At 42.6% G+C, this 173,149-nt stretch carries 141 protein-coding genes and 6 tRNA genes; 68 read left to right on the forward strand and 79 right to left on the reverse strand.

The genetic code is table 11. From position 1 onward, the window contains the following. Window positions 1–438 precede the first annotated feature (438 nt). The 3 genes from D1136_RS06120 to D1136_RS06130 all read left to right on the forward strand — a co-directional run bounded on the left by D1136_RS06120 (window position 439) and on the right by D1136_RS06130 (window position 1,820). Window positions 439–783, forward strand: coding sequence for a type II toxin-antitoxin system RelE/ParE family toxin (locus D1136_RS06120; protein ID WP_161876750.1), 345 nt, complete (start codon window positions 439–441; stop codon window positions 781–783). 7 nt (window positions 784–790) lie between these two features. Continuing rightward, entirely contained in the window at window positions 791–1,108 is a 318-nt protein-coding gene (locus tag D1136_RS06125) for a helix-turn-helix domain-containing protein (RefSeq protein ID WP_161876751.1), read from the forward strand. A gap of 502 nt (window positions 1,109–1,610) precedes the next feature. After that, on the forward strand, window positions 1,611–1,820 hold the full coding sequence (locus D1136_RS06130) for a hypothetical protein (protein WP_161876752.1): 210 nt from the start codon (window positions 1,611–1,613) through the stop codon (window positions 1,818–1,820). 84 nt (window positions 1,821–1,904) lie between these two features. Here the strand turns inward: D1136_RS06130 and D1136_RS06135 are convergent, their stop codons facing one another. The 6 genes from D1136_RS06135 to D1136_RS06160 form a co-directional block, all read right to left on the reverse strand. Further along, a complete protein-coding gene (locus D1136_RS06135; RefSeq protein WP_161876753.1) occupies window positions 1,905–3,827 on the reverse strand; it encodes a hypothetical protein in 1,923 nt (640 codons plus the stop codon). Window positions 3,828–4,119: 292 nt separating this feature from the next. After that, window positions 4,120–5,040, reverse strand: a complete 921-nt coding sequence (locus D1136_RS06140) for a hypothetical protein (protein ID WP_161876754.1) — start codon at window positions 5,038–5,040, stop codon at window positions 4,120–4,122. Between the two features lie 86 nt (window positions 5,041–5,126). Beyond that, entirely contained in the window at window positions 5,127–6,332 is a 1,206-nt protein-coding gene (locus tag D1136_RS06145) for a site-specific integrase (RefSeq protein ID WP_161876755.1), read from the reverse strand. A 105-nt stretch (window positions 6,333–6,437) separates the two neighbouring features. Beyond that, a tRNA-Lys gene (locus tag D1136_RS06150) sits at window positions 6,438–6,510 on the reverse strand. An 80-nt stretch (window positions 6,511–6,590) separates the two neighbouring features. After that, window positions 6,591–7,310 carry a YebC/PmpR family DNA-binding transcriptional regulator gene (locus D1136_RS06155; RefSeq protein WP_161876756.1) on the reverse strand — a complete coding sequence of 240 codons (720 nt, stop codon included), beginning with the start codon at window positions 7,308–7,310 and terminating at the stop codon, window positions 6,591–6,593. 103 nt (window positions 7,311–7,413) lie between these two features. Continuing rightward, complete coding sequence (locus D1136_RS06160; RefSeq protein ID WP_161876757.1) at window positions 7,414–8,094, reverse strand: leucine-rich repeat domain-containing protein; 681 nt, start codon at window positions 8,092–8,094, stop codon at window positions 7,414–7,416. A gap of 681 nt (window positions 8,095–8,775) precedes the next feature. On the opposite strand from D1136_RS06160, the gene D1136_RS06165 reads away from it, so the two are divergent. Next, window positions 8,776–9,183: a thioesterase family protein gene (locus D1136_RS06165; RefSeq protein ID WP_161876758.1), complete on the forward strand. Its 408-nt coding sequence runs from the start codon at window positions 8,776–8,778 to the stop codon at window positions 9,181–9,183. A 78-nt stretch (window positions 9,184–9,261) separates the two neighbouring features. Beyond that, window positions 9,262–9,336 (forward strand) — tRNA-Val (locus tag D1136_RS06170). A 202-nt stretch (window positions 9,337–9,538) separates the two neighbouring features. On the opposite strand, the gene D1136_RS06175 is transcribed toward D1136_RS06170, so the two are convergent. Further along, window positions 9,539–10,837, reverse strand: a complete 1,299-nt coding sequence (locus tag D1136_RS06175) for a M18 family aminopeptidase (RefSeq protein ID WP_161876759.1) — start codon at window positions 10,835–10,837, stop codon at window positions 9,539–9,541. 217 nt (window positions 10,838–11,054) lie between these two features. Here D1136_RS06175 and D1136_RS06180 point away from each other — a divergent pair, with 217 nt between their 5' ends. The 7 genes from D1136_RS06180 (at window position 11,055) to D1136_RS06210 (ending at window position 18,369) form a co-directional block, all read left to right on the forward strand. After that, window positions 11,055–12,224 carry a dicarboxylate/amino acid:cation symporter gene (locus tag D1136_RS06180; RefSeq protein WP_161876760.1) on the forward strand — a complete coding sequence of 390 codons (1,170 nt, stop codon included), beginning with the start codon at window positions 11,055–11,057 and terminating at the stop codon, window positions 12,222–12,224. Between the two features lie 114 nt (window positions 12,225–12,338). Continuing rightward, on the forward strand, window positions 12,339–12,890 hold the full coding sequence (locus D1136_RS06185; protein ID WP_237567006.1) for a TetR/AcrR family transcriptional regulator: 552 nt from the start codon (window positions 12,339–12,341) through the stop codon (window positions 12,888–12,890). Next, entirely contained in the window at window positions 12,887–13,489 is a 603-nt protein-coding gene (locus tag D1136_RS06190) for a TetR/AcrR family transcriptional regulator (protein ID WP_161876761.1), read from the forward strand. Before D1136_RS06185 ends, D1136_RS06190 begins: the two co-directional genes overlap by 4 nt. 86 nt (window positions 13,490–13,575) lie before the next feature. Then, window positions 13,576–15,018 carry a TolC family protein gene (locus tag D1136_RS06195; protein WP_161876762.1) on the forward strand — a complete coding sequence of 481 codons (1,443 nt, stop codon included), beginning with the start codon at window positions 13,576–13,578 and terminating at the stop codon, window positions 15,016–15,018. A gap of 20 nt (window positions 15,019–15,038) precedes the next feature. Then, window positions 15,039–16,025, forward strand: a complete 987-nt coding sequence (locus D1136_RS06200) for an HlyD family secretion protein (RefSeq protein ID WP_161876763.1) — start codon at window positions 15,039–15,041, stop codon at window positions 16,023–16,025. Window positions 16,026–16,034: 9 nt separating this feature from the next. Further along, window positions 16,035–17,204, forward strand: coding sequence for an ABC transporter permease (locus D1136_RS06205; protein ID WP_161876764.1), 1,170 nt, complete (start codon window positions 16,035–16,037; stop codon window positions 17,202–17,204). Window positions 17,205–17,220: 16 nt separating this feature from the next. After that, complete coding sequence (locus D1136_RS06210; RefSeq protein ID WP_161876765.1) at window positions 17,221–18,369, forward strand: ABC transporter permease; 1,149 nt, start codon at window positions 17,221–17,223, stop codon at window positions 18,367–18,369. On the opposite strand, the gene D1136_RS06215 is transcribed toward D1136_RS06210, so the two are convergent. Beyond that, window positions 18,366–18,992: a recombinase family protein gene (locus tag D1136_RS06215; protein ID WP_370461320.1), complete on the reverse strand. Its 627-nt coding sequence runs from the start codon at window positions 18,990–18,992 to the stop codon at window positions 18,366–18,368. The two genes, D1136_RS06210 and D1136_RS06215, sit on opposite strands and share 4 nt — an antisense overlap. Window positions 18,993–19,254: 262 nt before the next feature. Between D1136_RS06215 and D1136_RS06220 the strand changes: the two genes are divergently transcribed. Genes D1136_RS06220 through D1136_RS06230 form a run of 3 tightly spaced genes read left to right on the forward strand, consistent with a single transcriptional unit; the run spans window position 19,255 to window position 24,916 of the window. Beyond that, on the forward strand, window positions 19,255–20,319 hold the full coding sequence (locus D1136_RS06220; protein WP_161876767.1) for an efflux RND transporter periplasmic adaptor subunit: 1,065 nt from the start codon (window positions 19,255–19,257) through the stop codon (window positions 20,317–20,319). A 15-nt stretch (window positions 20,320–20,334) separates the two neighbouring features. Next, on the forward strand, window positions 20,335–23,496 hold the full coding sequence (locus D1136_RS06225; protein ID WP_161876768.1) for an efflux RND transporter permease subunit: 3,162 nt from the start codon (window positions 20,335–20,337) through the stop codon (window positions 23,494–23,496). A gap of 10 nt (window positions 23,497–23,506) precedes the next feature. Continuing rightward, window positions 23,507–24,916, forward strand: coding sequence for a TolC family protein (locus D1136_RS06230; protein ID WP_161876769.1), 1,410 nt, complete (start codon window positions 23,507–23,509; stop codon window positions 24,914–24,916). 47 nt (window positions 24,917–24,963) lie between these two features. On the opposite strand, the gene D1136_RS06235 is transcribed toward D1136_RS06230, so the two are convergent. From D1136_RS06235 to D1136_RS06250, 4 genes are all read right to left on the reverse strand, one after another. After that, on the reverse strand, window positions 24,964–28,158 hold the full coding sequence (locus D1136_RS06235) for a S41 family peptidase (RefSeq protein ID WP_161876770.1): 3,195 nt from the start codon (window positions 28,156–28,158) through the stop codon (window positions 24,964–24,966). 476 nt (window positions 28,159–28,634) lie between these two features. After that, on the reverse strand, window positions 28,635–29,399 hold the full coding sequence (locus tag D1136_RS06240; RefSeq protein WP_161876771.1) for a hypothetical protein: 765 nt from the start codon (window positions 29,397–29,399) through the stop codon (window positions 28,635–28,637). A gap of 54 nt (window positions 29,400–29,453) precedes the next feature. Continuing rightward, window positions 29,454–30,176, reverse strand: a complete 723-nt coding sequence (locus D1136_RS06245) for a head GIN domain-containing protein (protein ID WP_161876772.1) — start codon at window positions 30,174–30,176, stop codon at window positions 29,454–29,456. Between the two features lie 125 nt (window positions 30,177–30,301). Beyond that, window positions 30,302–31,807: a glutamine synthetase family protein gene (locus D1136_RS06250; RefSeq protein ID WP_161876773.1), complete on the reverse strand. Its 1,506-nt coding sequence runs from the start codon at window positions 31,805–31,807 to the stop codon at window positions 30,302–30,304. Between the two features lie 218 nt (window positions 31,808–32,025). Between D1136_RS06250 and D1136_RS06255 the strand changes: the two genes are divergently transcribed. The 3 genes from D1136_RS06255 to D1136_RS06265 are packed head-to-tail and all read left to right on the forward strand — an operon-like array spanning window position 32,026 to window position 37,809. Further along, a complete protein-coding gene (locus tag D1136_RS06255) occupies window positions 32,026–33,012 on the forward strand; it encodes a PorP/SprF family type IX secretion system membrane protein (RefSeq protein ID WP_370461318.1) in 987 nt (328 codons plus the stop codon). Between the two features lie 19 nt (window positions 33,013–33,031). Beyond that, window positions 33,032–35,347, forward strand: coding sequence for a hypothetical protein (locus D1136_RS06260; RefSeq protein ID WP_161876775.1), 2,316 nt, complete (start codon window positions 33,032–33,034; stop codon window positions 35,345–35,347). Window positions 35,348–35,358: 11 nt separating this feature from the next. Further along, on the forward strand, window positions 35,359–37,809 hold the full coding sequence (locus D1136_RS06265; RefSeq protein ID WP_161876776.1) for a PKD domain-containing protein: 2,451 nt from the start codon (window positions 35,359–35,361) through the stop codon (window positions 37,807–37,809). Between the two features lie 124 nt (window positions 37,810–37,933). Here the strand turns inward: D1136_RS06265 and D1136_RS06270 are convergent, their stop codons facing one another. The 10 genes from D1136_RS06270 to dprA form a co-directional block, all read right to left on the reverse strand. Beyond that, window positions 37,934–41,953: a glycoside hydrolase family 2 TIM barrel-domain containing protein gene (locus tag D1136_RS06270; protein WP_161876777.1), complete on the reverse strand. Its 4,020-nt coding sequence runs from the start codon at window positions 41,951–41,953 to the stop codon at window positions 37,934–37,936. A 160-nt stretch (window positions 41,954–42,113) separates the two neighbouring features. Then, window positions 42,114–42,188 (reverse strand) — tRNA-Arg (locus tag D1136_RS06275). Window positions 42,189–42,250: 62 nt separating this feature from the next. Continuing rightward, a complete protein-coding gene (locus D1136_RS06280; RefSeq protein ID WP_161876778.1) occupies window positions 42,251–42,718 on the reverse strand; it encodes a biopolymer transporter ExbD in 468 nt (155 codons plus the stop codon). Beyond that, on the reverse strand, window positions 42,718–43,290 hold the full coding sequence (locus tag D1136_RS06285) for a biopolymer transporter ExbD (protein WP_161876779.1): 573 nt from the start codon (window positions 43,288–43,290) through the stop codon (window positions 42,718–42,720). Before D1136_RS06285 ends, D1136_RS06280 begins: the two co-directional genes overlap by 1 nt. Before the next feature lie 38 nt (window positions 43,291–43,328). Beyond that, complete coding sequence (locus D1136_RS06290) at window positions 43,329–43,733, reverse strand: hypothetical protein (RefSeq protein WP_237567007.1); 405 nt, start codon at window positions 43,731–43,733, stop codon at window positions 43,329–43,331. 42 nt (window positions 43,734–43,775) lie between these two features. Further along, complete coding sequence (locus D1136_RS06295; protein WP_161876781.1) at window positions 43,776–44,570, reverse strand: MotA/TolQ/ExbB proton channel family protein; 795 nt, start codon at window positions 44,568–44,570, stop codon at window positions 43,776–43,778. A 127-nt stretch (window positions 44,571–44,697) separates the two neighbouring features. Further along, window positions 44,698–45,741, reverse strand: coding sequence for an asparaginase (locus D1136_RS06300; RefSeq protein ID WP_161876782.1), 1,044 nt, complete (start codon window positions 45,739–45,741; stop codon window positions 44,698–44,700). A 49-nt stretch (window positions 45,742–45,790) separates the two neighbouring features. Then, window positions 45,791–46,558: a TatD family hydrolase gene (locus D1136_RS06305; RefSeq protein WP_161876783.1), complete on the reverse strand. Its 768-nt coding sequence runs from the start codon at window positions 46,556–46,558 to the stop codon at window positions 45,791–45,793. Window positions 46,559–46,665: 107 nt separating this feature from the next. Next, window positions 46,666–48,000, reverse strand: a complete 1,335-nt coding sequence (gene gdhA, locus D1136_RS06310; RefSeq protein ID WP_161876784.1) for an NADP-specific glutamate dehydrogenase — start codon at window positions 47,998–48,000, stop codon at window positions 46,666–46,668. Between the two features lie 162 nt (window positions 48,001–48,162). After that, window positions 48,163–49,281 (reverse strand): DNA-processing protein DprA, encoded by a 1,119-nt coding sequence (dprA, locus tag D1136_RS06315; RefSeq protein WP_161876785.1) that lies wholly within the window; start codon window positions 49,279–49,281, stop codon window positions 48,163–48,165. A gap of 340 nt (window positions 49,282–49,621) precedes the next feature. Here dprA and aroB point away from each other — a divergent pair, with 340 nt between their 5' ends. From aroB to D1136_RS06330, 3 genes are read left to right on the forward strand one after another with little or no spacing between them, the layout of a single operon-like run. After that, entirely contained in the window at window positions 49,622–50,656 is a 1,035-nt protein-coding gene (gene aroB / locus D1136_RS06320) for a 3-dehydroquinate synthase (protein ID WP_161876786.1), read from the forward strand. Window positions 50,657–50,663: 7 nt separating this feature from the next. Beyond that, entirely contained in the window at window positions 50,664–51,890 is a 1,227-nt protein-coding gene (locus D1136_RS06325; RefSeq protein ID WP_161876787.1) for a 3-phosphoshikimate 1-carboxyvinyltransferase, read from the forward strand. 23 nt (window positions 51,891–51,913) lie between these two features. Continuing rightward, window positions 51,914–53,509: an aspartate:alanine exchanger family transporter gene (locus D1136_RS06330; protein WP_161876880.1), complete on the forward strand. Its 1,596-nt coding sequence runs from the start codon at window positions 51,914–51,916 to the stop codon at window positions 53,507–53,509. Window position 53,510: 1 nt separating this feature from the next. On the opposite strand, the gene D1136_RS06335 is transcribed toward D1136_RS06330, so the two are convergent. Further along, window positions 53,511–53,957, reverse strand: a complete 447-nt coding sequence (locus D1136_RS06335) for a nucleoside deaminase (protein ID WP_255491929.1) — start codon at window positions 53,955–53,957, stop codon at window positions 53,511–53,513. Between the two features lie 232 nt (window positions 53,958–54,189). Here D1136_RS06335 and pgk point away from each other — a divergent pair, with 232 nt between their 5' ends. Beyond that, window positions 54,190–55,449 carry a phosphoglycerate kinase gene (gene pgk, locus D1136_RS06340; protein ID WP_161876789.1) on the forward strand — a complete coding sequence of 420 codons (1,260 nt, stop codon included), beginning with the start codon at window positions 54,190–54,192 and terminating at the stop codon, window positions 55,447–55,449. A gap of 55 nt (window positions 55,450–55,504) precedes the next feature. Here pgk and D1136_RS06345 read toward each other — a convergent pair whose 3' ends face one another. The 3 genes from D1136_RS06345 to D1136_RS06355 all read right to left on the reverse strand — a co-directional run bounded on the left by D1136_RS06345 (window position 55,505) and on the right by D1136_RS06355 (window position 58,543). Next, window positions 55,505–56,176, reverse strand: coding sequence for a TrkA family potassium uptake protein (locus tag D1136_RS06345; protein ID WP_161876790.1), 672 nt, complete (start codon window positions 56,174–56,176; stop codon window positions 55,505–55,507). A gap of 72 nt (window positions 56,177–56,248) precedes the next feature. Then, a complete protein-coding gene (locus tag D1136_RS06350; protein ID WP_161876791.1) occupies window positions 56,249–58,057 on the reverse strand; it encodes a TrkH family potassium uptake protein in 1,809 nt (602 codons plus the stop codon). Between the two features lie 117 nt (window positions 58,058–58,174). Continuing rightward, window positions 58,175–58,543: a DMT family protein gene (locus D1136_RS06355; RefSeq protein WP_161876792.1), complete on the reverse strand. Its 369-nt coding sequence runs from the start codon at window positions 58,541–58,543 to the stop codon at window positions 58,175–58,177. 136 nt (window positions 58,544–58,679) lie between these two features. On the opposite strand from D1136_RS06355, the gene D1136_RS06360 reads away from it, so the two are divergent. The 7 genes from D1136_RS06360 (at window position 58,680) to D1136_RS06390 (ending at window position 66,214) form a co-directional block, all read left to right on the forward strand. Continuing rightward, on the forward strand, window positions 58,680–59,522 hold the full coding sequence (locus D1136_RS06360; protein WP_237567008.1) for an AAA family ATPase: 843 nt from the start codon (window positions 58,680–58,682) through the stop codon (window positions 59,520–59,522). A 43-nt stretch (window positions 59,523–59,565) separates the two neighbouring features. After that, window positions 59,566–60,543 (forward strand): DUF4435 domain-containing protein, encoded by a 978-nt coding sequence (locus D1136_RS06365; RefSeq protein WP_202623079.1) that lies wholly within the window; start codon window positions 59,566–59,568, stop codon window positions 60,541–60,543. A gap of 109 nt (window positions 60,544–60,652) precedes the next feature. Continuing rightward, window positions 60,653–61,681 carry a Holliday junction branch migration DNA helicase RuvB gene (gene ruvB, locus D1136_RS06370; protein WP_161876793.1) on the forward strand — a complete coding sequence of 343 codons (1,029 nt, stop codon included), beginning with the start codon at window positions 60,653–60,655 and terminating at the stop codon, window positions 61,679–61,681. Window positions 61,682–61,876: 195 nt separating this feature from the next. After that, complete coding sequence (locus tag D1136_RS06375; RefSeq protein WP_161876794.1) at window positions 61,877–63,430, forward strand: sensor histidine kinase KdpD; 1,554 nt, start codon at window positions 61,877–61,879, stop codon at window positions 63,428–63,430. Between the two features lie 40 nt (window positions 63,431–63,470). Beyond that, window positions 63,471–64,160, forward strand: coding sequence for a response regulator transcription factor (locus D1136_RS06380; protein WP_161876795.1), 690 nt, complete (start codon window positions 63,471–63,473; stop codon window positions 64,158–64,160). A 158-nt stretch (window positions 64,161–64,318) separates the two neighbouring features. Then, the gene (gene rpiB / locus D1136_RS06385) at window positions 64,319–64,750 is read left to right on the forward strand and encodes a ribose 5-phosphate isomerase B (RefSeq protein WP_161876796.1); all 432 of its coding nucleotides are present in this window, start codon (window positions 64,319–64,321) and stop codon (window positions 64,748–64,750) included. A gap of 105 nt (window positions 64,751–64,855) precedes the next feature. Next, window positions 64,856–66,214 (forward strand): TlpA disulfide reductase family protein, encoded by a 1,359-nt coding sequence (locus D1136_RS06390; RefSeq protein ID WP_161876797.1) that lies wholly within the window; start codon window positions 64,856–64,858, stop codon window positions 66,212–66,214. A gap of 1 nt (window position 66,215) precedes the next feature. On the opposite strand, the gene D1136_RS06395 is transcribed toward D1136_RS06390, so the two are convergent. The 11 genes from D1136_RS06395 to aspS all read right to left on the reverse strand — a co-directional run bounded on the left by D1136_RS06395 (window position 66,216) and on the right by aspS (window position 78,084). Next, the gene (locus D1136_RS06395) at window positions 66,216–67,145 is read right to left on the reverse strand and encodes an ATP-binding cassette domain-containing protein (RefSeq protein WP_161876798.1); all 930 of its coding nucleotides are present in this window, start codon (window positions 67,143–67,145) and stop codon (window positions 66,216–66,218) included. Window positions 67,146–67,157: 12 nt separating this feature from the next. Next, entirely contained in the window at window positions 67,158–69,005 is a 1,848-nt protein-coding gene (gene mutL / locus D1136_RS06400; protein ID WP_161876799.1) for a DNA mismatch repair endonuclease MutL, read from the reverse strand. Between the two features lie 17 nt (window positions 69,006–69,022). Continuing rightward, window positions 69,023–69,340: a hypothetical protein gene (locus D1136_RS06405; RefSeq protein WP_161876800.1), complete on the reverse strand. Its 318-nt coding sequence runs from the start codon at window positions 69,338–69,340 to the stop codon at window positions 69,023–69,025. Between the two features lie 10 nt (window positions 69,341–69,350). Continuing rightward, the gene (locus D1136_RS06410) at window positions 69,351–70,448 is read right to left on the reverse strand and encodes a lysylphosphatidylglycerol synthase transmembrane domain-containing protein (protein WP_161876801.1); all 1,098 of its coding nucleotides are present in this window, start codon (window positions 70,446–70,448) and stop codon (window positions 69,351–69,353) included. A gap of 192 nt (window positions 70,449–70,640) precedes the next feature. Further along, window positions 70,641–70,717, reverse strand: a tRNA-Ala gene (locus D1136_RS06415). A gap of 56 nt (window positions 70,718–70,773) precedes the next feature. Next, window positions 70,774–71,838, reverse strand: a complete 1,065-nt coding sequence (locus tag D1136_RS06420; protein ID WP_161876802.1) for an endonuclease/exonuclease/phosphatase family protein — start codon at window positions 71,836–71,838, stop codon at window positions 70,774–70,776. 8 nt (window positions 71,839–71,846) lie between these two features. Beyond that, a complete protein-coding gene (locus D1136_RS06425; RefSeq protein ID WP_161876803.1) occupies window positions 71,847–72,779 on the reverse strand; it encodes a rhomboid family intramembrane serine protease in 933 nt (310 codons plus the stop codon). 4 nt (window positions 72,780–72,783) lie between these two features. Beyond that, window positions 72,784–73,602, reverse strand: a complete 819-nt coding sequence (locus D1136_RS06430) for a rhomboid family intramembrane serine protease (RefSeq protein ID WP_202623080.1) — start codon at window positions 73,600–73,602, stop codon at window positions 72,784–72,786. Continuing rightward, on the reverse strand, window positions 73,602–75,143 hold the full coding sequence (locus tag D1136_RS06435; protein ID WP_161876804.1) for a regulatory iron-sulfur-containing complex subunit RicT: 1,542 nt from the start codon (window positions 75,141–75,143) through the stop codon (window positions 73,602–73,604). The genes D1136_RS06430 and D1136_RS06435 overlap by 1 nt, the downstream gene beginning before the upstream one ends. Window positions 75,144–75,185: 42 nt before the next feature. Next, entirely contained in the window at window positions 75,186–76,307 is a 1,122-nt protein-coding gene (locus D1136_RS06440) for a DNA polymerase III subunit delta (protein WP_161876805.1), read from the reverse strand. A gap of 31 nt (window positions 76,308–76,338) precedes the next feature. Continuing rightward, the gene (aspS, locus tag D1136_RS06445) at window positions 76,339–78,084 is read right to left on the reverse strand and encodes an aspartate--tRNA ligase (protein ID WP_161876806.1); all 1,746 of its coding nucleotides are present in this window, start codon (window positions 78,082–78,084) and stop codon (window positions 76,339–76,341) included. 169 nt (window positions 78,085–78,253) lie between these two features. Here aspS and D1136_RS06450 point away from each other — a divergent pair, with 169 nt between their 5' ends. Both D1136_RS06450 and tyrS read left to right on the forward strand, forming a co-directional pair. Then, the gene (locus tag D1136_RS06450; protein WP_161876807.1) at window positions 78,254–78,733 is read left to right on the forward strand and encodes a CvpA family protein; all 480 of its coding nucleotides are present in this window, start codon (window positions 78,254–78,256) and stop codon (window positions 78,731–78,733) included. Between the two features lie 60 nt (window positions 78,734–78,793). Then, entirely contained in the window at window positions 78,794–80,086 is a 1,293-nt protein-coding gene (gene tyrS / locus D1136_RS06455; RefSeq protein ID WP_161876808.1) for a tyrosine--tRNA ligase, read from the forward strand. A 45-nt stretch (window positions 80,087–80,131) separates the two neighbouring features. On the opposite strand, the gene hflX is transcribed toward tyrS, so the two are convergent. Together hflX and D1136_RS06465 are read right to left on the reverse strand one after the other, a co-directional pair. Further along, a complete protein-coding gene (hflX, locus tag D1136_RS06460; RefSeq protein ID WP_161876809.1) occupies window positions 80,132–81,355 on the reverse strand; it encodes a GTPase HflX in 1,224 nt (407 codons plus the stop codon). A 71-nt stretch (window positions 81,356–81,426) separates the two neighbouring features. Then, entirely contained in the window at window positions 81,427–82,116 is a 690-nt protein-coding gene (locus D1136_RS06465; protein WP_161876810.1) for an energy transducer TonB, read from the reverse strand. 183 nt (window positions 82,117–82,299) lie between these two features. On the opposite strand from D1136_RS06465, the gene D1136_RS06470 reads away from it, so the two are divergent. Beyond that, a complete protein-coding gene (locus tag D1136_RS06470; protein WP_161876811.1) occupies window positions 82,300–82,959 on the forward strand; it encodes a 4'-phosphopantetheinyl transferase superfamily protein in 660 nt (219 codons plus the stop codon). Between the two features lie 56 nt (window positions 82,960–83,015). Here the strand turns inward: D1136_RS06470 and D1136_RS06475 are convergent, their stop codons facing one another. Continuing rightward, window positions 83,016–84,023, reverse strand: coding sequence for an aspartate-semialdehyde dehydrogenase (locus tag D1136_RS06475; protein WP_161876812.1), 1,008 nt, complete (start codon window positions 84,021–84,023; stop codon window positions 83,016–83,018). Between the two features lie 351 nt (window positions 84,024–84,374). Here D1136_RS06475 and D1136_RS06480 point away from each other — a divergent pair, with 351 nt between their 5' ends. Beyond that, window positions 84,375–84,890, forward strand: a complete 516-nt coding sequence (locus D1136_RS06480; protein ID WP_161876813.1) for a YtfJ family protein — start codon at window positions 84,375–84,377, stop codon at window positions 84,888–84,890. 94 nt (window positions 84,891–84,984) lie between these two features. Here D1136_RS06480 and typA read toward each other — a convergent pair whose 3' ends face one another. Beyond that, window positions 84,985–86,808, reverse strand: coding sequence for a translational GTPase TypA (gene typA / locus D1136_RS06485; protein WP_161876814.1), 1,824 nt, complete (start codon window positions 86,806–86,808; stop codon window positions 84,985–84,987). Window positions 86,809–87,281: 473 nt separating this feature from the next. Between typA and D1136_RS06490 the strand changes: the two genes are divergently transcribed. From D1136_RS06490 to D1136_RS06515, 6 genes are all read left to right on the forward strand, one after another. Continuing rightward, complete coding sequence (locus D1136_RS06490; RefSeq protein WP_161876815.1) at window positions 87,282–88,160, forward strand: hypothetical protein; 879 nt, start codon at window positions 87,282–87,284, stop codon at window positions 88,158–88,160. 231 nt (window positions 88,161–88,391) lie between these two features. Next, a complete protein-coding gene (locus tag D1136_RS06495) occupies window positions 88,392–89,837 on the forward strand; it encodes a glycoside hydrolase (RefSeq protein WP_161876816.1) in 1,446 nt (481 codons plus the stop codon). Between the two features lie 43 nt (window positions 89,838–89,880). Continuing rightward, entirely contained in the window at window positions 89,881–92,970 is a 3,090-nt protein-coding gene (locus tag D1136_RS06500; RefSeq protein WP_161876817.1) for a TonB-dependent receptor, read from the forward strand. Between the two features lie 12 nt (window positions 92,971–92,982). After that, entirely contained in the window at window positions 92,983–94,479 is a 1,497-nt protein-coding gene (locus tag D1136_RS06505) for a RagB/SusD family nutrient uptake outer membrane protein (protein ID WP_161876818.1), read from the forward strand. 37 nt (window positions 94,480–94,516) lie between these two features. Continuing rightward, window positions 94,517–95,698, forward strand: coding sequence for a thioredoxin family protein (locus D1136_RS06510; RefSeq protein WP_161876819.1), 1,182 nt, complete (start codon window positions 94,517–94,519; stop codon window positions 95,696–95,698). Window positions 95,699–95,723: 25 nt separating this feature from the next. After that, entirely contained in the window at window positions 95,724–96,950 is a 1,227-nt protein-coding gene (locus D1136_RS06515) for a thioredoxin family protein (RefSeq protein ID WP_161876820.1), read from the forward strand. Between the two features lie 130 nt (window positions 96,951–97,080). On the opposite strand, the gene D1136_RS06520 is transcribed toward D1136_RS06515, so the two are convergent. The 6 genes from D1136_RS06520 to D1136_RS06545 form a co-directional block, all read right to left on the reverse strand. Beyond that, window positions 97,081–98,076 carry a class II fructose-bisphosphate aldolase gene (locus D1136_RS06520; RefSeq protein WP_161876821.1) on the reverse strand — a complete coding sequence of 332 codons (996 nt, stop codon included), beginning with the start codon at window positions 98,074–98,076 and terminating at the stop codon, window positions 97,081–97,083. A 100-nt stretch (window positions 98,077–98,176) separates the two neighbouring features. Beyond that, entirely contained in the window at window positions 98,177–98,881 is a 705-nt protein-coding gene (locus D1136_RS06525; protein ID WP_161876822.1) for a Bax inhibitor-1/YccA family protein, read from the reverse strand. Window positions 98,882–98,940: 59 nt separating this feature from the next. Next, window positions 98,941–99,606: a uracil-DNA glycosylase gene (gene ung / locus D1136_RS06530; RefSeq protein WP_161876823.1), complete on the reverse strand. Its 666-nt coding sequence runs from the start codon at window positions 99,604–99,606 to the stop codon at window positions 98,941–98,943. A 25-nt stretch (window positions 99,607–99,631) separates the two neighbouring features. Further along, window positions 99,632–100,738 (reverse strand): glutaminyl-peptide cyclotransferase, encoded by a 1,107-nt coding sequence (locus D1136_RS06535; protein ID WP_161876824.1) that lies wholly within the window; start codon window positions 100,736–100,738, stop codon window positions 99,632–99,634. A gap of 25 nt (window positions 100,739–100,763) precedes the next feature. After that, window positions 100,764–102,239, reverse strand: a complete 1,476-nt coding sequence (gene cysS, locus D1136_RS06540; protein WP_161876825.1) for a cysteine--tRNA ligase — start codon at window positions 102,237–102,239, stop codon at window positions 100,764–100,766. Between the two features lie 93 nt (window positions 102,240–102,332). Continuing rightward, on the reverse strand, window positions 102,333–104,171 hold the full coding sequence (locus tag D1136_RS06545) for an SUMF1/EgtB/PvdO family nonheme iron enzyme (protein WP_161876826.1): 1,839 nt from the start codon (window positions 104,169–104,171) through the stop codon (window positions 102,333–102,335). A gap of 321 nt (window positions 104,172–104,492) precedes the next feature. On the opposite strand from D1136_RS06545, the gene D1136_RS06550 reads away from it, so the two are divergent. Genes D1136_RS06550 through D1136_RS06565 form a run of 4 tightly spaced genes read left to right on the forward strand, consistent with a single transcriptional unit; the run spans window position 104,493 to window position 110,313 of the window. Then, window positions 104,493–106,445: a long-chain fatty acid--CoA ligase gene (locus tag D1136_RS06550; protein ID WP_161876827.1), complete on the forward strand. Its 1,953-nt coding sequence runs from the start codon at window positions 104,493–104,495 to the stop codon at window positions 106,443–106,445. Next, the gene (gene ispG, locus D1136_RS06555; RefSeq protein ID WP_161876828.1) at window positions 106,421–108,235 is read left to right on the forward strand and encodes a (E)-4-hydroxy-3-methylbut-2-enyl-diphosphate synthase; all 1,815 of its coding nucleotides are present in this window, start codon (window positions 106,421–106,423) and stop codon (window positions 108,233–108,235) included. Before D1136_RS06550 ends, ispG begins: the two co-directional genes overlap by 25 nt. A 46-nt stretch (window positions 108,236–108,281) precedes the next feature. Beyond that, the gene (locus D1136_RS06560) at window positions 108,282–109,646 is read left to right on the forward strand and encodes an MATE family efflux transporter (protein ID WP_161876829.1); all 1,365 of its coding nucleotides are present in this window, start codon (window positions 108,282–108,284) and stop codon (window positions 109,644–109,646) included. Window positions 109,647–109,695: 49 nt separating this feature from the next. Further along, window positions 109,696–110,313 (forward strand): AAA family ATPase, encoded by a 618-nt coding sequence (locus tag D1136_RS06565; protein ID WP_161876830.1) that lies wholly within the window; start codon window positions 109,696–109,698, stop codon window positions 110,311–110,313. A 66-nt stretch (window positions 110,314–110,379) separates the two neighbouring features. Here D1136_RS06565 and D1136_RS06570 read toward each other — a convergent pair whose 3' ends face one another. Beyond that, a complete protein-coding gene (locus tag D1136_RS06570; RefSeq protein WP_161876831.1) occupies window positions 110,380–111,261 on the reverse strand; it encodes a DUF3078 domain-containing protein in 882 nt (293 codons plus the stop codon). Between the two features lie 149 nt (window positions 111,262–111,410). On the opposite strand from D1136_RS06570, the gene D1136_RS06575 reads away from it, so the two are divergent. Then, a complete protein-coding gene (locus D1136_RS06575) occupies window positions 111,411–111,668 on the forward strand; it encodes a GlsB/YeaQ/YmgE family stress response membrane protein (protein WP_161876832.1) in 258 nt (85 codons plus the stop codon). Between the two features lie 205 nt (window positions 111,669–111,873). Here the strand turns inward: D1136_RS06575 and D1136_RS06580 are convergent, their stop codons facing one another. From D1136_RS06580 to folB, 8 genes are all read right to left on the reverse strand, one after another. Further along, window positions 111,874–112,092 (reverse strand): hypothetical protein, encoded by a 219-nt coding sequence (locus tag D1136_RS06580; protein WP_161876833.1) that lies wholly within the window; start codon window positions 112,090–112,092, stop codon window positions 111,874–111,876. A 39-nt stretch (window positions 112,093–112,131) separates the two neighbouring features. Then, on the reverse strand, window positions 112,132–112,743 hold the full coding sequence (locus D1136_RS06585) for a DJ-1/PfpI family protein (RefSeq protein WP_161876834.1): 612 nt from the start codon (window positions 112,741–112,743) through the stop codon (window positions 112,132–112,134). Window positions 112,744–113,078: 335 nt separating this feature from the next. After that, entirely contained in the window at window positions 113,079–114,092 is a 1,014-nt protein-coding gene (locus tag D1136_RS06590) for a GGGtGRT protein (RefSeq protein ID WP_161876835.1), read from the reverse strand. A 17-nt stretch (window positions 114,093–114,109) separates the two neighbouring features. Beyond that, on the reverse strand, window positions 114,110–114,802 hold the full coding sequence (locus D1136_RS06595; RefSeq protein ID WP_161876836.1) for an iron-sulfur cluster assembly scaffold protein: 693 nt from the start codon (window positions 114,800–114,802) through the stop codon (window positions 114,110–114,112). 171 nt (window positions 114,803–114,973) lie between these two features. Then, complete coding sequence (locus D1136_RS06600) at window positions 114,974–115,942, reverse strand: NAD-dependent epimerase/dehydratase family protein (RefSeq protein ID WP_161876837.1); 969 nt, start codon at window positions 115,940–115,942, stop codon at window positions 114,974–114,976. A gap of 117 nt (window positions 115,943–116,059) precedes the next feature. Next, window positions 116,060–116,545, reverse strand: a complete 486-nt coding sequence (rnhA, locus tag D1136_RS06605) for a ribonuclease HI (RefSeq protein ID WP_161876838.1) — start codon at window positions 116,543–116,545, stop codon at window positions 116,060–116,062. A gap of 133 nt (window positions 116,546–116,678) precedes the next feature. Then, window positions 116,679–116,749 (reverse strand) — tRNA-Cys (locus tag D1136_RS06610). Between the two features lie 61 nt (window positions 116,750–116,810). Continuing rightward, window positions 116,811–117,164, reverse strand: coding sequence for a dihydroneopterin aldolase (gene folB / locus D1136_RS06615; RefSeq protein WP_161876839.1), 354 nt, complete (start codon window positions 117,162–117,164; stop codon window positions 116,811–116,813). A 392-nt stretch (window positions 117,165–117,556) separates the two neighbouring features. On the opposite strand from folB, the gene D1136_RS06620 reads away from it, so the two are divergent. From D1136_RS06620 to D1136_RS10850, 11 genes are all read left to right on the forward strand, one after another. Further along, window positions 117,557–117,631 (forward strand) — tRNA-Val (locus D1136_RS06620). Between the two features lie 270 nt (window positions 117,632–117,901). After that, window positions 117,902–118,456 (forward strand): RNA polymerase sigma-70 factor, encoded by a 555-nt coding sequence (locus D1136_RS06625; RefSeq protein ID WP_161876884.1) that lies wholly within the window; start codon window positions 117,902–117,904, stop codon window positions 118,454–118,456. Window positions 118,457–118,502: 46 nt separating this feature from the next. Continuing rightward, window positions 118,503–119,582, forward strand: a complete 1,080-nt coding sequence (locus D1136_RS06630; RefSeq protein ID WP_161876840.1) for a FecR family protein — start codon at window positions 118,503–118,505, stop codon at window positions 119,580–119,582. Window positions 119,583–119,899: 317 nt separating this feature from the next. Beyond that, complete coding sequence (locus D1136_RS06635) at window positions 119,900–123,265, forward strand: SusC/RagA family TonB-linked outer membrane protein (RefSeq protein WP_202623081.1); 3,366 nt, start codon at window positions 119,900–119,902, stop codon at window positions 123,263–123,265. A 24-nt stretch (window positions 123,266–123,289) separates the two neighbouring features. Next, window positions 123,290–124,726, forward strand: a complete 1,437-nt coding sequence (locus tag D1136_RS06640) for a RagB/SusD family nutrient uptake outer membrane protein (protein ID WP_161876841.1) — start codon at window positions 123,290–123,292, stop codon at window positions 124,724–124,726. A gap of 19 nt (window positions 124,727–124,745) precedes the next feature. Then, window positions 124,746–125,516, forward strand: coding sequence for a DUF4843 domain-containing protein (locus tag D1136_RS06645; RefSeq protein WP_161876842.1), 771 nt, complete (start codon window positions 124,746–124,748; stop codon window positions 125,514–125,516). Between the two features lie 12 nt (window positions 125,517–125,528). Continuing rightward, complete coding sequence (locus D1136_RS06650) at window positions 125,529–127,100, forward strand: PKD-like family lipoprotein (RefSeq protein ID WP_161876843.1); 1,572 nt, start codon at window positions 125,529–125,531, stop codon at window positions 127,098–127,100. A 63-nt stretch (window positions 127,101–127,163) separates the two neighbouring features. After that, complete coding sequence (locus tag D1136_RS06655) at window positions 127,164–128,603, forward strand: hypothetical protein (protein ID WP_161876844.1); 1,440 nt, start codon at window positions 127,164–127,166, stop codon at window positions 128,601–128,603. A gap of 69 nt (window positions 128,604–128,672) precedes the next feature. Next, window positions 128,673–129,827 (forward strand): TlpA disulfide reductase family protein, encoded by a 1,155-nt coding sequence (locus D1136_RS06660; RefSeq protein ID WP_161876845.1) that lies wholly within the window; start codon window positions 128,673–128,675, stop codon window positions 129,825–129,827. Window positions 129,828–129,843: 16 nt separating this feature from the next. After that, window positions 129,844–130,797: a hypothetical protein gene (locus D1136_RS06665; protein ID WP_161876846.1), complete on the forward strand. Its 954-nt coding sequence runs from the start codon at window positions 129,844–129,846 to the stop codon at window positions 130,795–130,797. Between the two features lie 93 nt (window positions 130,798–130,890). Beyond that, window positions 130,891–131,049: a hypothetical protein gene (locus tag D1136_RS10850; RefSeq protein ID WP_202623082.1), complete on the forward strand. Its 159-nt coding sequence runs from the start codon at window positions 130,891–130,893 to the stop codon at window positions 131,047–131,049. 1 nt (window position 131,050) lies between these two features. On the opposite strand, the gene D1136_RS06670 is transcribed toward D1136_RS10850, so the two are convergent. After that, entirely contained in the window at window positions 131,051–131,707 is a 657-nt protein-coding gene (locus D1136_RS06670) for an outer membrane beta-barrel protein (RefSeq protein WP_161876847.1), read from the reverse strand. Between the two features lie 32 nt (window positions 131,708–131,739). Continuing rightward, window positions 131,740–133,170, reverse strand: a complete 1,431-nt coding sequence (locus tag D1136_RS06675) for an alkaline phosphatase (RefSeq protein ID WP_161876848.1) — start codon at window positions 133,168–133,170, stop codon at window positions 131,740–131,742. Between the two features lie 262 nt (window positions 133,171–133,432). On the opposite strand from D1136_RS06675, the gene rnr reads away from it, so the two are divergent. The 3 genes from rnr to D1136_RS06690 are packed head-to-tail and all read left to right on the forward strand — an operon-like array spanning window position 133,433 to window position 138,449. Then, on the forward strand, window positions 133,433–135,712 hold the full coding sequence (gene rnr / locus D1136_RS06680; protein ID WP_161876849.1) for a ribonuclease R: 2,280 nt from the start codon (window positions 133,433–133,435) through the stop codon (window positions 135,710–135,712). Between the two features lie 3 nt (window positions 135,713–135,715). Beyond that, window positions 135,716–137,140: a carbon starvation protein A gene (locus D1136_RS06685; RefSeq protein ID WP_161876850.1), complete on the forward strand. Its 1,425-nt coding sequence runs from the start codon at window positions 135,716–135,718 to the stop codon at window positions 137,138–137,140. A 22-nt stretch (window positions 137,141–137,162) separates the two neighbouring features. Beyond that, window positions 137,163–138,449: a peptidoglycan DD-metalloendopeptidase family protein gene (locus D1136_RS06690; protein WP_370461319.1), complete on the forward strand. Its 1,287-nt coding sequence runs from the start codon at window positions 137,163–137,165 to the stop codon at window positions 138,447–138,449. Between the two features lie 39 nt (window positions 138,450–138,488). Here the strand turns inward: D1136_RS06690 and D1136_RS06695 are convergent, their stop codons facing one another. The 4 genes from D1136_RS06695 to purN form a co-directional block, all read right to left on the reverse strand. Next, entirely contained in the window at window positions 138,489–139,409 is a 921-nt protein-coding gene (locus D1136_RS06695) for a DUF58 domain-containing protein (protein ID WP_161876851.1), read from the reverse strand. A gap of 101 nt (window positions 139,410–139,510) precedes the next feature. Next, window positions 139,511–139,828, reverse strand: a complete 318-nt coding sequence (gene trxA, locus D1136_RS06700) for a thioredoxin (RefSeq protein WP_161876852.1) — start codon at window positions 139,826–139,828, stop codon at window positions 139,511–139,513. 105 nt (window positions 139,829–139,933) lie between these two features. After that, window positions 139,934–143,698: a DNA polymerase III subunit alpha gene (gene dnaE, locus D1136_RS06705; protein ID WP_161876853.1), complete on the reverse strand. Its 3,765-nt coding sequence runs from the start codon at window positions 143,696–143,698 to the stop codon at window positions 139,934–139,936. A 5-nt stretch (window positions 143,699–143,703) separates the two neighbouring features. Then, window positions 143,704–144,273, reverse strand: a complete 570-nt coding sequence (gene purN, locus D1136_RS06710; RefSeq protein ID WP_161876854.1) for a phosphoribosylglycinamide formyltransferase — start codon at window positions 144,271–144,273, stop codon at window positions 143,704–143,706. A 172-nt stretch (window positions 144,274–144,445) separates the two neighbouring features. Between purN and D1136_RS06715 the strand changes: the two genes are divergently transcribed. From D1136_RS06715 to rnc, 3 genes are read left to right on the forward strand one after another with little or no spacing between them, the layout of a single operon-like run. After that, window positions 144,446–144,682 carry an acyl carrier protein gene (locus D1136_RS06715; RefSeq protein ID WP_161876855.1) on the forward strand — a complete coding sequence of 79 codons (237 nt, stop codon included), beginning with the start codon at window positions 144,446–144,448 and terminating at the stop codon, window positions 144,680–144,682. 15 nt (window positions 144,683–144,697) lie between these two features. Continuing rightward, complete coding sequence (fabF, locus tag D1136_RS06720; RefSeq protein WP_161876856.1) at window positions 144,698–145,936, forward strand: beta-ketoacyl-ACP synthase II; 1,239 nt, start codon at window positions 144,698–144,700, stop codon at window positions 145,934–145,936. Window positions 145,937–145,957: 21 nt separating this feature from the next. After that, complete coding sequence (rnc, locus tag D1136_RS06725) at window positions 145,958–146,701, forward strand: ribonuclease III (protein WP_161876857.1); 744 nt, start codon at window positions 145,958–145,960, stop codon at window positions 146,699–146,701. Between the two features lie 63 nt (window positions 146,702–146,764). On the opposite strand, the gene efp is transcribed toward rnc, so the two are convergent. From efp to D1136_RS06740, 3 genes are all read right to left on the reverse strand, one after another. Next, window positions 146,765–147,334, reverse strand: a complete 570-nt coding sequence (gene efp / locus D1136_RS06730) for an elongation factor P (protein WP_161876858.1) — start codon at window positions 147,332–147,334, stop codon at window positions 146,765–146,767. Between the two features lie 141 nt (window positions 147,335–147,475). Then, the gene (locus D1136_RS06735) at window positions 147,476–147,814 is read right to left on the reverse strand and encodes a DUF5684 domain-containing protein (RefSeq protein ID WP_161876859.1); all 339 of its coding nucleotides are present in this window, start codon (window positions 147,812–147,814) and stop codon (window positions 147,476–147,478) included. 112 nt (window positions 147,815–147,926) lie between these two features. After that, window positions 147,927–148,628, reverse strand: coding sequence for an RDD family protein (locus tag D1136_RS06740; protein ID WP_161876860.1), 702 nt, complete (start codon window positions 148,626–148,628; stop codon window positions 147,927–147,929). Between the two features lie 86 nt (window positions 148,629–148,714). Here D1136_RS06740 and D1136_RS06745 point away from each other — a divergent pair, with 86 nt between their 5' ends. From D1136_RS06745 to D1136_RS06770, 6 genes are read left to right on the forward strand one after another with little or no spacing between them, the layout of a single operon-like run. Further along, complete coding sequence (locus tag D1136_RS06745) at window positions 148,715–149,683, forward strand: stage II sporulation protein M (protein ID WP_161876861.1); 969 nt, start codon at window positions 148,715–148,717, stop codon at window positions 149,681–149,683. Then, entirely contained in the window at window positions 149,670–150,524 is an 855-nt protein-coding gene (locus tag D1136_RS06750) for a hypothetical protein (RefSeq protein WP_161876862.1), read from the forward strand. The genes D1136_RS06745 and D1136_RS06750 overlap by 14 nt, the downstream gene beginning before the upstream one ends. A gap of 1 nt (window position 150,525) precedes the next feature. Beyond that, a complete protein-coding gene (locus tag D1136_RS06755; protein WP_161876863.1) occupies window positions 150,526–151,239 on the forward strand; it encodes a hypothetical protein in 714 nt (237 codons plus the stop codon). Then, window positions 151,236–152,414, forward strand: a complete 1,179-nt coding sequence (locus D1136_RS06760) for a DUF4350 domain-containing protein (protein ID WP_161876864.1) — start codon at window positions 151,236–151,238, stop codon at window positions 152,412–152,414. Before D1136_RS06755 ends, D1136_RS06760 begins: the two co-directional genes overlap by 4 nt. A gap of 11 nt (window positions 152,415–152,425) precedes the next feature. Beyond that, a complete protein-coding gene (locus tag D1136_RS06765; protein WP_202623083.1) occupies window positions 152,426–153,397 on the forward strand; it encodes a MoxR family ATPase in 972 nt (323 codons plus the stop codon). Next, window positions 153,397–154,719: a DUF58 domain-containing protein gene (locus D1136_RS06770; RefSeq protein ID WP_161876865.1), complete on the forward strand. Its 1,323-nt coding sequence runs from the start codon at window positions 153,397–153,399 to the stop codon at window positions 154,717–154,719. The genes D1136_RS06765 and D1136_RS06770 overlap by 1 nt, the downstream gene beginning before the upstream one ends. 27 nt (window positions 154,720–154,746) lie before the next feature. On the opposite strand, the gene D1136_RS06775 is transcribed toward D1136_RS06770, so the two are convergent. The 3 genes from D1136_RS06775 to D1136_RS06785 are packed head-to-tail and all read right to left on the reverse strand — an operon-like array spanning window position 154,747 to window position 159,614. Continuing rightward, complete coding sequence (locus D1136_RS06775) at window positions 154,747–156,354, reverse strand: beta-N-acetylhexosaminidase (protein WP_161876866.1); 1,608 nt, start codon at window positions 156,352–156,354, stop codon at window positions 154,747–154,749. 7 nt (window positions 156,355–156,361) lie between these two features. Beyond that, on the reverse strand, window positions 156,362–158,458 hold the full coding sequence (locus tag D1136_RS06780) for a glycoside hydrolase family 2 protein (RefSeq protein ID WP_161876867.1): 2,097 nt from the start codon (window positions 158,456–158,458) through the stop codon (window positions 156,362–156,364). 25 nt (window positions 158,459–158,483) lie between these two features. Then, window positions 158,484–159,614 (reverse strand): glycoside hydrolase family 105 protein, encoded by a 1,131-nt coding sequence (locus D1136_RS06785; protein ID WP_161876868.1) that lies wholly within the window; start codon window positions 159,612–159,614, stop codon window positions 158,484–158,486. Window positions 159,615–159,868: 254 nt separating this feature from the next. Here D1136_RS06785 and D1136_RS06790 point away from each other — a divergent pair, with 254 nt between their 5' ends. Further along, complete coding sequence (locus tag D1136_RS06790; protein ID WP_370461321.1) at window positions 159,869–161,275, forward strand: alpha-L-fucosidase; 1,407 nt, start codon at window positions 159,869–159,871, stop codon at window positions 161,273–161,275. 5 nt (window positions 161,276–161,280) lie between these two features. Here D1136_RS06790 and D1136_RS06795 read toward each other — a convergent pair whose 3' ends face one another. The 11 genes from D1136_RS06795 to D1136_RS06845 all read right to left on the reverse strand — a co-directional run bounded on the left by D1136_RS06795 (window position 161,281) and on the right by D1136_RS06845 (window position 173,076). Beyond that, on the reverse strand, window positions 161,281–162,489 hold the full coding sequence (locus D1136_RS06795; RefSeq protein WP_161876870.1) for a UDP-N-acetylglucosamine 4,6-dehydratase: 1,209 nt from the start codon (window positions 162,487–162,489) through the stop codon (window positions 161,281–161,283). Window positions 162,490–162,517: 28 nt separating this feature from the next. Then, window positions 162,518–163,189 (reverse strand): sugar transferase, encoded by a 672-nt coding sequence (locus tag D1136_RS06800; protein WP_161876871.1) that lies wholly within the window; start codon window positions 163,187–163,189, stop codon window positions 162,518–162,520. Between the two features lie 8 nt (window positions 163,190–163,197). Continuing rightward, a complete protein-coding gene (locus D1136_RS06805) occupies window positions 163,198–164,412 on the reverse strand; it encodes a DegT/DnrJ/EryC1/StrS aminotransferase family protein (protein WP_161876872.1) in 1,215 nt (404 codons plus the stop codon). Window positions 164,413–164,478: 66 nt separating this feature from the next. Next, on the reverse strand, window positions 164,479–165,285 hold the full coding sequence (locus D1136_RS06810; protein ID WP_202623084.1) for a glycosyltransferase: 807 nt from the start codon (window positions 165,283–165,285) through the stop codon (window positions 164,479–164,481). 1 nt (window position 165,286) lies between these two features. Further along, a complete protein-coding gene (locus tag D1136_RS06815; RefSeq protein ID WP_161876873.1) occupies window positions 165,287–166,279 on the reverse strand; it encodes a glycosyltransferase in 993 nt (330 codons plus the stop codon). Further along, window positions 166,279–167,253: a glycosyl transferase gene (locus D1136_RS06820; protein ID WP_161876874.1), complete on the reverse strand. Its 975-nt coding sequence runs from the start codon at window positions 167,251–167,253 to the stop codon at window positions 166,279–166,281. The genes D1136_RS06815 and D1136_RS06820 overlap by 1 nt, the downstream gene beginning before the upstream one ends. 4 nt (window positions 167,254–167,257) lie before the next feature. Then, complete coding sequence (locus tag D1136_RS06825; protein ID WP_161876875.1) at window positions 167,258–168,424, reverse strand: hypothetical protein; 1,167 nt, start codon at window positions 168,422–168,424, stop codon at window positions 167,258–167,260. Continuing rightward, window positions 168,400–169,329, reverse strand: coding sequence for a glycosyltransferase family 2 protein (locus D1136_RS06830; protein WP_202623085.1), 930 nt, complete (start codon window positions 169,327–169,329; stop codon window positions 168,400–168,402). Before D1136_RS06830 ends, D1136_RS06825 begins: the two co-directional genes overlap by 25 nt. 3 nt (window positions 169,330–169,332) lie before the next feature. Next, window positions 169,333–170,298 carry a polysaccharide pyruvyl transferase family protein gene (locus tag D1136_RS06835; RefSeq protein WP_161876876.1) on the reverse strand — a complete coding sequence of 322 codons (966 nt, stop codon included), beginning with the start codon at window positions 170,296–170,298 and terminating at the stop codon, window positions 169,333–169,335. Between the two features lie 7 nt (window positions 170,299–170,305). Continuing rightward, complete coding sequence (locus tag D1136_RS06840) at window positions 170,306–171,400, reverse strand: radical SAM protein (RefSeq protein WP_161876877.1); 1,095 nt, start codon at window positions 171,398–171,400, stop codon at window positions 170,306–170,308. 137 nt (window positions 171,401–171,537) lie between these two features. Further along, window positions 171,538–173,076, reverse strand: a complete 1,539-nt coding sequence (locus D1136_RS06845; RefSeq protein ID WP_161876878.1) for a lipopolysaccharide biosynthesis protein — start codon at window positions 173,074–173,076, stop codon at window positions 171,538–171,540. Window positions 173,077–173,149: the final 73 nt, after the last annotated feature.

The raw sequence follows: 173,149 nt of genomic DNA on the forward strand, positions 1-173,149 counted from the left end.
TATGCGTACTTTTCTGCAATCGTATCGACATTAATGGAACGTACATTTTTTGGTTTGGGCAGTTCTTTGGTGTTTTCCGCTAAAATGTTCAATTTTAATGACATGGTTTTAAATTTTGGGTTTTGTGTTTTATTGATGGAAGAAAACCGTTTGTATTTCGCTTTCTTCTCAACTACTGCAGGGGGACATAAAAGTTAGTCTAAGCATTTGCACGCCATATACACCTGAAATCAAACAGATGTATTCAGATTAAAGGGGAGGGGGTATTTTTTCAGCTAAGGTATATATGTAGTAGTTATATACTGGTTGGTGAGAAATTTCTAAAAAGTATATACAAGTCAGATTTTGTGATTTTTCCACCAACTCAAATTTATGTCAATGAAGTTTCTATATATGGAAACTTTTATTACTTTTGTATCGTTACTTACATGACAGAGTATGACAGCTATTGAAAAATTTAAGGTACTATTTTATACAGATGCTTTGGAGTTTCTACAACGTATAGAGCCTAAAACGAAAGAGAAGATACTCTATAACATAGATAAAGCACGCTATACATTAGACCCTAAGTTATTCAAAAAATTAACTGGTACTGATATATGGGAGTTCAGGACTTTATATAATGGCAAACAGTACCGTTTATTGGCTTTCTGGGACAAAAGTCAGGATATAGATGTTTTAGTCGTTGCCACACATGGATTTATTAAGAAAACAGATAAAACTCCATCGAAAGAGATTGTAAGGGCACAGGAAATAATGAAAGAATATTTTAACCAAAACTAATCAGGTCATGGATAAGAAGAAATTTTATACACAGGATGAAGCGAAGGATATTTTACTTGGTAAAGTTGGTACTCCTGAAAGAGATAACTACGAAAGTGAATTAAACCTGTTTTTAATAGGTGAAGCCATTAAGCGTACCAGAATCGAAAAGAATCTGACACAGGAAGCACTTGGTAAATTAATAGGAGTTCAGAAAGCACAGATTTCACGTATTGAAAATGGTAAGAATCTGACTTTGGCTACTGTTGTCAAAATTTTTAAGGCAATGGGTGTTAGTGCCAAATTAGAGATTGCAGACTATGGTTATCAGGTTGCTTTAAGCTAAAGTGTATCTATACCCTAAAATAAAGTGCACTCTTTTTTATTTCTATAATACATAACCTGTGAAAAAAAGATGTAGCTAAAGGGAGCAAGTATATACTGCTTATTTTCTGCTTGCCTTGTCGTTACTTCTTCCCTCCTGAAAAATAATCATTCTATTGCTTCTGTATTTCAGTTGGAGTGAGTAATAGCATGAATATTTGAAGCTAAGCAATATTTTAACTCTCTAATCTTAGTCTGGTGATAAATTTTGAAAAAGGTATATAAGACATAAATTACAGTTTTTCCCACCACCAGACCTTTTATAAGTTAAGGCTGTTTTGTAGTCTGTATATTTTTGTTCTGCTAAGGATGCCAATAAATAAGTGCATGCAATTTTGAGTTGGTAATCCTGTTTCAACTGTGTGCTATGTTCTTTAGTTTGTGGGGTTTGCCTTTAGTATCTTTGCATCATAATTATACAAGATAAATAGTTTTTCAAATCCCACTTTCACAATCATTGCGCAATGAACAATAATGATAAAGAAGTTATTGCTTCTGGTTGGTTTGGACTGGAACATCACAGGGAAATCCATACGGTAGACTTTTACCGTCATATCGGTATGGACACCTTGTGTGCCCTGTATCCTGACTTATTTAAGCCAGAAGTTTGGTTGTGTGAAAATCCGCCTAAAATCAGGCAGCCTAAAAAGAAGTTAGTAAAGCGAAGCAAGTAAGATTGTTGTAAATGAAGAAAGCCGTATTCCTGTTATTTTGGGGTACGGCTTTTTTGTCTGGTGGACATTTTTAAAAATTCAGTCCTATATAAGTTTTGAAATTTTTTCCACCAACTCCGGTTTCATGGCTATAAGTCTGTATGCTCCACCTTTAGCGTTAGAAAGACAAGACTCATCGTAATAATCTTTAATCGTATGGTCTGTTAGAGTGAAATATACCTTTTCTGTTCCGGCTTTTATTCCGTATTCTTTGAAAAATATTCCATGAGCTTTGAAGATAACCTTTAGCCTTTCCCGTATTGATTTTATGGGTATATATTCTTTTCTTTCTATTTCCGGCTGAAATTCTCTCCATATATCTATCAATACAGACGCCTCAAACCTTTTTTCCTTTGCTTGCTGTTCTCCATAGGACTTAATCATTTTATCCATTTTTCCTTTTTGATAATCAGCCTGTTCAATTCCAGCTTTCCCGATAGTATTGTAGGCGTTGATAATGTATTCCGCATCCTCAAACTCTTTAAGTATTTCCGTCTGGGCGTCCATGTCATAATCCGGTTCGGTTGCCTGTAACTGGCGCAATCTTTCCAAATGGCTGACAATCTTTTTCCATAAATCCTTCTTGCTTGCCTTCCGCATGTACATCTTATCGTCCTCTCCGACCCCTTTGGTGTCATCGGTAAAATTGATATTGAAATGTCCTGTGGCAAGGTAGGCATTCCGTAAATTTATAGCCGAAGTATAGTATCTTTTCACCCTTTCCTCATTATAGAGGTTATCCACTGAAAAATAATTCAGATGCTTTTCTTCATCCAGTAATAAGGCATAATTCACTCTCTCCATATCCTTTAATATAGCTTTCTTGTCGGTGTCGGTTGTGGCTTCGCTGTATCTTTCCATGAGCGAACAATGGGTAACTTCATACTGTCGGATAGTGGAATCAATTTCTTCATCGGTCTTAATCTCCATTTCCTCATTCGTATTAGAAATAACGGTCAGCAAATTGTAAGTATTTCCGTCCTCATATTTATTTCTAAAACGTCCCTGTGCCTGTATTGCTTCTGTAAAAGGGTCTACGATTGAGTGGGGAATATTGCAGTTTGACAATAGCAATACGTCCGGCTTTGTAGTCGTAAATATGTCTACTGCCGAAAAGAAACGGCAGGTAAAGAAATTAAACTTAGCCAAAGGCAAATCAAGATTTTCGTAGCTTCTTTTAAAATCACAACCTTTCAGTTTCTTCACACTTTCCTTTGAACAGAATACTTTATATTCATCTTCCTTTATCACATTATGGCTCAAAAGAAAATTAATCATTTCATTTATTCCCTGTGTCGTATTGTAAAACAAACACACGCATTTGCTGTTCCGGCTTAGTTCCCTTAACTGTTGCATGACTGTCCGGTTAAAACTACGGGTAACAATTAGGCTCATATCTTTCCTGTAATCGAAAGTCGGGGTTATCTTCCACAGTTCAAAACCTTGCTCCCGAAGTGCAGGGTGGCGCATTTGTAGAGGAGTTGCAGATACTAAAGCCTTTCTATCAAATTTAAAGAAATCATTTATAGGCTGTGATATTCGGGGTCTGTAATCCACATCCTGCGTAATCTTCTCACATTCATCGAACAAACAGAAATACTCTTTAAAAATATTGATGTTTAATTCCTGTGCGGCTTCTTTTATATTTTTAAAACTTTCGGGAGTAGTGATTAGCTTTTTGTATGTAATTGACTTATTATTCAAATACTTTTTTATTTCTGATTTTGTACAGAGAGCATATACAGGTAATAAACCATCCTCTCTCTCCGTTTTTCCAATAATAACGGGAACATTCGGCTCTATAATAATAGAGTGGCGTTTAGCTTGAAATAACTCGCAATGAGTTGCTCCGATGCCTGTTAATGTCTTGGCAAGTATCACGTTTGACTGTATTTCATTATAACCTTCCCTTTTTAAAGCATCAATTAAAAATTCTCCTTTGTTAATCAATACATTTATGGTTCTCATAACATTATCTGTTTTTTTGTTTGGGAATCCGTCTGGTGGAAATTTTGAAAATTTGTCCTTCTATATGGTTTTCAAAAAATGTTCACCAACCTTGAAAAACAGACCGGATATATAATCCTGCTTGTTTTCCGGATTCTTATTTGCGCTTCCAACCCTGCTGGAAGCATACAGACAATCGTAATGAGGTGCGCACCGTCAATCATTGATTGCGATACAAAAATATGGGCGTAAAAGGGGGTATTTTATGGTAAATTTCGAGGCTCGAAAATTACGTATCTTGGAAATCAAATAGTTATAGGGAAGAATAAAGTGAAAAAAGGGCTGATTTGGTTAGTTGTTCATCTGTTTTTTGGAAATCTTTCATCAACTTGGTAAGGGTAATGATGTTGTTCCTGTCGCATACATTGCTTGTGTCACCTAAGAGGTAACCGCAGAAATGGAGGACACACAGGCAAAGGATGGATTCTGTCTGGGGGTAATACTTTTTAGATGTATCGCATTGTAGTATTTCGCTAAGGATGGTTTTAATGATGATATAGCTTTTATGCCGCTCTGTTATGGCAGCAGGTACATTAATTACAGGTACGCTGAGTTGTCTGAAAGTGGGGGTACAAACGTAATCAGTACCATTGAAATTAATTATTTTTTCATAGGGCATATCCATATAATAGTCCTTTTCACAGTGGAATGCAGCAAACAAGGCTTTCAGGATAAGGGGATGGGTAATTTCTTTGCTTTTTCTTCCTGCTGTCATTTTGATTTTTAGCTGGTCGATATTAGCCGTTATGAATTGGTTGGTTTCTTCAATCAGGTCAGTTATTGGCATTTGCCTGTCTGCATAAATACCGTTGACTGAAAAATACAGGAATACCAGAAATCCCCAGAAGGCCTCTTTACGCAGGGACATTCTTTCTTCTGGTGTTAGTGTTATTTGTTTTTCATGCTCCTGTTGGTTGGCGTAAGTATGAACAGCATCCTCTCCCCAGTTTATATTTTCAAGGCATTGCTGTAAGTCTGTAAAGTTGTAGAATGCCCTTTTGTTGAAGTTTTTAGGGAGGGAGGCGACAATGGTATCGTATTTTGCCAGAAATATATCCAGTTCACCGGATGGCAGTAAATAAGGCTCTCCGTCTTCAAAATCAACGTCAGGAAAATATTTATTACAGTATTGCTGTACGTAGATAGCTTCTGGTGAATTATATGTCAGTGGCATGGTGTAAATTTTTCAGATTGTATATAACACCCAAAAATAAAAAAAATACCCCCTCACTCCAATAAAGAAGTGAGAGGGTTACTAAGTTAAAGTAAATTGCTCATGGCTGCGTCTACCTGTTCGTTTTCAAAACTGTCAAGGTAAATCTGCGTTACTTTTTCGCTGCTGTGTCCCATAGCTTCACAAATAATTGAAGTATTGACACCTGAGCGTTTTAGGACGGTCGCGAACGAGTGACGGGCAACGTAGGTAGTCAGGTCGATAGGTAGGTTTAGTTCTTCGCCAATGTCTTTTAGATGCTTGTTTACCTTAGTAATGACCTTATGTATTCTGTTCCTTTGTTGCTGTTCCGTTTTATGGAATGCAGAAAGAATAGGAAATATATACGGTCTGTCCTTTGTCTGGTATTTTTGGATTAACTCTACCGCTTTAGGCTGTAAAGGCAGTTTTATCAGCTTATGGGTTTTTGTACGAGTATATACCAAACGGTTATCAATAATGTGCGAATGGGTTATGTATGCCATATCGACAAAATTAATACCGCCCATGAAATAGGAAAAGGTAAACAAATCAACTGCAAGCTCTGTGTAAAAGCCTTTGTTTGTGTAGTCGTAATTTATGACTGCTGTAACATTGTCTTTTGTTATGGCTCGCTTTGCTGTTACTGAATGTAGCTTTGATACTTTATAAGACTTAAAAGGGTAGTAGTCTGGCTTGACATAGCCTTGCTCAATGGCAGTGTTGTAAATGGCTCGTAATGTACGAAAGCGGATGCCAATAGTATTTAGCGATGCTCCTTCATTTCGTTGCCATTCCTCAAAACGTTTTAGCCACGGTATGTCAATATCAGAAAAGTAAATGTCTAAATGCCCATTGAACTTTAACAGTGCTTTATAAACGTATTTGTACGATAATGCATAACCTATTCTTTTTGCTGAATTTAAACGTTCAATTTGCTTTAAAAACAGCTCTCCAACGGTCAGGTGTTTAGTTGGCTTATCGACTTTCTGAATAAGCGTCGTTGCTGTAAAGTCTTTGTTCTCAACCTTAAACTCAATCAATTGTTCTTGATATTGTTTAGTCTTCTCTGTAATTAGTCGTAAAATAGCGTTTCGATTAGGACAACTGCGTTTAGGTTGGTTTTTGGTAAAATCCCAAAACTGCGGATGAATAGAAACACCTATACTACTATATTTTTTCTTGCCATCTTTAGATATGCGAAGCATTAAGGGGTGTTCTCCGTTTGAAAGTGTCTTCGATGTGTAGTAAACGATTGAAATACAAGCGTTCATTGTTAAAATCCGGTTTAACTCCCGGTTTAACTTGACCATTAAAAACGCATGAAAAATACAGGCAAAAAGAAAAACCACCTACTTCCGTAAGTGGCTTATTCTCTGTGACCTCGGAGGGGCTCGAACCCTCGGCCCATTGATTAAGAGTCAATTGCTCTACCAGCTGAGCTACGAAGTCATCTTTTGCCGACAAGCAACAATTCTTGTTTGCGGGTGCAAATATGCAATTTATATTTGAATTTTGCAAGAAATGCCTGACTAATCTTCTTTAATGTTATGATAGACGTTGGTAACGTCTTCGTCTTCGTCCAGTTTGTCCAGAATTTTATCTACCTCAGCCCGTTGTTCCGGAGTTAATTCTTTCGTATCTGTCGGGATGCGGGTAAATTCACCGCTGACGATGTCGTATTTGTTTTCTTCCAGGTATTTCTGGATATTCCCATAGGCGTCGAAAGAACCATAGAGATTGATAATGCCATCTTCATCCTCAAAAATTTCATCTACTCCGTAATCAATCATCTCCAGTTCAAATTCTTCCGGCTCGAAATTTTCCGGCTTATTGATTTTAAAAACACATTTGCGGTCAAACATGAAGTCCAGAGAACCGGTTGTCCCCAAGGAGCCTCCGAATTTAGAGAAAGCATGCCGCACATTTGCCACTGTACGGGTATTGTTGTCGGTAGCAGCTTCTACGACAATGGCGATACCATGAGGTGCATATCCTTCATAAGTGATTTCCTTATAATCAGAAGTATCTTTGGAGATAGCACGTTTGATGGCACGTTCCACGTTTTCTTTAGGCATATTTTCTGCCTTGGCATTCTGAATCAGGATGCGTAAACGGGTGTTGTTTGCAGGATCCGGTCCCCCTGCTTTTACAGCAATATCAATTTCTTTACCGATTCTGGTAAACGTACGGGCCATGTTGCCCCATCTTTTTAATTTACGTGCTTTGCGGTATTCAAACGCTCTTCCCATAAGATATGATATTTAATTCCTTATAATGAATTTACGACTTGCAAAGTTATATTTTTTCAGATAAAAGTAAAAGGTTGACATTAAAAAGTATAGGCGTGGCTTTTCAGGTAGTCCAGTTTTTTTCTTTCAATAAGGAAGGAGAAACAGAAGAAAAGCCCGGATTGTGAGTATAATTTAGTATTCCTTTGTTTTTGGAGACAGGAAGTTGCCCGAAAATTTGCAGGAGAGAGGCTTTATCCAGGGAGTTATTCTGTATAGCTAAAAAACGGAGTTGGGCAGGTGCGTGAAATAACAAAGAGGAGAGCCGGTTATTAGAGCAATCCAACACTTGAAGTTGGTCGCAATCTGTTGCATCTAATTCTTCGATTTCATTATAAGCGGTAATGAGCTGGGTTAGGTGGGCTGCTCCGGCCACCTTAAGCCGTTTTAGGCAATTGGAATTGCAGTAAAGCTCTTCCAATTGGGGGCATTGTTCCAGGTTTAAGTCTGTAATCTCATTTATGGCACAATCTAAATGCTGGAGATGAGGACAATTTTGGAGTTCCAGGTGACGGATTCCAAGTTGAGAAACCGATAAACCTTGGATGTCTGTTCCTGTGATTTCCAGTTGTACCGGGAGAGATTTTGTGTAAGAATGCTCAATGGTTAGACTGGGAGAAGGATTTTTTAGTTGGGTGGAAGAGCCGTCTCCCCAGTTGATCTCCGCTTGTTGGGTTTCTATTTGAAAGGAAATATCTGATATACCGAATAGTTGAATATTAATTTTTTCCGGAGTAATATTCATTTTATTATAAGTTAGTTTAAAACAAAGCGTGTACCGTTTATTTTGTCAGATGGTACCGCCAAGTACCTTAAAGCAAAAAACAACAGTCCACGCTTATTTCAAACGTCACTTATTATTCCTGCTTTTGTTCGAAAAAATTGGCGGTTTCTCTGACAAGAATAAAAATAACGATAATAATTCTATCTTTATATCGATTGTCCTGTTACGCAAAGGACAGTTACAAACTTAATAAAAAATAAGAATTAAAAAATCGTTAGTGAAATATTTATGCGTTTGTTGGTGAACTGTTGTAATTGTTTGCCGATAAACTACTAATAACTAATGTATTACTTCAATGTTTAAAAGTGATTTAATTTAATATATAGATTATTATATCATCTTGATATTTCAAAATTTTGTATAAATGTAAATATTATTTGTGTACTTTTATGATATTTTGTTCTGAAACTGTATTAAAAATTCAAATAATCTTGTTGATAAATCTTTTATATTTAAAAGAATATGAATAGTTGTATTTTTCATTTCTTTCAATTTTCTTCAATTTACGTTGTTATTGAAAAATTGTTGGTGCAAAGTAATGAATTCATGATAAATGAAATGGATTTACGAAGTATAATTTTAAAATATTTCTGAATTACCCTAAAAGAGATTTATCTTTGTGATGGTTTAAAAATAGAAAAGATGAAGAGTTATATTTTTGAAATTGAAATGAAGGTCCGGGATTATGAGTGTGATTTGCAATGTGTTGTGAATAATGCTAATTATCAGCATTATCTGGAGCATGCCCGTCATGAATTTTTAGAAAGTGCGGGTGCAAATTTCGGGGAATTACACAAACAGGGTATTGACGCTATGGTGGCCCGGGTGGAAATAGATTATAGAGTTTCTTTGACCAGCGGGGACCGTTTTGTGGTTCGTTTGAATATTGCCCGTGAGGGGGCAAAATTGGTTTTTTTTGAGGACATTTACCGCCTCCCGGATAATCAGTTATGTGTGCGTGGAAGGGTGGAATCTATTTGTGTAAAAGAAGGTAAATTGACCCGGGGAGAGTTGTTTGATGAGATTTTTGCCGGCCAATTGAAGAAATAAAAACTAAAAAATTGTCTCAAATATTTGGAAGGGAGGAAAAAATAACTACTTTTGTACCCGCAATCGATAAGAGAGCATGGGTTCTTAGCTCAGTTGGTTCAGAGCATCTGGTTTACACCCAGAGGGTCGGGGGTTCGAATCCCTCAGGACCCACAAAATCAAGAAGAAAATCAAAGCAAACTCCTGAAAACAAAGACTTTCAGGAGTTTTTCTTTTTCCCGACTTACCGAAAATACAGCAAAATGAAGCAGCAAAAACAGGTGAAATCGGTGGACTTTATTTGTTGAAAGTGCTTTATAAAATAAATGGGGAAAAATTTCTATTGAATTTTGCCCCATAATGTAATGGTTCCTAATCAGATATTGTAGAAAGTAGTAAATGCTTTGATTACATATTCCTGGTCAAGGACACCTGCTGTTTCGCGTACGGAGTGCATTCCCCACATTGGGTTTCCGATGTCTACTCCCCTCATTTCCATTTGGGTTAATAAAATATTTCCTAAAGTAGAACCTCCGGCCATGTCCGAATGATTGACAAAAGTCTGGTAAGGAACTTCAGCCATTTGGCATATAGTAGCAAATACTGCTGCTGAATCTCCGTCGGTAATGTATTTTTGGTTGGCATTGATTTTAATTACCGGTCCTTCGTTAATGAAGGGATGATTGGTGGGATCATGTTTTTCCGGATAGTTGGGATGCAGGGCATGGGCCATGTCGGCGGAAATCATGAAAGAATTATGAATTGCCCGGTAAAGGTCTTCTGGTTTGCCTCCCTGGTTGAAGACAATCCGTTCTAAAATGGTCCGTAAGATGGGCGAAGCTGCTCCTTGTTTCGTGCCGCTGCCGACTTCTTCGTTGTCAAAAATGGCTAAAACCTTGGTTTTGTTACAAGGTTTGGAATCCAATAATGCCGTCATTCCGGCGTGTGCCATAGCCAGGTCGTCCAATCGTCCGGAAGAAATAAATTCGTTGTTCAATCCGAACAAAGTTCCTTTTCCATATTCGTATAAGGTCAAATCAAAGTCCAGAATATCTTCTTCGGCAATATTTATTTCCTGGGCGATTAATTTTAAGAGGAAATTGTCTTTTTCGAACGTGTCATTTATGATAGCTAAAACAGGAAGCATATCTTTTTGTCTGCTTAAAGGATTTCCTTGCTCATTTACTGCCCGGTTGAAATGAATAGCTAAATGAGGGATTTCCAACAGAGGCCGGTCGAAGTTAATAAACCGAATGGCCGGTTTCAACGGTTTTTCGCTTTTGATCATCACCCTTCCTGCGATGGATAAAGGCCGGTCGAACCACGTATATAGAATCGGACCTCCGTATACTTCTGTATTTAATTTCAGATATTTTCCTTCGGTAAGCATTTCTGCGTGGGGCTTAATCCGGAAAGTGGGCGAATCACTGTGGGCACATATCAGTTTGAAGCCTTCTTCGGCGATATTGCCGTTTCCCGGAATAAAAGCGTACAGGGAAGAATGGTTTTTGGTGACAAAATATTTCCCTCCGTGTTCTATGTGCCAGGCTTCACCTGAGAAGAGTTGTTTAAAACCATTGGCCTGTAAACGTTGTTTTATGCTTAAAATTGCATGATAACTGGTCGGACTTTGATGAATAAAGTCGAGGAGATCTAAGGCTGCTTGTTTTTCCATATGATATGATTTTATTTAATAGTTGTATGCAATAATTATACCATTGTCAAGGTAGAAATAATTTTTCTCATTTCTCAGAGTAAAAATACAAATTAATAATTTTACTGACTTTATAAGTTAGTAAAAGTTTATGAACTCGTTTTTTTGTCGTAAAATTGCAAGAGTGAGAATGATAGAAATTAAAAAAGAATCACCACTAATGTAAAATTATAATGATATGAAAACATGGAAATTAGGGTTATTGCCTAAAATTGTAATAGCAATTGGATTGGGAATTGTTTGCGGGTTGTTTTTTCCGGATTGGCTGGTGCGGATTTTTATCACGATAAACGGTTTGTTCGGAAATTTTCTGGGTTTTATTATTCCTTTGCTGATATTGGGATTAGTGGCACCCGGTATTGCCGATTTGGGTAAAGGTGCCGGGCGTTTGTTGCTCATTACGGCTGCCTTGGCATATGGTTTTACTCTTTTTTCGGGCTTTTTTACTTATTTGACTTGTGATTTGGTATATCCTTGGTTACTGACTGCGGAAGACAATCTGTCTGCAGCGGGAAATCATACTTTGACTCTGGAGCCTTATTTTGGAGTAGAAATGCCTCCTCTGATGGGAGTTATGACAGCTTTAATTTTGGCTTTTACACTGGGCTTGGGAATGTCGGTAATCGACGGGAATCGGTTGAAGTTGGTCATGGAAGATTTTAAAGAGATTATCACGAAAGTCATTAATTCGGTGATTATTCCCCTGTTACCTTTATATATTTTCGGTATCTTCCTGAATATGACCAATTCCGGACAGGTTGCGGGAATAATGGGGGTTTTCCTGAAAATTATTGTGGTTATTTTTGTCATGACTGTTGTTTTATTGTTCATTCAGTTTTTTATAGCAGGAACTATTGGGAAGAAGAATCCTTTACGGTTGTTCCGGAACATGATGCCGGCTTATATGACTGCTCTGGGAACCCAGTCTTCTGCTGCTACGATTCCCGTGACGCTTGAACAGACGATAAAAAACGGAGTCCGTCCTGATTTGGCTGGTTTTGTTATTCCTTTGTGTGCTACGATTCATTTATCGGGTAGTACAATGAAGATTGTTGCCTGCGCTTTGGCAATTATGTTGATGTCGGGAATGGAGATTCATTTCGGACAATTTGCCGGCTTTATCATGATGCTGGGCATTGCAATGGTAGCGGCTCCCGGTGTCCCGGGAGGAGCCATTATGGCGGCTTTGGGACTTTTACAGTCGATGTTGGGGTTTGACGAGACGGCACAGGGGTTGATGATAGCTCTTTATATTGCTATGGATAGTTTCGGAACTGCGACTAATGTAACCGGGGATGGGGCTATTGCTGTGATTGTAGATCGGATAAATGCCCGTGAGCCTGCATAAAAGCAAGGAGAATCCATTTCATTATTGAATCTTTTACTATTTTTGCATACCGGAAAGTATAAAACCATGACGGCTTTGAAGGAAGAAATAATAAATAAATCTTTCTTTCAGTTTTTGAATAAAGGATATCAAGCCTGTACGCTGAAAGATTTAGAAAGGGCTACCGATTTGACCAAGGGGGCATTTTATTATTATTTCCGGAATAAAGAAGAGATATTGAGGGCCGGTATAGAAAAATATTTGTCAGTAGATAATGAAGTGAGGGAGAAGGAATTGAAAGGAATGACTTCTTTAAAGGAATACATGGATTTGGTGGTAGAGCGCAAGGAACAGAGTGCTACGAAGTTGCAGGAGTTGTTTGATTTTTTTATTATTGAGGTGGCATTTTTCCAGTTGGTCCTGGAGGTGGCCGATTTATTTCCGGAATACCGGCAATGTATTGATGACCTATCTAAAAAACGGCTTTCACATTGGGAATTTATGATTTTAAAAGCCAAAGAGAGAGGGGAAATTCGGGCAGACTTGGATACTACCGTGCTGGCCAGAAACTTGATGTCGGTTTCTACCAGTATGTTGAATATAGAATTGGGGACAGAAAATTTGCGTTTTACTTTTTCAGATATGCGGATGCAGTTCGAACAATATTATTTATTGATTAAGCGATGAGTAGTACCAGACAGCAAATCATAGAAACGGCATTTCTGCTTTTTTTGAAAAAAGGTTTTAAAGCAGTGAGGCTGAGCGATATCGAACGTGCGGTTAAAATTACGAGAGGAACTTTTTATTACCATTTTACCAACAAGGAAGAAGTCGTGAGGGAAGGATTGCAGGCTTATTACACTTTGCAGAACAATCAGCGTATGGAGGAGTTTGACCGGATTGTTACTTTACGCGAATATGTGGATTTGACTATCCGGAAATTGACGGAAATTGATAATTATTCTGCTCGTACTTTTAGTAGCGAGATACCTGAAATTCTTTGTCTGTCATTGATTGTAGAAGTGATTGCCCTTTTCCCGGAATTGAAAAAAATAGTTTTGACTTCTAAAATGCTGAGGTTGGCGAAGTTAGAGCAGTTAATCCTGAATGCAAAGAAGGACGGTGAATTGCGGGATGATGTGGATACTTCTATTCTGGCAAGAAATTTGCTGAATATTAGTGTTGGGGTGATTAATTATTTAATAATGCACCAAGATGTTTCGTACGCTTTGTCGGCGGTTCGTTCTCAGTATGAACAATTGTATTCTTTAGTGGCAGAAAAGTGATTTTTTTAAAGGTATACATACCGAAAAGTATAAATTGAAATACGTTAGAGTGAAACAGGTATTGTTGAATTTTTAGGAAGTGAAATATGAAGGAATTATTCATGACCGTGATGTTGATGGGGGTACTTGCCGGTCTGCAAGGACAAAATCCGGTAAGTTTGGAAGAATGCCGGCAATTGGCTTTAGAAAATAACAAGAAATTAAAGATTGCAGGAGAGCAGGTGAAAACCGCCCGGTTTAAAAAACAGGAAGCATTTACTAAGTATCTTCCGGGAATTGATGCAATGGGAGCTTATATGCGGAATCAGAAGGAGATTAATTTGCTTTCCGAAGATGCCCACTTGCCGGTTGGAAGTTTGGGACCGGATGGCGGCTGGACGTTGCGTCCCGACCAGATGATGACAGGACCGGATGGGAAACCGGTGTTGGTCAACGGAACACCTGTGCCTAAAGATTATGCGTTATTGCCTAAGGAGGCGATGACTGTGGATGACCGGAATACGGCTGTCTTGCAGGTGGGGGTGACCCAGCCTTTGTATATGGGAGGAAAAATCAGGGCTTATAATCAACTGGCTGAATTATCGGAAAAGTTGGCTCAAAGCGGATGGGAGCAAGGTGTGCAGGAGGTTATCTTAAAAACGGATGAGGCTTATTGGCAGATAGTGTCTTTGGTGAACCGGAAGAAATTGGCGGAAAAATATGTGGAAACCCTTCGGAAGTTTGAGCATGATATTGGATTGATGTATGAGACCGGGATTTCTACCAAGGCAGATGTATTGTCTGTGAAGGTAAAATTGAATCAGGCAGAGATGACGTTAGTGCGGGTGGAGGATGGATTATCACTTTCCCGTATGGCTTTGAATCAGATATGCGGTTTGCCGGTAGACACTGTTTTTTCTTTAAAGGAAGAGTTAGTGGAGAATGAATCTGTTGCTGTCTCTCCTTTGCATTTGGAGGAGATTTATCAAAATCGCCCGGAGATCAACAGTTTGTCTTTGGCTGTTGATATTTATCGGAAAAAAGAAAAAATTGCCCGTTCGGAATATTTGCCTTCTATTGCTTTTATGGCGAATTATGTGGCTATGACTCCTTCTTTTTTCGATGGGATCAGCACAAAACTGGATGGTATGTGGAGTGTGGGAATTGGAATAAAAGCTCCTGTTTTTCATTGGGGGGCATCCCGGAAGAGTGTTCGTAGTGCCAGGGCAGAAACCGGTATCATGGATTATAAGTTACAGGAGGCTAAGGAAAAAATAGAATTGCAGGTGAGTCAGGCTCAATTTAAAGTAAAAGAAGCTTTTCGGAAACTGGAATTGGCAAGGAATAACCAGGAAAAGGCCAATGAGAATCTGAGGTATGCCAAGCTCGGCTTTCAGGAAGGAACCATTCCTGTATCGAACGTGTTGGAAGCTCAGACCGCCTGGTTATCTGCTTATTCCGACCTGATAGATGCTTCTATTGAGGTGAAATTGTGTGAGGTGTATTTACAACAAGCGTATGGAACTTTAGGAAAGGAAATTTATAGATAATGACGGATTAATTTTAATGTATGGAAAAGACAAATAGAAAGCTGGGTATATTTACGGCAATCGTTTTTTTAGTTTTGGTTGTGGCTGTCTTTGGATTTGTATTTTGGGAACCTGCTCCGGAATATATCCAGGGGGAAGCAGAAGCTACGGAAGTCCGCATTTCCGGGAAAGTTCCGGGGCGGATCGCGGTTTTTCGTTTTGACGAAGGGGATTGGGTACGGAAAGGAGATACTGTGGCGGTTTTAGACAGTCCGGAAGTGTTGGCTAAATACACTCAGGCCGAGGCTGCCGAAGCTGCAGCACAGGCTTTGAACGAAAAAGCGGACGCGGGGACCCGTTCTGAGCAGATTGTGATGGCTTATCAGACTTGGCAGAAAGCAAAAGCTGCAATGGAAGTGGCTCAAAAAACTTATGAACGATTGCAAAAATTGTATGAAAATGAAGTGATTCCGGCTCAGAAAAGGGACGAAGCGGAAGCAAACTACAAGGCGATGGAGGCTACAGAGAAAGCTGCTAAGGCACAGTATGAGATGGCCCGTAACGGAGCTCAGAGAGAAGATAAATTAGCGGCCGAGGCACAATTGAACCGTGCCAGGGGAGCAGTGTCGGAAGTACAGGCTTATGTTCGGGAGATTTATTTGGTTTCGCCGATTGATGGGGAAATTTCCGAGTGTTATCCGAGAGTAGGCGAGCTGGTCGGAACCGGTGCTCCTGTCATGGAGGTGTTGGATTTGTCGGATATGTGGGTCTCTTTTAATGTGCGGGAAGAACAATTGCCGGACTTCCGGATGGGAGAGACTTTCGAAGCTGTCGTTCCGGCTTTAGGCCATCAGAAAGTGGAATTGAAAGTTACTTATTTGAGGGATATGGGGAGTTATGCAGCCTGGAGGGCGACTAAGACTACCGGACAGTATGATGTGAAGACTTTCCGGGTAAAGGCAAAACCGACGCATGAGATAGAAGGTTTGCGGCCTGGAATGAGTGTTTTAAAACAGGTGAAGCGATAGCATTTCGGTATGGAAATTTTCAAGCGGGTAATAGATGTCATGAAACGGGAATTCTGCCGTTTGGCGACCAAACGTATTTATTGGTTTATTCTCGTTTTTGCCCCGGTATTTTGTTTTGTTTTTTTTGCTGATTTACTGAAAGAGGGATTGCCAATGCATTTACCGGTAGCGGTCGTAGATGAGGATAATACTGCTTTATCCCGGCAATTGTATCGTTCTTTGGATGCTATTCCGCAGACGGAAGTTGTGTTGCGTACTGCAGATTTTACAGAAGCGAGGAAAGCAATGCAGCAGGGGAAGATTTACGGCATTTTTCATATACCTGTGGATTTTCGTCGTGAGGTGTCTGCCGGGAAAGAGCCGATGATTTCTTTTTATACGAACGATACTTATCTTTTACCTGCTTCCCTGGCTTACAAAGATATGCGTTTGCAGGCGGTGTTGGCAAACGGTGCTGTACAGCAAGCCCTGATGTTAGCGAAAGGAAAGGGGGGACCTCAATTGCAGGCGCGGTTGATGCCTGTTACTGTGGATATCAATCCGTTGAATAATCCGTGGATTAGTTATGCCATTTATCTGGCCAGTGTCTTGATGCCGGCTTTTGTCTTTATGTTTGCTATGTTTACGGCTGTTTACAGTATTGTTCAGGAAATAAAAGACAATACAACGGAAGAATGGTTGAAGGAATCAAACAACTCTGTTGCAGTAGCATTAGCAGGAAAGTTATTGCCTCAGACGTTGATTTTTCTGGTGGTGGGCTTGCTTTATCTGTCGGTGTTATATGGGTATATGCATTTCCCCCTGAATAGCGGGTTTTTTCCCATGTTTTTGAGTATGTTTTTGCTTGTTCTTGCAGCGCAGGGATTTGCGCTTTTTGTTTTCGGTATAATCCCTTGTGGAAGGATAGCTCTGAGCGTTTGTGCTTTATGGGGGGTATTGTCGTTTTCTGTCAGTGGATTTACCTATCCTGCGACTTCTATGCCCTGGCTTGTTCAGTGGGTTTGTCATTTGTTTCCATTGAGACATTATTATCTGCTGTATGTAGACCAGGCTTTGAATGGTGTTGCTATGATATATTCCTGGCAATCTTATCTGGCTTTGGGAATGTTTGCGGTGTTGCCTTTGCTGATTTTGCCGAAATTGAATCGGGATTTGAAAAAGAATCGTTATTTGCCTTAAAAGACAGATGTAAATCATGAGAGATATTTTTTACATATTTCGTAAAGAATTTTATGATGTGTTCCGGGAGCCGGGAGTCAGGGCCTTTTTTATATTGCTGACTTTAGGCTATCCGATTATTTACACTTATATTTATAGCAATGAGGTTGTCCGGGATGTTCCTGTAGCAGTGGTCGACCATTCAGGGACTCCTTTGAGCCGGGAATTTTTGCAAATGTGGGATGCTACTGCCGGAGCTGAGGTTGCGGTTTACTGTGCCAGTCTTGAAGAGGCTAAGGTATGCATGGACCGGAAAGAAGTGTACGGAATCCTGGAAGTTCCTGCTGATTTTAGTAAAAATATAAACCGGGGGGTGCAGGCGCATGTAGCTTTGTATTGTAATATGGGGGCTCTATTGAATTACAAAGCTTTAGCCCAGGCCGCCAGTGATGTTTCTTTGGCCATGGGAAAGGAGATTCAAATGAAAAGATTGGATTATGCTTCCAGGATAGAGCAGGAAATAGCGGTTTCGCCGGTGAAAATAGCTGAAGTGAAGCTGTTTAACCCGCAGGGAGGTTTTACTTCTTTTATCATGCCGGCTGTTCTGATTTTGGTTATTCAGCAATCATTGCTTTTAGGAGTAGCTACTTTGGCAGGAATCCGGCGAGACCGTTACGGTAAAATGATTCCCCGGAACCGGCATTACCGTCAGGCTTGGAAAATTGTTCTCGGGAAAGCGGTTCTTTATCTTCCGGTTTATCTGGTCATGGGATATTGGGTACTTTTTATTGTTCCCCGTTTCTTCAGCCTTACTCAAATTGCCGGAAAAGCGGAATTAATGCTGTTTTTATTTCCTTTTTTGCTGGCTTGTGCTTTTATGGCTCTGGCAGCTTCTTTCCTGAGCAAAGGGAGAGAATATCCTTTTTTACTTTTTGTGTTTACCTCAGTGCCTTTAATGTTCATTTCCGGTATTTCCTGGCCCAAAGAGGGGATTGCGTGGTATTGGGTTGCTTTCTCAAAAGTTTTTCCCTCTACTCACGGGATTGATGGTTTTGTTAAAATGAATAATATGGGGGCTACTTTGAAAGATGTGTTGCCGGAATATGCAAGTCTTTGGATTTTGGCAGTCATATATTTTGTTTTGGCGTGTTTCTTGTATCGGAGAGAAATGAAGTTTTCGGTTTAGGCATTTCTTTTCGGAAAGGTTTGTGGTGTTTTTATGAGATAGCGCAGACAGAATAACCGTACGGTTTCGGCAGAGACTTTATAACGCATGGCGATTTTTTGGAAAGAAACCCCTTCTCTCCGCAATTCTTTAATCTCGGCTTCGTATGCCAATAGCTTCCCGGTTCTTAGGCTACCTTTGGGGCGTCCCAGTTTAATGCCCAGGGCTCTTCGGCGTGCCAAGGCCTCCCGTGTACGCTGGGAGATTAGGGTACGTTCTATTTCCGCACATAATCCGAAAGCGAAAGCAAGCACCTGGCTATTGATGGAGGAGTCAAATTTGTAGCCTTCTTTGATACTATGAATCGTAATTCCTTTTTCAATGGATTGGTGGATGATATTCATAATATTTATCATTTTCCGGCTGAGCCTGGAAACCTCCGTAATAATCAGCGTATCTCCCTTTTGAAGTTTTTTTAGCAATGGGCCTAATTCCCTTTCATTTTCTTTTTTGGCTCCGCTGACTGTTTCTGTACACCACATTGTAATTTTCAATTCTTGGTGTTTACAAAAATTAATTATTTCACTTTTTTGGTTCAGAATTGTTTGCTTATCTGTGCTTACCCGCAGATAAGCAGCCACGATAGGCAGTCTCTCTTTAGTTCCTGTGTCTTTTTTCCCGGGCATGACCATCCGCTATCAGTATAATATACTGTATAAATGCTTTTTTCTCTTTCAATTAACAAATATACAAAAAGTCACCTATCCCCTGTTTATTTTATCGGGAAATGGATATGGGTTTGTGTTTTGGACCGGAGGGAGTTTATCTTTTGATTTTTTTGTAACAATTTGAGAAGAATTGAGGTATATGTTAGAAGTTTTGAAATAATAAGTTAAAAATGAGAAAATGAAAATAGATAATTTTATTGTTTTATCTGTATTATTGGTAAGTTGTATGGCTTGCCGGAAAAATTCCGCACCTTTAGATATTCCTCAATTGGTGAAAACCACCCGGGTCGGAGCGTATGGAGACCAAAACAAAATTACTTACCCTGGAAGAATCAAAGCTGCCGAGGATGCGAATCTGGCTTTTCGGGTAGCTGGCCCTATCCGTAAAATATATGTACACGAAGGGGAATATGTGAAAAAGGGACAGCTCCTGGCAGAGCTGGACCCCAGGGACTATCAAATTCAGTTTAACGCTACCCAGGCGGAATATAGTCAGGTTACCGGAGAAGCGGACCGGTTGATAGAATTGTATCGTCTGGGAAGCATTTCAATTAACGAGTATGATAAGGCTGTGGCTGCAAAAAAAAGAATAACTGCTGCGTATGATGCAAACCGGAATGCGTTGGAAGATACCCGGTTAAAGGCTCCTTTTCATGGGTATATCCAAAATAAATATTATGGAGCTCCGGAAATTGTTAGTGCGGGAACTCCGGTTTTGTCTATGATAAATGAGGATTATTTTGAGGTGGAAGTTGATATTCCGGCTGCTGATTTTGTCCGCCGGAGTGACTTTGCCGGTTATTCGGCCATCGCAGATGCTTATCCGGATAGGATTTTACCTCTGGAATTGATAGATATAAACCGGGGGGCCAATTATAATCAGTTGTTTCATGCCCGTTTCCGTTTAAACCGGGATAGCCTTCCGGGATTGGCTAATGGAATGAGTGTTGCGGTTACTATTGATTTTAAACCGGCAGCCAATGATTTTTGTGTAGTTCCCATAGATGCTTTATTTCAGGAAGGAGGAAGTTCTTTTGTGTGGTTGGTCCTTGAACCGGAACAGACGATTCAGAAAATAGCTGTCCAGGTAGTCCAGTTGCATAAAGACGGGAGAGCGTGGATAAAATCGCCTCTGCAGAAAGGGCAGGTTATAGTTTCTGCCGGTGTAAACGACCTGAAGGAAGGGCAGAAAGTGCGCTCTTTGCCTCCGGCTTCACCTACTAATATCGGTAAACTTTTATAATGTAAATAGTCAGGTATGAATTTTACAGAGTATGCTTTAAAAAACCGGGCCCTGGTTTATTTTTTTGTGCTTGTACTTACGATAGGGGGAGTATATTCTTTTTTTACGATGAGCAAGTTGGAGGACCCTGCCATTACAGTGAAACAGGCAATGGTGGTAACGGCTTTTCCTGGTGCTTCGGCCTGGCAGGTAGAAATGGAAGTTTCCGATGTGTTGGAAAAATCCATTCGTTCGATGGGGGACCTGGATCATGTGGAATCTCGTTCTATGGATGATGTGTCAGAGATTCTGGTGGAGTTAAGCAGCACTGTTCCTTTGGATGAATTGCAACAAAATTGGGATATTCTGAGAAGGAAAGTGGCGAATGTACAGTCGCAACTTCCGGAGGGAGCACAGCCTTCTATGGTATTGGATGATTTCGGGGATGTTTATGGAATGTTTTATGCTATGACTTCCGATGGCTTTGATTACCAGAAGATGATGGATTATGCTCAGTTGGTACGCCGTACTGTGCTGGATATAGACGGCGTCAGCGGTGTGGATATTTACGGAGAACGCCAGGCTTGTGTTAATATAGATATTCAGGAATCTAAAATGGCTAATTTAGGCGTACATCCTGCAGAAATTGTCCTGACTTTGAGAGGACAGAATGCCACAGTTTATTCCGGATATTATAACAGTGGGGTAAAAAGGGTACGCGTCGGTGTAGATGGCAGTTTTAACAGTATAGAGGATATCAGTAGTTTGCTGATCAGGGGACATGAACAGGACCATATTCGTTTGGGAGATATTGCTGATATCAGTAAAGGGTATGTGGAACCGCAAAGGGAAGGGTTGATTTATGACAGTATTCCTGCGATTGCTATTTCCATTGCCATGCAAAAAGGGGGGAATATTATCCAATTGGGAAAGACCATAGATCAGAAACTGGCAGAATTAAAGGAGACAATCATTCCGGCAGGAATCAATTTTGAAAAGGTGTTTTTTCAGCCGGCACGGGTGAAAAGTGCAATTAATGTATTTATGATTAATCTTATAGAATCCGTTCTGATTGTGATCATTATTGTGATGCTGGCCATGGGTTTCCGGAGCGGCTATATCATCGGTATAGGTTTGGTTGTGGTTGTGTTGGGGTCATTTGTTATATTGCATATGATGCATGGGACATTGCAGCGGGTCTCGCTTGCCTCTTTTATTGTGGCTATGGGAATGCTGGTGGATAATGCTATTGTGATTACAGATGGAATTATGGTTGACCTGAAACGGGGTATTCCGAAGCCGGCGGCACTTGTCAATATTACCAAAAAAACTGCCTGGGCTTTGCTTGGAGCAACTACGATAGGTATTCTCACTTTTTTGCCGATTTTCATGTCTCCGGATACAACCGGGGAGTATGTGAGGGATTTGTTTATTGTATTGGCTGTTTCTTTGTGGTTGAGCTGGATATTGGCGTTGGCTTATGTACCTATTCAGGCAGACCGTATTTTTAAAGTAAAACCCGTTCCTCAGAATGCGGATAATAATCCTTTTAATGGACGTGTATACAGGCAATTTCAGCGTTTGCTGAGTTCTGCCATCCGCTATCGCTGGAGCTGGATTATCGTTATTTTGGTTTTATTGGTAGTCAGTGTTTTTGGAGCTCGTTTTATTAAACAGGGCTTTTTCCCGGATTTGAGTTATAACCAGCTTTATATTGAATATAAGATGCCTTACGGGACGAATCCGCAAGCCGTTAAGGCTGACCTGACAGCTATGGAAAGGTATCTTATCAGTCAGCCGGAAATAACGGCGGTAACCATTAGCCTCGGCGGTACTCCTTCCCGGTATAATCTGGTGAGAACAGTGGCGGAGCCTGCTCTGAGTTATGGTGAACTGATCGTGGATTTTACTTCTCCGGAGACTTTAAAGGAAAAATTGCCTGAATTACAGATTTACCTGTCTTCTCATTATCCTCAGGCTTACGTCCGGATGAAACGCTACAATCTGATGTACATGGATTTTCCTATACAGTTTATGATTACAGGGCCTGATCCGGCAGTGTTGAAGCGTTTGTGTTCAGAGGTGGAGGATATCATGAGGGCCGATTCTACGGCTATATTGGTGACGAACAATTGGGGACCTGAGACGCCGGCTATGAATGTGCTTTATCAGCAAGCGATAGCCCGGGATGTAAATCTTTCCAGGGAAGATGTCGGTTTGGCTTTGCTGGCTGCTACGGACGGATTGCCTGTTGGTTCGTATTATGAAGGAGAACATGACCTGCCGATTTACCTGAAAAGTGTTGATGGACGGGGCGAACGTCCGGAGCGTCTGAGTAATGTGCCGGTGTGGAGCATGGTTCCTTCTACGAATGGTATCGGAATGGAAACCGTAAAAGAATTAATGGCCGGAATGGTTAGTAGTGACGAGATATTAAGAAGATTGACCGGGTCGGTGCCTCTGAATCAGGCAAGCAGTGGTATTGATGTGAAGTGGGAGGTTCCCGTAGTCAGACGGTATAACGGACAGCGTTCTATTGCAGCTCAATGTAACAATGCTCCCGGTTATACCACTACGGCTGTCCGGAATAGTTTGCTGCCTAAAATCAATGCCATCCCGATTCCTGCCGGATATAAAACCGAATGGCAGGGAGAATATTTGGCCAGTACGCAATCGGAATCTTATCTTTTTAAGAATGTTCCTATTGCTGTTGTTTTGGTGCTGGCTATTTTGATTGCCTTGTTTAAGGATTTTCGCCGGCCTTTGATGATTTTGCTTTGTCTCCCTTTGGCTATTACCGGAGTGGTGGCAGGCATGTTGTTGGCCGGCAAGGAGTTTGGTTTTGTGGCTATTGTAGGGGCTCTGGGGTTAGTCGGTATGATGATTAAAAACGGGGTTGTCCTGGTGGATGAGGTGGATATGCAGATCCGTTCCGGTAAGGAGGCTTTTCAAGCTTTGATTGATGCGTCCACTTCCCGTTTACGGCCTGTGTTTTTGGCGGCAATGACAACTATTTTGGGAATGATTCCTTTGGTAAATGATGATATGTTTGGTGCTTTAGCGGTTACTATTATGGGAGGATTGTTTATTGGAACAGTGGTTACCCTGGTTTTTTTACCCATTCTTTATTCGCTTTTTTTTCATATCCGTTTCCCCCATCAGGACAAGACAAAAGCTTCACAAATTCATTTAAGTTAATCACGAGGGCATGAGAATAATTTTATTGATCGTTTGTTTTTTTCCGGGAGTGTTGTTTTCCCAGGTGGAATTGAATTTACAACTGTGCAGGGATATGGCTGTACAGAATAGCGAGGAGATGGTCATTGCCAGCCGGAGACAACAAAAAGCAACTTTGGAAGTAAATCTGGTACGGGCTGATTTTGCTCCCAAATTGTCGGTTGTTGGTTTAGGATTTTATAATCATAAGAAATATAGCTATAAAGTGAAAGGGGGCTATTTGCCGACTTACAAGCCGGGTGAAGGAGGACATCTGGAACCGAATGTGATGCTGGACCCTGAAACACACCGGCCGGTAACGGATGCCCAGGGAAATCCGGTTTTTAATGAATATGCTTTTTTACCGGATATTCGTTTAAAATTAAGTTTGCGGGGAGTCTATTCTGCGGGAGTACAGCTGGAGCAGCCTATATATATGGGAGGAAAGGTAAAAACTGCTTTTCGTATGGCTAAAGTCGGAGAACGGATAGCGACTGATAATATCCGTTATAACCGTTCAGAAGTCTTGTTGGAGACCGACCAGGCTTATTGGAAATTGCTGGAAGTGGGAGAACAGGTGATCGCTGCAGAGAAATATCGGGATGTCGTGGCAGAATTGGTGAAAAATCTGCAAAATGCCCGGCAGGTAGGCATGGCTGCGGAAAATGAAGTATTGAAAGCTCAGGTGCGGTTGAACGAAGCCGAACTGATGCTGCAAAAAGCAAGAAATGGAAAAACCTTGGCAGGCATGAATCTTTGTCGTCTGACAGGCCTGGATTTGCAGACCGAAGTAAATGTAAGGGACACACTTACTGATTATGTAGACCCCCGGATTTGGAATTTAGATACTGCTTTGAGTCAACGTCCCGATTATAGTATGTTGATGCAGGAAGTTGATTTGAAAGGTCAGCAGGTGGCTTTTACCCGTTCGGATTATTTGCCTCAATTAGGGGTGTCTGCCGGTTATGGTTATAGTGGCGGACTTAAGTTAAACGGACAGGATGAGGCCGATGCTACTTTTTCTGCTATGGCGGCATTGAAGATACCTGTATTTCATTGGGGAGAAGGACGTAATAAGGTTCGTTCGGCAACCTTGGAAAAGGAGATTAGCCATTTGGAATTGGAACGTTCTGCCAAATGGATGAGGTTAGAGATTGCTTCGGGACGTTTTCAGCTTAAAGATGCCCAAAGCCGGGTGAATCTGGCGAATAGTACCTTAAAGCAGGCAGAACAAAATTTGAAAGTCAGCCAGGACCAGTATCAGGTCGGAATGGAAAATCTGACTTCTTTACTGGAAGCTCAGGCCCAATGGCAGGAAGCCTGGAGTCAGTGGATTGCGGCTAAAGGAGAGCTGCATTTAGCCGAATCGACTTATTTGAAAGCTATCGGAAAATTGGAATAAAGGGTAGAACGTCCGGACTGAAATTCCGGTCCGGACGTTCTGAATTTTTACTTTACAGGAAAAGCCGGAATGGCCGGAATCTCTTTCTTTTCTGTTTTCATTCTTTCCATAATAACCTCTATCGCTTTGTTTAATTGTTGGTCTTCACCATTAAATTCCAGATAGGGATCGTTGTCTATGGGAATATCCGGCTCTACCCCGTGTCCTTCAATGATGAATCTGCTTCCGTCAGCAGCATAAGGCGCATAGGACGGAGTGACGATAGAGCCTCCGTCTACAACCGGAATTGTTCCGCTATATCCGACAACCCCGCCCCAAGTGCGATGTCCGATGACGGTACCCAATTTGTTGAATTTAAAACGGTAAGGAAATAAATCTCCGTCAGAAGCGGAATATTCATTGACTAAAAGTACTTTGGGACCGAGAAATGTACCTACCGGACTTACTGAACCTTCCGTTTGGTTGGTATGCATAGTGAAGAAATGAGGTGTACGCATCAGACGTTCAATAAGCATGGGGGATACATTGCCTCCACCATTGCCGCGGTCGTCAATGATTAGCGCTTTTTTTGTCAATTGCGGGTAATAGTGTTTTGCAAATTCATTCAGTCCGGCAACTCCCATATCCGGAATGTGGATATATCCGACTTCTCCGTTTGTTGCTTCGCTGACTTTGCGGATGTTATTCTGTACCCAATCATAATAATGAAGTTGTGATTCGTCGGCCAAAGGAACTACCAGGACTTTCCGGGAACCCTTGGGGGTAGGGGAAGAGTTTACTTCCAGTTCTATTGTTTTGTTGGCCATTCCGATTAATTCGGAAAAAAAGTTGGTGGTTGCCTGTAAAGATTTTCCGTTTATGGCCAGAATGTAATCTCCTTCTTTTACTTCTACTCCGGGCATGGTTAAGGGAGAACGGGTCGAATGGTCCCAGTTGGCGCCTTCCAGAATTTTGGTGACCCGGAAATAGCCGGAAGCGTCTTTCTTAAACCGGGCGCCTAATAGTCCCAGAGGAATCCGCTCCGGTTGAGGATGTTCTCCGTTTGCCGAATAGGCATGTCCTACGTTGAGTTCTCCGATCATTTCTCCAATCACATAGGTGAGGTCTGTACGATGATTGACATGGGGAATCAATACCTTATATTTCTCGTATACTGCATTCCAATCTACCCCATGCATATTTTTCGCATAGAAAAAATCACGCATTTGACGCCAGCTTTCGTTGTAGATTTGCATCCATTCCTGATGGTAGTCGATTTGTTTTCTTAAGCCGGAGGTTGAGATGGGAGAATGGATGCTGACTGCTGACAGAGGAAGGTCTATCACCTGGAACTGACGGCCGTTTCTGGCTAAGGCTTTTTTATATCCCGGACCAAAAGTGATGTTGGTATTTAAACAGGTTTCCTTTTTTTCCTTTAGATTGTATGAATACGTGTAACCCCGGTTATAGTACACCCTGTCTCCTATCATGTGAACATTCGAGTAATTGGAGGGAATAACCGGTAATTCTACAATGCGGTTTTGAATGTCCTCAAAATAATAGGGCGATGGTTTCTTCTCTTTCTCTTTTTTAGTTTCTTCTTTTGAAGACAGGAAGATATTATCATTTTTCGGTGCAAATGGAATGGAAGCGTCCCGGGTCAACGGCAGGATGTATATTTTACTCATATTATTGTATACATGGTTCCATTCCGTGTTGCTGTATATGGGGTGAAAAGTCCGTGCGGATACAAAGACAAGGTATTTTCCGTCTTTGCTGAAATTGGGAGAACCTGCATTATACCAACCGTCGGTAATTTGATGTTTTTGTTTTGTTTTCAGGTCATAGAGGATAATGTTGTTCATTCCTTTTTCCGGTTGGAGATAGGTGATGTAGCGGCTGTCGGGTGACCAGTTGTAAGAAAGAATAGGGCCGGCTCCGGAGTGGGCTATGGTTTCTGTTTCTCCGGTGGAAATGTCTGTCCGGTTTAAAGTATGGCGTTTCTCGCTCCAGAGAATGGAATGGGAATCCGGTGACCATTTGAAATGGAAGATATAGGTCTGAATATCGTGGGTTAAAAGTTTTTCCGTTTCAGTGACGACATCCCTCAACCAGATGTTAAATTCTCCGTTTTGGTCTGAAAGGTAGGCAATCCATTTTCCGTCTGGTGACCATTGCGGGTGACGGTCATGAGCATCGGAAGAATGGGTCAGATTGTAAGTGATACCCTGTTTGGCGGGGAGGGTGAAAATATCCCCCCGGGCGGCCAGAACAACTCTTTCTCCTTCCGGAGCAAGGTCTATGCTACTGATTTGATTTTCTACATTTTTCCATTCGGGTCTGGCCCAGTTCTGGTCGTTATCAATTTGAATATCTATTTTATGGGCCTTCTCCGTCCGGGTGTCAAAATGGTAAATATAACCTCCGTATTCGTATACGATTTGGTCTCCTCCCATGGACGGGAATTTAATGTCGTAATCTTTGTAAAACGTCAGTTGTCGTGTTGTTTTGTGAGGGAGTGTGTAGACGTATAGGTTCATGACATTATCCCGGTCTGAAATATAGTAGATTCTCTTTCCGTCAGAGGACCACATGGGGATAATATCCTGACGGTCGTGCTCTGTAATTTTTTCAGATTTTTTAGTATCAAAATCAAAGATACGGATATCATCTGCCATCCCTCCCTGATATCTTTTCCAGGTCCTGAACTCCCGGAATATGTAGTTGTAAGCTAATTTTTTACCATCGGGCGAAAACGATGCGAAGCCTCCGTTTTTAAGGGGTATTTCAACAGATTCGCCGCCGTCGGCCGGCACACACATTAATTGGCCGGTGAAATCATTGAAAGTATATTGGCGGGTTCGGAATAAGATATTTTTACTATCCGGAGTCCAGCCTATGACAATGTTGTTGGGGCCCATCCGATCACCTAAGTCATCTCGTTTGAGAGTGGCCGTATAAGTCAGCCGTTGGGGTTGTCCTCCCTGGGACGGTATAATGAATACTTCTGTATTCCCGTCGTATTGTCCTGTGAAAGCAATGTATTGCCCATCCGGAGATAAACGGGGAAACATTTCATAGCCGGTGTGTGAGGTTAATTTTCTGGCTCTTCCGCCATTCAAGCCAGTTGTATATATGTCTCCTGCGTAAGAAAAGACCAATTGTTTTCCATCGGTATGGGGAAAACGTAACAATCTTGCTTCTTCTGCCTGTGTTTCGAACCAGACGATAAAACAAAAAAAGATTAGGAAAATACTTCTCATGCCATATAATTTTAAGTGTATGAAATACAAAGTTAATATTTCTCTGATTTTTACACTTATGGTTTAGAAGAAATACAAGGCTTTCACTTTTTTCTCAGAATGGGCAACTTATTCTGGTTTGAGACAGTATAAAAACTGTAGAGATATAATTCGTTACAAAGAGAAAAAAGCTTGGTGAGAAACTTCGTAAATCGAACTATACTCTACAGAAAACGGAGAACCGTTTTTTAGGGGGCGGCATTTAGATTGGGAGTGAGTGCCTGTCCTCCCTTTTTTAAGTGTGCTGAATAGATTAACGGATGCAAATTTATTAAAAATAATACGAATCTAAGTTTAAAGTTTTGGACAAAATAGGGGACAAATGTAAAAATATAAAGATATAAATCCACTGATTAATAGTTGTTTAAATTCTTTATGCCAGGGGGACGTTTGGTGATAAGGATTTTTTCTTCTGCTCAAAATATGAAAAAATGTTTTCAGAGCTGAATTAAATATTCTTCCGGGTCAATATCTTGTTCTATTTTGTCTGAGATTCTGTTTAACAATCTGGTTTTTCTTTTTCGGATAGCTTCTAAAGTAGTTTGAAAGATGGTGGCCATATGGCTCAGTTTCCATTTGTGGTGAATCATGGTAGCCATCAGGATTTCGTCGGTGTTAAAATTGGGGAAACGTTCCTGGAATTTCTGAGCAAAAGCACCGTCAAGGTTGGTTAGCCGGTTCATTAAATTTCCGGAATAGTCTGCATTTTGTTTGATTAAAGTTTGATAAAGCTGGTTATATACTTTTGTTGAGATGTTTCCGGTCAATTTTTCCTGATTTAGTATTTTAATCAATTGATGGAAAGCGATGTGGTTTTGCCGGATAAATTCCTGGGTAACGGAGAATCCCCAAGTGGTGTGCTTTACTCTTTCTGCCAGTTTATTGTTTTCAAGCTGCAGTTTGCGGTGGTGATGATAAACAATCAGGGTAAGTAGGCAAAGGATAAAAGAGATAATTAAAAAAAGACATATGTTTTTTAACTGGTCGTTTTCATTTTTCAGGATCTGGTTTTGGTGCAAGAAAATGGTATCTGTTTGTTGGGGCAGGATTAGAGTTTCTTCCGGGATTCCGTTTATTTGTCTTTCCAGTATGTCTGAGTGGCATGTATTGTTGTTAAAGAGATGGTATGATACTATTGCAGGGATGAAAGCAATCACAAAAAATAGTTTTCCCATGTTTACGACCAATTTTGTTGCAAACATATACCAACTTTAACAAAATATCAATGATTTTGTACGCTACTTTGTTAAATACTTTTATTTTTTCCAAATCAATTTACTGCCTGAAGTCAGTTGGGATTTTGTGATGGCGGGTGTACCGTAGAGGATGAGTCGGACGTTTCCGGCCAATTCATAGGAGAGTTGGCTGGCGACTTTGATTTCTGCTTTTGCGGCAGTAGCCAGTGCTATTTCTGCCCGGATGGTTTCCAGGTCTTTGGCTTTTAAGGAGGCAGAGGTTTTGAGCGTTGTTTTGAGATTCTGGGTTTTGCCTTTTAGTTCTATGATTGCCGAGGTTCTTCCGTCCACTTCTATGTTTTCGGTTTCAAGATGAAGTTTTATCTGCGAGTTTTCACTGGCTTTGATTTGGATAGACGGGATTTTCCAGATTTGGGGGGAACCGTCAATTTGAGAATGCTGGTAAGCGGTCAGGCTGCGAAGGGTGGGCATGCTGATGAGAACGTTCAGGTCGGCATATTTGGTAATATTTATCGAATCCGAAATATAAATTTTTAAAATACCATTCCGGACAACGGTTTTGATGTAAGGAAAAAGATTATTGTCGGCCTCTACGGTAAGGGGTTGGAGTTCTCCCTGGACGATAGCGACGGAAATATTGCGGGAGACGATTATGCTGTGGAAATAATCTGTTTCCCTTTGTTGGGTGAGCACATATCCCGAACCTTTTACATTTCTGGAAGTTTGGCCGGAGACGGAGTGCAGAAACAGGATGAGGATGGATAAAAGAATAAGTTTTGCCATATCATGCTCTTTTGGTCTTTATCAAGATTTTGTACGGCAAATCGGGAAAGAAGTTTGTCATGTCAGAAAGCCGCCTTCATCAGGCGGCCTTCTGGTACGCAAATGAATGGTAGATGTTGTGGTTGTTATCCGGCGTTTATATAGGTTTCTACCAGTTTCTGGATTTTTTCTGTATCATTTCCCAACTCTTGTCTTAGTGTCCTGTCCTGATAAGCGGAAAGTTTCTGGATTAGTCCGTCAATCAAGCGGGGGCTGAATACCTGGGCAGCTTCATAGATTTTGCGTTGTTGAGCCAGAAAATCGGCAGATTCTGCACAGGAAGCCGGCAGATGGCTGAGCCGGTTGGCTATCTCTTTGTGGGCGTCATCGAAGATGTTCACATTGACATAGCGTTCTTCCGCATAAGGAATGGCCTCCGGCATTTCAAAACCATGGCGTGCTGCTACTGCCAGACCTGCCAGTAAAAGGTAAATATCAGCAGAGCCGTCCGGACAACGGAATTCTATGGTTTGTTTGGTGCCCGGATCGGTATTGCCTGGCTTTTCCAGCGGATTGGCGTCTACAATCATTCCGGTTGCTCCTTGTGTCCAGCCCAAAGGTACACGAACCAGTACGGAACGGTTCCGGTCACCCCAGCAGATATTGGTCGGGGCTTCCTGGTGAGGAACCAGGCGGAAATAAGAGGTTGGATTAGTGTTGCCGAATGCGGTAAGAGAAGGTGCGGCTTGTAATATTCCGGCGATGGCTTTTTTGGCGACATCTGTTAATTTACCTTCGGAAATATACATGTTTTTTCCGTCTTTGACTAAACGGGTATGTATGTGCAAACCGCTACCGGCTTTGCCGGTTGTGATTTTGGGTGCGAAAGTTAAGTCAACGCCGTATTGATAGGCGAGTGTACGTAAAATCCATTTTGCAATCATTAATTGATCCGCCGCTTCTTCGATGTCCACCGGAAGAAATTCAATTTCATTCTGTTCATATTGTAAGTGGCCGATTGTGAAATTTCCCACTTCCGAGTGTCCGTATTTGATTTGTCCGCCGGCTTGGGCAATGGCACGCATGGCCTCCGTCCGGAAGTTGCCCCATTTACAGAAAGGGACAGATTCATGGTAGCCTTTTTGGTCCGGTGTTTCGAAAAGTTCTTCTTTTTCGCTGATGACGTAGTATTCAAGTTCACCCATGGCCTGAAATTCCATGCCGGTTGTTTTCTTGAATTCTTCATGAGCTTTGCGGAGCGTGTATTCCGGAGCGCTTTCCAATGGCTTCCCGTCTTTGGTATAATAGCTGCAAAGAATATCTATTGCCGGAATGTCGCTGAAAGGGTTTAAGAAAGCAGTTCGATACCGTGGGATAACGTAGAGGTCGCTTGAACCGGCTTCAATATAAGGAAACAGGCTTGAGCCGTCCACTCTTTCCCCGTAAGTGAGGATATTGTCCAAGTGTTCCGGACTGCCGATAATGAAATTCAGCGTTTTTAATCTGCCGTCGCTGCCTGCATACCGGAAATTGACCATTTCAATTTCATTGGCCTCCACATAGCGGATAATATCCGCTTTGGTAAATTCTCTTTGTGGTTTCTGGAGAAATTTTACTAATGGATTGGGATGTAGTGAATAGTTTTCTTTCATATTCCGATTTTTGAGTTTAGTTGTAACAATTTTTAATCAAATCAAAACAAATCTATAAAAATTATTTTAAATGAGAATGTTTTTGTAATAATTTGTAATAAAATTATTGGATATATGAGTTATTTATAACTTTTAATTCATTTTTGGAAATCGGAGAAATATATCTATTTTTGTATTAAATGTATATATTTTCAGAGTATTGGTAAGTGTTCGGAAGAGTGTTTCGTTTTAGCAACAAACAAAAAAAATTATTTTTTTTGTTTGTTTTGCTGTGGCAAATGGATTCATTGATGGTTCAGGGACAGATTCATCCTGAAACGGCTTTTTATTGGGAGAATCCCTATTATCTGAGTCCTGCCTATGTGAATCTGGATTATAAGGGTTATTTTTCTTTGGCTGCCCGGAAGCAGTGGGCCGGATTAGACGGTTCGCCTGCTACTTTTTTTGCTACCGGTGCATTGTTTTGGGAAGATTATCGTACGCAGGCGGGAATGAAAATCCTAAAAGATAAGATAGGCTATATCCATACGCTTGATTTCTCACTTTCTTATACTTATAGTTTACGTTTGGCCTGGAACAATTTTTTAAATCTGGGTATTGCCGCTTCCTGGCAAACGCAAAATATAGACCGGAGCAAGGTGGTTGTGGATAATTTCGATGATCCTGTTTTTTTCAATGAGAAATTGAAAGGACTGAAAGACTGGAATGCACATTTGGGAATAGAGTATGTATATGACCGGAGTCTGATTGTGGGTATTGCTTCTCAAAATATGATGTCGTTTTTGAGGGATAAGCCTCATATTTGGGCGGGTGTGAATTATGCTTATGCCCGTTATCGGACTCGCTCGCTGGCCAGAGGATTTGATGCCGGACGTTATCGGACCCGCTCTTTTAGCCGGAGTTATGATATGGAATATGGAGTGTGCCTGAAACAATATGAAGATGATTTTCAGGTGGATGGCATGATTTCCCTGTATGTCAACCGGGAGAATCAGGAAGAAAAGTTCCAGTTTTCACTTTTTGGACGTTCGGTGGGGGAGATCGGAGTGTTGGCTGGTTTTAAATTGGTTTCGAATCTCAAGTTCCTTTGTACGTATGATTATAATTTTAAGGCTGTTTCGGATAATACATACGGGTCTTTTGAGATTATGATGACTTATCCCGTTCAGCGTTCCCGCTCTTGTCGGGGGGTATGGGATAGGTGAAAAATAGTGGTAAATGAGGATGATGAGATTCTATGCAGTGATATTCTGGGGAATAATGGTATGGACGGGAATGGAAGTAAGAGCCCAGGGATATACGGTGTCCCCGGATGTACCGGATTTTACCGAGCTTCGTGCAGGTTGTGTGGTCGCAACCTATGGAAATACCAGAGATCCGTTTCTTTATGAAGGGATAGTGGAGGACCGCCATAAGATAATTACTGCTCAAGGGAAGGATTTTTATACAGGCGGAGAATTACAATTGTTGCCTCCCGGAGAATCCAGGGTGATAAAACTTGGAAATGAACAGGTGGGGTCTGAGGCGGAAAGCATTACATATCATTTTATAGTTGATCCGGAAAAGGCTGTTTTGTTGCTGAAATTTGCCGTAGTCTTTGTTGACCCCAGCCATAGTCTAAATAACCAGCCCCGGTTTGTGGTTCGCATTATGGATAAGGACGGTAATCTGATAGATGTCTGTGCGGAGTATGATGTGTCTGCCCGGGACGGTATTGATGGATTCAGGACTTACGATAAGATTGGGCTGCCTATTCGTTGGCGCGACTGGACGAGTGTGGGTTTGGATATGTCTGCTTATGCGGGGCAGGAGGTGCAGGTCCAGTTTGTAACTTATGACTGTGCTTTGAGCGGGCATTTCGGATATGCTTATTTTACAGCCTCCTGTATTTCCCATAAATTGTCTCTGGATGCTTGTGATGGAACACAATTTACCATTGCTGCGCCTACCGGTTTTTCTTCTTATATGTGGCAAGACGGACAGACTGCTTCTGCCGTAACTTATACTCAGGAGGACGGAGAGAAGGAAATAGCTTGTGAAATTACTTCCGCTACAGGATGTCGGTTTACATTGAGTGCACATGTCACGGCCGACCCTGTATTGCCTGATGAAAAGTTTTTTTTCGATACAATTTGTCAGGGGGAATCCTACAAAAAAAATAATTATAATCTTCCTGCGCAGTGGAAGATAGGTACTTTTAATTATCTCAACACTTATTTTAGTACGGCAACATGTGGGGAAGTGGGAGAGCTGATGCTTCATCTTACTGTCTTACAGCGCTATTATCCTGTGGAAGCAGAGCTGTGTCCCGGAGAGAGTTTTGTGGATTATGGGTTCTCGTATGTGAATCCGGCTCCCGGAGAATATAGAGATACGCTGACTTATACTTCGTCTTCCGGAATTTGTGATAGCGTCGTTACCCTCTACCTGTTGGTATATCCTGAGGTGAAATTGACTTCTGACATAGCAGGAGAGAAATATCCTTGTGCAGGGACCACACAGACTTATAAAATATCGGAATCCTGGACTATGGGACAATATGTTTGGGAGTTCCCTCCGGGTTTTGATATTTTAAGCGGACAGGGAACCACTCAGGTAACTGTTCAGGTCATGGATTTTGCTGAAACCGGTCCCGTCCGGTTGCTGTATGGGAAAGGTGCCTGTGCTACGAGTCCTGACCCCTACATTGTAAATCCGCATGGAGCTTATTGGCAGACTGTGATAGATACTTTATGTACCGGAACGGAGTATCATGAGAACGGTTTTGATGTTCCTATCCAGGATTGTCCGGGGTTCCTTACTTTCGCAAAACGGGGCCGGACTGTGTATGGATGCGATAGTGTGGTGACTTTGCATTTATATGTGTATGAGACGCCTGAAGTTACCCTCAAGACTTCGGATAGTGTGATATGTCAGGGAGGGGAAGTGGAATTACAGGCTTGGGGAAGCCGTACAAAGTACATACCTCCGGAACCTCCGGCTGTCAGTATAGGGGATATTTTCTGTGAGGATGGGACCATTGTTAAATTAAAGGAGTATGCTGCCGGGAATAAAAAGGCCCAGGGCATTGTTTTTTATGTGGATTCTTCCGGAGAGCATGGTTGGGTGGTGCATATTAAACATCAAAGTAAATCCTGCAAGTGGGGAATCAATACTTATAACATTCCTGATTTGCCTGATTATTATTATTACTCCAATTCCCGTTTGGATACTGCCGGTTATTTTAATACTTCCCAAATCAGACAAGCCGGTAATGAAGTTGTATATCCGGCAGCTTATTCCGTTGATTTTGCCGACGGCTGGTATTTGCCGGCCATCGGACAACTTTTGAGAATGTATGGGTATCTGGATGAAATAAATAAGGTTTTGGAGGAAGTCGGAGGAGAGATTTTTGAGTTTGTTGATACACAATGGTTTTATTGGTCCAGTAGTGAAGGGGGTACAGGACAAGCCTGGGGGCTGGAAGTGAGAGGGCGTCAGATGTTAGGAGATAAAGCAGCATTAAGTGGCGTGAGGGTGAGGGCTGTGCGTTCATTTTAGAAATCATGAAGATGAGATTTTTTATCTTGATATGGTGTCTGTGTTCTTTGGTGTGTCAGGGACAGCAAAAGAAAATCGGCGATGTAATCCGAAATCCTGACGGTTCCCGGGGAGTTGTTTTCTGGGTGGCTCCTGATGGTTCTATGGGATGGATGGTTGCCTTGTACGATTTGCCGGCAAAAAAAGCCTGGGGAGATGATAAAGTGAATGTGCCGGTTTTACCTGACGTGGGGTCCAGTGGCTATCGTGCTGTGATGCGCGCGCTGTCAGATACTGCGGGATATGGAAATACCGCAAAACTAAGGGAGTTTCAGGGGCCAGGTACTCAATATGCCGCACAATGCGTTGATCTTGAACAGGGATGGTATTTGCCGGCAGTCGGACAGGTAAGAAAGTTATACACCGTTATGAATGACATTAATCCGGTGTTGATAGGTATTGGGGGCAGTGCTTTGAAATCTTCTGGTTCTGGCTTTGGGGATTATGTTTATTCTTCCAGTTCGGAAGCAAACACATCTGACCTTTGGGCCTGTTCTTTTGCCGACGGACAGGTGGGAATCTTGGGGAAGAATGAGTTGTTATTAACCAGGCAGATCCGGACATTTTTTGTCCGGGACGTAGAGTATGATACTACCTTGAATTATCGTTGGAATACGGGCGCTTCTATTCCTTTTATTCTGGATAATCCGAGACAGACCGTACAATATCAGGTAAGTGTTTCTTCTTCTGTTGGGTGTACGAATACTGCTACCCGTGAAGTATTTGTTTCCTCCCCTGACCCGGTTGTGATTTATGATACGATTTGTGCGGGAGAGGTATACCGGAATAATGGTTTTGAAGCTTCTGTGGCGGGAACTTATGAACAGGTATTGGAGAATGCGGATGGCTGCGATTTGTATTTGACCCTGAAATTAACGGTTCTGGAACCCGTGGAAACGGTTATATATGATACGATTTGTGAAGGAGACCTTTATACGAAAAATAATTTTACAGAATGGGAGGCCGGAGAATATCGGCAGTTATGGCATGGCGTTTTGGGTTGTGATTCACTGGTTCGTTTGCATTTAACAGTTCTCCCGGCTTTTGAGACCGTGTTGTATGATACCGTTTGTGAAGGAGAGGATTATGACAGGAATGGTTTTTATCTTACCGGTTTGCAGGTGGGTGGACATTATTTTGAATGGAAAGGGACCTCCCGTTATGACTGTGATTCTGTGGTATATTTGCACTTGACTGTCGCTCCGGTTGGGGACACTCTGCTTTTTGATACGGTATGCGCCGGACAATACTATAAAAAACATGGATTTGAGTATGAGACGGTTATGGACGGACAAATATGCGAACCTTTACACTTGCGAAGTGACAGAGGCTGTGATTCGCTGGTACGTTTACAGTTGGAGGTATATCCTGCTTATTTCTTTTCTGATGTTCAGGCCATTTGTGAAGGTGAACAATTGGAGTTTCGTGGCAGGCTTTTGCAGGAGGCCGGTATTTATGTTGATTCATTAAAGACCGTATTGGGATGCGATAGCATTTATGAATTGCAATTGTCTGTAAATCCTTTGTTCCGGGATACCTTAAAAGCAGTTATTTGCGAAGGTCAACGTTATCAGAATGCTGGATTCAATGAGAGCGAAGCAGGTTTTTATGAGAAACATTATAAAACTGTAAACGGCTGTGATAGTATAGTTTGTTTAAATCTTAAGGTAAACTCTTTTTTCACTGGGGGAATATGGTCGGTTTTGGAGGATTGTGCAACACATTCCTACCGGTTTGAACCGGAGTGGAAAGGGATTCAAACCGATAAAGAAGGATATCGTTTTTTGTGGGATTTCGGTGACGGACAAACAGGTGAGGGGGAATACCAGCTTCATCAATATGCCGATTCCGGTATCTATCCGGTACGTTTGCAGGTTGTAATTCCCGGAAATTGTTCCGGAGAAGTTCAAATGGCTCAACAAGTGGCTTATCATTCTTCTGATATTGAGATATATGCTCGTCCTGAAAATGTAGATTCCCATCATCCTCAAATTCATTTGTGGACTGATTCTATTCCGGGGATGTCCTATGAATGGGAATTCGGAGATGGACACCGGGCTACGGGGGCAACCGTATTCCATATTTATACTTTTGATGAAGATGTTACTTATGAAGTGAAGTTAAAGCGGACGAATACCGAGAATTGTTCTGTAGAAGCGGTATTGCCTGTCCATGCTTTTGAATTGATTTCTCCTCCCAATACTTTTTCTCCTAACGGGGATGGAGTAAATGATTTTTTTATGAAAGGCTACCGGATAAGGATTATGAATCGGAACGGAGTGGAAATATTTAGAGGGGAAGATGGCTGGGACGGAACCCGGGAAGGACAGTTTGTGCCTCAGGATACCTACTTTTACGAATTATATTATCGGACATACCAGGGGGAGAGTGTGAAAAGAGGTTATGTCACTGTTGTAAAATAAGGAATGGTTTCGGAAAGATTGATTTAAGGGGGAATAAAAAAACAATCCGAAAAGTTTCAGGTTTCCTGCTTATGCAAGGAGTGCCGGACTTTTCGGATTGTTTTTCTTTTCAAACGGGCGGTTTTTATTCTGCCAAGACGGTAATTTCTGCTCCTGATGCAAAATCCTGACCGTTCTGTTCACTCAAAGCAGTGAAGCGGATATAACGGGCTTTCACCGCTTTGTTGAATTCTACTCGTTTTTCTTTCAGGTTGTTTTCAAAAGTTCCTTTGTGTATGGGGGTACCCCAGTTTTTTCCGTCCATGCTCACCTGAATACTATAGTCTTTGATGTTTCCGTTAGCGCCATTTTGACGGGGCAGATAGGTGAAGCCTTTGATATGTTTTACTTCTCCGGCGTCTAAATCTATCCAATGGGGGTGCTTGGCAACAGTAACTGAGTACATGGTGTGCCAAATGGTGTTGGGGTCGCCGTCTGTCAGATGGGAAGCATCGCCCTCGCCGGATTCCTGGCTGCTGGCATAAATGACTACGGTTTGGATGCTTTCGATTTTATCGAAAGTCATTTCCACTTTGAGGTCCGGGGTTTCTTTAAACCAGGCTGTAATTTTGCCTCCGTTGCGGAGGGAAATCGGTTGGGTGTATAATTGGGCTTTCCCCTTGCCTAAGGTGTAATAGATTGCTGCATTTGCTTTGGAAGAAGAAATCTCAACTACACCGGCCCGGTTACGGGAAACAGACAGTGGAATATCACCGGAAGGGGCGACATTGGCAACTTCAGTTAAATTTTTGCGGGCAGGCCGGATGATAAAACCGGTATTTCTCTGCTTAGCAAATACACGGTCGGGTTCAAGCGGACCACCCTGTCCGCAGCTGTTACCGCCCAAGCCAGTTACGGCAGCATCCAAATGTAAATAGGTATCTCCTGCTTCCGGTAGTTGGTAAGGGTGTGACGCTTTTATCAGATCCAGGGCCGAATAAGGAAGAGCCGATACGGATAAACGTTCTGTGGCAATAAATACGGCTCCTTCGCCGGCGGGATTAGTCAATGCACACCAGCGTACATCTTCATGATTGGCCATGTCCTGCGGTTTCGGGAAATTGACAAACTCATCCGTTACGGTGCTTTGATGGTATTCAATGAACTGTCCGGTTTTCCGGTCCGGATAATTGCCAACAGGTCCCCGGCCGTAATAGGTGAAATGTGTAAATTCTTTCGGAATGCTCATTACGTAACCCAGACGGGGCAATACCAGATTGGGCTGATTGGAAGTAATGCCGGATTGTAATTCTATGGAACCGTCCGGATAGACTGTCCAGATCTGATTCGTGATAAATTTGAAGTCATCTGGTCCGAAGGCTTTGTCTTCTAATTCCTCGATTTTGTTTTTGCCTGTACTGGTGCCGCCATGAATTTTAGCTGCATGGGGCGCTTGGGATTCAACGGTAAATGCTAATACGATGGTCCCGTCGGCTTTGGAAATGACTTTACTGTTGGTTGCTTTGTGCTGCAGGTTGTGCAGACCGCGTTCAAACCACTGTGAGTAAAACCAGTTGTCGTTGTTGGTGAAAGCCCTGAAAGCGTCCAGTTTCGGGCCGTTACCCGGCGTGATGACAATATTCCCGTTGTAAGTGAGGGTGTGGATGGTTCCGTTATCCAGATTGAATTTTACTTCAAAATTTTCTCCTTTAATGGTCTGAATATTGTCTTTTAAAGCGGATTGAAGTTTTTCGCTACTATGGGCAATACTCCGGATATGTGGACGATGGGTGGCTTCTTTCACCCGGTATTGTTCTTCAGCCGTAACAAAGCCCTTATTTCCCCATGGCATCTTTTCTTTTAATGTGAATTGGAGTTTGACGAAATATTCGGAACTCTCTTTCAATTGGTTAAAATCATAGGGGACAGTTACTTGTTTTTTGGTACGGGCCGGAACTGGACCTGTCACCAGATTTCCGGATTCAATCTCTTCCCCGTTTTCATATAAATACCATTTTACATCATAGTCGGAAAGGTCTTTAAAATAGTATTTATTGAAGATTTCAAAGGTGCCTTTCAGACTGTCGATGGCATTGATACCGATGTGCTGGTATACTTTTTTTACCTCATAATATTGGGGTTTGGCTTCCAAATCACCGAATACAATTCCGTTCATAACAAACTGACCGTCATTCGGAGTATCACCGAAATCTCCTCCGTAAGCCAGATAGCGTTCTCCTGTTTCGGGGTCATAATTGTACATGGATTGATCTACCCAGTCCCAAATAGCACCTCCGCAGAAGAAATTAGTCGATTCAATGGCTTCCCAGTAATCAATGAGGTTGCCGACTGCATTTCCCATAGAATGGGCATATTCCGAAATATGGAAAGGGTATTTAATGTTGTAATTGCCTTTTACAGCTCCACGTATCCAGCCGATAGACGGATATTGGTTGGAACCCATATCTACAATGTCATTATTGCGTTCGTATTGTACCGGACGGGATAAATCTGATTTTTTCAGCTCATTGTATGCTGCTACAAAGTTTTTACCTGGTCCGGCCTCATTTCCTAAAGACCAGATTACAATGGAAGGATGATTGATGTGACACCGTACCATTTCCATGACACGGGCTATGTGGGCGTTTTTCCATTCCACCGGATGAGAAAGAGAGGCTGTGCCGTAATAATATTCATGGGATTCAATATTGGCTTCATCTTCTAAGTAGATACCATATTTATTGCACAGATAGTACCAGTAAGGATCATCCGGATAGTGGGAATTACGCACGTGATTGATATTAGCCCGTTTCATTAACATGATTTCATCTTCCATGATTTTCCGGGTAATGGCGTGTCCTACAGCAGGATTGGATTCGTGACGATTGACACCTTTTAATTTTACCGTTTTACCATTTACGTAATAATAGCGTCCCGCCAAGCCGAATTCATCCTCAGAAGCCGGTGTGTCTTTGATTTCTACTTTCCGGAAACCGACAATGGTTGAAACGGTTTCTACTGTCCGGCCTCTGGCATCTTTTAGTTGTGCCACCAATGTATAGCGATGGGGCGTTTCGGAAGTCCATTGGGCAGGTGCTTTTACATGTAGTACAGCTTTGTCCGCCTCTTCAGTCTCACGGGTAGCAATCGGTTTTACGGTTGCTGTTGCAGTCGCATTCGCTACCGGTACGTTTTCATCCGAATATAATTTGTTGGCATAAAGGCTGTATATTATTTTATATCCTTTAGCGGTTTTTTTCCCGAAATTCCGGACGTCGGCACTAATGTTTAAAGAACCGTCGGTGTAGTTGGCATCCAGGTCGGGAATGGCTGTCAGGTCACGGATCTGGACCTTGGGAGTCGAGTAGAGTGCCACTGTCCGGAAAATTCCGGGCAACCGGAACATATCCTGAGCTTCCAGAAAGGAACCGTCAGAGCTGCGGTATACTTCGACTGCTACTGTATTTTTGCCTTTTTGCAGGTAGGGAGTAATGTCAAAGTTTGCCAGATTTCTCGAATTTTTGGAGAATCCCACATATTTGCCGTTGATCCACAGGTAGAAGAAAGAGTCTACCCCTTCAAAACTGATAAAGATTTCGCGCCCTTCCCAGTTGGACGGAATGTCAAATTCACGACGGTAAGAACCTACTTCATTCCGGTGTTTATAGGTGGTCCACTGGGTTGGAGGAGTCCGCATGACTCCACCCCGCCAGTCGTCTACTTTTACACGATGCATGAAGATGACAGGCTGATTCACATAGATGGGTACTCCATACTTCAGGCTACCGTCTTTTTGAATGCCGTAGATGTTCCAGTTGGAAGGTACAGGTATACATTCCCAGGTAGAAACATTATATTCCGGTTTATAGAAATCTTTAGGACGGGATTCCGGGTCGGGAGCCCAATTGAATTTCCAGTCTCCATTTAAGGATTGCCAGTATTTACTGTTTTCAGGCAGTACTTTCCGGGCGCTTTCAACATCCTGGAAGGAAAAGAAATAAGCTCGCGGTTGTTCTTTATTCAGAGCTAAATTTTCGGGCGATTCCCATTCCTTACCGGAAGGAGCATGTACAGAGGCATAGCTATAGCCTTCGAGTGGAGGGTGGTCTGCAAAACTTTGTAAAGCTAAATGACACAGAATCAATCCTAATGTGATTTTACGCATGATTTTCTTTTTTATGATGATAAATATTCTTTTTATTTCCGGCACACGTTAGAAATACAATATTCGCTAAAATCTCCCGTTTTGCCAAATCATTTCTTAAAAATGACAGCAAAAAACAAACGCTAAATAAATGATTTGTCATTTATTTAGCGTTTTGTCTTGGTGATCCCGTGGGGACTCGAACCCCAATCAAAGGAACCGGAATCCTTCATTCTATCCATTGAACTACGGAACCAAATGCAGTGCAAAGATAATAAAAAAAGAAAAAGGGGACAAAAGTCCCCTTTATTTTTTAAATTACTTTGCTTTTTTAACGCTACCGTAATTTACTCTCAAAGAGTTTGCTTTACGTAACTCCTGTTTGATATCGGTAACAATACCCATTGTTACATTTCTGTCTACCTTCAGGTTGTTTGTAATGCTGTTTCTATCCTCTTCTTTTCTGGCTTCACGTTCAGCAGCAATGAAAGCTCCTAATTCCTGCAAAGTGGCAAAGCGATCATTTAACTGAATACGGGGTTCTGTTCCGTAAGCTCCTTGATAGGCATCTGTCGGTTTTCCGATGTAGATGTTGCTGACCAAAGATTTCTTTTCCAGTTTTACCGTTTGCGTAGCCTGAGGCATTGCATTGCTTACCATAAGTGAAACTTCCCGCATGGTCGTTGCTACCATGAAGAAGAACAGCAACATAAACACAATATCGGGTAGAGAAGCCGTAGAAATAGCAGGTGTCTCTTTTTTACCGTCTTTTTTAAATTTTGCCATTATTTCTTTCCTCCAATGTTTGTAGGTTCAGCTTCAGAAATCTGCATGGGGATAACTAATTTCACTGCATCTTGTTGTTCCAGAGTCAGTTGATCGAAGTTCTTTCCCCATTTTTCGTTGGATTTCATGTTTCTCAGTTCATTATAGGCGGCTGTCAATTGGTCTTGAACAGCGATATACATCTCGTAAGATGTGCCTTTGTCACTTTTTAATGAAACAATCCCTTTTGATACCTCTACCGGACCGAAAAGTTCAATCGTTTTGATTTCTTTCTGAGGCAATTCTTCACTGTTATTTGGATTCAGAATGAATTCAATGGTTCTGTCCTTCAGAGTAGAAACATCTGCTATATCTCCGTTAATGGATATCTGGTTATCCCGGTTTACTAATATCTGCAGGATATTCCGCTTTGCATATTTGGGTGCTTCGGTATTATCCGGCTGATAAGGCGGAAGCCGCCGGTACAAACCGGAATCAACGTTCATGGTTGTTGTTGCAAGAAAGAATGCAAGCAACAGGAACGCAATATCGGCGGTAGAACTCGCATTAATTTCCGGTGTTTTCTTTGGCATATTTCTCTTTTTTTACTATTCCTCCTGGAATAGGATTATTACATAACTCGTCTGTAAATTTCCGATCCCACGATGGCAAGGATTGCCCCACCAAATAGGATATACATGGTATATAAGATCGTATCTGAAAAGATCAGCATGGAAGGTACGTTATCAGTACCCGTATAACCGATCAGTTTCATCGGAGTGCCGTCTGCCAACGCGTATGCAACCAGAACAACCACTAAGATTACCAGCAAGCCGACAAAGCTTTTCAAGGCTTCTTTCGGACGAGTAAATAAGCGGATAATCGGGAAAATAGCAGCTGCTAAAGTTGCGATGCCCAGCAGTATGTAAGCCCAGTTAAGGAATAATGCGGTATAGACCGGTGTCGGATATACTTGATTGGGGATGTTGCCGCCAAACATGAATAATCCCAACAATACGACCGTGATTACCAACATTACAACGGTTACAATATTGAGAATCTTCTTGCTATTCATTTTTTATTTGTTTTTTTGTTCGTATTTAATCAGGATATCCAACATGCTTACAGATGCATCTTCCATGTTATTTACGATACCTTCAATTTTTGCAGTACAGTAGTTATAGAAAATCTGAAGAATCATAGCAACGATCAAACCACCTACGGTTGTAATCAAAGCTACTTTAATACCTCCTGCTACCAATGCCGGACTCATATCTCCTGCTGCCTGGATGTTATCGAATGCACCGATCATACCGATTACAGTACCCATAAACCCTAACATCGGAGCCAAAGCGATGAACAAACCGATCCAGGTCAACCCTTTTTCCATCAAACCCATTTGTACGGAACCGTAAGATACAACTGATTTTTCAACCATGTCCATACCTTGGTCATATCGTTCCAAACCTTGATAGAAAATGCTGGCTATCGGTCCGCGGGTATTACGGCAATATTCTTTTGCTGCTTCCAGGCCGCTGTTGTTCAATGCATCTTCAAAGCCTGCGATGAATTTTTTTGTATTGGTGTCTGAAAGGTTCAGATAGATAACCCTTTCAATAGCAATAGCCAAACCGAAAATCAAACACAATACAACGGCTGCCATAAATCCGGCACCACCCTCGATGAATTTTTGTTTGATGGCTGCATGTAACGAAGTACTCTCGATGTCCTCTTCTTCCATGGAAGCAGTAAGTTGTTCGGTTTGCTCCGTTTGTTCTGCAGGTGCTGCAGCTTCTTCTTCCTGAGCCATTAGTTTTGATGCTCCAATAGTAAGCATTCCAAAAACTGCTATTAGTGCAAATAATTTTCTCATGATCGCTTTAACTGATTTTTAGTTTATAAATAATTAAAATTTAACTCTCAACTCTGAATCGTTCTGTTTGCAAACCTTTGCTATAAGCAGAACACTCCAAAAGACGCGGCAAGTTACAAAAAAAATGTTAAAAGCCAATACGATTTACAGTTATTTCTCCTTTTATGGATGAATTTAAGTATTTTTTTATTTCGTTAGGGTCTGAATAATTTCCCAATAAGTGCATCATTTTACAAAGTGCTGCTTCGATAGTAATATCGAAGCCGCTTGATACTCCGTAATTTAATAATTCCCTGCTGGTTTCGTACCTGCCCATTTCTACCGTACCTCCCTGACATTGGGTGACATTATAAATGAGAATACCTTGGTCTGTGGCATGCTTGATTTTTGATAAAAAGGTCCGGTCTGTCGGGGCGTTTCCTGAACCGTAAGTTTCCAGGATGAGTCCTTTGAGGCCCGGAGTACCAATGACCGAATCAATTAATTCCGGACGAATGCCTGGAAAGAGTTGCAGGATGGCAATGTGCGTATCCATCTGGGTATATGCGGTAACCGGTCCTGCTTTCGGGGAGTAGTCAATAGCACCGTAATTATAGTGGATGTGAATCCCGATTTCTGCTAAGGGCGGATAATTGAATGCTTGAAAAGCATCAAAACTTTCGGCGTTGATTTTGGTGGTGCGATTGCCACGGAATAATTTTGCTCCAAATAGAATGCATACTTCCGGAACAATGGCTTTGCCTTCTAAAGTTGCTGCGGCAATTTCCAGGGCGGCAATCAAGTTCTCCCGTCCGTCTGTACGAATGGTTCCGATGGGTAATTGGGAACCGGTGAATACCACAGGTTTGGTCAGGTTGCTCAGCATGAAACTGAGGGCTGAAGCTGAATAAGCCATCGTGTCGGTTCCGTGAAGAATCACAAAACCGTCATATTGGTCATATCGTTCAAGAATGATGCGGCACAAATCTGCCCAGATGGAGGGTTGTAAATCCGAGGAGTCAATGATTTCCGGCAAAGTGTAACTGTCTATATTGAAACCGAATTCTTTGATTTCCGGTACTGCTTTTGCAATTTGCTCAAAGTTGAAAGGACATAAAGCTCCGGTTGCCGGATCGTTCACCATACCAATGGTTCCGCCTGTATATATGATGAGTACAGATTTCGTTGACATCTGTTTTTATTTATAAGGTTTGAATATACTCGTGTGTTGTATTTAAGATTTACTCAGTATGCAAATTAAATAAATTCATTGCATTTTGAAATGTGATTTCCTCTATTTTTTTTGTTTCTGTTTGGGTGATTTCTGCGATTTTCCGGGCTATGTATGGAATGTAGCTGCTTTCATTGCGCTTCCCCCGAAAAGGTTCCGGCGCCAGATAGGGAGAATCCGTTTCCAGGACAATGGAATCCGGGCCTATTTCCCGGAGGGTATCTGCCATTTGGCTTTTTTTGAAAGTGACGACTCCTCCTATGCCCAGTAAATATCCCATATCAATGGCTTTGCGTGCTTGTTCTGCATTTCCCGGAAAACAGTGGAGGATGCCTCGGCTGTAGGGATGTTTCTTTAAAATATCAAGAACCAGGTCCAGGGAATCGCGGGAATGGATGATTACCGGGCAATTCAAATCTTGTGCTATACCTAACTGGTGTTCAAAAACTTTGATTTGTTCGTGGTACCAGGTTTTATCCCAATACAGGTCGATGCCGCATTCTCCTATCCCGTAGTAACGGTGAGTGCCTACCTGTTTTTCTACCAGGGCAAGTTCCTGTTTGAAATTTTCATTGACGGATGTCGGATGCAAACCGGCAAGCGGGAGCATCATTTCGGGATACTCGGCTTCCAGGTTCAACATCCTTTCGCGGGATGCGCTGTCAATATCCGGCAGGATAATGTATTTCAGATTGGCGGCTTTTGCTCGCTCTACAACTTCCTTTCGGTCTTCCCGAAATTCTTCTTCATAAATATGGGAGTGTGTATCAATAAACATGAATGGAAATTTGGTTGTGTTCAACTACGCGAAAATAATAAATAATGGGAATAAAAAAACAGGCGTGTGGATTACACGCCTGTTTTGATTTTATTGCAGTGTTTGAGTTATACGTGTCCTTGGGCACACATAGCTTCTGCAACCTTGATGAAGCCGCCGATGTTGGCTCCTTTTACGTAGTCAATCTTGTCGCCATCCTTACCGAATTTAACGCAGGTATCATGGATGTCTTTCATGATTTGGGACAGTTTTTGGTCAACTTCTTCTGCAGTCCAGCTGTAACGCATGGAGTTCTGGCTCATTTCCAGACCCGATACGGCAACACCGCCGGCATTGGCAGCCTTACCCGGAGCGAAAGTGATGTGAGAGTTCAGGTAGCGAACAGCTTCTGCTGTACATCCCATATTGGATGTTTCTACTACCATCTGGCAACCGTTGGCAACCAATTGTTTTGCATCGTCTTCGTTCAATTCGTTCTGGATAGCACACGGGAATGCGATGTCGCATTTTACTTCCCACGGTTTTTTCTTAGCGAAGAATTTGGCACCGAATTTCTTGGCATACGGTTCAACTACATCATTGTTGCTGGCACGCAATTCCAACATGTAGTTCACACCTTCCTGGGTGATGCCTTTTTCGTCATAGATATATCCGTCCGGACCTGAAATAGTTACCAATTTAGCTCCCAGCTGAACGAGTTTCTGTGCAGCACCCCAGGCAACATTACCGAATCCGGAGATGGCAACGGTTTTACCTTTGATGTCCTGACCTTTTTCTTTCAGCATGTGTTGTGCAAAATAGACCGTTCCGTAACCGGTAGCTTCCGGACGTACGCGTGAACCACCGAATTCTCTGTTCTTTCCGGTCAGTACTCCTACGAACTCATTGCGGATTCTTTTGTATTGTCCGAACAGATAACCGATTTCACGACCGCCGACACCGATGTCACCGGCAGGTACGTCTGTGTCCGGACCGATGTGTTTGCACAGTTCAGTCATGAAACTCTGGCAGAACCGCATAACTTCGTTGTCAGATTTTCCTTTCGGATTGAAATCAGAACCTCCTTTACCTCCACCCATAGGTAAGGTTGTCAGGGAGTTTTTAAAAGTTTGTTCAAATCCTAAGAATTTTAAACCGCCTAAAGTAACGGACGGATGGAAGCGCAGACCTCCTTTGTACGGTCCGATAGCACTGTTGAACTGTACCCGGTAACCCCTGTTGATTTGAACTTCTCCTTTATCATCAATCCAAGGAACCCTGAACATGATAACTCTTTCCGGCTCTACCATTTTTTCCAATATTTTATTGGCTTTATATTTCGGATTAGCCTGATAGGTATCCCATACAGTTTCAATAACTTCTTCTACAGCCTGGTGGAATTCTGCTTCACCAACTGTTTTTGCCTTTAAGGCATCCATGAATTCTTTAATTTCTGGTCTCATTGATATCGTTTTTTAGTATGAGTTTCTTCAAACGTTTTCGAATCCCAAAATTATTTAATTATTTATTATCCCAAAATTTTTTAGCCTTATTTTTTCATTAAATAAGTTTGTGTTTTGCTTTCAGATTGTTAGTGAAAAAACTGGCTTGCTAAAAATCTGTTATCAATTTGCCAGGGCGTATTTTTTTCCCGGCAGGGCTAAAATTTTTCCTTCCAGTTCCAGTTGTAATAAAAGAGCAGAGAGTTCTCCCGGGGGAATGGACATGCATTGATGCAGTTCGTCAATGTGGGTGTCTCCGTGTTCTTTTAATACGGCCAGCAGAATGGTTTCTTTTTCTGAGGTATCAAAGAATTCTAAATGAATTTGTTGGGGATGTTCCCGGGAGATAGGGAAATTCAGGATGCGGGCAATGTCGGTGGCATTATCTATTAGAGCGGCAGTGTTTTCTTTTATCAAAAGATTGCAGCCGGAAGAATAGGGATCTTCTGGGCGGCCCGGCAAGGCCATGACTTCCCGGTTATAGGACAGGGCGAGACGGGCGGTCGACATGGCCCCTCCTTTTTGGGCTGATTCCGCAATCAGGGTGGCATGGCAAAGACCGGCAATAATCCGGTTACGGCGCAGGAAATTCACCGGGTGTATGGGAGCTGTACAGGGAAATTCACTGAGTAAAGCCCCTCCGGAGTTCAGGATGTTTTCAGCGAGATTTTTGTGGGAAGCCGGATAAATCATATGTAATCCGTGTCCCAGTACCGCAAAAGTGGGTAGTCCGTGTTTCAGGCTTGCTCTGTGGGCTGATGCGTCAATGCCATAAGCTAACCCACTGACGATAACCGGCCGGAAGTTCAGGGCACATAATTCAGCTATGAGATTTTCTACGCGTGTCTGGCAACGGGAAGAAGCGTGGCGTGTTCCTACGATAGCCAGATATTTATTGGAGTCCGGGGAGGTGAACTTTCCTTTGTAATAAAATACCAAGGGAGCATCTTCACATTGTTTCAGTAATTCAGGATAATGATGGTGTTCTATGGAGCAAATCCGGATGTCGTGCTTTTCTATTTCTGCCATTTCTTTTTTTGCTTTGGTCAAAGCAGTTTTGCGGTCGAATAGGTTGGCAGAAATATGGAGTGTTTTATATAAAGAAGATAAAGCTTTGTCGCTTTCTTCAAAAAAGCCTTCAATGCCTCCGCATTTTTCCACCAACGGGAGGCACAAGTTGCTGTTCAGCCGGGGGATGAAGCTTGTTGCGATGAATGCCTGTGCAGAACTCTCGGTTTTCATAAAATCAGTGTTGAAGGTGGATATAAACAAATTTACAATATTTAATCCGGACAGGCAATTTTTATTTTGGTATTTATATACATCTTTACAATTAACCCATGATTATTTTTTTCCTTTCTTCGGTGAAAACCATTCCGGGCTTGCTTCCGGCAGTATAACGTTTGAACGTTTGATGCAAGGGGAATGGATTGGAGCTGAAGGACCGGATAACATGACAAAAGAATGCCGGCATGCAGGGTGAGCATATATAAAATACTTTTATTATAATTTGGTTAAAGGGGATTTTCCGAAGAATTGGAGTTTTAGCGATTACTTCGTATTTTTGTAAAAATTTCCGATTATGAATCATATTGTTTTTACCCGGGAAAGTGCTGTTGCCATAAGGAATGAGCTGAAAGAAGTGCAATGTTCCGATGTGTTTGTTTTAGTGGATAATAATAGCCGTAATTATTGTCTGAACAGTCTGAATTTAGGAGCCGTTCCTGTGGAACATATTATAACCATAGCCGAAGGGGAACATAACAAATCATTGGAAAGTGTTTCTTATATTTGGCAAGTGCTATCGGAGCAGGGGGCCAGACGTAATTCCGTTTTGGTAAATGTTGGAGGAGGAGTAATTACAGATATCGGAGGTTTTGCTGCTTCTTGTTTTAAAAGAGGAATCCGGTGTGTAAATGTCCCGACTACTTTGTTGGCTCAGGTAGATGCTTCGGTGGGGGGAAAAACCGGCATTAATTTTAATGGGTTGAAAAATGAAATCGGCACTTTTTCCATACCGGAATGTGTCATTATAGATAATTCGTTTTTGTCTTCCTTGCCTCAAAGACAGATATTGTCCGGTTTTGCGGAAATGTTGAAACATGCCTTGTTGGCTGACGAAGAACACCTGGCGGAAGTAATGCAAGCCGATTTGAAAAAAACAGAAGAGAGCAGTTTTTTGGATTTGATCCGGAAATCGGTTGCTGTAAAAGCTGCGGTTGTTGAAAGTGACCCCCGGGAAAAGGGATTGAGAAAAGCTTTAAATTTCGGACATACAATCGGGCATGCCATTGAGAGCATGGCTATCCGGAAAGGTCTGCAGATTTATCATGGGGATGCTGTTGCTTACGGTATGATTGCGGAGCTTTTCCTTTCTGTGCGCAAATTGGGATTTTCCGGGAACCATTTTGAGTGTGTGAAGCATTTTATCCGGGAAAATTATCCGGTTTATCATTCCGTAGGAGCGGGAGAAGAACTATATGAACTGATGTTGCATGATAAGAAGAACGAAAGGAATGGTGTTAATTTTACTTTATTGCGCCATTTCGGAGAGATAGAAATTGACCAATATTGCACGAAAGAGGAAATCTTTGAAGCATTGGAACAATTAACCTGAGGCTGGAATGAACATCTCCCTGAATCTGAGAAAAGAGAACATATATGGGCGGGTAAATTTGCCGGCTTCAAAGAGTATTTCTAACCGGGTGTTGATTATCAATGCGTTGGCTGATAGTAGTTTGCCGGTGGGAAATTTGTCTGATTGCGATGATACGAAGAGTATGCTCCGTGTGTTGCAGTCGGAAGAAAACAGTTTCGATATAGGGCATGCAGGTACTGCTATGCGTTTTCTGACGGCCTATCTGTCGAAAATTATGGGTCGGTGGGAATTGACAGGCTCGGAGAGGATGAAGCAACGGCCTATCGGTGTATTGGTAGAGGCTTTAAATCAATTGGGGGCCCGCATAGAATATGCGGAGCAGCCTGGTTTCCCTCCGTTGCGGATTTATGGTTCCCGTCTTGTGGGAGGGGCCCTGGAGATACCCGCTTCTGTAAGCAGCCAATATATTTCGGCCTTGATGATGATTGCTCCCTATATGGAGAAAGGATTGACGCTTTACCTTACGGGGAAAGTGGTCTCCGGTACGTATATTGATATGACTGCCGGGATTATGCAGGAGTTTGGAGTTGACGTGATACGTCGGGGAGCTGAAATCCGAATCGCTCCGGGAGCGTATACTCCTGTTCCCTACCGGGTGGAGGCCGATTGGAGCGCTGCTTCTTATTTCTATGAATTGCTGGCTATTGCAGACAACGGCAGAATTCGGATGGAAGGATTGAGCCGGCAAAGCAGACAGGGGGATTCCCGCCAGGTGGAGGTGTGGGAAAAGTTGGGGGTAAATACTTCTTTTGAGGAAGGAGGAGTTGTCCTGACTAAAGGGGGAGCGCCGGCTTCTTGTCTGGAATATAATTTTGTGGAAATGCCTGATTTGGTACAGTCTTTTGCCGTTGCTTGTTGTATGATGGATATACCGTTCGCTTTTCGTGGAATAGAAACTTTACGGATTAAAGAAACCGACCGAATCCGGGCCTTGACGGATGAGTTGCGCCGGTTGGGTTTTGTATTGAAAGCGGAAGGAAATAACTGTTTGTTGTGGGAAGGAGCAAAGTGTGAGGCGGATTTGCGGGTGGAGATTCAGACTTATCACGACCACCGTATGGCGATGGCTTTTGCTCCGGCTGCTTTGAAATATCCGGATATGGTCATTGCAGATAAAGAGGTGGTGACAAAATCTTTTCCCGGCTATTGGGAAGAATTACATAAATGTGCCGGCGTGAATTTGAAATGCTGATTCGGTCTGAAATGATTATTGCTATGTTTGAAAGTCTTTTACAATCCTCTTATTTTGCTCTTTTTCTGATTGTCGCTTTGGGGTTTATCCTGGGGAAGATAAATTTTAAAGGAATATCTCTGGATGTTTCTGCGGTAATTTTTATTGCTTTGTTATTCGGGCATTTTGGTGTTATCATTCCGAAAGAATTGGGTAATTTCGGTTTGGTGTTGTTTATTTTTACTATCGGCATCCAATCTGGTCCCGGTTTTTTCGGTTCTTTTAAATCGAAAGGAAAAGTTTTGATTCTCATTACTTTGTTGATTGTTGGCTCCGCTTCCTTAACGGGGGTGTTTCTGAAATATATGCTGAACATACGGACCGATGAGATTGTGGGCTTAATAGCCGGTGCTTTAACCAGTACGCCGGGATTGGCTGCTGCCATAGATGCTACACAGTCGTCTTCCGCTTCTATTTCTTATGGTATTGCCTATCCTTTTGGAGTAATAGGGGTCATTTTATTTGTGAAATTGTTGCCGAAGATGTTGGGGATTGATTTGAAGGTGGAAGAAAAACGCCTGGAGCGTATGCAGAAAGAAAAATACCCTTCCTTGCAAACGGCTACTTTCCGTATAACCAATCTGGGAGTAGTAGGAAAATCGTTGATTCAATTGCAGATCCGGACAATGACGGGAGCGGTCGTGTCCCGTATTCGGCACGGAGAAAATACGGAACTTCCCTCTCCGCAGAGTATTTTGCATAAAGACGATTTGGTGAAAGCTGTGGGAAATGAGTTGGCTTTGGAGCAGCTGGGGCTTTTGTTGGGGGAGAGGATAACGGAAGATTTGCCTTTGGCTCAGTCGTATGAGTTACGTCTTCTTTTGATCACCAATAAGGAGTTAATCGGAAAAAGTTTGGGAAATCTCAATCTGCAGGGAAATTTTCATTCGACGGTAACGCGTGTCAGACGGAGTGGTATTGATCTTTCCCCGACTCCTGATTTGGTTTTGAAGTTCGGGGATAAACTGACAGTAGTCGGGCACAAGGATAGTTTGACGGAATTGTCCAAATTGGTGGGAAATGATGAAAAACGGCTTTCTGATACTGATTTTTTTCCGATCGCCATGGGGATTGTTCTGGGAGTGATTTTTGGGAAAATCAATATTTCTTTTTCCGATAGTTTTCATTTTTCTCCGGGGTTGACCGGGGGAGTGTTGATTGTGGCTTTGATATTGAGTGCTTTAGGAAAAACCGGCCCGATTATCTGGTCGATGTCCGGTTCGGCCAACCAATTGTTGCGCCAGTTGGGATTGTTATTGTTTCTGGCTGAAGTCGGAACTTCTGCCGGGACAAATCTGGTAGCCACTTTTCAGGAGAGTGGCTGGATGCTTTTCGGTGTCGGTTTTGCTATTACGTTGGTACCTATGATTATGGCCGTGCTGATAGGTTATTTTATTTGTAAAATCAGTATTTTTGATTTGATGGGAACCATTACCGGCGGAATGACCAGTACGCCTGGACTGGCTGCTGCTGATTCGATGACCGGCTTAGATATTCCCAGCGTTGCTTATGCTACGGTCTATCCGATAGCTATGGTCTTTTTGATTATTTTTATTCAATTGATAGCGGCGTTCCTGTAAATTAAACCTTTCTTCGGACTTTAAAGAAATCTTTTACTATTTTGCTGCATTCTTCTGCGAGGACTTCGGTTGTCAATTTTGTGCGGGGGTGAAGCACGGAAGGGGTTAAACGGGAATAGCCCCGGTGAGGGTCGGGTGCCCCGATGATTAATTCTCCGAGTTGTGCCCAGGCCAATGCCCCTGCACACATGGTACAGGGCTCCATTGTGACATATAGACTGCATTCGTTCAGGTATTTTCCCCCTAAATAGGCTGATGCCATGGTGGTGGCGAGCATTTCTGCATGGGCCGTGACATCATTTAGTTTTTCAGTTTCGTTGTGGGCGCGGGCAATGATTTTACCCTGGCATACCACTATTGCCCCTACCGGAATTTCTCCTTCTTCGGCTGCTTTGCGGGCTTCTGCCAGTGCTTGCCGCATATATTTTTCGTGGGTTGCGCTATCCAATGAGTCTGATAATTAAATGTGGCTGTAATTTTTTGCAAAACTAAAAACTTTTTGCACAATTTTCTGCGGTCGGTTTCTTTTCCTTCGTTTGTCATGCTGTTTTATGATAACGTTTGAGGACAATTCGGAGTGAATGATGATTGAAATATTTTGGTAACAGGGATTTTATTCTTAATTTTAACATCTCCAAAAAGGATGATTTGGTCGTTTATTAATCATTAATCATATTTTTATGCAGACTATTGATACTTATAATTTTCAAGGCAAAAAAGCGTTAATCCGTGTAGATTTTAATGTGCCTTTGAATGATAAATTTGAAATAACCGATGATACCCGGATGCGGGCTGCTATTCCTACCATTAAAAAAGTATTGGCTGGCGGCGGTGCTGTTATTCTGATGTCGCACTTGGGACGTCCGAAAGGTCCTGATGCAAAGTTTTCTTTGAAACATATTCTGAAACATTTGGAAGAATTGTTGGGACAACCGGTGAAATTTGCTGATGATTGTGTGGGTGAAAGTGCTAAAAAACAGGCTTCCGAATTGAAACCGGGGGAGGTTCTGGTATTGGAAAACCTGCGCTTCTATGCAGAAGAGGAAGGGAAGCCCCGTGGATTGGCCGAGGATGCTTCGGAGGAAGAGAAAAAAGCTGCTAAAGCTGCTGTAAAAGAATCTCAGAAAAAGTTTGTTGCCGACCTGGCTTCTTTGGGAGATTGCTGGATCAATGATGCTTTTGGTACTGCTCACCGGGCACATGCTTCCACAGCTTTGATTGCTAAATATTTTCCGAATGATAAAATGTTCGGCTATGTGATGGAAGGTGAACTTAAGGCAGTCGATAGTGTAATGAAAAATCCGAAACGTCCGTTTACTGCTATCATGGGAGGTTCGAAAGTGTCTTCCAAAATTGATATTATCATGAACCTGATGGATAAGGTGGATAACCTCATTCTGGGAGGTGGTATGACTTATACTTTCAAAGCGGCGTTGGGAGGTCATGTGGGTAGCTCTATCTGCGAAACAGACAAATTGGATCTGGCTTTAGACATTATGCGGATTGCCAAAGAAAAAGGGGTGAATCTGGTGCTTTCCAATCAGGCTGTCGTGGCGGATGCTTTCAGTAATGATGCCAACGTACAGATTTGCGATCCGATGGAAATTCCTGATGGTTGGGAAGGATTGGATATCGGCCCGGAAACGCGGGAGCGTTTTGCTCAAGTGATTGAAGAATCAAAAACCATTCTTTGGAATGGCCCGGTCGGCGTATTTGAGATGCCGAAATTTGCGGAGGGAACGAAGGCTGTTGCAGATGCTATTGTAAAAGCAACAGAAAAAGGAGCCTTCTCATTGATTGGCGGAGGTGATTCTGTGGCTGCTATCAATCAGTTTGGCCTGGCCGACAAAGTAAGCTATGTTTCCACTGGTGGCGGTGCTCTTCTGGAGTATATCGAAGGAAAGGACCTGCCTGGTATTTCTGCTATTCGCGGAGAATAAGCCTGTCTTTTGCGGAATTGAAAGCGTCTGTCTCCTGGGAGGCAGACGCTTTGCATTAACGCTGGAGGAGTCTGAACCGGTTTCGTTTTCCGAAAAGAATGAATATATCATTCGGTTGTACAATGAAATCATCGGGTGGCGTTTCCAGTAACTCCATTTGTAAATATCCCTTTTCTTCGTCGTGAATATAGTGTTTGATTGCTATTAACTTCAGGGAAAAATCTTTTTCTAATTGAATGTCGGTAAGTTTACGTCCCGAGAAAAATGCAGGCAATTTCATTTCATAAATGAAATAATCCGGAGTAATTTCATAGGAATAGATTAAAGTAGTGATGTCTGTTTTAGTGGCAAAATAGTCGGCATATTCTTTTTCCAGTTGGATGATTTCCATAATGCCCATGGCTTCCAGTACGGTTTTATGAAGAGCGGAAATGGCCCGGGCAATGATTCTTTTGGCTCCGTTTTGTTTCAGGATGGCTATCGTCAGTATGGATGCCCCGGCATCTTTGCCGAGGGTTACAATATTGAGGTCTGCTTCTTTTAATGGAAGATTGCGGACTGCCTGCTCGTTGTTTAAATCTAAGCAGATTGTGTTTTTAATGCTGTCTTTGTAAGCATTTACTTTATCCATATTTTTATCTACTCCGATAACCTCATAGCCCATTGCCGTCAGGCGTTGTGCCAACGCCATGCCGAAATTTCCGAGACCGATGATGATGCATTTCATAGCTACCTGGTTTCAAGGTTTTTATTCCGGTCATACGAAAATCATTGCGGTAAGTTTTTTTCCGGCTTTATTTCATAGGATGACATTATCTTCGGCATAGGTATAATGTTGTGATTTCTGCTGACGGAAAATTCCTGTCAGTAAAGTAAACAGACCGACCCGGCCGACAAACATGGTCAGAATGATAATGATTTTTCCTGGCAAAGTCAATTGGGGTGTGAAATTCAGGCTGAGTCCGACTGTACTGAGGGCGGAAATCATTTCAAACAGGGCTTGGGTAGGCTGGCTGCCGGGTACTACAATGGTGATGAGGAGGGTGTTGATACTGATCCAAAGAATGGATAAAAAAACTATTGCATGGGCTCGTTTTACATTTTCTTTGGGTAGTTGTCTTTTAAAGATTTCTATGTTCTCTTTTCCCCGGAGTGTACTGAAAATGTTTTTCACGACAATCGTAAAAGTGGTGGTCTTTATGCCTCCTCCGGTGGATAAAGGAGAAGCGCCAATCCACATAAGCAGCATGGTTAGGACGATTGTTGGAGTGGAGAGCAGATTCATGCTCACGTTGTTAAAACCGGCCGTCCGGGGAGTAACGGCTCCCAGAAATGAAACAGCCAGTTTGCCCTTCCAGGGCAACTCTTTGAGCAGGTGGTTGTGCTCAAAAATAAAGAATAAAACAGTACCTCCGATTACTAAAAAGAGGGTAGCTGTTATAACGATGCGGGTGGTTGTATTTACAATGCGTACGTGGGAAGGCATTCTTTGCGAGGAACCTTGTAAACGGTAGATAAGATTTCTTATTTTATGGTTGAACAGTTTGCCATAGTTAAACACTATGGGAAATCCTATTCCGCCCAGGATAATCAAAACGGCAATCCAACATTGGAATCCGTAAAGCGAGCGTGTAACGGGGTTGTTCAGATTCTCCGGGAGGGTAGAAAAACCCGCATTGCAAAAAGCCGATACGGAATGAAATATGGCGAAAAACGTGGGGTTCTCAATTTTTTCCCGAGGAAAGTCGTGAACTTCCCACCATAGTATCCAGGAGCCTACTGCTTCAATAAAAATGGTTGTAAAGAAAGTATACATGAGTGTCTTGAAGATGTTGTTCATGGACTCCTCGCTTAAAATATTTTTCAATGCCATCTGGTCCGTAAAAGAGGTTTGGGTAAAAAAGGACATGGCTATAAAACTGGTAAAAGTCATTACCCCGACTCCTCCGATTTGGATTAATAAAAGAATGATGATCTGTCCGGTCAACGTATAGGTGGTTGCCGTGTCGACTGTTGTTAATCCCGTGATACATACGGCACTGGTGGCAGTGAACAGGGCATCTGTAAAACTGAGAGGGTGGGAGTGGGCTTTGGGCAGCATTAATAAAGCGGCCCCGGTGAATATGATGAAGAGGAAACTGTAGGTAAACATGAGTTCCGGGCGGATATGCCTCTGTAAAGTGCTTACAATGGCTTTGGACAATTGAATGATACTGATGAAAAGCAATAAGATACGCATTAAAATAGGGTCTATGCGTTGTAACCATTCTTCTGAAGGGAAATGGAGAGGGGACTGGGTGATGATGACAAATAATAATAGAAATAAGACAATCATTTCTATCCAAAACCCTTTTTCGTGCCAGATGTCTTTCAGGTTTAAAAGGATATTAACCAGGCTGCCTGAGAGAAATATGTACATCATCAGATTGTAGCCGTATGTGATGTGGGTTTTACTGGTGTCCGGGACGGCATAGCCGTATTCATAAGCCAGTAATCCCAGTGTCGTCAGGGATGCCAATACAAACAACAAAACGACCACCTTACGCAGGAGGTTTCGGGTGATGCGGCCAATCAGATGGAGTTTATATCTGTATTCAGTTGAAAGCATATAGGTGAAACAGCTTATCTGAAAGATGAACGGAAGTGGCCCAAAAAAGTTAATGCCTGTTTTATGAAAAATAAAACAGGCCGATATGGTTTGAATGGAAATCCCGGAGACGGGATGTTATTTCAGGAATACAAAATATACGGCCATAACGAGGCAGGCGCAGGCGGCAAAATGATTCCACTGGAAGGTTACTCCTTTAAAAAAGGTGAGAGAAAAAGCCATAAAAATGATTAAAGTAATCACTTCCTGAATGATTTTTAACTGCATCAGACTGAACGGTCCGCCGTTGCCTTCGAAGCCCAGACGGTTTGCCGGGACCTGGGCGCAATATTCGAAGAAAGCAATACACCATGAAAACAGGATGATACCGATAAGGGGCCAGTGGGTACTGACTTTGGCTTCTTGCAATTTTAAGTGGCCGTACCAAGCGAAAGTCATAAAAATGTTGGAGCAAATCAGCAAAAGTATGGTATAAAATCCTTTCATAGAATTAAAAGTTGGTCTGAGAGTGAATAATAGCGCGGCAAAATTATATTTTTTCTGATTTTGTTATTCTGATTTTCCGTTTGTTTTTCATTTTTACTTTTCTATCTTTGTTCAAAGGTGACTAAAAGTGTTTTGAATGATGTCTAATACGATACATAGCATTGAAATCCGGAATTTGTGGCGGAAGTATGATTTTTTCTGGGAAAATCTCAAACCGGATGTGAATATCCTGATAGGTATTAACGGGAGTGGGAAAACTACTTTGTTTAATATCATTGATGCCGTTTTTATGGCTGATTTGAAGCGGTTGAAAGGGTATGGTGTAGAAGTGGAAATCCATATGGACGATGGTATTGTGGATTATCATCCGAAAATGAATATAGCTGATTTAAAAAGGAATTTGCAACAAGTGAAATACCAGAAAATCAGCACCTTTGATGTTCCCTTCCGGGACCGTTCAAAAGCGGGGAAAGAATACAGTCAGTTATACAATGAGTTACATACCATTGTGTACGATATTGGTGGTCCTAATCCTTCGTTTTCGGATTACCGGCTGAAAGCCACTAATTTCCCGGAGAAGGCGGAGAATATTAATTTACGTATCAGGACTTTGTTTGAGACCGTAGACCGGCTTTTTGCCAAAACCGGAAAAAATATACGGATAGACCCCCATACCAATCATCTGATTTTTATAGATGAGGGCGAGGAGATTCCTTTGTATAAGCTTTCTTCCGGTGAAAAACAATTGTTGCTTATCCTGATGAAGGTATTTTTGATGGAAGAACAACCCTACATCCTTTTGATGGATGAGCCGGAGATTTCTTTGCATATTGAGTGGCAATATAAGTTATTCGAAGAAATTCGTCGTTTGAATCCCAATTGCCAGATTATTACCTCCACCCATTCTCCCAGTCTGTTTGGTGATGGTTGGGGTGACAAATTGGTGTTTGTGGAAGATTTGGTAAAGGGTAGGAGTTAAAGCGGTTCAGGTGTTAGAGTGGTATTGTATTTAGTGGTTTTCTATGTTTGTGTGCGGAGACAGAGAAAATAATGGACGCGGGGCACATTTTGCAAATGCTGCCAAAAGATTTGCTTTGGATGCGAAAATGTTTCGTTGCAGGGCTGCTGTACATGTTGAGAATAAAGATGATATAGCCTTCTGGAGTGCTGTGCTCAAACATTTTCGTCCGGGAGATAAGTTTCATTTTATCGCCGGTTCCCGGAATGAATATGGAAATGAAACCTATGGGGTCACTCAGTGTTTGAAGTATTTCCCTTATCTCAGTCCGGATTTTTTTATTTGTATTGACAGTGACTACCGGTATTTGTTAAGAGAAAGACATATAGATGTAAAGCATTTTGTGATTCAGACTTATACTTATTCTTTTGAAAATCATCATTGTTTTGCTGATGGGTTGGATGATGTCTGTTGCCGGGTGACCCGTTTGAAAAATACGGTTTTTGATTTCAATCGTTTTTTGACGGAATTTTCGAATATCCTTTATGAGCTTTTTATCTGGCATTTGTATTTTCAGAATGCAGATCCCATTCGTTTCAGTCAGTTCGAGTTTGACCATTATCTTAATCTGACAACTTCCCGTTCTTATCCCCTGGTGTATGATAATGGTGGCCGTGCTTTGGACGAACTGAGGGTTCGTGTGGAACGGAAATTGAAATTCTTCGGGAGAAAATACCCTCATGCTAACCTGGAGGTTGTGAGGCAGAAATACCTGCAATTGGGACTGACTTCCGATAATGTTTATCTTTTTGTACGGGGGCATAACCTTTACAATTTGATTTTGTTGATTTGTAAAGAGGTATGTAAAGCTGTGTTGAGGCGGGAAAAAAGAAACCGGGTGGCTACCCGTGAGATGTTGAATGAATTGTACCGCTATCGTTATAGCCTGGAAGAGCAGTTGAAACAGAATATAAAATACGGGGCTTATCTTCCGATTCGAAAAATAGAGGAAGATATAAGGCAGCTTTTAGGAGAGAATTAATTTACTGTAAAATTTGTGCCTTTCTACTTTAGCACTTTGAGTTAAAGTTTTGTTTTTCTACTTTTGGACGGGAATAGCATGGGTACAGCTATGTTGCAACTTATCGGTTATGAGCGAATTTGATATCAGGGATAACACTTTAAAAGAAACGGAAAAAGAGTTTGAGCGGGCATTGAGGCCTTTGAATTTCGGAGATTTTCAGGGACAGAAGAAAATTGTAGAAAACCTGGAGATTTTTGTGCGGGCGGCCAAAATGCGCGGGGAGTCTTTAGACCATGTGATTTTACACGGTCCGCCGGGACTGGGAAAAACGACCTTGTCGGCTATCATAGCAAATGAATTGGGCGTAGGTATAAAAATCACCTCCGGACCGGTTCTGGATAAACCGGGTGATTTGGCGGGTTTATTGACCAATCTGGAAGAGAATGACGTTTTGTTTATTGATGAGATCCATCGTTTAAGTCCTGTGGTGGAGGAATATCTCTATTCGGCAATGGAAGATTACCGGATAGATATTATGATTGATAAGGGGCCTGCCGCTCGTTCGGTGCAGATACAAATCAATCCTTTTACTTTGATCGGAGCGACAACCCGAAGCGGCCTTTTGACTGCTCCTTTACGGGCCCGGTTCGGGATTAACTGCCATTTGGAATATTATGATATGGATATTCTGGCCGGCATTATTCATCGTTCGGCCTGCATATTGAACATTGGAATTACCAGCCAGGCGGCCAAAGAAATTGCTTCCCGCAGCCGCGGAACGCCTCGTATTGCCAATGCATTGTTGCGACGGGTACGGGATTTTGCCATGGTGAAAGGGAATGGAAACATAGACCATGAAATTACCCGTTATGCATTGGAGGCATTGAATATTGACAAATATGGCCTGGATGAAATGGATAATAAGATTCTCCTGACCATTATCGAGAAATTTAAGGGAGGTCCGGTCGGACTGACAACTATAGCTACTGCGGTGGGGGAAGATGCCGGAACTTTAGAAGAAGTTTATGAACCTTTCCTGATTAAAGAGGGATTTATTAAACGTACTCCCAGAGGCCGTGAGGTGACCGACCTCGCTTATAAACACCTTGGAAAGAACCGGCGGGAAACAAACGGGGAACAGATGACGCTTTTTTAGAAGGGACCTTTTCTCAGAACTGCAAAAGAATCTCAGTTTTTAACGTTTGTTTTAGAAGTGGCATTTTTTCGTTTCTTCTAAAAGTCGGCATTCTCTGTGCAATTGTTAAAATGAAGTACTGTTATGAAGTAACTCCATAGGTTAAAGTGTGTTAAGTATGTGAAGTGTTAAAATGTAAGTGTTAAATTTGTGGGTATGAGAAGGAAGCAGATCATTATTTTAGGTGTGGTGTTAGGAACGTCTTTGCTGGGATTGATATTCACACAGGCCAGGTATTTTCAGACGGCATTCAAGTTAAAAAAGGCCCAATTTGATTATCAGGTGAATAAATCTATTGATCAGGTGATTGATTATGTGGAAGAGTATGAGCGGCGGTTAACCGAAAAAGAAAAGCCCATAGAAAAAGGCCAGCATGTAGAAAAGGGAAAATTGATTCATGAGGTTCCGTTGTGTTGGGGAATGTGTTCCGGCAAGTCAGTAATGAACGATATGAATATCGTTATTGATTATTCCCTTTGGCCCATGGAATACGATGCAGACCTGGAAACCGTTTCCGAATTGTTCGGTCAGAACGGAAACCGTAATTTACAGAATTCTATACAGAAATCACGGCAAGAGCTGAAAAAGAGCCTGGGAAAGGAATATGATCTGGTTGTAAAAAGAATACCGGCAGACTTTCGTAAAACCCTGGAGGAGCGATTGCAGGAAATTGATTTGAAAAAGGTGATTGGAGAGAGGCTGGAAAATAATGGAGTAAACGGTTATTTTGAGTTTGCAGTGAAAGAAAAGGGGAAATTTGTTCTGATGTCTCAGAATTTTTTTAACCGTCATTCGGACTATGTTTATAGCCGGCAGATATTTTCGGATTTCCCTCAGGAGAATGCGGTGCTCTTCCTGATTTTTCCTGATAAAGCCCATGATATTTTATCTTCTGTGTTTTTGCTATTGCCCAGTTTGATTATTACTGTATTATTGGTATTGTGTTTTGTCTTTTGTATTGTAGTGATTATCAGACAAAAAAAACTTTCTGCAATTAAGAATGACTTTATCAACAATATGACACATGAGTTTAAAACACCGATAGCTACCATTTCATTGGCTGCACAGATGTTGAAAGACGGTGCTGTCAATAATTCGTCTTCTACGATAGATCATATTGCGGGAATCATCCGGGATGAAAGCAAGCGTCTGACTTACCAGGTGGAAAAAGTATTGCAAACGGCTTTGTTCACGGAAACCCGGATGAAGTTAAAGCGGAAGAATGTAAATCTGAATGAAATTGTGGAAAATCTGATTACCAAATTCCGGCTTCGGGTGGAAGATAAAGGAGGACAGTTATTCGGTTATCTGGAAGCCCAACAGGATGAAATTTATGCTGATGAAGTCCACATTATGAATGTTATTTCCAATTTATTGGATAATGCTATAAAATATTGTATTAAAGTTCCTGAAATCAGTGTATACACCCGGAACAAGGGGATGGAGATTATTATAAGTGTGATAGATAATGGTATAGGAATTGCAGCAAAAGAACAAAAGTTGATTTTTGAACGTTTTTACCGGATTTCTACAGGTAATTTACATGATGTGAAAGGGTTCGGTTTAGGGCTGTCGTATGTCAAAACGATTGTGGAAGCTCACGGGGGACGGATAGAGGTGGAAAGCGCTGAAGGAAAAGGCAGCCGGTTTGATATTATTTTACCCTTGACTGTGAAAAAACAAAAAGTAAGGAGAACTTTATTTTTTTAAAAGCGTATATTTTTCAGAATTTATTTAAAACTAAATAGTTATGGATGAAAAAATAAAAATTTTATTGGCAGAAGATGATACAAATTTAGGAATGCTCCTGAAAGAGTATCTGAGAGCTAAAGGGTTTGAGACAGTTTTGTGTGAAGATGGAGAAATAGCCTATGAAGCATTTTTGAATCAGCCATTTGATATATGTATATTGGATGTTATGATGCCTAAAAAAGACGGTTTTACTTTAGCTAAAGAGATCCGTCAAATCAATAGTGAAATGCCTATTATTTTCCTGACCGCTAAGAATATGAAGGAAGATGTACTGGAAGGTTTTAAATTGGGTGCTGACGATTATATGAGCAAACCTTTTAGTATGGAAGAACTGTTGTTGCGAATCGAAGCTGTACTCCGCCGGTCTACGGGTCTCAAACCTGAAGATGAACAGGAAATCTTCAAGATTGGTAAATTGACTTTTAATTCAAAAAAACAAACTTTGTTTGATGGCGAAGAGGAACAAAAACTGACAACGAAGGAGTCTGAGCTGTTAAAACTGTTGTGTTTGAATGTAAATAAAGTGCTGGAGAGAAACTATGCATTGAAAAACATTTGGGCTGATGATAACTATTTTAATGCCAGAAGTATGGATGTTTACATTACCAAACTGCGTAAACATTTAAGGAAAGACCCGGCCGTTGAAATTATCAATGTACACGGAAAAGGCTACAAACTGATTCTTTAGTTTGAAAATGAAACCGGTATTCGGGAGGATTTACCTTTTGTGAAACTGTAACGGGGAATAAGAATCCCCGTTTTTCATTGTTTTCTTTTCGGATAAAACTTTAACTTTGTCCTGTAAAATTAAACTGACTGTATTACAGTGCTAATAAATAGATTGATATGAAGATAGCTATTGCTTGTGACCATGCCGGTTACGAATATAAGGAAAAATTGGTAGAATATCTCCGTAAAGAAGGACATGAAGTAAAAGATTTTGGAACGGATTCTCCGGAAAGCATGGATTATCCGGATACGGTTCATCCTATGGCCGCTGCTGTTGAATCGGGAGAATATGAATGCGGAATTGCTTTATGCGGAAGCGGTAATGGCGTTTGCATGACGGTGAATAAACACCGGGGAATCCGGGGGGCGTTGTGCTGGACGGTGGAATTGGCGTGGTTGGCCCGTTTGCATAATAATGCCAATGTATGTTGTATACCCGCCCGTTTTATTCCTTACGAAGAAGCCCGGGAGATTGTAGAACGTTTTTTGAATACCGAATTTGAAGGAGGGAGACATCAAAGACGTATTGAGAAAATACCTGTAAAATAAGTGTGTCGTTTATTTTCAGGCTGTCTGTAAAGTCTTTGGATTGGTAATTGGTGTTCATTACAATGCAAAGGTTTTACGGACATTTTGTTTTGAGAATCGGGCTCTATGAGAAAAATTGGTTTTTGGTTGGTTTTCCTGTTGTTGTGCGGGGGATGTAACAAAGCTCCCCGGACTGTTGTTTCTTTTCATGTGGATGGGGCTTGGAGAGAAGCAAAAGTTACGTTGACAACCCCCGATTCTGTTTATTGCCTGACCTTGGATTCAACCCGTTCTGCCATGCTGGTTTTACCTTCGGAAGTTAAAGGCGGTTACGGTAGTCTGAATTACGGCAGACTTTGTGTGCCTGTATATATTGAGGCCGGCAAAGATTTTGATTTGGCTTTGCAATTTGAGGGGAGGTATGCTGTTCCGTATTTTACCGGGGAGGGAGCCCGAAAAAATGAATACCTTAATCAGGATTGGGTTAGAAAGTTCAAACCCGATTTCAGAGTGGATGAAGCATCTTTCCTGCAGATTCTGCAAGAACAGGAACAACGGCAAAGCCGCTTCCTGGATAGTATGCTTTTTGAAGAATCGTTCCGGACATTGGAATCCCGAAGGCTGCATTATGCGGTGTATGCTTTTTTACCATTATATCCTTCTTATCATACTTATTATGTTCAGGATAACGGTTATAAACCTTCTTCTGCTTTTTATGAGAAGGTAAAAACTGAAATCCGGGAAGAGAGTGAATTGATGTCTTTGCCGGAGTATCAGGCTGCCTGGATTGGAAAAATCACTGCGCTGGCTGGGCAGGATAAGCCAGGATATGAGGTTGGGCAATGCCTGGAGACTCAATTGAAGTGTATAGAAGAAACAGTTACTGAGCCTTTGCTGAAAGAATTCCTCACCGACCATTTTATGACCGGATATGTCAAAAATTACGGTATGGCCGGATTCAAAGACATCGAAACCGTTTATCGGAACAAGGTAAATCATCCTGAGAAAAGGAAGGCGTTTAGTGAACTTTGCGGGGAATGGTCTAAGTTGGAAACCGGTTGCATTTCTCCTGAATTTCGATATGCGGATTTGAATGGAAAAATGGTTGCCCTTTCGGATTTTGCGGGTAAGTATGTATTTATTCAAATCTGGGCCAGTTGGTGTGAACCGTGCCGGGAAGAATTGCCTCACTGGAAGGAGTTGGCCTGGCAGTTTGAGGGTACTGACATTTGTTTTGTGAGTATTTCCTGCGATTGGGATAAGGCAGCCTGGAGAAGAACGGTGAAGGAAGAACAATTGCCGGGTATCCAGTTGTATGCAGACAGGGATTCCGGGTTTCTGAAAGCTTATATGGTAAGGAATATTCCTCGTTTTATTTTGATAGACCGGGAGGGCAGGATCATTGATTCCGGAATGTCCCGTCCTTCTGCTTCCCGTACGTTGAAGATTCTCTATACTTTGGCCGGAATAGAAGATTTGCCGTGATTTACCGTGAGGAAGAAGGGATAGGGGTATGCGTGATTTCTCTGAAAATGGATTCCAGGTTTTGTTCTTCGGTTTTTAATTCAATGATAGGACAGTTGTGGTGTACGGCCTGCTGAAAAAGTTCAATCCGGGGGTCAGTGTCCGCTTTGGCATGGAGCAACCAGTTGTCCGGGGTGAGTTGGGTTGTTTTTTCAAATAAAGGATGTGCGGCAAGCCATTGGGTGTTCGTGTCGGGAGCAAACCGAACCTGGATATAAATCCCCCGGCCGCTCAGGGACCGTATTTCGTCTAAGGATTTATCTGCTACAATTTGTCCCTGGTTGATAATCATTACCCGTTCACAGATGGCTTCTACTTCCTGCATGATATGAGTGGAAAGCAATATTGTTTTGTTTTTTCCCGTTTCGGAGATAAGGTTACGGATTTCTTCTAATTGGTTGGGATCCAGTCCGGTCATTGGTTCATCCAGAATCAGTACCTGGGGGTTGTGGACCAAAGCCTGGGCAAGTCCAACCCGTTGCCGGTAGCCTTTGGACAGTTGGCCGATTTTTTTGTGTATCTCCGGAGCGAGGCCTGTTAATCCGATGATTTGTTCTACCTGTTGATGAGGGTTGTGAATGTGATATAAACGGGCTATGTGCAACAGATATTCCCGGATATACAAATCAGGGTATAGAGGATTGTGTTCGGGTAAATAACCGACCAATTTTTTCGCTTCAAGGGGATGACGGTGAATATCTATGCCGCAAATGTTGACTTCTCCTTCAAAGTCGGTCAGGCAACCCGTAATGATTTTCATGGTAGTGGATTTTCCGGCGCCGTTGGGACCGAGAAAACCGCAGATTTCTCCTTCTTTCAAATCGAAACTGATTTGATTGAGGGCTTTTTGTTTGCCATATTGTTTACTGACATTGGAGAGGGTGATAGCCATAGCGACGAATAATTATTTGAACCAACTGTTGACGTCTTCGTACTTCAGGATGTGGATGATGGTTTTTCCATCGGCTGTGAAATGATAATGTTTACAGTTGAAAAGTTTCTCAATCATTTCTTTCATTTCTTCGTATTCCAAAGGAGTGTTGTAATTGATAGCTGCGGCCTTGGCAAAGGCAAGCACCACTCTTTCATGCATTTTTTCCCGTATATTGCCTTCCGTATTTTTATAATGTTCTAGCAGTTCGATTAAAATTTCTTTTGCGTGAGAGTAAGATAAATCCGGAGGGGTTGCCTGGATAGCATAACAATTCTTGCCGGAAACATTTAGTTCGAAACCCAGGTATTCCAAATCTTTCAACAACTCTCCGATTAATAAAAAATCATTGACAGAAAGTTCCAGTATATCCGGGAACATATTTTTTTGTCCGGCTGTTTTCCGGGCAGACAACTGGTCCAGGTATTTGTCAAAGAGAATGCGTTCGTGGGCTCTTTTCTGGTCGACTAACAGCAGACCGCTTTGTACGGCAGCTACTATATAGCGGCCTTTGATTTGAAAATAGCAACTGGCTGCTGCTAAAATCGGATGAGCCGGAGCAGACATTCCGGGAATCAGGGTTTGCTGGGCTTCTTCTTTTTCCTGTATGCCGTCAAATAAAATATCCCAGTTGGCAGGTACTTTCCGGGTTGCCGGAAAAGTAGCTTTGGGCTTTTCGAAGTCCGAATCTGCCGGTGTGATTTTATCGGTTGTATAATGGAAAGGATTATATCCCGGATTATAATGAATCTGGGGTACATAAGGGGTTTCCGAAGAAACGGGCGGTGTGTAATCTGGCTTCCCCTCCGTATCAAAGTCAAGGGGAGGGGTGATGTTGAATTTGCCTAAAGCTTCTTTTATGCTGGCAGTCAGAATCTGGAAAAAATCCGTTTCATTCTGAAATTTGATTTCTGTTTTGGTCGGGTGGATGTTTACATCGATTAAAGCAGGGTCTACTGTAAAATAAATAAAATAGGAAGGAATACAGTCGTTGGGAAGTAGGCCCGAATAGGCTTCCATAACAGCTTTGTGAAAAAACGGATGCTTCATAAAACGGTTGTTCACAAAAAAGAATTGTTCGCCGTAGGTCTTCCGGGCTTGTTCCGGACTGCCGATGTAGCCCTTGATGTCTGCCAGGCCTGTTGAACATTCTATGTTCAGTAACCTGGCATTGATGGTTTTGCCGAAAATATTGACGATTCTTTGGCGAAGTCCTGATACTGGCAGGTCATAGAGTGGGGTGCCGTTATTACTCAAGGAGAAAGCTGTCTCAGGATGAGTTAAAGCCACTCGTTGAAATTCTGTCGTGATATTCCGCAGTTCTGTGGTATCTGATTTTAAAAATTTTCTTCTGGCCGGTATATTATAAAAAAGATTTTTTACTGAAATGTTAGTCCCTTTGGAGGTATTTACTGACTCCTGGCTTTTCAGTTCCGAGGCTGCGATGAAAATGCAACTGCCCAGTTCGTCTTCTTCCTGTTTTGTTTTCAATTCTACTTCTGCAACAGAGGCGATGGATGGCAGAGCTTCTCCCCGGAAGCCCAGGGTCTGTATGCTGAATAAGTCCTGGGCGGAAGATATTTTGGAGGTAGCATGTCTTTCAAAGGCCATCCGGGCGTCCATGGGCGACATGCCTTTCCCGTCGTCTATGACTTGAATGACTGTTTTTCCTACATTTTTAAGAATAACCTGTATATGCCGGGCACCGGCGTCGATTGCGTTCTCCATGAGTTCTTTTACGACAGAGGCCGGACGTTGTACCACTTCTCCTGCTGCAATCTGGTTGGCAACCGAATCCGGCAATAAATGAACGATATCCATAAAGAGATTGAGTCTTGTTAAAGGCCGAAAAAGCGTAATATACCTTCCGGATTTTTGATGAAAATGTAGAATGCTGCAATGAAAAGTAAAATCAGGATCATGAAAAAACGAACGGTTTGTGCTGAGCCGTTATTGCTGCGGATGGATTTTCGTTTCTCATACTCTTGCCTGAACTGGCCCCGGACGTTCGGGATATATTGTTCATCGCCGTCTTTTATACCCAGTTCGGCTTTTATTCTTTTTTCCCGTTCTATGCGGGCCTCTTTTGCCGGATCCCAATAACGGGGCTGAAGATTGAATCTTCTGTATTCCGGTTTTTTAAATAGACTGAACATATTTTCTGTTTTAAGAGTTGGATGAAGTGGGGGATGCCGCTTTGTTTCTGGTATGATTGCCAAAGTGCCGGCTTACCCATTTGGGGACAATAAAAACTCCCGCAAACAAATACGGATAGTAAGTAATTAACCGCCATAAGATAGCCATGGCAATGGCTACGCTTGCACCCGGCAGGAACTCTCCCAGATATTCTTTAAATACGAACTCTGCAAAACCGCTGCCACCGGGGGTGGGGCTGACCAGCATCATAATCCACATCACCAATTGTCTTGCAAAGATAAGAAATTGTGTGGCCCAATTGTAATGTCCCGCCCAAAATGCCATTAATAGCGCATTCACAACCCAGTAGCGTGCTGTCCAGGAAAAAAAAGTTGCTCCGAAGGTTTTTAACCAAAAGGAAAAAGACATATGACGTAACTCGTAAGAATTCCGGATGATGTCGGAACCGGCTTCGTTAGCATTGTGGCGCCATTGGCGCAGCAACTTGAATTTGAAGCATTTCATCAGGAGGTATTTTAATCCTCGCGGATTTTTAAATAAACCGTAACTGAGGATGGCCAGATAAATGAATTTGATAGAATATCCGCCTACGGCAAACCAAATCAGGCTTTTGCTGATCCCTTCGTTTACTCCTGCCATGTTCCATAAGTCACTTTGGCTGACACAAAGCAGAATGAGCGGAAACATAAGGATAAAATAGAGTTCGTCAAGGAAAGAGGTGGCCATAACAATGGCAGAACTTCGTCCGACTTTAATGCCTTCTTTGTTGACAAAAAGAATGGCCAGACTTGTTCCGCCAATGGCAGAAGGAGTAACTGCCGAAGTAAATTCCCACAAAAAAATAATCCGGATGGATTTTATCCAGCTCAATCGGTTGCCGGAAAGTACCCGGATCCGTATGACGTACCCCAAATCACGGATAAACATGCAGAAAACAGCAACCAAAAGCCACAGTACCGAGTTCCAGGTGAAAGTAATTTGCTGGAAGGCGGTTATATCGAACTCTTTGTATAGCATATAAGACACCACAGCCAGTCCGATGAGGACCGGATATATAATCTTATAGGGACTGATTTTTTGGGTTAATTGCTGTTCTGAATCCTGCATTACAATAAAAAAATAGGGTTTATTCAACAATCCATAAAATTAATAGAAAGTTTCTTTATCCCCTGCATGTTCTGCCGTAAAGTTTTCTTCTCTTTACAAACTTTAATATCGTCCGGATATTCAGAATAAATACACAATTTCAGAAACTGATATTTCAGTTTCTGATCAGGAAAGGAAGTGATGTTTTTTGATTGGTGGAGAGTATCGGGGTCGAACCGACGACCTCTTGCATGCCATGCAAGCGCTCTAGCCAACTGAGCTAACCCCCCCATGTTCCTTGCAAAAATACAATAAGATGAGTAAATTTCCAAGATTAAACGTGATTTTATGGAGTTTTTTTCATTTTAAATGAGCCCTGAATGGGGTAATGGTCGGAGAGTTGTATGGTGTCCCGCTGATAATAAAGGGTTTCAATATCCGGAGTGTGCAGGATGTAATCGATGCGGAAAGAGGGAAATTCTCCGATGTAGGTATTTCCGATTCCACGACCTTTCCGGATGAAACTGTCAACTAATCCTTTTTTGATTTCCCGGTAAGTAAAGGATAAGGGGGTGTCGTTGAAATCTCCGCAAAGAATAACCGGATAGGGGGATTGCCGGAGGTGATATTTTAGCAGTTGGGCTTGGTGGGCCCGGTTTTTGTTTGCAGTAGTCAACCTGGTGGTGAGGTTCTTTACTTCGTTTTGTAAATCTTCACTTTTGACTCCTTGACTGATTTGTTGCATGAACTGGCGTTCTTTCTTCCCTAATTTGTAGGATTCCAGATGTACGCTGTATAAGCGGATTGTATCGCTTCCCAAAACCAGGTCGCAGTATATGCAGGAACCTGACGGGGAGGGAAATGACACATGACCGCAGTTTAGCAACGGTATGCGGGAAAAGATGGCCATATCTTTCCGGATATGGTGGTAAGGATAAGATTTTAATTGGGAAGTGAGAAACTTTCCGTCTTCATTTTGGGTGTGGGTGGCAAATTCCTGTAGGCAGATAACGTCTCCTTTGAATTGGTTCAGATAGCGGAGCAGTTTTTCTTTTGTGTTTTTTTCATGACTCCATCCGTATAGGTCGAAATAACGCGTGTTGTAAGATAAAAGGGAAAAATCGCTCTGAAGTTGAGATTCTGTGAGACGGGCGGTACCGTAGTAAGTCATAAACGCAGGGATTCCCAGCAAAAGGGTGACGAGCATGACCCAGCTCATTTTTTTCCAGCGGATAATCCAGTAAAAAAGCAGGAGTATGCTTGTTATCAGTAAATAAGGATAAGCCAACCCCAACAGAGAGGCCCAAACAAAGGTATTGGGGTTGATGTAGGAAGAGGTGTAGGCTCCTAACAGACCCGCGATAGCCGACAGGCTCACGAGAAAAACGATTTTATCCAATATCTTCAGCATATTGTCTTTTATTTTCTGCCTGATTTGAATAGAACTTCTTTTTCTTCCCGGGTAAGACTTTCATATCCGGCCCGGGAAATTTTGTCCAGGATATCATTGATGCGGGTATCCTGCCTTTTCTTGTAAGCATTGTATTCCCGGTCATTCATTTCGGAAACTTTCTTTTTATATTTCACCCGTATGGTTTTGCGGCGGGGGAACAGCCGTTTTAACCGCTCTCCGGAATAAAAGATGCCCGAAGTTATGTCTTTGTTGTGTTTTATGCAAATGATAAACAGACATCCAAACAAAGCTCCTCCCAAGTGTGCAATGTGGCCTCCTGCATTGCCGGACTGGATGCTGAGCAAGTCAATTAAAGCTGTGAAAAGAGCCAGATAGATCAGTTTGACGTGACCTTTAGGGAAAATACTGACCTGATGATGGGGTAAATAGGTGCAAACTGCAAATACAATAGCCATAACCGAAGCAGAAGAGCCTATGGCCCACGAGGATAAACGCGTAATCCGGTCGAAGTAGGGGAAGATATTGTAAGAGAGTACATAGAGAAAGGCTCCTGCTATTCCGCCCAAGAGATATACTCCGGTGAGTTGCCGTTCGGTGAAATGATTCAGAAAAATGCTTCCGAACCAATACAGCCATAACATGTTGAATAATAAATGGAGAAATTCAAACTGGGTGAACATATAAGTTAGTACGGTCCAAGGGCGGTAAAGGAGATATTCAGGGTCGGCAGGTATACCTATCCATTCTAATATTGTGGGGTAAAAAATATCTCCCTGTCCGGCTAATGACAGGATAACATATCCTGCTTTGAGGAGCAGGAAAAGACCGGCATTGATATAAATCAGACGGATAAGAGAAGAACCGTGCCGGAATGAAGACATTATTCCGGCACGGATGCTCCTGGAGAAATGTCCATTATCGTATCGTTGGTAATACATTGGCTTAATAAAATTTCTTTCTGTTTCTGTTCCAGTATTTTATCAAAAAGAAGCCGAATAACATACCTCCTAAATGAGCAAAATGAGCGACGTTGTCGCCGGCATTGTTCTGGAATCCCAGATATAATTCCAGAAAACCATATCCTAATACGAAATATTTGGCTTTGATAGGGATGGGAATGAACATCAGGTAAAGTTCGGTATTGGGGAATAGCATCCCGAAGGCCAGAAGTATTCCGAAGATAGCACCAGAAGCCCCGATCATCGGTACATTGACCTTGAGGTCTATGATGGTCTGGAATATTTGTTTTCCGATAGTTCCGTATTCGGGAGATTGAGGATTGTTAATCCAATTGTCAATGGTCTCCCAGATCCATCCTGCCGGATGGGATAGCTGGTGCTTGACGACTTCAGCCAGTATATTGGGATTGGGAGATAACTGAAATTGTTCGTATTGTTTTATCAGGTGCTGAATTTCAAACCAGCCGATGGCACTGTTCAGGGCTCCTGCTCCGATGCCGCAGACGAAATAGAATATCAGGAAACGCTTGGAACCCCAGATAGATTCCAATATGCAGCCGAACATAAAGAGTGCGAACATATTGAAAAAAAGGTGGCTGATACTGCCGTGCATAAACATGTGGGTGACATATTGCCAGGGGCCCCAATAATGGGATTGAGGCAAATGCAGTCCCAGGAGATGAGATACATTTATTTTATAATGTTGCTCTATGAATGTAGCCAGAAAGTACATGGCTACATTCAATATGATTAATGTTTTAACAGCAGGAGTAATGCCGGAAAATGGACGATAATTTTGCATTATTGGTCATTTTGAGGTTGTGTGTTCTGGTCCGGTTTAGGCCTTGGTCTGGAAAATGGCCTTTGGTCCTTTCGTTGTTCAGAACGGGAATTGTTTCGTGGATGATGCTGGTTTTGGGGACGGTTATGGTCTCCACCTTTGTTCTCATTACGATTGTTATTCCCTTCGTTTCTTTCTGTTTTTTCGTTGCGGCCTCCATTATTGTTTCCATTTTCCCGGTTATTGTTATTCCGGTGTCTGGAATGCCGTTTTTTTTGTTTTTTTTCATCAAAACGACTGAGGCTTTCTTCGCCTACACCGTCGGTGTATTTAATATCTGCTGTCACCTCTCCGGAGTCTTCCACTGCTTTTGGAGGAATAATGCCTTTCCGGTTGAGGGCAATAATTTCTTTTACCCGGTCTACCGGAATCTGGATGAATATGCCTTTGCCTTCTTTATCCGGAGTAAAAGACATGATCCGTCCGAAAATATCGGTTTTTTGATGATATAAAAGTCCGTCTCCGGTATTGAGGGCGATGTTGGTTGGAGGAAAATCTTTCTGTGCATCAATGTATGCATCTACTTCGTAGTTGAGGCAACATTTTAATTTCCCGCATTGCCCGGCCAGTTTCTGGGGATTCAAAGAAATGTCCTGGTAACGGGCTGCAGAGGTAGATACCGAAACGAAATTAGTGATGAAGGTAGAACAGCACAGCTTTCGTCCACAAGGGCCAATGCCTCCTATCCGTCCTGCTTCCTGGCGGGTTCCGATTTGCTTCATTTCAATGCGGATCCGGAAAGTTTCTGCCAGTACCTTAATCAAAGTACGGAAATCCACCCGGTCATCGGCAATATAGTAGAAGATGGCTTTGGTTTTGTCTCCCTGATATTCGACATCCCCGATTTTCATATTCAGTTTTAAATCCGCAGCAATCTTGCGTGAACGGATCATGGTGTCATGTTCTAAGGCTATGGCTTGTTGCCATTTCTCTATGTCGTGCGGCTTGGCTTTCCGGTAAACCTTTTTCAGGGGATTACGCTCCAAATCAATGCGTTTTGCCCGGATTTGCTCTTTTACCAACTCGCCGGACAGGGAGATTACCCCTATATCATGTCCCAGGGCAGCTTCTACTGCCACAATATCTCCTTCTTTCAAAGGAAGATGGGAAGGATTGCTGTAAAACCCTTTCCGGGTATTCTTAAAACGAACCTCGACGATTTCCGGTGCACAGTCCGTGGAGGGAAGGTCGTTCAGCCAATCATATACGCTCAGTTTTCCAGCTAACAGACGATGGTCGATCACCGGAACCTCCGGTTGGGGATGTTTGGTATGAAGCTGTTGCACTTCTTCTTTCTCTTCTTCCTTGGAAACAGAAAATTCTCCTGCTTCTATGTTTTCTATAGAAGCAGTGGTTTCTTCTGTCGTGGTTTCTTCTTCTGCAAAGGCGTTTCCTTCTTTCGGAATAAAAGCATCCTGGGATGAAGCCGTCTTTTCCTGGCCCTTGGATTCCTCCGGAATCAGTTGGTCGTCAAATTCTATATCGGTATTTATGTGATCCATTATTTTAGGTTTTTTCTTTTTAATTTATTCTCCGGGATGCTGTCACTGAGGCCTGATGTTTTGCATGACCTTAATACACAGGTTTGTAAAAATAATTTTAGCATTCCCGTTTCGGGTAATGTCGTTATGTGCTTGTTCAAATTCATTGGTTAAAGGTAGCACATTTCCTTCATTTACATAAGGGGAAAAGCGGATGGAAAAGTTGTTTTCTCTTTCCGTCATATAATTTAGTTGCGGTAACCCGAAATTCCGGACAAAATTTTCCCGGATCATCCGGATTGCGTGTTGGAGGAAGTTTTTCTGTCTTTCTCTGCCTAATCCGCATATTTCGTTTACCCATTCATTGACAGGAAGCATTTTGCGTTCCCAGCAAAGTCGCATCAGACTGACAAATTTTTCCTGATTGTAAATTTGCTCTTCGCTTTCATTCAATAGGCGCAGGGCCCGGTGCCAGTTGCCTGATGCGATGTGGGCATATTCCTGGGCTTTGGCGTCGGTGAGCCCTTTTTCCCGGATGAGTTGTTCTGCAATTTCCTTTTCTTGCAGAGGGGGGATGTTGATTCTTTGGGTACGGGATTGAATGGTATTGATGATTTGTTCCGGATGTTCCGAGACCATCAGAAACAAAGTTTTATCGAATGGTTCTTCAACAATCTTCAGTAATTTATTGGAACATTCAGGATTCATTTTTTCCGGCAACCAGATGACCATGATTTTGTAATCCGACTCAAAGGATTTAAGATTCAGTTTTCGCAGGATGTTTACACTTTCTTCAGTGTAAATGGCTGCTTGCGCATTATCTTCTATCCCCATTTCCGAGTACCAGTCTTCCAGATTAAAATAGCTACCCTGAGTTAAAAGTTGACGCCATTCGGTAAGGTATTCGTCACTGACGGGACTTTTTGTTTTTCTTACAACCGGAAAAACAAAATGCAAATCAGGATGGATGTATTTTTTCATTTTCCGGCAAGACGGGCATTCTCCACAGGCATCTTCTTTTTTATGGCCTGTACAGAATACATATTGTGCAAAAGCTAAAGCTAATGCCATAGAACCGTAACCCGTATTGCCGGCAAAGAGTTGGGCATGACTGATTCTCCCGTTTTGCAGGGAGGTGATCAGCCTTTGCTTTATCTCTTCGTGTCCGATTACATCCTTAAACACCTTTTTTTATTTTTAACCGTTAATCAGTAGATTATGGATTTAGTTTGATTCCCAGTTCTTTAAATTGTTCGGCGGAAATCTCAGACGGAGAGTCAATCATGACATCACGGCCGGAATTATTTTTCGGGAAAGCAATGGTGTCTCGGATGCTGTCCAAGCCTGCAAACATTGATACCAGACGGTCAAAACCGAAAGCGATCCCGCCGTGGGGAGGAGCTCCGTATTTAAATGCGTTCAGCAGGAAGCCGAATTGCTTTTCTGCTTGTTCAGGGGTGAAGCCCAGGCACTTGAACATACGCTGTTGCAGTTGGTTGTCGTGAATACGGATAGAGCCTCCTCCTACTTCAACGCCATTGATTACCATATCGTATGCATTGGCACGTACAGCTCCCGGATTACTTTCCATCATATCAATATCTTCCGGTTTTGGAGAAGTGAACGGATGGTGCATGGCATAAAAACGCTGAGTTTCTTCATCCCATTCCAGTAATGGAAAATCTACCACCCAGAGGGGTTTAAACACGTCTTTGTCCCTTAATCCCAGACGGTTTCCCATTTCCAGACGGAGTTCACACAATTGGGACAGAGTTTTATTTTTAGGGCCGCAAAGAATCAGGAGCAAGTCTCCCGGTTTGGCCTGACAGGTTTCAGCCCAGTTCTTCAAATCTTCCTCGTTGTAAAATTTGTCTACAGACGATTTCAGAGTGCCGTCTTCATTGTATTTTACGTATACCAAGCCTTTGGCACCGATTTGGGGGCGTTTTACAAACTCTGTCAGTTCGTCCAGTTGTTTGCGGGTGTAGCTTGCACATCCTGGGGCACAAATAGCTCCTACATATTCCGCAGAATTGAAAACTGTGAAATCCTTAGTCTGGGCCGGAACGGTCAGATTGACAAATTTCATGTCAAAACGAAGGTCCGGTTTGTCACAACCATAATACTCCATTGCATCGTGCCAGGTCATACGTTGCAATTCCGGAATATCAATGCCCTTTATTTCTTTAAACAGATGGCGGACCATACCTTCAAAAATCCGGAGCACATCTTGTTGTTCCACGAATGACATTTCGCAGTCAATCTGTGTAAACTCGGGTTGGCGGTCTGCCCGTAAGTCTTCATCCCGGAAACATTTCACTATCTGGTAGTAGCGGTCAAATCCTGCTACCATCAGAAGTTGTTTGAAAGTTTGGGGGCTTTGCGGCAATGCGTAAAATTGTCCTTGATTCATTCGGGAGGGAACAACAAAATCCCGGGCTCCTTCGGGTGTGCTTTTAATGAGAACGGGAGTTTCTACCTCCATGAAATGTTGCGTGTCCAGATAGTTGCGTACAAGATGAGCCATACGATGCCTTAGTTCCAGGTTTTTCCGAACCATTTGACGGCGCAAATCCAGATAGCGGTATTTCATTCGGATTTCATCTCCTCCGTCTGTATTGTCTTCGATTGTGAAAGGAGGAATTTCCGAATGGCTGAGGACATTGATTTCGTTTAAAAGAATTTCTATGTCTCCGGTTGGGATTTTGTGGTTTTTGTTGGCGCGTTCCACGACTTTCCCTTTCACCTGAATAACAAATTCGCGGCCTAATCCGTTGATTTGTCTTTTCAGTTCTTCTGAGGCGGTTTCTTCGACAACTAATTGCGTGATTCCGTATCTGTCCCGGAGGTCAATAAAAGTCATTGCTCCCAGGTTTCTGATTTTTTGCACCCATCCACTCAGGCAAACATCGGCATTGACATTTTCCAGCCGCAATTCTCCACATGTGTGTGTTCTGTACATTCTAATCCGGTTTATAAAGTTTTTTATAAAATTCTGTATTCAGTATCGGGTTAAAACAAAATCGTTTTTACCAATTGGCGAAAATACTAAGAATTTATCAAATAATCTTTCTGCTTATCTATTTATTTTCCTTAATTCCCTTTATCTTTGACGTCTAAAAACAGAACCGGTGAGTTATATTGATATTATCATATTATTATTTTTGCTTTATGGAGCTTATCGGGGATTTTCCCGGGGACTCATTGTTGAAGTGGCTACTCTGGCGGGGCTGGTCCTGGGAGTATATATGGCTGTCCGTTATTCTTCTTATACAGAAAATTTTCTGAGGGATTTCCTGAATTTCTCTTCCCGGTATATCTCTTATGTGGCTTTGGCTGTCACCTTTATTTTAGTGGTTATCCTTGTCTATATTGTTGGTAAGTTGCTTACCAAATTGGTAGATATTATATCATTAGGATTGGTGAATAAATTGTTAGGTACGGCATTAGGTGTTGCAAAATATTTTCTGATAGTGTGTGTATTGCTGTTAGTGACAGATGCGTTAAATGAAAAATTTCAATTTATCAGCGAAGAAACCAGGCAGAAAAGTTTGTTATTCTATCCTTTTCTTAATTTTGCACAGGAAATGTATAATGCTATCCGGTTTTGACAGGAGATTTTCAGGGGAGAAAAAGCAAAAATGAAAGTAAAATAAAAAGTATTGTAATCAATGAATTTTGTTGACGAATTGAAATGGAGAGGCATGATTCACGATGTTATGCCAGGGACTGAGGAGTTATTGGCAAAGGGCCAGACAACTGCTTATGTAGGTATTGACCCGACGGCCGATTCTTTGCATGTGGGTCATTTGGTGTCGGTGATGATGATGAAGCATTTTCAGATGGCCGGCCATAAACCTATTTTTATTATTGGCGGAGCGACCGGAATGATCGGAGATCCCAGTGGAAAATCCCAGGAGAGAAATTTATTAAACGAAGAGACTATTCAAAAGAATATGGCCGGTATCAAGGCTCAGTTGTCCCGTTTCATAGATTTCAATTCAACGGCTTCGAATGCTGCCATTATGCTGAATAATTACGATTGGATGAAAGAGTTTTCATTTCTGGATTTTATTCGGGAAATCGGGAAACATATTACTGTAAATTATATGATGGCCAAGGATTCTGTGAAACGACGTTTGAGTGGAGAGTGTTCTGACGGGATGTCTTTTACGGAGTTTACTTATCAGTTGGTGCAGGGATATGATTTTCTGTATCTCCGGAAGCATTACAATTGTATGTTGCAGATGGGCGGTTCGGATCAATGGGGAAATATTACTACCGGAAGCGAGCTGATACGCCGTAAGGAGGGGTTGGATGCCTATGGTCTGACGTGGCCGTTGATGACCAAAAGCGATGGGAAAAAATTCGGCAAAACGGAATCCGGGAATATCTGGCTGGATCCCGAACGTACTTCTCCTTATAGATTTTATCAGTTCTGGTTGAATACGACGGATGAGGATGCGGTTCGCTATATAAAAATTTTTACCATATTGCCGCCGGCAGAGATAGATGCTTTGATTTTGGAGCATCAGGAAGCTCCTCATTTGCGTAAATTGCAGAAAACTTTAGCAAAGGAGATTACTTGCCTGATACATGGTGAGGAAGCTTATCAGGCTGCTTTGGAAGCTTCTCAGATTTTATTTGGCAATGCGACTTCGGATACTTTGCGTCGGATTGACGAGAAGACTTTCCTGTCTGTTTTTGAAGGTGTCCCTCAGTTTGAGATTGCTGCTGCTGATTTGAAGGCTGGTATTTCGGTTGTGGATTTCCTGGCGGATAAAACAGCGATCATGTCTTCCAAAGGAGAGGCTCGGAGGGCCCTGAAATCAAATGCAATCAGCTTGAATAAGGAAAAAGTAAGCGGGGAAGAGTTTATAGTCAACAAGGCACATTTGATTGACGGGAAATATATCCTTGCCCAAAGCGGAAAAAAGAATTATTTCCTCATTATTGTAAAATAAAAAACGGGTGTTATAAATAAGGCTGCTTGTTAAAGCAGCCTTATTTTATTCTTCGGTTTCATTCTCCCCATAGTCCTGATAAAGAAAATCATTGTAAGGAAAACGGGCAGAATGAATTTCTTTAACAAGGTTGTACAACTTTTCTTTCAATTCTTCTATATTTTTTTTCTCGGCGGCAGAGATGTATACAGTTTCATTTCCCTGTTTTGACATCCACATTTGTTTGAGATCTTCCAGGCTGTAATTCTCTCGTTTGACGGGAGTTAAATCATCATCTTCTTTTTTGATGTATTGGAATGCATCTATCTTGTTGAAGACAAGAATAGTCGGTTTGGGTTCTTTAAGCAGTTCGGATAAAGTTTCATTGACTACTTTCATCTGATCTTCGAATTGAGGATGGGAGATGTCGATTACATGGAGAATGACATCTGCTTCTCTTACTTCATCTAAGGTAGATTTAAAAGATTCAATCAGGTGATGGGGTAACTTCCGGATAAAGCCGACAGTGTCGGCTAAAAGAAAAGGTACGTTCCGGATAGCTATTTTCCTGACGGTGGTGTCCAAAGTAGCAAAAAGTTTGTTTTCTGCAAAGACATCGGATTTGCTCAGTAGGTTCATCAAAGTGGATTTCCCCACATTTGTGTAACCTACCAGGGCAACCCGCACTAATTTCCCCCGGTTTTTGCGTTGAATGACTTTTTGCTTGTCTATTTTACTTAACTCTTCCTTTAACCGGGTGATTTTATCGCGGATAATTCTTCGGTCGGTCTCGATCTCTGTCTCTCCCGGACCTCTTAGTCCGATACCTCCTTTTTGCCGTTCTAAGTGGGTCCACATGCCGGCCAGCCGGGGTAAAAGATATTGGTATTGGGCTAACTCCACCTGGGTTTTGGCATGAGCAGTACGGGCTCTGCTGGCAAAAATATCCAGTATGAGATTGGTTCGGTCTAATATTTTAATTCCGGGAAACATCGCTTCGATGTTTCTTAACTGGGTGGGACTAAGCTCATCGTCGAAAATGAGCATATCCACTTCATTGTCCTGGGTGTAAGCTTTAATTTCTTCTAATTTCCCTTTTCCTATAAAAGTAGCATGGACGGGCTTGTCCAAATTCTGTGTGAAAATCCTGACAGTTTGAGCTCCTGCCGTTTCCGCCAGAAAAGACAATTCTTCCAAATATTCACTCATCCGGTCATAGCCTACTCCTTTCGATTGTAGGGCTACTCCCACTAATATTGCTTTCTCTGCTTCTTTGCCGGTTGAATACATATATATTAAATTAAAGTAAAAAAAGGGCTGACATATTGAATGGCAGCCCTTACTATTTTGGTAAATTCCTTTTAGTTGGATAACCGGAAATTGATAGGTACGTTGTAAGAAACTCTTACAGGTTTTCCTCTTTGTTTTCCAGGTTTCCATTTGGGCATGGATTGTACCACCCGCACGGCTTCCTTATCCAATGAGGCATCCACTCCCCTCAATACTTTTACGTTAGTAATGGAACCGTCTTTTTCAATGACAAACTGAACAAAAACTTTTCCCTGAATTCCGTTTTCCTGAGCAATGACCGGATATTTTACATTTTTGTTAATCCATCTTACAGGATCTCCACCCGGAAATGAAGGCATATCTTCTACAACAACGAAAAGACTTTCTTCTCCCGTTTCTTCTCCGTCATATTCTCCGAAGTCACTGGGATTTTCGACAGGTTTATTTTCCGATTCATCTTCTGCATCCAGAATCTCGAGGTCTTCATCAATATTGGTATCATCTTCTACAATATCAATAAGGTCTGTCAATTTCGGCGCTGGAGGAGGGGGTGGAGGAGGTTTCAACATATGTTGGGTAATAGGAATAATTTCCTCCTCTATCTGTTCTTCAGCGACAGTCTGGAATTGGCTTACTTCTTCACTGGAAGTTTTCCATTCAAAAGCAAATAACAGAACCGCTAAAGCCAGAGCAAGTCCGATCTCAAAGAAAAGGCCTTTCTTCCCTTCCAGATCCGCTTTCGGTGACTTCTTTATTTCCATGATATGAATTTAATGTATTTAATATTCTCTTCTATTTCGGGGTAAAAATAAAGAAAATCAGATTAAGTACCAATATTTCAAACGTTTTTTTTGAATGAAAAGTTAAATTTTGCTATCCGGTGTTTCGGGTCTCTTAAAATATTTAACAAATTCTCCGTATATTTGTTTCTTCACTCAGAGATTATGCTGAAAATATATTATACGCGGATTTCGGATACGGCCGATTGGAATGATGATGATTTTTTCAGATACATCAGTCCCCGGAATCGTGAGTTGATTGCTGCCTGTCAAAATGCCTCCGTTAAACGGGAGAAAATGGTTGGCGAAGGTATGTTAAGGTTGTTGCTGCAAAGATGGGGAGGCCGGCCGGCCGAGAGCTGGTCTGTCGTTCGGGGAGAACATGGAAAGCCTTATCTGGTTGATGCTCCGGAACCGCTTTTTTTTAATTTGTCTCATTCTGGGGATTATGTTGTGTGTGCCCTTTCAGACCGGGAAGTTGGTGTGGATATTCAAAAAATCGGTGGCATGAAACTTGAAATAGCCAGGCGTTTTTTTCATCCGTCGGAGACGGAAGCATTGGAAACGGTCAAAGGAACAGAGCAAATAGATTTATTTTATCGTTACTGGGCTGTAAAAGAAAGTTTCCTGAAATACAAGGGAAAAGGATTGTCGGGTTCTTTGGCTGGTTTTTGTATGGAGACAGTGGATGGGGAAACGATGATCAGACAGGAAGGAAAGAAAATACCCGTATACCTGAAAGAATGCCGGATAGCTTCCGGGTATTGTTGTTTTATATGTGCAGAAACAGCCGACTTGCCTGAAATTCTGCCTTTTTCTTTTTAAAATTTTCGGGATTTCTTTATCGGACAACAGTCACTAAAGAAATCCCGGAAAGGAGGTTATAAACCTTTATTTTGGTATAAATATTCCGCTATCTGGATGGCATTCAGAGCTGCTCCTTTTTTGATTTGGTCTCCTACGATCCAGAAAGTTAAGCCATTTTCGTCTGCCAGGTCTTTGCGGATGCGACCGACATATACCGGGTCTTTACCGGATAAGAAAAGGGGCATGGGGTAGTCTTTTTCAGCCGGATTGTCCTGTAATACCACTCCTTCTGCTTTAGAAAATGCCTCCCGGACCTCCTCTATGGATAAGGGACGTTCGGTTTCGAGCCATACGCTTTCAGAATGAGCCCTTAAAGCGGGAACTCTGACACAGGTGGAACTTACCCGGATGTCGGAATGCATGATTTTCCGGGTTTCGTTGTACATCTTCATTTCTTCTTTAGTGTAGCCGTTCTCTGTGAATACGTCTATCTGAGGAATCAAATTGAAAGCTAATTGATAAGCAAATTTTTCTACAGTAGGTTTTTCACCGGCAAGGACCTGTTGGTATTGGTGATATAATTCATCCATAGCGGCAGCTCCGGCACCGCTGGCTGCCTGATAGGTCGACACACGGGCTCTTTTGATGTGGCTCAATTGTTCAATGGCTTTCAAGGCCACTACCAGGAGAATGGTGGTACAATTGGGATTGGCAATGATTCCCCGGGGACGTTTCAGGGCATCTTGGGGATTTACCTCAGGTACAACCAAAGGAACTTCATCATCCATCCGAAAAGCACTGGAATTGTCGATCATTACAGTCCCGTATTTGGTGATGGTTTCGGCAAATTCTTTCGATGTTCCTGCTCCGGCAGACGTGAAAGCAATGTCTACGTCTTTAAAGTCGTCATTGTGTTGAAGAAGTTTTACAGTGATTTCTTTTCCCCGGAAAGTATATTTTCGGCCGGCACTACGACTGGAACCGAATAGTAATAGTTCATCAATAGGAAAATTTCTTTCTTCCAATACCTGTAAGAGTTCCTGGCCTACAGCTCCGCTTGCTCCGACAATAGCTACTTTCATTTTTCAATTGTATTTAACGATTTAATTGAATGCAAAATTAAAAAAAATCTTAGACCGGAAAATGTCACTTTATAAAGTTTGAGCAGGCTTACAAGGAAATAATTATGGGAAAAAATTGTAAATCAGATTTTTAAAATTATATACATTGTTTAAATTTTAACAATTAATGTCGGGGATGTTTTTTTTGCAATGGATTCAAGGGTATACTGATGCAAGGGGAATGTATATAATTGCCTTGCCTATTATTTTCAAATGTTTAGCATAAATTTTCCATCCTGACTTCTCTCATTTCGTATAATCTGACAATTGGATAATATTGATACTTGTTTAAATAACTTTAAATGATTGATTATGAAACAATTGTTGTTTTCTTTGATTTTTGTTTCTGTACTGATTACAGTTGAAGGTTTTGGACAGGTCGGTGAAAGAGTTGTTCCTGTAGAGGTTGTGAATACTAAAAAACAGGTGGTGAGTTTACCGATGCTGGGCGAGAAGAATCTCTTGATTTTTTATGCCGATCCTTCCCATCCTCGTCAGAATAAAAGTTTCCGGACCTATTTGAAAAAACATCCCATCAATAGTCCGGGTATAGATTCTTATGGCGTTGTCAATATGGCTGCCGCACCTATGCTTTCTGATGATTTGATACGGAAAATGGCCCTAAAAGAAATCCGGGGGACCAATGCCCAAGTTTATTTCGACCCGAAGGGTGTGTTGGCAGAGACGTGGCACTTGCCTGGAGCTAATCGTAATTTTGCCATTATTTTTGTCAACCGGGACCAAGTGATTGAGTTTTATAAGGCCGGCCAACTGACACAACAGGAACAAAACCAGGTGTTGGACCTCATTCAAAAGTATAAGGAGTAGGTATCTTTCAAGAATGAATTTACAAAAAAAATGTGGAAAATATGGGAAAGACCTTCCCTCATTTTCCACATTCTATGTTTGAAGATTCACCCGCTTATTCTTCGCTGGCAGCTATTCTTTTGCTTTGGCGTTTTCGTTCAGTTTCGTCCAGGATAATTTTGCGAAGTCTCATGGAATGGGGGGTTACTTCCACATATTCGTCCTCTTGGATGTATTCCAATGCTTCTTCTAAACTGAATTTTACCGGTGGGGCAATGTTCACCTTATCATCTGAGCCACTGGCCCGCATGTTGGTCAGTTTTTTGGATTTACAGACATTAATGACAATGTCATCGGGACGCGTACTTTCTCCGATTACCTGGCCGGCATAGACGGTTTCACCCGGTTCGATAAAGAATTTTCCTCTATCCTGAAGTTTATTGATAGCATAAGCAAACGTATCTCCCGTTTCCATGGCTATCAGGGAACCGTTGATACGCATTTCTATTTCTCCTTTATATGGTTCGAAACCTTTCAGACGGTGAGCGATGATGGCTTCTCCCGCAGAGGCTGTCAGAAGATTACTGCGTAAACCGATAATACCGCGGGAGGGTATATCAAAATCAAGGTGTACCCGTTCTCCCCGGGTTTCCATGTTATTCAGCACTCCTTTTCGTTTGGTTACCATTTCTATGGCTTTTCCTGAAAATTCTTCGGGAATGTCAATGGTCAGTTCTTCTATCGGTTCACATTTTTGTCCGTTGATTTCTTTGATGATTACTTTAGGTTGTCCCACCTGAAGTTCATAGCCTTCGCGTCTCATGGTTTCGATGAGTACGCTCAGATGGAGTACACCCCGGCCGAATACAATAAAGGAATCCGCACTTAAACCTGGTTCAACACGCAAAGCCAGATTTTTCTCCAGTTCTTTATCAAGACGCTCTTTGATGTGACGGGAAGTCACGTATTTACCGTCTTTGCCGAAGAATGGGGAATTATTGATGGTGAACAGCATACTCATGGTCGGTTCGTCAATGGCTATGGGAGTTAGAGCCTCCGGATTTTCGTAGTCGGCAACGGTATCACCGATTTCAAATCCTTCGATGCCTACAAGGGCACAAATTTCTCCGGCTTCTACTTCGTCGACTTTTTGTTTTTCCAGACCTTCAAATAACATCAGTTCTTTGATTTTGCTTTTTATCCGTGTTATCCCGTCGCGCTTGCACAACGTGACATTCATGCCTGCTTTTAATTTGCCCCGTGTAAGTTTCCCGATAGCAATACGTCCGATGTAGGAAGAATATTCCAGGGAGGTAACCATCATTTGGGGAGTGCCTTCGGCAACTTCCGGCTCCGGTATATTTTCAATAATGGCATCCAATAATGGGGTAATGTCTTCCGTGCGGTTGCGCCAGTCGGTGGACATCCAGTTTTGTTTTGCACTGCCATAAAGAGTGACAAAGTCCAATTGTTCTTCGCTGGCTCCCAGGGCAAACATTAAATCGAATACCTCTTCCTGGACTTCGTCCGGACGGCAGTTGGGTTTGTCTACTTTATTAACAACAACAATGGCTTTTTTGCCTAAGTTCAGCGCTTTTTGTAACACAAATCGGGTTTGTGGCATTGTTCCTTCAAAAGCATCTACCAGTAAGATAACGCCGTCAGCCATATTCAGGACCCGTTCTACTTCTCCTCCGAAATCGGAGTGTCCCGGGGTATCAATGATATTTATTTTGTAATCTTTATAGTGAACGGATACATTCTTCGCCAAGATAGTAATTCCGCGCTCACGTTCCTGGTCGTTGTTATCCAATATTAAATCTCCACTGGTTTTTTCATTCTCCCTGAATAGTTTGCCCTGCAATATCATTTTGTCCACGAGGGTTGTTTTGCCGTGGTCAACATGAGCAATAATGGCAATGTTTCTTAATTTCCGCATTTGTGTATTTATAAAAATAAGTGCTAATCCGTCTGTTCCCCGGATGTTCCATTCAGATTATACCTTGGCATGCAGGTTTTCAGACGACTTTTTAGGGGGACAAAATTACAATAAAATATGGAGAATGAATCGGTATGGCCTAAAAAAGGGAAAAATTTCTGAGAAAAAGAAGGGATTACGGCGTATCGTTTGTTGCCGGATTGTTTTTTTAAGATTAAGTGTAGGGCGCGGTCGTATTTATATTAAAGGAAACAGTTCCGATGGTCTGTCAGTTCACATCCATTCCCCTTGAGTCAGTATAACTTTTCAATGTTGTGTAGCGGAAGGACGAATCATGGATTCATATATATAAAAAAGTTGTTTTAAATGTGACCGTTTTTTATGGAATTGGATATTTATATATATTTGCATATATTAAAATAAATATGGTTCCGGAAAACAATTTTGTTGTGTAATTTAAAATACAAAGAAAGATGAGAAAGTTTTATTTATTTATGGCGGCAGTTTTCTGTGCTGCAACTACTTTTACTGGTTGTTCTGATGATGATGGTGGGAATGATGGTTCCGGCGGAAATGGACAGGGGGCTGGTAACGGTGGTTCCGGTGTTGTTGTTCTGGCTAAGAAAGTTGCTAAGGTTTCAGTACTGAACGATGAAGGTGAGGTCTCTGAAACTTATCTGTTTAATTACGACCAGGAAGGAAGAGTTTCAAAGATAATCAATCAGTATGGTCCTGGAGGAGGTTACCAGGAAGAAAAAACTTTTTCTTATGGTGATAATAAAATTACCATTACTGAGGATGATGAAGAGTCTGTCATTACTCTGAAAGATGGTAAAGCCGTTAGCTATACTGAAAAAGATGGTAATTATGAAGATACTTATAGTTTCACTTATTCCGGTAATTATTTATATCAGGTGGAGAATGTGGAGAAACACCTGTCGAACGGAAATTGGTCAGTGGATTATGAAAGTAAAACGACCTATAATGTGAAAAACGGTAATTTGTCTTCTGTTAAGAATGTTTGGAAAGAAGAAGAGGAAGAGGCGGAAACAGCAACAGGTTTTTTCCAATATGGAAATGTGGCTAATAATGCAAATATTGACCTGGGATTTATTTGTTATGATATGGATGCCTCGGAATTGCATGTTTTGTGTGTATTGGGAGCCCGTTATCAGAATCTGCCGGCTTCTATGTCCTCTCGTGATGGTGGATGGACTTATGATGTGAATTATTCTTATGTGGTTGACAAAGATAATTATGTGACTAAGATTACAATGGTTTCAGTGGAAGCTGGAGAAGGGAAAAGTTATCGTGAAACAGCAGTATATGAGATTGTCTATGCTGAGAATTAATCCGGGGATTCCGGGTTTTATATTCCTGTTTTAAGTGGAATTAAAAGAGGCGGCTGTCATTCCGGACAGCCGCCTCTTATTGTATTGTTTCTTCCTTTTCGTATTTGTGGTATACTGTTTTGTGAAAAATTAATGTTAAAAAGACGATTTTTTTTGTTATATCACAAAATTTACCTATATATTTTTCTACTTTTATGCCGATCAATATTTATTCATTAAAAGTGGAAGATTATGAAAAGAATAACTTTAACGCTGAGAGCGTTGGCGGTGGTGCTGTTGTTTTCAACAATAGCTTTGTATTCGTGTAAAGATGATGATGCCCCGAAAGTGTTTGGAGTGGTGACAGCCAAGATGATTGCTGGTGACGGACGTTCATATAATTGTGTTGTAGAAGGAGACCGGTTGATTAATTCGGCAGACAGTATGAAGATGGGTACGGATTTGTCTGCGATTTCGTTGGAAATCGAGGCATCGATGGGTACGGAGATGTATTATAATAATGCTCCGTTGACGAAAGAGACGGTATTGGATTTGACATCTCCGGTGACTATTCAGGCACGGAATGGGGGTGACATAAAATCTTATCGGGTAGAAGCTGTGATACAGACTATGTTGGGTGCAAAGGTAACCAGCGATATGACAGCTACGGGACTGCCGAAGTTCCATTCGTATGATATGGCTTATTTTAAAGGTAAGTTTTATTGTATAGGTGCTGACATTGCGGACAAAGCTCCGGAATCCAAGACTTTTTATCAATTGTATTCTTCAGAAGACGGTGAGAACTGGATGAAAGTAAGTACGAACCCGAAGGTAATCGGAGGATATGGTACTAAATTGGTAGTGTTGAATGGTAAGTTGTTGGCTTTGGGTGGCTACCGTTGGGGAACGGATGAAAACGGGGATGTTCACTCTCAGGAGAGTTGGGCCGGAGTAGAACCGATTTCTACGGCTTGGGCGGCTTTGTCTTCTACGGACGGAACGAACTGGACGAATCTGGTGACTGGAGAAGAAGAGGCAGGAACGCTTCCGAGTGGAAGAATGTTTGCGAATGTTTGCGTGCATGGCGGGAAGGTTTATATGAACGGAGGGAATATGTTTGGTTATGGTATGTTCCAATCCATGGGTGAAGGGAATTTGTGGACGTCAGCAGATGGAAAGACCTGGGAAAAGGTATTGCCGGAGGGTGAGGCACGTCCTTTCCGGTATGCAGGAGCGTTGTTTTCTTTCGACGGGAAATTATGGACGTTGGGAGGAGTACAGAGTTTTATCAGTGCTTCCCAGGTGAAAAAGGATATCTTATCGTCAGCTGACGGCGGAGTGACTTGGGTAACGGAAGTGGAGGATGTGACTGCAGATGCTGCCAATGCGTTTAATCCGCGTTGGGGTGTTAAAGTTGCAGAGCATGACGGTGTGTTGTATATGATTGGTGGTTGCGGATTTGACGGTGAAGAAGCACAAACCCTGGCTACGGACATCCTGCGTTCTACGGATGGAAAGACGTGGACCGTTTTGGAAGCTGATGAACAATTACCCAATTTCGAGGGACGTGTGAATCCGATTGTGGTGAATGGAGACGGCAGTTTGCTTTGGATTTTCGGAGGTACGAAAGCATTTACCGGAAATTATGCAGAGCCTACAGAGTTGTTTTACGATGTTTGGCAGAAAGTAGTAAAGTGACCCCTTGTGATTATAGCAAGATAAACCTTAGGCGATAGGATTCATGAAGGGATTAATAATTAGTTGTATATTGGTGGTGCTATCTGTTGTGTTGCAGGCACAGGAAAGGGTGCAGGTAACAGGTGTGGTCACCAATGAAGATAAAGAGCCTATACCGGGCGTTTCTGTAGTCATTAAAGGCACTGTGACAGGAACGGCTACGGATGTTGACGGAAAGTTTACATTGTTGGTAAAGGAAAGTGATGTGTTGATGTTTACCATGATAGGGTGTGAAGCCCAAAGTATACCAGTGGGGAAACAACGCATTATTAATGTAATGATGAAAGAGGGTAAGGTAGATCTTGCAGAGATAGTAGTGACCGGTTATGGACGCCAGGAACGGCGGGACATAACCGGTTCCGTATCTTCCGTAAAATTACCGGAACGTAAGTCTTTCATGTCTGTGGACCAGATGCTGGCGGGACAAGCACCGGGGGTGTTCGTTTCGGCTTCGTCGGGTGCTTTGGGGGCAGCGAATTTATTAACAATTCGTGGTGCCAGTTCTATTTTAGGGGATAACAATCCCTTGTATGTGATTGACGGGGTACCTATTTACGGTACGGATCGTGATGCTAACGGAGTGAGTACTTCCGGTGGTGCCATTGCGGCAACAAGCATGGGTGGCATGCAGATAGGGGGTGGTTCGCTCATGTATAACCACGAAGTGACGAATACGTTTGAGAAGAATCCTTTGACAGCTTTGAATCCGGATGATATCGAATCTATTGAAATTTTGAAGGATGCATTTGCTACAGCGATTTACGGATCACGCGGTTCTGCCGGAGTAATTCTGATTACTACCAAAAAAGGAACGCGCGACCGTACAAAGGTGGACGTGACTTATTCCTTGTCGTTTGATAAGCCTATTGGTAAGTTGGATTTGTTAAACGGAGAAGAGTATAATCGGATTTATTCCAGGTTGTATCCGAATACGCCGTTTACTTCACCTTATAATACAGACTGGCTCGACGCGGTGACGCGCACGGCAGTCGGTCATAGTGTTTCCGCTTCGCTTTCGGGAGGAACGGAAAAGACGAATTATTTCGTGAGCGCTTCGATGAATGATAATGAATCGTATATTATCGCTAATCGTCTGAAGCGTTATTCTGCGCGTTTAAATTTGGATACCCGATTGGGTAAATATGCTAATCTGGGTGCAAATGTTTCTATTGCTCAGGTAAATAACGGAGCGTTGAGCGCTTCCAATATATATTCTTTGGCGGTGCGTAAAGCACCGAACCTGCCTGTCTATGATGAAGAAACAGGGGGATATTTTTATGGACAGGGTACTAATCCTCTGGGATATGCTGCAGCCTATAATCCGGTGGCCACAGCTCGTGAGAACAATGAAAAGGCTATCGACAGCCGGGTAATCGGCAATGTCTATCTGGAGGTAAAACCGACAGACTGGTTGACGTTGAAGACGGAAGTGGGGACGGATATGAGTGAGTCTCGCAGCAGTATCAAGAAAGCGGCAGTGCCACTGCCGGGGGTGATTCAGAATCAGGCACAGGAGTCGGTGAAACAAAACCGGCGTTTTGTGGTGAACAATACGATTAATTTCCACTGGTTTAATGATTCTCATTTTGTACAGGGAGTGTTAGGCCAGAGTTATGAGACCTCCACGGAATACGGTAACTCCATTGTGGGTAACGGTTTTTTCAGTCCTGATTTAGTGGGGGTAGGTGCTGCCCCGGAACGGCGCGTGGTAAGTGGGGGACAGCAGAAATGGGCCTTGTTTTCGGCTTTTGCCCGCGTGAATTATCAATTTAAGCGGCGTTATATGGCGGGAATAACTTATCGTGTGGACGGTTCTTCCCGTTTCAATAAAGATAACCGTTATTTGGGAACACCTTCGGTGTCTTTGGGATGGCAGTTGTCCGAAGAGAATTTCATCAAAGAAGGGGCACCGTGGATTTCCAATTTGAAATTGCGGGGCTCTGTGGGCTGGTCAAGCAAAGACAGCAACAGTGGTTATTACGGTGCACAGGCGGTGTATACAGTCAATTCGGTAAATTATGGCGGAAACAGTTATCTGATGATGTCGCAACCGGGTAATACGAACCTCAAGTGGGAAAAAACAGTGACGTATGATGCCGGATTGGATATGGCGGTACTGGATAAACGGATTGAATTTGTATTGGACTACTATTATAAGCGTACGACGGATATGCTGTTCAGTTCGGATTTGCCGGGATATACCGGTTATTCCAAGCAGGACCAGAATATTGCGGATATGCAGAATCAGGGAATAGAGTTGCGTGTGACTTCGATGAATTTTGACCGTCCCGTTTTTAAATGGATGACGACGTTGAATATGTCACGGAATACGAATAAAATATTGAAGCTGAATTTTTCCGGTAATCAGTTGGATTATGCCAATACGACTTTTAAGTATTATGCTGTCGGAGAACCTATTGCTCAGTTTTACCTGCATGAGTGGGGAGGTGTGAATCCGCTGAACGGAAATCCGCAGTGGGTATTGGCAGACGGAACGCTGACGGAAGTGCCGCCGGCTTCCAAATACAGTACTTCACGGGATAATATGAAGGTGTGCGGTTCGGGGTTACCGACATTCTACGGAGGATTGACGAACAATTTTATATGGAAAGGATTTGAGTTGAATTTTATGTTTACGTTTGCTTTGGGCAGCAAGATGATGAATGCTACGCGTGCTACTTTGTTGACGTATACGACTTCGGATGCTTATAATCTGAGCCGGGAGATGTTGAATGCCTGGGAGATGAGCGGCCAGGTGACGGATATTCCTAAGTTGAAGAATGCATCGGTTATCGGGAATTATGATTATACGACGTCTGTGACAACCACTCGTTTCTTGGAGAAGAATTCCTATTTGCGCTTGAAGTCCCTGGAGTTGGCTTATTCGTTGCCTGCGGATTTGCTGAAACGGACAAAGGTGTTCAATATGATTCGTGTGTTTGTGGCCGGTACCAATTTGTGGACAGTGTCGCCTTATTCTGGTATTGACCCGGAAGTGAGTGCTTTTGGTTCGTCGGTGATGGCTGCCGGATATGATAATATGACTATGCCGCAAAGCCGCAGTTTTCAATTGGGTATAAGATTGGGATTTTAAATGGAGGTGACTATGCAGAAGAAATTATATCAGATAGCCGTATGGGGCTTAGGGATATTTTCCGGAGGGTGTAATCTGGATTTGGCGCCGGAGAATGTAATGGTGAACGAAAATGTATATAAGAACGAAACCACGGCGGAAGCTGCTTTGTTCGGGGCTTATGTCCGCCTGAATTCTTTTTTTGCCGGTGCACCTAATGACCAGAATAATTATGCCAATTCGGGATATGTTTGTTTAATGGGAGATGTGGGAACGGGCAATTTGAAAGCCCAGTCTACGGCGAACAGTTTTTTAGATGTGGAGACGGCGGAGTATACGCAGGATGACCATGAAGGCTTTATCCGTTCGATGTGGACCGGCGGGTATAATGCCATTGATTATGCCAATAACGTCATTGCGGGAGTAACAAAGTACGGGAAATATAATCCGGATAAGATGGCACAGCATATTGCAGAGGCCAAGTTTCTGCGGGGTTACGAAAATCTCTTGCTTTTACAGTTGTTCGGAGACCAGGCGTTGATGGGGAATATGGACGGTTTGGGATTGGTTATCCGCACGACGCCTTATGATGGTTATAATCCGGATAATATAGAGTCGCGGACGACTGTGGGGGAGACTTACGAGTGGATTATCCGCGATTTGACGGAAGCAATTCAGGATTTGCCGGATGGGATTGTTGCAGTGACGGAACGTTACCGGGCAACGAAAAGCGTAGCGAGGGCCTTGTTGTCGAGGGTATATTTGTACAGGGGTACATACAATAATGTGACGGCTGACTTGCAGATGGCTGCGAATCTGGCAGATATGGTATTGAAAAATCCGAATTATGTATTCGATGACAGCCCTGAGGCTTATTTGAATGGTCTGTTTCCCTTGAATGTGGCAGATGCTGCGGGTGCTTATCCGAATCCGGTATTGAATAATAGTGAGGTTTTGTTTTATCAACCGAGTGGAAATAGTGTGGAAAATTACCCTCATGGGTTGACAGCGTATTTCAATAAGCGGTCTTTTCATATCGACGATACGAGTTTCTATGAGGAGAATGATTTACGGGGAGCAGGTTCATTGATTGGTGCAGGTGCTTCTTCGGAATACCTTACATTGAAGACGTCATTGAAATATAGCAGTTCCGGCGGATATAACGATGTGATGTATCTGCGTTTGTCGGAAGTGAAACTGACCTATGCTGAGGCTATTACACGGATCTCCAACAATGTGGACGCAGAAGCGGTTCAACACCTGAATGATATTCGCCTTCGGCCGTTTACTGCAGAAAATAAGCCGGAGGCTTATACGGTTGCTTCTTTTGGTAATGCGGAAGAGTTGCTTGAGGCGATTTTGTTGGAACGCAGGCGGGAGTTGGCTTATGAGGGACATTATCGTTGGGATTTGATACGTACGGGAAAAAAGCTTCGGAATGAGTTGCCGGACAATAAGAAGAATTTTCCGGTGCCTCAGTATGAGATTACGATTTCCGGAGGGGCTATCCGGCAGAATACCGGCTTTTAACGAAGTATGGGTTTAATAATATTAAATAATGACAATGATGAGAAAATTATTAGTTTTTGTATTGTATGCCTGTTTGGTGTTGGGGGCATGTGAAACTCCTACCGGAAAGACTATCACTATCAAAGGGAAAGTACAGTTTCCCGACAATCATTTCAAAATGCAGATTGTTGAACGGAATGGTTTCAATAAAATACTTATTGATTCTTGTGAAGTAAAGGAAGATGGTACATATGAGTTGAAGATGAATGTTGAGCGGCCCGGTGTTTATACTTTGGATTGCCAAAGGTGGCAGAGTGTGCAGTTTTGGGCAGAGGATGAAGATTTGGAGATTGATTTCCGGGGAATGGATACAGCACGTATTAAAATAAAAAATCCCCCGTATGTTTATATCCACGGAGGTCCGAATAATGAGTTGATGAACCTGATGAACTGGAATAACTACCGAGGTTATCAATTGATGATTGGTATATCCCAGGGTGTGTATCGTACGCCGGATTTGGATATGGCCTCAAAGCAGGAGTTATCCGGTAGTTTTTATAAAATGTTAGGAGAAGAGTCGTTGGCCCGTACGAAATATCTGGCTGAGCGTTATGCCGACCGCAACAGTGTATTGGCTCTTTTGCCGGGATTGCGGGGGGCAGAAAACGAGGCTTTTGTGGAAAGTGTTTTGGCAAAACTGGAAGCCCGGAATCCGAACTATGCACCTTTGTTGAAATACAAGCAGGATATGGCTGAGGCGAAGGCACAGAGAGAGCGTTTGGCAGAAGGGAAACCGGCTCCTGAATTTTCTTTCCCTACCCCGGAGGGCGATAAGCAATTGGGACCTCAGGATTTCAAAGGAAAGATTTTAGTACTGGATTTTTGGGCTTCCTGGTGTGGTCCTTGCCGGGCTGAGATACCTCATTTGAAAGAGGCTTATAAAAAGTATCATGATAAAGATGTGGAATTTTTCAGCGTTTCCATTGATAAAGACGATGCTGCATGGCGAAAGGCGATGAAAGATGAAAACATGCCTTGGTATCAGGCGCAGGCTCCCAAAGCCGGAAAAGATGTGATGAAACAGTATCAGTTTTCCGGAATTCCTTATATCTTAGTGCTTGACAAAGAAGGTCGGATTGTCGGCAAGAATTTGCGCGGTAAGGCTTTAACGGATAAATTGGAGGAGATGGTGAGCGGTAAGAAAAAAGAAAGTGTTGCCATGCCTGCAATGGGGATGTAAAGTAATTTTTAAATAAAAAAGAGATATGAAAAGAATGATTATAGGGGCTTTGTTGATGCTCGGTATGATGGTCAGTGTGGATGCTCAGAACAGGAGTATCAGTTTTGAGCAAACTAAAGAATGGAAAAAAGTTCTGAAAAAAGCGAAAAAAGAAAAAAAACTGATATTCGTTGATTGCTATACCTCTTGGTGTGGTCCCTGTAAAATGCTGGCAAATAAGGTGTTTACGCAGGATGCGGTAGCCGATTTTTTTAATGCGACTTTTGTGAATGCGAAATATGACATGGAAAAAGATGCGGATGGGGTATTGTTGAAAGAGAAATTCGGGGTGAAAGCTTTCCCCACTTTGGTTTTTGTAGATCCTTCAACTCAGGCAGTTGTTCACAAGATGGTCGGTGCAGGTACTGCAGATTGGCTGATTGCCGGAGGTAAGGCTGCCAATGACCCGCAAAACAATCTGAGTGCTATGATCAAACGGTATGCAGATGGCGAAAGGGGAGCGGAGTTTTTAGGTAATTATCTGGCAGTGCTTTCTGCTGCTTACATGACTGACGAACAGGGAAAAGTTGCTACTGAATATTTGGGAACGCTTTCTGATGAACAGTTAGCAACAAAAGATAATTGGGAATTGATAAAAAAATACCTCAATGACCCGCTTTCCGCTCCTTTGAAGCAGGTAATGGCAAATCGGGAGAAGTTTTATGCACTGGCCGGCAAAGAGGTAGTAGATTATAAGCTGGATAATTGCATTAAGGGGGCAGCTATGGCTTTGGCTGCATGGAGTCCGGAACGGGAAGAAGCTTTTGATGAACAACGGAATGCGGATATGATTGATTATCTGCTTTCCATTGATTATGCGGCAGCTCCAGAGGCATTGGCCAATCTGTATACGGCGGCTTATATCCGGAAGGGAGATTTCCGCGGCATGCTGGACAAGATGAAGGAAGTTTTCGCTTACAATCTTTTCCGCAACGGAACCGGCAAATATTATTTCCAGCGTAACATTGAAGCGTTGACCCTTTGTGATGACAAGGCATTGGTGGAAGAAGGAATTCAATGGATAGACCAGGTATGTGCCGGTACTCCTGATTATTTTGCTAAAGCTGAACTGATGAATTCCAAGGCTCGATTGCAGACTAAGATCGGGGATACGTTGGGTGCTGATAAATCGAAAATGGAAGAAGAAAAGTATTCAAAAGAGGGAGAGAGAAGAAGTGGCGGACGTGCAATTCGTGCCATGAGGATGAATTGATGAGGTTTCCATTTTTTGCAAATTTGAAAAGGCTTTACCACGGAGTTGGTAAAGCCTTTTTTGGGGAAGGAAAGGAAAAAAGAACGGGATTCAGAAATGAATCCCGTTCTTTTTATTTAGAAACTGTCTTTTATTGAACAGTATTGGCACTTCCCAAGACGTCGGTCAGTTTGTGTTTATAAAGTTCTTTCAGAGATTCGCGGGCCGGTCCCAGGTATTTACGGGGATCAAATTCTGCCGGTTTGGTTGCGAAGATTTCGCGAACGGCTGCCGTCATGGCCAGACGACCGTCTGAATCGATGTTGATTTTACAAACGGCAGATTTGGCAGCTTCACGTAATTGTTCTTCCGGAATGCCGATTGCATCTTTCAATGCTCCGCCGTATTTGTTGATAATGGCTACTTTGTCCTGTGGTACGGAAGAAGAACCGTGCAGGACAATTGGGAACCCCGGAATACGTTTCTCAACTTCTTTCAGAATATCAAAACGCAAGGGGGGAGGAACCAGAATGCCGTCTGCATTGCGGGTGCACTGCTCCGGCTTGAATTTATTGGCACCATGGGAGGTACCGATAGAGATTGCTAATGAATCCACTCCGGTTTTCTTTACAAAATCTTCTACCTGTTCCGGTTCAGTATAAGTGTGATGTTCTGCCGAAACTTCGTCTTCCACTCCGGCTAAAACTCCCAGCTCTCCTTCTACCGTCACATCGTATTGATGAGCATATTCCACTACTTTTTTAGTCAGGGCCACATTTTCTTCGTAAGGAAGATGAGACCCGTCAATCATGACTGAAGAGAAGCCCATGTCGATACAGCTTTTACATAGTTCGAAGCTGTCGCCGTGGTCCAGATGAAGAGTGATGGGTATGTTTAAGCCCAGTTCTTTTGCGTATTCTACAGCTCCCTGAGCCATATAGCGAAGAAGGGTCTGATTAGCATATTTGCGGGCACCACTGGATACCTGGAGGATTACCGGTGATTTACATTCAACAGCAGCCTGGATGATGGCTTGCATCTGCTCCATGTTGTTGAAGTTGAAAGCGGCGATAGCATATTTGCCGGCCATTGCCTTTTTAAACATTTCTCTGGTGTTAACCAGTCCTAAATCTTTGTAGTTAACCATATCGTATGTATTTGATTTTTTTTATCTGTTCAAAAGTAACTATTTCTCTATAAAAAATGGTATGATTGAAAATAAAATTCCCGTTTGCGGGTTCGGGCTTTTATTTTCTTTGACCTAAAATTCGGAGCAGCCTGATGAAAAGGTTGATGAAATCAAGGTACAGGGACAAAGCTCCGCAGATGGCTAATTTCTGGGTATGTTCGTTTTCTTCCAAAGTGGCCAGGGCTTTGATTTTTTGAGTGTCGTAAGCGATTAAGCCGATGAATATCAACACCCCGACATAAGACACAATCCAGTACATGGTTTCGCTTTTTAGGAACATGTTTACTACGGATGCGATAATAAGTCCGATTAAAGCCATCAGACACAGATTGCCTAATTTAGTCAGGTCGGTTTTGGTGATAAAACCGTAAAGGCTCATCACGGCAAAAGTTCCGGCTGTAATAAAGAATGTGGAAGCGATGGAGGCTGCAGTAAAGGCCAGAAAGAAAACGGAAAAGGTAATTCCGGTCAGAACAGAGTAAAGCATAAACAAACCCGAGAGGGTGGGAAAGCTGAAAGAGGTTACCTTTGCTGAGATGGCCCATACTAACCCGAATTGTGCGATGATGATACCCCAAAATAGGATGCGATTGGAAAATACGGCTTCCAGTAAACTGGGACTCCCGGCTACAAGGGACGCAGTGGCTCCGGTCAGCAAAAGGGCTGTACACATCCAGATATAAACACTCCGAACAAGGGTTTTGGTTGTCGTTTTTACTGTTGTCTGATATTGTCCTTTAGATAATTGTGTTTCGTAACTCATGATTTTTAAGTATAAGTTGGTTTTCGTTTAAATTTCTCTTTTGTGGGCGGTTGTTCTGTTTACCACAGAATGGGGGTCAGACCGTTTTCGCTTAAGTATTGGTTTGTCCGGCTGAATTGATGATTACCGAACCATCCTCCCCGGTTTGCCGAAAGGGGAGAGGGATGTACAGATTTCAAAACCAGGTGTTTGTCGGTGCGAATGAATGCTCCTTTCTTTTGGGCATAAGACCCCCATAACAGGAAGACCAAGTGTTCTTTCTTTTCGGCAAGAAGCCGGATAACGGCATCGGTGAAAGTTTCCCATCCCCTGTTTTGGTGGGAACCGGCTTGATGTGCCCTTACCGTTAAGGTGGCATTTAAAAGTAATACTCCCTGGTCAGACCAGCGTTCCAGATTTCCTGATTCGGGAATGGGAGTACCTAAGTCGTCATGTATCTCCTTGAAGATATTCTGTAAAGAAGGAGGTTGCTCTATTCCTTCCGGAACGGAAAAACAAAGCCCGTGAGCCTGCCCGGGACCGTGATAAGGGTCCTGGCCCAGAATCACCACTTTGGTGTTGTCTACCGGACAATGGTTGAATGCATTGAAAATCAGTTTCCCCGGAGGAAAAATCCGATTATGGGCATATTCATCTTTCACAAACCGGATCAACTCTGAAAAATAAGGTTTTTCGAATTCATCTTTCAGTAATTCTTTCCAGGATTCTTCGATTTTTACATCCATACTTTATTGATTAGCACATGAATAACTATTTCATTTTTATTTCGAACAGTTTGGGCCACCGTTTGCCGGTCACATAAAATGTCTTTTTTTGAGGATTCCAGGCAATGCCGTTCAGTACGTCGTCATGGTCTGTGAGCTTGCTTTTTTCAGCGGGGGTTAACAAACTGTCCAGATGAATGTCTTCTTTAACGGCTCCCGTCTCCGGGTCGATGGCGACAATGCGGTCGGTCTGCCAGACATTGGCCCACACCAGACCTTCCACATATTCCAGTTCATTGAGTTGTTCTACGGGACCTGTATGGTCGAAAACTTCTACTTCTTTCAGTATGTGAAAGCCGGAAGGGGCGATGTGATAAAGTTTATGGCTTCCGTCGCTCATAATCAGCTTGTCGCCTGCTGTAGTGATTCCCCAACCTTCCGAATTATATTGGAAAGTAGATTCCAGACTGAAAGTTTTTAAATTATAAATGAAACCTTTGCGTGACCGCCATGTGATTTGATAGATTTTATCTCCGTAGATGGTAATCCCTTCTCCGAAAAGCTGGCTGTCTATGTTCAGCACCGATATGATTTTTCCGTTGCTCATATCTGTTTTCCGAAGGGAAGATTCGCCGTATTGTCCGGTACCTTCATACATATAGCCGTCCTGATATTGCAATCCCTGGGTATAGGCTTCCGGATCGTGGGGATAAACGTGTACGATTTCATATTGGCGGGAAACAGGAGCCTGGTCCGGCTTTACCTGAATCTGAGTGGAGGCTATTCCCTGTTTGCCGTCCGGATGCCACGCAATTACTTTAATCGTAGTGGTTCCCACCTTATCTGCCGGTATTTTATAAGTATATTCACAGACTTCCTTGCCTGTATGGGCAACCGGTTTGCCATTGACGTAAATGACGGCTGAGTCGATGGAATAATGGTCTTTACTGCTGAAACGGACAGGCACTTTTTCGTGATAAGTGTAGAGTTTATTTTTTTCCGGAGAAATGATTTTTATACTGTTCACCTGCTTTGTCTTTTCCGGAGGAGTTCGGTGAAGGGTAACGACAGATTTTTCCTGTTGTTTGCTTTTCCCGTCTCCACATGAAAAAAGGAAGATAATGCAGATCAGATAGTATAAGTAAGACGCCATGAACTAAAATTAATACAAGGAAAAATTAGTTTTCTAAACTCCATTCGTAACCGTCTTTGGTGTCTTTGATGATTACTCCGGCTGCCTTCAGTTCGTCCCGGATTTTGTCGGAGGTGGCCCAGTCCTTTTTTTGTTTGGCTTCTGTCCGGATAGACATGACCATATCCAGTATTTTTCCCATGACTTCGCGGTCTTGGCTGGCTGATTCGCTTTCTGCCTTTAAGCCCAGAATATCAAAGACAAAATCGTGGTACAGTTTTTTTAATTTAGTCAGGTTGTCTGGATTGATTTTTTCATTTCCTGCTATCAGCGAATTGATGAGCCGCACCCCGTCGAATAAATGGGAAATCAGGATAGGGGTATTCAGGTCATCGTTCATGGCTTCATGGCATTTGGCGGATAAGTCGTCTATGGCTACCGTGTTTTCGGCCGAGGGTTTGATTTTATCGAGGGCATTTACTGCCGCCATCATTCTTTCATACCCTTTTTGTGCAGCTTTCAGGGCTTCGTTGGAGAAGTCCAGCGGACTCCTGTAATGTGCCTGAAGGATAAAAAAGCGTATGGTCATCGGAGAATAAGCCTGTTCGAGTACATCATTGTCGCCTGAGAAAAGTTGGTACAGCGTGATGAAATTACCCAGAGATTTGCCCATTTTCTGACCATTGATGGTGACCATATTGTTGTGCATCCAGTATTTAACCGCTTCGTGGCCATAAGCGGCAGTGCTTTGTGCGATTTCGCATTCATGGTGGGGAAACTGCAAGTCCAGTCCTCCTCCGTGGATGTCAAACCGGTCGCCCAGATATTTTTGGCTCATACAGGAACATTCCAGGTGCCATCCGGGGAAACCATCACCCCAGGGAGAGGGCCAGCGCATGATGTGTTCCGGAGTGGCTTTTTTCCATAAGGCGAAATCGGCGGGATTCCGTTTTTCGCTCTGTCCGTCCAACTGGCGCGTATTGGCAATTAATTCATCCACCCGACGTCCGGAGAGTTTGCCGTAGTTGTATTTTTTACTGTAAGCATCCACATCGAAATAGATACTGCCGTCGCTTTCGTAGGCATATCCGTTATCCAGAATCTTTTTTACCAATTCCTCCTGCTCGATGATATGTCCTGAGGCGTGGGGTTCTATGCTGGGAGGCAACGTATTGAGTTGTTCCATGTTTTTGTGGTACCGGTTGGTATAGAACTGCACAATTTCCATCGGTTCCAGACGGTCGAGCTTGGCTTTTTTTTCTATTTTATCCTCTCCGTCGTCGCTGTCATTCGTCAGGTGTCCGACATCGGTGATGTTTCTTACATAACGCACCTTGTAACCTAAATGCTGTAAATAACGAAAAACAAGGTCGAAAGTAATGGCCGGACGGGCATGGCCCAGATGGGCATCTCCATAGACGGTGGGACCACAGACGTACAATCCCACAAAGGGGGGATTTATCGGTTCGAATACTTCTTTTTTGCGTGTCAGGGTGTTATATATGATTAAGTGCTCTTTCATGGTTTTAACAAATAAATATTCGGACTGTAAAGGTAAAGAAAAATAATGAATAAAATAACATGATTGTTGGGGAGCGAAAGGGACCGAATTTAATTATCGTACATTTAGTTTAGAGTTATACACTAAACGAAATCCCTCGCTCATTAATAGATTGCTTCCATTGTACCGGGAATCATCGTAGTATCTGGAATGCCTTGTACGAACAGAGGGACTATAGGGCGTAATAGAGTTTCCTCCACGAATTAGATATTCTTTCATTTCTTGAGGCAGATTTGAAAAATAACCCTGAGGATTTGTTTTCCCTGTTGTACCGCTTCCGTTCAAGGGTTTCCAGATGCGCATAGTTGGGTCATATTCATCTTTACACCACTCTGCAGCATTACCGACCATATCGTAAATTCCTAAAAAGTTAGGCTGGAGACTTGCTACACGATGCAGCCCCCAAACGAGATCAGGCGTTCCGTCTTCTTTGCTATTTTCATCGATCCATGCTGTATTAAAAGGGTCGCTGTCGCCAGCATAAATATCTGTTGGAGCTTGAGGATTAAGGATACTACCTCTTGCCGCGTATTCCCATTGAGCTTCTGTGGGCAAGTCGCCTCCGGCCCATTGGCAGTATGCAAGTGCTCCGCCCCAGCAGATAGCAGTGATAGGAAAATCCGCTACACTTTCGTAGCGGTTTCCGGTTTTATAATGAATTTCTTTTATTTTCGGAATCCATCTTCCGGTCGGATGAGAATATTCTATCATATCATGCTTGAGGAGCTTAACATCTCCGGGCCTATGATACCAATTTGCCATTGCAAACCAATGAACACCATTTGTTTGCAGTCGATTGTCAAGCATGGTGTCAGGGATAGGAGTCATAGCATTCAGAAAATCACAGAATTGCTGGCATGTGACTTCTGTTTTCCCAATCCAGAAATCGTCAATGTCCCATCCATAGAACTTTTCTCCTAATATATCAAGATTTCCTCCCGGTACGAATATCATTTCTCCGGGGGGCATTTTTAAAGTAAGAGGATAGGTTTTGACCGTACCGTTTTTATTATTCTGAAATATCAGAATTGTGGTTTCGCATTGCAATGTTGTTGGAGGAGTTAATATAATTTGTCCTTCGGTTGTTCCGGTTATTTTTATGGAGGCTGTCCAGCCTCCGTTACCTGTTGCATAAACTGTTGCGCCAGTACTGTCAGTGTTTGTAAAAACGAAAGGAATTTCCATGTTTTTACCGGGAAGTCCAATAAAGGAAGTACCTTCCGGAAAATATAAACTACTTTCGCTGATTCGGGGTAGCCGGAATAAAGTGGTTCCATCAGCTAATTTGAACTCTACATATTGTTCATGAAGCTTTATGCCGTCTTTGGCAAAAAGAGTCTCTCCTTGTTCTCCCTGGGGACCATTTGCTTTTATTCCCAAGGATTCCCATTGTTTGCCTTCATCAAGAGAAACTTCCCATATTAGGGTTTGTTTATTTATTCGGAGTTGGGGTGTGGTTCCATCTTTCCCGGATTCTCCTTGCTGTCCGTTTGCTTGTACCGGTTCTCCCTCCATGTTTTTTAACAAATATCCGTCAACAGTCCAGTAAAAATTTCCGTTCGATGAGTCTCGCAGGGAAATTGTTGGAATTTTGTTTTCTCCTTTTTTTCCGTGACGTATGACTATAAAAGTGGTATCGGAAAATTCAATACGATACCCTTCTCCGATGTCTGTAACATTCGTAATGCTTTTGCCTTCAACAGAAACATTGACCAATTTTTGTAAGACATCTAAGTTTTGATTTACCTTTTCTTGCCAGGCTTCGAACCTGGCAAGTCGGTCGGCCATATTATTCACGTATTCCCATAACTCTTCAAATTGGGCATCGTCATTGCGGCAACTTATTCCGAGAAGCAAACAAATAACTATCCATATAAAATTTATGGGTCTCATAATGATTATCTATAGGGTTCACTATCCAATTTTTGGGAGTACATATTAATCTGATTTTTTCTTCAAATTCTGGATCTATATAAAATTTTCCAGGATTTATTTCTTCGGCATAAGGGAGAGAATTTGCAATATCCCCGGGTTTGTTTAAATCTATGTTTGAGTAATTTATGCAAATAAATATTAAATTCTTGAATTTCGGTTATGTTTTATTAAATATTTTTTGATTTTGTAAAATCAAGCAAGGTAAATAAATTGATTGGCGGAAGGGGGAAGATAGAAAGGCGGATTGTAAAGTGGGGCAGATTTTATATCTTTGCAGGAATGATGGGCAGGAAAATAAATACGGTGATTGATTTGCTGGAGCGGAGTTGTGAGCAATTCCCCGGGAATGTTTATTTGTGGGAAAAGAAGGAGGGAAAATATCAGCCTGCGACTTACTTAGAGGTTCGGGAGCAGGTGGGATATGTTGCTTCGGGGTTAATGGGGAGAGGGTTGCTAGCGGGAGAGCGTGTGGCTTTGTTGAGCGAGGGGTGTAATGATTGGATATATGCGGAATTGGGAATTTTATATGCCGGAGGTATTCATGTTCCGTTGAGTATAAAACTCAGCCCGGGGGAATTGGTTTTCCGGTTAAACCATTCCGGAGCGCGTTTCCTGATTGTTTCCGACCATTATGCAGAGACTATCCGGGGGATAGAGCAGGAAATTTCCGGAATAGAACAAATATTTGTATTGCGGCAAACGAACCCGGAAGAAGGAAAATATACTTCTTTTGAGCGGTTGAAAGATGAAGGGAATCTCCGGCAGGAAGAATATCCTTCGGAAGTGGAGCAGAGGGCGATGGCGGTGGGGCCGGAGGATGTGGCTACTTTATCTTATACTTCAGGGACCACGGCGGAGCCGAAAGGAGTGATGCTCACTCATGGAAACTATGTGTGTAATGTATTGCAGTCCGATTCTTTGATCCGTATACCGGAATATTACAGAATTTTGCTGTTTTTGCCGTGGGATCACAGTTTCGCCCACACTGTCGGTATTTACTCATTTATGTATAACGGAGCTTCTTTGGCTTCGGTGGATTTTGGCAGGTCGCCGGTGGAATATCTCCGGAATATCCCGGTGAACATGAAGGAGATTAAGCCCCATGTGCTGTTGAGTGTGCCGGCTATTGCCAAGAATTTCCGGAAGAATATAGAAAGTGAGATTTCCCGGAAGGGGAAATTGACCCGGTGGCTGTACAGATGGGGGTTGAAATTGAAATATGTTTATCAGGGACCAGGACCTGACAAGCGGCTTGGTTTGAAAGTTTTTTTGTGGCCTTTACAGAAATTGTGGGATAGGGTGGTGTTTGCTAAGATTCGCAGGGTGTTCGGTGGAAATTTGCAGTTTTTTATCGGAGGCGGGGCTTTGTTGGATACGGAATTACAGCGTTATTATTATGCATTGGGGATTCCGATGTATCAGGGATACGGGCTGTCGGAGGCGTCTCCCGTGATTAGTTCCAATCATGCTGCCCGATGTCGTTTCGGTTCTTCCGGACAGGTGGTACAGCCGTTGGAGCTCAGGATTTGTGATGAGGAGGGAAGAGAAGTACCACAGGGTGAAAAAGGGGAAATTGTAGTCCGGGGCGGGAATGTGATGAAAGGATATTGGAAGAATGAGGTTGCAACGGCGGAGGTGATTCGGGAGGGTTGGCTTTATACGGGTGACCGGGGATATTTGGGTGACCGGGGGATGCTTTATGTGACCGGACGTTTTAAATCCTTATTGATAGCCGGTGACGGCGAAAAGTTCAGTCCGGAGGGCATAGAAGAGGCTATTGTGGAATTGTCTCCGTATGTGGATTATTGTCTCCTGTACAACAATCAGTCTCCCTATACTTCGGCTTTGCTGGTGCCTCGGAAGACAGCGCTTCTGGAATATACAGCCCGGAAGGGAGAGAAGGCGGGTACTGTGGAAGCTTATAAACTGATGCTGGATAAACTGTATGAAGAGTTGATGAAATTCCGGAAAGGCGGAGAATATGAAGGGATGTTTCCTGAACGGTGGTTGCCGGCGGTAGTTGCCGTTTTGCCTGCCGGATTGTCGGAAGCCAATGGGACCGTCAATTCGACGGGAAAGGTGGTGCGTCGGAAGGTATACGAGCTTTTCCGCGAAGAACTGGAGTTTATGTACACCCCTGAGGGTAAAAATATCCGGAATGTCCGGAATACGAAAAATATCCGAATGTATTTTGAAAATGAAAGTATATGCGCAGGAAAACAGGAACAGTAAAGGTAGGGAATCTGGTATTGTCTTCAGAATCTCCCGTTAGGGTGCAATCCATGCTGAATACTTCCACCATGGATGTGGAAGCGTGTGTGGAGCAGGCCATCCGGATTATTGAAGCCGGCGGTGAGTTAGTGCGGATTACAGCCCCGGGAGTGAAAGAGGCGGAAAAGTTGAAAGAAATCCATGCTGCTTTACGGGCCCGGGGGTATGAGACTCCTTTGTCGGCGGATATTCACTTTGTGGCTGAGGCGGCTTTGGTGGCTGCCCGTTATGTGGAGAAGGTCCGGATTAATCCCGGGAATTTTGTGGATAAAAGGGCTACTTTTAAGACGCTGGCTTATACAGACGAGGAATATGCGGCTGAGTTGGACAGATTGCGGATGGAATTTACCCGTTTTTTGGATATTTGCCGGCAATATGGGACAACTGTGCGCATAGGTACCAATCACGGTTCTCTTTCAGACCGGGTGATGAGCCGGTATGGAGATACTCCTGCCGGTATGATGGAAGCGACGATGGAGTATTTGCGGGTGTGCCAGGCAGTGGATTTTAGGCAGGTGGTGATTTCTTTGAAATCCAGTGATTGCGGAGTGATGGTGGATGCGGTCCGGCTGCTGGTCCGGGAAATGGAAAAGGAGGGAATGAATTTTCCTTTGCACCTGGGAGTTACGGAAGCCGGAGAAGGAGAAGATGGGCGCATTCGCTCGGCAATTGGTATAGGAACGTTGTTGAATGAAGGGATCGGAGATACGATACGGGTGTCCTTAACGGAAGAGCCGGAAGCTGAAATCCCGGTGGCCCGGATGCTGGTACAGTTATGCGACCGTCCCGTTTATGAAGAGGCCGGGTTTCCGTTGAAAGGAGAGTGTAATCATCCGGTGGTGGTGGCTGATTTGTCCGGATTGAAAGTGTGGGATGAAGAGATAAGCAGGCAATTGGGATTTGAAAAAGGAGAAACAGATGCTGTTCGGGGGTCGCGTTTAAAAGGAGGAGTAAAGGTTCCTGAGATGATATATACGGAAACTCTTGGACCCGAATTGACTAAGTTGCCGTCGGAGACGATGGTGGTGGTCCCTCCGGAGTTGCTGGATATGGCTCATGTATACAATCGCCGGGCAGTGCCTCTGTTGTCTGTGAAAGAATATTTGGAAGGGTGGGGAGCAGATACCTCTGCACTGGTGGAGATAAATGTTTTGGAAGAATTGGATGAGGTTTTTCTGGAGCGTTTGCGAAAGGATGAGCGGGTAATATTGGTGGTGGCGGGTGAACCCGATTATGGTTATTTTCGGAAAGTTTTCCGTGAATTATGGGAGGGAAATGTACAGAACCGGGTGGTTTTGCGGATATGTTTGCCGGGGAATGATAATCGGAAGAATACTTTGTTGGCGGCTTCCCGGTTAGGGGGCTTTTTCCTGGACCGGTTGGCGTGGGGATTATGGATTTGTACGTCGGATGTGAAATTTTCTGTTCAGCTTTCGCAAAACATTTTGCAGTCAGCCGGAGTGCGTCGTTATAAAGCTGAGTTTATCAGTTGTCCCGGATGCGGGCGCACTCTCTTCGATTTGCAGGGGGCAGTGGCTAAGGTAAAAGCTGCTTTCGGGCATCTGAGTACGCTGAAGATTGCCGTTATGGGGTGTGTTGTCAATGGCCCCGGTGAAATGGGAGATGCAGACTACGGGTATGTGGGTGCCGGGAACGGTAAGGTTAACCTTTATAAAGGACGGGAGATGGTGCGTACGGCTGTTCCGGAAGAGGAGGCTATTGAAGCTTTGAAAGCAATCATTAATTCATAGGCGGTGATTTGAAGGGGAATGATTCAATAACTTTAAATGATGAAGTATGACTGAAAAGACTCCTCTGGCTTTGGGTACGGAGGATATTCGAAAATTGTTGATGCGCTATGCTATACCGGCTATTATAGCCATGACAGCGGCTTCGTTGTACAACATGATGGATAGCATTTTTATCGGGCATGGTGTGGGGCCCCTGGCTATTGCCGGATTGGCAATTACCTTCCCTTTTATTAATCTGGCTGCGGCTTTTGGTTCTCTTGTGGGAGTGGGTGCTTCTACCCTGGTATCTGTGAAAATGGGACAGAAAGACCTCAAAAGTGCGGAGGCGGTATTGGGAAATGTGCTCTTACTGAATATAACCATCGGGTTGCTGTTCATGGCGGTATGTCTGATTTTTCTGGAACCTATTCTTTATTTTTTTGGAGCCAGTGAAGATACGTTGCCCTATGCCCGCGATTATATGAAAGTGATTCTTTACGGAAATCTGATTACTCATATATATATGGGACTGAATGAGGTGATGCGTGCTTCCGGTTATCCGCAAAGGGCGATGGCGGCTACTTTATTTGCCGTGGCCATAAACGGGGTATTGAATGCCTTGTTTATTTTCGTGTTCGATATGGGAATCCGGGGTGCTGCATTGGGAACCATCTGTGCTCAGTTCCTGGCTTTGCTTGGTGTATTGGTACATTTTATCAGCCGGAAGAGCTATATTCGTTTCCAGCGTGGTATATTTCATGTGAAATGGCATATTGTATGGAGTATGTTGGCTATTGGCCTTTCTCCCTTTTTGATGAATATATGCAGCTGTCTGGTGGTGATGTTGGTGAATAACGGATTAAAAACACATGGCGGGGACATGTATATTGGCGCTTATGGCATTATTAACCGGGTGGTTTTTCTTTTTATTATGATTGTAATGGGATTTAATCAGGGCATGCAGCCGATTGCGGGGTATAATTTCGGTGCGCGGCAATCCGGACGGGTCATTCAGATTCTTAAATACACCATTTTATGCGGTACTACGGTAACTACACTGGGATTTCTGATTTGTCAGATTTTCCCGCGTACGATTATTCGTTTTTTTACTACGGACGAGGGATTGATCGGCTTGGCGGAACATGGCATGAGATTGATTTTGCTGATGCTGCCGGTAATCGGATTTCAGATGGTGTCTACCAGTTTTTTTCAGTCTATCGGGATGGCCGGGAAGGCTATTTTTCTTTCTTTGACCCGGCAATTGATTTTTTTAGTACCCTGCCTGTTTATCCTGCCACACTATTGGGGACCCGACGGAGTGTGGGGAAGTTTTCCGGTGGCTGATGCTTTATCTACAATCACTACCGGTCTGATGTTAGGCTGGCAAATGAAGAAGTTCAAGAGGGGAGCAATCGGGGAAGAGTTGTTATGAAAGAGGAAAATATGGTCATGTGATTTATTTATAGTTCAATATCAATATTATGGGAAAAAGTATTATTGTAACCATCGGTCGTCAATTCGGAAGTGGAGGCCGTACCATAGGTAAAAAGTTGGCTGAGCAATTGGGTATAGCTTATTATGATAAGGAACTGATTAGTCTGGCTTCTAAAGAAAGCGGTATTTGCGGGGAGTTTTTTGAGAAAGCAGATGAGAAGACTTCCGGGAGTTTATTGAAGGCATTGGCTATGGGATTTACGATAAATAATGCCATTTTCCAAAGCAGTGATTATCTCTCCAACGAATCTTTATTCGGGATTCAGTCCGATGTGATTCGGAAGGTTGCTGCTGAGGGCCCCTGTGTGTTGGTCGGCCGTTGTGCGGATTATATCCTGAGGGAGAATCCGGATTGTATTTCGGTCTTTATCAGCGCTTCCCGGCAAGACCGGATCCATCGTGCGATGGAATATAACCACATTGGTGAAAAAGAGGCTGAGGAATATATCCGTAAAGCGGATAAATCCAGGGCTTCGTATTATAATTATTATACGGATAAAGTATGGGGTGCTGCAGAATCTTACGACCTCTGCATCAATACTTCTCTTTACGGAATAGAGAAAACCATTGATTTTATCAGGGCTTTTGTTGAAGCTCGTCTCTGAGCGGGGAGGAAAGAAGTTTTGTGTGTAATTTTCCCGGATGAATACATTTTCATCCGGGAAAGTTTTTTAAAAAGTAAATTGAAATCCTAAAGCTAAAACTTCTTTGAATTGTAAACGGGGTCCTTTGCTGCCGTCTTTTTGCAGAATTTTCGTGTCGTCATCATAGAGCATGTTGGTGGTCAGTGTAGTAGAGAACCATTGATTGATTGCCATGATCAATTGCACGTCCCAGGTGATATCTATATTCTGGGGATTTTTCAGATAGTTTGAGTAAAAAGCCAGCCTGGAAAATATGCTCATATTTTTCAGGAATTCATAACGGGCTTCCATTCGGAGATTTGCCCCGAATTCGGAAAAAAGATGTTTGCCAGGTGTAACGCCGAATTGTCCCTCGTCCGAAAGGATGTTACTGTTGACAAAAGTACCGCGCCAGGTGGCTGGTGTAAAAGTGGCCGTAAACCAGGTCCTGGGAGTCCAGGTAAGACCAGCTCCGATAAGCAAATATCCCGGAGACATAAAACGGGAAATGTAAGTACGCGGGTCGGTATTATAATCATAACCTTTTGCAAATTGAGTCTGGAAGGTGAGAAGACCGCTCAGGTACAAATTTTTCCGCAACTCGTATCCGTATATGGAAGACAGATAGAGTTTATCGTTTGTTTTTTTCGTACCCTCGGATTTGGTTTTATTCAGTCCGTAGTCCATTTCCAGCGTGTTGTTGAGGAGATGCCGGCCTTTTTTATAATTGGCGAAATAGTTGAATTGCATATTAAAACCGACGGCGTTTTCTCCTCCGGCAGCCCAATTGCTGAGGCTTACCTGATTGAGGTTGATTCCGATGTTTCCTCCCCGTCGCCAGGTTGTATCCAGTCCGGGTTGAGCTTTGGCCGGTAATATTATTCCGGTCACTATGACCAGTAATAATGTGTAAAATTCTTTACGTATCATTTGTTTTTTTTGTGTGGTTTACGGAAAAGCGGCCAGGAATGTTCTTTCTGTATCCGGTTTGTGTGAGGCTATACCTCCGGGTTATTGATATTGTAACCTTTTCCGGTGTTATCCGGTAAAACCTATACAAATATTAAAACAGATTGCTTATGTCATTTTTATGGTTTATTATTGTAGGAATTGTTGCCGGCTGGGCAGCCGGTACGGTTATGAAGGGAGGAGGATTTGGCTTGATTGTCAATTTCCTTATCGGAATTGTAGGTAGTCTTCTGGGCGGTTGGCTTTTTAGTCTGATCGGGTTACATTCTACAGGCGGGATTATTGCAAATCTGATTGTGGCTTTTATCGGAGCTATTGTCTTGCTTTGGATTATTTCTTTGTTTCAGAAAAGACCCAGAGCGAAGTAAATGTGTTATTCGTTTGACTGTTTAATAATTTGAGACGGATTCGTTTTCTGCTCAATCAAACAGTTAAACGAATAAATAATAGTTTGGTGTGTCGGTAAATTAACAGGTTATTCATGTTTTCCTCATATATTTGCCTGTGAACATCGCAATCCAGCCCAGAGCAAGATAGATTGCGGCATATATAATGAACCCGGTTTCCTTTATATCAAAGAATATCCGGGTCCCGGACAGGAACATCGCTGCTGAAATCAGCGGAATACTCCACATTTGCCTGATATTCCTTCCGCAATTGGCTCCCAATATTATTGAATATACCGGATTGAGGACAAGGAACAATATCATACACAATACCATGCCGCTGCACTCCGAAGTAAGACGGGCCACCGCGAAAGGCAGGACGAACATTATGACCACCGTGGCACATAGCCAATAAATGTATTTCTTATTCTGGTGATCCATACGGCTATTGATTGGCGAAAAGCAAGCAAAAACCCTGTTTGTTGAACTGATAGTACATTTCGATACGTTCCGGTGTGTCGTTTTCAAGCAATAAAAGCAGTTCTTTTGCAAATTCAAGTGTTGCGGAGCCGTTGGCGGTTGTTATTTTGTTGTCGGCGACCGCCTGGGTATGGACATAGCCGTCCGGATTAGTGTAGTTTCCGCCACCCCATAGTTTCAGTTGTTCCAGGCCGTTACCGGTATGTTTAACAGAATTGAGGAATCCGTGCTTTGCCATAAACGAAGCTCCATTGCAGATTGCTCCGACAATTTTCCCTTTTTCAATGGCTTGCCGGACAATCGGCACGACCTGTTCTGCAACAGGCGTACTCCATCCGAAGCCTCCAATCAGCACCAATGCTGCATAATCATCGGGCATCGTTTCAAAGGAATAATCGGGCAGGGTACGGAAGCCGCCTATGGATTTAACCGGCTCCAATGTGGGAGCCACAACCTTGTTGATATACTTCGGATTTTCTTTCAGCGCAAATTCATCAGAGGCAATAGCCTGTGAAAGATACACCGCTTCATGCGCGGCATAGTCCGGCAAAAGGATATATAAAATTTCGTTGCTCATAGTTTATTTTCTTTATTTGTTTCTACGCTTATGTGCGTTATGATAATCTATTGGGGGAGATTTTCATGCACAAACTTTCCGTTTATCCAGACAGTTGCTTCGGTTCCGGTAAGACTAAAACGTTAATGTTTGTTGTTGTGGATGATACCCCAATGTTACAAATATAAGTCAAATTTCCGCGTCCTACAAGTGTTCTGTGGGATGGCTGTGTTGCTTTTCTTTTTTCTGTTTTTAATGCCGTACTGCCTTGTATTGTAGCTGTTTAAGTTTAAATACAAAAAATCCTGCCGGAACAACCCGGCAGGATTCTGGATATAAAGCTGCTAACTTTCTGATTACTTGGCTAATGCCTGAGCTACGGAAACAGCTACGGCTACGGTTGCGCCTACCATCGGGTTGTTACCCATACCGAGGAAGCCCATCATTTCCACGTGGGCAGGTACGGAGGATGAACCGGCAAACTGGGCGTCGCTGTGCATACGTCCGAGGGTGTCGGTCATACCGTATGATGCGGGACCGGCAGCCATGTTGTCCGGGTGAAGGGTACGTCCCGTACCACCGCCGGAAGCTACAGAGAAATAGGGTTTACCGGCAAGTACGCGTTCTTTTTTATAGGTACCTGCTACGGGATGCTGAAAACGGGTCGGATTGGTAGAGTTTCCGGTAATAGATACATCTACATCTTCTTTCCACATGATAGCAACACCTTCACGTACGTCGTCAGCTCCGTAACAATTTACTTTTGCGCGGGGACCGTCAGAGTAAGCTTTGGTTTTTACTACTTTCAGTTCGCTGGTATAATAATCAAATTCAGTTTGTACATAAGTAAATCCGTTGATGCGCGAGATTATCATGGCAGCATCTTTTCCCAGGCCATTCAGGATTACCCGTAAAGGATTTTTACGCACTTTGTTAGCCATTTCGGCGATTTTGATAGCCCCTTCCGCAGCGGCGAAGGATTCGTGTCCTGCCAGGAAAGCAAAGCATTGGGTTTCTTCACGAAGCAGACGGGCGGCTAAGTTACCGTGGCCCAGGCCTACCTTGCGGTCATCGGCAACAGAACCCGGGATGCAGAAAGCCTGTAAACCTTCGCCGATTGCTTCGGCTGCGTCAGCAGCGTTCGTACAACCTTTTTTAATGGCGATTGCTGCACCTACAACGTAGGCCCATTTTGCATTTTCAAAACAAATATTTTGGGTTTGTTCACATTCTAAATAAGGATCGATTCCTTTTGCGTCGCAAATCGTTTCAGCTTCTTCGATAGATGCGATGCCGTAGGAGTTTAATACTTTGTTGATCTGATTGATCCGACGATCCTGACTCTCAAATTTTACTTCTCTTTTTGCCATAGTATGTTCCTCCTATTTTATTCGTGACGTGGGTCAATATATTTAGCTGCATTGGCGAAACGTCCGTAGTTCGCAGTGGCTTTTTTCAACGCTTCATTAGCATCGGTACCTTTTTTGATCAGGTCCATCATTACACCTAAACGAACAAATTCATATCCGCAAACTTCATCGTCTTCGTCAAGGGCCAGACGGGTAACATAACCTTCTGCCAGTTCCAGGTAGCGTACTCCTTTGGCTTTGGTAGAGAACATGGTTCCAACTTGGCTGCGAAGGCCTTTACCCAGGTCTTCCAGTCCGGCACCGATGACCAACCCTCCTTCAGAGAAAGCACTCTGGGTACGTCCGTATACGATTTGCAGGAATAGTTCACGCATTGCGGTGTTAATAGCATCGCAAACCAGGTCCGTATTCAAAGCCTCCAATAAGGTTTTGCCCGGTAGAATTTCTGCTGCCATTGCTGCTGAGTGAGTCATACCGGAACATCCGATAGTTTCCACCAAAGCTTCTTCAATGATTCCTTCTTTAATGTTCAGAGTCAGTTTGCAGGCGCCCTGTTGTGGTGCACACCAACCGATACCGTGAGTTAAACCTGAAATGTCTTTGATTTCTTTCGCTTTTACCCATTTGCCTTCTTCAGGAATTGGGGCGGGTCCGTGGTTCGGACCTTTTTTGACAACGCACATGTGTTGTACTTCCTGTGAATAAATCATTTTTATTGTTTTTATGAATTAATATATAATTGCCACTTGCTGAACGCACAAACCGAACAAAGATACTTTTTTCGGCGAAATAAAAAAATAGTTAAAGAAGCTTTTCTATTCTGCAAAAAAAATGAGGTTGAATTTCAAATTCAACCTCATTAGCCGAAGGGTTTGGTGATTTTATTTAATCAAACCTTTTTCAAATTTCTCTTTTACTTTAGCCAACATGTCAATGGTCATGCTTTGCAGATCGTATTTGGGTTTCCAGCCCCATTCTTCCCGTGCGCAGGTATCATCCATGCTGTTTGGCCAGCTATCGGCGATAGCCTGTTTTACCGGGTCAATTTGGTAGTCCATCTTGAAATCCGGGATGTGTTTGCGGATTTCAGCAGCAATTTGCTCAGGCTCAAAACTCATTGCAGCAATGTTAAAGCTATTGCGGTGTTTTAGTTTCGTGGGGTCTGCCTCCATTAACTGTACCACTGCATTCAGGGCGTCCGGCATATACATCATATCCATGTACGTACCTTCTTTTACATTACAAGTGAAAGAACCTTTGCGGATGGCATCGTAATAAATTTCTACTGCGTAATCGGTCGTACCGCCGCCGGGCAGGGTAACGTAAGAAATCAGTCCCGGGAAACGTACGCTACGGGTATCTACACCGAAACGATGGAAATAGTAGTCGCTTAATAGCTCTCCGGTTACTTTGCAAACACCGTACATTGTGGTGTTGGAACGTTGTAAGGTGTCCTGCGGAGTTTTATCTTTAGGGGTGTCTTTACCGAATGCACCGATAGAGCTCGGAGTGAAGACAGCACAATTGTTATCTTTTGCGATGTATAAAGAATTGGTCAGGGCACCGATATTAATGTCCCATGCCAGTTTCGGGTTTTTCTCGCCGGTAGCTGATAAAAGAGCAACCAAGTTAAAAATGGTGTCAATACCATATTTTTTTACAATAGAAGAATATTGTTCGCCATCCAGTGCATTGACTTCTTCAAATGGACCGGCTTCTGCTAAAGCTTTACACTTTTCTGCGCTGATGTCAGCTGCTACCACATTGTTTTCACCGTAGATAGATCTCAAATGAGGAACCAGTTCAGAGCCGATCTGTCCTCCTGCGCCGAGAATTAATATTTTTTTCATTGCAAAGTTTAATTTAAATAATTGCTTTTTTCTGACGGTACACCATCACCGCCAAAATTGGTGCAAATGTAATATTAAAAAATAGATGAAGATAGAATCTAAAGTATTTTTTCAGTCTTAAATGAAAAAATTTAAGGAATCATCATGTTCTGCTTCATAGTAGTAGTCTATTTGCAAATCCGGCATTTTGTAGGCTTGTACTGCCAGTTGGTCGCAACGTTCGTTTTCGGGATGGTTGGCGTGACCTTTGATCCAAATCAGTTTTACCTGATGCTGGCGGAAAACCGCTAAAAAACGTTTCCATAAGTCAGGATTTTTTTTATCCTTAAATCCTTTTTTTTCCCATCCGAAGACCCATCCTTTTTCTATGGCATCTACGACATAACGGGAGTCGGAGTAGACGGTCACCTGGCGATTGGGTTGTTTCAAGGCTTCCAGACCAATAATGACGGCTAATAATTCCATTCTGTTGTTGGTGGTTTTCCGGAAACCTGCCATGAGTTCTTTCCGGTGAATACCTGCCTTTAATATCACTCCAAAGCCTCCCGGTCCGGGATTACCGCTGGCTGCACCATCGGTATATATCAGAATTTCATTGGCCATAGTTGAAAGATGATTGAATCGGTTTGCAAAAGTAATATTTTCTGCTGTAGATTCGGAGAATGCTTTGATTTCTCTTTATTTTCTAAAGAAAAAACCTCTGAACGAAAACTTCAGAGGTCTCTGCATTAAATAGAGGTCGGTAGCGGAATCGAACCGCTCTGCACGGTTTTGCAGACCGTTGCCTAACCTATCGGCCAACCGACCCTTTTGTAATTGCGATGCAAAGATAGAGGGATTTTCTTTTAGTTCCAAATAATCTGCTAAATTATTTCTCTAAAGTGACACTTGTGCACCGGATTTGTCCTCCCAAAGGAGGGTTCATTTTTGAAATTTTTATTTTAGCATATTGGAGTTGAGGGAAAGTTTCATATAAAGCATTCAGAATGCGTTGGCCTACATTTTCCAATAAATGGGAGCGTTTCATCATTTCACGGGCGATGATTTCATAAGCCGTTTGGTAGCTGAGGGCGTCCGTGATTTGGTCGGAAGATGCCGGTTTGCTGCATTCGTAATGTAAACAAGCATATACTAAAAATTTATTCCCTACTGTTTGTTCTGCTTCGAAACAACCGTGATAGGCAAAAAACTCCATTCCTTCGATTTCGAGAATACCAGTCATTGTTCAGTGATTGATTTTTATTTTTTCAGATTATAAAAAATAAAAGGGTCGTTACCGACCCTTAAACTTACTAACCTAAACCATACAAACTTATGAAAAACAATCTTTTTTAAAGACGGCACAAATGTAGAGTGAATTTTGATATGTTGACCAAATGGTTTTCTAATAAATGTTAATCCGTCTATTAATTATTTGTTAAACGATTGTGCGTTTTTTCAAGGTATAGCCAACGGTTTCTCAATCCTGGAACTTCCGGTGCAGATTATCATTGCATGTCAAAGTTGTGATGTCTTGTAACGTGATAAATATCTGAAATCTTATATTTTTTTCGAAATAATTTGGCGGAATAAAAAAAATAGCTACTTTTGTACCCGCAATCGATAAGAGAGCACGGGTTCTTAGCTCAGTTGGTTCAGAGCATCTGGTTTACACCCAGAGGGTCGGGGGTTCGAATCCCTCAGGACCCACGAATTCAAGAAGTAAACTCCTGAAAATAAATGTTTTCAGGAGTTTTTTTATTTCCTTCAACTTATTGGAATATTGTAAATTAAAGCAGTAAAACGGGTCGGATCGGTGGACTTTGTTTGGCTCGTTTTCAATGTAAGATATTCATTCGGGAGAAATTTATTAAAACAAGTTAAATTAAAAAGAAAAACGAGTGTTTTCTGAGTTGATTCCAAAAGTTTGCTACGCAGTTTTTGTAAATTTGCATTTACTTGTAAAGTATTCCGAAAGTGATGGGAAAGGTGCTATCAGATAACTGTCGTTTGGTAAAAGCCTTGAAAGCCGGTGATGAAACGGCTTTCAAGGCACTTTATCTGGCTTATAGCATCCCTTTGAGGAGATATGCGAGTACCATCTTACGGGATGAGGAGGCTGCGTACGAGGTGGTGCAGGATATGTTTGTTGCCGTATGGATGAACCGGAAGAAGTTGGATGAGAGTAAGTCGATCCGGAATTATTTGCTGAGGGCGGTTCATAATAATGCTTTGCGTTTGTTAAAATACAATATAGCCAGAAAAGTCCGGGAAGAGAAAATGATGGCAGTATTTTCAGATATTTGTGAGGAAGATGAAGAGGTAACGGATAGGATCAAGGCATTGCCCGGAGTGCTTGCCCAGTTGCCGGAAAAAAGTCGTAAGGTGTTGATGATGAGTTTTTGGGAGGGGAAAAAGAATGCGGATATTGCGAAAGAATTATCCATATCGGTACGGACAGTCGAGACCATATTGTACAAAGTGATAAAGAGACTGCGGGGAGAAATGAAAAAAAGACAGGAATCGGGTACGTAGTTTTCCGGGTTGGTGTATTTATTATAATGAATAAAGTTTATTCCCTATGAATACGCGTGAGCCTGAATGGCCTGAATATGAAATCGGCGAAGATGAAGAGCCTTTATTGAATGAAATTTGGGATAAATTGTCTGAAACTTCTACTCATGAAGCTGTTGACGTGGCGGATTATGAGGATGTGAAAGGGCGTGTCCTCCGGAAGATGAAAAGACGCCGGATATTGTATTTCTCTGTGGGAAGTGGTGTTGCAGCAGCTATGGCTGGAATTTTCCTTCTTTTTTCCGGGGAGAATACAAAACTACAGCCGGAAATTTATGGCCGGTCGCATGCGGAGAAGAAGGGTGTCCGGAATGAAGTGGTGTTAACTTCGGATAATGGAATGCAGACTTGTCTGGATAGTATGGTGAAAATAGAAAATCATACGGGAAAGGAGGTCGCTTTGTTTATGGCTTCAGGGAAAAAGATTTCTGTTGAAAAGGGAAGGAGGCTGAGGGTAGAAGTCCCTGCGGGTCGTCAGTTTCAGTTGACTTTGGCGGATGGTAGTGAGGTGTGGTTGAATGCAGGTTCTTCATTGGAATATCCTGCTTCTTTTGAAGGTGCGGAGGAAAGGCGGGTTCAGTTGGAGGGTGAAGCCTTTTTTGAAGTGAGGCGGGACACCGTTCACCCTTTTTATGTAGAATTCGGAAAAAGAGAAAGCATCCGGGTATTGGGGACAAGTTTTAATGTAAATGCTTATGCGGATTCGCCTGTTCATACAACAACTTTAGTCAGCGGGAAAATCAAGTATATGGCGCAGGAAATCCAACGGGAGGTGGTTTTGTGCCCGGACCAGCAGGTATGCCTGGATTGTGAGGCTGGAGGAGTAAACGTCTCGGAGGTAAATGCTGCTCTTTATTCTGTCTGGAAAGAGGGATGGATTTGGTTTGAGAATGAGAGGTTGGAAAATCTGGTTCAGAGGCTGGCCCGAAGGTATGGAATAGAAATGTATGTAGCTGACAGATGTAAAGATTATACTTTTTCCGGTAAAATTCGTTATGAGCGGGGAATGGATTATATTATAAAGTTGGTTACGGAAACAACGGATATTGTTTGTGAAGTGGAGAATGGGGTGGTCCGTCTAAAATAAATGGACGTTTTTTTTGGATGGAGGGTTGGTGGGAGTGCAGAACTAAATCTGAGGGGTGGAAAATAAAACAGTTTATGTAGGATTTGAGTACGGACGGAGTTGTCCGTTTTAGGAGAATATAAAGTGAAGAGCGTTATTTTTCAGGGGAATACGAGTGTTGTGTTTTGTAGTTTGTGTTATAAGGACCCCCCTGGAATCCGAGAGCAGGAACATAGAAAATAGTGGAAAAAGACCGTTTGGTGAAAACGAATAATAACAGAGAAAAATAACCGAAAAAAAACGTCCCTTTTTGGGAGTTAAATATGAATGGAGACAATATGAGAGAAACAGGATTTATAAAAAAATGGCATTTCCCCCGAAAAAGAGGAGGTCAGGCGAAAACTTGTTTGCTGATGTTATTTCTGGTGTTGTGCCATACGCTTAGGGCATCTTATGCTCAGGCTGTGCTGACCATAAGATTGGAAAACCTTACCGTGACAGAGGCTTTGAAAGAGGTGAGTGCAACGACAGGATTTGAATTTTTTTATAATGCAAATCAATTGGCCAAGTGTGGGAAGCGGGTAAATGCCGATTTTAAAGAAGCGAAGCTTCAGGATGTGCTGGCCGGTATTTTGCTTGAAACCGATTTTACTTTCCGCATAGAGGAGCATACCATTATTATTTTGCCTCGTCCGGAATCCCGGTCGCAGGTCGGAGAAGTGAAAATGGTGACCCTGAAAGGGGTGGTGCTGGACGAAGAAAAGATGCCTATGACAGGTGTGACGGTTTATCTGGAAACGGAAACATTGCTTGGCACTACTACCAATGAGAAAGGGGAATATGCCCTTTCGGTACCGGTGGGAGAGTATAATGTTGTCTTTTCTTTTGTCGGTTATGAGAAATTAGTGAAAAGATTTACCGGAAAAAATGCGGATGATTTTTTCAGGGTATTTATGACACCGGCCCTGGTTCAGATGGAGGATGTTGTTGTTACCGGTATTTATCAGCGTAAGAAAGAGAGTTTCACAGGTTCGTCCACCACTTTTAAATCGGAGGAATTGAAGGCTGTGGGAACACAGAATGTTTTGCAGAGTTTAAAAACGTTGGACCCTTCTTTCAGGATTATGGAAAGCAATCAGTTCGGTTCTGACCCTAACCGGTTGCCGGATATTGAAATCCGGGGAAAAAGCAGTGTGATGGGATTGAAAGAAGAGTATGGGACGGATCCCAATCAGCCTTTATTTATTTTGGATGGGTTTGAGACAACGTTGCAAACGATTATGGACCTGAATATGAACCGGGTGGCTTCGGTGACTTTGCTGAAAGATGCGGCTTCAACAGCTATTTACGGTTCGAAAGCTGCCAACGGTGTGGTTGTTATTGAAACAAAGGCTCCGGAAAGGGGCAAATTGCAGCTTTCCTATAAAGGAGATTTTAGTGTGACTGTTGCTGATTTGACGGATTATAATTTGATGAATTCCAGGGAAAAACTGGAATTTGAAACGCTGGCCGGGGTTTATAAAGACAGGAATTCGGATATTTTTAATCAATATCGTCTGGATAGTTTGCGTAATGCTCGTTTGAAAGGGATAGAAAAGGGAATAAATACGTATTGGTTGAGTGAGCCTTTGCAAACCGGTTTCACCCACAAGCATAATATTTATGCCGAGGGGGGGGAGGAAAATGTGCGTTATGGCATCGGATTGAGTTATGGCCGCGTTCAGGGAGTTATGAAGGGGTCGGACCGGCAGACGATTGACGGAAATATTGATCTAATTTACCGGACAGGAAAATTTCAGTTCAGCAATAAACTTACTTTGAATTATGTGGAGACGAATGATCCGTCGGTTCCTTTTTATGAATATGCCAATGCGAATCCTTATTATAAGAAATATAATGAAGAAGGTGGAGTAAGTAAATATCTGTATTATTTTCCGGGAGATGGTTACAATATGTCGGAAATGGTATCTAATCCCTTGTGGAATGCTCACCTGAATAATTACGACAAGGGTGACCAGTTTGGGTTTACCAATAATTTTATTGTGGAATGGTTTGCTACTCAGGATTTGCGTGTACGCGGAAAATTCGGAATTACCAAATCAAATGCTACTACGAGTAGCCGGCTTTCCCCGCAACATACGGATTTTGATGATATGGAGGTGACGGAGCGGGGACTTTTTTCCCATTCGTTGAAGAAAAATATGAATTATGAGGGGGATGTGGCTGTTACTTTCGGGCGTTTATTTGCTGAGAAACACATGGTGAATGCGGTGGGTGGCTTTAACTTCAGTACGACTAAAGGTGTCACCAACGGATATAAAGCGAATGGATTTACGGAAGACCAGTTCGGAGCTCCTTCTTTTGCCAATGGATATCCGGAAGGAGGTAAGTCGGTTTATGCCGAGAGTCAGAAACGGGCAGCCAGTTTTTACCTGAACGGGGGATATTCTTATGACAATCGTTTTTTACTGGATTTTAATTACCGGAGTGACGGGGCCTCCATGTTCGGGACGAATAACCGTTTCCGGAATACCTGGTCTGTAGGGATTGGCTGGAATATTCATAATGAGCAGTTTATGCGGCAGTCGGAATGGTTTCAGATGCTGAAACTCCGGGCTTCTGCCGGTAATCCCGGAAATCAGAATTTTTCAGCTTATCAGGCTTTTTCTACTTATGCATTTAATAACTGGATGACGAATATTTTCGGCTCCGGATTGATATTGGATAAGTTGGGGAATCAGGATCTGGCCTGGCAGGAAACGATAAATTATAATGTGGGAACGGATATTACGATGTGGGGCAACCGGTTGAATATTACTTTCGATTATTACAAAAAGATTACCGATCCGTTGCTTGCTTTTATTACTACTCCAGGGTCTATGGGTGTGAAGACAGTGGCTATGAATGCCGGACAACAGGAAACAAACGGGTTGGAAGTGACTGTTAAAATTTCTCCGGTGTATCGTCCTGCTGAGCGGATTAATTGGAATATCAGCCTGAATGGTACCCATGCCAAGGCAAAGTATGCTAAAATCGGGAATGCTTTCAGTTCGCTGAATGATGAGGGCAAAGCCTCTCTGGCGGGTACTACGCGTTACTATGACGGGGGTAGTCCTACGGCCATCTGGGCGGTACGGTCGGCAGGAATTGACCCTGCCACCGGGAAAGAGTTGTTTATTAAAAGGGATGGTTCTTATTCGTTTACTTATGATACGGGTGATGAAGTGGTGGTCGGAGATACGGAACCCAAACTGGAAGGTGTTTTGGGTACAACATTTTATTATAAAGGTTTGTCTGTGGGATGTTATTTCCGTTATTCCCTCGGCGGACAATTATTCAATGAGGCTCTTTTCCAGAAGGTAGAAAATATTTCGACGGAGGATATCTATAATAATCAGGATAAACGGGCTTTGTACAATCGTTGGTCTCCGGAAAACCGGGAAGCTCAGTTTAAAGGAATTTCTATGACACAGACGACGGATAAGTCATCACGGTTTGTGATGGACGAAAATGTGATTAGCGGAGAGTCGTTCAATGTGGGTTATGAGTTTACCCAGCCTTTTGTCCGGAAAATGGGGCTGTCGGCTTTGAATGTACAGGCAAATATGAATGATATTTTCCGTTGTTCGTCGGTGAAAAGCGAACGGGGAATTGATTATCCTTTTGCCCGTACAGTGTCGTTTTCTTTATCGGCAACTTTTTAATGTAATGCTTATATGAACATGAAGATGAAAATACTGAGTTGGATTTGCTGTTGTTCGCTGTTGTTTGGCGGGTGCAACCATTGGTTGGACGTGGAACCTTACGACCAGATTTCAGAAAATGAATTGACAAAGTCGCAGGAAGGATTTCAGAAACTGCTCAACGGCATTTATATTGAATTGAATAAAGAGGAGTTGTATGGCAGCACCTTGACGGTGGAGATGATAGAGATTATGGGGGGGGCGTACGAGATCGGGAGTGATGCTAAGGTGTGGAAGAATTATTCTGATCTTAAAGACTATACGTATGGCACGGATTATTGGAGGGACAGATTGGATAAGACGTGGGATAAGGCCTATGCCTTGATTCTGAACTGCAATAAGTTGCTGGCGAATATGGAGAAGAAGAAAAATCTTTTTACCGGAATAAATTATGATATCATCCGGGGTGAGGCTCTGGCTTTACGGGCGATGTTGCATTTTGATATGTTCCGTTTGTTTGGTCCTGTTTATTCCCGGGATAAAGAGATGGTTTGTATTCCGTATTATACAGCCGAGACTTTGAATCCGGAGGAGTTATTGCCTGCTTCGGAGGTTGTGGCAAAGGTTTTGGCTGATTTGAAGGAAGCCCGGCTGTTATTGAAAGAAGATCCGGTAATCACCGGGGGTACGATGATGGACGAGGCTTCGGACGGAGGGACGAATTTCCTGCGTTACCGGGCTTTGCGGTTGAACTATTATGCTGTCACCGGTCTGCTGGCCAGGGTGGCTTTGTATGCAGGTGAAAGAGAAAGAGCCTATAGTTATTCGACAGAGGTTATTAAGGCTGCTAATGATGGGATCTTCCCTTTTGTAGACAGAAAATTGGTTATCGGTTCGCCGGATGATCCCGACCGCATTTTTTCGTCAGAAATATTGTTTGCTCTTTCGCATACCAGCCGGGGACAATTGTTTCTGAATTATTTTGATCCCAGTCGTACCACTTTTGTGTTTAAGATGGAGAAAGACTTGATTGATAAACGGATATTCGGAGGAACGGAGTATGGGGGAAATCAGGATGATTACCGTCATATCAATTGGGTAGTGAGTAATTCCGCCAGTTTTTTTTACAAATATGCAAATATGCAGGAGTCCGGAAAGATTCAGAATACTATGATTCCGATGTTACGCCTGGGCGAGATGTACCTGATCGCGGCGGAAAGTCAGTCTGCCGACCTGAATGCCGGCATCGGTTGGGTCAATACTCTGCGGAAGAACCGGGGAGTCCGGAATTTGTCCGTGTTGACGCCGGAACTTTTGCAGTATGAGTATATCCGGGAATTGTACGGGGAAGGGCAATTGTTTTTTATGTATAAGCGGATGTATGCACCGGTCATTTGGTCGGATGATGAGAAGAAGAACGTGCAGCCCGGTAATGCTGTTTTTGTCCTGCCGTTACCGGATACGGAGAAGGATAACCGATAAGAAACCTGGTAATTTTAAGATGATGAAACTGAATAAATGGATATGTTTTGGAATGGGGCTGTTAGGAGTGGGATTCATGGGATGTGAAGAGCAGCAACCCGGCAGATTTAATGAAATCAACGGGATTTATTTTAATAACCGGTTGAGGAATAATACGCTGGTGGATAGTACCAGTCTGACTTTTGTGTATGAGCGTGCCGATACGCTGGATGTACCGGTGGTGATTCAATTGTTGGGACGTCCTTCTGAAACGGCCCGTCCGTTGGGAATCCGGGTGAGTTCGGAGGATGCAGTGGAAGGCGTGGATTATGTTTTGAAGACGGTTGCGGAAATGCCGGCAAATACGACCTCGGTGAATTATATTGTTATGCTGAAGAAAACGCCGGTATTGAAGCAGGAGAGTCGTTCCATCATATTGGAATTATATGCCAACGATTATTTTGATTTGCCTTTGCCTTATCTGGTGCAGGCCGGAGCTGATACGACTTCAATATTGCAGTACCGGATTATATTCTCCGATCGCTTTACTGTGGCTCCGGAAGGGTGGAGGGAGGATTATGGCGGGGCTTTTTCCCAGCAGAAATTTGAATTGATATGCCGGTATTTTGATATGGACCCGGGACTTTTTGTGAAGCGGAACGATATTCCGTTTTCCCAATGGGTGTATATGAATTATGAGATAACCTTGTATGTGAAGGAGCAGGTGAAGAAGAAAGAGGCAGGCGAGTCTTATGATGAAGAGGCTTTTGATAAAGAGACCGGAGAGCCGCTAAAGTTTACTACCGATTAAACGAATCAGGTTATGAAAGATTGGAAATGGATAGGTATATGTCTTCTTTGCGGAGTGTTGTTTTCCTGCTCGGAAGATTTAGGTAATTACGATTATCATGAGTTGACAGAACCCGAAATTACGGGAGTGGAGGCCAGAATGTCTGTATTGACTTTTGAACGGTTGCAATTGACACCGGATTTAGGAAGTCATGATTTTTCGGCAGAACGTTACGGATTTGAATGGAAAGCAGTTGCAACGGACGGAAGTGATGAGGTAACGGTATTGGGGACTGCCCGGGAGCTGGATTATGAAGTCAGGTTGCCGGAAGGGATGTATAAGTTGTATTTTACGGTGACTGAAAAGTCGAGTGGGGTATATTGGCAGCAGAATTATGATTTGCAAGTCAGTCAGGCAACTTCTGAAGGTTGGATGGTGTTGTGTTCGGATGGGGGCCGGGCCCGTCTGGATATGGTCTCGGTTGTCACAGGCCGGACGTATTTCGATGTGCTGAAAGACAACGGGATGCCTGTTCTGAACGGACCACGGCGCATTCAACATTTGTCTGCAGAACTTGCTCCGTCGGGTTCTCCTTTCTATTTGCTGACGGATGACGGGGCTACGCGTTTGGGAAAAAATGGTTTTGAATGGAAGGAAGAATACCGGGTGTTTTATGAGATGGGGAATGGTGCGGAACCTTTTCCGTATGAAATTGTTTATATGCCCAATGGTTTTAAGGTTATGGTGAGCGGGACGGATTTGTATTTTGCCGCTTTGGACATCGGTTTGTATGGTTTCCCGGTCAATAAAGATTTTAGGGTGGCTCCGAAAGTAGGATGCAATGTTTCGACCAAAGGGATCATGTATGGGGTGGCTCTGTTGTATGATATGGATCATAAACAGTTGGTAGGATATTGTCCGGGGTTGGGTAGTGATTTTTTCGGGAATCTGGAGTCTTTGTACGAATTGAATGAGTTCGGGGAGATTGCGGATGACTTTGCCAAAGCCGGGCGGATAAAGACCGGGGTAATAGGAGAGGCTTTTGACCGTTTTCCTGAGGGATTGGATTATGTGTATATGGAGAGTACGAAGTATGACCCGGGAAACGGAAAGATGGGAATTACTTACACGGTATTGGCGGATGGCGACCGGCGGTATGTGTATGGCATTCAATTGGGGGATATGCTCACTTATATGGATTGTTCCGCCGTATTGGGAAAGGCCTATTACGGGGATATCTCAGGTTGTACCGGAATTACCGGTGTGACTGATTTGTTTGCTTTCAGTTCCCTGAAGAATTATATGTACTATGCCGTAGGAGGAACGGTCTACCGGGTGGATTTATCCGGACAGCCCCTGAGAGCAGAAAAACAGTTTACGCTTCCCGGGGAGACAATTACTTGTCTCAAGTTTAATCTTTATCGCGGAAATAAATATGCAGAACGGATATACGATTTGGTGGTGGGAAGTGTAAAGGGAAACGAGGGACTTCTGCGGGTATATGACGGTTCGGACCTGGACGGTGATTTCAAAGGTAAAACACCTGAACTTTATCAAGGTTTCGCCCCGATCGTAGATGTCGAATTCCGGGAATTGACGAATTAATCCGGCAGTTTTAAGAAACTGAATCTATATAATTTTTTTATTAATCTCTAAATTTTGAATCTTATGAAAAAAATCTGGTTAATGTGGCTGATGGTATGTGCTGTATGTACATTTTCAGCTTGTTCTGATGATGATGATCCGATTCCGCAAAATCCGGTCACGGAAGTAAAAATGCCGGCTACTGCTGAAATCGGGACAGAAATCAATGTTTCCGGTAAGGGTTTTACAAATGGTGCGCAATTGTATTTAAAAGATACGGAAGGTGAGGAAACAAAAGTAGACGGAGTTGAATTTTCAGCTTCCGGAGCTATTTTTAAAGTACCGATGAGTTTGCAGGCTGGTGAATATACTTTGGTATTGTTGCAGAGTGGTAGATGGGAATTGGGAAAAATCACTCTGACGCCCGCTTCTCTGCCGGTAGTTGGTTTGGATGTGCCTGCCGAAGGGTTAATTGGTAAAAAATTAACTATTGCCGGTTCCGGTTTTAATGCTACGGCAAAAGTGTTTCTTGAAGATGCGGCCGGCACGCGGACCGAATTATCTGAACCGGATGTTACAAACGGTTTTGTGGCTAAAATTCCTGCAACAGTGTCTGCCGGTACTTACAAACTGGTATTGGCTCTGAATGGTGGGGAATGGACATTGGAGGATGAATTCAGCGTTGTTGTCGCTCCGGTGATTAAAAGAATAGCAGGGATAAGATATATCAGTTCTGTGGAGGTTACAGATTGGTCTCCTTTGGAAACGTTGCCCGAGGAGTATTTTGACATGTTTGGAGTTTCTTCGGCTGCAGAATTACGTGAGATGTTGGAGCCTCTTTTTGCTTCGATGTCGGGAGAGACCGGATTGGAATTGGTGTATGAAAATGGCCTTTTGAAAGAATCCAGGAGGGACGGGGAAGTGGCTTTTACTTTTTCCGGTACCGAGTATGAGATTTCAGGTGAAAATCAAGCTTATGATGGCTATAACACTTTGCGGTTTACTTTAAATCTGGAAGATGGGAAGGTAGGAAGCAGTTCCATGCAATACAAACCGGATGATGAAGCAAAGTCTTTTGATTGGCAATACGATGACAATAACCATTATCAGGGAACAATTGGTGGGGCAGGCAGATATTATACGCAATATGGTTTTGTAGACGGCAATTTGGTGTCTGATGAGAAAAATGGAATTGATTTATTTGAATACGGACAGCCTGAATGGAAAAATAATTCTTATGGCGTAGATGTGGCCATGTGTTTGTATCTTTTGGGTGATCCGGAAGCCGAGGAAGCTGAATTGTATGCTGCACTTTTGAGATTGAACGGAACTCCTTCCGTGAATCTGCCTTCTTCTGCTCTTTTGACAGGAAGTCCGATGCCTTTGGTTTATGAGTATGATGAAGATGGATATGTTGTATCTACGGAAATGTCAGGTGAAAGTATGGATGAAATGCTTGGCCTGTTACCTACGAAACTTTCAGATAGGTACGAGTTTGTTTACGAAGTGGTGGATTACGAATAAGCAAGGGAGAAATTACGATGTGTAGAATATGAGGGTGTCAAAAAACACCCTCATTTTAACAATAGAAGAATGAAATATTTGTTGTATTCCGTTTGGTTTTTGTTATGGACGGCCGGCTGTGTTTCGCATGACGGGTATGTTCTGACGGGGAATGTTCCGGAGGGATGGGAAGGAAGAAGGGTGGAATTGCTTGTTTCGGATGTGAATACTCCTTATGTTGCTGATAGTGCAGTTATTTCCGGAGGGAAATTTCAGTTGAAGGGAAAGTTTGCGATATCCCGTTATTGTAAAGTGATGATTTATTTAGACCCTTCGCGTCAAAATCCTTCATTGGTTTACCAGTGTCCGGTATATTTGGACAGTGTGGATGTGCGGATAGACTGTGGTTATTCCGGGGACCTGCCGGAATTTCAAGTGACCGGTTCTTCGGTTGCCCAACAGGAATATGAGGCGTACCGGAATGCCTGCCGGAATCTGGAGCGACAGTTGGAGTTGGGACTTTTGGGAAGTCAATACCGGGAGGCCCAGTATGTGAAGGAGGACGAAACACGTGCTATGGAGCTGGCCCGGGAAATGACGGAGCGTAAGAGACAATTGCGTTCTTTCCGGATGCAGTATATTAAAGACCATCCCGATTCGCCTGTGAGTTTTTATGTGGCCCGGGAATTGTGTGAAAGACAATCTGCTCTGGGCTTGGAGGAAATGGAACAGCTTTGGTCCGTTTTTCCTGCCGGGTTGCAAAGTTCTGAACCCGGAAAGGATTTCAGGGATTTGTTCAGGCAGAAAAAAGTGTTTTTGGGACAACCTTTTTTGGATATGGAGTTGGCTACTCCGGAAGGGGAAATAAAAAAAATTTCGGATTATGTAATTCCCGGACATTATACTTTACTGGAATTTTGGGCATCCTGGTGTACTCCTTGCCGGGAAGAGATTCCATACATGAAGGAAGCCTATGCGAAATACCATTCCAGAGGGTTTGACATTGTGAGCGTTTCTATTGACGTGGATCCGGAAGCCTGGAAGAAAGCGCTGGCACAGGAGCAGATGCCCTGGATTCAGTTGCAGGATTGGAATGCGCGTAAATATCCGGAAAAATCTGTTTTCAGGGCTTATGAGGGGAGTGGTGTGCCTTATTCCATTATGTTGGACGATGAGGGGAAGGTAATTGATTTTAATGCCCGGGGAGGATGGTTGAATATACTTTTATGTGAAAAGTTCGATTAATCATAATAATAAGAACATGAGAAATTTACTGTTTGTTATTTTGCTTTGCACGGTGGTGTCTTGCCAGAAGAAAAATTCCCGTGAGGCTGTTGTTTGTGTGAAAGTCGGGCATATGACTTATCCTAAAATCGGATTGTTTTTGAATGGAGCATCCGTACAATCGGAGTTAGATGCTCGGGGATGTGCCGAAATCAGGGTGGAAATACCCGGTTATGCTTATGCTCATTTACAATATGGTCAGGATTCCAAACTCCTTTTTCTGGAAGAAGGAGAGGAGGTGAAGGTCTCTTTTGACGGAGGAAAGTTTCGGGAAGGTATTCTGTTTGAGGGAAAGAATGCTTCGGCAGTGGACTTTTTGAATGCGGAGGCGGTAAGGTATCCGTCCGGAATTGACTATTCGGAAGAAGGCTTGAAGGCATTGGCTGTTCCGGTGGCAGAATATAAGAAGACGTTGGGGGTCAAAAGAAATGAAGCGCTGGAGATGTTGGATGCACATGATTTAGAGGCTGTCAATCCCTTGTTTGACCGGTTGGAACGGGAACGGATTAAATATCTGTATGCCCATGCATGGTTTATGTATCCAATGGGATATGCGTCGGTTTCCGGGGATACAGCTTTTCAACCGGGAGAAGATTATTATCAGGTGTTGCAGGAATATATGGTGGAAAATGAGAAATTGGTTTCTGTTCCGGAGTACAGGTCTTTTATTCGGGAAGCGGCTATTTTGTTTGCCAGACGGGAAGGACAAAAAGTGAACGGTTATTATGAAAGATTGCTTTGTAATGTAAAATACATAGGAGAACATTTTATTAATGAGAAAGTAAAACAGCCGTTGATTTTAATCTATGCAACAGAATATATAGACTCTTTCGGAAATGCGAATACGGAAGAGCTGAGCGGATTATGCAACCGGTATCTCACTGATCCGGAATGGAAAGCCCGGTATTTGGCTTGTTGTGCTAAAGAGTAACATTACTTGGATGTTTTTTCAGGAATAATTGTGATTTCCGGAAACCAACTGGTGTGAATTTCGTTTTAACTGGAAAACACCAAAAGGACAGACATGGAAAAAAAGAAAAATAATGTTTGGGTGACGATAGGGGTTATCGTCGTATGTGTATTGCTTCTTTACTGGCTTTTTGCCCGGACACTGATTGTTGAAAATGAGGAGCTGGAAACGACTAATGTTCCGGCTGTTATCGGACAAAGTCCGGAAGAATAAGTCAGTCGCATCCGCAATCACCGATACGTAAGATGTCATAACTTAGGGTGAGGCATGCTGATACAGGGAACAGTTTGTCCCCAAACAGTTTGTAATCCCGGACGACTTCCCTGACCCCGGCATTGATGCGGCACATTACATTCAAGTGTTTGGCAAGGCGGTGTTCGTACCCTATGACTATTCCAGCGTTCCAATCTTCCATGTTGTCATTTCCCGCATCGGATTCTTCGTTGAACGAGGTGGTGAATTGGGCATCAAAGGTATAGCTTCCGTAAATTCCGAACAGGAGGCTTGCCTTATTGCAGTTTAACATATATTTCAGGTAGACGGGTATGCCCACTTGTTTTAAATCAAAAGTGGCTTTTTGTTTTTCCTGAAGGTTTCCCCATGGTGTATTTACCTGTTTATGAACTTTGTATTTTAGTTGCTCGTAGTTTATTTCACTTCCCAGAAACCATTTCCGAGTAAAAGGAAAAGTCATTTTGAGTCCGGCGGTGGGTGTGAGGGATAAAACGGGATGATGAAACGTAGTTAGTATTCCACTGCCTCCTCCTGCTTGTAAAGCAAATGCTGCATCATAATCTTTTCTTCTGACCAGTTGACCGTAGCTTTCTATGGTTATGATTCCGAATATAAGAAAGAAGATAGCACGTTTCATGTTGTTTATATCAGTTTGTGATTCTTTTTTCTTTAGTTTTGATCGTAACCGGCAGCCTGAGCAATTTTACGCGGAATATCAATATTATCCAGTTTCCCTTGGAATAGTTCTGAACCGGTTCCGATAGCATATACGGGAACAACGCCTGCCGAGTGTCCCCCACTGGTCCAGCCGACCAATGCAATGCTGTTCAGAATCTTAACGGCTTTTCCTGCTAAAGGTTCATTAGAGGAGTAGAGGTTTTTCTCCAGCTCTACTTTTTCTCCCCGGAAGGAAGAGCGGTATACTTCTTTCAGTTCTTTTTCCTGTTTTTCATTTAATGGAACAGTTTTCCAGAAACCCATTTGTTCGGCCAGAAGGGCTTGTATTTCTTCCCAGCTTACTTTGTTGTTTTTTTCTTTACGCAGGGCCTTAATCATTTCTGTCAGTTGCTCTTCGGATGTTTTCTGGTGTTGCAGGACATTTAAATTCAATTTATAAGGGCCTTTCCCTAAAACAATACCTCCGGTTTCATGGTCTGCCGTAATGACAATCAGAGTTTCGTCCGGATGTTGGTGATAAAAATCCAGTGCTTTTTGTATGGCTTTTGCAAAGTCTTCCACTTCATTGAAGACGGTGGCTGCATCATTATTGTGGCAGGCCCAGTCAATTTTTCCTCCCTCTGTCATGAGAAAGAAACCGTTTTTATTGTCTTTTGTCAGAAAACGGATGGCATTCTCGGTGATTTGGGCTAATGTTAAGTCGTTATCCTGCCGGTCGATGGCGTAAGGTAAACATTTGGGAGATGCTTGTTCTTCCTGGAGAAATACGACCTTTTGGGCAGAGCCGGCTTTTTCGTTAAATTCTTTTGTTCCTCTGACAACAAGGTAACCGGAATCCTGCAGGATTTGAAAAATAGGGGCAGCCGTAGAATCTTTTTTATTTACGGGACGCAGAAATCCGGAACCTGCGTATAGGTCAAACCCGGTTTTGGGAAGGTCCGTAGCAATTTCGTAGTACATGTTCCGGTCGGGTTGGTGGGCATAAAAGGCGGCCGGAGTTGCGTGGTCAATGCTTGCCGTGGTGGTGATTCCCACTTTCTGGCCTGCTTCTTTTGCTTTTACTGCTATGCTGTATAAAGGAGCTGCCCGGAGGCTGTCCATGCCGATGGTGTTGTTTTTGGTCTTTGTGCCGGAAGCCAAAGCCGTACCTGAAGCGGCGGAGCATGTTACCGAATTGTATTTTGAATAGGTTGTGGCAAAATTAGTTACCGGAAATTGAGTGAAGTTTAAGGGTTTTATCCCGATATACCCTTCTTTTTCCGCCAAATACATTTCAGTGCCGTTTACCTGATTAACTCCCATGCCGTCTCCGATAAAATAGAATACGTATTTTGCTTTTTTCTCTTGCGAAGCTTGCTGACATTGTGGGAATAATACAATTACAGCAGTCAGGAAGGTGAGTAAATAGAAAGTCTTTTTCATGAATCTTTTCAGTTGTTTGTGCAAATGTAGTCTTAAATTATTACATATTTACAACAGGACCTGATGAAATTGACGGTTTTAGCAGTAAATTTTATAGTGTTCATAGATAAAAGGAAGAGATTTTATCTTTTGTTCGATAAAAACAAGACACAAACGGAGTTTTTGTTTTTATAATCATTAATTTTAGAGCGTCGGAGGAATTGCAATTTAAAAAATCGGGAAATTTCAGGACAGTTGAAAATCAAAATTAAATTAAACCTGTATGGGTAAGAAAAAAAAGAAAATGGAGCCGGGGATGGGCAAGACGGAGGTGCGGAAGCGGCTCAGTACGATAATAGCCAATCATCCGGGCGAAAGCTTTAATTATAAGCAGTTGGCTATGCGTTTGCAGATAAAGTCCATGGAAACGAAGAGACAAATATCGGAAGTCCTCCGTGAAATGGCGGGGGATGGGGAACTGGAAGAAGTTTCTATGGGAAGATACCGGATGAAGCGTTCGGGGGCTTATCTTACGGGTGAAGTGGAATTGACCGCTAAAGGAGCTGCTTATATTTTGTCCGGCGAGAGTGAAGAGGATATTTTTGTGGCTTTCCCCAATTTAAAGCATGCTTTGAACGGAGACAAGGTGAAGGTGCTGGTGTATGCCCGGAGTCGTAATCGCCGGTTGGAAGGAGAGGTTGTGGAAATTCTTGAACGGCGGAAGGGTACTTTTGTCGGCATTGTCCAGAAATCGGCTAATTATGCTTTTTTGATTCCGACAGGAAAGCAGTTGCCCTATGATGTGTTTATTCCTATGGAGCATTTAAACGGTGCGGAGAATGGAGATAAAGTGGTGGTGAAAATAAAAGATTGGCCGGAAAGCCAGAAGAATCCCGTGGGAGAGGTGATAGAGGTGTTGGGAAAACCGGGAGATAATGATACGGAAATGAACGCTATCATGGCGGAATATGAATTGCCGGTGAAATTTTCTCCTGCAGTGTTGAAGGCAGCAGAAAAAATTCCTTTGGAGATTCCGGATGCGGAAATCGGAAGACGGAGGGATTTCCGGAATGTGGTTACTTTCACCATTGACCCGAAAGATGCGAAGGATTTTGATGATGCACTTTCTGTCAGGAAATTAAAGGAGGGGATTTATGAAGTAGGTGTCCATATTGCGGATGTCAGCTATTATGTCAGAGAAAATTCCGTTCTGGATAAGGAAGCATACGGGCGGGCCACATCGGTGTATTTGGTGGACCGTACGATTCCGATGCTTCCGGAGCGTTTGAGCAACGGAGTCTGCTCTTTACGTCCCGATGAGGATAAACTGTGCTTCTCGGCTGTCTTTAAGATGGATGCCGATGCGCAGGTGTTGGACCAATGGTTCGGGCGTACGGTAATCCGTTCGAACCGTCGTTTTACTTATGAAGAGGCCCAGGAACTGATTGAAGGCGGAGAAGGCGATTATAAAGAGGAGATTGTGTTACTGAATGGACTGGCCGAAAGATTACGGGCGGAGCGGTTTAAGGCCGGAGCAATTGATTTTGACCGGGTGGAAGTGAAATTCGACTTAGATGAAAAGGGACGTCCCGTCGGAGTTTATTTTAAACGTTCGAAAGAAGCCAATAAACTGATTGAAGAGTTTATGCTGTTGGCAAATAAAAAAGTGGCAGAGCAGATCGGTAAACCGAAAGCAGGGAAAAAACCCAAGACTTTTGTTTATCGTGTTCATGAGCAACCGATGCCGGAGAAGTTGGAAAGTTTCAACCGTTTTGTCTCCCGTTTCGGATATGCTGTGAAAACGGGAAGCCGTAAAGCTTTAACCACTTCAATGAATCATCTGATGCAGGAGGTGAAAGACAAGCCTGAACAAAATATGATTGAAACCCTGGCTGTCAGGACTATGGCTAAGGCTGCTTATTCCACCGATAATATCGGGCATTACGGTCTTGCTTTTGATTTTTATACTCATTTTACCTCTCCTATCCGTCGTTATCCGGATGTGATGGTCCATCGTTTATTGCAACGTTATCTGGAAGAGGGGCGTTCGGTTAATAAGGAGAAATTCGAGGAATATTGTAAACATTCTTCGGATATGGAACAGGTGGCTGCTAATGCAGAACGTTCTTCCATCAAGTATAAGCAGGTGGAGTATATGTCGGATAAGTTAGGGGAGGATTTTACGGGTACGATTTCAGGCGTTACGCAGTGGGGGTTTTATGTGGAGCTGGATGATTCCAAATGCGAGGGATTGGTGTCTATGACAGAATTGGATGATGATTATTATGAGTTTGATGAAACCAACTACCGGATTGTCGGCCGGCATTATCATAAGGAGTATCAGTTGGGCGATTCGGTGCGGATTCGGGTGGCAAAAGCTAATCTGGTAGCCCGCCAGTTGGATTTTGAATTGGTGAAAGAATCCTTGCCGTCGAAGTCTGTAATACATGAAAAGGAGGGAACAGGTCAGGCGGTTCAAAAGGAGGGCTTCAAATCCAAATCCCGGAGAAGGAAAGAAAAGGCGAAACCGGAACGGAAAAAAGGAAAGAATAAAAATAGATAAGCGATGATTTCATTTACCATTTGTTTGTTGGTACTTGTTGCCGGTTATTTTGTGTACGGACGTTTTGTCGAACGGGTTTTCGGTCCGGATAATAACCGGCTTACTCCGGCTTTGACCAGGGCAGATGGTGTGGATTATATTCCTTTGCCTGCCTGGAAGATTTTTATGATTCAGTTTCTGAATATTGCCGGTTTAGGGCCGATATTCGGGGCAATTATGGGGGCTAAATTTGGTACGGCTTCTTATCTGTGGATTGTGTTGGGCAGCATTTTTGCCGGTGCGACCCATGATTTTCTGGCGGGGATGTTGTCTGTCCGGCATGGGGGAGAAAGCCTGCCGGAAATTATTGGCCGTTATCTGGGAACTACGACAAAGCAGATCATGCGTGGCTTTACAGTGGTCCTGATGGTGTTGGTGGGAGCTGTTTTTGTAGCCGGACCTGCCGGTTTATTGGCTAAGCTGACACCCGATTATATGGATGTTGCTTTTTGGATTATTGTTGTATTCATTTATTATATTCTGGCTACTTTACTGCCGGTGGATAAAATTATCGGTAAGATTTACCCGGTTTTTGCCATTGCTTTGCTGTTTATGGCAGTCGGTATTCTGGTGATGTTGTATGTTCATCATCCGGCTTTACCGGAACTGTGGGAAGGTTTGGAGAACACACATCCGAATGTTTCGGTATTGCCGGTTTTTCCCATTATGTTTGTGAGTATAGCGTGCGGTGCTATTTCCGGATTTCATGCAACCCAGTCGCCTATGATGGCCCGTTGTATGAAAAGTGAGAGATATGGCCGGCCGGTATTTTATGGTGCGATGATTACGGAAGGCATTGTGGCTTTAATCTGGGCTGCGGCTGCGACTTATTTTTATCATGGAAATGGTATGGGGGAGAGTAATGCAGCGGTGATTGTGGACTCTATCACTAAAAGCTGGTTAGGCACTGTCGGTGGGGTGCTGGCTATTCTGGGGGTTGTGGCGGCGCCGATTACTTCCGGGGATACGGCTTTCCGTTCCGCCCGGTTGATTGTGGCCGATTTTATGGATCTCGAACAACGAAGTATTCGCAGACGTTTGTATATTTGCCTTCCTATGTTTGTCGCTGCAATAGGAATTTTGCTGTATAGCCTGCGGGATGTGGAGGGGTTTGATATGATTTGGCGTTATTTTGCCTGGTCAAATCAGACATTGTCGGTGTTTACCTTGTGGGCCGTTACGGTGTATCTGGCCAGAGCGGCGAAGAATTATTGGATTACCTTTATTCCGGCTTTGTTTATGACCTGTGTATGCTCTACATATTTGTGTATTGCTCCGGAGGGTTTCTGTCTGGACCGGATGATATCTTACGGCGTCGGGATAGGATGTGCGGGTGTTGCTGTTGTTTGGTTTGTGGTTTGGAAGACCGGAAGAATGAAAAGTTTTTGAAATTCCTTTATTGTATTTTTGTATGATGAATAAAAAGAAACAGATTATTTTTTCTTCTCTTTTGGGGATTGTGTTGTTAGTGGTGATTTTTATACCTAAGAATAAGGAGGCGGAGCCTCTGGATGAGGTGGAAGTGACAGACTCGGTAGAAGTAAAGGAAATTGTTTATAAATATGGTATTCCGGTGGATGATTATGATGTGGATTACGGTTTCGTAAAGCGCAATCAGAGTCTTTCCACTATTCTGGAAAAGCATGGGTTATCCGTCCGGGAAGTATATCTGCTGGGCGAGAAGGCGAAAGGGGTTTTTGATGTCCGCCGGATTAAAAGCGGACAGGCATATGCGGTTTTTTCCACCCGGGATAGTTTGCCGAAGACAGCTTTTTTTGTTTATGAAGAAGATCCCCGTTCGTATGTCGTTTTTGATTTACAGGGAGATTACAAGGTGACAAGGGGACAAAATCCCGTAGAATGGCGGCGGAAAGAGGTAAAAGGGATTGTGGAATCTTCTTTGTGGTTGGCTATGCAGAAGTATGAAACCGATCCGCATCTGGCAGTGGTGTTGGCGAATATCTTCGGTTGGTCTATTGATTTCTTCGGCTTGCAGAAACAAGATGAATTTCGGGTTGTTTATGAGCAGGAATATGTAGACGGAAAGAGTCTGCTCAATTTCAATGTTTTGGGAGCTTCGTTCCGGCATGCTGACAGTACTTATTATGCAATTCCTTTTGTACAGGATGGTGAAATGCTTTATTACAGTGAAAAAGGGAATAGTCTGGAAGGTGCATTCCTGAAAGCTCCTCTGGATTTTTTCCGGATTTCTTCGCGTTTCTCCAATAGTCGTTTCCACCCGGTTCTGAAGAAATACCGGGCTCATCACGGGGTGGATTATGCAGCACCTACGGGTACACCGGTTTATGCTATCGGAAGCGGTAAGGTGATTGCGAAAGGGTATCAGGCGAAGGGAGGAGGAAATTACCTGAAGGTAAAACACAATAGTGTTTATACTACTGTTTATATGCATTTGTCCCGTTTTGCGAAAGGGATAAAGGTAGGCTCTGCCGTAAAGCAGAAGGAAGTTATCGGTTATGTTGGCGCGACGGGTTTAGCAACGGGACCGCACCTGGATTTCCGGGTGTATGAAAACGGCAGACCCATTAATCCGCTGACTATTAAATCCCAGCCGAAAAAACCGGTGAGCAAGGATAATATGCCTCAGTTTATGGTAGTCCGGGATTCGGTAGTCCGGATGTTGGACCAGATTTCTGATCCTCTTCCCCAGGATAGTATCTCTCCATCCTTCTTTTAAAGGGCGGGGAATTTTGTCCCTGGCCGGATGAATACAGATTCAATAGAGTTTATTCCGTTTGATTAGATAGGGCAGAAGTACATCCCGGAAGCCGGCGTTTATGTCTGCTTCCACAAAGTCTATGTGGAATTGACCGCAACGCAGTTTGAGGTTTTGATAAAATTCGGCTATTTTTTGTTTATAGGTTTCCCGGATTTCATTGGGGGAAAATTTAATCTCCCGTCCGCTTTCCATGTCAATAAATAAATGGGGACGGTTGGAAAATTCAAAGTCTTCTTCCATCCGTTTGTCTTTGACGTGAAAGAGGATAATCTCGTGTTTGTTGTAACGAAGATGTTGCAAGGCCGAGAACAGTTCTTCCGTATTGTTATTTGCAAACATGTCGGAGAACAGGATAACCAGTGATCTTTTCTGAATGGTGTCGGCGAGTTGATGAAGCACTTCGGCAGTGGAAGTCGTTTTATTTAAAGGAACTGCATTTTCTTTCAGAAGGTGCTGCAAGTGGGTATACATCATCTGAAGATGTGTGCTGCTGAGCTTTGCATCGGTGAGAGTTTCTATTTTGTCAGAAAAGAGGCAAAGTCCGGAAGCATCCCTTTGTTTGCGGAGCATATGAATCAAGGCCGCAGCACAATAGACGGAAAAGCTCAGTTTGGAGTTCTTAGGGGAATGATAGGGAAACAGCATGGACGAAGACGTATCCAGAACCAGATAAGACCGCAGGTTGGTTTCTTCTTCATATTGCTTGACAAAAAGCTTCTCGGTTCGTCCGTAAAGTTTCCAGTCGACGTGTTTGGTGGATTCTCCGTTGTTGTATACCCGATGTTCAGCAAATTCTACGGAAAATCCGTGGTAAGGACTTCTGTGAAGTCCTGTGATAAAACCGGCCACAATTTGAGAAGCAATAAACTCCAGGTTGTCGAACTGTTCATATCTGATGACGTCTTCCAGAGATTCCATATGGCTGATTTTCAATGAGAGGAAACTGAATAAAATTCAAATGTTCAAACACTCAAATCCATAGAGATTCGAATGTTTGAACATCCGGATTTTGAAACAAATTATAAAAGTTTGTTGATTTTTTCAACCAAAGAAGCTTTGGGAACTGCTCCTACTTGTTTGTCTACGACTGCTCCTCCCTTGAAGAACAGGATGGTCGGGATGTTACGGATGCCGAATTTGGCTGCTGTTCCCTGATTGTTGTCTACGTCAACTTTAGCTACTGTAATTTTACCTTCGAATTCATTGGAAAGTTCTTCTACAATCGGAAGCATCATTTTGCAAGGTCCGCACCATTCTGCCCAAAAGTCTACCAATACGGGTTGTTCTGATTTAAGGACTACTTCCTCAAAATTAGAATCATTTACTGCTATAGCCATAATGTTATTGTTTAAAAGTTAGATATTCATATTTTCTCCGCTAAGTTACAACAAATTTACAGATATAAAGGATTCCGTTTAATAATAGAACGTTAAAATTTGGTTTTAGCTGATCTTCATTTTAATAGCTTCGTTATTTTCAAAATATTCATACAATTCTCTGGATTTCCTTATTTTACAGGTTCTGGAAAACATCTTGACATGGTTCCCCTGTCGGTCAAACAACATGAAATTCAGAGGAATATCGTTGTTTTTGGCCGAGGGTTCCTCAAAGTCTTCCGGGTTGGCATTTTTTTGTGTTTTTTGCTGCACTGCTTTTTGTTGAGTTGCTTTATAGGTTTCGCTGTTGATGTCGGTGGTGAAAAGGTCGTGGATTTCCGTTACCGTTTCTATTGTCAGTTTTTCAATATCCACCAGCAGGGTAATGGAGCGGATGGCATTCTCTGCTATGGTTTCCAAAAGGCCTACGCTCTGGATATTAAAGGTGAGCTCGTTGCCTTCTTTTCCCCATTTCGGTCCTATCTTCCCTTTGACATAAATAGAGGTTTCGTCAATGAAATATTGATGGAAATCGGCGTAGTCTTTTCCGAAAAAAGCCAGTTCGTATGTTCCGCTGAAATCTTCTATGGTGAGGATGCCAAAGTCTTTGCCGGTTTTGGTCTTTCCTTCCCGTCTGGATGTGATGATTCCGGCAATGGTGACCTCCCTTCCTTTGAAATTATCCAAACCGCCGTTTATTTCTTCCAGAGGAGTGCAGAGTAATTGCATTTCCAGCTTGAAAGGGTCCAGGGGATGGGAAGTCAGGTAAATGCCAATGAGTTCTTTTTCTTTTTTCGACTTTTCATAGTCATGCCAGGGTTCACAATCCGGTATGTTGGGTTTGGCTATCTCAAAACCTTCAAGCTCCCCGAACAGGGTGGCTTGCATACTGAGGGCGTCTTGCTGGTTTTTCTGTCCGTAGTTCACTAAGGTGTCCAGAATTGTTGTGTTGGCGTCTACCAGTTTGAAATATTGGGCCCGATGAAACCCGAAACTGTCTAATCCTCCTGCTGTAACCAGGTTTTCCAGAGTTTTTTTGTTTACAGCTTTATAGTCGATGCGTTCGAAGAAGTCGTAAACATCTCGGTAGGGGCCGTTTTTTTCCCGTTCTTCAATAATTCTTTCCACTGCTGCTTCTCCTACTCCTTTGATGGCGGCCATGCCGAAACGAATCTGCCCGTGGGAGTTTACTGTGAAGTCATTATAGGATTCATTGACATCGGGTGCCAGTACATTTAATCCCATGCGTTTGCACTCGTCCATGAATACGGTTACCTTGGTAATATCCGACAGGTTATTACTTAAGTTGGCGGCCATGAACTCGGCCGGATAGTGGGCTTTCAGAAAACCTGTCTGATAGGCAATGTAGGCATAGCACACCGAATGGGATTTGTTGAAAGCATAAGAAGCGAATGCTTCCCAGTCTCCCCAGATTTTGTTCACGAGGTCTTCGATATTCTTTCCTTTTTCCTGGGCGCCTTTGACGAATTCCGGATTGTTTTTGCAGCCTTCTACGAATTTGCCTTTCAGTTCCGCCAGCAACTCGAATTTTTTCTTCCCCATGGCTTTTCGCAAAGTGTCGGACTCTCCTCGGGTGAATAATCCCAGGGCCCGCGATTGGAGCATCACCTGTTCCTGATATACTGTAATTCCGTAAGTATCTTTCAAGAAGGACTCCATCATGGGATGGTCGTATTCGATAGGCTCTTCTCCGTGTTTACGCCGGATAAATTGGGGTATATATTCCATAGGTCCCGGACGGTAAAGGGCATTCATGGCTACCAGGTCTTCAAAGCGGTTGGGTTGCAAAGCGCGAAGGTGTTTTTTCATTCCCGGCGACTCAAATTGAAATAATCCGGTGGTATCTCCTCGTGAAAACAGTTCGAAGGTTTCCTTATCATCGAGGGGAATGGCATTTTCGTCCAATACCAGATGTTTGGATTTTTTGATATTCTCCAAACAGGTTTTGATAATGGAAAGGGTGCGAAGGCCCAAAAAGTCCATTTTTATCAGTCCGATGGGCTCAACAAAGTGACCGTCATACTGGGTAGTCATCAGGCTTTCTCCTTCGGTCGGCATAATCGGGATATGGTCGGTTAGGGGGTCGCGGCTGATGAGGATTCCGCACGCATGTACTCCGGTCTGGCGGATGGAGCCTTCTAAGGTTTCGGCAAACTGGATGGTTTTGGAGATGAGAGGATTGAGGGATTGTTTCTCTTTCTCCAGTTCGGGATTTTCTTTGTAAGCTTTTTTGAGGGTCATTTTGGGAGCCTCCGGCACCATTTTGGCAAGGCGATTGGCTTCCGCAAGTTCGAGTTTCAGTACCCGTGCGACATCTTTGATGGCCATTTTGGCGGCCATACTGCCGAAAGTTACGATATGTGAAACTTTATCCTGTCCGTATTTCTGGGTAACCCATTCCAAAACTCTTTGGCGTCCATCGTCGTCGAAATCGACATCGATATCAGGCAGGGAAATACGGTCCGGATTAAGGAAACGCTCGAACAGCAGGTCGTATTTTACAGGGTCGATGTTCGTGATTCCGAGGCAGTAGGCTACGGCGCTGCCGGCGGCAGAGCCCCGGCCGGGTCCTACGATAACCCCCATGTCACGGGCAGCCTGGATAAAATCCTGTACGATGAGGAAGTAACCTGGAAAACCCATTGTCTTCATAATGTGAAGCTCAAATACGATTCGTTCCATGATTTCGGGACCTGGATTTTCACCGTAACGCTTTACCACTCCTTTCAGGGTTAGTTCCTTGAGGTAGTCGGCTTCCAGTTTGATTCGGTAGAGCCGGTCGTAGCCTCCCAGTTTTTTTATCTTTTTATGGGCTTCTTCTTCGGAGAGGACGACATTCCCTTTTTCGTCCCGGGTAAATTCATTGAAAAGATCTTCCTGTGTGAATTTCCGGCGATATTCCTCTTCGGTTCCCAATTCCGGAGGAATCGGGAATACTGGCATCAGAGGATCGGAATCGAGTTCATATTCTTCTATTTTATCAGTTATTTCCTGTGTATTTTCGATGGCTTCGGGCAAATCTGCGAAAAGGTCTGTCATTTCGCGGATTGTTTTAAACCATTCCTGCCGGGTGTAGCGCATGCGGTTCGGATCATCGATATCCTTGCGGGTATTCAGGCAGATTAGCAAATCGTGGGCTTCCGCATCTTCTTCATTCAGGAAATGCACATCATTGGTGGCAATGAGTTTGATATTCAGTTTACGCGCAATCTTGATTTTCTCTTGTATGCACAATTGTTGATTGTCATAGATTTCGGCCCTTTGTCTGGGGTCGTCTGTCGGGTGGCGCATGACTTCCAGATAATAGTCTTCGCCCAGCAGGTCTTTATACCATTGGGCAGCTGCTTCGGCTCCTTCTATATTGCCGGCCATAATTTTCTGGTCGATTTCTCCTCCCAGACAGGCGGAAGAAATGATCAGGCCTTCGTGATGCTTTTCGAGAAGTTCCTTATCGATTCGGGGACGATAATAATAGCCGTCCACAAAAGCTGCAGAACATAGTTTTACCAGATTGCGGTAACCGGTGAGGTTTTTGGCTAATATAATAAGGTGCTCTCCTGAGCGGTCAATGGGTTTTTCCTTATTGAACCGGGATACCCGGGCGACGTAAGCTTCGCATCCGAGAATCGGCTTTATCCCTTTTTGCCGGCAAGTGTCGTAAAATAGTTTTATTCCGAACATATTGCCGTGGTCTGTCAGGGCCAGTGCGGTTTGCCCATCAGCTTTCGCTTTCTCAATCAATCCCGGGATGCTGGCAGCACCGTCAAGAATGGAATATTGTGAGTGGACGTGGAAATGAGTAAACTTCATTCAATCTAAAATTTGTGAACGGTTTTTTCGATGACTTCCGGAAAATACTGATATTCCAGTTCATGTACGCGGGCAGCCAGAGTGTCGGGAGTATCACCGGGGAGTACCGGGCATTTGGCCTGGAAAATAGGAGCTCCTTCGTCGTAATGGTCATTTACATAATGGATGGTAATTCCGCTTTCTTTTTCTCCGGCGGCGATTACGGCTTCATGAACATGATGGCCGAACATGCCTTTCCCGCCATAGGCCGGCAGGAGAGCTGGGTGAATGTTGATGATGCGTTGGGTGTAAGCAGAGGTAATACAGGGAGGCATCAGCCATAAAAAGCCGGCAAGAACAATGAAATCCGTTTTTTCTTCCTGCAACTGGTGCAATATTTTTTCCGGGTTATGAAGTTCCGGACGATTAAAAACAAGTGTAGGGACATTGTATTTTTTTGCTCTTTCCAAAACATAAGCATCCGGGACGTTGCAATAGACTCTTTTTATGCAGATTTCTGGTTTCTGTGCAAAATATCGGATGATATTTTCGGCGTTAGAACCTGAGCCTGAGGCAAATATTGCTAAATTTTTCATAATGTAATCGGTTATATATCAAGACGATAAAGGTAATTAAAGTTTAATTATTGGCAAAAAATTTTTCAGTGAAAAAAATAAAGTCTAAATTTGCCCTCTGAATGTAGATAAATATGCGCATTTTTGCGTGTAGAGTGAAATTAAAAAGAACGTCTAATTAAAATTTTAAGCTATGTCTGACATTACTGAAAGAGTACAACGGATTATTGAGGAAAAATTGGGTGTTGATGCATCAGAAGTTAAACCGGAAGCTACCTTCACCAATGATCTGGGTGCAGACTCTTTGGATACTGTTGAGCTGATTATGGAACTGGAGAAAGAATTTAACATTACCATTCCCGATGATCAGGCAGAAAAAATTGTTACTGTAGGTGATGCTATCTCATACGTAGAAGCTAACGTAAAGTAATTTAATATCATTTTTATGGATTTGAAACGAGTAGTAATTACAGGTCTTGGTACGATCAATCCTTTAGGTCATAATGTGCCTGAGTTTTGGGACAACTTAATCAAGGGCGTCAGCGGCGCCGGTCCTATTACTCGTTTCGATGCATCGAAATTCCGTACCCAGTTTGCCTGTGAGGTGAAAAACTACGAACCGACTGAATACTTTGATAAGAAAGAAGTTCGTAAAATGGATCTTTATACTCAGTTCGGCATCATTGCTGCACGGGAGGCAATAAAAGATTCAGGTTTGGATCTGGAGCAGACGGATAAGAGACGGATCGGTGTGATTTGGGGAGCCGGAATCGGTGGTTTACAGACCTTTTTTGAAGAGTGTGATACCTTTTCGAAAGGAGATGGGACGCCGAGGTTCAACCCTTTCTTTATACCGAAGATGATAGCGAATATGGGAGGAGCGATGATCGCCATAGAAAACGGATTGAAAGGTCCGAACTATACGACGGTCTCTGCTTGTGCTTCTTCCGCTCATGCTATTGTCGATGCATTGAATTTAATTCGCCTGGGAAAAGCTGATGCTATTGTTGCAGGAGGGTCTGAAGCTGCCGTTACCGTTCCCGGTGTTGGCGGTTTCAATTCAATGAAAGCCCTTTCTACCCGCAATGATGACCCGAAAACAGCTTCCCGTCCTTTCGACGCAGACCGGGACGGCTTTGTTATCGGCGAGGGAGGTGCTTGTTTGATTCTTGAAGAGTATGAACATGCCGTAAAAAGAGGCGCTCGTATTTATGCTGAAATTGCCGGAGGAGCCGGCAACTGTGATGCCTATCACATGACAGCTCCGAATTCGGAAGGCGCTTATGAGGTGATGTTACTGGCTCTTGAAGATGCAGGTATGAAACCGGAAGATATTGATTATATCAATGTTCATGGAACTTCTACCGGATTAGGAGACCTTTCCGAACCTACAGCAATCCTTAAAGCGTTTGGCGAACATGCTTACAAGCTGAATATCAGTTCTACAAAATCCATGACAGGTCACTTATTGGGAGCTGCCGGTGCTGTAGAAGCGATTGCTTGTACTTTGGCTGTAAAGAATGATATTGTCCCTCCGACAATCAACCTTCATAATCTGGATCCGGAACTTGATCCTAAATTGAATTTTACATTCGGTAAACCCCAGAAACGAAGTGTGAATGTAGCCATTAGCAATACTTTTGGCTTTGGCGGGCACAATGCATGTGTAGTAATTAAAAAATAATCACGTACTAAATTTTGGACTGTGATTAGACAAATCATTCAATCCATAAGACTTTACCTGAATCGGAAGGGAGAGTTTTATGGATTGTCTATTTCTCAACTTGGCTTTGTTCCGGGTAATAAGAGTCTTTATCGTTTGGCTCTTTTGCATAAGTCGGCTTCTCAAGTAGCAGCCAACGGTGTGGTGCTGAATTACGAACGTCTGGAGTTTTTGGGAGATGCCGTGCTGGGAGCTATTGTTGCCGAGTTGCTTTATAAATTCTTTCCTAATAAAGATGAAGGTTTCCTGACCCGTGTACGTTCGAAAGTCGTGAGCCGGGAATCCTTGAACGAGTTGGCTATCTATATTGGCCTCGATAAGGCTGTGGTGGCAAAGTCGGATATTTCCCGGAATAAACATGTTTATGGAGATGTGTTTGAGGCGTTTATCGGTGCCATGTTTCTCGACCAGGGATTTGTCCGTACCAAACGTTTTATAGAAAAGTTTATCTTTCCCAATTTTTTTAATATAAAAGACCTGGTTTCCGTAGATACCAACTACAAAAGCCGGTTGATTGAATGGGGACAAAAGAATAAATTGGATATCCAGTTTCAGACAGAAGCTTGTTTCCGGGGCCGCCGGAATAAATTCTCTTGCCTGGTTTGTATCAATGGGGAAGAAAAAGGACGGGGTGTAGGTTCCTCAAAAAAAGAGGCTGAACAGAATTCGGCCCGTATTGTCATTGACAGCCTGAAACAGGAGGCTGACGGAGGGGTGGAAATTTAAAAAACTGAATCCTGATAAGAACATCAGAATCCAGTTTTTGTCGACTAACGGTTGTCCGTTATATTATTCCCTTACTCTTTCTACGTAAGAACCATCTGAAGTAGAGACACGGATTTTTTCACCGGTTTCCACAAATAGGGGAACCATTACTTTTGCTCCGGTTTCCACTTCTGCCGGTTTCAGGGCGGTAGACGAGGCAGTATCACCTTTCAGACCCGGTTCGGTATAAGTGACTTCCAATACTACGCTGGGCATCAGTTCCACGTAAAGCGGAGTTTCCGTATCGGCGTGTACCACCATTTCTACGGCGTCACCTTCTTTCAGGAATTGCGGTGCATTGATCAGATCGCCCGAAATGTTTATTTGCTCGAAAGTCTCAGTATGCATCATCACGAAATCTTCTCCTTCCTTGTAAAGGAATTGATAGGGACGTCTTTCAATACGGGCTGTATCGATTTTGATACCTGAGGTGAACGTATTTTCCAGGATACGGCCGGTTTTTACATTTCTCAGCTTTGTTCTGACAAAAGCCGGACCTTTGCCAGGTTTTACATGTTGAAACTGTACGATTGTATATAGATCATCTTTGAATACGATACACAATCCATTACGGAAATCTGCTGTTGTTGCCATTTATTCGTAATTTATATTTGATATGTATTATTTGAGGGGACAAATATATGAAAAACAGATGAAAGTGACAAGATAGAAGGTTCCGGATAAAAAAATACCCTCCAGAGTCCTGGAGGGTATTTTTTATCCGAAATAAAATTATTACTGTACCGGAGTTTCTGCTTTGTAAGAATAATCTCCAAATCCTAACATCGGGAAGAAGATGAACGGAAGCAGGATTAAACCGATGGTGAATCCGATGCCCTGGCCGAATCTTTTTGCAATCTCATTGTACAGCATGATAGCAAAAATAATGTTGACGAGGGGAATAAAGAACATAATCACCCACCATCCCGGTTTTTGTGCTATCTGGGTCATAAGATAAACATTGTAGATAGGAATTAAACATCCCCATCCCGGTTGACCAGCCTTTTCAAAAGTCTTCCATAGCCCTGCGAGTACTACTAATACAATCGCCAGATAAATAATAGTTCCAATCATAATTTTTAGATTTTAAAATTAATTTAGCACATATATGAATTGAAAGCGCAAAATTATATTATTTTAAGTTATTAATGTAAAAATATTCACTTTTTTTAGGGTATTCCGTATTTTATTTTGTCAATGTAGTGTAGTCCTGCAAGATTACCCGAATGAAATCAGAATTTTTCATTTCGGTTTGAATACCTGTCAATTCTTTTATTTTTTTTGCTAAAGACTCGCTTAGTTTTTGATTTTCATTTTTTTGTATTTCTTTATATACTTCTTTGATAACGGAGAAATCTTTGTCAGAGAGTAGGGCTGCCTGGGGAAAGGTGATTTCATGGTTTTCAGGGATTTCATCCGTAGTGAGCCTGAAATATGAACTTTGTTTGTTGTTCTGGATTACGGTTGTCCCTGCGGCCAAATCGCCTAACCGTTGCATTTTTTTGCTCAGGATAATGCAAATGATGGCTAAAATACCACCGGTGGCCGTAATGTCTACCAGGCGAAATACCCAGCGCAGAAGGCAATCCCAAAAAGATAATTTTTGTCCGTCTGTCCGTACTACTCTCAGGTTCAGGGTGAGTTTGCCGATGCTTCGGCCATTCAGGAAATATTCGAAGAATAAATGATAACAACTTAATATGATAAGAAGAATGCCCACGTAAATGTATTTCGAACTTGGGGATAATATCGTGTTGAACATAGAGCAGAGAATAAAAATTCCTGTCAAAAGACACAAATCTATAACAGTAGCTATTATGCGAGGAAGCAAGCCGGCAGGTTTATAGGTGATATTGACGTTTTGGGCTGTTTCTATGGAAATTGTCATCGGAAATAATTTTTGGTCTTTTATTTGCAAACTTATGTTTTTTTATATCAAAAAGTATATCTTTATAGAGCAAAAATTTTTATGAAATGAAAGAAGCGCGTTTCGTGGCCCGGAACAAGGATAAGTGGAGGAGAATGGAAAAACGTCAATCGCTGGATGCGGAAATAGTGGCGGAAAATTTTATGGAGTTATCGGATGATTTGGCTTATGCAAGGACTTTTTATCCCGGTTCGGAAACAGAACTTTATTTGAATCAACTGATCGGAGAATATCAGGTTGATATAAATGCGCGGCCGGCGCAAAAGAGACCGTGGTTTGTTTTTTGGAGGGTAGACTATCCTTTGTTGCTGGCAAAGGAATACAGGACTTTGATTTTCGCTTTTGTTTTTTTTACTTTATCTGCTTTTATTGGTGCTTTTTCTGCTGCCCATGACGATTCTTTCGTGCGCTTGATCCTGGGGGATTCTTATGTAAACATGACCTTGGAAAACATAGAAGAGGGTAAACCGATGGGTGTCTATGGGAGTCTGGGGGAATGGGAGATGTTTTTGTTTATTACTTTTAATAATATCAAGGTTGCTTTTATTGCTTTCGCGTTTGGGATATTCTTTTCTGCCGGGACTTTGTGGGTTCTTTTTTCCAATGGAATTATGCTGGGTGCTTTCCAGTATTTCTTTTATGAACGCGGCCTTTTGTTGCATTCTGCTTTATCGGTATGGGCTCATGGAACTTTCGAAATCATTTCGATTATTATAGCCGGGGCGGCGGGGTTGGTAATGGGAAACAGTTTTTTGTTTCCGGGGACTTATCCACGGTTGTATTCTTTTCGCCGGGGTGCTTTGAGGGGTATAAAAATAGTGGCCGGATTGATTCCGTTTTTTATTCTTGCCGGTATGATTGAGAGTTTTATTACCCGCTATGCCGATGAATACCCGTGGGTTGGCGGAGGTTGTATTTTGTTGTCTTTGGTAGGAGTTGTTGCTTATTTTGCAATATATCCTTGGAAAATAGAGTTTAATTTAGGAAAAAGTAGGAATACGAATGGAAAAAATTGATTTGCATCAAGTCCGTGGGTTCAGTGATTCTATCACAGTAACTTTTAATTTTGTTAAACAGGAATTTAAGCCTTTATTGAAATCATTGGCAGTTATTGTACTGCCGTTGATATTTGTAGATTTATTTCTGAAGAGTTTTATGATGCGGGGGATGCTATCGTTGATGGTTTCTGGTCCTTTGAACCAGCCTTTTGCAGAAAAAGTAGGGCTGTTTGTGATTACCTATCTTATGGCTCTGTTTGTGATCTATTGGGTTGCTTTGTTTGTTATGTCTTACGTCCAGGTGTATACAGACCGTTTCAGTATGTTGGAGCAGAAGCAAATTACTCCTGGAGAGGTGTGGCGGGTGATGTCGGGGAATGTAGGTAAAGTGTTAGGTGTCAGTTTGCTGTATTTCTTTATTGTGATGATGGGATGTGTCTTTTTTTTTATTCCCGGCATCTATTTTGCCGTTGCTTTCGTCTTTGCTCCCTTGTTTGTCGTGTTCAGGGGGAAATCCGTTTCAGCCAGTTTGGGTGCTTCCATGAATTTGGTCCGGGGAAGATGGTGGAGCTTGCTTGGGTATTTATTGGTTTTGCAGATGATATTGGGTGCTCTTTCCTATGTCTTTAACATACCTTATATGGTTGTTTTTTTCAAAAGTGCTTTTTCACGGGCTACTCCCGGTGTTTATGAAATGACATTCAGTCTGATGTTACAGGGTTTCGGACAATATGTTTTACAGGTGGTTGCTTTGGTTGGCATTGCTGTTCGTTTTTTCGGTTTTCTGGAGCAGGATGAGCATACGGGTTTGTTGAATAAAATAGAGCAAATGGGGGAGGATATCCACCAGACAGAATAAAGTGAAAGGAGTTTTCAGATATATAGGGTGGATTTTGATTGGTTTGCTTTTTCTGAGCGGAAAAGCGAACGGACAGACGCTGCCTGAGTCTGAACAGGAAGAATATCGGCTGAGAATCCCGGATGGGGATTTTCTGGAAAAATTCAGACAGGATGAGGTATTCAATTACCGCCGGGTGGTTGAAAAACGACCTGTCTGGATAGAAGATTTATTGAATTGGCTTGATAAACATATATTCCGGAGCCATTATCGCGGTAAATGGGATAATCTGGATATGCTCCTGAAAATATCGGCTGTTGTGCTGGTTATCTTTTTGGTTTATAAATTGATTCATAGTAGAGCCTTGTTTATTCGTATGCGTAAGGATAAACCGTTGGAAGGAGTAGAAGTGCTTGTGGGGGAAAATTTAAACCGGGATTCTTATGCCCAATTGGTTCGGAATGCTGAACAGAAGAAGGATTTTGTTCTGGCCGTTCGGATTCATTACTGGTATATTCTTTATCTGTTGGACTGTCAGGCTTTGATTCATTGGGAATTGCATAAGACCAACCGTTCCTATTGTTATGAATTGAAAGATGAATTATTAAAAGAGGATTTTGGACAGCTTACCTGGATTTTTGATTGTGTGTGTTATGGGGAATTTGAGGTAAATCCGGATTTATATGCGGAGTTGGCCGGAAAATTTAACCGTTTCAGGGAAAAATTGGGGAAATGAAATTAAAAGATTGGTTTTTAATCGGTTTGTTAGTGGGCTTGTCGCTCTTGTATACCTGGTATGAGTCCAATCGGCCTCAGTCAGTGAACTGGAGTGAAACCTATTCTCCGCAAGATAAGATACCGTATGGGACTTACGTGACATACCGGAGTTTGCCGGAGTTGTTTCCCCAATCCCGCGTCCGGATTTCCCGGATGTCTTTACCTGAGTTGAATGAACAATACGGAGAGGAGGTTCCGGGGGTGTATATTCGGATTGGTACGGGTTTCCGTTTGGATGCGTTGGAGATGGATTGTTTGTTGGATTGGGTGGGGAAGGGAACTGAGGCCTTTTTGGCTGCTGAATGGATGCGTGATACGCTTCTGGATTGTTTTTCTTTAAATATTGAAGGAAGCCGGGAGGATTCGACAAGCCGTTTTTTATTTGGTGGGTTTGAGGGAAAAATATATTCTTTCTCCCATACAAGGGGAAATCATTTTGTTTTGCCGGACGATTTTAAAGGAACAGTTTTAGGTGACAGAGGGGACGGGAAACCGGATTTTATTAAAATTCCTTACGGTCAGGGGCATTTATTTCTGAATTTAAATCCCCAGGCTTTTACTAATTTTAAGGTTCTGGATTCCCTGAATGAAGATTACTTCTATAAAGCTTTGTCATGGTTGCCCGACCGCTCCAAGGTTTTGCTCTGGGACGCTTACCATACGTTGGGACGGGAAGGGGCGCATACTCCTTTACGGGTGATTTTGAGTTATCCGGCCCTGCGCCTGTCTTTGTATCTTGTTTTGTTTATTGCTTTCCTGCATGTTTTGTTCCGCATGAAAAGGCGGCAGAGACCTATACCGGTGGTCCGTGCTCCGGAAAATAAAATGCTCGGATTTATTACCATGATCAGTTTGCTTTATTACAGACAAAAGGACCATTCTCATCTGGCCATGAAACGAATTGATTTTTTTCTGGAGGAAGTTCGGGCAAAATACTATTTACCGACGGATGTACTGGATGCCCGCTTTGTGCAATTGTTGTCGGAACGGACGGGGATTGATAAAGAGAAAGTAGAAGGTGTTATACGGTTGATCCGTGAAATAAAACAGGCACCTCAGGTCAGTGAGGAGATGTTAAAGTCTTTGATGAAAGGAACAGAGATTTTTTTGAAACAGATGAATAATAGTTATTAAGTATAAGTCATATGGAAGGGAATTTTGAAATACGGATAGATTTTACGGTATTGAATGAGAAAATACGGCTTTTGCGGGAGCAAATGACCAAAGTGATTATCGGACAGGAGAAAGTGCTGGATTTACTCCTGACTGCTTTATTGGCGGATGGGCATGTTTTGATTGAAGGAGTTCCCGGTGTTGCCAAAACTTTGATGGCCAGGGTATTGTCCCGTTTAATTGATGCCGGGTTCGGGCGTATTCAGTTTACTCCTGATTTGATGCCGAGCGATATTCTGGGGACTTCGGTGTTTTTGCCGGCTTCCGGGAAATTTGAATTTCGGAAAGGTCCGGTCTTTACTAATATTCTGTTGGTGGACGAGATTAACCGCTCGCCGGCTAAAACCCAGGCCGCTCTTTTTGAGGTGATGGAAGAAAGACAGATTACCAATGATGGGGTGATGTATCCGATGAGTTTTCCGTTTGTTGTTGTGGCGACCCAGAATCCTGTGGAACATGAGGGTACTTATCGCCTGCCGGAGGCTCAGTTGGACCGTTTTATGTTTAAAGTACTGGTGGATTATCCGGGGCGGGAAGAAGAGATTGAAGTATTGAAATTGCACGATAGCGGAAGTGTGGAGGAACAAAGAAAATTGGAAGCTGTGTTGTCGGTAGAGGAGTTGAAATACCTGAGGGATAAAGTGAAAGAAGTGAGAGTGGATGAGAAAATGAAAGCTTTTATTGTGGATATAGTTGCTACGACGCGTCATAATGGCTGGCTTTACTTAGGAGCTTCCCCGCGGGCTTCGATTGCTTTGATGAACAGTGCCAAAGCATATGCCGCTCTGAATGGCCGGGATTTTGTTGTTCCTGAAGATGTATTGTATCTGGCCGTACCGGTTTTGAGACACAGGGTGCAATTGTCGGCCGAAAAGGAATTGGAAGGTATCGTAGTTGATCAGGCTCTCCAACAGTTGATTGCTAAAGTGGAAATACCCAGATAATGCGTGAACTCTATTTACACCGGCGTTTTTTTATGGTTTTATGGGGAGCTGTTTTTGTTTCCCTTTTTGCTTTTGTTTTCCCTTCTCTGCTGTTTGGGGTCGGGTGGCTGCTGGGTATTTTCGGAGTTGTTGTCCTGGTGGATTTTATTCTTTTGTATAGTTTCGGACGTCCTGTTCAGGCCAAAAGGTTGGTTGGGGATAAATTGGCCAATGGAGAAGAAAATGAGGTGGGAATATGGGTTAGAAATCATTATCCGTTCCGGATAGCCGTTACAGTGATTGATGAGTGTCCGGTGGAATTTCAGCAAAGAAATATCTGCATGGATTTTTCTTTGGCTCCGGAAGAAGAAACCCAACAGAAGTATATTTTAAAACCGGTAAAACGGGGAGAGTATTCTTTTGGCCGGGTACGGATTTTTGTCTCGACACGTTTGGCTTTGATTCAGCGGCGTTATTCTTTTGAGGAAAAGAAAACAGTATCTGTTTATCCTTCTTTTCTGTGTATGCGGAAATATGAATTGTTGGCTTTTGCCGGTTTTCAGACCGGAGGGGGCGTTAAAAGAATGCCTTTGCCAGGTGTTTCTACCTCTTTTGAGCAGATTAAACCTTATGTTCAGGGGGATGACCCGCGTGCCATCAATTGGAAAGCAACGGCCAGAAGCAATCGTCTGATGATAAATACTTATACTGCCGAACGTTCTCAGCAAGTGTATTGTCTGATAGATAAAGGCCGGACGATGCAGGCTCCGTTTCGTGGTATGACGATGTTGGACTATGCCATCAATGCTACTTTGGTTTTATCGGATATTGTTTTAAAGAAAGGAGACCGTGCCGGTTTGCTTACTTTTTCCGATAAGCAGGGAACTTTCATTAAGGCCGGGAATCAACGTTTGCAGCTCAATCGGATAAACGAGGCTTTATATAGCCAACAGACTCGTTTCCTGGAGTCGGATTTTGAACAATTGTGTGCAACGGTTTCGCGTTGGATAACTACCCGGAGTTTATTGGTTCTCTTCACTAATTTTGATACGGTCAGTGGGATGAAAAGACATTTGCCTGGACTGAAGAGATTGGCTGCTAATCATTTGTTGCTGGTTGTTTTGTTTGAGAATACGGAGATTAACCAGGCTCTTCATTTAAAGCCGGAAAGTATGCGGGATATTTATTTTAAGATTTTGGTCGGTGATTTTATCCTGGAAAAGAAAAAGATTGCCGGTGAACTCAAAAAGGCAGGCATTTATACTTTATTGACGGAACCGCAGGACTTGACAGCCAATACGCTCAATCGTTATCTGGAACTGAAAGAGAGAGGGTTGATTTAAATGGTTAACAAAGGTTTTGTCGGACTTTTAGTCCCTGAAATCCATCGGTAGATTCCTTTTTTGCTGTTGAGGCCCGGTCGGTTCGGGGTGTCTTTCCGTTTCACGGGTGTCGAAATAATAAATCTCTTTTTGATCCCATAAGGGGTACATTTTTTCCAAACGGTTGCGGAAATCTGCATAGTCTTTTTTATGGTCGGGAGTCCAGGCAGCTTCTGCCAGGGCACAAATCCTTGGGAATATCATGAAATCCAGACGATGAGTGTTTTGAATACGCTCCGTCCATACATTGGCCTGAATGCCCCGGATTAAATTGAGTTGCTGCTCCGGAATGTCCCATCGGGCCAGTCCGGAATCCGGGAATGCATATACATCTTCTGATGGGCAGAACCCATTCCATGTCCGGCCCCATTTGTGACTCTGATGTTGGATGAAATCAAAATAAAGCGGACGGCGGGGACATAAGATTGTTGCGTAACCCTCGGAAAGGGATTTCTTTAATTGATTGATCCGGTCATGGCGCCACCACATGATTACGGTGTTTTCAATAGGAAGATGGGAATCCAGCAGTTCGTCCCAGCCCAGAACAGTTTTCCCTAAATGATGGACAGAGTCTGACATCCGCCGGATAAAATACTGTTCTGCTTCCCGTACTTTTGTCATGCCTTCCCTTTGCATGAGGGTCTGAATGTCGGGATTGGTTTCCCAGGCTTTTATGCCGAAAGCCACTTCGTCTCCTCCTATATGCAGATAGGGGGCGGGAAAGAGGCTGGCAACCTCTCGTAATACTTCTGTTAAAAAACGGTAGGTCTCCTCTTTGCCTACATTGAAAGTAAAATCGGGATGTTCGGCAGTGCCTCCGCCGGACAGATGGGGATATGCCTTATTGGCGGCAGTGGCATGTCCCGGCATGTCAATCTCCGGAATCACCTCGATGTGCAGTGAGGCCGCATAAGTGATAATTTCCCGGATTTCTTCCTGCGTATAGTATTGGCTTTCCTTCCCGTCGGGATTGCTCCAGTTGCCCTGTCCTCCTACGGTAGTAAGTTCGGGGTGTTTTTTTATTTCTATTCTCCAGCCAGGTTCATCAGTGAGATGCCAGTGAAATTTATTGAGTTTAAAAAAAGCCATTTGTTCTAAGAGCTGTTTTACCTTTTCCTTTCCGAAAAAATGGCGGGATTCGTCCAGCATCAGACCTCTCCAGGCGAAACGCGGAGTGTCTTTTATGTTGCAACATCGGATTTGTTCCTTGTTTGTGCAGTATTGCAAAAGGGTTTGAATGCCGTAAAATACTCCTGTCTTACTACCTCCCGTGATGTGTATGTATGTTTTCCCTATTTCTAAAACATATCCTTCATGCGGTAATTCCGGTTCTATAAGTAGGGTTATCCCTGTTCCGGAACGTTTGGTCGTAGTCAAGGTATAGTCCTTCTGATAATGGTTTTGCAAAGCTTTTTGTAAGTATTGGGCTTCGGCAAGCAAAGGTCCGGAATGGCCGATAAGCGGCGTAGCGAAAGTAAAATATCCTTCTTTCGCTTCAAAGTCGGCCGGCTGGGGAATAACTCCGGAAGATTGGGCCGTTGTTTTTTCCCGTCCGAATATGCACAATCCGAGTGCAAGTAAAAGTATGATTTTCATAAAGTGCCTAAAAACCATGATGCTCTGCGTTATTGTTCAGCGTTTCTGCTTCCCCTGCTTTCCTTTCCTGCCCGAACACCCATTCGATGGAGTCGGAGAGGTCGCCGACGGTGGCTTTTAAGTGATTAATACCTTTTTGAAGCAGTACTCCTTCAAAAATATAATGTACATCAGTATAGCCTTTTTTAGGGGCCGGCAATTCCTGGCCGTTCAGATAGAGGTGCGGGATTCCCCGGTTGCTGTATACTGTCACAACGGTTTCTTGTTTTTCCCGTTGTTTGAGTCTTCGTTGAGTGATATAGAGTACGGGGTCTTCACTCCAGTTGGCTTTATACCAAAAGTAACCGTCTTTTTTTATTTTTCGGTCGAACGTAACCAACCCTTTCATGTTCCGGGCCGGAACTCCTCCTCTTTTCCACATGGGAACCGCAAAGTCGAACGTGTTCCAAACATAGGAAGCGATGATATACGGGTGTTTGGAAATCACTCCCCAGTGGTATTCTAAAGTTTTGGTCTGGAAAGTTTCCGGGTAAAATTCTTTGGTCCAGTTCAGGGACTCTCCCAGATATTCTGTTTGATGGGCGAGATTGGCGTCCGCACCGTATTCCGTAAGCATTAGTTTACATTCGGGATAGTTTTGTTCCAGGCCTTCCACCCAGGGAATCATATCCTGAATTTTTTTCTCATACCAGCCGAAATAACGGTTCATGCCCTGAATGTCTGCCTGGAGGTTTACCGGATGTTCCATGCGTCCGTAGCCGTTCACTGAAGCGGTGTAACGGCCGGGGTCTTCTGTTTTGGCCAGATCGTGTAATTCCCGGGTGAGGTTCACCGTATAATTTTCCGGCGAATAGACTTCATTGTGTAGTCCCCAGACATAAATGGAAGGGTGGTTGAAACTCTGGCGGATGAGTTCTCTCAACTGTTCTTTTGCATTTTCTTTTTCTTGGGTCGTGACTGCATTTACAAACGGAATTTCTGCCCAGATAATCAGACCGAGGCTGTCGCATTTCGAGTAGATGTAGTCGGATTGTTGATAGTGGGCAAATCTGACGGTGGTGGCCCCGATGTCCATGATGGTGGCAAGGTCAAAATCGTGTTGTTCGTTGTGTAAGGCAGAACCTAACTCCCACCAATCCTGGTGACGGCAGACTCCGTACATGGGATATTTTTGTCCGTTCAGAAAAAAACCTTTTCCGGCAATGATTTCATATTTCCGGATTCCCAGAGGTTGCACCTGACGGTCGAGTAAACGGCCGTTTTCGCGGAGAGATACCACTACTTTATACAAATAAGGGTCTTTACGTCCTTGCCAAAGGTGCGGACGGGACAGAGAGAGTTGAGTTTGAGATGTTTGCATGCCTTGGGGAAACAGTGTGTGTGTCTGCACATTGCGTCGCTGGAGCTGTCCTTCCCTGTTATATATGGCGGTTTCAATTTCTATCTGTCGATTGATGCTCCGGTGATTCCGCAGCTTTACTTTTATTCCGATGTCGGCTTTTTGTGCGGACACATGGTGTTGGGTGATGTACACTCCCGGAGAAGCATAATCCTCAACTGCAATGTGGGCATCTTCTGTGATGATTAATGAAACGGGACGGTATATGCCGCCATATATCCCAAAAAGACTATGATTTACCGGAATAACATCCGGGCGGGCAGCATTATTGGCCTTGACTAAAATCTCATTCTCCTGTCCGGATTTGAGCATAGGGGTCAGGTCGAAGGTAAAGGCGGAATAACCGCCTTTGTGGTTTCCTGCATAAATGTTGTTCACATAAAGGTCGGTAACTTGTCCGACACCTTCGAACCGGATGTATATTCTTTTATTTTTTAGAGAATCCGGTACGGTAAATGTTTTTCGGTAAAATCCGTCACCGGCATAGAATTTATTGTAGTTGACCTGCATATCTTTGGCGTTCCAGGTGTGGGGAAGCTCGACCGTTTCCCAGCCATTAGTCCAGAAATTCTGACTTTTCACCGGGTCAGTGGGTATGGCTCCCTTTTTGAACGACCAGTTTTTATTGAAGGGGATAATTTCCCGGGCTGTTGCTCCGGTTTGCAGAAGAAAAACAAGGATTAACGAGGTAACGAGAACTTTCATGACAACGGGGATGAAATGGATTAAGTTAACGGGACAATTGATAGATTTCGCAGCCGGCCAGCAGGAACGCTCCGACTCCATAAGCTTCGGTCATTTCTTTGGTTACTTTTTTAGGGGATTCGCCTACTGGTTGTACAAAGCCTAATTTACCATCCGGCCATACTGCTTCTACCATGGCTTTCCATCCTTTTTCCACAACCGGACGGTACTCAGCCTCTGGTAGATAACCTCTGTTGATACCATAAGCCAGGGCATATACAAAGAATCCCGTACCACTGGTTTCCGGAGCCGGATAAGAACCGGGGTCCAGCAGGCTGGCATGCCAGTAACCGTCTGCCTGCTGACAACGGACAATGCGTTTGCAAAGACTGATAAATAATTCTTCGTAAAACTTTCTGTGTTTGTCTTTGGCTGGAAGTTCATCCAGAATCTGGCAAAGACCGCCTAATACCCAGCCATTTCCCCGGGACCAGAACATTTTGGCTCCGTTAGGCTCTTGTTGGTGGAAGTAATTGGCATCGCGGTAGAAAAGACTATCCGCTTTCGAATAAAGAAACTCATAAGTATCCTTATAATTCCGGTTCATGAACCGGATGTATTTCTTGTCACCGGTCATTGCGTAGAGACGGGCATATACCGGAGGAGCCATAAATAAAGCGTCACACCAGCTCCAACGCTCCAGGGTGCTGCCATCCCGGTGATTCAGGTTCATACTTCCTTTGGAAGGATGGCTGATTACCCAATCGGTCCGTGCAATGGTCGGGTTCAGCATGTTTTTGTTCTTTTGTGCAGAATGACGGTAAAGGTCTATGTATAACTGAGATACGCAAATGTCATCGGCGTGATACATCCGCTTTTCGGGTTGCCAGCCGGTTTGATTCCCTATTTTGTATAAAAATTGCAGGTATTTGGGGTTTTTATCCAGGGTGTCGGCCATTCGTCCCCATTCAAACATACCCAAATACATGGCTGCATTAATCCAGTTGTTGCGGGAATAAGGGACTTCTTTGAAATGTTCAATCTGCCAGTCGGCCACGGATTGCATCACTTTTTTTACTTCTGCTTTTTTCCATTCGCTCTTGAAGCCTTCTGCCTCCAGAAAAGACCAACATCCGTTCAGAAGACTCAAACACAGAAATGCCCATATTTTTTTCATACGCACTGGTTAAGATTTTAGATTTACAATATTAGAAATAATAATCCGGAAATTCTCCTTTTAGGTCATAGAGAAATTTTTATATACATCTTTACACTTAAGCTACGATTATTTTCCGCTACGCTGCCTCCGCAATGTTTTGAAAACTTCCGGTCTTTCCTTGCTTCTGCACAAGGTTGAAATGTTGCACTAACGCAAGGAGAATAGATTTTTTTTATATTTGTCTCTGCGGATGATATTATTTATAGGATTGTATTATGAAAAAGTATTTTATTTTAATTCTTGTTGGTTGGATGGTGATTAATCTCAAAGTTTGGGGGCAGGAAGATATTCCTTTGAAATATGGTGCTCAACGCGTCGGAAAACGCACGGACCCGGCTATGCAGCAATGGCGCGATAACCGTTTCGGACAATTCATTCATTTTGGTTTGTATTCGATACTCGGAGGATATTATAACGGAAAATGTTATGACGGTGCTGCGGAATGGATTCAATCTTTTGCCCGTATTCCCGGTTCCGAATATGAAAAATTAGCACAGCAAATGGCTCTGCCGGAATATGATGCCCGGGAATGGGCCCGCATAGCTAAAAATATGGGGGTAAAATATGCCGTTATTACGACCAAGCATCATGAAGGATTTTGTCTGTGGCCGAGCAAATATACTGACTATACGATTGCCAATACTCCTTATGGCCGGGATTTCTTGAAAGAATATGTGGAAGCTTATCAGGCTGAAGGAATAGATGTTTATTTTTATTTTTCCATTATCGACTGGCATCACAAGGATTGGAGAAGTACGGTTAAAAATGAATCGGATAGTCTGGCCTTTGAACGTTTTAAAGAATTTACTTTGGCACAGGTGGAGGAACTGATGACTGATTATCCGGCAGTGAAGGGCTTTTGGTATGACGGGACCTGGGACCCTTCAATGGTGAAAAGCGGTTCTTTTACTTATGATATAGAAAAAAAGATGCGTGAGCTTAACCCGGATATTATCTGCGGTAGTCGTTTGAGGGTAGATGAACGGGGAGCCCGGCATTTTGATTCCAACAAACGTCTGATGGGAGATTATGAACAGGGCTGGGAGAGAAGTTTGCCGGAGAAGCCGTTGGCAAACGATTGGGAGGCAGTGATGACTATTCCGGAGAATCAGTGGGGGTACCATGCCGACTGGAAAGGGCATGTCAAAAATGCGGATGAAATTATTGAAATGATAGCCAGGGCAACTTCATTGGATGGAAATTTTGTACTGAACTTCGGTCCGAAAGGAGATGGTAGTATCCGTAAAGAAGAACAAAAACTGGCGGAAGAAATCGGTAAATGGATGAAAGTGAACGGCGAAGCGATTTACGGCTGCGGTATGGCAAGTTTCAAAGAACAAAAATGGGGTTATTTCACAGCAAATAAAAAAGAAAATACCCTTTACATGATTGTTACCCATCATCCTGCTTCCGGATTGTTGAAAGTGAATGTGCCGCAGGGAACCGTCATAGACCGGTGTATGCCATTGAATGCAACACGGCCTTTAAAACTTCAGAAGAGTACGAAAAATGAATATGTGATTGAGGCCCCGCGGATTGAAAAAGACGGGATTTATGTATTGAAACTGACTTTGAAAAAAGGAGATTCGGTGGGAAATTATGTCGCTCCGAAAATGTAGGAGTTTTACATTTTCTGGTCCAGGTTCTTTCCTTTTTCGATGTGCTCGAAGTTCGGAATGAATTTCTTCATAACTCGTACAATATCCGCTTTTTCTGTTTGCGGATGATGTAAGGTGGTTTCCAGTTGTTCGAAGAAATCGTTTATTTCCGGCATAGGGAGTGCTTTTACTTCTTCTATGACTCCCAATGCCCTGAACCGTTCCATACATATTTTTTCTCCCGGTATATAGAATTCTTCAAAGTTTTTCTCTCCGCTGGTGTCCGACGTGAAATAATAAACAGGATAAACCCGGCTTTCTTCCGGCATATCTTTAGCAAATTTTCGGGCTTCTTCTTCCGAAGTGCAATATTTTGCCGTATACCCTAAACTTTGCAGGAAATTATCCGCTATGGAAGAAAAAGTCATCATTTGTTCCTCTCCCAGTTTAGGGAAGAAAATCTCCCGGTTTTGTCCCAATATACAGGCTAACATACAAATCTGGCCGCTTTCTTCCGGTGATACAAAGTAACGTTTTACATCATTCGGAGAACTCAGAGGTTGGTGTTTCATTAAACGTTCAATAAATCCGGCCAGCAGACTTCCGTTTGAAAAGGCGACATTGGCAAAACGGGCGGTTGTTACCTTAAACCGGGAAGAATAAGCCATGATCATCTCTTCCATGATTTTCTTGCTGGCTCCCATGATGTTTACGGGATTCGCAGCTTTGTCCGTAGATACACAAAAAAAGTGGCGCGGTGGAAATTCAGAAAGTAAATCCAGCAGTTTCCGGGCTTTCAGAACGTTATTTTCAAGTAGTGCCCGGACCGAATATTTATCTTTCTCACTCCTCACGTGTTTGTGAGCGGAGAAATTTGCTACAATGTCAAAACCTTTTTCCGACCGGAAAATGTGTTCAAAAATCGGGTCGGCAAAATTGAGAGGATAGGTGCGGTATTCCTCCGGGACATACATTCCGTAAGTGGAACGTAAATCGCGGGTTAATTCCGTCAGTCCGTTTTCATTAATATCCACCACCATCAATTTGGAAGGCCGGAAGGGTAGTATGGCCCTGATGTATGAAGAACCGATTGTGCCGGCTCCACCGATGACCAGTACACTTTTTCCTTCGATTTCTTCTCTTAAGCGGGCCTTGTTTGCTTCGATATCCCGGGCAAACATACTTTCCCGGCGACCGGTAATCGCGTCGGCTATAAATTGATTGACATTCAGCATGCGGTTTGTCTTAATTTAGATGATACATTTATTTCAGGTAATCCGGTCGCTCTGGCAAACCTTTCAGCCACCGGAAAGGCAAATTGCTCTTGGGGTTCACAATGACCCAGATTGTCAGGAACATTAATTTCAGATCCAGTCGCAACGAGGCATGTTTCTGATACCAGATTTCCAATTCTCCTTTGTAAGGTGCAATCTTTTCCGTGTAAAAAGCAATCGGATTTATATCCGGCTGCGAGAGGAAACGTTCTTCATCCCTGAATACGATGGAACCAATACCGGTAATTCCGGGACGAACTTTGTAAATCATTTGTTGTATATGTTCCGGGAAACGTTTAAAATCTACCTCCATCTGAGGCCGGGGCCCCACCATGCTCATCGTTCCATTCAATACATTGAAAATCTGGGGCAGTTCATTGATTTTCGTTTTGCGCAAAAAACGGCCGAACGGCAACACACGCGGGTCATTGCGGGTAGTCAGGCTTCCTGTTCCCATATTCGGGGAATTTTTCAACATCGTAGCAAATTTGAAAATCGAAAATATCCGGTTCTGATAACCTACCCGTTTTTGCAGATACCACACTTTGTGTTCACCTGTGCACCAAAGAATCAACATGCAGGGCACCAGAAACCACCATACGCATCCCAGAATAAGCAAAGCCAGGAATACGTCAGAGACATATTTTAAGAGTTTGTACATAAAAGAAACTATTTTACAGCTTTATAAGCTTCAATGACGGTATCTACTACAGTACGCAATTGTTCTTTTGACAAATGGTTGTAAATAGGCAAAGAAATCTCATTGGCATACAGTCGGTAAGTGTTGGGATAATCTTCAATATTATATCCCCGGGACTTAAACAAGGTTAACATAGCCATTGGAATGTAGTGAACATTCACACCGACTCCTTTTTCGCTGATATATTGAATCATGGCATCCCGGTGGGCTTCGTCAAATCCTTTTATTCTCAACAGAAACAGATGATAAGAACTTTCTGCATACTGATCATGATAAGGGGGAAGGATAGCCCATTCCTGTGAGGAGAATTCTTTTATATAGAATTCGAAGATTTCTTTCCGTTCCGGTAAAAGTTCCTGCCGGTATTTTCTCATTTGAGCCAACCCGACGCTTGCACATAAATCCGGCATGTTTACTTTTAATCCTTGGTCAATAATATCGTAACGCCAGGCTCCCGGTTGGTTCTTTTCAAAGGCGCTCTTATTTTGTCCGTTCAAAGCCAAAGCCCTTAAAAAAGTCAGTTCCTGCTGGTTGTCAAACGGAAACGGCAAATTCAAGACAATGGCTCCTCCTTCTCCTGTCGTGATATTTTTAACCGAATGCAAAGAAAAAACAGTTACGTCCGCTATTGTGCCGGAAGTCTTTCCTTTATAGCAAGCTCCCAAAGAATGGGCGGCGTCTGCCAGAACCAGAATACGTCCCAATTGCTTTTGTTTTTCCGATTCTGCCCGGTACAATGCTTTTACTTCGGGAGCTGCCAGCACTTCACGTATGGTATCATAATCACACGGATAACCGCCAATGTCTACCGGAAGCACTACCTTGGTATGTTCATTGATGGCGGCTTTTATCTTTGCCGGATCGATGGTAAAATCATCTTTCACATCCACCATCACCACTTTAGCCCCCATATTCATGGCGCATAGAGCTGTGGCACTGTAAGTATATGCCGGAATGATGACCTCATCTCCTGGGCCTACTCCCAACCAACGCAACATCAGCATAGCCCCGGAAGTCCAGGAATTCACACATAAGACAGCTTCACCACCCGTGAACTGCCGGATTTCTTCTTCTAAAGCCCTTGCTTTAGGTCCTGTCGTTAACCAACCGGTATGGGTGAGGGTGTCTTGCATCTCCGCAATAACCTCCTCATCAATGACAGGCAAGGAAAAAGGGATTTTCATAAATAAAAGATGGATAAATGAAAATATAAATATTCTTAGAATCAGTATATTAAAGAGAAGTGCGCATTATCTCAAAAACCGATAAATCAAATTAAGCAGTTTTTCTGGCATTAACTTGGCTAAAGCATACAGGCAGGCATATAGATTTGCCTGTATGTCAAAGTTTAAGGCTTTATTCACTTTTTTTCTTAGGGTAAATATGGATTTAGCATGCTTCCAGCCTCTTCTCCGCTGGAAAAAATTCTCGTCCAATCTGAATTTAAAAAGGTAGTCCGGCAAATTGGCAAACCGGCACCCGGCACGAAATCCCTTAGCCCACATCATGGTATCTTCACCAAAATAAGTATCTTCCGGATAAAGCCCGGCTTTTTCAAAATAAGAGCGTCTAAACATAACTGTCGGATGAATCATACAATCCCGTTTCTTGAAAAAATTCAGGCATTCGTCATGATTCACAGGCATTTGTTTTCTGAAATACTCATTCTCGCCGGCATCGATTTCTATTGCCCACGTGCCCAAACAATCAATCTCAGGATGCTGTTCCATATATGTAATCTGCTTTTCAAAGCGCTCAGGCATTGAAATATCATCGGCATCCATGCGGGCGATATACGAATATCCTTTATCTAAAACTACATTCAGTAATTCATTTAAAGAAAAAGCCAGTCCTTTATTTACTTCTCTTCTTAACACATAGACATTCCTTTTTTGAATACCGTTAATGTAAGACTCCACCTCTTTCTGAACCGGTCCGTCAAATTGTATGTATAAATCAAATTCCGGGAAAGTCTGATAGAAAAGACTTTTTACAGCCTCCTTTACATGGATAACCGTGTCATTTTTATATAATGACATAATAACTGCCAACTGCATACTATTTATTCACTAAAAAACGATAAACGGCAAGTGGCCATCTCAATAAATTAAAATGGATACATAACACGCTTATCATGAGTTTTCTATTTAATGCAATCGGAGACCTCATCAAAAATGAATATTTACTCCGAAGTATTTTCGTATGTTCGGCAATAATCCGTTTCCGGTCTAAACAGGTGTCTGCTATTCCGTAATAAGCGATTTTCGCTAAAATGGAAAAACTTGCCCGTTTTCGTATAACCTCTGCTAAATAAACATTTTCCACTATCCCGGAATCAAGAGCAAAAACATATAGCTGTTCATAAGCTTCCAATAAATCTGCATAATTTTGTTTCAAACCTCCTACCGAAACACTTTGCTCGCCTTGAAAATAAAAATAACCTGCCTTATTGCTTTTCACCATCCGGGAAGCACGTTGTAATATTTCATATTGAATGGCTATGTCCTCCCCGATTTTTCCTTCCGGCAGCCGCAACCCTGTGAATAGACTTTTTTTAAACAAATTACAGCATAACGAATAACTTCCAACAGAAGAACAAGCCCCTTGGAAAAGGAAATCATGAATGATCTCATTTCCGTCAAAACATTGATAAGTCACTTCTTTTTGCTTCACGTACATCGGTTTGTCAGCCAAGACACATCGGATTGCAGCGACGTCACTTTTCGTATCTTCCAATAACTCCACAAGATATTTGTACATATCTTCTGCAATCCAGTCATCACTATCGACAAAACCGATATACTCTCCCGAAGCGATTTCCAAACCGCAATTACGTGCCGAAGCAGCTCCCCCGTTTTTTTTATGGATGACCCGTATGCGGCTGTCTTTTGATTGATAGACATCACAGATACGGCCTGAATTGTCGGAAGAGCCGTCATTGATTAAAATAATTTCCAAGTTGGAATAATCCTGGGCAAGAACGGAATCTATACAACGCTCTAAGTATTTTTCCGCATTATAAACCGGTATGATGACACTGATTGTCTCCATCAATTCTCAAAAGAGGATTTCTCTGGCAGAATAACCCCGAAAGCGTCGTTTATTTTTCTCTTGGCCCCCTCAAAATCGGATAATTCCCCGTCGTTCAGACAGATAATTGCTTTATGTTGTTTCCGGATAAACTGACTGATGGCTTCTACATTTGAATCTTCCAACAAAAAATACCGGGAATCCTTCAACACATTAACAGGAAAGAAAGTTCCTGAAACCAACTGCCAATAACGGAACAAATATTGATTCACATTATGAATTTCGCGAAACCGGGAACAACATGTCTTTTCCAAAATGCTTCCTTCCTTTTCCCAAATCTCCTGAAATAGCGATTTCTTGTAAGCGTTCGGGAAATGGGGATTCTGCAGTCCTGTGAATCGGTTCCAGGGAAGAAGGGCCAACGTCCTTAAATTATTCAGTCTGTTATGAAAATTAAACCACTTGTACCAATGCTTTCTGATGACAGTATGCAAACAGAAGTGTTTATTGATAATTTCCAAATCATTCAGAACAATATGTCCTAACTGGTCCGTCTCCACCGGATTCAGCACTGCCATGTCACAAGGTAAGCCTTTCTTAAAAAAACGTTCCGGGACGACCTTGTCAAGAAGAAACAAATCGTCATTAAAAAAAACGAAATCTTCTGCCAAACCTTTAATCCGGTGAAGATTAAGTTCTATTGTATTTACATTAAACGTGGGAAGCCAGGAAGAAGGAATAAAATCCGAATGCCTGACAAAATTCAGCTTCGGACAATTCAAATTCAGCCAATCCGGATAATGCCCGCAAGTAACCAAATGTACCCGTTCCACCCATGGAGCAAATTTCTCAATCCCTCGGAACCAATATTTCAAGTTCTCCCAATCCCTGTAACGGACATCCCGTTTATCACCGTTATTTATGGCTGCATACCGCTTAAATTCAGCCTGCCATTCAGTATCATTGCTATCTACCCACAATTGAACAAAGTCCATAAACTCACGATTGATGAATCAGTAACTTAACATTATTTTTTCGTTGTAACGAGAGAATGAAGCACCAACAATAAACATATAATCCTCCCAATAAATCACCTAAAAAAAACATGGCAAAGAGAAATGAAAAAACATATTCATAATTGTCATCCTGATACTTCTCTTTTACAATCGAAAAAATAAAAAAGACATATATTAAAGTATAAATAGTGCCTTTTATGGCTATACAATCTAAAAAGGAATTATGTACCCGTCCTGATATTTCTGCTTTTCCCGTACCTCCTTTACTTGCAGGCCAATACTTATCCCCAGCACCAAGCAGCAAAGCTTCTCTTCCGGAAATTGAATATAATACCCCTTCCACTGCATAAGTGAATCGTAATCTGTTCGAACCATCATTTAATGAAACACCTCCGCGCCCGGAAACAGGCTCAAATAAACTTATTATCGCAAAACCTATAAGGGAGAGGGTTATATTAGTAATTATAAAAAAAGGAAATAATCTGATTTTTAATAATAATTTTTTAATGAACGTATTCTGTTTTAATCTGCGGATTATATAAAAAACCAGTATTGCTAAAATAAAATTCCGGCTAAAGGTCAAAATACCTAAAATCAAAAACAATATTGAAAATGTTTTTTCACCCATTTTCTGAGCCATCAGGAAAGCAAACAAAACGTAGATAGCAGAATAGTTCGGATCATAAGAATTGTATACCAAACGTCCGTCCTCACGTACCCCATATAACAAACTAAATAATAAAAAAAATGCAAATACTCCTGCAAAAAATAATTTCCTGTTTCTTAAATCAGATACGTTTACTCTCTCAATAAACAAAAAAGGAAGTAGTATTAAAATTTTGAAAAAGTCATTTACATCAAAAAAACTACGGTATAATTGGAGGGCAACAATAGCACCCAATACCATTAGTAAGGTATAAAATACCCTTTTCCTCAAATAAATACCGTTATGAATAAGAAATAGAATTAAAAACAGAAAAGAAATCCCATAAACCAAAAAACGGATATAGGATTGCTCTAAAAATACAATAGTGAATGAATCTTCTCCCGGCGATAAAGATATAAATATTAAAAAAACGGAAAAGAATAAAGCTTTGGTTAAAAGCTTATATGCACTATTCCCCATTAAAGAACCGGATTCTTGCCACATAAAAATCTTTTCAGAATGGCCAGATTAATACCTACCCCCCACTTAAAAAAATCCCCGGACTGAACAAAATACAAAAACTCTTTCAGCGTATATTGACTCAGTGACATATAGAGAACTTCCAAAAGTTCTTTTGATAAATACCGTTTAGCCGCTTTCAGCGTATTTACTGTAATTTTATCCTCTCTGACAGAACGGGTTATAAATTCATCCCGACAAAATTTCTCTATATATTCCCTACGGCACTTTCTTGCCCCCTCAGCTTGCTTGAAATTATTCTTTTGCGTAATCTGTGTGTCCGAAATCCGGTATCTTAACAATACCTCCTGAATATTGTAAAAATCCCCGTAACTGCTTAAATCTACCCAGAGTTTATAATCCTCCGCATGCAAATAATCCTTATCATAACAAATATGATGCTCAGTCAAAACCTGACGTCTGATCATCACAGAAGGATGTGCAAAACAGGGATATTTAAGCAGCCAGGATTTCAACTCCCCTGACTTTTCTTTTGCCGTAAATATATATTTTGAAGCCTTCGAAAGTCCGAATCCCTTTATTTGAGTTCCGCAAACAATAATTTCAGGATGTTCCTCCAAAATTCGTACTTGCTTTTCAAAACGGGCAGGTAAAGAAATGTCATCAGCATCCATTCTTGCAATATACTTGCCTTGTGATAATTCCAAACCACGGTTCAAGGTATATATTAACCCCTGATTACCCGGATTGGCAAAATAACGAATTCGGGAATCATCATACTGTGCTATGACTTTTTCGGTTGCATCTGTCGATCCGTCATTTATGACAATCAATTCAAAATCACGAAAAGACTGATTCAAAATACTGTCAATACTCTCCGCAATGGTATCTTGTGCATTATAGGCAGGAAGAATAACACTTACAAGCATAATCTACTCTACAAAATGAACATTCTTCATTTCTTCCAGCCATGTATGATAAAATCCGCTATTTTTACCATAAGAATTATCCAGAAAGAAACATTCCTTTCCTAACAAAATAGCCAAAATGGCAACATGCAAACGAGTCGTATACACCCTTTTATAAGAACTGACAAATCCAACGCCTACCTTTAACATTTTTTTCCGATAAACCCTGTCGGCATAAAAATCAATCCACTTTCCCCAACAAGAGCCCGATAGCCCCATACGTGCCAAAACATTTTTAACCTTCTCCGATAAACGCATAATCAGGTTAAAAACAAATCTGCGTTCATACGTAGGCCAATCCGAAGTAACCATAACAGGAAAGGGTAAATCACCCGGCGAAATTTCTTTGAATTCCTTATCCTTACGCTTTAAAAACAAAATCTTATTTTGTTCTCTTTTTTTATATTTTGCCAGCTTGTCTATGGAAATACAAAAAGCCATATCCGGTAGCAATAATATCTCATTCTGAAAACGGCTCTGAAGCAAATCGAACGATTGCTGGTCCCTGGCACAAATGGTCAATTGCTTATGCTCTGCCATTCTCCGGGCTTCTTCTTGAAAAACAGCTTCATCCTCATAAAAAACCGTTTGAGGGAAAATAATGATTCTGTTCTTCGCATACTTTTCGATAATCTGCAAACGAAACTTTTGAGAACGTTTCCAGACATCCCCGAAATTTCCGCCTCCCTGCAATAAAATAATGGCGTCCGTCGGAATGACATAATTGGAATCGTAGCTGAAAAGAGAAGCTTTGTACAAACACCTATAGGGTAATTTCTCCAAAAAATGACGTTCTCCTTCCCAAATCAGGATATCCCCGATATTCTCGTAATAAGGTAGTTCCAACAACACATAATCACGGTCTATCAAAGGACGCAATACCTCCTCAATCCGGGATTTCAAAATTTCTATCTTCTCACTTGAATTCATAAAACAACTATTTTTGTCTTATGCGTTTCCGAATGTGCCGGAGAAAACTTACCCCGCCCAAATAATAATACATAAAAGTGGAGAACTGTTTTTCCCAAAATGAATATACCCGATTAGCTTCTACCAGTTTATGACTTATAAATTCATTCATTTCCGGAGTTAACCACTCGTCTCCATTCATACATTTTCTATTCCTTATAACAGAATAAGGAGGGGTATTCAGCTCCGGAATTACACCTAAAGTCATCAATGCGTGGGCATTAAAACAATGGGCTTCACGGCAATGTTTTCCTACAGCAACAAACTTTACGGGCCGGTTCAAATCCTCAAATATATTCTGGGAAATATAGTAATTATAGCAAGGGCGAACATCTCCTGTTCCTAAATTCAGGTAAAAAGACCAATCACCGGCATAACAAAACTCTTTCCTCTTTTCCCCGAAGACAGAAAGTTTAAAATCAAACATCGGGGATTGGAAAGTATTCCATATAGAATGATATTCCTTTCGGGAATAGTTTGTTAAAATGGGGAACCCAGTCTTCGATTCATCCCGCGCTACTGTCACATGACACAAAGCCCCCACTTCTTGCAAACAAACTTCTTTCATCTCATCAATATATGGGATAAGCTCATCAGAAGGTGTAACCTCTAAAGAAAAAGAACAACCGGCATTTTTTACCTTACGGATATTATCAAAAAATTTATCCATCAGTTTTCTTTTTTTCAATTCCAGATAATGAAAAGAAAACTTGAAACACAAATGAGACAACAACTCTTTGGGGAATGTCACGATTTCATCAAATCGTTTTGACACGGTTCCATTCGTTATAACCATGATATAGTGTCCCTCTTCTAAAAGTACCCGGATAATAGCAGGTAATTCCGGAGGAAGCAATGTTTCCCCACCTCCGCACATATTAATATGACAAATCCCGCCCATACGCTCCCGGGATAAAGCCTTGCCGATATGTTCGGCTGTATATTTTAAAACCGGTAATTTTTCAGAAAATTTTCCCGTCTGTGTAATGTAACAATAATGACAACGTAATGTACACGTATTAACGGGAACTGAACAATTAATAAACCGTTTGATTTTCTCCATAACTCCTTTATTCTAAAAAAACGAACTCATAATTGTGCTCTCTCAACCATTTTATACTTTTTTCCAAATTATATTTTACAAACCAATTAGGAGGAAGACACTGTTATGGCACACCCCAATACGATTAACCCGTAACGCTACACCATTTTTTTACCCTCATTTTTCAAACGGCGTTTTAAAAATTTCAACAAATAGTCTCTTTCCTCATGAGTCAATCCCAAAAAGTAAACAAAAAAAGAAACAGCTACTAAACTGACACCTGTTACTATTATCCATTTTCCCCAGCTTTCATTCAAATAGCAATGAAAAAAATAAGGAATAATGCAGCTAATAAATGCAATTCCCGCCGATTTGAAAAAAACGTTGAAGGAGAAACGAAAAAGCGAAAAACGATAAAAGTGGCGTAAAATCAACAAGCGTTGAAAAAGAGTTATCACAGAAACACATATTGAGATAACCCAAACGACTGCTGGTGCATATCCCCAGGAAAGAAACAGATAAGCCAATGGCAAATTCAACAAAATGCTACTTCCCACAATAAACTGATACCATTTATTTTTTCCCGTAGCCTGAATGGCTGTTCCCATTGTATAGGCAAAAGACTCCAACATGGAATTTACCATCACAAGGCGGGTAAATACAACCGCATATTCCGGCACGTTTTTAAGCCACCATTTCAGAATAATTTCTGTCTCTATCAGCAAGGGAACGGCGAAAAACAAAAATAAGTAAAAAGAAAAACGAGCCCCCCGGAATAAAAGTATAACAGTATAAGATAAATCTCCGGCGGCATATGATTTTACAATTTGAGGATTCAAGGCCGTCGAAAAATTTTGTACAAAACTATTGACTGCCGTGTTCACTTGATTGGCAATTCCATAAGCTGCATTCAGTAAGGGCCCGAAAAAAATATTCAGAATAATGTTTAGGCCTTGTGATTTTGTCAGCCAGGCAAGCGTTCCGAAAAGATTCCATCCGGCAAATCCCGTTAAAGTCTTATACAATTTTCTATCCCGTACAAAATGATAACGACAAGTCTTAATTTTCCATTTACAATAAATTCGGTAAGAAAACGCGATCAACGCATTTACTCCAAATACCAGCACAGCATATAATTTCAGTTTATCAAAGGTAACCCATATCAGAATAAAAGCCACCAATAACTTTAATGCCGATTCTATAATGCTGATATAAGCATAAACGTACATCCGTTCGTATGCAATAATGGTTGCATTATAAGGAACCTGGAGTACATTCACCATAAACGAAAAGATAGCGAACTGGTAAATCCAACGGGCGGCCTCCATCCGCTCTGCCGGAATATTCATCTGCGTATTCAGGAACCATACCCCCAATGTCTGCGCCAATAAAAAAACAAGCACTGCAACTCCGGCATGCAGTATCAAAGAGATGCTGAACACTTTTTGTAATTGTTCTGTATCTTTCCGCCCGATTTCAAAAGCTAAGAAGCGTTGTGTAGCCTGAGACATCGCCCCGTTCAAAAATGAAAACATCACTACAATACCTCCCACGACGTTGTAAATTCCGTAATCTTCCACTCCCAATACGTTCAACACGACCCGTGACGTATACAACGTTACCACCATAATCAACAGCATACGAACATAAAGCATGGCTGTGTTTTGGGCTATACGCCGGGTGTTTTCAGAATACATTTTGGGCGCTTGTGAAATAACGGATAAATTTTATTGGAAAATATGGTCTAATTAAATCAGGATTTAATTGGAC

The organism is Odoribacter sp. Z80 (assembly GCF_009935865.1).
Taxonomy (GTDB): domain Bacteria; phylum Bacteroidota; class Bacteroidia; order Bacteroidales; family Marinifilaceae; genus Odoribacter.

Coding starts and splice junctions, on each gene's coding strand:
- D1136_RS06430 (WP_202623080.1), bottom strand. CDS start 73,602: ATGCAAAATTATCGTCCATTTTCCGGCATTACTCCTGCTGTTAAAACA.
- D1136_RS06775 (WP_161876866.1), bottom strand. CDS start 156,354: ATGAAAATCATACTTTTACTTGCACTCGGATTGTGCATATTCGGACGG.
- D1136_RS06190 (WP_161876761.1), top strand. CDS start 12,887: ATGAGTAGTACCAGACAGCAAATCATAGAAACGGCATTTCTGCTTTTT.
- D1136_RS06690 (WP_370461319.1), top strand. CDS start 137,163: ATGATGAATAAAAAGAAACAGATTATTTTTTCTTCTCTTTTGGGGATT.
- D1136_RS06500 (WP_161876817.1), top strand. CDS start 89,881: ATGAAGGGATTAATAATTAGTTGTATATTGGTGGTGCTATCTGTTGTG.
- D1136_RS06550 (WP_161876827.1), top strand. CDS start 104,493: ATGATGGGCAGGAAAATAAATACGGTGATTGATTTGCTGGAGCGGAGT.
- D1136_RS06575 (WP_161876832.1), top strand. CDS start 111,411: ATGTCATTTTTATGGTTTATTATTGTAGGAATTGTTGCCGGCTGGGCA.
- D1136_RS06535 (WP_161876824.1), bottom strand. CDS start 100,738: ATGGCGTCTTACTTATACTATCTGATCTGCATTATCTTCCTTTTTTCA.
- D1136_RS06365 (WP_202623079.1), top strand. CDS start 59,566: ATGTTTGTGTGCGGAGACAGAGAAAATAATGGACGCGGGGCACATTTT.
- D1136_RS06815 (WP_161876873.1), bottom strand. CDS start 166,279: ATGGAGACAATCAGTGTCATCATACCGGTTTATAATGCGGAAAAATAC.
- aspS (WP_161876806.1), bottom strand. CDS start 78,084: ATGTACAGAACACACACATGTGGAGAATTGCGGCTGGAAAATGTCAAT.
- D1136_RS06510 (WP_161876819.1), top strand. CDS start 94,517: ATGAGAAAATTATTAGTTTTTGTATTGTATGCCTGTTTGGTGTTGGGG.
- D1136_RS06480 (WP_161876813.1), top strand. CDS start 84,375: ATGAAACAATTGTTGTTTTCTTTGATTTTTGTTTCTGTACTGATTACA.
- D1136_RS06210 (WP_161876765.1), top strand. CDS start 17,221: ATGAGAGATATTTTTTACATATTTCGTAAAGAATTTTATGATGTGTTC.
- D1136_RS06670 (WP_161876847.1), bottom strand. CDS start 131,707: ATGAAACGTGCTATCTTCTTTCTTATATTCGGAATCATAACCATAGAA.
- D1136_RS06300 (WP_161876782.1), bottom strand. CDS start 45,741: ATGTCAACGAAATCTGTACTCATCATATATACAGGCGGAACCATTGGT.
- D1136_RS06715 (WP_161876855.1), top strand. CDS start 144,446: ATGTCTGACATTACTGAAAGAGTACAACGGATTATTGAGGAAAAATTG.
- D1136_RS06435 (WP_161876804.1), bottom strand. CDS start 75,143: ATGGATCACATAAATACCGATATAGAATTTGACGACCAACTGATTCCG.
- D1136_RS06625 (WP_161876884.1), top strand. CDS start 117,902: ATGGGAAAGGTGCTATCAGATAACTGTCGTTTGGTAAAAGCCTTGAAA.
- D1136_RS06505 (WP_161876818.1), top strand. CDS start 92,983: ATGCAGAAGAAATTATATCAGATAGCCGTATGGGGCTTAGGGATATTT.
- D1136_RS06580 (WP_161876833.1), bottom strand. CDS start 112,092: ATGTGCCACGGTGGTCATAATGTTCGTCCTGCCTTTCGCGGTGGCCCG.
- dnaE (WP_161876853.1), bottom strand. CDS start 143,698: ATGAAGTTTACTCATTTCCACGTCCACTCACAATATTCCATTCTTGAC.
- D1136_RS06425 (WP_161876803.1), bottom strand. CDS start 72,779: ATGTATTACCAACGATACGATAATGGACATTTCTCCAGGAGCATCCGT.
- D1136_RS06805 (WP_161876872.1), bottom strand. CDS start 164,412: ATGAAAATCCCTTTTTCCTTGCCTGTCATTGATGAGGAGGTTATTGCG.
- D1136_RS06390 (WP_161876797.1), top strand. CDS start 64,856: ATGAGAAAAATTGGTTTTTGGTTGGTTTTCCTGTTGTTGTGCGGGGGA.
- D1136_RS06825 (WP_161876875.1), bottom strand. CDS start 168,424: ATGTGGCAAGAATCCGGTTCTTTAATGGGGAATAGTGCATATAAGCTT.
- D1136_RS06155 (WP_161876756.1), bottom strand. CDS start 7,310: ATGGGAAGAGCGTTTGAATACCGCAAAGCACGTAAATTAAAAAGATGG.
- D1136_RS06650 (WP_161876843.1), top strand. CDS start 125,529: ATGAAAGATTGGAAATGGATAGGTATATGTCTTCTTTGCGGAGTGTTG.
- D1136_RS06285 (WP_161876779.1), bottom strand. CDS start 43,290: ATGCCAAAGAAAACACCGGAAATTAATGCGAGTTCTACCGCCGATATT.
- D1136_RS06630 (WP_161876840.1), top strand. CDS start 118,503: ATGAATACGCGTGAGCCTGAATGGCCTGAATATGAAATCGGCGAAGAT.
- D1136_RS06240 (WP_161876771.1), bottom strand. CDS start 29,399: ATGTTTGCAACAAAATTGGTCGTAAACATGGGAAAACTATTTTTTGTG.
- ispG (WP_161876828.1), top strand. CDS start 106,421: ATGCGCAGGAAAACAGGAACAGTAAAGGTAGGGAATCTGGTATTGTCT.
- D1136_RS06205 (WP_161876764.1), top strand. CDS start 16,035: ATGGAAATTTTCAAGCGGGTAATAGATGTCATGAAACGGGAATTCTGC.
- pgk (WP_161876789.1), top strand. CDS start 54,190: ATGCAGACTATTGATACTTATAATTTTCAAGGCAAAAAAGCGTTAATC.
- D1136_RS06230 (WP_161876769.1), top strand. CDS start 23,507: ATGAGAATAATTTTATTGATCGTTTGTTTTTTTCCGGGAGTGTTGTTT.
- D1136_RS06585 (WP_161876834.1), bottom strand. CDS start 112,743: ATGAGCAACGAAATTTTATATATCCTTTTGCCGGACTATGCCGCGCAT.
- D1136_RS06845 (WP_161876878.1), bottom strand. CDS start 173,076: ATGTATTCTGAAAACACCCGGCGTATAGCCCAAAACACAGCCATGCTT.
- D1136_RS06465 (WP_161876810.1), bottom strand. CDS start 82,116: ATGGAAATAAAGAAGTCACCGAAAGCGGATCTGGAAGGGAAGAAAGGC.
- D1136_RS06220 (WP_161876767.1), top strand. CDS start 19,255: ATGAAAATAGATAATTTTATTGTTTTATCTGTATTATTGGTAAGTTGT.
- D1136_RS06290 (WP_237567007.1), bottom strand. CDS start 43,733: ATGTTGGTAATCACGGTCGTATTGTTGGGATTATTCATGTTTGGCGGC.
- D1136_RS06595 (WP_161876836.1), bottom strand. CDS start 114,802: ATGATTTATTCACAGGAAGTACAACACATGTGCGTTGTCAAAAAAGGT.
- D1136_RS06130 (WP_161876752.1), top strand. CDS start 1,611: ATGAACAATAATGATAAAGAAGTTATTGCTTCTGGTTGGTTTGGACTG.
- D1136_RS06800 (WP_161876871.1), bottom strand. CDS start 163,189: ATGTACAAACTCTTAAAATATGTCTCTGACGTATTCCTGGCTTTGCTT.
- D1136_RS06765 (WP_202623083.1), top strand. CDS start 152,426: ATGGAAGGGAATTTTGAAATACGGATAGATTTTACGGTATTGAATGAG.
- fabF (WP_161876856.1), top strand. CDS start 144,698: ATGGATTTGAAACGAGTAGTAATTACAGGTCTTGGTACGATCAATCCT.
- D1136_RS06225 (WP_161876768.1), top strand. CDS start 20,335: ATGAATTTTACAGAGTATGCTTTAAAAAACCGGGCCCTGGTTTATTTT.
- D1136_RS06195 (WP_161876762.1), top strand. CDS start 13,576: ATGAAGGAATTATTCATGACCGTGATGTTGATGGGGGTACTTGCCGGT.
- D1136_RS06515 (WP_161876820.1), top strand. CDS start 95,724: ATGAAAAGAATGATTATAGGGGCTTTGTTGATGCTCGGTATGATGGTC.
- D1136_RS06780 (WP_161876867.1), bottom strand. CDS start 158,458: ATGAAAGTTCTCGTTACCTCGTTAATCCTTGTTTTTCTTCTGCAAACC.
- D1136_RS06545 (WP_161876826.1), bottom strand. CDS start 104,171: ATGAGACCCATAAATTTTATATGGATAGTTATTTGTTTGCTTCTCGGA.
- ung (WP_161876823.1), bottom strand. CDS start 99,606: ATGGATGTAAAAATCGAAGAATCCTGGAAAGAATTACTGAAAGATGAA.
- D1136_RS06665 (WP_161876846.1), top strand. CDS start 129,844: ATGAGAAATTTACTGTTTGTTATTTTGCTTTGCACGGTGGTGTCTTGC.
- D1136_RS06295 (WP_161876781.1), bottom strand. CDS start 44,570: ATGAGAAAATTATTTGCACTAATAGCAGTTTTTGGAATGCTTACTATT.
- D1136_RS06345 (WP_161876790.1), bottom strand. CDS start 56,176: ATGAAATGCATCATCATCGGTCTCGGAAATTTCGGCATGGCGTTGGCA.
- gdhA (WP_161876784.1), bottom strand. CDS start 48,000: ATGAGACCAGAAATTAAAGAATTCATGGATGCCTTAAAGGCAAAAACA.
- D1136_RS06325 (WP_161876787.1), top strand. CDS start 50,664: ATGAACATCTCCCTGAATCTGAGAAAAGAGAACATATATGGGCGGGTA.
- D1136_RS06810 (WP_202623084.1), bottom strand. CDS start 165,285: ATGCAGTTGGCAGTTATTATGTCATTATATAAAAATGACACGGTTATC.
- D1136_RS06235 (WP_161876770.1), bottom strand. CDS start 28,158: ATGAGAAGTATTTTCCTAATCTTTTTTTGTTTTATCGTCTGGTTCGAA.
- D1136_RS06330 (WP_161876880.1), top strand. CDS start 51,914: ATGTTTGAAAGTCTTTTACAATCCTCTTATTTTGCTCTTTTTCTGATT.
- aroB (WP_161876786.1), top strand. CDS start 49,622: ATGAATCATATTGTTTTTACCCGGGAAAGTGCTGTTGCCATAAGGAAT.
- D1136_RS06495 (WP_161876816.1), top strand. CDS start 88,392: ATGAAAAGAATAACTTTAACGCTGAGAGCGTTGGCGGTGGTGCTGTTG.
- D1136_RS06140 (WP_161876754.1), bottom strand. CDS start 5,040: ATGCCACTGACATATAATTCACCAGAAGCTATCTACGTACAGCAATAC.
- D1136_RS06125 (WP_161876751.1), top strand. CDS start 791: ATGGATAAGAAGAAATTTTATACACAGGATGAAGCGAAGGATATTTTA.
- D1136_RS06305 (WP_161876783.1), bottom strand. CDS start 46,558: ATGTTTATTGATACACACTCCCATATTTATGAAGAAGAATTTCGGGAA.
- purN (WP_161876854.1), bottom strand. CDS start 144,273: ATGAAAAATTTAGCAATATTTGCCTCAGGCTCAGGTTCTAACGCCGAA.
- D1136_RS06475 (WP_161876812.1), bottom strand. CDS start 84,023: ATGAAAGTAGCTATTGTCGGAGCAAGCGGAGCTGTAGGCCAGGAACTC.
- efp (WP_161876858.1), bottom strand. CDS start 147,334: ATGGCAACAACAGCAGATTTCCGTAATGGATTGTGTATCGTATTCAAA.
- D1136_RS06380 (WP_161876795.1), top strand. CDS start 63,471: ATGGATGAAAAAATAAAAATTTTATTGGCAGAAGATGATACAAATTTA.
- D1136_RS06745 (WP_161876861.1), top strand. CDS start 148,715: ATGAAAGAAGCGCGTTTCGTGGCCCGGAACAAGGATAAGTGGAGGAGA.
- D1136_RS06260 (WP_161876775.1), top strand. CDS start 33,032: ATGATGAGATTCTATGCAGTGATATTCTGGGGAATAATGGTATGGACG.
- D1136_RS06375 (WP_161876794.1), top strand. CDS start 61,877: ATGAGAAGGAAGCAGATCATTATTTTAGGTGTGGTGTTAGGAACGTCT.
- D1136_RS06250 (WP_161876773.1), bottom strand. CDS start 31,807: ATGAAAGAAAACTATTCACTACATCCCAATCCATTAGTAAAATTTCTC.
- D1136_RS06360 (WP_237567008.1), top strand. CDS start 58,680: ATGATGTCTAATACGATACATAGCATTGAAATCCGGAATTTGTGGCGG.
- D1136_RS06795 (WP_161876870.1), bottom strand. CDS start 162,489: ATGCTGAATGTCAATCAATTTATAGCCGACGCGATTACCGGTCGCCGG.
- D1136_RS06245 (WP_161876772.1), bottom strand. CDS start 30,176: ATGGCAAAACTTATTCTTTTATCCATCCTCATCCTGTTTCTGCACTCC.
- D1136_RS06265 (WP_161876776.1), top strand. CDS start 35,359: ATGAGATTTTTTATCTTGATATGGTGTCTGTGTTCTTTGGTGTGTCAG.
- D1136_RS06840 (WP_161876877.1), bottom strand. CDS start 171,400: ATGGAGAAAATCAAACGGTTTATTAATTGTTCAGTTCCCGTTAATACG.
- rpiB (WP_161876796.1), top strand. CDS start 64,319: ATGAAGATAGCTATTGCTTGTGACCATGCCGGTTACGAATATAAGGAA.
- D1136_RS06640 (WP_161876841.1), top strand. CDS start 123,290: ATGAAAATACTGAGTTGGATTTGCTGTTGTTCGCTGTTGTTTGGCGGG.
- D1136_RS06635 (WP_202623081.1), top strand. CDS start 119,900: ATGAGAGAAACAGGATTTATAAAAAAATGGCATTTCCCCCGAAAAAGA.
- D1136_RS06655 (WP_161876844.1), top strand. CDS start 127,164: ATGAAAAAAATCTGGTTAATGTGGCTGATGGTATGTGCTGTATGTACA.
- tyrS (WP_161876808.1), top strand. CDS start 78,794: ATGAATTTTGTTGACGAATTGAAATGGAGAGGCATGATTCACGATGTT.
- D1136_RS06760 (WP_161876864.1), top strand. CDS start 151,236: ATGAAATTAAAAGATTGGTTTTTAATCGGTTTGTTAGTGGGCTTGTCG.
- D1136_RS06280 (WP_161876778.1), bottom strand. CDS start 42,718: ATGGCAAAATTTAAAAAAGACGGTAAAAAAGAGACACCTGCTATTTCT.
- D1136_RS06355 (WP_161876792.1), bottom strand. CDS start 58,543: ATGAAAGGATTTTATACCATACTTTTGCTGATTTGCTCCAACATTTTT.
- D1136_RS06200 (WP_161876763.1), top strand. CDS start 15,039: ATGGAAAAGACAAATAGAAAGCTGGGTATATTTACGGCAATCGTTTTT.
- D1136_RS06270 (WP_161876777.1), bottom strand. CDS start 41,953: ATGCGTAAAATCACATTAGGATTGATTCTGTGTCATTTAGCTTTACAA.
- hflX (WP_161876809.1), bottom strand. CDS start 81,355: ATGTATTCAACCGGCAAAGAAGCAGAGAAAGCAATATTAGTGGGAGTA.
- cysS (WP_161876825.1), bottom strand. CDS start 102,239: ATGAAAGAGCACTTAATCATATATAACACCCTGACACGCAAAAAAGAA.
- D1136_RS10850 (WP_202623082.1), top strand. CDS start 130,891: ATGGAAAAAAAGAAAAATAATGTTTGGGTGACGATAGGGGTTATCGTC.
- D1136_RS06470 (WP_161876811.1), top strand. CDS start 82,300: ATGCTGAAAATATATTATACGCGGATTTCGGATACGGCCGATTGGAAT.
- D1136_RS06525 (WP_161876822.1), bottom strand. CDS start 98,881: ATGAGTTACGAAACACAATTATCTAAAGGACAATATCAGACAACAGTA.
- mutL (WP_161876799.1), bottom strand. CDS start 69,005: ATGGATATCGTTCATTTATTGCCGGATTCGGTTGCCAACCAGATTGCA.
- D1136_RS06405 (WP_161876800.1), bottom strand. CDS start 69,340: ATGTTCAGTCTATTTAAAAAACCGGAATACAGAAGATTCAATCTTCAG.
- D1136_RS06740 (WP_161876860.1), bottom strand. CDS start 148,628: ATGACAATTTCCATAGAAACAGCCCAAAACGTCAATATCACCTATAAA.
- D1136_RS06735 (WP_161876859.1), bottom strand. CDS start 147,814: ATGATTGGAACTATTATTTATCTGGCGATTGTATTAGTAGTACTCGCA.
- D1136_RS06835 (WP_161876876.1), bottom strand. CDS start 170,298: ATGAATTCAAGTGAGAAGATAGAAATTTTGAAATCCCGGATTGAGGAG.
- D1136_RS06660 (WP_161876845.1), top strand. CDS start 128,673: ATGAAATATTTGTTGTATTCCGTTTGGTTTTTGTTATGGACGGCCGGC.
- D1136_RS06820 (WP_161876874.1), bottom strand. CDS start 167,253: ATGGACTTTGTTCAATTGTGGGTAGATAGCAATGATACTGAATGGCAG.
- rnr (WP_161876849.1), top strand. CDS start 133,433: ATGGGTAAGAAAAAAAAGAAAATGGAGCCGGGGATGGGCAAGACGGAG.
- trxA (WP_161876852.1), bottom strand. CDS start 139,828: ATGGCTATAGCAGTAAATGATTCTAATTTTGAGGAAGTAGTCCTTAAA.
- D1136_RS06165 (WP_161876758.1), top strand. CDS start 8,776: ATGAAGAGTTATATTTTTGAAATTGAAATGAAGGTCCGGGATTATGAG.
- D1136_RS06685 (WP_161876850.1), top strand. CDS start 135,716: ATGATTTCATTTACCATTTGTTTGTTGGTACTTGTTGCCGGTTATTTT.
- rnhA (WP_161876838.1), bottom strand. CDS start 116,545: ATGGCCAATGAAATTCTGATATATACCGATGGTGCAGCCAGCGGTAAT.
- D1136_RS06785 (WP_161876868.1), bottom strand. CDS start 159,614: ATGAAAAAAATATGGGCATTTCTGTGTTTGAGTCTTCTGAACGGATGT.
- folB (WP_161876839.1), bottom strand. CDS start 117,164: ATGACTGGTATTCTCGAAATCGAAGGAATGGAGTTTTTTGCCTATCAC.
- ruvB (WP_161876793.1), top strand. CDS start 60,653: ATGAGCGAATTTGATATCAGGGATAACACTTTAAAAGAAACGGAAAAA.
- D1136_RS06590 (WP_161876835.1), bottom strand. CDS start 114,092: ATGGCAAAAAGAGAAGTAAAATTTGAGAGTCAGGATCGTCGGATCAAT.
- D1136_RS06675 (WP_161876848.1), bottom strand. CDS start 133,170: ATGAAAAAGACTTTCTATTTACTCACCTTCCTGACTGCTGTAATTGTA.
- D1136_RS06750 (WP_161876862.1), top strand. CDS start 149,670: ATGGAAAAAATTGATTTGCATCAAGTCCGTGGGTTCAGTGATTCTATC.
- D1136_RS06520 (WP_161876821.1), bottom strand. CDS start 98,076: ATGGTTAACTACAAAGATTTAGGACTGGTTAACACCAGAGAAATGTTT.
- D1136_RS06560 (WP_161876829.1), top strand. CDS start 108,282: ATGACTGAAAAGACTCCTCTGGCTTTGGGTACGGAGGATATTCGAAAA.
- D1136_RS06145 (WP_161876755.1), bottom strand. CDS start 6,332: ATGAACGCTTGTATTTCAATCGTTTACTACACATCGAAGACACTTTCA.
- dprA (WP_161876785.1), bottom strand. CDS start 49,281: ATGAAAACCGAGAGTTCTGCACAGGCATTCATCGCAACAAGCTTCATC.
- D1136_RS06410 (WP_161876801.1), bottom strand. CDS start 70,448: ATGCAGGATTCAGAACAGCAATTAACCCAAAAAATCAGTCCCTATAAG.
- D1136_RS06350 (WP_161876791.1), bottom strand. CDS start 58,057: ATGCTTTCAACTGAATACAGATATAAACTCCATCTGATTGGCCGCATC.
- D1136_RS06565 (WP_161876830.1), top strand. CDS start 109,696: ATGGGAAAAAGTATTATTGTAACCATCGGTCGTCAATTCGGAAGTGGA.
- D1136_RS06600 (WP_161876837.1), bottom strand. CDS start 115,942: ATGAAAAAAATATTAATTCTCGGCGCAGGAGGACAGATCGGCTCTGAA.
- D1136_RS06490 (WP_161876815.1), top strand. CDS start 87,282: ATGAGAAAGTTTTATTTATTTATGGCGGCAGTTTTCTGTGCTGCAACT.
- D1136_RS06570 (WP_161876831.1), bottom strand. CDS start 111,261: ATGATACGTAAAGAATTTTACACATTATTACTGGTCATAGTGACCGGA.
- D1136_RS06180 (WP_161876760.1), top strand. CDS start 11,055: ATGAAAACATGGAAATTAGGGTTATTGCCTAAAATTGTAATAGCAATT.
- D1136_RS06770 (WP_161876865.1), top strand. CDS start 153,397: ATGCGTGAACTCTATTTACACCGGCGTTTTTTTATGGTTTTATGGGGA.
- D1136_RS06160 (WP_161876757.1), bottom strand. CDS start 8,094: ATGAATATTACTCCGGAAAAAATTAATATTCAACTATTCGGTATATCA.
- D1136_RS06395 (WP_161876798.1), bottom strand. CDS start 67,145: ATGGCTATCACCCTCTCCAATGTCAGTAAACAATATGGCAAACAAAAA.
- D1136_RS06830 (WP_202623085.1), bottom strand. CDS start 169,329: ATGCTTGTAAGTGTTATTCTTCCTGCCTATAATGCACAAGATACCATT.
- D1136_RS06135 (WP_161876753.1), bottom strand. CDS start 3,827: ATGAGAACCATAAATGTATTGATTAACAAAGGAGAATTTTTAATTGAT.
- D1136_RS06120 (WP_161876750.1), top strand. CDS start 439: ATGACAGCTATTGAAAAATTTAAGGTACTATTTTATACAGATGCTTTG.
- D1136_RS06645 (WP_161876842.1), top strand. CDS start 124,746: ATGATGAAACTGAATAAATGGATATGTTTTGGAATGGGGCTGTTAGGA.
- D1136_RS06695 (WP_161876851.1), bottom strand. CDS start 139,409: ATGGAATCTCTGGAAGACGTCATCAGATATGAACAGTTCGACAACCTG.
- D1136_RS06420 (WP_161876802.1), bottom strand. CDS start 71,838: ATGCTGAAGATATTGGATAAAATCGTTTTTCTCGTGAGCCTGTCGGCT.
- typA (WP_161876814.1), bottom strand. CDS start 86,808: ATGCGGAAATTAAGAAACATTGCCATTATTGCTCATGTTGACCACGGC.
- D1136_RS06175 (WP_161876759.1), bottom strand. CDS start 10,837: ATGGAAAAACAAGCAGCCTTAGATCTCCTCGACTTTATTCATCAAAGT.